This window comes from Staphylococcus sp. FSL W8-0774, from assembly GCF_038006785.1.
GTDB lineage: Bacteria > Bacillota > Bacilli > Staphylococcales > Staphylococcaceae > Staphylococcus > Staphylococcus pasteuri.
The window spans coordinates 1,557,127-1,787,812 of sequence record NZ_JBBOVW010000001.1 but is presented as its reverse complement, the minus strand read 5'-3'; the positions used below and the strand labels follow the sequence as shown (position 1 = coordinate 1,787,812).

The window sequence follows — 230,686 nt, the reverse complement described above, 5'->3', positions numbered from 1 at the left end:
AATTGAATCCATTTTTTCCAACTATAACTCATCATTACAGCTATATTCATCACAATATGTATAACTTCAAACTCATAACCGCTTACATAACCTCGTGTAATCTTTAAAGTGAATATTGATCCAAGCATGACAGAAATATAAAAAACATTAACATAAGGCGTTAAGATACCAAATATTAAAAAAACTCCACCAATGACTTCACCAATAGACATTAAAATAGCAATTGTAGGTGTTAGCCCCAATGAACCTAAGAAATGAATAGTTCCATTTAAATCATGGAATTTTAGTGTTCCATGTACTAAGAAAGACACTGCCAACATCCATCTAATTAATAATATGCCAATTCTCATTGATACATGACCTCCAACAATAAAGATTTAAAATTAAACTTTATAAGTTTACTAATCTAACATGTATATTAATAAGGAAACTCTAGATATAGTTATAAATATTATTACTTATAAAATTTATTTTATTATATATATTGATTTTTATTTCTTGTCACTTAGTATTCATTTGGTAAGGTAGTTTAAAATAATTCAGAGATACGCAGAAACATGTACTAAAAATCATATTAAATTCGTAAATATACCATAAATGTGTTATTCTTAGTTTGTAAAATTATTGCAAATGCAATAAAAAGAGGTGTAGAATTTGCAAGATATTTTAAGAGATATAGGAATAATAGCAAGAGCATTAGATTCAATCAGTAATATTGAATTTAAAGATTTGAAACTTTCAAAAGGTCAATTTATCTATTTAGTAAGAATTTGTGAAAATCCAGGTATGATACAAGAGCAACTTGTAGATATGTTGAAAATTGATAGAGCTACAGCATCAAGATCAATTAAAAATTTGGAAAAGAACAATTTTATATATAAAACCTATAATGAAAATAATAAAAAGAACAAATTGTTATATCCTACTGAAAAAGGGCAGAAATTATATCCATTTATTATAAGGGAAAACAATCATTCCAATGAAGTGGCATTAGAGGGATTCAATAATAAAGAAATTGATGAATTATCAAAAATGTTGAATAGAGTTAAACATAATATATCTGAGGATTGGAAAAATGTTAAAAATGGTAACAAGCGAATATATTAAAAAGGGGTTATTACTATGTTAATAAGACAATGTAATGAAGAGAACTTAGAAAAATTAAAAAATATTGAGTATAAGACTTTTAATGAAACATTTAGACCACAAAATAAAGATGAAAATATTGATAATTATTTGAAACAAACTTTCACTGATAATAATGTGCTTAAAGAATTGCAAAATGAAGATTCATTTATATATTTTATTTATGTTGAAGATCAATTGGCTGGGTATTTAAAACTCAATATTAACAAGGCACAAACCGAAGATTTTGGTAATGAATATATTGAAATTGAACGAATTTACGTACTTAACCATTATCAAAAAATGGGTGTTGGAAGAGAACTTTATAATCATGCTTTAAAGGTTGCAAGAGAACATGGATACAACAAAATATGGTTAGGCGTTTGGGAACACAATCTAAAAGCAATTCAATTTTATAAAAAACTTGGCTTTGAAAAAATAGGGGAACATGCTTTTTATATGGGAGAAGATAAACAAATTGATGAAATAATGTCTATTGCTATATAAAAGGGAGGAGAATTATATGTATATTCCAATGCAATATCAAATCCATGATTATGAAATGATTAAATCATTTATGAATGAACATAATTTTGTCACGATAGTTACTTATAATGGAACGACACCAATTGCTACTCATTTACCAGTAAATATTGAAGAAAAACATAATGAATTATACATTTCGGGTCACTTTGCTAAAGGTAATGAACAATGGAAAACGATCGATCAGAATCAGCAAGTATTAATCATTTTTCAAGGGTCTCATGGATATATATCTTCAACTTGGTATGATACTGAAGATGTGCCGACTTGGGATTACCAAAGCGTTCATGCATATGGAACAGGACAATTATTAACAACTGAAGAATTAGAAAGTGAATTAATTAAAATGCTTGATAAATATGAAAATCATCGACCTAATGGTGCAACTTGGAATAATTTATCTAAAGAAGCAAAACAACAAATTAAAGGTATTGTTGGATTTAAAGTTAAAATTAACAAACTTGAAGCAGCATTTAAAATGAGTCAAAATAGAACTCAATCTGAAAAGGAAAATATTATCATACATCTTAGTCAAAGCGATCAATTAAATGATAAAGATTTAGCTTGTGAACTTAAAAAATTATAGTAAAGCAAAAAGTCAGCCCATTTAGGACTGACTTTTTCACATAACTCAAATATTTATTTTCCACCGTTTGATTTACCTGAAATTAAATTGCGGATAGCTTTTACAATGTAACCTGTAATAACTATTCTAATTGCGCGTTTAATAATATTCATCATTAAAAAATCTCCCTTTATTTTTGTTCTATTTAAGTTATATATACCCAAATTTCAACATTTTAAATGTAAGATATGATTTTTATATGAATATTATAATCGTTTTTTACCTTTCGAATACAATATATCCATCTTTATCAGCTTTTTTAGTAAATGCAACGATAATAGCGTGTACAATTGCTACAATACTAGGAATTCCTGTCCAAAAGAAAACGAGATGTAGTACGCCTTGACCAACTTTATCGGCATAAAATTTATGGACACCCACGCCGCCTAAAAAGATTGCTACAAGTATATAAATAAGTTTGTTCACTTTCATGATTGACTGCCTCCTTAATTTTTATTTTAAACAATTAAGGGTTAGTTATTCAATTAAACTGTAATTATAGGTATGTGTTATATATTATGATATCAACAAAGACATTTTTAAAATGAGTCATGATAACTATTGGAAATTAGATGATGACTTTCGTTTATATCGTAGCTTAGTTTCTATATAATTAAATTAAGACACTTAATAAAGGAAGGGTATTTGATGATTAGACAAGCGCATCCTAGTGATAATAAAAGAATAGCGGAATTATGTTATATGATATGGGAAGACATGGAATTAGATATGGTGAAGCAAATAAGTAAAGAACGAATTATTCATATTTTAGAATTGAGTGTGGTCAATGTTAAATATCGTAGTTATTATGAGAACGTTTGGGTTTATGAGGAAGATGGCGAAGTAGCAGGTTGTTTAATTGCATATGATGGTGAAAATGAACTTGAATATGAAAAGAAATGGCTTGAACTTCCACTCGATGAAGATATCAGAGCATTTGGTACACCATTACCTATTAAAGAAGCAGAAGATGATGAAATGTATATCGAAACAGTTGCTACCTTCCCGGAATATAGAGGTAAAGGAATAGCCACAAGTTTATTAAAGTATGTGATTGAAAATCATTCCGATAAAAAATGGAGTTTAAATTGCGATTATGGTAATACTAGAGCACAAAGATTATACGAAAAACTAGGTTTTAAAACAGTTAGTGATATTGATCTATACGGTCATATATATCAACATATGATTAAACAATAAAAAAATCGACAATGAACATGTTCATTGTCGACTATCTATATATTTAATTAAATTGCGCCAAGTAATGCACTAATATAAATGCCTAATGCATATAAAATACCGAAAATAGTATTTGTTTTTCCTGTAGCAGCCATTGCTGGCATCATTGTTTCTGGTGTGTCATTTTTATTAAATCTTCTAACAGCTTTAATAGGCATTGGAAATGACAATAATACTAATAAATAGAAGAGTGATCCACCAGATTTAAATAATGCAGTGAAAATGACAATTAAATACGCAACGATATACATAGTTGCCATAAAGATAACAGATGCTCGTTTACCAAGTAAAATTGGTAAAGTTTTACGTCCGCTTGCTTTATCTTTAACACGGTCTCTAATGTTGTTAGCCATGTTAATAAGACCAATTGTAATAACGATAGGAATACTTAACCATACAATTAATCCTTGTACATTTCCAGTTTGAATAAAGAATGATAAAAGAATAATAATCATACCCATAAACAAGCCGGAGAATAATTCACCAAACGGTGTCCAAGAAATTGGAATTGGACCGCCAGTATATAAATAACCAATCGCCATACATACAATCCCAATAGGAATAATCCAAAATGAACTTTGGAAAGCGAGGAATATACCTAGTAAAGCGGCAATAATGTAAAAGGCAATTGCGATGTTGATAACTAATTTAGGGCTCATACCATTACGTACAATAGCGCCACCAATACCTACGGATGTATGATCATCTAGACCTTTTTTAAAATCGTAATATTCATTAAACATGTTGGTAGCTGCTTGAATTAACAAACAAGCAAGTAACATTGCTAAGAATAAACTAAATTTTAGATGATCTTCGCTTCCTAGAAGATATAGTTTAGCCGATGCAGTACCCACTAACACGGGAACAACTGCAGCAGTTAAAGTATGAGGTCTCATTAATTGCCAATATTTTTTCACAGTTGAATATTGTTGATATTGATCTGCCATAATTTATAACCTCTTATTTTTTTATAGTTTTAACATTAATATTTTAAAGTAATTATTAATAAAGGTCAATTCACGTGAAAAATTGCATTACTTTATTAAGCAATTCCACTAAAATTAAGTTTGAAAAATGATACAATATACTAATGAGTAAATATAGAAGAAAGAAGTGAAATGAATGGCTGTTAACGTTAAAGAAGATGAGATTGTCAATAAGTTATATGGAAGCTCTAAAGATTGGGTCTCAGTAGAAGTTGAAATCAACCAAAGTATAGATCCAAGTACGTTATTTCATTTAACTGAATCACAAGCAGGTGATCGTTTTTATTTACGTCTAAACGATAATCAATCTTCATATTTCGGATATCATGCAATTCGAAAGTTCAAAAATAATTTCGAAAATAAACAGTCTATCTTTAAAGAATGGGAAGCCTTAAAAAAAGATATAGAATTAATACATCCAGATAGTGAAAAACACCATTTACGTTTATGTGGTGGTTTTCAATTTTCAAAACATAAATCAGATGATGAGTGGAGAGAATACGGTTTAAATCATTTTGTATTACCTGAAGTTTTAATCTCAACAGAGGGACAACGTCATTTTATCACTTACACAACAGAAAGAGATAAATTTGATATAGATGCTTTTAAAACATTAGTTAGTCAATTTGAGCAGGTCAATGTAGATTCATACGATGAGCATATAGGTAATGTGACAAGAATGGAAGATATTTATTTAGACGAATGGCGTGACTTGGTTAAAGAAGCCATCGAAAGTATAGATTATTCTAAGAAAATTGTCTTAGCACGTAGACGTTTAATTAAATTTGATGAAGAAATCAGCATTCCATATGTTTTATCTAAAGCTTTAAAAAATGAAAAAAACAGTTATATCTTTTTACTTGAATCAAATCAATCTGTCTTCTTTTCACAAACACCAGAACAATTAATCAAAGTTGAGAATCAAGTTCTATCTACTAAAGCTGTTGCTGGAACAATTAAACGATCTCATGATGAACAGGAAGATCAAGCGAATATAAATGCTTTTCTAAATGACAAAAAGAATTTAGGTGAACATCAATTTGTCGTTGAAAGTATCTTAAATGATATTCAACCTTATGTTGAAAATGTAGACTACAATGAAACACCTAATATTTTAAAAAATGACCATTTATATCACTTATATACACAAATAGAAGGTAAGTTAAATGATCATTCATATATTAGTTTAATCGATCGTTTGCATCCTACACCTGCATTAGGTGGATACCCTAAAGATGAAGCATTAGAATTTATTGAGAAAAAAGAATTTGGAACACGTGGTTTATATGGGTCACCAGTAGGTTTTATTGATGTATATGATGATTGTGAATTTATAGTAGCTATTCGTTCGATGTTAATTAAAGGCGATCAAGCAACATTATTTGCAGGTTGTGGAATAGTGAAAGACTCTGATCCAGATAGTGAAATTGCTGAAACAGCAGTAAAATTTTCACCAATGATGAATGCATTAGGAGTAGATGAAAATGAGTAATTATAATGAAGCATTAACAACTCAAGTATTTACATTTGCATCAGAATTATATGCTTATGGCGTAAGAGAAGTTGTAATTAGTCCGGGATCTCGTTCGACCCCATTAGCTATCGCATTAGAAGCGCATCCAAACATTAAAACTTGGATTCATCCAGATGAACGAAGCGCTGCCTTTTTTGCACTAGGTTTAATAAAAGGTAGCGAGAGACCTGTAGCTATATTATGTACTTCTGGTACAGCAGCAGCTAATTATACACCAGCAATTGCTGAAAGTCAGATTAGTCGTATACCACTTATTGTCTTAACTAGTGATCGTCCTCATGAACTAAGAAGTGTAGGAGCGCCACAAGCAATTAATCAAGTGAATATGTTTAGTAACTATGTGAATTTCCAATTTGATATGCCAATTGCTGATGGAACAACAAATATGCTAGATACTATTCATTATCAAATGCAAATTGCTAGTCAGTATTTATTTGGACCACACAAAGGACCAATTCACTTTAATTTACCATTTAGAGAACCTTTAACACCTAATTTAGATAGAACAGAATTATTAAAATCAGAATCTAAGACACTACCACATTATCAAAAAATGATTGATGTTATGCCAATCAAAGAAAAGATAGAAAAAGATAAAGGTTTAATCATAGTAGGTGATATGCAACACCAAGAAGTTGACCAAATATTATCTTATGCAACTGAAAATGATTTACCTGTGTTAGCCGATCCGCTAAGTCAGTTAAGACGTAATAATCATCCTAATGTTATTACAACGTATGATTTATTGTATCGAGCTGGTATGGATTGGGAAGTCGATTTTGTAATTAGAGTTGGTAAACCTGTTATATCTAAAAAGTTAAATCAATGGTTGAAGGCTACATCAGCGTTTCAAATATTAGTTCAAAATAATGATAAAATTGATGTATTTCCAGTACCGCCTGATGTTTCTTATGAAATATCTGCGAATGACTTTTTCAGATCTTTAAAGAATAACCAACCTATTAATAGAAAAGCATGGATAGAGAAATGGCAAACATTAGAAAAGCAAGCTCGTATTGAAATAAATGATTATCTACAACATGCTACTGATGAAGCGGCTTATGTAGGAGAATTGATTTCAAAACTAACTAAACAAGATGCATTATTTGTAAGTAATAGTATGCCAGTAAGAGATGTTGATAATCTATTATTTAATAGTGAAGCTGAAATCTATGCCAATCGTGGTGCCAATGGTATTGATGGTGTTGTATCTACAGCATTAGGTATGGCAGTTCATAAACATGTTACTTTATTAATTGGAGATTTAGCTTTTTACCACGATATGAATGGACTACTCATGTCAAAATTAAATAACATACACTTAAATGTAATTTTATTGAATAATGATGGGGGAGGTATCTTTTCATATTTACCTCAAAAATCATCTGCATCAGAATACTTTGAGCGTTTATTTGGTACACCAACTGGGTTGGATTTTGAACATGCCGCATTATTATATGAATTTAATTTCAAACGTTTTAATACTTTATCTGAATTTAAAGATATGACGCTTTCACAATCCGGCGCTATCGTATATGAAATCATTACTGATAGAGAAGACAATTTACAGCAACATCAAATTTTATATAAGAAATTGAGTGAAATAATTAATGCTACATCATAAATTTTATTCATCCAACAAACCATCCAATCAATTGTTGATTATGTTACATGGCTTTATTAGTGATGGATCAACATTTGATAGTCATATAGATACGTTGACTAAACAAGTTAATGTATTGACTGTTGATTTGCCAGGACATGGTAATGATGATTCACCTATGAACCAAGAATGGAACTTTTCATATATAAGTCAAAAATTAGACCAAATATTAAGTGAATATCATCAATATCATCAATATTTATTAGGTTATTCTATGGGTGGTAGAGTATCACTTTACTATGCATTACATGGTACTAATGAATTGTCAGGTTTAATATTAGAAAGCACGTCGCCCGGTATACAAAAAGAAGAAGATCAGATAGAACGACAACAAGTTGATAATGCAAGAGCGAAAGTATTAGAAATTGCTGGACTGGAAATATTTGTTAACGATTGGGAAAGATTACCGTTATTTGCATCCCAATATGATTTAGATAAATCAGTTAAAAAACAAATTCGTCAAAACAGAATGAATCAAGATCCTAGTAAGTTAGCAAAAGCTTTGAGAGATTATGGTACAGGGCAAATGCCAAATTTATGGCCATCACTTATTAACATTCAAATACCGACAATTATATTAGCTGGTCAAAAAGATGAGAAATTTGTAAATATTGCCCAAAAGATGAATGAACAAATTATTAATAGTAGAAAAACAATAGTTTCTGAAGTAGGTCATACAATTCACGTGGAAGATAGCGCGGAATTTGATACAATAATATTAGGTTTTTTAAAGGAGGAGCAAAATGACTAGACAGTGGGAAACACTTAGAGAATATGATGAAATTAAATATGAATTTTACGATGGAATTGCAAAGGTAACAATTAATCGTCCAGAAGTACGTAATGCATTTACACCTAAGACAGTAGCTGAAATGATTGATGCCTTTTCACGTGCGCGTGATGATCAAAAAATATCAGTTATTATTTTAACTGGTGAAGGAGATAAAGCATTCTGTTCTGGTGGAGATCAGAAGAAACGTGGACACGGTGGTTATGTTGGCGAAGATGACATTCCTCGTTTAAATGTATTAGATTTACAACGTTTAATCAGAGTTATTCCAAAACCAGTTATCGCAATGGTACGTGGTTATGCTATTGGTGGAGGTAACGTATTAAACGTAGTATGTGACTTAACTATTGCAGCAGACAATGCTATTTTCGGACAAACTGGTCCTAAAGTAGGTTCATTTGATGCTGGTTATGGTTCTGGTTATTTAGCAAGAATTGTTGGACATAAGAAAGCAAGAGAAATTTGGTACTTATGTCGTCAATATAATGCACAAGAAGCATTAGACATGGGATTAGTTAATACTGTCGTTCCATTAGATCAAATAGAAGACGAAACAGTTGCTTGGTGTCAAGATATCATGAAACATTCACCAACAGCACTACGTTTCTTAAAAGCAGCTATGAATGCAGATACAGATGGCTTAGCAGGTTTACAACAAATGGCTGGAGATGCAACTTTACTTTATTATACAACTGATGAAGCTAAAGAAGGTCGTGACGCATTTAAAGAAAAACGTGACCCTGACTTTGACCAATTCCCTAAATTCCCATAAGATTTGATATAAACGAACCCCTTAAAGTATGGTGTTAAAGCCATCATACTTTAAGGGGTTTTTTACTGTGTTTATGATTTATTTATTAGTTGGAAATTGTTCCGGATATTGCTCTTTTAAATAATCTTCTAAACGTGACATACCTTCTTTGAGTAATGACATATCATAAGCATAAGAAATTCTTACATGGCCTTTCCCAATATCTGTAAAGGACGAACCAGGTACCATAGCAACGTGAGCTTTTTCTAACACATCAACACAAAAATTAAAATCATCATCTGTATAATTTTTTATACTTGGGAAAATGTAAAATGCGCCTTCAGGTACAGCATTTAATTCGAAACCAAGGTCTTGAAGTTTTTCGATTAAATAGTCACGACGCTCAATATAAGCTTTATTCATATATTTTGGCGCTTCTAAACCTTCATTTAATGCAGCGATACATGCATGTTGAGCTGGAACATTTGTACAAATGCAATTATATGCATGCATGAAAGTTAATTTTTCAATTAAATATTCTGGTCCAATTAAAAATCCAACACGGATACCAGTTGCTGAATGTGATTTACTTAAACCACTGATGAGTATTAATTGATCTCTAATCTCATCGAATTCAGCGAAAGAAGTATGAACACCATTAAACGTGTTTTCTGCATAGATTTCATCACTAATGATAAATACATTATATTTAGACAATGTATTTACAATATCGCTGACTTCTTCACGATTTAATGTCACGCCTGTAGGATTTGTAGGATAATTAAGTAAAACAGCTTTTGTATTTTCATTGATATATTGATTCAACAATTCTGGTGTGATTTTGAAAGATGTTTCGGTAGTATCAATAAATTTTGGCACAGCACCTAAAGTTTGAATTAAAGGGATATAGCCCGCATATGTAGGACTTGGAATGATAATTTCATCTCCTGGATTGATAATACTACGCAATGTAGTATCTAAAGCTTCACTAGCACCATTAGTCATAATTATTTCATCAACACTATATTCGAAACCATATTTATTTTGATAATAATTACTTATAGCCTGTCTAGCTTCTATGATCCCTTTATTGTGAGAATAACTTGTTTGGTCATTTTTAATGGCTTTGATGTAAGCGTCTTTTACCACTTCTGGCATATGAAAATCAGGCTGCCCAATTGTTAAATTGATACAATCATCAATATCTTTCATACGGTTTGAAAATTGTCGAATACTAGGTGCTTTTAAAAATTTTGACTGCTCATTTAATTGTAATTTCATAAATCATTACTCCTCTAAAAAATACCAAAATATAGTACTTTTAATGTTTGAAATGTCGTATAATTCTTTCAAATTATTACAATCATAACATATTTTAAGCACTACATTTTGGTATACGAATTAATTTTATAATAAACATTACCCTTTGAATTTAGAAGGGGATTTTAAGTTTATGATTGGATTTGTCCATTTACATATCCACCGGTTCGATAAGATATAAACTATAATGCCAGATGTAATAAATAAAAATAGATAAGTAAATACAGAAATTGGCGATTTAAATGGATAGAGTTCAAATCCACGAATAATACCAATAATTAAACCATGTAATAAATAGACATACATTGTCCTACTACCAATATAGGTATAAAAACGTAATTTTTGAGATGTTAAATTTAAGAATGCAAACATCGACACTAAAATAACTACATACAATAGTAAACGTTTCAGTGGACTATATACGTCTTCGGCATTTTGTTCTAATGAAGTATAAGGCGTACTACCTAATAACCAATCAGAATTAATTGGATGTAAATAATAACCTACAAAGTAAAGGATAAATACTAAAATGGAGATAGGCACCCATTTTTTACTTCTTAACACCATACTTTGGTTTTTAGTAAATAAATGACCTAAATAGAAAATTGGGAAGAATACAATGGTACGAGAAATACTCATGTATTCATCAATGTTAGCCGAATAACCGGCAAATACTGAAAAAACAATGGAAATAGTAAGAACAATCCATGGATTATATCTTCTTACAATAACTAAAACGACATGGAAGAAGAATAACGTTAATAAAAACCATAATGCAAATACAGGGTTGAATGGATCTAATTGTAAACTATCGCTTTTTCCAGTTAAAAAATAATACACCGAGTAAAATGCGAAAAATATGAAATACGGTAATAATAATTTTTTAGCAATATTTTCTAAATAATAAGGTTTGTCTAAATTTTTAGCAAAGTAACCTGATATAAATAAAAATGTTGGCATGTGGAAACTATAAATAACTAGATATAGTGCTGATAAATTTTTATCTTCTGAAGTATACGGCTGTAATAGATGTCCAAACACTACTAAAAATATAAGTATCGCTCGGGCATTATCAAAAAAATAATCCCTGTCCTTAATGGAAGGCATAAATATGTCTCCTTTTTATTGTTTAACTGTACTTAATTTATTATATTTTATGGCGATAATGCAACGATTTTGACTACAATATAAAATTCTATTGTATATCTTATAAAAAAAGCATATAATATTATCAACTAAATAAAGTGGAGTAGAAACAGCATGTATAAACAACTTGAAAAACTTATTACACTTACTAACAACGATTTGAATATAGTTAACCGACGCTTTGGACAAAGAACAGACATTACATCAGAACAATTAGAGTTATTACGAATACTGTATAATTACGACCGTTTATCACAATATGATTTAACAATGAAGATTAGTCGAGAACAATCGATTGTGTCACGATGGATTAAAAAACTTGTATTGAAAGGATATATTACAAGTCAGCAGTCACATGAAGATTTAAGATGTAAGGAATTAATTCTTACAGAGGAAGCACGAGCATTAATTAAGCAGATAAATACTGCTCGATGTGAATTAATAGAGGCTAGATGTCAATGCTTATCAGAAAACGAAATCGAAAGTTTAAATCAATTATTAAACAAGTTAAATAGTCGCCATAGTTTTCATTAATGGATGATAAAGATATTAAAAATGTCGTGAGTCAATGATTTATAGATTTAATAAATATAAAGAAAGCAATTTCTATTGAAATAAGATATAAATTGCTTTCTTTATTTATATCGGAATAATATTAACAAGAAAATTTCCTTTTAAAGGTTATAGGATCATAGAAAAGAGAAGGGGGACGTAATAAAAATCGACTAACAAGAATTATCTTGTTAGTCGAAATAAGAATTATTTAAATGTAGGAATATCAAAGAATTTACCAACTTCTCCGATTTGATCATATAATCCTTTTAATACTTGTGCATTTGAATCTGCCCAATTAATATCTGTTGCATATTGATGTGTACCTGGGTGTGCAGGATTCCAACGCATTTTGTATAACGTGTTTTGTCCAGCTTTCACATATGAATTACCTATGAATTTAGCTCCACCGATAATCGCTTTTGAAACTGAATTCCAACCAGACGCTTTAGCAAAGTTTAATCCTTCGCCTAGAGCATTATAGTCATAAGCACCAATACCAAATACATTATGATATTTAGTTGCAGAACGAGTATTTACTACACCGTTTGTAATGTTAGCACCTTTAGCTAATTGAGATTGTCCATTTCCAGTTTCTAATAAAGCATGTGAAATTAAGTAAATTTCATTTAAGCCATATTTTTTAGCCGCTTGACTAAATGCTGCACCTTGGTTTTCAAGTACGCCTTTACCTTTAAGTAATTTATTTAAAGTAGCTTCAGATAAATACTGTGGTTGATCTAAACGTAAAAATTGATATTTAGATACAGGATTTTTAGCTAATTTATTAGAATCCATAGCATTTTTTGTTTCATAGTAAGTTGCATTTGACCATACGCCAGGAGTTCTTTGAACTTGTGGGCCATAGCTTAAATTACTTTGAATAGAAGCCATTTGGTTTAATGTACGTCCTGTATTTGAATACTTAACCAATTCTTTTGTTAAATCGTTTGCTTTAACCCAAGCATATTTACCATTAGTTAATTTACCGTAATACCAAGTAACACCATTTTGTTGTTTTTGTTTAATGACTACAAATGGTTTTTCATAATAAGTTTTTAATGAATAACCGTTCTTTGCAGCAGGATCATCATAATAATAACCATTATTATTTTTGATAACGAAAGTATAATTATATGGCGTTGCAGGATTGTTAGTATTAGATTGTTCTAAGTCTTTTGCTGCAATCCAACCAGTGCGATTGTTAACTGTACCATATAAATATTTTTCGTTACCTACATATACAGCTTTTGAAGCGTTAAAAGTTTGATTTACTAATTGACTTGTAGGTAATAATTGTTGGTTTTTAGTTCCCCATGCAATTGAATAAAGCCCATTATTATTGCTATTCACTTTATATTTACCTGTTTCTTTAGCTTCATTTCCTAGGTTTTGAACATTAATATCATTAATGTTAACCCAGCCTAATGGTGTGTTTGATACTGTGTTTTGTAATAACACATAAGTTTGATTACCTTCAGTTCTTTGTTTAGAAATTGTGAAAGTACGATTTGCGTATTTAGTACCACTTTTAGCTGTTTTATCATATACAGAACTACGAATACCAGAGTTGTTAAGTTTTACTTGACCAATTTTTTTAGTAGTTTGAGTAATGTTAGTTTTAGCCGTAGTTTGAGTTTTAGGTGTTTCTTCGTTTGTTACAGCATATGATTTAAAAGCCATTTTAGGTTTAGCAACAGTTGATTTAGTTGAAGTTGGTTCAGATAAATAATACTTACTAATCCAACCAGTGATACCATTTACAGTTCCATATAGATAAGTAGCTTTATCAATTTGTTGCTGTTTAGTAGCTTTAAATGTTTGGTTACCGTTACCTGAAACTGTTCCTGCTTCTTGTTTATAAGTACCCCAAGGAACTGTATAAGCTTTTGTACCAGGTTTAACGCTATATGAATGATTTACAGAAGTAGGTGATTTAGCCGTATTATAGACTACATCTCCTTGTTTAACCCAACCATAAGTTTTGCCAGTATTATAATCTTGAACTAAGTAAAATTTATCATTACCTAATGTAGCTGTTTTAGAAACTGCTAATGTTTTTTGTACTTCTTTTGTTGTTTTACCAGATTTATCGTAAACAGTTGTATATAAACCACTATTTTTAGAATTGATTTGAGCTACGCCATTATTTGCTGCAACTGTTAATTTATTATTAGTAGTTGTAGGCTTAGTTGTTGGTTTTGTAGCTGGTTTAGTAGTGTTAGTAGGTGTAGTTAAATAAGCTTTACTAATCCATCCAGTTAAACCGTTAACTGTACCATATAAATATGTTGATTTATCAATTTGTTGTTGTTTAGTAGCTTTAAAAGTTTGATTTCCTTTTCCTGAAACTGTACCAGCTACTTGTTTACTAGTACCCCAAGGTACTGTATAAGCTTTAGTACCAGATTTAACATTATAAGATTGATTAACTTTTACTGGTGATTTAGCTGTATTATAAATTACTTCATTTTGTTTAACCCAACCAAATTTTTCCCCAGTATTATAATCCTGTACAAGGTAAAATTTATCATTACCTAATGTTGCAGTTTTAGTTACTGATAATGCTTTTTGTACTTCTTTAGTAGAGTGACCTTTTTTGTCATAAACAGTTGTGTATAGTCCACTATTTTTTGTGTTAATTTGAGCCATACCATTATTTGCAGCAACTGTTAATTTACTATTACTAGTTGAAGGTTTAGTAGTAGGTTTAGTTGTTGTACTTCCACTAGAAGGTTTAGTTGTACTTGTTGAAGTAGTACCCCAAGGTGCAACTTGTCCCATTTTAATTTGATATTTTTCATTGATTAAATCGTATAATTCATTATAACTATAATTATGTTGTTTAAAGTAACCATGTGGGTCAGCATGGTCTGTACCACCTAACCATCTACTAATTGCTGAATGTGTCCAAACAGTACCGCTACCATCGTTTTCAGCGCTATTAGGTTTTAAACCATAATATTGTAATTGTGTTGCAGCGTAATCAGCATAGTTGTTCATTGAACGTGCAAATGAATCATAGTCATGTGTATGAACAATTTCAACGTTTATATAACGTTCATTACCGTATGGACCAGCTCCCCATGATAAGTAATCAGTAGGGGCAGTTTCGATGATTCTGTTGCCGTCTACAAACGCATGTACGAAAGCTGAGTTGTAATTGTTCTTCATGTAATTGATTTCGCCCGTAATTGTTGAATTTTCATTAGCTGTATCATGGACAACAATTCCTTCAGGTTTACCTACACCATTTCTGTATCCATATTTAGGGAAGTAAGATGAATAATCTTCTTCAATCTGAGGTGCTTTAAAATTCTTTTTACGAATATAATCATTTATTGAAGATTTCACTGCTGGTTTGTATTTTGGTAAAGAAGATGTTGCTTTTTTAGCAGTTGCATACATCATTCTTGGTTTGGCTACTGATCTAAAAGTAGACACTTGATTATTTGATGAATCGTTCACTTTAGCTGATTCAACTTTAGCTGATTCCTTAGTATCATTTTTAGTGTTTGTTGTATTAGTGTTTGTTGATTTTGTAGTTTGATTAGAGATAGCTGATTTATCTGTTTTATTACTTTCAGATTGTGCAGTTGTTACTGTTTGTTTAGTAGTGTCATTTGAATTGTTATCTGACACATTTTCACTCTCAACATCATCTTCATCATCAATTAAACTATAACCACCATTATTTTTAACTGTTTGCTTAGTTGATTGGTTAGTAGATTCAGTGTTTTCATTTTGACTAGTTTCTTGGCTAGTTTTATTTTTTACATTATTATCTGTATCTTGAGTTTGCTGTTGAGCTTGAGCATTAGTGTTATTGTCAGTTTGTTCTTTAACAGCTTCATTATTATCGTTAGTTGATTTATCAGAGTCAACGTTAGTTGTTGATTGATTATCAGTAGCATCAGTACTCACATCTTTTTGATTGTCAGTATCATTTTGTTTAGATTCTTTATCAGAATTTGTACTATCACTTGTTGTATTAGTAATATTTGTTACATCTGCAGTATCATTTTGTTTAGATGTATCATTATCTTCTGTAGAAGTAGTCTGTACAGGTTTTACTTTAGTTGGATCTTGATAAGTTTGAGTACCAGAAATATTTTGTGTTGGGTTACTCACTTCTTTTTTAGCATTGTTAGCTTGTTTTAAGGTTGTTTGGTCATCCAGTACATTCTTGTTTTTAGTTTGGTCTTGAGTAGCTTCTGCTGCATCTGCATGGTGAGCCGTAAATGCTGTTCCAAATAAAGTTAGTGCAACCATTGACGGTAATTTGTAATTGATTTTTTTCGCCATTATTATAATTACTCCTTGTATGTTATGAATTTGTATTAATTATAATATGCGAAAATAAAAGTGTATTGTTTTTAACAGATTTGTAATAGAACTTTAACCTATAATCTTTTAAATTTATTGCGATGTAAGGGGTTTAAACATTGATAGTACGCAAGTAATTTCATATAAAAAATTAATTTGTGGTTAATGAAATATTACAAAGTATGACAAAGAAAATAATTTGAGAATACTATATGTTACAAATGTTTTTCCATAACGATATGCTTAATATTTTCTTCATCAAATGGTTCGCCTAAAACGTTGTAACCTAATTTTTCATAAAAGGGGATTGCGTAGTGTTGAGCATTCATTGTTAAAAATGTTAATTGATTTTCATTAGCTGTTTGTTCAACAAAATTCAATAATTTTAATCCTAAGCCTCGACCTCTATAATCTTTTAAAATTGCTACGCGTTCGACTTTTCCAGTAGTTTCATTCAATAAGCGTATTCGTGCTGTTGCAATAGGGTGGTTATCATTGTCATAGCCAATGACATGAATTGCATTCTCATCATATTCATCAATTTCATGATCTTCTGGCACATTTTGCTCTTTAACAAACACTTCTTTTCTAATTTCAAAACACGCTTCTAACATTTCTTTATTCGTAACTTTATAGAACATATTTAGTCTCCTTTATTATAAAAAAGGAAGAAGCCCGGTTATTTGATGACTTCTTCCTTAAGTGATATTTAATATTTTATAATGCTTCTTTTCTTATAATTGCAGTGTATTGCCAAAAAATTCTCATTTGAGCGATATTCCAATTATTCATTCCCATTGTATAACCAGATGGTTTAAATAGATTTACATCAGTTACTTCAAGTGCAGCAGCAATTAAATATTGTAACGGTACGCTAATACTTTTCATTTCTTCAGTAATACCATTTTCATCATATACCCAAGTAAATGGTAAATCAGATTCGAAAATATCTACTTTATTAAATATTTCTGGTAGGGCTACAATATAACACGCTCCATCTACAACAGGATTATTTGCACTTTCTTTATAATAAATGAGTAAAGCCTCGTAGTTTTCTCTATGTTCATGGTTTACATAAAAGAATTCATTTCTAAATAAAGCCATGTCTTTACTATGAATAATTTGTTGTTCTAAAACGTTAAACATACCATTTATATTAGCAATTTTTTCATACGTTTTTCGTGACATTTAAGCAGCTCCTCTCATTAAATAATATATTAAAATTAATAAGCAGTAGTATCTTGTTGTTGTTGGTAATTTTGATTATTAACGGTATTATCTTGTTGCGTGTTCATACCGTTGTTTTGATTATCCATTTGTTGATTGTTTTGAGTTTGATCGTTAGTTCCACTGTTTTGTTGATCATCATTATTACTGTCATTACTGCTATCATTATTATCTTTATCTTTTTTGTCATCAGTTGTATCATTTTGACCTTTTCTTAAAAGAGAATCATCTAGTTCAGTTAATGGTACTAGAGAGCCATAATGATCAATAACTCTTTGATTTAAGAAATCATCTTTATCAGTAATTTTAGATAATCCTAAATCAGTACGCAAGATGTTTGAATATTTCTGGATACTACTAATGCTAGGATTGTAATAATAAACGCCATCTAACATATCATCATCACCTTCTAGTTGTGATTTTTTCATTTTAACACTGTCAGATAGGTACATTCTAGATAATGATTTAATCTCAGATTTAGTTAAATTATGCTTAGCATTTTTACCTACAATATTAATAACTTCATCTAATTTATCAAATGAATCAAGTGTTTGTGCTTTTTTGAATAATATTTTAATTAAGTCCATTTGACGTTGTCCACGTTTTAAGTCTGAGTCATGGTGGCGCGTTCTAGCAACTGCTAATGCTTCATCACCATTTAATTTTTGATAGCCTTTTTTAATTTTAATTCTACCTGTATCATCACTATTTGGTTCGTTTAAATTATATGGAACATCATAGTAAATGCCACCAAGTTCATCGACAGCTTCAACGAATGCTTTCATATTAACACGTGCATAGTAATCAACTGGCACATTCATTGTTGCTTCAACGGAATCCATTGCAGCAATTGGGCCACCGTATGCATGGGCATGAGTGATTTTGTCATAATAACCTACTTTAGGAATGTAACTTATCGTATCACGGGGGATACTCAACATTCTAATTTGATGTTTTTTTTGATTAAAAGTAGATAAAATCATCGCGTCAGATCTTGAATGTTCCAAGCTTTGTCCGTTTTTTTCTCGTCCTTCATTATCATCAATTCCTAAAAATAATATAGAAATTGGATCTTTTTCAGGGTTGACCTTTGAACTTCTTAGATTTGATTGACGATCTGCGTTACTTTTATCTTGAGAAGATTCAAACGCTTTTTCTGAAGATTTGAATAGGTTACTAGCAAAAACAACAGGAATAGCAATAAGAGCGAAAGTCAGTAGAATTAAAAAGTATTTAAAGAATTTATTCATATTTGTTGCTCCTAAACATTATTAACTTATTTTTAAATATATGATTAAAATTTATGTAGTTTCTTCGTATTGTTGTCTATAATTTTTCACACTATAGCCCTAAATTATATTACTTTATAGTAAAAATTACAACTCATATATCAATAAATAGTATTGAATTCTAAAATTTTATTTATATCTTATAGTATAAATAATTGATGGTAAGAAATGTGAGTATTTGATTACATTTATTGTGACACTTTAATAACCAATATAACAATTCAAATTCAACAATTATTATTATGCATATTTATACTTATGCTAATTTATGTTGAAACTATTTGCTATTATGATCTTATCTAAACAATTCATTTCCATTTTTATTAAATTGACTGGCGTTAAAATACTGTGTTGTCAGTTTCATAAAATTTTTTAAGATATTATTATTTATGGTACTAAAGTACTATGTAATCTTTCTGTTAAAGGTGTACTATATAATTAAAGTGATTTTATGCATAAAATGATTTATAATTATGCATATCATATTTATTGAGTAACATCGTAGTAATCACAATAGCTTTATAATTTTTTAAGATCTTTATAGAGGTAATTAATAAAAAAAGGGAGGATTAAATTTAAAGTAAGATAATAGAAATTAAATTGATAGATACGTTCAAGACAAAATAAAAGACAAATAGATATATTTTTCAGCGAGTATTATGGATATAAAAGTAAGACCTTGATATCTAATGTTTATATTTCTAAGAAAAATATTGATATTATTATGTGAGGCAAATTTCGAAATGAAACTAAACAAGATTAAGATTGTGTTTTTCATCATTGTGTTAATTATACTAATCATATTAATGGTAATTTTTGGAAAAAAATGGAACGAATATCTGCACATGGATAGTCGGTACTTCCAAAAAAATGATAATGCTACATATATTATTAAAAAAGATAAACATGAGAAAGCACCTAAAAAGCTAAAAACCGTTGTTAATAAGAAAAAACCTATATATAAAGAAATTGATAACTATTTAAAAGATACAAATTTTAATGGTACTGCTGCTATATTTGAAAATGGTAAGATTAAGTTGAATAAAGGTTATGGCTTTCAAAACTTTGAATCTGGTAAAAAGAATACAGCTAATACAATGTATCTTATCGGTTCATCACAAAAATTCACTACTGGATTAATGTTAAAACAACTTGAATTAGAAAATAAAGTGAATATCAATGATCCAGTAACCAAATATTTACCTTGGTTTAAAACAAGTAAAGAAATCACATTAAAAGATTTGATGTTACATCGAAGTGGGTTATACAAATATAAAGCATCAACAAATATTAAAAATTTAGATCAAGCAGTCAAAACAATTCAACAAAGAGGTATAGATGAAAATTATTACCATAAAGATCATTACAATGATGGGAATTATTTAGTGCTTGCGAAAGTTATCGAGCAGGTTACAAATAAGCCTTATGTTGCCAATTATTACAATAGATTAGGTAATCCATATCAATTACAACATACAGCTTTCTTTGATGAAAAATTATATCGTAAAAATATGGCAAATGGATACAAATTGACTCATAATAAATTTTCTTTGATGCATCCTAAAATATTAAACCAATATTATGGCGCTGGTAATTTATATATGGCTCCATATGATATGGGCAAATTAGTCAATGCACTGCAACAGTATAAGATATTTAATGCAGATACAGCTAATCCATTTTTACATGAATTTGGTACTAAAGAATATCCAATTGAATATAGATATGGTTTCTACGTTACTCCTACAATGAATAGGATTAATGGCGTGTTCTTCGGACAAATATTTACTGTTTACTATAATGATAAATATACTGTTGTTTTAGCAAGTAATTTAATTACAGAAAATGAAAAAGCGAATGAAAACAAAATGAAACATATTTTCTATAATATGCTTCATCAAAAAAAGGAATATAACGTTCCTGGTGTTAAAGTAAAATTATAATAAATTAAACAACTGAACGCACATATATTGTCTGTTGAGACACTAAATATGTGCGTTCTATTTTTATTTACAATATGAAAGGGCGTTTAAAAATAAATCTTGATAGTGTGTTGAAATAGGGGAATGTACTACCTTACAATTTGGTTCTAGCGACTCAAAATCAACAACAGTGGCACCCTTAGTTAATAAACCATGAAGCTCAATCTGTACATTGGCATCATAAACGTTAAATATATCTGGATTAATTAAATATAAAATTGTAAATACATCATATAACTTTATACCTTCGTGAACATTTTCAGTTCTGTAATGTTGTAATAAATGATATAACATATTTCCTGTTTGATTAACTTGTTTAATTTCTTTTATAAAATCATGTGAGAACATAGCTTTTCTTGCTAAATCTAATCCAATCATCACAACTGGTATTTGTGCATTAAAAACAATGTTTGCTGCTTCTGGATCACAATATATATTAAATTCTGCTAAAGGTGTGACATTGCCTCTACCGCTACTACCACCCATAATAACAATTTGTTTGATATTCGATTTTACTTCAGGATAAGTAGCTAAAAGTAATGCAATATTTGTTAATGGTCCAATAGCAACAATAGTTATTGGATAAGAACTCTTCATAATTTCATCTTTGATTGCTTCTATTGAATTTGTTTGTGGAATATGATGATTTTCAAATGATTCAAAAACATAGCCGTCCATTCCTGACTCGCCATGTACTTCGGCTGCATCAACAGGATCGGAAATTAAAGGACGAGCTGTACCTTTATAAACTGGGACTTTACTATCGAAAAAATGAACTAATTTAAGTGCATTGTTCGTTGTTTTATCAACATTCACATTTCCATTAACAGTAGAAATCATTTTAACTTCTATATTAGGATGACTCAATGCCAAGCTGATGGCAGCTGCATCATCAATACCTGGATCAGTATCTATAATAATAGGTATGACCACTGATACCAACTCCTCTCATTTATCATTAGTTCTATTTTGACGTAAAAAAGACCTACTAGCAATGCTAGTAGGTCTAAAAGTATGAACTTTATACTTTTTATAAGTGGTGTGAGTGACCACCTTGCATAACCCAATAAGTACCGATAACAGTAATTAGAGTTATGATAATTGCAAAGATAACTTTAAACATTTGGACACGTCCATCTTTACCTTCAGTTAAATGCATGAACATTAATAATTGAAGTGCAGCTTGGATAAATGCGAATCCAAAAATAATTGTTACTTTAGCATGGAAACTCATTGATGTGTATAGTGTTACGAAAACTGCTAAAAGCGTCAATACGATAGAAGCAATAAATCCGACTGTATGTTTTACGATTGTATTCATCCGCTATACACCATCCCTATCATATATACGGCAGTGAAGATGAAGATCCAAACAACATCTAAGAAGTGCCAGTATAAACTTACTATAAATAATTTTGGAGCATTATATGAATCCAAACCACGAGTTCCAATTTGAATTAATAAGCAAATAATCCAAACAATACCAACTGAAACGTGACAACCGTGTGTTCCTAATAGAATAAAGAAACTAGACCAGAAGGAACCGATAGTAGGGTTGACACCTTCAGAAACATAATGTGCGAATTCGTAGATTTCAAATCCTACGAATACAAGCCCTAGTAGTACAGTAAGAATCATCCAAAACATCATTAAGTTTTGTTTTTCTTTACGCATGTAGTAGATTGCAATACCACATGTATATGAACTTAATAATAACGCGAATGTCATTATTAAAACTAAAGGTAATTCAAATAACTCTGTAGTCATCTTGCCAGCGTAATCGCCACCATGTTGCAAAGTTAATAACGTTGCGAATAGGGTACCGAATAACGCGAATTCGGCTGTAAGGAAAATCCAAAAGCCAAGTTTATTTAATTCGCCTTCATGCGTACGTGAATCAATTGTATTAGTATCATGACTCATGACTTACAGCCTCCCTTTCTTTAATACGTGCTTCTCTTAAACGTGCTTCAGTTTCAGCTACTTCAGAAGCAGGGATATGGTAACCATGGTCAATTTGGAAACTTCTCCAAATCATTGTACCGAAGATACCTGCTAAACAGATAGCGGCTGGAATGATTGTTTCAAAGATTAAGAAGAAACCACCGATTGTAAAGAATATTCCCATCCAGAAACCAACTGGTGTGTCGTTTGGCATGTGAATATCTTTGTAATTATGGTTGTCTAAATAATGACGACCATGTTCCTTCATATCTACGAATGTGTCATAGTCATTCCAATCTGGAGTGATAGCAAAGTTGTATTTAGGTGGAATTGCTGATGCAGTACTCCACTCTAAAGTACGACCAAGTCCATCCCAGTTATCGCCTGTAGCTTCACGTGGTGCTTTAATGTGACTGTAAACAATGCTTACCACTAAGAATAAGAAACCAATTGCCATTAATAAAGCACCGATAGTTGAGATAACATTTAATAAGAACCAACCATCAGAAGGCATATAAGTGTATAAACGACGTGGCATACCATCTAATCCAAGAATGAATTGTGGTAAGAAACAAACGTTAAATCCGATCATGAAGAACCAGAAGCACCATTTGTTTAACGTTTCGTTTAATTTGTAGCCCATCATTTTTGGATACCAGAATATTAAACCAGCTAAGCAGGCAAATACTACACCAGTAACCAATGTATAGTGGAAGTGAGCTACTAAGAAATAAGTGTTGTGATATTGATAGTCAGCTGATGCCATCGCAAGCATTACACCTGTAACCCCACCTAATAGGAAGTTAGGGATAAATGCTAATGAGAATAACATAGGTGACTCGAAAGTAATTCTACCTTTATACAATGTTAATAGCCAGTTGAATAGCTTAACTCCGGTTGGTACACCGATTAACATTGTAGAAATTGAGAAGAATGAGTTAATTAAAGCACCATTACCCATTGTGAAGAAATGGTGAACCCAAACTAAGAAACTTAAGAACGCGATACCAGCAGTTGCCCAGACCATGCTTTGATGTCCGAACAAGCGTTTACGCGCAAATGTTGGAATAATTTCAGAGTAAATACCAAATGCAGGTAAGATAACGATATATACTTCAGGGTGCCCCCATACCCAGAAGAAGTTAGCCCATAACATAGGCATACCGCCATCAGCTACTGTAAAGAACGCTGTTCCGAATATTCTATCGACTGTCATTAACGCTAAAGCCACTGTAAGAACAGGGAAGGCTAAGATAACGATTAATGTAGTGATGAATGTAGTTACAGTAAACATTGGCATTTGCATAAACTTCATTGTAGGTGTTTTACATCTTAAAATCGTTACAAAGAAGTTAATACCGGTCATTAACGTACCTAAACCGGAAATTTGGATAGCAACTAGATAGTAGTTGACACCTGGTCCAGGACTAAATTCACCAGCAAGTGGTGCATAGTTTGTCCAACCAGCAGCTGGAGATCCACCTACGATAAATGATAGGTTGAATAAAATCATACCAGCAAAGAATAGCCAGAAACTTACGTTGTTCATTACAGGGAAGGCAACATCACGTGCACCGATTTGTAATGGAACAACAATATTCCATAAACCAAAGATGAAAGGCATAGCCATGAAAATAATCATGATAACGCCGTGTGTACTAAATACTTCATTGTAGTGGTTAGATTCTAAGAATGTGTTATCTGGAACAGTTAATTGAGTACGAAGCATTAACGCATCAATACCACCACGGACGAACATTAATACGGCACAGATTAAATACATAACACCGATTTTTTTATGGTCTACGGATGTGAACCATTCTCTATAAAGATATTTCCATAATTTGAAATAAGTAATTACTGCGATAAGGCCGATAACTAAGAATGGTGCACCGATTTGCGCCATCGTAATCATCCAGTTACCCTTAACTAGTAATTGATCCCATGGAAAATTCATTAATGTCCACCTCCATGATCATCATTTTCTTTGTTTTTAGACGCATTACCGTCTTTAGCTTCTTTGGAAATTTTTTCCATTTCCTTAGAATTGTGTTTTTCTTTCTTCTTGAATTCATTGTCGTATTTTTCATTGTTGCCAAGAATCATTGGTGTCATACCGTGACGTTTATAGTTAGCATTTGAAATTGTAACCTTACGAGCTGGTTTGACTGGTTTATCTTTTACGTCTTTATAAAGATCTTTTTCATCAACGAAGTTAGGATCTTTTTGAACGTAATTGTAACGTTTGTATGCGTAGAAGATATACTCAGGATCAGCTGCAGGATCTACGAACGCCATATGCGTACCATTAAACGTTAATTCTTTGTTAGGTGTGCTTGGTAAGATTTGTTTATCAAATGTATCTTGATCTAACGTTTTCTTACTTTGAGCTTTTTTCACCCATTTGTTGAAATCACTTTGGCTTACAGAGTTTACATCAAATGTTTGACGTGAGAAACCTTCACCATTGAAGTTAGAGTTTCTACCTCTGAAAGTACCTGTTTGATCTGCTGTTAATGTCCAATTCATAGTCATACCAGTCATGGCATATTTCTGACCACCTAATTGTGGAATCCAGAAACTTGTCATAGTATCCATAGATTGTAACTTGAATACTACTGGACGATCTTTTGGAATTGTTAACGTATTAACAGTTTCGATGTGTTGATCTGGGTAGGCAAAGAACCATTTGTAACCAGCGCTTACTGCGTAAACCACAAGTGGGTCCTTGTCTTTCTCTGGTGGTTTTTCGTAATCGTATAATGTTTTAACAGTTGGAATTGCTAAAGCAATAACGATAATGATAGGTACCACAAACCAAATTGTTTCAATTAAAGAATTGTGGTGCATCTTACCAGATTCATCATTCTTACTATAACTGTACTTAAAGATGAAGAATGCAAACATGGAAAGAACAACGACAACAATAACAAGCATGAAGATAATTGAATAGATGATCAAGAACTTCTGACTACTTGCTACTGGCCCTTTTGCATTAAAAACTTCAATGTTCGAACAACCACTAAGTAAAATTAGGGTTCCGACCATTAGAAGCAAAGACTTAAATTTTGACACTTTTTTTGACCTCCTAATACTACAAATGTAGGGCTTACCACTAATTTTAAGTTATTACACAATATTTACAAGTACCTAGAAGAAAAAAATTATTAATATAAGCCAAAAATTTTAAAAAGTTTGAGATATGACGGGGATTGTAAGATTTGTTAAAATTATGTGTACATTTTGTGAAAAAGGACAAATTTGTGAAAATACAATAAATAAAAGCGTTTTTAGTCTAAAAAAGCAATAATTCAGAAAAATAAAAAAAGTTGAGAAATAATCTCAACTTAAGTATCTTGTTATTTAACTTTGATATTTCTAACTGTTGTATTTTGTGCTCCATCTGAATCAGTAACTTTGTATTTAACTTTATATGTACCAGGTTTATTAGTATCAATATCGCCATCGACTTTAATTTTATGAGTTAAATCGCCATCTTCTTTGTCATAAGCACTAATTCCTTTTAATAAATTATAATCTTCGCCTTGTTCAATAATCATATCATTAACACCTCTAAGTTGAGGTTCAGAATTAGTTGTAGCTTCGGCATTTAAATTCGGTGTGACTAAAGTAGCAGATACTCCGATAGCTGATAATGACTGTATTAGTTTGTTCATAAAGTAACCTCCGAATATTAGTCGACTATGATTTATTTATAATATACCTTAATTTTCAGAATAATACATCATACTATAGTCTTAATATACCTGATTGATTAATTATTTAAAACATATAATAAGAAAAAATTTAATTAAGCTTTTGTAAATTGAACGATATGTGAACATTTCTACATTATATTGCATATACAATTAACATAGGATTAGAATGAATATGCAAATTGAATTAATTTTAATTCTAGATTAGTGGGAGTGGAAATTATGTTAAGTGAAAGAGAAAAAGAAGTCGTCAAAGAAACGGTGCCTGTATTGCAGGATAAAGGTACAGAAATTACTTCGAAATTTTATGGTCGTATGTTAAATCAACATCCAGAATTAAGAAATATGTTTAACCAAACAAACCAAAAAACAGGATTACAATCTACTGCATTAGCTCAATCTGTATTAGCAGCAGCTGTAAATATAGATAATCTTGGAGCTATTTTACCTGTAGTTAAAGGAATTGCCTATAAACACTGTGGCTTACAAGTACCACCAGCTGGATATGATATTGTTGGTGAAAATTTGATCGAAGCAATTAAACAAGTTGTTGGTCTAGATGATGATCATGAAATTATCAAAACATGGAAAAAAGCATATCAAGAAATTGCAGATGTGTTTATTTCAGTTGAAAAAGATATTTATGCAGAAATGTTATGGGATGGATTCCAACCATTTAAAGTTGAAACAATTGAAGAAGTTTCTTCTGATATTAAAGCATTTACAGTATCTTCAAAAGACTATGATTTAAGCCAATTTGTACCTGGTCAATATATTACTGTTGATGTAGGTAGTGAAAAAATGCCATATAGAGCAAAAAGACACTATTCAATAGTTAAAGGTGACGAAAATTATTTAACATTTGCAGTTAAACGTGATGTAACTACTGAACATGAAGGTGAAGTTTCTACTATATTACATGACGAATTTAAAGAAGGCGACGACATCAATTTATCTGCACCAGTTGGTCCGTTCCACGTAGTTGAAAAAGACAATAAACAATTATTCTTAGGTTCAGGAATTGGTGTAACACCACTAGTATCTATGTTTAATGAAGTAGTTAATAATGATAGCACTACTCGTTTTGTACAAGTTACAAATGATATTAATGATGCGCCATTCTCTTCTGTACTAAAAACAATTGCTAATGGCAGTGACAATGCAACATATATGCTACATGATAAAACTAAAAATGGATATATTGGTAGCGAAGATTTAAAAGAATGGATCGATGAAAATACAGAAATATATGTATGTGGTGGTAAATCATTCATTCAATCAATTATTAAATCTATAAAAGAACTTGATATAGACACAAATAAAATTCACTATGAAACATTTATCCCTAAATTAAGTTTCCAAGTATAAAATATTAATAAAAACAAAACATTAAAAAAGCCGAAGAAACATTTTCTTCGGCTTTTATTTATATGTTAAAAGTCAAAACTTATTTAATACCACGGCGCATTTTTTCTGCTAATAAAGTGTTGTTTAATACCATAGTGATTGTTAATGGACCAACGCCTCCTGGAACTGGAGTAATAGCGCCAGCAACTTCTTTAACTTCTTCAAAATCGACATCGCCTTTTAATTTTCCATTTTCATCAGGTGTATTACCTACATCGATGATGACAGCACCTTCTTTAACCATATCTTTTGTTACTAATTCAGGTTTACCAACTGCACTTACGACAATATCTGCATCTTTAACAAAACTTGCCATATCTTTTGATCTAGAATGCAAAATAGTCACTGTAGCATTTTGTTGTAATAACAGTTTAGAAACAGGTTGACCAACGATATGACTTCTACCGATTACTACTGCATTTTTGCCTTCAATATCAATATCTGCATGTTTTAAAATTTCCATAATACCAAGTGGTGTACATGGTACAAATGTTTGTTCATCAATATATAACTTACCAATATTACTAGGGTGGAAACCGTCTACGTCTTTTTCAGGATTAATAGCTTCTAATACTTTTTGTTCACTTACCTGCTCTGGAAGAGGGACTTGAACAAGAATGCCACTGACAGAATCATCATTATTCAAACGTTCTAATTCAGATAACACGTCTTGTTCAGATGTATCTTCATCTAAATGAATAATTTCAGAAATCATACCAATCTTTTCAGCGGCTTTCTTTTTTGATTTCACATAGCTTAGGCTGGCACCGTCATTACCAATTATTATTACAGACAATTTTGGTGTATAAGCTTTTGTTTTAAGCTCTTCCACTTGTTCTTTTAATCCTTGTCTATAATCTTTTGCGATTTGTTTACCATCTAATAGCTTTGCTACCACAATATCTCCTCCTAATAATTTAATAACTTAACTTTAACATTAATAATACGTCATTTAATAGCTAAAAGACGTAAATTTAATTAAAATTTTCAATCAAAGTTCGATTTTTGATTGAAAAAGCATATAATGATTGTTATGCTATATCTGTAATATACAACTTAAAGACAAATAAATCCAAAGTTTTGAAAGGGTGTACATTGTGAAAGTTGCAGTCATTATGGGTAGTTCTTCCGATTGGGAAATTATGAAAGAAAGTTGCAATATGCTTGAAGAATTTGGAATTCCGTATGAAAAGAAAGTAGTTTCAGCACATCGTACGCCACATTTAATGGTAGATTTTGCAAGTCATGCTGTTAATGACGGCTACGACTTAATTATTGCTGGTGCAGGTGGAGCAGCACACCTACCAGGTATGGTTGCTTCAATGACTACATTGCCAGTTATAGGCGTACCTATAGAATCGAAAAGTTTAAAGGGCTTAGATTCTTTACTATCAATTGTTCAAATGCCTGGTGGAATTCCAGTAGCGACAACAGCAATTGGTAAATCTGGCGCTAAAAACGCAGGTATATTAGCAGCGAGAATTCTCGGTATTAGTCATTCTTCAGTTCGTAAAAATTTGGAAAATTATGAAAAATCTCTCGTACAAAAAGTGGAGGAAATGCAAAATGAACTTCAATAAATTATCATTTGGCGCTACTATTGGCATCATCGGAGGCGGCCAACTAGGTAAAATGATGGCACAATCAGCACAAAAAATGGGATATAAAGTTATTGTTTTAGATCCTAATATTGATTGTCCATGTAGATATGTTGCCCATGAATTTATACATGCTGAGTATGATAACGAAAAAGCGTTACAACAACTTGGAGATAGTGCAGATGTCATCACTTATGAATTTGAGAACATATCAGCTAACCAACTTAAATCGCTAACAGATAAATATAATATTCCTCAAGGTTATCAAGCGATTGAATTACTTCAAGATAGATTAACTGAAAAGCAAACTTTGGAGCAAGCGGGCACACAAATTGTTCCTTATACCTCTATAAAAAATAAAGATGATTTATCAAATGCCGTATCAGAATTAGGTTATCCATTTATAGTTAAAACGCGTTTTGGTGGATATGATGGAAAAGGACAAGTATTGGTCAAGACAGAAGAAGATTTAGAAGAAGCAGAAACTATCATATCGAAACAAGAATGTGTAGCTGAGAAATTTCTGGAAATTGATAAAGAAGTTTCACTTACTGTTACAATCGGTAATCATCAACAAATCACTTATTTCCCACTACAAGAAAATGAACATAGAAATCAAATTTTATTTAAAACAATTGTTCCAGCAAGATCTGATAAAACTGAAAGTGCAAAGAGAGAAGTAGAGAAGATAACTAACGTAGTTCACTTTGTCGGCACTTTTACTGTTGAATTTTTCATTGATGAAAACAATCACTTATATGTTAATGAAATTGCACCTAGACCACATAATTCAGGACATTATTCTATTGAAGCATGTGATTATTCACAATTTGATACACATATATTAGCAGTAACTGGACAATCATTACCCCAGCAAATTGAAGTTTTAAAACCAGCAGTAATGATGAATTTATTAGGTAAAGATTTAGATTTATTAGAACATGAATTTGGAGAACATCCAGAATGGCATGTACATATATACGGTAAATCTGAACGTAAGCCAAATAGAAAAATGGGCCATATGACAATACTAACTAATGATATCGATGAAACTGAAAAAGATATGTTAAAGCGTTTTGAGGGGAGAGAAGGTTAATGTCATTACTATATGAAGGTAAAGCAAAACGAATTTATTCTACTGATAAACCTAATGAATTAAGAGTGGAATATAAAGACGAGGTCACTGCCGGTAATGGTGCTAAAAAAGATGCGATGCTAGGCAAAGGGAAATTAAACAATCAAATTACTTCTATTATATTTAATTATTTAAACGAAAATGGATTGAAAAGTCATTTTATAAAACAATTATCAGAAACAGAGCAACTTGTAGAATCAGTAAAAATTATTCCATTAGAAGTCGTAGTTAGAAATATAGCAGCAGGTTCAATTACTAAAAGATTAGGTTTTGAAAAAGGTTACGTTTTTGATGAGCCATTAGTCGAATTCTTCTATAAAAATGATGATTTAAATGATCCGCTTATCACTGAGGATCACATTAAATTAATGCATATTGCTAATAACGAACAAATCGACACTTTAAAATCAATGGCATTAGATATTAATACAATATTATCTAAATTAATGAATGAAATGGAATTAAGACTTGTTGATTTCAAGATTGAATTTGGCATTACAGAAACTGGAAATATTTTATTAGCTGATGAAATTTCCCCAGATACATGCAGAATATGGGACAAATATTCTGATACAAATTTTGACAAAGATGTATATCGAAATGACACTGGATCACTAATTGAAACATATCAATCATTTTTAAATAAATTGGAGGATTTAAAATAATGAAAACTATTGAATTACACGTAACGTTACAACCACAGGTATTAGATACACAAGGACAAGCATTAAACAGAGCTGTTCATGATTTAGGTTATAACCAAGTGAATGATATTCGAGTAGGAAAGTTATTATATATGACTGTCGATGAAGCAACTGATGAGGCTGTTGATAACATTATTACAACATTAAGTGAAAAATTATTTGCTAATACAGTTATTGAAGAATATAGCTATAAAGTGATTGATGAAAAGGAGAATGCATAACATGAAATTTGCTGTTCTTGTATTTCCAGGGTCAAACTGTGATAGAGATATGTATAATGCTGCAATTAAATCAGGTGTTGAAGCGGAATATGTTGATTATAGAACTACCTCTTTAGAAGGGTTCGATGGTGTACTTATTCCTGGTGGATTCTCTTTTGGAGATTATTTAAGATCAGGTGCTATGGCAAGTGTAGCTCCAGTCATCAATGAAGTGAAAAGATTAGCAAATGAAGGTAAACCAGTACTCGGGGTATGTAATGGTTTCCAAATTCTAACTGAAATTGGTTTACTACCTGGTGCATTACTTCATAATGATTCACATTTGTTTGTTAGCAGAAATGAATCACTACGTGTAGTTAATAATCAAACACCCTTCACTAATTTATATAACGAAGACGAAATTGTTGTTTATCCTGTGGCACATGGAGAAGGACATTACTATTGTAATGAAGAAATTTATAAGGATTTAAGCCAAAATAATCAGATTATTTTGAAATATACTGATAATCCTAATGGGTCATATGATGATATAGCAGGGATAGTTAATAAAGCAGGAAATGTTTGTGGTATGATGCCTCATCCAGAAAGAGCAATGGAATTATTATTAGGTACTGATAGTGGCGTCAAATTATTTGAAGCAATGGTAAATAGTTGGAGGGAACAAAATGTCTAAATTTATCGAACCAAGTATTGAAGAGATTAAGTTAGAAAAGTTATACCAAGATATGGGATTAAGCGATAAAGAATATGATAAAGTTTGTGAGATTTTAGGTAGAGAACCTAATTTTACTGAGACAGGTATCTTTTCAGTTATGTGGAGTGAACATTGCTCATACAAACATTCGAAGCCATTTTTAAAACAATTCCCAACATCAGGTGAACATGTATTAATGGGACCGGGTGAAGGTGCAGGGGTTGTAGATATTGGTGACAAACAAGCAGTAGTATTTAAAGTTGAATCTCATAACCATCCATCTGCTATAGAGCCGTATCAAGGTGCAGCAACTGGCGTAGGTGGCATCATCAGAGACATTGTTTCCATTGGCGCTCGTCCAATTAATTTATTAAATAGTTTACGTTTTGGTGAATTATCAAATAAACAAAATCAAAGGTTACTTAAAGGTGTCGTTAGTGGTATTGGTGGTTACGGTAATTGTATTGGGATACCAACGACTGCCGGAGAAATTGAATTTGATGATCGCTATGATGGCAACCCGTTAGTTAATGCGATGTGTGTAGGTATTATCGATCATGACATGGTGCAAAAAGGGACAGCTAAAGGTGTAGGAAATTCTGTTATTTATGTAGGATTGAAAACAGGACGAGATGGTATACACGGTGCTACATTTGCGTCTGAAGAATTGACAGAAGAAAGTGAAAGTAAAAGACCATCTGTACAAATTGGCGATCCATTTGTTGGTAAAAAATTAATGGAAGCAACTTTAGAAGCTATCACTTTTGATGAATTAGTTGGTATACAAGATATGGGTGCAGCTGGATTAACTTCATCATCTTCAGAAATGGCTGCTAAAGGTGGAAGCGGTCTTCATTTAAAATTGGATCAAGTTCCCACAAGAGAACCAGGTATTTCTCCATATGAAATGATGCTATCTGAAACACAAGAAAGAATGTTACTAGTTGTAGAAAAAGGAACAGAACAAAAATTCCTAGATTTATTTGAAAAACATGAATTGGATAGTGCAATTATTGGAGAAGTAACTGACACTGATCGTTTTGTATTAACGTATGAAGATGAAGTATTTGCGGATATACCTGTTCAACCATTATCTGATGAAGCTCCTGTTTATGTACTTGAAGGTGAAGAAAAGGAATACAACACTTCTAAAAATGATTACAGTCAAATTGATGTTGAATCTACATTCAATCAATTATTAAATCATCCTACAATTGCTTCAAAAAAACATTTGTATGAACAATACGATCAACAAGTCGGTGCAAATACGATTGTTAAGCCAGGTTTACAAGCTTCAGTTGTTAGAGTAGAAGGAACGAATAAAGCCATTGCTTCAACAATTGACGGGGAAGCACGCTATGTATTCAATCAACCTTATGAAGGCGGGAAAATGGTGGTTGCTGAAGCGTATCGCAATTTAATTGCTGTCGGTGCGACGCCATTAGCTATGACAGATTGCTTGAATTATGGTTCACCAGAGAAAAAAGAAATTTATCAACAATTAATTGATTCTACTAAAGGTATGGCAGAAGCATGTGACGTATTAAATACACCAGTTGTATCAGGAAATGTTTCTCTTTATAACGAAACTAGAGGTACCTCTATATTCCCAACACCTGTAGTAGGTATGGTTGGTTTAATTGAAAATATTGATTACTTAACTGATTTTAAACCTCAAGCTGGAGATAAACTTTATTTAGTTGGAGAAACCCGTAATGATTTTGGTGGCAGTCAACTTGAAAAATTAATATATGGTTCAGTCAATCACGAATTTGAATCTATCGATTTAAGTAAAGAAGTTGAAAAAGGAGAAGCCATTAAAGAAGCCATTAGAAATGGAATTGCATCACATGTGCAAACAGTAGGTAAAGGTGGCCTATTAATTACATTAGCTAAAATGAGTGCTTATTATGATTTAGGACTTGAAGCTCATGTAAATGTATCTAATCCACAATTATTTAGTGAATCTCAAGGTAGATATATTGTAGCGGTTAAAGCAAATCAATCTTTAAATATTGATGGTGCTATTGAAATTGGTCAGTTAACACATACAAATCAATTTAACGTATCAAATGAACAAACTAAAATTACCAAAGAAGTAACGGATATTAAACATGTTTGGGAAGGAGCAATTCACCAATGTTTAACTACTCAGGATTAAATGAGGAATGTGGTGTCTTTGGCATATGGGATCATCCTGATGCAGCACAATTAACTTATATGGGGCTGCATAGTTTACAACATAGAGGACAAGAAGGCGCCGGTATTGTAGCTTCTAATCACGAAAAATTAGTTGGTGAAAGAGGTCTTGGCTTACTAACGGAAGCAATTAAAGATAATCAATTAGCTAGATTAAAAGACTATAATCACGCCATAGGTCACGTCAGATATGCAACTTCTGGAAATAAAGGCATTGAAAATATACAACCATTTTTATATCACTTTTATGATATGAGTGTTGCGATATGTCATAACGGTAATCTGATTAATGCTAAATCTTTAAGACAAAATTTAGAAAAACATGGTGCGATATTCCATTCTTCTTCTGATACAGAGGTAATCATGCATTTAATACGAAGAAGTAAAGCACCAACATTCGAAGAAGCACTTAAAGAAAGCTTACGTCAAATTAAGGGTGGATTCACTTTTGCTATCCTTACGAAAGATGGATTGTATGGGGCTGTTGATCCTAATGCAATTAGACCGTTAGTAGTTGGGAAAATGCAGGATAATACTTATATTATAGCTAGCGAAACATGTGCCATTGATGTACTTGGTGCTGAATTTGTTCAAGATATACATGCAGGAGAATACGTCATTATTAACGATGAAGGGGTTCATGTTAAATCTTATACACGACACACTAATACGGCTATTTCAGCTATGGAATATATTTATTTTGCAAGACCAGATTCTACTATTGCTGGAAAAAATGTTCATGCCGTTCGTAAAGCATCTGGTAAGCGTTTAGCACAAGAAAGTCCTGTAAAAGTAGATATGGTTATTGGTGTACCTAATTCTTCATTGTCAGCAGCTACTGGTTATGCAGAAGAAATTGGACTTCCATATGAAATGGGACTTGTAAAAAATCAATATGTTGCTCGTACATTTATACAACCTACCCAACAATTACGTGAGCAAGGTGTAAGAGTTAAATTATCTGCAGTTAAAGATATCGTAGATGGTCAAAATATTATATTAGTCGATGACTCAATCGTACGAGGTACTACATCTAAACGAATTGTCAAAATGTTAAAAGATTCAGGTGCAAATGAAGTCCATGTCAGAATTGCTTCTCCTGAATTCATGTTTCCAAGTTTTTATGGCATTGATGTGTCAACAACTGCTGAACTCATATCAGCTAGTAAATCACCTGAAGAAATTTGTGAGTATATTGGTGCTGATTCACTTGCTTATCTTAGCGTAGATGGATTAATTGAATCTATTGGTTTAGATTATGATGCACCATATCATGGCTTATGTGTAGAAAGTTTCACCGGAGATTATCCAGCAGGATTGTTTGATTATGAAGAAAATTATAAAAAGCATTTAAGTAAACGCCAAAAAGAATATATTACTAAAAATAAACATTATTTTGATAGTGAGGGAAATATAAATGTCTAAAGCATACGAACAATCAGGTGTTGATATTCACGCAGGTTATGAAGCGGTAGAAAGAATGTCTAGTCATGTTAAACGAACATTGCGTAAAGAAGTTATTGGAGGATTGGGTGGTTTCGGTGCAACATTTGATTTGTCCCAACTTAATATGAAAGCACCTGTACTCGTATCGGGTACAGATGGTGTTGGTACCAAATTAAAATTAGCAATCGACAACGACAAACATGACACTATTGGAATAGATGCAGTTGCAATGTGTGTCAATGATATCTTAACAACGGGTGCCGAACCACTATACTTCTTAGATTATATTGCAACACATAAAGTCGTGCCTGAAATTATTGAACAAATAGTAAAAGGTATCAGCGATGGATGTGAAGAAACCAATACAGCATTAATAGGTGGAGAAACAGCTGAAATGGGCGAAATGTATCACGAAGGTGAATATGATTTAGCCGGATTTGCTGTTGGTGCAGTTGAAAAAGAAGATTATATTGATGGATCAGCAGTCAAACCTGGACAAGTCATCATCGGGTTAGCTTCGAATGGTATACACTCAAATGGTTATAGTCTTGTTAGACAATTAATCAAAAAGCCAGGTATTAATTTAAACGATTCGTTTGGAGATAGTACCTATTTAGAAACGTTTTTAGCTCCTACTCAATTATATGTTAAACCGATTCTTGAATTGAAGAAACATGTCTCAATTAAAGCCATGAATCATATTACAGGTGGTGGATTCTATGAAAATATTCCACGATCATTACCTGAAGGACTTGCAGCGGACATAGATAGTCATGCTTTTCCAACGCCAGCTATTTTTGACTGGTTGCAAAAAGAAGGAAATATAAGTACAGATGAAATGTATAACATTTTTAACATGGGTATTGGCTACACTGTCATTGTGAATGAAAATGACAAAGAGCAGGCTTTAAAAGTGTTAAAAGAACAAAATATAGATGCGTATGAGATTGGTCGTATTATCAAAGATGACCGTAAACCAATTCACATTCAGGGGGTATAAATGTGATTAAAGTAGCGATTTTTGCTTCTGGTTCTGGTAGCAATTTTGAAAATATAGTACGACAAGTACAAAATGGAAATTTATCGCATATTGAAATTTCAGCACTATATACAGACCATAATGACGCATACTGCATCGATCGTGCGAAAGCATTAGGCATCAAAGTACATATCAATGAACCGAAAGACTTTGAATCTAAATCACAATATGAAAAACACTTACTGACATTATTATCTGAAGAAGGGGTTCAATGGATAATATTAGCAGGTTATATGAGATTAATAGGACAAGATATATTAAATGCGTTTCCACATAAAATTTTAAATATCCATCCTTCATTATTGCCGAAATTTAAGGGGATTGATGCAATAGGACAGGCATATCGTAGTGGAGATATTGTAACAGGATCTACAGTACATTATGTTGATAGCGGTATGGACACGGGAGAAATTATTGAACAAAGACAATGTGATATTAAAACGGACGATACTAAAGAAGACTTGGAAGAAAGAGTTAAACAATTAGAATACGAATTATATCCGAGCGTTATTGCAAAAATCATTCAATAGAGGAGTATTACAAAACAATGAAAAAAGCAATTTTAAGTGTTTCAAATAAAAGCGGTATTGTTGAATTTGCAAAATCATTACACTCTTTAGGCTATGAACTTTATTCAACAGGTGGTACAAAACAAATTTTAGAAGAAGCTCAAGTTGATGTGAAATCTGTTTCAGAACTCACACAATTTCCTGAAATCATGGATGGTCGTGTTAAAACATTGCATCCTGCAGTTCACGGAGGCATATTAGCTGATAGAGATAAACAAGAACATTTAGATCAATTAAAAGAGCAACATATTGATCTTATAGATTTAGTTGTTGTTAATCTTTATCCATTTCAAAAAACAGTTGAAAATCCTGATGTAACGGAAGATGATGCAATCGAAAATATAGATATTGGTGGTCCGACGATGTTAAGAGCTGCAGCTAAGAATTTCAAACATGTCACTACAATTGTTCATCCGTCAGACTATAATGAAGTGATTAATAGAATAAAAAACAACCAATTGGATGAAGCATACCGTAAATCACTAATGATTAAAGTATTTGAACATACGACTCAATATGATGAAGCAATTGTTAATTTCTTCAAAGATAATAAAGAAACATTACGTTACGGAGAAAATCCACAACAATCAGCTTATTTTGTAAGAACATCTAATGCTAAACATACTATTGCAGGTGCTAAACAATTACACGGTAAGCAATTAAGTTATAACAATATTAAAGATGCAGATGCAGCACTGTCATTAGTAAAGAAATTTGAAGAACCAGCTACAATAGCTGTTAAACATATGAATCCGTGTGGCGTCGGAATTGGAAAATCTATAGAATTTGCTTTTCAAAATGCATTTGATGCAGACAATCAATCGATATTCGGTGGTATTATTGCGCTAAATCGTGCAGTGACGGCAGAATTAGCTCAAACGTTACATTCAATCTTTTTAGAAGTAGTTATCGCACCAAAATTTACAGATGAAGCGCTAGAAATTTTGACTCAAAAGAAAAATATTCGATTATTAGAAATAGATACTACGATTGATAGTAGAGAAGAGGAATTTGTATCAGTATCTGGTGGATATTTAGTACAGGATAAAGATAATTACGAAGTTAGTCGTGAAGACATGAAGGTTGCAACTGAAGTTCAACCCACAGAAAAGCAGTGGAATGCAATGTTATTAGGTTGGAAAGTTGTAAGTGCTGTTAAAAGTAATGCTGTTATCTTAAGTAATGAAAAACAAACAGTAGGTATTGGTGCGGGCCAAATGAACCGAGTTGGATCAGCTAAAATTGCATTAGAAAGAGCAATAGAAATTAATGAGAATGTAGCTTTAGTATCTGACGGCTTTTTCCCGATGGACGATACAGTAGAATTAGCTGCTAAAAATGGCATTAAAGCAATTATTCAACCTGGTGGTTCAATTAAAGATCAAGAGTCGATAGATATGGCAAATAAATATGGAATTACAATGGTAATGACAGGTATGCGTCATTTTAAACACTAAAAGTTAAAACATGAAGGGAGTAAATTCATGAACGTACTCGTTATAGGTGCTGGTGGTCGTGAACATGTATTAGCAAATAAATTAAATCAATCTCCATTAGTTGATCAGGTGCATGTTATACCTGGTAATGAAGCTATGGTAAATGTTGCACAAATTCATACAGATATTAAGGAAAATGATAATGAAGGTATTTTAGAATTTGTAACTCAACATCAAATTGAATGGGTCGTGATTGGGCCTGAACAACCACTGATTGATGGTCTGCCTGATTTATTAAGAGAACATCAAATTAAAGTATTTGGGCCTAATAGTGATGCTGCTCAAATAGAAGGATCTAAGTCTTTTGCAAAGAGAATTATGGATAAATATCATATTCCAACAGCTCAATATAGAGAAATTGATAATAAAGACGAGGCATTAACATATGTTAATCATTGCGATTTACCAATTGTGATTAAAAAAGATGGTTTAGCAGCTGGTAAAGGGGTAGTTATAGCTACCAATCGAAATGATGCTAAAGAAGCTGTGAATCAAATGTTTAGTGAGGACTCTGGTACAGTAGTATTTGAGGAGTTCTTAGAAGGTGAAGAGTTCTCAGTCATGACCTTTGTTAATGGTAAAAGAGCTATACCTTTTGATTGTATTGCGCAAGATCATAAGCGTGCATATGATAATGACGAAGGACCTAATACGGGTGGTATGGGTGCATATTGTCCAGTACCACATATTAACCAAGATATACTAAAAAGAACGAATGATGAAATAGCTCAACCTATTGCTAATGCAATGGCTGAAGAAGGTTATCATTTCTTCGGTTTGTTATATATCGGAGCTATTCTTACCGAAGATGGACCAAAAGTCATTGAATTTAATGCAAGATTTGGCGATCCAGAAGCACAAGTATTATTAACACGTATGAAAAGTGATTTGATGGATCATATCATCGCTCTAGATAAAGGTGACGAGATTCATTTAGAATGGAAAGATGAATCTGTAGTTGGTGTGATGTTAGCCTCTAAAGGCTACCCAGGTCATTATGAAAAAGGGCATAAAGTAAGTGGATTCGAATTGAATCAGAACTATTATGTAAGTGGCTTGAAAAAAGAAAATAATCAATACGTTAATTCAGGAGGTCGTGTCATATTAGCTATAGGACAAGGAGACAATTTAGCTAAAGCACAACAAGAAGCCTATAAAAATGTTGAAAAAATTAATAGTGATAATTTATTCTATAGAAACGATATTGGTAATAAAGCACTAAAGTAATGACACCGTACTCTGATTAACAGTTTATAAAATGCAAAAAAGGTCCGGGACATAAAGTTCTTGGACAAATGAAAAAAGGTAATTTCTATTGAAATAATATAGAAATTACCTTTTTCATTGTTATTTTGATTATTTTCAGCTCGTTGAGCTACTACATTAATCCAAAAAATGGTTCTACATCTATTTTCCTTTGACTATAGATTACTTTCGTTATAGTCCCAATTTTGAGTATTAAACATGTAACTTTTATATTTTTAGCTTTACCTTTAATAAACATGCCATAAGTTATCAATGATGTTTGATTAAATTCATCTATGATTACCAATTAATTAGACTCATGTGTGGGAATAATAATTGAAGTTCCCATTGGTAATGTAAGTTGAGTCTTGTTTTAGTCTTTATACAGAAGACTCTTCGTTAATTAAGTTTAGTTGTGTTTACTAAATTATACGAAAGAGTTTTTTTGAGTATATTAGCGTAAAATTACATATAAATATGTAGTATTTATGGCAAGACTCCTGAGGGAACAGTACAAGTTGAAGACCTTAGAAATTCCCACAGATTTATCTGTGTAGAATTTCTGGCTGAAACTGTACCATCGGAAGGGAACCAACACAGAGAAACTGATTAAATCAGTTTCTACAAGCAAAGCAAGTTGGGCATAGCGTAGCCATACAATACGAAGTATTGGATATAAAGAAAGCACTAAGATGATTAAAATGTACTGAACCCCAAAAGTTGTACTCTGGTTTAGTATACTATTTTAAAGGTTTGTTTCCTATATTGCTTAGGAGACAAGCCTTTTAATTTTGCTTTAATTCTTGTATTGTTATAAAAACTGATATATTTATGAATAGATTGTTCTAATTCTTGGAATGTTTCAAATGATTGCCCATAATACATTTCTTGTTTTAATAACCCAAAGAAGTTTTCCATTGAGGCATTATCTAGGCAATTTCCTTTTCTAGACATACTTTGAAATACATCATGTTCTTTTAATGACTCAATATAGTTTCTATTTTGATAATGCCATCCTTGATCTGAATGAATTGTCATACGATAAAAAAGTTGAGGTCTCATAGTTAGTAATTCATTTAAAGGTTCAATCACAATATCTATAGTAGGACGCTTTGATATACGATAACTTAAGATTTCCAAGCTATATAAATCCATAAAAGGTGACAAATATGCCTTTGTTCCATCAAGTAATTTAAATTCTGTAATGTCTGTAACCACTTTTTGATAAGGTCGATCTGTATTAAAACGACGTTTTAATATATTTCTAGCTACTTTACCTATTGTGCCTCTATAAGAATTGTATTTTCTTGTTTTATGATTAAATTTCTTACATGTTAATTGATGTTCTTTCATAATTCGTCTTACTTTCTTATGATTGACTGTCATTCCTTTATTAACTAATGCTTGAGTAACTCGACGATAACCATAAGTATAATCGCTTTCTTTACATATTTGCTTAATAGATTTAACTATATCTATATCTTTTTTGGGTTTTTTGAAACGTTTAATCCAGTAGTAATACACGGATTTAGCTATTTCCGTAACTTTAAACAGAAGACTTAACCCAAATTGATTCATTTCATGTAATTCTTTAATGACCTTTACTTTTTCGGATGTTTGGTTCCGTAATGTTGGGTCAATCTTTGTAACTTTTTTTGATAAGCAATACCTGCTTTCAACATTTCATTTTCATTTCTAAGTCTTTCTAATTCTTCGCGTTCATCTTCTTTTAAAGGCAACTGATTTTCACGTTCAACTTTTGTATGTTTTCTTTTCATTTTAGAAGGATGTCCTTTCTGTTTATTGTCTAAACCGAGAATACCTTCTTCATCAAATTTACGCTGGCATTGAGCTAATGTAGCAGGATTGGTAATTTTAAAATGATTCGCTGTTTCTCGATAAGACAATTGATTTTCTTGTCTAAATCTTAAAACAGATACTTTAAAATCTCTAGTATATGAGCTATTTTTCATTTTTTTATCTAATCCTTCTGGGCCCGATTCCAAATACTGGTTAACCCATCTTTGAAGTAAAGAATGATGAGAAAGATTATATTTTAGTTAATCTCTTATATACTAAACTACTATTTAAATATTCGTGAACTATTTTTAATTTGATTTCAAATTTATAATGTTTACCCATAAAAAATGCACCCCATAAAGTTAGATTTTTAGTCCAACTTTTGGGGTGCACATCAAAATAGATCACCTTAGTGCTATTATTTTGGGAGTTATTTCCCAGCCTAGTTACTTTTTTATGTGAATTGAATGGATAAAATAAATTATTCTAATTTACCTATACGAACATCATGAATGCCTGTGATAGGAAATGTAGTAGATAAATAATAAGATAGCCCAATAATGACTAATAAACTCAATATAAATATAAGATCTTTATATGAGAAAGGTGCTCTATAGTAATATGTTCTAGGCCCATCTTTAAATCCTTTAGATTCCATTGCAACAGATAATTGATGGGCACGTCTAATATTCTGACTTAATAATGGAATAATTAAATGTTTTAATCGTTTAAATCCTCGATAATTTGATTTATCGATAATTTGGTATCTCATTTTTAAAGAACGTCTTAATTGAATTAATGAACTAATAATTAATGGAATCATTCTTATTGCAGCCATAAATGCATATGCTACTTTAGGTTTGACTTTTAAATGTTGCATTAAACTATAAAAAATCATAACAACTTGTGAAGTTAATGCAATTAGAATACCAAACATAGATACTGTAATCGTACGAAGTGATAAATGAATACCGCGAACAATACTTTCTGTACTAATTTGAATAATTCCAAATTTAAACAATATGTGATTTCCATCACCGTATAAAATCATAAATAATGATGATAGTAAGGCAAAGAATGTAGTTACTAATATAAAAGTACCAGTTATTTTAAATTCAGTTCCATTAAATATAATTAAAAAAATGAACATAAGTGTTACGATATATATCATGAAATCAAAGTTATGAATAAAAATAATAAAGAAAAATAACAGAACACCTAATATAAGTTTGGTAATAATATTAACATCATCTACGAAGGTATGTCGGATTTTCCAGTGTTCAAACATGTTGTTCACCTTCAATCTCTGTTAATTGCTTATTATTAATCGCCCATCTCCTAGTTGGATAGCGCTTAATGATTTCAGGGTCGTGCGTTACCATAATAATGCTTTGTCCTTTAGAAACTCTTTCTTGAAACAGTTCGATTAATTGGAAAGTATTATGGCTATCTAATCCAAATGTAGGCTCATCAAGTAAGATGATGTCTGCATCAGAACTTAACGCTGTTGCAACGCTTAATCGACGTTTTTGTCCCATTGAAATTTCATAAGGGTGTTGATTTTTTACATTAGTTAAATTAAGCAATTCTAATATTTGTAATGTTTTCTCATCTGCATGAGTTGAATCTAAATGATTATAATGAATAAAAATTTCTTCATATACTGAATTAGTAATAAATTGTAGTTCTGGATTTTGATATACAAGATACATATGTTGGGATGCATCTTTGATTTTACGTAATTCTTGATTTTGGTATGTCATTATACCTTTGTATTTAATTAACTGTAATATTGACTCTAATAAAGACGTTTTACCAGTACCATTTTTTCCAGTAATTGTAATCCATTCCCCAGAATTTATTGATAATTGGTCTACTTTAAATAAAGTTTTCTTACTACGAAGTATTTCTCCATCATTAAATTTAAATAATTGTTGTTGTGTAGATGGCGTTATTTTTTTCGGTTCTGGGGCATAATTCCATGCTTTAGGATGCCATACTCCATATTCACTTAGCAGATGTTCAAAATGTTGTAAAATATGTTCTGGACTACCATCAGCGATAATTTGACCTTCATAGTTCATCAATAGGACTCTATCTACATGTTGCCAAATATGTTCTACTTTATGTTCTACAATCAGAACTGTTTGATCTTGCCATAGGTCTATTAGTCGCTGCCATAAATCTTCTGTAGCTTCTACATCTAACATAGCAGTAGGTTCATCTAAAAATAGGGTATCAGCTTGTTGCAAAATTGTTTCTACAATTGCTAGTTTTTGTTTCATGCCGCCACTTAGATGATTAATTTGTGTTGTTTCATTTACATTTAAGTTTACTGAGTTTAATGCATTTTCAATAGCTTCATCCATATCTTTTCTAGGAAGTTGTCTATTCTCTAATACAAAAGCTAATTCTTCATAAACTTTAGGCATACAAAATTGTGTATCTGGATCTTGAAAAATAACGCCATTATGGTCATTGATTTCTAAAGTGTCATATTTCATAGGTAATTCAATTAATTTTGGTACGATGCCACTTAATACATGGAGTAGTGTACTTTTACCAGAACCAGAAGGGCCGAGCAATAATACTTTTTCTTTGTCTTTAATTTCTAAATTAAGATCATCGAATATTTTTCGGTGACCATTTGGGTACTTCAAACGTAAATTTGTAACTTTTAGCACTTTAAAATCCCCTTATAATGAATCGTAGTCATCTTTAGATGCGGGTCTAAATAATTTAGTTACACCAGTTTGATCCAATGCTTTTACTAATAAGTAAGAAAGTAAACCAGATATAATGATGCCACTAAGTGCACGAAAAACAATAAATAAAATTAAATTCCATCCGGCAACTTCGTTTAAATATCCGTAATAGTAATCGACAGGGAATGAAATAAGTGCTGTAACCAATCCAGCTAAAATAGCAACCATAACTGAACGAGATTGATATTTAAAGATAGCGAATACAATTTCGCATGCTAAACCTTGTAAAAGTGCATATACGATTGTCGGAATATCAAATTTCCCCATAACAATTGTTTCACCAGCACCAGCTGCAAATTCAGCGAGTAAGGCGATACCTGGTTTAGGTATAATTAAATAACAAACTACTGCAGCCATAAACCAAACGCCATACGTTAATTGTTCAAGATGTAAGCCAGCAACTTGAGCAACATTGTAAAACAACCACCATAAATTATAAATGATTGCAAAAATAACAGAGATAAGCACTGTCACTAGTATCTCAGAAAGTTTTAAACCTTTTGACATAAAAAACATCCTCCTAAAAAAACGCACAACCTTCTCTAGGAAAGTTGTGCGCAAAACATAAGAATATGTCTAAACATACGTTTATATCTTCTGTTAGTTACACTTTCCTACGCTAGTATCTAGCTAGATCAGGTTCAAAGGGTTTGAGGGTTAACCTCATCTCAGTTCAAAACACCCCTAGTGCGTTCATTAATTTAATTTGTCTTTAATGTAAGTTTTTTCGTGAAGAATGTCAAGGCGGTATAGAATATAAAAGTATAAATTGATGTTAATTTAATATACTTTTAGACAACAAATACAATTCAAGAAAAATGAAGATTTTAGAACAATAATTTTAAAAGAAAGGGTATTTCAAATTAATTTATCAAAATAAAAAAAACTATGTAAATAGTATAACCTATCTACATAGCTTTATTTTTAATTCACTACACGTGCCTATCTGTATAATTAAAATTTAGTCAACTATTAGTTTAATGCATCGTCGATATCTTTTTTAGTTTGCTCAATATCATCAGATTTATTTTCTTTTTGCTCTTTTAATTTTTCTTCTGCTTCTTTTGCTTTTTCAGCTGATTTTTTATTTAATTCTTCGTTACTCATAATAAATCCACCCCTAATTGTGTTTTATTTGTTTACATACTACTTTTACCCAGTTATGCTAATATTAAACTTTTCTAGGTCTATAGATGTATTTAGTGATTTATTAAAGACAAGAAGAAGTTCTTCATATATAATAACTTTTGAGGTGAATAGTATGTCTTTTCTTAAGAAACACACCGAGATTATATTTAGTTATATTATCGGTATCGTTTCACTTTTCACAGGACTCATTATATTAATCAATTTACCACTTATTAAACAATTAAATGGTGATAAGAAGGTAAATACTCATGTACATAATATATGGGAATTCCTGAATGCATTTTTCGCTGAAATCATAAAAGTGATGAGTAGATTTATAGGGAGCTTCCCAATAATAAGTGCCATTATCATTATTTTATTTGGTATCTTAGTTATGTTACTCGGTCATACATTATTTAGAACAATTAAGTATGACTATGATATTTCTATTTTCTTCTTAGTTATAGGGATTATGTATTTCCTAATAACTTTAATTCTAATGATGCAAGTATATGGTTTCTTCGGTATCGTATTTATTATTCCATTCATCATTCATATCGGTTATATCGTTTATAAAGATGAATTAAATAGTAATAATCGAAAAAGTCACTATATGTGGATAATCGTATCTTATGGTATCAGTTATCTAATTACACAAATTGCACTGCATGGTCGTATTGACTCAAATGAAATTGAATCTATTGATATTTTAAGTGTGAATACATTCTTTATCATCATGTGGTTATTAGGACAAATGTCTATTTGGAACTTCTTATTCTTAAGACGAGCTTTACCGCTAACGAAACAAGAATTAGGGGAAGAAGAACCAGAATTATCAAGAACAAGTAAAGGTAACGTTTCAAATCAAACTAAAGTTCACTTAAAACAACTTCAAGATAAGACAACAGAATATGCACGTAATACTAGAAGAAGTGTCGATTTAGAAAAAATTAGAACTAAAAGAGATAAGTTTAAAGAAAAAGTTAAAAATATTGTTGATATCCAGGAAGATGATATTCCAAATTGGATGAGAAAACCTAAATGGATTAAACCAATGTATGTTGAAATATTCTGCGGTGTAGTTATTTTCTTCTTTACATTTTTAGAATTCAACAACAGAAATGCCTTATTCTTATCAGGTGAGTGGGAATTATCTCAAACACAATATGTGATTGAATGGGTAACATTGTTACTGCTGTTATTTATTATCATTGTATATATTGCGACAACATTAACTTATTTCTTAAGAGGTAAATTCTATTATCTTCAATTATTTATGGGAAGCATTTTATTCTTCAAATTATTAACCGAATTTATGAATATTATGGTTCATGGATTATTATTATCAGTGTTTATTACACCGACGCTATTACTAATGTTAATTGCAATCATAATTGCATACTCATTGCAATTAAGAGATAAACCAAAATAATACAATTGAAGTTATGCATGAAATAGATATGTATCGTTAACAATAATAATACGTATTTTTGAGCGGGTTACAGTTCCTTCTTATTAAAGATTGAATTGTGATACCGCTCTTTTTTTGTTAGAAAATAGGAGTAAGATGAAAAATTTGTTAAAATAGCGATTGAATTAAAATATTTACTTGTTAGCTTATAAAAATTAAAGTATAAGGCTTAATTGTGAATTTAAATTAATTTCCCGTAGAAATATATTAAAAGAGAGGTAAGTTAAGTATATGAAAATAGCAACTTTAAATAGAGGAAAAGAAACAAAATACCATAATCAATATCCACTAATAGACGAAGATGATATTTATGCACATGATCACCTGAAAGAGGGGGATTTATTCAAATTAGTAGATGGTAGGGAGCAATATATCGCAACCGCTTATGTAGGTCGACAACATAAAGGTTTAGGATGGGTGTTAAGTTATAATCCTTCTGAAGATATTAATACTGCTTTTTTCAAAAGACTATTCGAACAGGCATTGACTGAAAGAGAATATTATTACCATATTGATGGAACAAATGCTTTTAGATTATTTAATGCTGAAGGCGATGGTGTCGGAGGATTAACAATTGATAATTATGATGGGAACTTGTTAATTCAATGGTATTCAAAAGGAATTTATAAGTATCGTTACTATATTTTAGAAGCAATAAAATCAACATTTGAGTATCAATCTATCTACGAAAAAATGCGTTTCAAAGATACAGAGTATACTGGTGGATTTGTTGAAGGAGAACGTCAGACATTCCCAATTGTTATAGAGGAAAATTTCACATTTTATAATGTTGACTTAGAAGATGGATTAATGACTGGTATATTCCTAGATCAAAAAGAAGTAAGGAAAAAATTACGTGACCAATTTTCTGAGGGACGTCATATTTTAAACGTGTTTAGTTATACTGGTGCATTTTCTGTGGTAGCTGCACAAAATGCTTTATCAACAACAAGTGTAGATTTAGCTAATCGTTCAAGAGGATTAACAGAGGAAAACTTTGGACTAAATGCGATGGACCCTAAATCTGAATATATTTATGTTATGGATACATTTGATTTTTACAATTATGCCAAAAGACATGGTCATCAATATGACACAATCGTTATAGATCCACCAAGTTTTGCACGTAACAAGAAAAAAACATTTTCTGTTCAAAAAGATTACGATAAATTAATTGACGGTGCTTTAGACATCTTATCTGAAAAGGGAACATTATTGTTATGTACGAATTCTAGTGTATTTTCACTTAAAGCATTTAAAAATGTAATTAAAACGACTTTAGATAATGCTGAAGTTGAATATGAAATTAAAGAAGTTATGGGATTACCTAAAGACTTTAAAACACATCCTCACTACAAACCTTCAAAATATTTAAAAGCGATTTTCGTAAATATTGAGCATTAATTATTTGTAAACTGGGTATATAGTCTTATTGAATATGATTCTGGGAAGGTGAATTAGATGAGTATTAGAAATAAAATGACTAATAAAGTTACTAATACTGTTGGTAACAGAGTTTTAAATATTGAAGAAATTAAAGAAAAAAGTAATTTACCAGTAACTCAAAGTGAATTACAAGATAGACGAGAATCAGCAGAAAACCTCGTTAAGAAGAAATCTATATTATCATCTGGTATGAGTATTGTACCTATTCCAGGTTTAGATTTTGGTGTTGATATCAAATTAATGAGAGATATCATAAGTGATGTTAACAAAATCTATGGATTAGATCATAAACAAGTTAATTCATTAAGTGATGATGTTAGAGAACGTATTATGTCAGCGGCAGCTATCCAAGGTAGTCAATTCATTGGTAAAAAATTGACAAATGCTTTGATGAAAGTAGTTATCAGAGATGTTGCTAAAAGAACAGCTGCTAAACAAACGAAATGGTTCCCATTTGTTGGACAAGCAGTTTCAGCATCAATTAGTTATTATTTCATGAAAAAATTAGGCCAGGATCACATTGAAAAATGTGAAAAAGTCGTCAAAGATTTACTTTAAAGACTATAAATTGTTATAATTTTGTAGAAATATACTGAAACCGGTTTTAAAGAAATTGAATTTAACTATTGGTTTTGGTAAAGTTAAAGTATAAAAAATTATGTTAGATTGTAAGTATATTGAAGATTCTAACTTATAGAAGGAGAAATAAATTTATGGAACAAAAATCATATGTAATTATCGACGAAACAGGAATTCACGCTCGCCCAGCAACAATGTTGGTACAAACAGCTTCAAAATTTGATTCAGATATTCAATTAGAATACAACGGTAAAAAAGTTAACTTAAAATCAATTATGGGTGTTATGAGTTTAGGTGTTGGTAAAGATGCTGAAATTACAATTTATGCTGACGGTAGCGACGAAACAGAAGCAATTGAATCAATCAGTGATGTCTTATCAAAAGAAGGTTTAACTAAGTAATATGTCTAAATTAATTAATGGTATTGCGGCATCTGACGGTGTAGCAATCGCTAAAGCATACTTAATAGTTGAGCCAGACTTAACTTTTGACAGCAGTGAAACAATCACTGATGTTGAAGGTGAAACTAGCAAATTCAATAACGCTATCGAAGCATCTAAAATTGAATTAACTAAAATAAGAAATAATGCAGAAGTTCAATTAGGCGCTGATAAAGCAGCTATTTTTGATGCACATTTACTTGTTTTAGATGATCCAGAATTAATTCAACCAATCCAAGATAAAATTAAAAATGATAAAGTTAATGCTGCGACAGCATTAAGTGAGGTTACTACTCAATTTATTACTATTTTTGAATCTATGGATAATGAATATATGAAAGAACGTGCTGCTGATATTAGAGACGTTTCTAAACGTGTTTTAGCACATATTCTTGGTGTTGAATTACCAAACCCAAGTATGATTGATGAAAGTGTTGTTATTATTGGTAATGACTTAACACCTTCTGATACAGCACAATTAAACAAAGAATTCGTTCAAGGTTTTGTTACGAATATAGGTGGTAGAACAAGCCACTCAGCAATTATGAGTCGTTCTTTAGAAATCGCTGCTGTTGTAGGTACAAAATCAATCACTAAAGAAGTGAAACAAGGTGATATGATTATTGTCGATGGTTTAACAGGTGATGTTATTATCGACCCTACAGAAGATGAAGTAATTGCTTATCAAAATAAACGTGAACGTTTCTTTGAAGATAAACAAGAATTACAAAAATTACGTGATGCAGATACTGTATCTGTAGATGGTGTTCATGCTGAATTAGCAGCTAACATCGGTACACCAAATGATTTACCAGGTGTAATTGAAAATGGTGCACAAGGTGTTGGATTATATCGTACTGAGTTCTTATACATGGGTAGAGATCAATTACCTACTGAAGAAGAACAATTCGAAGCTTATAAAAAAGTATTAGAAACTATGGAAGGTAAACGTGTCGTTGTTCGTACATTAGATATTGGTGGCGATAAAGAATTACCTTACTTAGACTTACCTGATGAAATGAATCCATTCTTAGGTTACAGAGCGATACGTCTTTGCTTAGCACAACCTGATATTTTCAGACCACAATTACGCGCGTTATTACGTGCCTCTGTTTATGGTAAATTAAATATTATGTTCCCAATGGTTGCAACTATCAAAGAATTCCGTGATGCTAAAGCTATGTTATTAGAAGAAAAAGAAAATCTTCAAAACGAAGGTTATGATGTATCTGATGACATTGAAATTGGTATCATGGTTGAAATTCCAGCAACTGCAGCTTTAGCTGATGTATTTGCTAAAGAAGTTGATTTCTTTAGTATCGGTACAAATGATTTAATTCAATACACATTAGCTGCAGACCGTATGTCAGAACGTGTATCTTATTTATACCAACCATACAACCCTTCAATTTTACGTTTAGTTAAACAAGTTATTGAAGCTTCTCACAAAGAAGGTAAATGGACAGGTATGTGTGGTGAAATGGCAGGAGATGCAACTGCAGTGCCATTATTATTAGGTTTAGGATTAGACGAGTTCTCAATGAGTCCTACATCTATTCTTAAAGCTAGAAGACAAATTAATGGCTTAAGCCAAAACGAAATGTCAGAATTAGCAAATCGTGCTATTGATTGTGCTACACAAGAGGAAGTTATCGAATTAGTTAATAACATTTCAAAATAATATATATTAAAAAGCAACTAGGCCAATTAATTTTGCTCTAGTTGCTTTTTTGTTTGTTCATTCAAGATTATTTAATATTAAAAGCATCATTAATTTTATCCATATCAACTTGATACATAGGTTGGTTATCTAACAATATAAATGGGGTAGCAAACGCATCATAATCCATCATTTCAATACGATATTGATTATTTTTAATGTTTTTTTCTATAAAATCAACATTATTTGCTTTTAGATGATTTTTAACAAATGTACAAGGTGGACAATCGTCTTGAGTATATAATGTTATCTGTGACATCGAAAATTTCCTTTCTCTTAAATTTGTATAAACTTATCTTATAGATAAATTCTTAAAATATCAATGATGTGAACATTGTGTGTCTTTTAATAAATTTTATATCAAAATTGTAAGCAGATGTATTTTGTTTGTGATACAGAAGATTTATAATTTTAAGCATTGTAAAATATTTAAAATTATAAGTACAAGGTGATTATATATGGATTCAGTAGAAATAAGCCGATTGCTTACAGGTATGACATTAGCAGTACATATCATATTTGCAACAATCGGTGTTGGTATGCCATTAATGTTTGTTATTGCAGAATTTCTTGGTATACGTAATAATGATGCGAATTATATAGCATTAGCAAGAAGATGGTCAAAAGGTTATACAATAACTGTTGCAGTCGGTGTTGTAACAGGTACAATTATTGGCTTGCAATTGTCACTCGTTTGGCCAACATTTATGAAAATGGGTGGTCACGTTATAGCCTTACCATTGTTTATGGAAACATTTGCTTTCTTCTTTGAAGCAATTTTCCTAAGTATTTATCTTTATACATGGGATAGATTCAAAAATAAATGGATTCACTTTTTCATTGGTTTACCAGTGATTATCGGTGGGTCATTCTCAGCATTTTTTATTACGTCAGTAAACTCATTTATGAATACACCTGCTGGCTTTGAAATGAAGAATGGCCGAATGGTGAATGTTCAACCATTAGAAGCAATGTTTAATTCATCATTCATTGTAAGATCATTTCACGTCGTTGCAACAGCTGGTATGACAATGGCATTTGTTCTTGCAGCAATTGCAGCATTTAAGTTATTAAAAAATCGTCACCCAGAGGATAAAACATATCATTTAAAATCTTTAAAAATGACTATGATTGTTGGTTTTATATCAACATTATTATCTATGTTAGCAGGGGACATGTCTGCAAAATTCTTGCATAAAGTGCAACCTGAAAAATTAGCAGCTTATGAATGGCATTTTGATACGCAGTCACATGCTAATTTAGTATTTTTTGGTGTGTTAAACGACAAAACGAAAGAAGTATCTGGTGCTATTGAAATACCTGGGATGTTAAGTTTTTTAGCTGATAATAATACAAAAACAGTAGTAAAAGGACTTAATGATTTCCCTAAAAATGAATTACCACCATTTATCGTCCATTATTTCTTTGATTTAATGGTATCTATGGGTGTATTTTGTTTTATTATTTCTGGAATATACATGTTATTTTTAATCATTAAAAAATTACGCAAGTTTACAACGCATAAAGCAATGCTATACGGTATTTTATTAACTGGACCAGCTTCTATGTTAGCTATAGAGTTTGGTTGGTTCTTAACTGAAATGGGACGTCAACCATGGATTGTCAGAGGATATTTAAGAGTTTCACAAGCAGCGACACAAGCTGGAGGTATAACGCTAGTAACAATTCTATTTGGATTATTATATTTAGTACTTTTAGTAACTTCAGCTTATGTTTTACTAAGAATGTTTAAAAATAAACCGGCAATCAATGATGTTGATCGAGTAATTAAAGAAAGAGGTGATAGCAAATGATGTATTCATATATAGGTATTACAGTGTTATGGATATTTTTATTTTGCTATATCATCGTAGCCTCAATTGATTTTGGTGCAGGATTCTTTGCACTCCACTCTAAAATTACTGGTGATGAAAAGAAAATTAATCACCTTATTGAAAGATATTTAAGTCCAGTTTGGGAAGTAACCAACGTATTTTTTGTATTTTTCTTTGTCGGTTTCGTCGGTTTCTTTCCGGATTCTGTTAAGTATTTAGGAACAGTGCTACTTGTTCCCGGTTCACTTGGAACGATATTGATTTCAATTAGAAATAGTTTTTACGCATTTGAAAATTATGGTCAAGATACTAAATTACCATGGATTGTCTTATATGGTTTAACAGGTTTGTTGATTCCGGCTGCATTAGCGACTGGATTAACGATTTCAGAAGGTGGCTACATAAAAGAAGTTGGTAATCATGTTGATTTGGAATGGGTTCAATTGTTATTAAGTCCTTTCGCATGGTCCGTAGTATTTTTAGCCATTATATCTGTACTTTATATATCTTCAGGATTCCTAACGTTTTATGCTAATAAAGCGAATGATAAACCAGCATACGATTTAATGAGACGTTGGCATATATTTTGGGGACCACCAATGATGATTATTTCATTATTTGTCTTTTTATCACTAAGAGTTCAAAATTCATATCATTTTAATAATGCTGTCTTTAACTATTGGTGGATGTTTGTTATTAGTTTTATATTTTTCTTAATTGCTGGTGCATTAACAATATTTAAGAAAAATCATGGCTTGGCATTTATTATGGTTATTCTACAGATGTTATTTGCCTTTTTCGGATATGGTATCAGTAAATTGCCATATTTATTACAACCATTTGTGAAAATTTCAAGTTCCCATGTCAATGATGAAATGGGTCTAGCACTAGTAATAGCATTTATTTTAGGTTTACTTTTATTAGTTCCATCGTTAATATTATTATTGAGATTATTTGTTTTCGATAAAGATTATGTTGAGGGCAAAAAATAATTTATAAAAGTTTATCAATATATAACAACGGTATTGAATCAATTTTTAAAGTGTTACATTAGTAAGGATTGATTTAGCCGTTGTTATTTAAATGTGTATATATTACGGAGGACAATTATGGAAAAGGAATACGTTGTAATTGGTTTAGGTCGTTTCGGTGGCAGTATTGTTCGTGAACTTAACGCCTTAGATATGGATGTTATGGCTATTGATAGTGATGAAAATAGAGTCAATGAATATAGCGATATTGCAACACATGCAGTTGTTGCAGATACAACAGATGAAGCAGTAATGAAAAGTTTAGGTATAAGAAACTTTGATCACGTTATTGTTGCAATTGGTGAAAATATTCAATCTAGTACCTTAACAACACTTATTTTAAAAGAATTAGGTGTAAAAAAGGTTACTGCCAAAGCACAAAATGATTATCATGCCAAAATATTAAATAAAATAGGGGCAGATACTGTTGTACATCCAGAACGTGATATGGGAAGACGTATTGCACATAATGTTGCAAGTGCCAGTGTATTAGATTATTTAGAATTAGCAGATGAACATTCAATCGTTGAATTAAAAGCTACAGAAAAAATGACTGGACAAACTATCATAGACTTAGATATCCGTGCTCAATATGGAATTAATATTATTGCTATTAAAAGAGGTAAGCAGTTTATAGTTTCACCTGATCCATATTTAAGTATTGAAATCGGGGATATACTGATTATGATTGGACACGATAATGATTTAGGTCGCTTCGAAAAGAATATCGTTAAATAAATAATATTAGTATTAAGTAGGGGTATACTTTACAATTCTAGCACTCAGATGAAGTAGATTAATTTCGATTCATCTGAGTGCATTTTTGTGTTCTAATATTTTATTTTTCCAATACAAAAACTCCCATAAGTAAAATTAGCGAAGGATAATTTTTACTTATGGGAGTTTATTATAGAATTATTGATTTTTATTTTCATTAACTTTCATAATAACCGGTAAGATCATTGGTCTACGAGCTGTTTTTTCAAATAAATATGGTTGTAATGTTTCAATAATTGAAGATTTAATTTGATGCCACTGTATATCTTTATTTTGATTTAATTTGGAGATAACATCTGTTTTAATACGACGTTGTGCATCATATATTAGTTGACCAGATTCACGCATGTAAACAAAACCTCTTGATATGATATCTGGACCTGAAAGTAATGTATTAGTGTTAAAGTCAATACTAACTACAACGATTACTAAACCTTCTTCAGATAATAATTTACGGTCTCTAATAACAACATTACCTATATCACCGATACCGCTACCATCAACAAGGACATTACCTGAAGGGATTCTACCTGCTTTACGAGCCGAATCATGTGTTAAGGCAAGTACGTCACCTATATCAAAGATAAATACATTCTCTTCATCTACACCACAATCAACACCAGTTTCACCATGTGCTTTCAACATACGGTACTCACCATGAATAGGTAAGAAGTATTTTGGTTGAATTAAACGTAGCATAAGGGACTGGTCTCCACGTGAACCGTGTCCAGATGTATGAATATTAGAAATTTTACTATGAATGACATCTGCACCAGCTTTGTAAAGTGCATTGATTGTACGGTTAATACTTTTTGTATTACCTGGAATAGGTGATGAACTAAATACCACTGTATCTTCTGGGATAATTTTAATTTGTTTGTGTGTACCATTAGCAATACGAGATAATGCTGCCATTGGTTCACCTTGAGATCCTGTACATAAAATAAGTAATTCGTGTTTAGGAATACTATTAATTTTACCTGGTTCTACAAAAGTTTCAGGTGGAGCTTTAATATAGCCTAATTCCATACCAATTTTAATATTATTTTCCATTGAGCGTCCGAATGTGACAATTTTTCTATTGTGTTTAACAGCGGCTTCTACTGCTTGTTGTACACGATAGATATTCGATGCGAAGGTAGCGAATATGATACGACCTTTGCAATTACGGAAAATTTTATCGACATTTTGACCAACTTCACGTTCACTAAGTGTAAAATCTGGTACTAAAGCATTTGTTGAGTCAGATAGGAGACAAAGCACACCTTCTTCACCAAGTTTAGCCATTTTTGCAATGTTAGCTGGTTCACCAACAGGTGTGAAATCAAACTTAAAATCTCCAGTATGAACAATTTTACCTTCTGGAGTATCCACAACAACACCGTATGCTTCTGGGATACTATGAGTAGTAAGGTAGAATGAAATTTCAAAGTGTTTCGATTTAATGACACTATCTTCATTAATTTCGTTCAGTTGAGCAGTACGTAATAAGTTATGTTCTTCTAATTTGTTTCTAATCAATCCTAAAGCTAATGGACCACCGTAAATAGGTACATTAATTTGCTTTAATAGGAAGGGCACACCACCTATATGATCTTCGTGTCCATGTGTTATGAACAGACCAACAATTTTATCTTGGTTCTGTTCTAAGTAAGTGTAATCAGGAATGACATAGTCAATTCCTAAAAGATTATCATCTGGAAATTTAATACCAGCATCAATAATCACGATTTCATTTTTGTACTCAATAGCATAAGTGTTTTTACCAACTTCACCTAAGCCACCAAGTGCATATACACCTACTTCATTTTGATGTAATTGTTTCATTATTCAGCTTTCTCCACACTGAAATGATCTGAAGTTTCTTTTTCGTAATCTAAATGTGCGCCCTCTAATTTAGTGATAAATTCGATATTAAAATTACGGTCTTTTAAATAACGTCTAACTTGTTCTTCAGTTTGTGCTTCAACATAAATTGTTTGTGTGTTTTCACGCACGATTACTTCATCTTTATTATGTTGATAGAATACTTTAAATACTGACATTGATATAATTCCTCCTAAGGGTTGTTTTAAATATTTATTCAAGTCCCTTGGTTTACAACTCGGGTTATTAAAGATAGAAACAATAAAATTCTAATTGATATAACTCTTCAATAAAGCATGCTTCCTTATTTAAAATAAAATACATACCAGCTCAATCTAAATAGATATACAATGATTCTATTTAATTTCACTACCGAGTATGTTTTCCAGGGAAATATTGTCGTTCAAATTTTGAAAAATAGCATTAGTTCACTAAGTTTTCAGTTAATATATATTTTACATGATGTATAAGAAGAAATAAAGCAGTTTTATCTTTAAGTAAAGTGATAAGAAGTGTTTTAAGCGAGAATATTTAAATAATGACTAGTTTTCAAATGGAATTGTTCCACTTTTACTATTAGATATTCGTTTAAATTATAATAGACAGGTATTTAGATACGATGAAGAAATACATAAAATGAGGAGTAGTGGAGTTAAGACTCGTAATAATATTTACAGAAGTTCAGAAATAAAAACTCGTAAGTAAATAATACTTACGAGTTTTAAAATTTCATATTAAACTTCTACTGCATCATTATGTGGTGTTAAAGGATTAGCTTCGTCGATATGATCGTAAAACATTACACCATTTAAATGATCAATTTCATGTTGGAAAACGATAGCAGGGTAACCTTTTAAACGTAATTTAATATCATTACCTTCGATGTCTTGAGCTTTTATTGTTACTCTATTATGACGATGTACCAATCCAGGAATTGATTCGTCAACACTTAAACATCCTTCACCAGTTGGTAAATAAGCTTCTTGGACACTATAACTCATTACCTTTGGATTCACTAACATATAATCATAAGATTTCCCATTACCATCATCAGGTAAATAAACTGCAATCATTCTTTTTGAGACATTAATTTGTGGTGCTGCTAAACCAACGCCTGAGCGTAAACCATATTTATTAGCGATGTCATCATCTTGACTATTAATTAAAAACTCACGCATAGCTTTTAATGTTTCTTTATCTTCATTAGATAAAGGGAAACTTAATTCTTGAGCTTTTTCACGTAGTGTAGGATGACCATCTCTTATTATATCTTTCATTGTTAACATGTTTGACACCTTCCTTAATATAAATATACCAAATTAGATAGGTAGAAGTACATTGATGTAAATTAGATTATTAGTAGAAATACTAAATAAAAGTTAGAATAACATCATAGTCGACAAACTTCTATAAGTAGAAGGTGTAAATTCAAAACTCACTGATACTATATAGTATAATAATTTTATATTATAATATAAACAAAGGCATACTCGTTATATACATGAATAGTTTAGACGGCTTATAATATCGATTTCGTTGATTTATAATGTAGATTTATTTATTATAACAAGCGTACAACTTTGAGGAGGAAACAGAAATGAAATTTAACAAAACGATAGCAGTAGTAGCTACATCGGCTGTTTTGTTAGCAGGATGTACTACAGATAAAAAGGAAATTAAAGCATATGACGATCAAGTACAAAATGCTTTTGATAAAGAAAAACCAGTTACAGATGTAAGTAAAAAAATAAATAAGTTAGAAGAAGAAAAACAAAAGCTATTTAAAAAAGCTAATGATAAAGATCAGCAAACTAGAGAGAAAGCTGCTGATGATATTGTCGAAAATGCAGAAAAACGTGAAAAAGAATTTAAAAAAGAAGAAAAAGCGCTTAATGAGTCTGAAAAAGAATTTAAAAAAGCAGAATCACACATTGATAATATAGACAATAAAGATAAGAAAAAAGAAATTGAAGAACTAGATAAAGCGATAAAAGATAAATATAAAACACATAGCGACTATGCAAAGGCTTACAAAAAAGCTTTAGGTAAAGAAAAATCACTGTTTAGTTTTATTAATAAAGATGGTGCAACACAAGAACAAGTTGATGAAAAATCAAAAGAATTAAGTAAAGCCTACAAAGATATGAATAAGAAATTTAAAGCGTATTCAAAAGCTATGAACAAGGTAAATAAGGAAAAACAAGACGTAGATCAATTTAAATAATTTGACGATTGATACAGATGTAGGGGAAGTATTAGTACAGTCCTCACATCTGTATCTTTTTATAATAAAACAGAACTTTATGAAATCGTTTAACAGGGTTATTTATTTGTGATACAATTGTTATGGATAAAATGAATTTCTATTTATAAATGGGAAAGGTATGGTGAATTGAATGGCTCCTAAGTTACAAGCCCAATTCGATGCGGTAAAAGTACTAAATGACACACAGTCGAAATTTGAAATGGTTCAAATTTTAGACGTAGATGGTAACGTTGTAAATGAAGACTTAGTACCTGATTTAACAGACGAAGAATTAGTAGAATTAATGGAAAGAATGGTATGGACACGTATTTTAGACCAACGTTCTATTTCTTTAAATAGACAAGGTCGTTTAGGTTTCTATGCACCTACAGCAGGACAAGAGGCTTCTCAATTAGCTTCTCAATACGCTTTAGAAAAAGAAGACTTTATTTTACCAGGGTATCGTGATGTGCCACAAATTATTTGGCATGGTTTACCTTTAACTGAAGCTTTCTTATTCTCAAGAGGTCACTTCAAAGGAAATCAATTCCCTGAAGGCGTTAATGCATTAAGCCCACAAATTATCATCGGTGCTCAATATATTCAAACAGCAGGTGTAGCATTCGGTCTTAAAAAACGTGGAAAAAATGCAGTTGCAATTACTTATACTGGTGATGGTGGTTCATCTCAAGGTGACTTCTATGAAGGTATTAACTTTGCTTCAGCATACAAAGCACCAGCAATCTTTGTTATTCAAAACAATAACTACGCGATTTCAACACCACGTAGCAAACAAACTGCAGCAACTTCATTAGCTCAAAAAGCTATTGCTGTTGGTATCCCTGGTATCCAAGTTGATGGTATGGATGCGTTAGCAGTATATCAAGCTACTAAAGAAGCTCGTGAACGTGCAGTTGCAGGTGAAGGTCCAACATTAATCGAAACTATGACATATCGTTATGGTCCACATACTATGGCTGGTGACGACCCTACACGTTACAGAACTTCAGATGAAGACGCAGAATGGGAGAAAAAAGACCCATTAGTACGTTTCAGAAAATTCTTGGAAAACAAAGGTCTTTGGAATGAAGAGAAAGAAAATGAAGTTATTGAACGTGCTAAATCAGACATCAAAGCAGCTATTAAAGAGGCTGACAATACAGAAAAACAAACTGTTACTTCTCTAATGGAAATCATGTATGAAGAAATGCCTCAAAACTTAGCAGAACAATATGAAATTTACAAAGAGAAGGAGTCGAAGTAAGCCATGGCACAAATGACAATGGTTCAAGCGATTAATGATGCGCTTAAAACTGAACTTAAAAAAGACGAAGACGTATTAGTTTTCGGTGAAGACGTTGGTGTTAACGGTGGTGTATTCCGTGTTACTGAAGGTTTACAAAAAGAGTTTGGTGAAGATCGTGTATTCGATACACCACTTGCAGAATCTGGTATTGGCGGTTTAGCTTTAGGTTTAGCTATTGAAGGTTTCCGTCCAGTAATGGAAATCCAATTCTTAGGATTCGTATATGAAGTATTTGACTCTGTAGCAGGACAAATCGCACGTACTCGTTTCCGTTCAGGTGGTTCTAAAACTGCACCTGTAACAATTCGTACCCCATTCGGTGGCGGTGTGCATACTCCTGAATTACACGCAGATAACTTAGAAGGTATTTTAGCTCAATCTCCTGGATTAAAAGTTGTTATCCCTTCAGGTCCATACGATGCTAAAGGTTTATTACTTTCTTCTATTAGAAGTAACGATCCAGTAGTATATTTAGAGCATATGAAATTATATCGTTCATTCAGAGAAGAAGTTCCTGAAGAAGAATATACAATTGATATCGGAAAAGCTAATGTTAAAAAAGAAGGTAACGACATTACTATAATCGCTTATGGCGCAATGGTTCAAGAATCATTAAAAGCGGCTGAAGAGTTAGAAAAAGAAGGTTATTCTGTTGAAGTAATTGATTTACGTACAGTACAACCAATTGATATTGATACTTTAGTAGCTTCAGTTGAAAAAACAAATAGAGCAGTAGTTGTACAAGAAGCACAACGTCAAGCAGGTGTTGGTGCACAAGTAGCAGCTGAATTAGCTGAACGTACAATTTTATCATTAGAAGCTCCAATCGCTCGTGTTGCAGCAGCTGACACAGTATATCCATTTACTCAAGCTGAGAATGTTTGGTTACCAAATAAAAATGATATTGTTGAAAAAGCAAAAGCAACTTTAGAATTTTAATAAATGAATAAAATTTATATTAAATAGTGATTTTTATTATAAAATCTTAGGAGGAAAAAGACCGTGGCATTTGAATTTAGATTACCCGACATCGGGGAAGGTATCCACGAAGGTGAAATTGTAAAATGGTTTGTAAAAGCTGGAGATACAATTGAAGAAGATGATGTCTTAGCAGAAGTTCAAAATGATAAATCTGTTGTAGAAATTCCATCACCAGTTAGTGGTACAATTGAAGAAGTATTAGTTGATGAGGGTACAGTAGCAGTTGTTGGTGATATCATCGTTAAAATTGACGCACCAGATGCTGAAGAAATGACATTTAAAGGTCATCACAGTGATGAATCATCAAGTGATGCACCTAAAGAAGAAGCTCCTCAAGAAGACAATGCTTCATCTCAAGAAAGTCAACCAGCAGCAACTAATGCTCAAGACGTTGAAGTTGATGAAAATAGAACTATTAAAGCAATGCCTTCAGTACGTAAATATGCACGTGAAAATGGCGTGAATATTAAAGCAGTTGCAGGTTCAGGTAAAAATGGACGTATTACAAAAGAAGATGTTGATGCATACTTAAATGGTGGATCAGCTCAAACTACATCTAATGAAAGTGCAGCATCAGATGCTACTTCAGAAGATAGTAACGTTGCAGCAACTCAAACAGTTCCAGAAGGCGATTTCCCAGAAACAACTGAAAAAATCCCAGCTATGCGTAAAGCAATTGCCAAAGCTATGGTTAATTCTAAACATACAGCGCCACATGTTACATTAATGGATGAAATTGATGTTCAACAATTATGGGATCACCGTAAGAAATTCAAAGAAGTTGCAGCTGAACAAGGAACAAAACTTACTTTCTTACCATATGTAGTGAAAGCACTTGTTTCTGCACTTAAAAAATACCCAGCACTTAATACTTCATTTAATGAAGAAGCTGGCGAAATTGTACACAAACATTATTGGAATATTGGTATTGCAGCAGACACAGACAGAGGTTTATTAGTTCCTGTTGTTAAACATGCTGACCGTAAATCTATTTTCCAAATTTCTGATGAAATTAATGAACTAGCTGTTAAAGCACGTGATGGTAAATTAACTTCTGATGAAATGAAAGGTGCAACATGTACAATCAGTAATATCGGTTCAGCTGGTGGACAATGGTTCACTCCAGTTATTAATCACCCAGAAGTAGCTATCTTAGGAATTGGGCGTATTGCTCAAAAACCGATTGTTAAAGATGGAGAAATTGTAGCAGCTCCAGTTCTTGCATTATCATTAAGCTTTGACCACAGACAAATCGATGGTGCAACTGGACAAAATGCTATGAATCACATTAAACGTTTATTAAATAATCCAGAATTATTATTAATGGAGGGGTAAAAAGATGGTAGTTGGAGATTTCCCAATTGAAACAGATACTATTGTAATCGGAGCAGGTCCTGGAGGTTATGTTGCAGCAATTCGTGCAGCACAACTAGGTCAAAAAGTAACAATCGTTGAGAAAGGTAATTTAGGCGGCGTTTGCTTAAACGTTGGTTGTATTCCTTCTAAAGCTTTATTACACGCATCTCATCGTTTTGTTGAAGCACAACATTCAGAAAATTTAGGGGTAATTGCTGAAAGTGTTTCTTTAAACTATGAAAAAGTTCAAGAATTCAAATCATCAGTAGTTAACAAATTAACTGGTGGAGTTGAAGGATTATTAAAAGGTAATAAAGTTGAAATCGTTAAAGGCGAAGCTTACTTTGTAGATAATAACAGTTTACGTGTTATGGATGAAAAAAGTGCTCAAACTTACAATTTCAAACATGCTATTATCGCAACTGGTTCTAGACCAATTGAAATTCCTAACTTTGAATTCGGTAAACGCGTTATCGATTCAACAGGTGCGTTAAACTTACAAGAAGTACCTGGTAAATTAGTTGTAGTTGGTGGCGGTTATATCGGTTCAGAACTTGGTACTGCATTTGCAAACTTCGGTTCAGAAGTAACAATTCTTGAAGGTGCCAAAGATATTTTAGGCGGCTTTGAAAAACAAATGACACAACCAGTTAAAAAAGGCATGAAAGAAAAAGGTGTCGAAATCGTTACTGAAGCTATGGCTAAATCAGCTGAAGAAACTGAAAATGGTGTTAAAGTTACTTATGAAGCTAAAGGTGAAGAACAAACAATCGAAGCTGATTATGTATTAGTAACTGTTGGACGTCGTCCAAACACTGATGAATTAGGCTTAGAAGAATTAGGTCTTAAATTCGGAGAACGCGGTTTATTAGAAGTTGATAAACAAAGCCGTACTTCAATCGAAAATATTTTCGCAATTGGAGATATCGTTCCAGGTTTACCACTTGCTCATAAAGCTAGCTACGAAGCAAAAGTTGCTGCAGAAGCTATTGATGGACAAGCTGCAGAAGTTGATTACATTGGTATGCCAGCAGTATGTTTCACTGAGCCAGAATTAGCTCAAGTTGGATATACTGAAGCGCAAGCAAAAGAAGAAGGTTTATCAATTAAAGCTTCTAAATTCCCTTACGCTGCAAATGGCCGTGCATTATCTTTAGATGATACTAATGGTTTTGTTAAATTAATTACACTTAAAGAAGATGACACAATCATCGGTGCTCAAGTTGTTGGTACTGGCGCATCAGATATTATTTCTGAATTAGGTTTAGCAATTGAATCAGGTATGAACGCTGAAGATATTGCTTTAACAGTACATGCTCACCCAACATTAGGTGAAATGTCAATGGAAGCAGCTGAAAAAGCGATTGGTTACCCAATCCACACAATGTAATTTAACGAATTAGTTAAATGAGACTGGCAACATAATTGTTGCCAGTTTTTTTATGTTGTCAAAACTATATACAATCTTAGTTTAAAAATATTAAATCAGTTGTTTGTTAAATGCTTGTTCGATAGACTGAATATATATTCTATTAAACATATTGGAGTGAAAAAACATGGAATATCAATATCCCTTAGATATAGACTGGAACAATGAGGAAATGATGTCAGTCATTCATTTCTTTAATCAAATTGAAAATTATTACGAATCATCTGTTAAAGGCGAAGATGTCAAAAATGCTTACAAAACTTTTAAACAAATAGTCCCTGGTAAAGCAGAAGAAAAACAAATATTTAAAGAATTTGAAAAAAGTAGTGGATATAATAGCTACAAAGTTGTTCAAGAAGTGACTAAAAATCCCGATCAACAAGTCTTTTCTGCAAAGTCATAATCCATAATACAAATCATTTATTTTAAAAAGTATTGATTATAAAGTTATATTTTGGTATTTTTATTAAGCGTTAAACAAAATGTTTGATAAAAGTAAACTTAATATAGCTTTTTTTAGGTGGTTTCAATATGGATATAGGTTATAAACTTAAGAATCTTAGGAAAATAAAAAATTTAACTCAAGAAGAATTGGCAGAAAGAACTGATCTTTCAAAAGGATATATTTCCCAAATAGAAAGTCAAAATGCATCACCAAGTATGGAGACATTTTTAAGTATCTTAGAAGTCTTGGGTACTTCAGCAAGTGATTTCTTTAAGGAATCAGAACAACAAAAGGTCATTTATAAAAAGAAAGATCAGGTCATTTATGATGAATATGATAGGGGCTATATATTAAATTGGTTAGTAACTAAATCTAATGAATTTGAAATGGAACCACTTTTATTAACATTAAAACCTGGTGCGTCTTATAAAACATTTAATCCATCAGAATCTGATACATTTATCTATTGCTTGCAAGGTCAAGTTACACTTCAATTAGGTAATACTTGTTATCATGCTAACAAAGAAGATGTATTTTATTTTAAAGCGAACGATGATCATCGTCTATTTAATGAAAGTCATGAAGAAGTGAAAATATTAATTGTTGCAACAGCATCATATTTATAAGGAGTTGTAGAAATTGGCACCATTATTATCATTTAAGGGAGTAAGTAAAGGATATGATGACGTTCAAATATTAAATGAAATTGATATTGATATAGAGTCTGGACACTTTTATACATTGTTAGGTCCTTCTGGATGTGGTAAAACAACGATTTTAAAATTAATAGCTGGATTCGAATATCCTGATAAAGGTGAAGTTATATACCAAAATAAACCAATCGGCAAGTTACCTCCAAATAAGCGAAAAGTGAATACAGTATTCCAAGATTATGCATTATTTCCACACTTAAATGTATATGATAATATCGCATATGGATTACGACTTAAGAAAATGAGTAAATCTGCAATAAAAGATAAAGTAGAAGAAGCTTTACGATTAGTAAAACTTTCAGGATATGAAGAACGCAATATCAATGGTATGAGTGGTGGTCAAAAGCAACGTGTTGCTATAGCACGAGCGATTGTTAACGAACCAGAAATACTTTTATTAGATGAATCATTATCCGCTTTAGATTTAAAATTACGAACTGAAATGCAATATGAACTACGTGAATTGCAATCAAGATTGGGTATCACATTTATTTTCGTAACCCATGATCAAGAAGAAGCTTTGGCTTTAAGTGATTACATATTTGTAATGAAAGATGGTAAAATTCAACAATTTGGTACACCTAATGATATATATGATGAGCCAGTCAATCGATTTGTGGCAGATTTTATTGGTGAATCTAATATTGTAAAAGGAAGAATGGTCGAAGATTTCGTTGTTAATATTTATGGTCAAGATTTTGAATGTGTAGATATGGGAATTCCTGAAAATAAAAATGTAGATGTAGTGATTCGTCCTGAAGATATTTCTTTAATCGAAGCAGATAAAGGCTTATTCCAAGTAAAAGTTGATTCAATGCTTTTTAGAGGGGTACATTACGAAATTTGTGTAGTTGATAGAAAAGGATATGAGTGGGTAATTCAGTCGACACGTAAAGCAGAAGTTGGTAGTGAAGTTGGTTTATATTTTGAACCAGAAGCTATTCATATTATGGTACCTGGAGAAACGGAAGAAGAATTTGATAAACGAATTGAAAGTTATGAGGAAGTTGATAATGCGTAATACAAATCGTTTATTACTCATCCCATATTTAATTTGGATGGTACTTTTTATTATCATCCCAGTGGTACTTCTTGTTTATTATTCTTTTCTCGATAATCAAGGACATTTTAGCTTTACTAACTATGAACATATCTTTACATTTAGTTATTTAAAAATGTTTACTGATTCAATCCTTTTTGCAGCTATTATAACAATTGTAACGCTCGTGATAAGTTATCCAGCTGCTTACTATATTGCACAATCAAAATATCAAAATTTACTATTAATGATTATGATTATACCAACTTGGATTAACCTATTATTAAAAACATATGCATTTATTGGTTTATTAAGTCATGATGGGTTAATTAATCAATTATTAAATATATTTCATTTATCTCCAATAAACATGTTATTTACAGCAGGTGCGTTTATTGTGGTGGCTAGTTATATCTATATCCCATTTATGATACTGCCTATATTTAATAGTATGAAAGCTATACCTAATAATTTACTACAAGCATCTAGTGATTTAGGTGCCAGTCCATTAACGACATTTAGAAAAGTGATTGTACCATTAACAAGAGAAGGTGTAATGACAGGTGTACAAGTTACCTTTATACCAGCATTATCATTATTTATGATTACTCGTCTTATCGCAGGTAATAAAGTTATTAATATTGGTACAGCAATTGAAGAACAATTTTTAACTATTCAAAACTATGGAATGGGATCTACGATTGCATTATTCTTAATCATCTTCATGGCATTTATATTAATTATGACAAAATCTAAATCTAATCATAGGAAAGGGTGAGAAATGTGAAATGGTATGGCAAGCTTTATATAAGTATTTTAATTGCTGTGTTATATATACCTATTTTGTTTTTGATGGTATATTCATTTAATTCAGCAGGTAATATGATTCATTTTGAACATTTCACATTAGAACACTATCAAACCTTGTTCCAAAATGATAAATTAATGTCTGTCATTTTTAATACGGTCGCAGTCGCATTAATTGCAGCTGCTGTCTCAACTTTAATAGGTACTTTAGGTGCAATTGCTATTTATTATTTAAGAAATAAACAATTTAAAGTAACCTTATTAACTTTAAACAATGTATTGATGGTATCATCTGACGTTGTAATTGGTGCTTCTTTTTTAATTATGTTCACTGCTATAGGTCATTTTACTGGATTAGGACTTGGTTTTTGGACAGTTTTGGCATCACATATTGCATTCTGTATACCGATAGTTGTTATCGTTGTATTACCTCAATTATATGAAATGAATGATAGTATGTTGAATGCAGCTAGAGATTTAGGAGCTACAGAATCACAACTATTGAGTAGTATTGTGATACCTAATATAATGCCTGCAATCATCGGTGGCTTTTTTATGGCATTAACGTATTCCTTAGATGATTTCACAGTGAGCTTTTTCGTAACAGGTAACGGATTTAGTGTGCTTTCTGTAGAAGTCTATGCCATGGCTCGTAAAGGTATAAGTATGGAAATTAATGCTATATCAACAATATTATTTGTCGTTATAATGATAGGTGTCATTGGTTATTACGTGATTCAGCACATCGTTCAACGTAAAAAACACACGAAACGAGGTGTGAATACATGAAGCGATTTTTACAATTAATTTTAATCTCTATCATTATTGGTGCTTTATGTTTAGCAGTCAGTCATTGGTTTAAATCAAAAGAGAATACAGATACCAATCAGAAAATTTATGTATATAACTGGGGAGAATACATTGACCCAAGTTTAATTAAAAAGTTTGAAAAAGAAACAGGTATACAAGTAGTATATGAAACATTTGATTCTAATGAAGCTATGGAAGCAAAAATTCGTAACGGAGGTACGCATTACGATGTAGCGTTTCCAAGTGAATATACAGTACAAAAATTAAAACGTGCACATCTTTTAGAACCACTTGATCATAAAAAAATACCTAATATTAAAAATTTAGATTCAGATTATATGAACATGCCATATGACCGCCATAATAAATATTCATTACCTTATTTCTTTGGTACTGTTGGCATTTTATATAATAAAGATAAGTATCCAAATGATTCTTTTAATAGTTGGAAAGATTTATATAAACCAAAATATAAAAATGAAGTACTTTTAGTAGATGGTGCTCGAGAAATTATAGGTTTGGGTCTCAATAAACTGGGATATAGTTTGAATGATAAAAATCCACAACATATTAAAAAAACTGAATCAGATTTACAGAATTTAGCACCACAAGTAAGAGGTGTCGTAGGTGATGAAATTACAATGATGCTTCAACAGAATGAAGGTAATGTGGCCGTTGTTTGGAGTGGGGTCGCTGCTCCATTAGTACAAGAAAGTGACAAATATAATTACGTTATTCCTAAAGAAGGGTCTAATCTATGGTTTGATAATATGGTTATACCAAAAACAGCGCAAAATAAAGAGGGCGCATATAAATTTATGAACTTCTTATTAGATGCAAAAAACAACAAACAAAATACCGAATGGGTAGGCTATGCGACACCAAATAAAGCTGCAAGGAATATGTTACCAAATGATATTAAAAATGATCATAGATTTTACCCTAATAAAAAGGAACAACAACGTTTAGAAGTTTATCAAGATTTAGGTCAAGATACATTAAGTGAATATAACGAAAGTTTTTTAAATTTTAAAATGTCGTTAAAGTAGAATGAAAATGGTAGTTATTTTATGTTATTTTCGATATAATAACTTGATAAGTAAAGTAAGGAGTTGTAACGAATGACAGGAGAGCAATATACTCAAATCAAACGTCCAGTCAGTCGACTAACAGAAAAAGTATTAGGTTGGCTTAGTTGGGTATTCTTACTAGTGTTGACAATTGTCACGATGTTTATAGCTTTAGTGTCATTTAGTAATGATACATCAATTGCTAACTTAGAGAATACATTAAATAATAATGACCTTATTCAACAAATGTTGGCAAATAATAGTTTAAGTACTACGCAATTTGTAATTTGGTTACAAAATGGTGTATGGGCTATTATAGTGTATTTCATTGTTTGTTTACTGATTTCATTTTTAGCATTAATATCTATGAATATTAGAATTTTATCTGGATTTTTATTCTTATTATCAGCAATCATTACGATACCATTAGTGTTACTTGTTGTAACTTTAATTATTCCAATTTTATTCTTCATCATAGCAATTATGATGTTTGTAAGAAAGAACAAGGTAGAAGTCGTACCAAATTATAATAACGGTTATGGTTACCAACCTTATAATGAAGTTCCAGAGCAAGATACACATCAATATGAACCTGAACAAGAAGAAAGAATTGAGAAAACAAGTCAACGTAGACGACCATCACGTCGTAGTATGGAACGTAAAGAACAAGCATATGAACCAACTCAAGATGCTACAGCACAAAATGAAGAAAATAATGAAACATATGATGATAAATATGAACAATTTCCTAAGCGTGCTGTTGAAAGTGAATATCGTTCAGATGATGATGAACAAGAAGAAGAACCTACAGTATTATCTAGACAAGCTAAGTATAATAAGAAATCTAATTCTAATAACGAAGCACAAGTTAATCCAGAGGCTTATAATGATAGTGCATATGATGAAGCACAAAATAATTATAATGATGAACCTCATATTGATCCAAAAGAACTAAAAGCTCAACAAAAGAGAGAAAAAGCAGAAATTCGTGCTAAGAAAAAAGAAAAGCGTAAAGCATATAATCAACGCATGAAAGAAAAACGTAAAAATCAACCAAGTGCTGTAAATCAACGTAGAATGAATTACGAAGAACGTCGTCAAATGTTCGGTGAAACTGAACAAAAAATGAGAGATAACGTTAAGCAAGATAATCAAAATATTGATGAAGAAAACAACTCTAAATAATAATTTAAAGACCAAAAATGAAAGTTTAGTATTCATTTTTGGTCTTTTTTTCTAGAGTATTAAAATTTTAGTGTATTAATTAGCAAGAAAAGACAGTTTTTAGTATTATTAAGGTAAGGATTTAAGGAGGTACCGAAATGAAAAGAAAAACAGAACTTATTTTAGCTTGGATTGCTAATGGATTGAGTAGTTTATATTTATTATTAGTAATCGTAGGTTATTTCGCTATGAAGTCAGGAAGCGGTGCATCTCAAAATGAAGAAATGGTAAGCAAAATGATGGGAAGTAATCAAGATATGTCTATGGACATGCTTGCAACATCAATTGCTTTATCAATGGGTGTGTTAGCTTTCTCTACTATATTAGGAATTGTTGGTGCGCTAACTGTTAAAGGAAGACGTAAATTAGGCGCTAGTTTATTAATTGCAGCTGCAATTGTTGGTATTATGGCAACTAATATTATTGCGATGGTATTATGGTTAATTTCTGGTATCATGCTACTTGCGAAATCAGATAAACAAGGACCAACTAATCAATTCCAAAATAATAATTCTTATGATGATTCAACCAAGAGACAAGAGTGGAATCCAGAAGAAGAATTAAAAGAACGTCAACAAAGCAAAAAACCATATACTTATTAGACAAAATATATTGTAATAACTATTGATTGAATGAATTAAAATATGGAGCAACTTCATAAAATATCGTAAAGTAAAACAACCTTTTGGGATTTTCAAATAATCTCAAAAGGTTGTTTTGTTTATATTTAATCTCAGTGAATATTGTTAGCTTCATTTACAATTCTTGGAATGTTTGAATAATAAGATAAACATTCAAAATACTTAAGATAATAATAAGTGACCAAGAAATCACATTTACCCATCTTTTATTAATAAATGGACCCATTAATTTTTCATTACTTGTCGCTAATTGTAATGGTATTAATGTAAATGGTAATGCAATACTTAAGAATACTTGTGAAAATACTAGTAATTGTTCAATTTTAGCTTCATTGCCATTAAAAATAATTAAGCAAATAATAACTGGAATAATTGCTAGTGATCTTGTAATTAATCGACGAAGCCAATTTGGTAATCGGAATCTTAAGAAACCTTCCATTACTATTTGACCTGCTAAAGTACCAGTGATTGTTGAATTTTGCCCTGAAGCAAGGAGTGCTACCGCGAATAATGTGCTCATAACACCACCTAATGTTGCACCAAGTAATGGTTGAGTTTTTAATGCATGATATAAATCATAAAATCCACCTAATTCATCTGCATTTGAGCCAAAGAATAAAGCAGCGCCCAAAGTTAATAATAAGCAGTTAATTACAAATGCAATTGACAATTGGATGTTTGAGTCAATTGTTGCATATTTGATTGCTTGAGCTTTATCATCATTATTATTTCTATCATACTTTCTTGATTGAACGATTGAAGAATGTAAATAAAGATTATGTGGCATAATTGTTGCACCAATAATACCTAAAGCAATATATAAAATACCTTGATTAGTAACAATTTCTTTATGAGGTAAAAATCCATTTAATAAGTTAATGACATTAGGTGATGATATATAAACTTCGAATATAAAGATAGCTAATACTGTAAAGATAAGTGTACCTACAATAGCTTCAATTTTTCTAAAACCAAATTTCATCATAAATAAAAGTATAAACACATCACATACTGTAATTAGTGCACCAACAATTAATGGAATATTGAATAATAAATTAAGTGAAATGGCACTTCCGATTACTTCAGCAATATCTGTCGCGATAATAGCTAGTTCTGCAATTATCCAAAAAATAACAGCAACAGGCTTAGATAAATAGTGGCGTGTCATTTGAGCCAAATCTTTCCCTGTGGCTATCCCTAATCTAACAGTCATACTTTGTAACAACATAGCAGCTAGACTAGAAATCAAAATGACAAATAGCAGTGTATAACCGAATTGTGCGCCACCCTGCATTGAAGTAATCCAGTTGCCAGGATCCATATATCCAACAGCAACTAATAGACCTGGTCCAATAAAAGCTAATAGTTTTTGACTGGCATTACTTTTGTAGTCAAAATCTATCGTATTATTAATTTCTTCTAAGCTTTTTTGATGTTCATGATTGTCTGATTGCTTATTCATAAATTAAATCACCTCTAATGTAAAATCATAATGATATATTAACCTAATTATATTTTTAGGTCAACCTAAAAATATTTTACACTATTAAAAAATACCCGGACATCATTTCAATGTATCAGGTATTTTATAACAAATTATTATGCGTGATAGAATTTTAAAAACTGGTCAAATGTTTCTTCTACAAATTGAATAAATGATTTGTCAGACGTTAAACGATTATCGTCAGGTGAGATTGCTCTAGCAACGAAAAATTCACCTTTTTTAACATTTTTAACGCGGTCTATGGCTTCATGTAATTGATCATCTGTAAAATCTTTAATTAGTGGTTTTTCTGGTTTCATATGGTCAAGACACACACTATAATCTGAAGGGAGATGTCTTAATGTGTCGAAATGCTTATCAAATGTTTTAACACGTTCAGCTTTGTCTTTAGCTTCATGCATAACACCAAACATTACAAATAATTGGTCTCTAAATAATCCAATTTGAAAGTGGGGCAGCATTTTGTAACCACGTTTGTTTGGAGCAAATGCAACCCAGGTATCTTTAGGTGGGTTAACACTTCTTCTGGCATGTTTTGCGACGTGAGGATAGAATGTTTCCCCAGTTTGAGTACTAAAATACTCTGTGAAATAATCACCTAATTGATGAAGTTGAGGTCTAACATGTTCATTAAGTGCTTCCATACGTTCATCAAGACCATCTACGTCAAAGGCTTTAAAATTTTCAGGTGTAAATGTATATTTTGTCATAACTTGCCTCCTAGGGTAATAATTAAAGTTATTGTAGCATAACCATGACTAGAAATTCTAAATTGTAGTTTCAATTTTATACATAATTTCATGTAAAAAGGGGAATCTAACATTATAAAAAAGGGATAGTTATCGTGTATAATAGATATTAATAGGAGATGATACCATGGCACTTTACGATTTTGCTAAAGGATTAGTTTTAGAAGCGGGTAACAAAGTCCGTTTAATGATGAAAGAGGATTTAAATATAGAAACCAAATCCAACCCTAACGACTTAGTGACTAACGTAGATAAAGCAACAGAAGATTATATATTTGAAATGATTCACCAAAATTATCCGGAACACAAAGTGATAGGTGAAGAAGGTCATGGTCACGATTTAAAAGATATCAATGGTGTGGTTTGGGTCGTTGATCCAATTGATGGCACTTTAAATTTTGTTCATCAACAAGAAAATTTTGCGATTTCTATTGGTATTTACCACGAAGGTCAATCATACGCTGGATTTGTATATGACGTAATGAGAGATATTTTGTATCATACTAAAGTTGGTGAAGGTGCTTATGAGAATAATCATCCATTGGAAAAATTAAAATCTACGCAATTAAAAACAAGTATTATTGGTATTAATCCTAATTGGTTAACTAAACCTATTATGGGGCCTATATTTACACCAATTGTTGATGATGCTCGAAGTGCTAGAGCATATGGTAGTGCAGCGCTAGAAATTGTTAGTGTAGCAAAAGGGCAATTAGACGCTTATGTAACGCCAAGACTACAACCGTGGGATTATGCTGGCGGTTTAATGATACTTAATGAAGTAGGCGGTAAAGGTACTAATTTACTTGGTGACGCTTTAACAATTAACCAACCCAATTCTATTGTTATGGCAAATCCTTCATTACACGATGAACTATTAAATAATTATTTAAATGAGTTTGAAGAAACGTTACGAAAACATCATAAAAGAAGATTTGGTCGATAATACCTACAATGATAAAAATAAGTCCATGGAAGACTCTAATGCCTCCATGGACTTTTACAATTTTATTTTGAAAATATATTGTTAAAATAAAATTAAATGATGGTGAATTCGTGTTAAAAGAAGTTTTAATTCGTTTTTAAGGGGTTATATCATTTATAACCAATTATTTTCACGATATTTCTTTTTTACTGTGAAACCGACACCAAATGTTGCAACGAGTAATATAAATGTTAAAATCATCATTGGAACATTTGCAGCACCAACACTAAAACTAAAAAGCAATAAAAAGATTACAGCTAAAATTGAGAATACCCAAAATATGCCTTTAGATTTTTTTTGTTGCATCCCATACCCCACCTTTTACTTATTTTTTCTCTAATCTATGATATAATAAAAAAGTTGTAATTAAAAGTGGGAGTTTACTTAAGAAAGGAAATTTATAATATGACGAATATAAGAGAAGATGTACGTAATATAGCAATTATTGCGCACGTTGACCATGGTAAAACGACGTTAGTTGATGAATTATTGAAACAATCAGGAATCTTTAGAGAGAATGAACATGTTGACGATCGTGCTATGGACTCTAATGACTTAGAAAGAGAACGTGGTATTACGATATTAGCGAAAAATACTGCGGTAGACTATAAAGGAACAAGAATTAACATTTTAGATACGCCAGGACATGCTGACTTTGGTGGCGAAGTTGAACGTATCATGAAAATGGTTGATGGCGTAGTCTTAGTTGTAGATGCATATGAAGGTACTATGCCTCAAACACGTTTTGTACTTAAAAAAGCATTAGAACAAAATTTAAAACCAGTTGTAGTAGTAAATAAAATTGATAAACCATCAGCAAGACCAGAAGGTGTAGTTGATGAAGTGTTAGATTTATTTATTGAATTAGAAGCAAATGATGAACAACTTGATTTCCCAGTTGTATATGCTTCAGCTGTTAACGGAACTGCAAGTTTAAATTCTGAACAACAAGATGAAAACATGCAATCACTATACGAAACAATCATTGATTACGTACCAGCACCAATAGATAACAGTGATGAACCATTACAATTCCAAGTAGCATTATTAGACTATAATGATTACGTTGGTCGTATCGGTATTGGCCGAGTATTTAGAGGTAAAATGCGTGTTGGTGACAACGTATCACTTATTAAATTAGATGGCACTATTAAAAACTTCCGCGTAACTAAAATCTTTGGTTACTTTGGATTAAAACGTGAAGAAATTGAAGAAGCACAAGCTGGTGACTTAATCGCAGTATCTGGTATGGAAGACATTAACGTTGGTGAAACAGTAACACCACATGATCACCAAGATGCATTACCAGTATTACGTATTGATGAGCCAACACTTGAAATGACATTCAGAGTCAATAATTCACCATTTGCTGGTCGTGAAGGTGACTTTGTAACAGCGCGCCAAATTCAAGAACGTTTAGATCAACAACTTGAAACAGATGTATCATTAAAAGTAACACCTACAGATTCACCTGATGCATGGATCGTTGCGGGTCGTGGTGAGTTACATTTATCAATCCTAATTGAAAATATGCGTCGTGAAGGTTATGAATTACAAGTTTCTAAACCTCAAGTAATTCTTAAAGAAGTAGATGGCGTGATGTGTGAACCATTTGAAAGAGTTCAATGTGAAGTGCCTCAAGAAAATTCTGGTGCAGTAATCGAATCTTTAGGTACACGTAAAGGTGAAATGTTAGACATGATGACAACAGATAATGGTTTAACTCGTCTAATCTTTATGGTACCTGCACGTGGTATGATTGGTTACACTACTGAATTTATGTCAATGACTCGTGGTTATGGAATTATTAACCATACATTTGAAGAATTTAGACCTCGTATTAAAGCAAAAATTGGTGGCAGAAGAAATGGTGCATTAATTTCAATGGATCAAGGAACTGCTAGTACTTATGCTATTTTAGGTCTAGAGGACCGTGGTACTAACTTTATGGAACCAGGTACTGAAGTTTATGAAGGTATGATTGTTGGTGAACATAACCGTGAAAATGACTTAACAGTTAATATCACAAAAACAAAACATCAAACTAACGTACGTTCAGCAACTAAAGACCAAACTCAAACAATGAATCGCCCACGTATTTTAACGCTTGAAGAGGCTTTACAATTTATTAATGATGATGAATTAGTAGAGGTAACTCCTGAAAGTATTCGTTTGAGAAAGAAAATTTTAAATAAATCAGTTCGTGAAAAAGAAGCTAAACGTGTTAAACAAATGATGTCTGATGAAGAATAATTTTTAATTAACATGAATAAAATATAAGCAAAAAAACCACTCGCTAGTTGATAATACAACTAGCGAGTGGTTTTATTATGTTAATTTTCTTTTGAATCGTGATACGTAAAAGGTTGAGGTTGTTTAGGTGTATCGAAGCGACTTTTACAATCATCACACATAAAAGTACGAATAGGGTTGTTTCTAAGCCGTTTTGCTTCTACAGTGTTTTCATCAATATGAACTGTAGTATCACAAATGATACATTTAACAGGAACCAATTAAATCACCTCAATATATTTTACATACTTAAATTCGTAGCTGTATCCATTTTCTGTATCGTATACAAAACTATCAACTGAATTATCGTCATACATACGTTTTCCATCTTTAGCAAATTGGAAGAATAAGTATGGTAATAAATCTAATGGAACTTCAACTGAATCTTCATCATTAAATAATTTAATTGCAGTTGCGTTTGATTGTGGTTCTGCTGTTTTAAAGAATGGTGTCATGTTAATCACAAATGAACCTTCTAAAACAGAACGTTTTTTATATTTTATTTCAGAATTAAGCGTTGGCGGATTAGTTTGTCCTTCAAGAATAGCACGATTCCATTCTCTATTGTCTTCAAATCGAACTGGTTTAGTACCGTCAAAGACACCTTTTTCTAAGTCTTCAATACTTACCTTTCGATCGTCAAATATCCAAGTTGTACTATCTAATGTGATGGGAAATTTTACCGCACCTTTAATTTGAATCATCTTGCCCACTCCCTAAATTTTTATCTCATATTATTTTATCATAAAATAGGTTATACTTATTTTAAAGATACTTGCTTTTTAACATTTAGTAAGATAAAATTTTAAGTATTGAAGATATTTAATGAAATGATAGGGGGAGTGTGTGTCATGGCTAATCAGTCGAAATTAAATAATGCGGCATATGAGCAATTGAACAAAGATGCTGATAGAATTTTACAGCTAATCAAAGTTCAAATGGATAACCTAACAGTACCTTCTTGTCCGCTTTATGAAGAAGTTTTAGATACACAAATGTTCGGTCTTCAAAAAGAAGTAGATTTTGCTGTACAACTAGGGCTAGTTGACAAAGAAGTCGGCAAAGAACTTATGTTAAGACTTGAAAAAGAACTTTCAAAACTACACGAAGCTTTTACAAATGTTTAATTTTATAGATTTGATTTAATCTAACGTTATTATTTATATTAATTCAAATTTGTATAGATATAACATAGTTTGAATTCATTTTGATATAAACGTGAAATGCAACTTACACATTGTATAAATGGTGGCTGAGATAGTATCATAATTGATATTTTCTCAGTCATTTTATCTTTTTGTAAAATCATTATGTTTATATTTGTTTTGTGATACATAAGAAGTTTATAATAAAAAAGATAGGTTTGTGGGAATGATTAATATTCGATTAATTCCCTTTAAACAAATCTTAAAAACATTGAATTGGATGAACTGATATATGAAAAACTTTAAAAATATAATGCGGTATATTGGGAAAACATCTAAATTTATCGATTATCCATTGTTAGTCACATATGTGATTCTATGTTTAATTGGTTTAGTTATGGTTTATAGTGCCAGCATGGTGGCTGCTACTAAAGGTACATTAACAGGTGGCGCTGAAGTATCCGGTACATATTTCTATACGAGACAGTTACTTTACGTCATTATGAGTTTTGTTATAGTCTTTTTTATGGCATTTATAATGAATGTAAAGATATTGAAAAAGCCTAATGTTCAAAAGTGGATGATGATAGGTATATTCGCTTTGTTATTAATAACACTTGTAATTGGTAAAAATATTAATGGTTCAAAAAGTTGGATCAATTTAGGATTTATGAATTTACAAGCGTCAGAGTTATTAAAAATTGCTATCATCTTATACTTACCGTTTATGATAGAGAAGAAAATGCCTCAAGTACGAAATAAAATTAAACTTATTGCAGCACCGATTATTTTAGTTTCAAGCTGTGTTGCGCTAGTACTTTTACAAAGAGACGTGGGGCAAACATTATTAATTTTAATTATTTTCTTTTCAATAATTTTTTACGCTGGTATAGGCGTACAAAATCTTTTGAAATACGGTATTATGGTAGCCATTGCAGGTATAGTGATATCCATTTTAGTGCTTGCTTTAGGATTATTACCAAGTTACCTTGAAGCTAGATTTAGTACCTTAACTAATCCATTTAATGCAGAAGCTGGTACAGGTTACCATATATCTAACTCACTTATGGCTATAGGTAATGGTGGATTATTTGGTCGGGGACTTGGAAATAGTATTATGAAACTTGGCTACTTACCAGAACCACATACCGATTTTATATTTGCGGTTATATGTGAGGAATTAGGACTTGTAGGTGGTTTATTTGTCATCCTACTAGAATTTTTCATTGTTTACCGTGCATTCCAACTAGCTAATAAAACGAATTCATATTTTTATAAATTAGTATGTGTAGGAATTGCTAGTTATATCGGAAGCCAAACATTTGTAAACTTAGGTGGTATATCAGCAACAATTCCATTAACAGGTGTACCATTACCGTTTATTAGTTTTGGTGGTTCGGCTATGATTAGTTTAAGTATAGCAATGGGATTACTCTTAATTACTGCAAAACAAATTAAAATGGATGAAATTAGAAGTAAACAACGAAAAATCGATATTAGACGTCGTTATCAATAACTATTTAGCTAATCTCTCTTTAGTGAAATTCTGTACAGTGAATTTTCTAAAGGTAAGGGATTAGCTTTTTTATTTGTAAATTATTTTAAACTGGAAATACTTTCAACATAATGATAATATAAAGTTATTGTTAATGATAAGTTTATTTGATTATAAGTGAATCATTAAAATAAAATAATTTGTTTTGGTTTTATGACACTTAAGTTAAAGAATTATGACTAATATATATTAACTATAGAAAATAATTGCTATATAGGATAAAATTTTAATATATAAGTAGTTAGAAAATTCTAAATATTTAAAAGGGGTGTTTTTACTCTTGAAACACATCAAGAAGTTATTAGTAGCCAATCGTGGTGAAATTGCTATCAGAATTTTTAGGGCAGCAGCAGAGTTGAATATTAGTACAGTAGCAATTTATTCTAATGAGGATAAATCATCATTACATAGATATAAGGCAGATGAATCTTATTTAGTAGGTAGTGATTTAGGACCAGCAGAAAGTTATTTAAATATCGAAAGAATTATAGAAGTAGCTAAAAGAGCAAATGTTGATGCTATACATCCAGGATACGGTTTTTTAAGTGAAAATGAACAATTTGCACGTAGATGTGCTGAAGAAGGCATTAAATTTATTGGACCTCATCTAGAACACTTAGATATGTTTGGTGATAAAGTTAAAGCAAGAACAACTGCACTTAAAGCTAACTTACCTGTGATACCAGGTACAGATGGACCTATTGAAAGCTTTGAAGCGGCAAAGGCCTTTGCAAGTCAGGCTGGATATCCGTTAATGATTAAGGCTACAAGTGGCGGTGGCGGTAAAGGAATGCGAATTGTTCGTGAAGCCAGTGAATTAGAAGATGCATTTCATCGCGCTAAATCAGAAGCTGAAAAATCATTTGGTAATAGCGAAATTTATATCGAACGCTACATCGATAATCCTAAACATATAGAAGTACAAGTTATCGGTGATGAATATGGTAATCTTGTTCATTTATATGAACGTGATTGTTCGGTTCAAAGACGTCATCAAAAGGTAGTGGAGGTAGCACCTTCTGTAGGGTTACCTGAATCATTACGCTTAGAAATATGTGATGCGGCAATCCAATTGATGTCACATATTAATTACGTTAATGCAGGAACGGTCGAATTTTTAGTGTCTGGGAATGAATTTTACTTTATTGAAGTTAACCCTCGTGTGCAAGTAGAACATACGATAACTGAGATGATAACTGGAATAGATATCGTTAAAACGCAAATATTAGTTGCAGACGGTGGCGAATTATTTAGCCAAGAAGTTGGTATGCCAAAGCAAGAAGATATTCAAACATTAGGATATGCAATTCAATGTCGTATTACTACTGAAGATCCTTTAAATGACTTTATGCCTGATTCAGGAACCATTATTGCATATCGATCAAGTGGAGGCTTTGGTGTACGATTAGATGCAGGTGATGGTTTCCAAGGTGCCGAAATATCACCGTATTATGATTCTTTATTAGTAAAACTATCTACACATGCTATGTCATTTAAACAAGCAGAAGAAAAGATGGAACGTTCTTTAAGAGAAATGAGAATTCGTGGGGTTAAAACCAATATTCCATTTTTAATTAATGTTATGAGAAATGACCAGTTTAGAAGTGGAGATTATACTACTAAATTTATAGAAGAAACACCAGAATTATTTAACATTCAACCAACATTAGATAGAGGAACAAAGACACTTGAATATATTGGGAATGTAACAATTAATGGATTTCCTAATGTTGAAAAGCGACCTAAACCGTTATATGAAACGGCTTCTATTCCTAAAGTATCACAAGCAAAGGTAGATACATTTTCAGGAACGAAACAGTTACTAGATCAACAAGGTCCAAACGGAGTAGCGAAATGGGTACGAGAACAAGATGATGTACTCATTACAGATACTACTTTCAGAGATGCACATCAGTCTTTATTAGCTACTCGAGTAAGAACAAAAGATATGTTAAATATTGCATCTAAAACTGCAGAAGTATTTAAAGATAGTTTTTCATTAGAAATGTGGGGCGGTGCTACATTTGATGTAGCGTATAATTTCCTGAAAGAAAATCCATGGGAACGTCTAGAACGTCTACGTAAAGCTATTCCCAATGTTTTATTCCAAATGTTATTACGTGCTTCAAATGCAGTAGGATATAAAAATTATCCAGATAATGTAATACAAAAATTTGTAAAAGAAAGTGCAGAAGCTGGTGTCGATGTTTTTAGAATTTTTGATTCTTTAAACTGGATTGATCAAATGAAAGTAGCGAATGAAGCGGTACAACAAGCTGGTAAAATTTCTGAAGGAACAATTTGTTATACTGGTGATATTTTAAACTCAGAAAGATCAAATATTTATACACTTGATTATTATGTCAAATTAGCTAAAGAATTAGAAAGAGAAGGTTTCCATATTTTAGCTATTAAAGATATGGCAGGATTATTAAAACCGAAAGCAGCATATGAACTAATCGGTCATTTACGTGCAGCGGTTAATTTACCTATACATTTGCATACTCATGATACAAGTGGCAATGGTTTACTAACATATAAACAAGCGATAGATGCTGGCGTAGATATTATTGATACTGCTGTAGCATCAATGAGTGGTTTGACAAGTCAACCAAGTGCCAATTCATTGTATTATGCGTTAAATGGATTCCCACGTAACTTGAGAACAGATATAGAAGGACTTGAAGAAATTAGTCATTACTGGGCTACAGTTCGTCCATATTATACAGATTTTGAAAGTGATATTAAGTCACCGAATACAGAAATATATCAACACGAAATGCCAGGTGGACAATATTCTAATCTAAGCCAACAAGCTAAAAGTCTTGGTCTAGGTGAACGTTTTGATGAAGTAAAAGATATGTATCGTCGTGTTAATTTCCTATTTGGAGATATCGTTAAAGTAACACCTTCTTCTAAAGTAGTAGGAGATATGGCACTATTCATGGTTCAAAATGATTTAAATGAAGATGATATCATTAATCAAGGACATAAATTAGATTTCCCAGAATCTGTAGTATCCTTCTTTAAAGGAGAAATTGGGCAACCAGTAAATGGATTTAATCCACAGTTGCAAAAAGTCATACTTAAAGGTCAAAAGCCATTGGAAAATAGACCTGGAGAATATTTAGAATCTGTTGATTTTGAAGAAGTCAGAAAAGAATTAGCAAACATTCAAAATACAGAAGTAACAGAACAAGATATCATTAGCTATGTCCTATATCCTAAAGTCTATAAACAATTTATTGCTACTAAGGAACAATTTGGGGACCTATCATTGTTAGATACACCAACATTTTTATTCGGTATGAGAAACGGTGAAACAGTTGAAATAGAAATTGATACTGGTAAACGATTGATTATTAAACTAGAAACAATTAGCGAACCCGATGAAAATGGGCAACGAACAATTTACTATGCAATGAATGGACAAGCAAGACGCATTTATATTAAAGATGAAAGTGTAAAAGCTAATGTAAATGTAAAACCAAAAGCAGACAAAACCAATCCAAATCATATTGGGGCACAAATGCCAGGTTCTGTCACAGAAGTGAAGGTAGCTGTTGGAGATAAAGTGAAAGCAAATCAAGCTTTACTCATTACAGAAGCAATGAAAATGGAAACAACGGTACAAGCACCATTTGACGGTACTATAAAACAAATCACAGTATCGAATGGAGATGCTATAGCTACAGGAGATTTATTAATTGAATTAGAAAAAGATCCATCTTAATAAATATTAAAAAAGCCGAAACATTCAATATTCAAGAATGTTTCGGCTTTATAATTAAGCTTTGTTTTTAAGACTTCTTGTCGTTCTCAACATTAATAAGATGAAATAAGCAATCATACCGAATAGGTAAGTAATAAATAAAGCATGCAACAATGCAATAAATAAATTTACATTAGTAATAACAGATAAAGCACCAGTTACTACTTGTAAAATAACTAAAATAAATGCAGCTGTATAGCCATATCTTACAGTACGATTATCACTATAGTTTTTAATTGCATGAATAAACGTAATCATAATCCACATAAAAGTAATAAATGCCATACCACGGTGTGCAAATTGAACCCAGTCATGTACATTATGTGGAACAATATCATCAAAAGGTACTGGCCAAGCACCATAAGCTAGACTTGATTTAGTATGTCTTACTAAAGCACCAGTGTATATAGTTAAATATACGATGATTGCCATTAACCATGTTAACGTACGTAATGGTTTTTGAATCATTAATTCGTCAGCTTCATACTTTTGATCAATTGAGAAAATAATTAATGTCATTAAAAATACTGATGAAAAGCTAACTAAAGAGATTCCAAAATGTAATGCTAATACATATGCATTTTGTTGCCAGATTACAGCAGCAGCACCAACTAAGGCTTGTAATAATAAGAAACCTATACTTATGATAGATAATGGTTTAATTTCTTTTATATACCCTATGTGTTTCCAAGCGGTAATGACTAGCCATATTACGACAATTAATGAAAGTCCTGAAACTGCTCTATGACTTAATTCAATAATTGTTTGTATTGGTAAGTTTTGTGGAAGAAGTGCTCCATTACATAACGGCCACGATGAACCACAACCATCTTCCGAACCAGTTTTAGTTACTAGCGCACCACCTAATTGTACGAATGTCATAATAATTGTTGCTAAGACACTTAACCATTTAAGGTTTCCTTTTCTAAACAATGATAAACACCCCATCATTAAAATAAAATCTAACAACTATTCTCATTAAAAATGGTCATTTTGTAATTTATTTTAACGTATATATTTTTCTTTTACATTATATCAATGATACCATTTTTAATTACGTTACAAAATCAACTATTTGGAATGTCGTTAAAGTGTCACAATTTAATTTTTTAAAACCTAGTCTTTTATGACTATTTGCTATATCATTGTATTATATGAAAAAATTCTAGGAGGGGAATTATGAGTAAAGAACAAACATTGTCACAGGAAACGGGCCAAGTGACATTTAAAGAATTACAACAGATTATTAAAATGGGCCTTGTTCAAGGGAATTTAATCCCTGCATTTGCTGGTTCTTGGTTGGCTGTTGTAATGACAAATCACTCCTTCCTATCGTCAATACCTCAAATTTTATTAATGATTATAGGTTCTACATTAATAATGGGTGGTGCATGTGCACTTAATAATTATTATGATCAAGACATAGATCAAATTATGCCTAGTAAACAGAATAGACCCACTGTAAATGATAGAATTTCAGATAAGCACTTATTAATTTTAAGCTTTGGTATGATGTTAATAGGTGAAGGTTGTTTATTTTTATTAAATATACCATCAGGTCTTTTAGGATTATTTGGTATCATAGGATACGTATCATATTATTCAATCTGGTCAAAGCGACATACGACTTGGAATACAGTTGTAGGTAGTTTCCCTGGAGCTGTACCGCCATTAATTGGTTGGGTAGCTATAGATGGATCAATAAGTGTTGCAGCAATAGCACTATTTTTAGTAGTATTTTGTTGGCAACCAATACATTTTTATGCGTTAGCAATTAAACGTAGTGATGAATATTCATTAGCTAATATTCCAATGTTACCATCTGTAAAAGGATTCAATAGAACACGAGTAAGCATGTTTATTTGGTTAGTATTACTATTACCACTTCCCTTTATGTTATCTAGTTTAGGCACAACATTTATTGTTTTAGCTACTTTATTAAATTTAGGGTGGATGGCACTAGCTTTTACATCATTTAAAAAGAATACTGATCAAAATAAATGGGCAACTAAAATGTTTATTTACTCATTAAACTATTTAGTAGTATTTTTCGTACTCGTTGTAGTCGTATCACTTATTAAAATGATATAAATACAAAATTAAGTAAGGATGAAACATATGAACGTACCTATTTTACCTACAATAAGTACTTCGTGTATTGTCATTAGTGCGATATTAGTGGCAATTGGATGGAGACTTATTTGGAAAAGACAAATTGATCAGCATAAAAAAGTAATGTTATGGGCTGCCGTTTTTGCCGCAACATTCTTTATTATTTATGCTAGTAGAACAATCTTTATTGGTAATACCGCATTCGGTGGACCAGATAGTGTTAAAATTTATTATACTATTTTCTTAATTTTCCATATTAACTTAGCAACAATTGGTGGGATTTTAGGAATAATACAAATTGTATTAGCTTTTAAAGAGAAATTTAAAATTCATAGAAAAATTGGACCTATTGCTTCAGTAATATGGTTTTTCACAGCGATTACTGGTGTAGCAGTTTATGTACTGTTATACATCTTGTATCCAGGTGGAGAAACAACATCATTAATTAAAGCTACTTTAGGTTTATAATTGAATAAATAAGATTGTGACTGATAAAACTTTCTGTATAGTTTTATCAGTTTTTTTATATTAAGAATCTAATCCAATGTAAGACACCATTTTGTAAAATTGTGCTTCGTAATTTTAGAAATAACAATAGACTTATCTTGATTATGAAATAAGTAATTATGTACAATAGTAATAATTCAGTTAAGGTGGGTGAAAGATGAAAAAATTAGTTATACGAATTTTAGGAGTTGTTTTTTTAGTATCATTTCTAATCTATTTATTTTACTCACCACGGCTAAAATTTGATGTATTAGAAAATCCAAATAAAAGCCAAAAAAGTGATAGAACGGAACAATTCAAAAATTCAAATAAAAATATAGAAAATCCAAAACCTAAAAATGGTGTAGGAACATGGATTGGTAAGGACATTGATCAACTTACCAAAAAATACGGTCAAGCTAACCGAACATATCCATATAAAGATGGCTATAAAAATTATGTATTCAAGAAAACAAATCAATATTACATTGTCAGTGTAAAAGACAATAAAATAAAATCTGTTTATGCAACTGGAAAAGATGCTCATATTAACCCTTTACATATAGATGAAAGCAATTCAAAAATATTCGAAAATACAAGCATCAATCCCGAACCTACAATCAAATCAAATAATAAAAAATATGAATTTGAATTATCAGATGAAGATTTAAAAACACAAACTTTAATTAAATATGGTAATATATATGCGCAAGTTTATTCAGACCAACAAACGAATAAAATCATGGCAATACGCTTTTTAGATAAAGATGCATTAGCTACATTGCAACCATATAAAACGAATGAATCTCATTCTACAGCGAATTTAAAAAATAAAGATATACCTTATGAACAAAATACAAATCAATTAGTGACACTTTATGAGGTAACTAATGAAATGAGAAAACTAAAGGGATTAAAACCGTTAAAGGTAAATAATGATATTGCACATATTGCTTCAATAAATTTATTTGACGCGACTAAAAGTGGTTCTGACTCAGTAGAATTTACTGAAAATGCTTTAAAACAACAATTAGATGAAAGAGATGTTAGTTATAAATCGACAAGTCAGAATGTAGGTTACGACTTTGATGATGTCCCAACATTAATCCATAGTTGGATGAACTCCGATATTCATCGCTCTAGAATGTTAAATACGAAATATGAAGAAATGGGCGGAGAAGTAATGAAAGATTATTATTCGTTAATTTTCTTAGAAAAATAAATGAAGGGTAGAATGACAAATGATAAATGAAGAAACATTGTCAATTTTAGATGACGTCGAAGCCTTATCAGATATGATAGTTAATTCAGAAATTTATGATGAATATATTAAAGCGAAAGAATTATTAAACCAAAATGATGAAGCACACTTATTATATTCGGCTTTCCTAAAGACCAAAGATCAATACGACGATGTAATGCGATTTGGTAGATATCATCCTGACTATAAGACAATTATGATGGAAACACGCCAACGTAAACGAGCATATGAAATGTTACCAGTGGTAATGGACTATAAGTCAAAAGAAGTAGCATTACAGAACTTAATTGATGAAGTTATTAGTAAAATTGCTTTAGCTGTTTCGGATAATGTAAAAATTGATACAGGCAATCCATTTTTTCAAACGACTGCACAAGGTTGTGCTTCAGGTGGATCATGTAACTGTTCTTTATAAAATGATTTAAATTTTACCAAATTTATAAAACATACAAGATATCTCTCCAATATTGATTAAACTCAATATTTGGGGAGTTTTTTAATTCATATAAACCCTTATGTTTAAAGATGGAGATCATATTAATTTTAATTATCAGAAAATTATGAATAAACATTGTTTATTATTTGTCTTTATGGTAACTTATAATACAACTATAACTTTACTACAGTAAAGCATTAAAGTCGGAAGTAAAGGAGGTAGAGTATGAATAAGCAAAATCAGATAATAAAAATAAAAGAAATTGAATTAGCATTCTTAAAGTACTTTTCAAATAAAAATTACAAACTTGTAGATATAGATTTAATTGAAAAATTAGATTGGAGTCATTTGACGAAAGAGGACTTATTACAAATGAAAGAAAGGAATTTTTGGCAAAATAACAATCACATTTATAGTTTAAGACACGATTTTACTGATCAATTACTACGTTATCATTCAATATTTCCAACAGATTTTAAGAAGGTTGCTTATTCTGGACCTATTGTCAGAAATAATGAGGTCATATCACAAATAGGTATCGAGAATTATTTGCCTATATATAATCAATTCAATGATAGTTTTAATGATTTCTACCATTTTATTAAAACGTATTTAAAAGATGATATTCAGCTAATTATTTTAGGTCATTATCAATTATTGAATGAATTATTAGAAGAAAAATATAGAACTTTAGTTATTAAAAACATGATTGAAGAGAGAAATCTATCGGGATTAAAACATCAATTACCGCATAATCATCCTATCTTAAAATTACTATCAGAAAGCACACGTCATCAATTATCAAAATTAAGTCAATATTTGGACCAATCATCTCAAACATTACTTACGTTAAAAAGTTGGGAAGAGCAACTAATCAAACAAGGTTTGACCAATATTCATTTAGATATTTCGGCACAACCATCAAGATCTTATTATAAAGGTGTTTTTATCAGATGTTATTTAAATAAACATGATACTAGCATACTAACTGGTGGATTTTACTCTGGTGACCTCCAAGGATACGGTATGGCTTTGACTTTATAATCAGCATATTCAAAGAATAGGGGTGACAATATGATTAGAGTGGCTTTAGCGAAAGGGAGATTATTAGAAAGTTTTATCAACTATTTAGAGGCAGAACAACTATTTTTATTATCAAATGGACTAAAGCATAGACACCGTCAATTATTAGTTACGATAGATGGTATTGATTTTATTATAGTAAAGGGAAGTGATGTACCAATATACGTGGAACAAGGCATTGCAGATATAGGTATTGTAGGTAGTGATATCTTAAATGAAAATAAATATAATATTAATAATTTATGTGACTTACCATTTGGACACTGTCATTTTTCCTTAGCAGCTAAACCTGTTACAAATGATTATAAAAAAATTGCTACGAGTTATGTTCAAACAACTTCACGTTATTTTAAAAACAAAGGAATAGATATTGAAATTGTAAAATTAAGTGGTTCAATAGAACTCGCATGCATTGTAGGAATGGTAGATGGAATTATTGATATTGTTCAAACAGGTACTACATTAAAAGCAAATGGTCTTGTTGAAAAAGAAAAAATTACTGATATTTCAGCAAGATTGATTACAAATAGAACACAGTATTTTAAAAAGGGTGAAGAAATAGAATCATTTATTAATATGTTAGGGGTGCAGATGATAAATGCTTAAAGCACAACAATTTTTAGAACTTTATTGTAACAATCAATCATTAGATGAGTCCTTATACCTGTTAGTTAAAAATATTTGTGATGATGTTAAAGTCAATGGTGATGCAGCCTTGAAAAAGTATAATTTAACTTTTGATCATGTAGACACAACATCTCTAGAAATTTCAAAGCAAGACATACAAAAGGCCTATGATGAATTAAATAAAGATACACTTAATGCGTTACACCAAAGCTATGAAAGGATTAAATCATATCAAGAAAAGATAAAGTATTCCTCTACTAAAAAGGGAGAATGTTATGAAGTTTACCATCTAATAGAACGCGTTGGGATATATGTTCCAGGTGGTAAAGCAAGCTATCCTTCTACTGTTCTAATGACGGCTACACTTGCACAAGTCGCGAACGTTGAAGAGATTGTTGTTGTGACACCTCCAAAAACAAATGGCGTTTCTAAAGAAGTTTTAGCTGCCTGTCACTTAACTGGCGTAAATCATGTCTATCAAGTTGGAGGTGCACAAAGTATAGCGGCGCTTACATATGGTACAGAAACTATTAAACCTGTTGATAAAATAGTTGGTCCAGGTAATCAGTATGTTGCGCTTGCAAAAAAATATGTTTATGGAGATGTAGGCATTGATCAAATTGCCGGCCCTACTGAATTAGCTATGATTATTGATGAGACTGCTCAAATTGACGCCATTACATATGATATTTTTGCTCAAGCTGAACATGATGAAATGGCTCGTACATTTGTTATTAGCGACAATGCTCAAATATTACAACAACTTCAGTTAAATATTGATAATAAATTAAAAACAATAGATCGTCATTCTATAGTGTCCAAAAGTATAGCCAATCATCATTACTTAATTGAAGTAAGTGATATGGAAGAGGCCTGTCATATTTTGAATAAAATTGCACCTGAACATGCATCCATTCAAACTAAACATCCAGAACAGTTTATTGATCAAATCAAATTTGTAGGTGCATTATTTTTAGGGCATTATGCTCCAGAAGCAATTGGTGATTATATTGCTGGACCAAGTCATGTTTTACCAACAAACCAAACTGCTAGATTTTCGAATGGTTTATCAGTTAATGACTTTATGACACGTCACAGTGTGATTAATCTATCAAAATCAACTTTTAAAAAGGTAGCATATTCTGCAGAAAGGTTAGCATGTGTAGAATCACTTAATAATCATCAACAATCAATACATATTCGACATTGACATATGGTAAAGCCATATTTAAAAGTGATTTTCAGAATTAACAACAAGGAGGAAGTTCAATGAACTATCAAAAATCACGTCAAACCGCTGAAACTTCTATTTCAATTGCTATAAGTAAAGAAAAGGAAAAATCCAATATACATACAGGCGTAGGATTTTTAGATCATATGTTAACACTTTTTGCTTTTCATAGTGGCTTATCATTACAAATTGAAGCTAAAGGAGATACATATGTTGATGATCATCATGTGACAGAAGACATTGGTATAGTTTTAGGACAGTTGATATTGGAAATGGTTAAGACTCAGCAAAGCTTTAAAAGATATGGTACAAGTTATATACCTATGGATGAAACGTTAGCAAGAACTGTAATTGATATTAGTGGCCGTCCATATTTTTCATTTAATATTCAATTAAGTAAAGAAAAAGTCGGTCATTTTGATACAGAATTAGTAGAAGAATTTTTTAGAGCACTTATTATTAATGCGAGGTTAACTGTGCATATGGACTTAATTAGAGGTGGAAATACCCATCATGAAATTGAAGCTTTATTTAAATCTTTTGCTAAATCATTACAAGAGGCATTAACACCAACTCTTGAATTTGTAATACCTTCGTCTAAAGGTGTGATTGAATGATAGCTATAGTTGATTACGGTCTAGGCAATATTAATAGCTTGAAAAAGGCAATTGAATTCTTAGGCTACGAGACAATATTGACCGACAACGAAAGTATTATTTATAAGGCAGATGCAGTTGTATTACCTGGTGTTGGACATTTTAAAGATGGAATGACAGAAATTAAAAATAAAAGATTAGACACTATCTTAAACCAAAATTAAAAACCAACCTATCATTGGTATTTGCTTAGGAATGCAATTGTTATTTGAATATAGTGAGGAAGGTAATGTAGAAGGACTAGGACTGATACCTGGACGAATAGTGCCAATCCATACAACACAACCTATCCCGCATTTAGGTTGGAATTTATTGAAAAGTGATCATCAATTACTTCAATGTGATGTGTACTTTATACATTCTTATCAAGCGATAATGAATAATCATGTTGTTGCATATGCAGATTATGAGTGTCAAATTCCTGCAGTAGTACAATATAACAATTGTATAGGAATACAATTCCATCCTGAAAAAAGTGGTGAACAAGGATTGGCAATTTTAAATCAGGCATTGAAAGGCGGTTTTATAAATGATTAACATATGGCCGGCAATCGATTTGATTGACTCAACGAGTGTAAGACTAACTGAAGGTAAATATGAATCTAAAGAGCAAATGACAATGACAGCTGAGGAAAGCATCCAATTTTATAATCAATTTGATTGTGTTTCACGTATACATATTGTGGATCTTATAGGAGCAAAATTAAAGCAAACTCAAGAATGTCATTATATTAAAAAGCTAAGATCATTATCTCAAAAACCTATAGAAGTAGGTGGAGGGATTCGCTCACAAGAAACTTTAAATCATTATTTTGATATAGGTATAGATTACTGCATAGTTGGAACTAAAGGTATTCAAGATTTAACTTGGTTGGAAAGAATGTCATATCTATTTCCTAAAAAGATTTATTTGTCTATAGATGCATACAAACAAGATATAAAGATTAATGGTTGGCTAGAATATACACAACTCAATTTGTTTGATGTTGTTAAACAAGTGAATCATTTACCTTTAGGTGACATCATCTATACTGATATTTCAAAAGATGGGAAGTTAGCTGGTCCTAATTTTGAATTAACAAGACAATTAGTACAACAAACTGAATTAAGTATTATTGCTTCTGGAGGTATTAGAAATCAAGAAGATTTAAACCAATTTGAAAAATTGGGTGTTTATGCTGCGATTATCGGTAAAGCTGCACATAATCCCAGTTTTTGGGAGGGGTTATCTTGATTAAAAAAAGAATCATTCCTTGTTTAGATGTTAAAGATGGGCGTGTTGTTAAAGGGATACAATTTAAGGGATTAATCGATATAGGTAGTCCACTTGAATTAGCACAATACTATAATGAAGCGGGAGCAGATGAACTTGTATTTTTAGATATTTCTAAAACTGAAAAAGGACATGACTTAATGTTGGAAGTTATCGAAACCATTTCTAAACAATTGTTTATACCATTGACTGTTGGAGGCGGTATTCAAACTTTAGATGATATTTCGCAATTACTTAATCATGGAGCAGATAAAGTGTCATTAAATTCTAGTGCACTTCAAAATCCTAATTTAATTAAAGAAGCTAGCCAAAAATTTGGAAGTCAATGTATTTGTATTGCTATTGATAGTTATTATAGTGCGGAACAAAATGACTATTTTTGTACTACACATGGAGGTAAACAATTAACCTCTATAAGAGTATATGATTGGATTCAACAAGTTGAAGAACTTGGTGCTGGAGAATTACTTGTAACCAGTATCCATCACGATGGTATGAAAACTGGCTTTGATATTGAACATTTATCAGATATTAAATCAAAGGTGAATATACCAATCATTGCTTCAGGTGGTGGTGGAAATCCTCAACATTTTCTAGACTTATTTAAAGAAACAGATGTATCTGCCGGTTTAGCTGCTAGTATTTTACATAGTAAAACATATACAGTAGCTGATATTAAGCACACATTAAGAAATGGTGGTGTGCCAGTAAGATGACAGTCACATTAGATTTTAGTAAAGGTTTAGTACCGGTCATATTACAACATTATGTAACGAAGCAAGTATTAATGCTCGGGTTTATGAACGAAGAAGCATTTAATAAAACAATGGAAGAGAACGTAGTAACTTTTTATTCAAGGTCTAAACAAAGATTGTGGACTAAAGGGGAATCATCGGGGCATACGCAACAAGTCGTTACGATACATACAGATTGTGATAATGATGCAATACTAATCGAAGTTATTCCTAATGGTCCAACATGTCATACTGGGAATCAAAGCTGTTTTAGTACAAAGACACAATTTGCAGTTCAATTATTGGAACATACAATAAAAGAACGATCTAGAACTAATCAATCTAAATCTTATACCAATTATTTGTTAGAACAAGGTATAGAAAAAATCACTAAGAAATTTGGAGAAGAATCGTTTGAAGTTGTAATAGGAGCTATGAAAAATGATAACAAAGAAGTTATCAACGAGGCGGCGGATTTAATATATCATTTATTTGTCTTATTACATTCGTTAAATATTTCTTTTTCAGCAATTGAAAAAGTATTAGAACAACGTCATCATAAAAGTAACAATTTTAAAGGTGAAAGAGATTCTATAGAAAATTGGTAATACACATCGGTGTCTGTAAAAGTAAAAATCCTTAACGAAAAGGTGATTATTCGTTAAGGATTTTTGCTATTTATTATTTTAATGTCTCTTTAAATTGTTGTGCTAAATCAGGTCGATCTGTTACAAGTGTATGCACACCTTTTTGGTATAAATCTGTCATTAAATCAATACTATTAATGCCATAAAATCCTGGTACAATATTTAATACTTTTAACCATTTAATAAATCTAGAAGAAGTAAGCTTGATTCCTTTAAATTCGGTTGGCATTTGGAAAGTATTAGCTTTCGGATGGAATTTATGTCCTCTAAACGTATTAAACTTAATAAACGCATCTGCTACTTCGTTTTGACTCGCACCAATTGCTACAGTACCTTTACTTAATTGATCAAAGCGTTCAATTTGTTCTTTATGGAAACTTGTTACTAATACACGATGTTCTGCATGATGTTTAACAATTTGATGATAAATGACTTCAGGTGCAATAGAACCTTCATAACTGTTTGGATGATCTTTCAAATCAACATTAATATACATCTCTGGATAAAGCTCTAAAAGTTCCTCAAATGTTAAAATTTTAGCATCTTCATGTCCACGAAATGGATATTGACGATTTATATCTGTGAAATAATATCCAGCGTCTAATTTTCTTAATTCTTCTAAAGTATGTTCACTTACTTTACCTGAACCGTTAGTTGTTCTATCAACAGTTGCATCATGGAATACGATAAGTTCCTTATCTTTAGTGAGCCTTACATCTGTTTCGAATCCATCTACGCCATATTGTACTGCATTATCAAATGCAAGCTTTGTTTGTTCAGGTCTAACAGCCATGCCGCCTCTATGCGCAAATAAATATGGTGCTACACCTGTGAAAAATGGAGGGATTGCATTAATTTCACGTGGTTTTTTATTTTTATTTACATAAATCACACTTCCAACAATACTTGCAATTGCGAATGAACCATTGATGAACCACTTATTTAGTTTAACCATTTGATATCCTCCGTTGGGTATTAAAGTTATATTAACAGATATCCTTCATATTTGAAAAATGAAGTGCGTGAAGAACGGAATATTATTTTATTTTTTATAGACAAATATTTACTTGACGAATTAAGTATAGGAATATCCCATTATGAAGATTGGTTTTGATTTAATAGAATAATATAAATAGGGATGGAATATATGGAAGTGATTGTTATTTCATAAAATTTAAACTCATGATATGATAAAAACTGTGTATATTAAATGGAGTGAGCAAAGATGAATTTAGTTCAAAGAGTGAGCCTTATTGTTTATTTAAAACATATCAAACATGAAAGACAAATTAGAAAATATGGACACATCGTTCATTCTAATCGTCAACGTAAATTCGTTATCATGTATGTTAATGAAAGTGAAGCGGACGATGTCGTTAATAAACTAATGAAATTAAAATATGTTCAACATATAGATGGTTCACCATACAAATTTTTAAAGAAAACGTATGAAAAAGAAAAACACGAAGTCATATAACTCGTGTTCGTTAAGAAATGTGTTTCCTATTGTAATGGTGGTATCCAACGTTGTAATCGTAAAACGCTAATTAAATAGTTAAAATATAAGTCATTGTCATGGAAAGCTTCTGGAGGTTGAACATCTATACCTAATACTGGGATATCGTATTCCTCTGCTTTCTGGTTAATCATGTCAAATTTCTTATTACTATTTGGATATGGATATTTTAATGCATTAATCATCATATACATTGCTTGGAAATAATTACCTTCAGTCGGTTGCATAATGATAGCTACTGATGATAATTGCTTTTCAGTTTGTGGGGAATGAAAATAGATTATTTTATCAATTCTAGCATGGTTGTAGTCGATGAGAGTGGTGAATTCGAATAAATCTGTTAAACCCTCACCTAAAACAATAAATGATTGTTTCATTTGTTTAATCAATCTCCTTTTATCCCAAATTATATTAAATTATATTGTGAAATGGAAGTGTGAAAGTGATGCGTGTCATTGCGGGAATACATAAAAGTAAGGCATTAGAAAGTTTGGAAGGTCGAAATACTAGGCCAACTATGGATAAAGTTAAAGAAGGCATCTTTAATAGTTTACATGAAGTATCAGGTATAGCTTTGGATTTATTCGCTGGAAGCGGCGCATTAGGGATTGAAGCATTATCTCGAGGTATGGATAAAGTAATCTTTGTCGATCAAAATTTTAAAGCAGTTAAAGTGATTAAATCAAACCTTAAGCAACTTGATTTATTAGCACAATCTGAAGTGTATAAAAATAATGCTGATCGTGCGTTAAAAGCTTTAGCTAAAAGAGAGATTCAATTTGATTACATATTTTTAGATCCGCCATATAAAAAAGGTCTTATTGATGAAGCATTAAAAAGCATTGATGAGTTTAATTTGCTTAAAGAAAATGGTATTATCATTTGTGAGTTTAGTAATGAAGAACATATTCAAAGTGCACCGTTTAAAGAAATAAAAAGATATCATTATGGTTTGACAGATACATTGCTATTAGAAAAAGGAGATTAATATGAATAAGACGAAAGCAGTCATTCCCGGGAGTTTCGATCCAATTACATACGGTCATCTAGATATTATTGAAAGAAGTGCAGATCGTTTTGACGAAATACATGTCTGTGTTTTGAAAAATAGTAGTAAAGGCGGCACGTTTAATATAGAAGAACGTATGGATTTAATTAGGGGCTCTGTAGCACATCTTTCCAACGTGGAAGTACATCATTTTAATGGTTTATTAGTAGATTTTTGCAAACAAGTCGGTGCGAAAACGATTGTACGTGGATTACGTGCGGTAAGTGATTTTGAATATGAATTACGCTTAACATCAATGAATAAAAAGTTGAATAATAATATTGAAACTATGTATATGATGACTAGTACGAATTATTCATTTATTAGTTCTAGTATCGTTAAGGAAGTTGCAGCTTATAAAGCAGACATTTCGGAATTTGTACCTCCTAATGTTGCTGAAGCATTAAAAGAAAAATATTATAAATAAATAAGCAGACCGTACTATGCGACTCTTTTAATAGTCATCATCGATAGTACGGTCTTAAATTATGTTTGAATCACTGGTGTATTAAAATCATTTTGAGATTGTTGGCTTAATAAGTTGTATACATTTGTTGCTTTAATTTCGATAGGGAAATATGTAGCTGAAGATTTATTGATATTGGTTATAAAACGACGTTCTGGATATTGTTGCTTTAAATATTTTAAATAAGCGCGACCTTGTTCATTCATACCTAAAATTCTAATTGCTCGTATATCGTTTGTAATATCATGTTGATGAATATTGAGCAGGATATTCATTAGGATACGTTGTATATGTGTATAGGTATATCGTTTGGTTTTCGTTTTACTTAGTAATTCTTTAAACGAATTGACATCTTTGATGATTGTTTTTAATCTGTTTTCGAACCCTTCACTGACAGTATATATAGTGTTTAAAGTATTAGTGTCTTGTGTTAACAATTGATGTTTGATGTAAGGGAAAGTATCTTCAACTGTAGTCATTTGATTTTGATACAGTGATTTAATATTTTGAGGTACTACTTTATACCAATCAGTTTCTTGATTGATTAAAGATTGGCGGATGGAAGACCCACTCGCAAATTGTTGATGCTTTATTGTGTTATCACGATGTTGTGCTGACTCACGGTAAATCGTCATTGCTTCAATATGTGGTGCATATTGCTGGATTGCTTTAAGATATCCTATACTTAAGATGTTGTTAGGTGATTGTAAAATATTTAAAGTTTGTTGGTCTTTAATCAGTTCACTGATAATTCTTGGATAACTTTTACCTTCTTTAATTTTGGACTTGAATATAGGATTATTTTCTAATTCAAGCACGTGATTGACTGCATTTTGTAACTCAACTATATTACCATGCTCACTACCAAAAGATATTGTGTTAATATCGATATAATTCGCTACTTTAATAGCCATTTTTCCAAAGAAGTCTCCAGAAGATAAACTAGCGATAGTAGGTAATTCTACAACTAAATCAACAACAGAAAGTGCCATTTGAGTACGAATGAATTTATTGAATATAGCTGGTTCGCCACGCATTACAAAGTTGCCACTCATTATTGCAACAGAAACATCTGCTTGAGAATTTATTTTAGATTGTTGAGCATGATATAGATGCCCATTATGGAAAGGATTATATTCAGTAATCAAGCCAACACTTTTCATTTGCATTTCTTCCTTTCAGAATTCATTATTAGTATTGTAACAGAAGTACGTATGTTAAGAAAAAATCTTGACATATTATACTGAGAAAGTTAAAATAAATTTTGTGCTTGTTAGAGGTGAAGCCATATGAAATGGTCAATAACACAATTAAGAAAATATCAAGGTAAGCCTTTTGAATTTAATCAAACGGCGAATTTTGAGCATTTAAAAGAATCATTAGATCTCATTGATCTTTCTGAAATCAATGTTGACGGTAAATTAACTATCAAATCAAATGAAGTTATTGCTGACATACATGTCACTGGGACATATACGATGCCGTGTGCTCGTACTTTAGTTCCTGTAGAAGTGCCATTGGATGTAGAAACTGCTGAAATATTTGATTTAGAAGGTAGTGATTATTATACCGATGAAGAAGAGCAGGATGAACATTATCATCTAGCTACTGACGGTATGATTAATATTAAAGATATTGTTGAAGATTTAGTTATCATCGAAAAACCGATGCGTGCTTATTCAGACAACAGTGATCAAATGTTAACCGAAGGCAATGGTTGGGAAGTGATTGATGAAGATGAATTCGTTGAACTTGTCCAAGAACAAGATCAAGAAGACGATGGTTCAAATAGTAATCAAGTTGATCCAAGGCTTCAGAAATTACAACAATTATACGATAAAGAACAATAACGGTTTAATTAATGATATAATATTGTTAAATAAACTGATATCATTTAATTATGTGTTTAATTTTAAGGAGGATAAATCATGGCAGTACCTAAAAGAAGAACGTCTAAAACTAGAAAAAACAAACGCCGTACTCATTTCAAAATGTCAGTACCTGGTATGACAGAATGCCCAAGTTGTGGCGAATACAAATTAACTCACCGCGTATGTAAAAACTGTGGTTCTTACAATGGTGAAGAAGTAGTATCTAAATAATTTTAGATATTATTAAAAATCCCGTCTGAAATTAATTTTCAGACGGGATTTTTTGTATTATTTTTTAGAATATTTAATTCTCTTTGGCAGAATAAAAGTTAAACCAGTTAACGCTAACAATAATGACCATGTCAATTCTTGAGATGAAGATTGACCAGTTTCTGGAAGAGATGTTGTTTTTTTCATGTCATGCTCTTTTGATTTTTGTTTATCACTATCTTTTACATTATCTTTACTCTCAGTTTTGGTTTCAGTTGTTCCTTTTTTCTTAACATGTTCTTTATCAATATCTTCATCTGTTTTGATATCTTTAGTAACACTTTCAGGTATTATTATATCGTCGTCTTCATCAACTTTTTGAGTTACTTCATTATTTTCGTTTTTATCGACATCGTGATCTTCGACAATATCTGCAATATCATCAACATTATGATCAGGGATTGTTGTATTATCACTATTTGATTCATTATTATCTACATTTTCATCTGTTTGATTATCAGTGTTGTCATCTTTAACTATATCAGTTATTTGAGTGTTTTCGTTGTTAGTTGTTGTAGTTGGGTCATTTTGATTATTTTCAGCATCAATTACTGGATTGTCTACATTTGTAGAAGATGTATCTTCAACTGGGACATCTTTATTTATAATTCTTACGTGATATTGACCATCGTAACCGATAGAAGATACTACGACTTTAACTATCGCGTTGTAAACTGCTTTATTAGGGTCATAAGGGAAAATTAATGTTCTAGTGTTTTTTTCTTTATCTTTAGAAATAGTTGTCACTCGTTCACCTTCGACAATAAAGTCTTTCCAATAACTATCTTCTTTAGTACGCATAATTACATATTGCTTACCATTTAATGTACCAATTTGGAAAGGATGTTCAACAAATCCATCCATTACTGACTCATTATTTTCTTCACTTTCAAATACAACAAAATTAGCATCATGTACATCCGTTAATTGATCGTTAGTTGGTTTTGCATTTTCAAACTCAACAATTGCTGATTGAACTTGTTGTTTTAAAGCAGCTTTTGTCTTTTCTAATTTGAATTTATATTCTTCTTTATATTTATCAGGTAAAGTTTTTTGTAACTTTTCTAATTCATATACTTGTCTTTCTAGTGTCTTCGCTTTGCGATATGGTGCTAATAATTTATCTACAGTATAAGTTTCATCATCTTTGTAATCATTAGGGTTATTAGTTATCGGTTGTTTGAAAACCATTAAAGTATAATCATAATTTTCGACTTTATTTTCACCAAGTTGAATAGATGATACAATTTTAACTTCTTTTGTGCCTACAGAAACTGGGAAACGGATATAAGCATAGTCTTTATCTGAATCATAAGATACGAGCGTAACAGGAAGTTTTTTGTCTCCTTCATAAATTTCAAAGTTTCTCCATGTTTGTGCTGTTTTTAATCCTAATTCAATTTCTGGTTGAGATTTAGTAAATATCACAGTTGCTGGATCTAATGTGCTTGCATAATGATAAAATTGTCTGTCACCGTCTTCTTTTTTCATTTCAAAATCAATAGGTCGTGTAACGGGTGCACTATGATCTTTATCTAATACTGCTGGGTTTTTAATAGCATCTTTTATTGATACATCAGCAGGAGGATAGACTGTATCAATAGCTTGTGACTGGTTTTGGTTAGTTTGATTTTCTTCATTTTTGTTTTGGCTATTATTTGGTGTTGTACCTACAGATTGGTTTTCATTTGGTTGATCTTGACTATTATTAGTTTGATTACTAACGCTCTGATTATTATCATTTGTTGAGTTTACATCGTTATTATTTGATGTTGAATTTACATTATTATCTGAATTGTTGATAGTGTTTGTTGGCGTTGTGTTTTCAGTTGCATTTTCCGAAGCATTATTACTGCTATTATCATTTAAAACGAGTGATGGGTCATTATAAATAGGTCGTGCGAATTCTAATTTTGTATAATCATAATTTGTTTCAGGTTCATTATCAATTTGTGTAGACGACACAATTTTAAGTTCTTGTGTACCATCAGTCACAGGGAAACGAATATATGCATGATCTGTGTCTGGATTATAAGACACTAAGTTAACAGGAAGTTTTGTGTTTCCTTCATAAACTTCAAATTTCTTCCAAGTTGAACCTGTATCAAGATCAAGTTCAACGTTTGCTTTAGTTTTTGTGTAATAGACATCAGCAGGGTTCTTAATACTAAAATAGTGATAATATTGTGTTTCATTATTTTGATCAAATAGTTGGAAATTAACTGTCTCTCTTGGACCAATATCATGAGGTTGGTTTTCAACTGCAGGGTTTTTAATAGCATCTTTTATAGACTGATCCGCTGTTTGTGTTTGATTATCATTATTTTCAACTGGTTGAGTTACAGGTTGAGATTGGTTTGATTGATCAGTATTCGCAGTAGATGCCGATTGATTTTGTACATTATTGTCATTTGAATTTTCGGCAGCTTGTGCTTGTTCATGAGAAGTAAAAATGAAAAGTGTACTTACTACTATCGAGGCTACACCAAGTGTAGATTTACGTATTGAATAAAAAGACCTTAATTTTGGGAAGTTATGCTGTTGATGTTTGTTCATGTTGTAAACAACTCCTATAGTTTTAATACAGATTGATAATCATTATCAATCGTTCACATGTATTGTAACTCAAAGTATAAATATATTGCAATCCGTTTTATAAAAAAATAATAAAATCTATACTGAGAGATATCAACTTCTCAATATAGGTTTCATATGATTATTTAGAGTGCTTTCTTCTGAAAACAAACATTGTAATAGATGTGAATAGGGCAATCGTAGCCATAGCTAATTCATTAAAGTAACTATGTGAAGCTACTTTACCTGTATCAGGTAATTCTTTTGATTTGTTGTCGTCGCTATTTTGTGAGTTTTTAGCATCTTTATCCCCGTTATTTTGATTAGATTTGCTATCTTTACCTTCATCTTCTTTTTTGCCTGTTTTGCCACCTTTACCATCTTTACCATCTTTACCGACATTGTCACCAGTGTTTGTATTAGTTCCATTATTATTATTGCCCCCAGCAGCTGGAGTAGTTGGTACATTATTGTTGTCCCCAGTAGCTGGAGTAGTAGGTGCATTGTTGTTGTCCCCATTAGCTGGAGTAGTAGGTGCATTGTTGTTGTCTCCAGTATTTGGAGTAGTAGATGCATTGTTGTTGTCCCCATTAGCTGGAGTAGTAGGTGCATTGTTGTTGTCCCCATTAGCTGGAGTAGTAGGTGCATTGTTGTTGTCCCCAGAAGCTGGAGTAGTAACTGTATTATTGTCGTCCCCATTAGCTGGAGTAGTAGGCACATTGTTGTTATCTCCAGTACTTGGAGCAGTAGCACCGTTGTTATTGTCTCCAGTAGCTGGAGTAGTTACTACATCATTGTTAGGTTGAGATGCTGTATTACTATCACTATTAGTATTAGTTTCGCCTAATGTTGGAATAGGTTTCGCAAATTCCAAATGCGTTGTATAAGTATGATCATACTTTAAGTTTGGAATAACGATATGTATTCTTGATGTGATATTTGTATATCCTGGTTCTACTGAAATATCTAACGTTTTTGTATCGTTTGCTGTGTCATCATTAACAACATTGGTAGTTAATTCTTGATTGTTTTTATTGAAAAATTTATATTCTTTCCACCATGAAGCATTTGTTAATGTAGCTTGGAAATAATATTGATTATCTTTTTTAATTACTTTACCAGGATGCTTCATATATTCATCGATGTGTGACACTTCATTTGAACCATCTCTTTGAACTTGGAAATTCAATTCTTCAGATACAGTATTATTTTGTGATGAAGAAGGTGATACTGCTGTATTTTGATTATTATTTTGATTTGTTTCAGTAGCCTGCGCATGATTTTCTCCATTACTTGCATAAAGTAATACACTTAATAAAAGAGTTGCACTTCCAATTGTAAATCTTCTTAATGATGCATGTTTATTCTCCTTATAAACCTTAGGATTTAGATAATGTTTGTTCATGATGTTTTCCTCCTAAAAATGATTGTGCTATGTCATTAAAAGTGATTAACCAATTTAATTGAAAATGGTTATCAATAATAGTACCACAAGTATATCGTTATAACAATAATATAATTTTATTATAAAATAAATATTGACTTTGATAATCGTTATCATTTATTATTTTTGTAAAGACGTAATATTCGTCTTAAATGGGAGGTATATATTTTGAAAAAATTACATAAAATTTTTAGTGTAGCCGTATTGTCTTTTATATTGTTTTTTGCGACAACTGTTAATAATGCTTTTGCTGAAGATAGCGGAACGTTCAATTATGAAATCTTAAAATATAATACTAACGATACATCTATTGCCAATGATTATTTTAATAAACCAGCTAAATATGTTAAAAAGAACGGTAAGTTATATGTTCAAATTACTGTTAACCACAGTCATTGGATTACAGGTATGAGTATCGAAGGCCATAAAGAAAAAATTATTAATAAAAATGCTGCGAAAGATGAACGTACTTCTGAATTTGAAGTAAGTAAAGTGAGCGGTAAAGTCCAAGGTAAAATTGATGTATATATTAATGAAAAAGTAAATGGCAAACCTTTCTTATATGATCACCATTACAATATTACTTATAAATTTAATGGACCATCTAATGTAGTTGGTAATGGTAGTAGCAGTGCAAGTACTACTGGTAATGATACTACAGGGGGTACTACAAACACTGGTACTGGTGGTGTAGAAAACCCACAAACTAGTGCTGGTATTCCAGGATATATTTATATCGTTCCTGCAGTTGCATTGATGTCATTCGTTTTCATTACATTTTATGCTAAAAAGGTTAACAAAGGTAATGTGAAATAATGAATGTATCATTACAAACTAGCTTTAAAACGTTAATCATTTATTGTTGTGTATCGACATTTATGATTTTAAATAATAAAGATGCATTATTATTGGCTGATGAGATGAATAGTCCATCAGCCAATTCTTATAATACACAGCAAGATAACCCTCAGAAATTAGATGAAGCTATTTTTAAAGAATTACCTATAAAGACTAATAATATCTATCTTGATGTAAGAGATAAAGATGATAAGAAAGTAGAAGTATTTGATAAAAAAGGTCGACTTATTGTTAATAGTAAAAATCAAGTTTACCTAGAAATCAAATTATCTCTACATACTAAGATTGAAAATTATCAATTTTTGACATCCAATTCTCAGCCATTACCTTTTGTAACTAAAAGTAATGATAATACAACAATGATAAGAATATTATTAAAGCAAAATATACAAACCTTGGAAATGCGTTATAAACAAAATCTCCATGATAAGGAAGACAGTGTACTATTCATTCATTTAAAACAAAATAAAGATGATAAAGAAGACCAAAAAGATAAAAATCAGAATCAAATAATAGTTCAACAAAATAAGAATAATAATCAACAAACACGAACTACAGATAAAGATATATCTAAAAATAAAAAGACTGGTCAAAATAAACCAAAAGAATATAAGAATAGTACTCAAGAACAAAAAAACAAATCAACTACAACAAATATAAATGTGACTAAAAATAGTAACAGCAGTCATACTCAATCGTCTGGAAATTCAAATAATAATGATCAAAGTTTGAAAAATAATGTTGATTCACAATCAACTAAAATTCAAAGTACTAGGGACAATATTAAAAAGGAAAAAGATAAAACATTACCATCATTCAATAGAGATGATGATGTAAAGAAACATAAACCAAATAATAAAAAATATGAAAATAATCAAAAAGCAAAAAGTCATAAAAAAGAATATGCGATATTGGGCGTAGCTATAGTATTAGCAATGTTACTCCTAGTTGTATCTCATTTATTAATGAAAAAGCGAGGTAAAAAAGATTGAAACATGTAAAAACAATAATTTTAGGAATTATATGTGCTATTTTATTAGTCGTTTGTGAATCATCATCGAAATCAAAAAAAGAAGAAAAAGCTGAAAAATATAGAATTGTACCTACCACTGTTGCATTGACAATGACACTAGACAAACTGGATTTACCAATCGTTGGGAAACCAACATCTTATAAAACATTACCGACACGATATAAAGATGTTCCCGAAGTGGGACAACCGATGCAACCAAGTGTAGAAGCAGTTAAAAAATTAAATCCAACTCACGTATTAAGTGTGTCTACAATCAAAGATGAAATGAAACCTTTTTATAAACAGCTTAATATGAAAGGTTACTATTATGACTACGATAGTTTGCAAGGTATGGAAAATTCAATTACAGAATTAGGTAAACAGTTTAATAGAACTGAAAAAGCAAAAGAATTAAATGATCACTTAAATAAAGTGAAAAAGGAAATTGAAGACAAAGCTGCTAAACAACGTAAACACCCTAAAGTACTAATTCTTATGGGTGTGCCAGGAAGTTATTTAGTTGCGACAGATAAATCTTATATTGGCGACTTAGTGAAAATTGCTGGTGGAGAAAATGTAATTAAAGTAAAAGATAGACAGTATATTTCGTCAAATACTGAAAACTTACTCAATGTAGACCCTGATATCATTTTACGTTTACCACATGGCATGCCAGATGAAGTGAAAAAAATGTTTAAAAAAGAATTTAAACAAAATGATATTTGGAAGCATTTTAAAGCTGTTAAAAATAATAAAGTTTATGATTTAGAAGAGATTCCATTTGGAATTACAGCGAATGTTGATGCTGACGAAGCAATGAAACAGTTATATGACTTATTTTATAACAATAAAAAGTAATGGAATGATTGTATGATAAAGAACCATAAGAAGTTATTTTTAATAATATTTATACTATTAACTGTTTTAACAGCATATTTATCATTTGTTACTGGTACTTTAAAAATTACATTTAATGATTGGATAGATAAATTATCAACTGGTGAAAATAATGCGGTGGATGCGATATTAGATTTGAGATTACCTAGAATATTAATAGCAATGATAGTAGGGGCTATGTTGGCAGTATCAGGAACACTTTTACAAGCGTCTCTTCAAAATCCATTAGCTGAAGCGAACTTAATTGGCGTTTCGACTGGCGCTTTAATTATGAGAACGCTATGTATGATGTATATTCCTCAACTATATAATTATTTACCATTTTTAGTTTTTATCGGAGGATTGATTCCATTTATAATCATTATATTTTTACACACTAAATATCAGTTGAATGCGGTAAGTATGATTTTAGTAGGTGTAGCATTATTTGTGTTATTAAATGGTGTATATGACATCTTAAGTCAAAATCCATTACTGAAAATGTCTCAAGGTTTAACTATGAAAACATGGAAAGATGTATATATTATAGCGACTTCTGCAATGATAGGATTAAGTTTAAGTATTTTACTATCTCCTAAGTTGAATTTATTAAATTTAGACGATATGCAAGCTAAGAGTATTGGTTTTCAAATAGATACGTATAGATGGATAATTGGCTTATTAGCAGTATTTTTAGCAAGTGCAACAGTTGCGATAGTAGGTCAAATGGCCTTTTTAGGGATTATTGTACCTCATATTGTAAGAAAAATAGTAGGTGTTAATTATAAAGCAGTTATACCATTTTCAATAGTCATAGGAGCTTGGTTCTTACTTTTAGCTGATTTAGCAGGACGTACAATACATCCACCATTAGAAATACCTGCCAATGCTATTTTAATGATTGTAGGTGGACCTACATTGATTTATTTATTATGTAAGGGTAAACGTCAACGTAATTATAAATCTATGTAAGGCTTAACTAATGAAGAATAAAGGATTATCACATTATATGAAACACATAATAAGAATAATACAAATTATTTTAATCGTTGTTATTGTCGTTTTTACTTATCAAATAATTAAAATTTATGTTCAAGATAAAGATGAACAAGAAAGTTATGCCAAAATACAAAAGAAATTTAAAACACTATCAAATGAACATCAATCATCAGTAAGACCACAATTTGAATCCTTAGAAAAAATTAATAAAGACATCGTTGGTTGGATTCAATTAGAGGGAACATCGCTCAATTATCCTATTTTACAAGGTAAAACAAATCATGAATATTTAAATTTAGATTTTGAAAGAGAACAACGTCGTAAAGGAAGTATTTTTATGGATTATCGAAATTCATTGAATCCTTTAGATAAAAATACGGTGATATATGGTCATCATATTGGTGATCAAACTATGTTTGATGTACTTGATGATTATTTAAAACAATCATTTTATGACAAACACAAATCAATCCACTTTGATACTAAATATGGTAAATATCAATTACAAATTTTTAGTGCATTTAAAACAACAAGTAATGACAATTATATCCAAACGACTTTTGATAATGATGAACAATTTAAAGCATTTTTAATCAAAACAAAGAAGCGTTCATTGATTAAAACGAATGTAGATGTCAATGAAGGAGATAAAATTGTGACATTATCGACTTGTGAAGATGCATTTAGACAAACAGCAGGCAGAATAGCAGTTATTGCCAAATTAACTAAAATTAACTAAAAGGATGAAGACAATCATGAGATTTATGGCTGAAAACAAATTAACGCTAAACAAAGGGACAGCAACAGAAATTGTTGAAAGATTTTATACTAGACATGGTATTGAGACATTAGACGGGTTTGAAGGTATGTTTGTTACTCGTACATTAGAAAAAGAGGATTATGATGAAGTTAAAATTTTAACTTTATGGAAAGATAAACAAGCTTTTACAGACTGGTTGAAATCAGATGTATTTAAAAAAGCACATCAAAATGTTCGCAGTCAATCTGATGATAAAAGTAGTCCGATTATTAAAAATAGCGTTCATACATATGATATTGGCTATCATTATTTAAAATAAATATTTGTTTAAAAAGCAATTAGCTTCCGATTAAAAATCATTAAAATTTAGTCGGAAGCTTTTTTATTTTAATATTGTGAAGGTGTTTCTAAGTAGAACACATTAGCTAAAGCTAATGCGTATGTAACACTAAACTATTAAAATAGTAGTAATACTTTATTTTCAATTTATAACTTAATCATATACAATTAAGGATAATTAGAAATTATCATATTGGAGATTAATTATATGGAACAAATTACGTCGGCTCAAAATAATAAAATTAAAAATGCGAATAAACTTAAGAAAAAGAAAGATAGAGATAAAACAGGTTTAGCACTTATCGAAGGTATACATTTAATAGATGAAGCATATCAAAGTGGTTTAGACATTGAACAATTATTTGTTGTTGATCCTAGTAGAACAGATGAACAATTAATTGAGTATGCTTATGAAACATTTGAAATTAATTTAAAAGTTGCAGAAGCGTTGTCTGGAACTGTGACACCTCAAGGCTTTTTCGCAGTGATAAAAAAACCAGAATATGATATATCAACTGCGAAGCAAGTATTATTAATTGATAGAATACAAGACCCAGGTAATTTAGGAACGTTAATCCGCACTGCAGATGCAGCAGGTATTGATCTAATAGTAATGGAAAAAGGCACTGCAGATCCATATCAAGATAAAGTATTACGTGCGAGTCAAGGTAGTGTATTTCATATTCCTGTTATGTCAGAATCATTACAGATATTCATCGATACATTTGATGGACCCATTTATGGTACAGCATTAGATGAAGCTGTAAGCTTTAAAGAAATTGAAGCACAAGACACATTTGCACTTATTTTGGGTAACGAAGGTGAAGGTGTAAATGAAACACTATTAAATAGTACAACTCAAAATTTAACTATTCCTATTTATGGAAAAGCTGAAAGTTTAAATGTTGCAATTGCTGGTAGTATCTTACTTTACCAATTAAAAGAATAAAATATTTGTCTACATTTAGGTGACTTTAAAATTTATAAATGATATTCAAAACGGTTATTGCCGGTTGACCCTATATCAATCAATCGTCTATAATAAATAATGAATTCATAAATAATCAATGATATGGTCTACAAGAGAATTAATAGCCTATAAAAAGACGTAAACTAACATGTGAAATTGTTTAAGGGAGAATAACCGCGACTGAAAGTTATTCCAATTTTGATTAGTTTTTTTCATCTTTTTGGCTACTTAAAGAGATTTAAGTCGGAGTACGTCTTCGTTAACAACGTATACAAGTGTATGCATAAGCATAAATTTGGGTGGTACCACGGAAGGCTTTCGTCCCAGTTAGAGGGGCGAAAGTCTTTTTTGTTTAAAAAAATAAATAATTAATTGATTAATATATTGTTGATGGGATAAAAGGAGGAAAAACGTATGACTCAAAATGATCATATGGGTGAATTAAAGAAACAAGCATTGGTTGATATAAATGCTGCTAATGATGAAAGAACTTTACAAGATGTGAAAGTTAAATATTTAGGTAAAAAGGGTTCGGTAAGTGCATTAATGAAAAATATGAAAGACTTACCAAATGAAGAAAAACCAGCTTATGGACAAAAAGTCAATGAGCTAAGACAAACAATTCAACAAGAGCTAGACGAAAGACAAACGATTTTAGCTAATGAAAAGTTAAATCAACAATTAGCAGAAGAAACAATCGATGTTACTTTACCAAGTCGTCAAATTGAAATAGGTTCTAAACATCCATTAACTCGAACTATTGAAGAAATTGAAGATTTATTCTTAGGATTAGGTTATGAAATTGTAGATGGATTTGAAGTAGAACAAGATCATTATAATTTTGAAGCTTTAAACTTACCTAAATCTCATCCAGCACGTGATATGCAAGATAGTTTCTATATTACTGAAGAAATTTTAATGAGAACGCATACGTCACCAGTGCAAGCAAGAACAATGGAACAACGAAATGGTCAAGGTCCAGTTAAAATTATATGCCCTGGTAAAGTTTATCGTCGTGATTCAGATGATGCGACACACAGCCACCAATTTACTCAAATTGAAGGATTAGTAGTGGATAAAAATATTAAAATGAGTGACTTAAAAGGGACATTAGAATTATTAGCGAAAGAATTATTTGGTGCTGATAGAGAAATTCGATTACGACCAAGTTATTTCCCATTTACAGAGCCATCTGTGGAAGTGGATGTGTCATGTTTCAAATGTAAAGGTCAAGGTTGTAATGTTTGTAAACATACTGGATGGATTGAAATTTTAGGGGCAGGTATGGTACACCCTAACGTTTTAAATATGGCTGGTTTCGATGCAAATGAATATTCTGGGTTTGCCTTTGGTATGGGACCAGACCGTATCGCTATGTTGAAATATGGTATTGAGGATATTCGTCATTTCTATACAAATGATGTACGTTTCTTAGACCAGTTTAAAGCTGTAGAAGATAGAGGTGAGATTTAATGTTAATTTCAAATGAATGGTTAAAAGATTATGTAGACGTGAATCAAAATGTTCAAGATTTAGCAGAAAAAATAACACGCACTGGTATTGAAGTTGACGATATTATTGATTTTACAAAAGACATTAAATACTTAGTAGTAGGTTATGTCGTATCTAAAGCGTCTCATCCAGATGCAGATAAATTAAATATATGCCAAGTAGATATTGGTGAGGAAGAGCCTGTACAAATCGTTTGTGGTGCACCTAATGTTGATGAAGGACAATATGTCATTGTTGCTAAAGTAGGTGGACGTTTACCAGGTGGTATTAAAATTAAGCGTGCCAAGTTACGCGGGGAGCATTCTAAAGGCATGATTTGTTCATTACAAGAAATAGGTATCTCAAGTAATGTTGTACCAAAAGCATTTGAAAATGGCATTTTCGTATTTTCTACAGAGGTAACACCCGGTACAGATGCATTAGATGCATTGTATTTAAATGACCAAATTATGGAATTTGATTTAACTCCAAACCGTGCAGACGCATTAAGTATGGTAGGTACTGCATATGAAGTAGCAGCGTTATATCAAACTCAAATGACTAAACCACAAACTGCTAGTAATGAGTTAAATGAATCCGCTACAGATGAATTATCTGTTACCGTTAAAAATGAAAATAAAGTACCTTATTATAGCGCGAGAATAGTTAAAAATGTCACTATTGGTCAATCACCAATATGGATGCAATCACGTTTAATGAAAGCGGGAATTAGACCAATTAATAATGTCGTTGATATTTCAAACTATGTTTTATTAGAATATGGACAACCTTTACACATGTTTGACCAAGATCAAATTGGTTCTAATCATATTGAAGTTCGTCAAGCACAAGAAAATGAAACAATGACGACATTAGACGATCAAGAAAGAACACTACTTGAGTCAGATATTGTCATCACTAATGGACAAACACCAATTGCATTAGGTGGCGTGATGGGCGGAGATTTTTCAGAAGTGAGTGATCGAACAACTAATGTTGTTATAGAAGGCGCTATTTTTGATTCTGCTTCTATTCGTCATACATCTAGACGCTTAAATTTACGTAGTGAAGCTTCTAGTCGATTTGAAAAGGGCATTGCGACAGAATTTGTCAATGAAGCTGTTGACCGTGCATGTTATTTATTAGAAATGTATGCTTCTGGTAGTGTCCTTAAAGATAGAGTTTCTGCAGGCGATTTAGGTGAATTCATTACACCAATTCACATTACAACTGACAAAATCAATGAAACAGTCGGATTTAATTTATCTGCAGATGAAATTACAAAGAATTTCGAACAATTAGGTTTTGAAACAGAAGTAAATCATAATGAACTTACGGTATTTGTACCATCTCGTCGTAAAGACATTTCTATTAAAGAAGACTTGATTGAAGAAGTCGCACGTATATACGGCTATGATGAGATTCCATCAACATTACCAGTGTTTGAAGAAGTAACTAGTGGTACTTTAACTGACCGTCAACGTAAAACACGAATAGTGAAAGAAACAATAGAAGGTGCAGGTTTGAACCAAGCTATCACATATTCACTTGTATCTAAAGAACATGCTAAAGATTTTGCATTACAAGATAGATCAACAATTGAACTACTTATGCCAATGAGTGAAGCACATTCAACATTGCGTCAAAGTTTACTACCACATTTAATTGAGGCAACAACGTATAATGTTGCACGTAAAAATAGAGATGTGAAATTATATGAAATTGGACGAGTATTTTTCGGCAATGGTGAAGGTGAATTACCTGAAGAAGTTGAATATTTAAGTGGTATTATGACAGGTGATTATGTTGTAAATCAATGGCAAGGTAAAAAAGAAGAAGTTGACTTTTATTTAGCTAAAGGTGTTATTGAACGAGTTGCTGAAAAACTTAATTTAACATTGGATTATCGTGCAGCTAAAATTGAAGGTTTACATCCAGGTAGAACTGCAATTGTCTCTTTAAATGGCAAAGATATTGGTTTTATCGGTGAATTACATCCTTCTGTAGCGGCTGATAATGACTTAAAACGCACATATGTTTTTGAATTAAACTACGAAGAAATGATGAAAGTTTCTGTTGGTTATATCAATTATCAACCAATTCCAAAATATCCAGGTGTTTCACGTGATATTGCATTAGAGGTAAATCATGATGTACCAGCATCTGAACTTATCTCAACAATTCATGATAATGGTGCTGATATTCTTCAAGATACACAAGTATTTGATGTGTATGAAGGTGAACATTTAGAAGAAGGTAAAAAATCAGTTGCAATCAGATTAAATTATTTAGATACTGAAAATACTTTAACTGATGAGCGTGTATCAAAAGTACATGATCAAATTATCGAAGCATTGAAAGAAAAAGGCGCAACAATAAGATAATAAAGTAAGTAAAAGGCAAGTATCATTCCTTAGAGGTTGATACTTGCCATATTTATAGACAAATCTATCTTGGCGATAGGTTTGTCTTTTTAAAATCATCTCATTGTTAGATTATTTGAGGAATAATGAGCTGTATTTATGCGCTGACTCCAGAGGTAACAGTATTAGTTGAAGACCATAGAAATTCCCACAGGTTTATCTGTGTAGAATTTCTGGCTGAAACTGTACCCTGGGAAAGCATGGGTATAAAAATTGCCAACAAAGTCATGGACTTTACGGACAGTCTAATATAATTACTAATCAATATAAATAGTACTTACTTGCATTGGATTGCACTTATAAATATTTCTTTTTAACTAAAGCCTGAGCTTTGTCTCTATTCTTGAAATGTTTTTTAGAAATACTGTCTAATTTATCAATACCATATTTTTCAATTATTTTTGCAGCGAATAAGTCAACTTTATTACTTGCGCCTTTAGGAACTTCCATTTTTAATGATTTAGATATATGATTCATATGTTTTACAAAGGCATATCGAGAGATAATACTGGCAGCCGCTATGGCTAAAGATTTAGATTCGCCTTTTGTTTCAAATTTTGTTAATTTCGGATAAGGCAAATCGGATAAAGCATAACGTTGATATACGCCACGTTCTGCAAATTGGTCAATGACAATATAATTCAAATCATTAGTTTCAATTTTTTGGACAACATTTGCAATAGCTTGATTGTGTAATACAGCTTTCATTTTAACTTGTGACCATCCAGCACGTTGTCGATCATTATATTTAACATTATCAAGTGTAAGTAATGAATGGGGAATAAAGTTAACAAGTTGTTCTGCTATTTCTACTATTTTAGTGTCGGTTAATTTTTTAGAATCATCAACACCTAATTCTTTTAAAATTTTCACATGCTCTTTTGTAACATATGCGGCACATACTGTTAGTGGGCCAAAATAATCACCACTGCCAGCTTCATCACTACCTATACAATTATATTGATTGTATTTAATATAAGATGCCTGTGACTTAGAAGATTTGGAAGAATTTAAACTAGTAGTGTTACTTTGTTTTTCAGGTAGTAATTGTTGTGCTACAGTTTCGGCATTATTGCCTTGAAACATGACTTTTCCAGAATTATATATATTGATAACAGCACCGTTATGTTTCGTGCGAGCTTTCATACCTTGGGGCAACTGTACTGTATCAAATTTTATTTTAGACATTAATGTATTGATTTCATTTGTTGTTAATTTATGGACTATATTAGCCATACTTTGTTAAACCTCTCTTTATTCATACTATTGTGGTACATTAATCAAATCATATCATAACATTATCTTTTATATCATAAGTGAAAATCAAAAGAGATTAGATACTTAAATTACATTTGAAGTCTTTGAGTATGGATTTTTCTAAAATGTATAATACTAAAAATTAAAAAGGTAATTATAATTTTCTAAAGAAAAAGATTGACTTTATTAAACCACATACTTACAAAATAATTATGACTCATGTATAATGTTTAATGATAAGTAAAAAGAATAAAACCAAAAATTAATATTATGTACAAATAATATAGAAACATGATTTTGGTTAAATTAAATAGAGATACGGAATAATTTAATTAAAAGTCAGGAGATATAATTATGGGTGATTTTAAGAATAGAATAAATGTAACAATTAATGACCAACATTTTACAATAATTGGTGATGATAGCCCAGAGCATATACGACATGTTGCTCATTTAGTAGATGAGACAATGAGAGAATTAGGGCAAAAATCAGCTGGACTAGATACAACGAGGAAAGCTATTTTAACAGCCGTCAATATCATGCATGAAAAAGTAAGCTTAGAGGAAGAAAACCGTCGATTACAACAAGAACTTAATCAATTAAAACAACGAGAAGATTAGATGTTATTAGACATTGTTATATTAATCATTTTACTGTATTTTGCAATCGTTGGATTTCGACGAGGATTGTGGCTTACAAGTTTACATTTTATTTCTTCAATAGTGTCGTTATGGATTGCAATGCAATTTTATCGAGACATCGCAAAACGTTTAATCGTGTTTTTACCTTTTCCAAAGACTGTTGCATATGATACCCAATATGCGATATCTTTTGATCACTTACAATATCGTTTTGAATCTATAGTAGCTTTTATTTTAATTGCGCTATGCAGTAAGTTGATTTTATATCTAATCATCGTCACATTTGATAATATAGTTGCATATCAACCTTTAAACATCATTAGCCGTATCTTAGGTATTATATTAAGTTTAATAATGGGTATTATATTTATTCAAATCATGATGTATATTTTAGCTTTATATCCTAATGTAATGATACAAAATTCATTAGGTCATTCATTATTAGCTAAGCATATTCTATTGCACACACCTTATGTTTCACAATTAATTTTAAATTTATAAAAAATGATGTTGAGGTCAGGACAGACAATTTGAAATAGTAATATGTCCTGGTCTTATTTTTATGGAGAGATGTATATGACTAAAAAAGATGTTATTCAATTATTAGAAAAAATAGCTACTTATATGGAGTTAAAAGGAGAAAATACCTTTAAAGTGTCTGCGTATAGAAAAGCAGCTCAAAGTTTAGAAGTAGATGAACGACCACTAGATGAGATTGAAGATGTAACTGAATTAAAAGGTATTGGAAAAGGAGTCGGTGATGTCATTAATGAATATCGACAATCTGGACATTCAACTGCATTAGAAGATTTACAAAAAGAAGTTCCTGAGGGACTAGTTCCTTTATTAAAAATACAAGGGCTAGGTAGTAAAAAAATAGCTAAATTATATAAAGAACTAAATATTACCGATAAAGCGTCATTACAAGAAGCGTGTGAATCAGGTAAAGTAAGTGAATTAAGTGGTTTCGCTAAAAAGACGGAACAAAATATTCTAGAAGCAGTTAAAGCATTAGGTGCTAAAAAAGAAAGTTATCCAATTGATCAGATGAGAGGTCTTAATCACCAAATTATAGATTATATTAGTCAATTAGACGATATCGATCAATACTCTTCAGCGGGAAGTTTTAGAAGATATAAAGAACAAAGTAAAGATTTAGATTTTATTATTAGCACGAATGAACCAGAAAAAGTACAACAACAATTATTAAATATTCCTAATAAAGTTAAAGATGTAGCGATAGGTTCAACTAAAATATCAGTAGAACTAGAATACGATGATGAAACAATTGGCGTAGATTTTAGATTGATTGAACCTTCTGCTTTTTATCATACATTGCAACATTTCACTGGATCTAAAGATCATAATATTCGCATTAGACAATTAGCCAAAGCTCAAAATGAGAAAGTTAGTGAATATGGTATTGAAAAGGATAATGGGGAAGTATTGCAATTTAATAGCGAAGCGGAAATTTATGAACATTTTGGAGTTTCTTGGATTGAACCTTCAATGCGTGAAGATGGAAGTGAATTTGATAAAGATTTAAGCCAAATTATTCAATTAGATGATATTAAAGGTGATCTTCATATGCATACCACATATAGCGATGGTGCATTTTCAATAAGAGACATGATAGAAGCCAATATCGCTAAAGGATATGAATTTATGGTTATTACTGATCATTCACAAAGTTTAAGAGTGGCAAATGGTTTACAAGTGGAACGTTTGTTACGTCAAAATGAAGAAATTAAACAATTAAATGAAGAATATGATGAAATTGATATTTATTCAGGTATTGAAATGGACATATTACCCGATGGTTCATTAGACTATGATGATGAGATTCTTGCACAATTGGATTATGTCATTGCAGCGATACATCAAAGTTTTAATCAATCTGAAGAAGACATTATGAAACGCTTAGAAAATGCGTGTCGTAATCCATACGTAAGACATATTGCTCATCCAACTGTTAGAATTATTGGCCGTCGTCCTGGATACGAACCAAATATTGAAAAACTAGCTCAACTTGCTGAAGAAACAAATACAATTTTAGAAATTAATGCGAATCCAAAGCGTTTGGATTTAAATGCACAAACAGTACGACAATATCCAAATGTTAAATTAACCATTAATACAGATGCGCATCATACTGATCATTTAGAATTTATGAAATATGGTGTTGCAACAGCGCAAAAAGGATTTGTTACGAAAGATAGAGTAATCAATACAATGTCTAGAGAGGCATTTAAATCGTTTATTAATAACAACATAAAAATGAAGAAATAGAGGGATTGCATGAGACAAAAAACATTAGATGTCTTAGAATTTGATAAAATAAAATCATTTGTATCAAATGAAGCTATCAGTGATTTAGGAAGAGAAAAGGTAGCAGAAATGTCTCCAGCAACAGATTTTGAAACAGTTGAATTTCAAATCAATGAAACTGACGAAATTTCGCAAATATATAATAAACATCGACTTCCAAGTTTGAGTGGTTTATCAAAAGTAGCGCAATATATTCATCGTTCAACTATTGGTGGCGTCTTAAATGTAACTGAATTAACTGCGATTAAACGTTTGATACAAGTTCAAAATCAATTTAAGACATTCTATAATCAATTATTAGAAGAAGATGAAGAGGTTAAATATCCAATTTTAGATAGTAATATGGCACAACTACCAATACTAACTGACCTTTTTAAAGATATTAATGAAAAATGTGACACACATGATTTATTTGATCATGCAAGTTACGAGTTACAAAGTATCCGTAGTAAGATATCAAGTACTAACCAACGTATTAGACAAAATTTAGATAGAGTAGTTAAAAGTCAGGCTAATCAAAAAAAATTGTCTGATGCCATTGTGACAGTAAGAAATGATAGAAATGTTATACCTGTGAAAGCAGAATATAGACAGGACTTTAATGGTATCGTTCATGACCAATCAGCTTCTGGACAAACATTGTATATTGAGCCATCTTCAGTTGTTGAAATGAATAACCAAATTAGCCGATTGCGAAATGATGAAGCAGTTGAACGTGAACGTATTTTAACTGAGTTAACGGGTCAAGTAGCAGCTGAAGCGGATGCTTTGTTAACAGCAGAGTCAATTATGGGTCACCTTGATTTTTTAATTGCAAAAGCGAGATATGCACGTTCTATCAAAGGAACTAAACCAACATTTCATAAAGAGAGAACCGTTTATTTACCCAATGCATACCATCCATTATTAGATCAAAATACAGTTGTAGCTAATACGATTGAATTTATAGATGACATCGAAACAGTCATTATTACTGGTCCGAATACAGGTGGTAAAACAGTAACATTAAAAACATTAGGATTAATTATTGTCATGGCACAATCAGGGATGCTTATTCCTACATTAGATGGTAGCCAAATAAGTGTATTTGAAAACGTGTATTGTGATATAGGTGACGAACAATCAATAGAACAATCATTATCGACATTTTCATCACATATGAAAAATATTGTTGAAATATTAAAAGATGCAGATAAAAATAGCTTAATTCTATTTGATGAATTAGGTGCAGGAACAGATCCTAGTGAAGGTGCAGCACTTGCGATGAGTATACTAGATCATGTAAGAAGTCTAGGAGCTTTAGTTATGGCGACAACTCACTATCCAGAATTAAAAGCTTATAGTTATAACCGTGAAGGCGTGATGAACGCGAGTGTTGAATTTGATGTTGAATCATTAAGTCCAACATATAAATTACTTATGGGTGTGCCTGGACGTTCTAATGCATTTGATATATCTAAGAAATTAGGCTTAAGTCTTCATATTATTAATAGAGCTAAGACAATGATTGGTACTGATGAACAAGAAATAAACAATATGATAGAATCACTTGAGAAAAATTCAAAACGTGTGGATGAACAACGTATTGAATTAGATAGACTAGTCAAGGAAGCACAAACAACACACGACGAACTAGAAAAACAATATCAACAGTATCAAAATTATGAAAAATCATTAATGGATGAAGCGAAAGAAAAAGCGAATCAACGTGTGAAATCTGCAACTAAAGAAGCTGATGCGATTCTTAAAGAATTGAGAGAATTAAGAGATAAAAAAGGTGCAGACGTTAAAGAACATGAACTTATTGATAAGAAAAAACAATTAGATGATCAATATGAAGCGAAATCCATTAAACAACATGTTCAAAAACAAAAGTATGATAAAATTCAAGCTGGCGATGAAGTTAAAGTCTTATCTTATGGACAAAAAGGTGAAGTGCTTGAATTAGTTGGCGATGAAGAAGCGGTTGTTCAAATGGGTATTTTAAAAATGAAACTACCTATTGAAGATTTAGAAAAAATGAAAAAGAAAAAAGAGAAACCAACGAAAATGGTTACCCGTGCGAATAGACAAACTGTAAAAACAGAACTTGATTTAAGAGGTTATCGCTATGAAGATGCACTAATCGAATTAGACCAGTATTTAGATCAAGCAGTATTAAGCAATTTCGAACAGGTTTATATTATTCATGGTAAAGGCACTGGTGCATTACAAAAAGGTGTACAACAACATTTAAAACGACATAAAAGTGTTAAAACATTTAGAGGTGGTATGCCAAGTGAAGGTGGATTTGGTGTTACCGTAGCTTCTTTAAAATAAATCTTCATAATAGATATTTTGTTGAGGCATTAGCCTAAAGTAAGTGGAAAATTGAATGATTTCTTGAGGAAATTTGCCACTTTAAAAAAAGAGCAAGCAGATTGCAATGCATTACCTTATAAATTCTGTTATAATTTGCTCATCATTTAAAAATTAAGGAGGATTGGCAATTATGGCAATCGTAAAAGTAACTGATTCTGATTTCGATAGTAAAATAGAATCTGGAGTTAAATTAGTAGATTTTTGGGCTACTTGGTGTGGACCATGTAAAATGATCGCTCCAGTTTTAGAAGAATTAGCAGGGGACTATGATGGTAAAGCAGACATCTTAAAATTAGATGTAGATGAAAACCCATCAACTGCAGCAAAATACGAAGTAATGAGTATTCCAACTTTAATTGTATTCAAAGATGGACAACCAGTTGATAAAGTAGTAGGTTTCCAACCTAAAGAAAACTTAGCTGAAGTATTAGATAAACACCTATAAGAATATAGACATGAAGACTGGGGCATTTCATAAGAATGCTCCAGCTTTGTTTTGTCTATTCCTATTTAATATTAATATTTTTTCATAAAAGAATTTATCGTAATTAAAACCAACAAGAAAGGAGGAAAAACATGGAAACGTATCAAGAACAAATTAAAACTAAGTTAAATGTCGTACCATTGGAACCTGGTTGTTATTTAATGAAAGATCGTAATGATCAAGTAATTTATGTTGGTAAAGCTAAAAAATTACGTAATCGATTACGTTCATATTTTACTGGTGCACATGATGCTAAAACAACGCGCTTAGTGAGTGAAATACGTAATTTTGAATTTATTGTAACCTCAAGCGAGACAGAATCATTACTTTTAGAATTAAACTTAATTAAACAATATCAACCACGTTACAATATTTTGCTGAAAGATGATAAAAGCTATCCATTCATTAAAATTACTAAAGAAAAACATCCTAGATTAATCGTAACCAGAACAGTTAAAAAAGGATCTGGTAAATATTTCGGTCCATATCCTAACGCTTATTCCGCACAAGAGACAAAAAAATTATTAGACCGGATATATCCATTTAGAAAATGTGATAAAATGCCGGATAAATTATGTCTTTATTATCATATTGGTCAATGTATGGGGCCGTGTGTTTATGATGTAGATTTAGATAAATATGCTCAAATGACAAAAGAAATTAGTGATTTTTTAAATGGTGAAGATAAAACGATATTAAACAATTTACAAGATCGTATGGAGAAAGCTAGTGAATCATTAGATTTTGAACGTGCTAAAGAATATCGTGATTTAATTCAACACATTCATAATCTCACTAAAAAGCAAAAAATTATGTCTACCGATAATACGATTCGTGATGTTTTTGGATATAGTGTGTCTAAAGGATGGATGTGTATCCAAGTATTTTTCATTAGGCAAGGCAATATGATTAAAAGAGATACAACGATGATTCCGATTCAACAAACAGAAGAAGAAGAATTCTATACATTTATAGGTCAGTTCTACAGTTTAAATCAACACATCCTACCTAAAGAAGTTCATATCCCTAAAAATTTAAATAAAGAAATTATTCAATCTGTTGTGGATACTAAAATAGTGCAACCTTCAAGAGGTGCAAAAAAAGAAATGATAGATTTAGCTAACCATAATGCCGAAGTGTCATTAACAAATAAATTTGAATTAATCGCTAGAGACGAATCAAGAACAGTTAAAGCAATTGAGGAACTCGGTGAAAGAATGGGAATACAAACTCCTATTAGAATTGAGGCATTTGATAACTCCAATATCCAAGGTGTGGATCCCGTATCAGCCATGGTAACTTTTGTAGATGGTAAGCCAGATAAAAAGGGCTACCGCAAATATAAAATTAAAACGGTTGAAGGGCCAGATGATTATAAATCAATGAGAGAAGTAGTCCGTCGACGATACACTCGAGTTCTAAATGAAGGTACCCCATTACCAGATTTAATCATTGTTGATGGTGGTAAAGGGCATATGAACGGTGTTATGGACGTACTTGAAAATGAATTAGGTTTGGATATTCCAGTTGCAGGACTACAAAAGAATGACAAACACCAAACGTCAGAATTATTATATGGTGCGAGTGCTGAAATAGTGCCATTGAAGAAAAATAGCCAAGCTTTCTATTTATTACACCGCATTCAAGATGAAGTCCATCGTTTTGCTATTACATTCCACAGACAAACGAGACAAAAAACAGGTCTTAAGTCAGTACTTGATGATATAGATGGAATTGGAAGTAAACGTAAAACGAAATTATTAAGAACTTTTGGATCAATTAAGAAGATGAAAGCAGCATCTTTAGAAGAATTAAAAAAATCTGGACTACCCGAAAATGTTGCAAAAAACTTACAGCACGCACTTCAATCAAAATAAATTGACAAATTTTGGACATGAGAATTATTCTCATGTCCAAAAGTGCTTTAAATAATGTTACAATATAGTTAACAAAAGGCTATTTTTTTAAAGTTGTTTGGAAGCGTTTTCTAATTGAGAATTGTTATCAATCATGTAGGGTTACATGAATTGCTATAGAATACTCACATATGACGACATCATTATATGAAATCTATAACATGACTAGCCCTTTTCTTTTTTATGAAATACTTGTTTGATTTTAAATTTAACAGGAAGATGCTCCCAAGTATCTTTAAAGTGATTTAATTAAGACGAGTACAAAATAAAGAAGTAAAAGAAGCTAGTATTTTATATGGTTTTTTACTGCAGTTTACATACAACTTTATAATTTTAGTCAATTAATTAAATGTTTACAGGGGGGACTCCTTTTGGCTCAATCAAAAAATGAATTCTACTTAAGACGAATCCATTCGTTATTAGGTATTATCCCAATCGGTGCATTCTTAATTGTTCACTTATTGGTCAATCATCAAGCAACACAAGGGGCGGAAGCTTTTAATAAAGCCTCAGGTTTCATGGAATCAATACCGTTCTTATTGGTAGTTGAATTTCTATTTATTTATATTCCGCTTTTATACCATGGTTTATTTGGTTTACACATTGCATTTACAGCAAAAGAGAATGTGGGTCATTACTCATTATTCAGAAACTGGATGTTCTTTTGCCAAAGAATAAGTGGTATTTTAGCATTCATCTTTATTGGTATGCACTTATGGCAAACACGCTTACAAAAAGCTTTTTACGGTAAAGCAGTTGACTATAATATGATGCACGAAACTTTACATAATCCATTGTGGGCTATTTTCTACATTATTTGTGTAATTGCAGTAGTATTCCACTTTTCAAATGGATTATGGTCATTCTTAGTTACATGGGGTATTTTACAATCTAAAAAATCACAACGTGTCTTCACATGGGTATCGTTAATTGTATTTTTAATTATCTCTTATATCGGCGTAACTGCTATTATCGCATTTATGTAACAAATACAGATTAACTAGTCTTAGTTTTTATATTTCAGGGGAGTGACATTTCTATGGCAGAGAAAAAAATTATTGTTGTCGGTGGAGGACTTGCCGGTCTGATGTCAACAATTAAAGCAGCAGAAAAAGGTGCACATGTAGATTTATTCTCATTAGTACCTGTTAAACGTTCGCACTCAGTTTGTGCCCAAGGTGGTATTAACGGTGCGGTAAATACAAAAGGTGAAGGTGACTCACCTTGGATTCACTTTGATGACACTGTTTATGGTGGCGACTTCCTAGCAAACCAACCACCAGTAAAAGCAATGGCTGAAGCTGCACCTAACATCATTCACTTATTAGACCGTATGGGTGTTATGTTTAGTAGAACTAATGAAGGTCTATTAGACTTCAGACGTTTCGGTGGTACGTTATATCACAGAACAGCATTTGCTGGAGCTACAACAGGTCAACAATTATTATATGCGTTAGATGAACAAGTTCGTTCATTTGAAGTAGATGGATTAGTAACAAAATACGAAGGTTGGGAATTCTTAGGTATAGTTAAAGATGACGACAATGCTGCTAGAGGTATTGTTGCACAAAACATGACAACTTCTGAAATTCAATCATTCGGTTCTGACGCAGTAATTATGGCAACAGGTGGTCCTGGTATCATCTTCGGTAAAACAACTAACTCAATGATTAATACAGGTTCTGCAGCATCTATCGTTTATCAACAAGGTGCAGCATACGCAAATGGTGAATTCATCCAAATTCATCCAACTGCTATTCCTGGTGACGATAAATTACGTCTGATGAGTGAATCAGCACGTGGTGAAGGTGGACGTATCTGGACATATAAAGATGGTAAACCTTGGTATTTCTTAGAAGAAAAATATCCTGACTATGGTAACTTAGTACCTCGTGATATCGCGACACGTGAAATTTTCGATGTATGTATTAACCAAAAATTAGGTATTAACGGCGAAAACATGGTTTACTTAGATTTATCTCATAAAGATCCGCATGAATTAGACGTTAAACTTGGTGGTATTATTGAGATTTATGAAAAATTCACTGGTGATGATCCACGTAAAGTACCAATGAAAATTTTCCCAGCAGTACACTACTCAATGGGTGGTCTATATGTTGATTATGACCAAATGACTAACATTAAAGGTTTATTTGCTGCAGGAGAATGTGATTTCTCTCAACATGGTGGTAATAGACTTGGCGCCAACTCATTATTATCTGCCATCTATGGTGGTACAGTAGCTGGCCCTAATGCTATTAAATATCTTGATGATATTGAAACTTCATACACTGACTTAGATGACAGTATTTATGAAGCACGTGTGAAAGAAGAACAAGAACGCTTTGATAAATTATTAAACATGCGCGGTTCTGAAAATGCTTATAAACTTCATCGTGAATTAGGTGAAATTATGACAGCAAATGTAACTGTTGTGCGTGAAAATGATAAATTATTAGAAACAGATAAGAAAATCCAAGAATTGATGAAACGTTATGAAGATATCGATATGGAAGATACACAAACTTGGAGTAACCAAGCTGTATTCTTCACTCGTCAATTATGGAATATGCTTGTGCTAGCACGAGTAATTACAATTGGGGCTTATAACCGTAATGAATCACGTGGTGCACACTACAAACCAGAATTCCCTGATCGTAATGATGATGAATGGTTAAAAACAACTATGGCGTATTACCAAGGTAGAACAGAAGCACCTAGATTTGAATACGATCCAGTTGATATTAGCTTAATCCCACCACGTAAACGTGATTACACTAGTAAGTCTAAAGGAGGTAAAAAATAATGGCTGACCAATCAGTAAAAGACACTCCAGAAACTCAAAGTAATCAACAACAACAGCAAAACGATCAACCAAAACAAAAAACGGTTAAATTAATTATCAAACGTCAAGACGATAGTGAATCTAAACCATATGAAGAAACATTTGAAATTCCTTATAAAGAAAATTTAAATGTTATTGCTTGTCTAATGGAAATTAGACGTAATCCAGTTAATATTAATGGTGAAAAAACAACTCCAGTAACTTGGGATATGAACTGTTTAGAAGAAGTATGTGGTGCTTGTTCAATGGTTATCAACGGACGCGCAAGACAATCTTGTTCTGCAATTGTTGACCAATTAGAACAACCTATTCGTTTAGAACCAATGAGTACTTTCCCAGTAATTCGTGACTTACAAGTTGACCGTTCAAGAATGTTCGACAACTTGAAACGTATGAAAGCTTGGATTCCAATCGATGGTACTTACGATTTAGGACCAGGACCACGTATGCCTGAGAAAAAACGTCAAACAGCTTATGAATTATCTAAATGTATGACTTGTGGTGTTTGTTTAGAAGTTTGTCCAAACGTTACACAAAATAATAGCTTCGTTGGCGCACAAGCTATTTCACAAGTTCGTTTATTCGACTTACACCCAACAGGTGCAATGACAAAAGATGAACGTTTAGATGCATTAATGAGCGCAGGTGGTCTACAACAATGTGGTAATTCTCAAAACTGTGTGAATGCATGTCCAAAAGGTATTCCTTTAACAACATCAATTGCTGCAATGAATAGAGAAACTTCATTCCATATGTTCAAATCATTCTTTGGTTCTGACCATAAAGTAGATTAATAATATAAGTGACAGATTTAGCGATACCCAATAAAAGGGGTATCGCTTTTTTATTTAATGATTTACTTTGTATTGGCCATGAATAGATAACGACTGTAACAATTCAAAATAATAAACACATTGAATCGCGTATGATAAAATAAAACTTAATTATGAAATAAGGATGTAAGACTATGAATAGACCAATTGGCGTTATAGATTCAGGTGTTGGTGGTTTAACAGTAGCTAAAGAAATTATGAGACAACTTCCTAATGAAACGATTTATTACTTAGGAGATATTGGTAGATGTCCATATGGTCCAAGACCAGGTGAAGAAGTTAAACAATTTACAACTGAAATTGCACAAAAACTTGTAGAATTTGATATTAAAATGCTAGTCATCGCATGTAATACAGCGACTGCCGTTGCATTAGAACATTTACAGAAAATATTACCGATTCCAGTGGTAGGTGTCATTGAACCTGGTGCTAGGACAGCTATTATGACAACAAGAAATCAAAATGTTTTAATATTAGGAACAGAAGGTACAATTAAATCAGAAGCTTATCGTAAACACATTAAACAAATTAATCCTAATGTAGAAGTATATGGTATTGCTTGTCCAGCTTTTGCTCCTTTAGTAGAACAAATGAGATATAATGATCCGACAATTACAAGTATTGTTATACATCAAACATTGAAACAATGTAGAAATAGTGATGCTGATACTGTTATATTAGGTTGCACACACTATCCATTATTATATCAACCTATATATGATTATTTTGGTGGTAAGAAAACTGTTATTTCTTCTGGACTAGAGACAGCTCGAGAAGTAAGTGCATTATTAACATTTAGTAATGAACATGCTAGTTATACAGAACATCCAGCACATCGCTTTTTTGCTACAGGAGATACGACATATATTGAAAATATTATTCAAGAATGGTTAGGTATGGATGCTGAAGTTGAACGAGTTAATGTTGGATAAATGGAGGGAAAAATAATGGAAGATATCGTTATTGCGTCTAATAATCAAGGTAAAATAAATGATTTTAAAGCTATATTTCCTAATAAAAATGTCATAGGAATAAGTGAATTGATTAAAGATTTTGATGTAGAAGAAACTGGTACAACATTTGAAGAAAATGCTAAATTAAAATCAGTAGCTGCAGCTAAAGCATTAAATAAGCAAGTCATTGCAGATGATAGTGGCCTTGAAGTACAAGCACTTAATGGAGAACCAGGTGTTTATTCTGCAAGATATGCTGGTTTAGATAAAAATGACCAAGATAATATTAAAAAGTTACTTGATAATATGAATAACGAGACTGAAAGAGCTGCACAATTTGTATGCGTTATTAGTATGAGTTCACCAAACGGACAAACTCAGCAATTTAAAGGAACGGTATCAGGAGAAATCACAACTGAACCTATAGGAGAAAATGGCTTCGGTTATGATCCTGTTTTTTATGTTCCGTCACTTGGTAAAACAATGGCACAATTAACAGATGAGGAAAAAGCGAAAATCAGTCATCGTGGAAATGCTATTAATCAATTACAACAATTTTTAGCAGGTGAGAATAATGAGTAAATGGATTGTAGTAAGTGATAATCATAATGAATCGGGAATTCTTTACGATATTTACGAGAAACATAATGATGCAGATGTTTTTCTTCATTTAGGTGATTCAGAATTTCAATATGATGATACTGAACTTAGCCTTTACAACAGAGTGAAAGGTAATTGTGATTTTTATCCAGAATTTCCTGAAGAAAATACAATCTCAAATAATGGGATCAATGCCTTTTATACACATGGGCACTTATACCAAGTAAATCAAACGAGAATGAAATTAGCTGAAAAAGCTAAAACATTAAACGCTCAACTAGCATTTTACGGGCATACACATGTTGCTAAATATGAAAATATAGCTGATGTACATGTGATTAATCCAGGTAGTATTTCTCAATCAAGAAGTGCTGTTGAAGAAACATATGCCGAATTAATTATTGTAGATGATGAGAACAAAGCAACGTTAAATTTTAGATATAGAGAGCATAAAGTGATAGATACAATTGAATTTAAACTAAATGATATTTAAAAATATGCATAAGCTTTCTTCAAAGTTGAATTATATATTCAACGGACAAGAAAGCTTATTATTTTTTGACATATAGTACACCTAGGTGTACTATTTTATTGGAGGTACATATGAAAGGTAATGAATTACAACAATTTAATCAATTTCACTTAACATTTATTGAAATAAGTAAAATTATTAACGAAGTTATTGATGAAGAAAATATTGATATTTCAAGAGAACAATTAGGCATTTTTAAATTACTTTTAGAACATAAACAATTATCTGTGAATCAAATAGCTGAAAAACAAGGTGTATATAAAACTGCAATTTCAAAAAGGATTAAGAAATTAGAAACAAAACATTTTGTAGAACGGATAAAGTCTGGAGATAAAAGAGAGAAAGTTATACAACTAACTGAGGAAGGACTTCAATTTTATAATAATAGACAAAACAAGTTGTATGAAGGTTTTAAAAGGAAATTAAATTTAAATAATAAAGAATTAAATGATCTTTTTGATTATACGAACCACATCAACGACATTTTAAAAAAGGATGAAGAACAATGACAAATAAAATTAAAGTTCATGTTTTACACATAGGGAATGTGATTTTAGATGAAGCGTTACCATTTGGATATTCAAATAATAGATTACTTGCATGGACAGGTCTTTTTAGATCTAAACAGCATCAAATTAAGATACCTGTTTCAGTTTATTTAATAGAACATCCTAAAGGTTTAGTATTAATAGATACTGGATGGCATACAGATAATAGAACACATCAAATTAAAAATTTACGTTTTCAATATCCTGTAAATAAAGCTGATTTACCAAAAGGAGAAGCAGTGCATGAACAATTGATAAAACTAGGATATAAACCTAGTGATATCGACTATATATTAATGAGTCATATGCATTGTGATCATGCTGACGGATTAAGATTAGTTAAAGATGCTAAACATATATTAGTTAGTGAAGAGGAATATGAAGCTATACAAAAAGATAAAATGCATTATCTTCCTCATGAATGGAAGGGTGTTCACTTAGAAACATTTAAATTTGAAGATAGCGATTTAGGACCTAAAAAGAAAGCTTTTGATTTATTTGGAGACGGTACTATTAAAATGATATGGTCACCAGGACATAGTAAAGGTCTAAGTTCTACGATTGTAAAATCTTATGATAATGAGAAATTCTTATTCCTAGTATCTGATATTGGTTATGCTTCTAAATCTTGGAAAGAAAATATATTACCTGGAGTATTAGTTGATAAAAAAGATGCTCAACAATCTTTAAATTGGGTGATAGAGATGGTGCAAAATCCTAATTGTATAGAAGCCATTGCTAATCACGACCCAGATGTTAAACCTCATATGGTAGAATTATAATGATAGATAGGAAATCATTTTTTTAAGTTTATTTGTAAGTATTCAGGTCCCTAAAAAGTCCCTATAAATTAATAATCAAAACAGCTAGGCATTCAAAAATGCCTAGCTGTTTTGATGTCATAAAAAAAGAACTGTAATCCAACAGGATTACAGTTCTAGTTAGCGTCCTGGGAGGGATTCGAACCCCCGACCGATGGCTTAGAAGGCCATTGCTCTATCCAGCTGAGCTACCAGGACATTTTTTAACACAAGAATTATTATAGCTAAATTAACTGTAATATGCAATAGCTATGATATAAAAAATGTTTATATTTTTCACTATTGTAGTGTATTGAAACAATATCATAAAGTGTTTTTAAGTTTGAAGAATATTTGAATCTATTGAATTGTGAACAATTCAGTTTTGTATCCCTAACTGTTCAAAACTGAAAACGATTTTACAGTTTTGAAGTGTTTATAGCGAAGTAAGGAAAAGACGCCAAAGTTGGGCATGAAAGTTATATATTATAAATAACAAAACGATAGATAAACAACACGAATCAATTTACCTCAGTTTTTGAAAGTAACTTTTGAACAATAAATATTAAGGAGTGTTTATAGTGGAAGGTTTATTCAAAGCAATTAAAGATACAGTTGAAGCCGGTGTTAATAATGATGGTGCTAAATTAGGCACTAGTATCGTAAGCATCGTAGAAAATGGTGTAGGGGTATTAAGTAAATTATTTGGATTCTAAGATTTATCAATTACTAAAATAAATTATAACAAAAGGAGATTTTTATAATGACAAAATTAGCAGAAGCAATCGCAAATACAGTACAAGCAGCACAAGGACATGACGGAGCTAAATTAGGCACTAGTATCGTAAGCATCGTAGAAAATGGCGTTAGCGTATTAGGGAAATTATTTGGATTCTAAGTCTTAACAACAATTAAAATAAATTAAAACAGAAAAGGAGATTTTTATAATGACAAAATTAGCAGAAGCAATCGCAAATACAGTACAAGCAGCACAAAATCACGATGGAGCTAAATTAGGAACAAGCATCGTAAGCATCGTAGAAAATGGCGTTAGTGTATTAGGAAAATTATTTGGATTCTAAGTCTTAACAACAATTAAAATAAATTAAAACAGAAAAGGAGATTTTTATAATGACAAAATTAGCAGAAGCAATCGCAAATACAGTACAAGCAGCACAAAATCACGATGGAGCTAAATTAGGAACAAGCATCGTAAGCATCGTAGAAAATGGTGTTAGCGTATTAGGAAAATTATTCGGATTCTAATATTCAAATATTTAGTACTGACCAGGGCAAGCGCTCTGGTCTTTTTTTATTTTCTAAGAAATTATATTCAAAATTTGTTATTGTTAATAGAGATACAAGAGTAGCGAGGGATATAAAAATGAAATACACAACTATTTTACTAGATTTTGATGATACAATTGTTGATTTTTATGATGCTGAAGAAAAAGCATTTTATAATATGGCTAAACGTTTTAATCATTATCCAACAGAAGAGGATTTTTATTATTTTAGAAAGGTTAATCAATCTCATTGGGAAGCTTTTCAAGAAAATAAATTAACTAAAGTTGAAGTTTTAACTCTGAGATTTGTTAATTACTTTAAAGACTATAACATTGAAGTTGATGGGAATTTAGCTGACAACCTATTTAGAGATGAATTAGCAAAAGCTACACCTAGCTTTTTTGATGGGACTTTAGACACAATAGATTATTTGAGAAAAAAACATAATATTTATATTGTGACAAATGGGGTTACAGAAACACAGCAACGTCGTTTAGCTCAAACAACATTTAACGAAACATTAAATGGCATTTTTATATCTGAACAAACAGGTTATCAAAAGCCTATGCCAGAATTTTTTGATTACATTTTTAAAGAAATGGGAGAAACACATAGAGAAAAGGCAATAATTGTAGGAGATTCACTTACTTCGGATATTTTAGGAGGAAAAAATGCTAATATTGCTACATGTTGGTTCAATTTAAGAAATAAAGAAAATAATACAACAATTCAACCTGATTATGAAATTAAGTCTCTTAAAGAATTAATTGATATTGTAGAATAATCAAATTAAAAAATCCCATCGAATTTAATAAATTCGGTGGAATTTTTTCGTACTATGGGTGCCAAATTAAAACATCATGTCCTTCAGGATTTTTAGCTTCGACATCTTTGAAACCTTGACTTTCGAAATAAGATTTTGAATTATTTCTAGCGATTGCTTTAATAGGAAGGTTAAATGATTTTGCAAAATCGATTAATTCCTTAGAAAAACCTCTGTTTTGATATTTCTCTAATACTTCTAATTTCCATAATAAAATATAATCGTCACAATCAGGGAAGTAAGATTCCTCAACTTCACCTTTATTTAGCAATGCCATTCTTGCAGCTAATTTATCTCCGACAAAAATACCATAAAAAGGTGAGTCTGAACTTGCATCGATCATTTGTCCGTTAAATTCTTCAACCATATATAAATCTTTATTACCAAACTCTCTAAAATCTTCGAATAACTCATCAGTTTTGTAATTAATTTCTAATTTTTTTACGTCGCTCATCATCATGTCCCCCTTTATTCCTTTCTTATATTATACCTTAAAGTCTATGTTCTTTTCATTTATTTATGCTCTAAGCCAAAATTAAACTAGATAAATATATTTATACGAGTTGAATTTTTTATACCATTCAAAATAAAAATAATGACACGAATGTCATTTCGAACGTATGTATTTTTAATGAATTTTAAGATTTTATAAATTTTTATAAGCCGTTAAATTGTCATAAGTGAGTATAGTCTTTATACTATATTAGGAATAGTGATACTGAAGGAGAAAAACAATGGACTGTAAAATATTAAAATTAAACAATGACGATCAGTTTATTTCCAAAATAAAAAATAGTGATGGTACACTCCAACAATTCTACCAATATGATGCTATGTCAGAAGATAGCTTTAAAAAGAAAATGGATGCGCCTTCAAATGGAAGAGAAAAAGAACTTGCTAATGTTATTCAATCTTATATGGAAGATTTATCAATAACTGAAGCACAACAAACACATTTGGATGTTTTAGCTAATGGCGCAAAAGTTGTCATTGGAGGACAACAGGCTGGTCTGTTTGGTGGTCCTTTATATACAATCCATAAGATTTTTTCAATTATTACATTGAGTCAACAACTTACAAATAAATATAACCAAACGGTTGTACCGGTATTTTGGATTGCTGGAGAAGATCATGATTTTGATGAAGTCAATCATACATTTGCTTATAATCAACAAGACGCACATCTACATAAAATTAAATATCATACTATGACACCACCTGAAAGTAATGTATCTCGTTTTAATCCTGAACAGTCACAAATGATTGAAGTGTTGAATGATTACTTTAAACAATTAAAAGAAACAGAGCATAGTAAAGCAATTTACCAAATGTGTTTAGACATTATTAAAAGTAATGAAAACTGGTCAAATATTTTTAAAGCTTTATTACATGAAATCTTCAAAGATTATGGTGTTTTATTTATTGATGCTCAACATACTTCGTTGAGAAAAATGGAAAAACCTTTATTAAAAGAAATGATTTTAAAACATCGCGCTATTGATGAAGCTTTTAGAAATAATCAAAAAAATACAACACAACAAGGTTTGTCTCAAATGATTCAAACTGATACTAATGTGCATTTATTCCTTCATGAAGAAGGGATGAGACAATTATTAACTTATGAAAATGATGCTTTCCATTTAAGTAAATCAACACAAAACTATAATCAACAACAGTTATTAGACATATTAGATGAAGAACCTGATAGATTTTCAAATAATGTTGTTACACGTCCTATAATGGAAGAATGGTTATTTAATACTGTGGCCTTCATCGGTGGTCCAAGTGAAATTAAATATTGGGCAGAACTACATGATGTATTTCAGTTATTAAATATTGATATGCCGATTGTATTACCAAGATTGAGGATTACTTACTTATATAATAGAACTCAAAAATTATTAAATCAGTATCAACTTCAATTAGAACAGGTCATAGAGAATGGTATTGAAGAAGATAAACAAAAATTTATTCGTGAACAAGCTTCCGAAACATTTTTAAATGAAATTGAAAGTATGAAACAACAACAGGAAAATCTATTTCATTCTTTATATAAAGAAGTTCAAGGTAATAATGCTAATGAAAATTTAGTAACTAAAAATAATGAAATACACTTAAGACAGTATGATTATTTGAAAAAACGTTATCTTTTAAATATCGAAAGAGAAAATGACATTAGCATGAGACATTTTAGAGAAATTAATGATCATCTCCACGCAATGGGAGGATTACAAGAAAGAATATGGAATCCACTTCAAATTTTGAATGATTTTGGGAAAGATGTGTTCAGTCCCTCCACTTATCCACCACTTTCTTACACTTTTGATCATATTATAATAAAAGATTGATATAACAGCGTTTAAGCCCGCTTTATCGAAAAGATAAAGCGGGTATTTTTTTATAAAAATAAATATTTTTGACGAATTTTACATAATTAGTGGAGGATAGTGGGGAGATGTGGTAAATTATAAATAAGGTGAGGTGAGAAAAAATGTTCATGGGAGAATACGATCATCAATTAGATACAAAAGGACGTATGATTATACCGTCCAAGTTTCGTTATGATTTAAATGAACGTTTTATTATCACTCGAGGCCTTGATAAGTGTTTATTCGGCTATACTTTAGATGAATGGCAACAAATTGAAGAGAAGATGAAAACCTTACCTATGACAAAAAAAGACGCACGTAAGTTTATGCGTATGTTCTTCTCAGGTGCCGTTGAAGTAGAGTTAGATAAACAAGGACGTATTAATATTCCGCAAAATTTAAGGAAATACGCTAATTTAACTAAAGAATGTACAGTAATAGGTGTTTCAAATCGAATTGAGATTTGGGATAGAGAAACTTGGAATGATTTCTATGAGGAATCTGAAGATAGTTTCGAAGATATTGCTGAGGATTTAATAGATTTTGATTTTTAATTTGGAGGTATGACAGTGTTTCATCATATAAGCGTTATGTTAAACGAAACCATTGATTATCTAAATATAAAAGAAGATGGTGTGTATGTTGACTGTACGTTAGGTGGAGCAGGACATGCCTTATATTTACTAAATCAATTAAGTGATGAAGGTAGACTTATTGCAATTGATCAAGACTTAACTGCAATAAAAAATGCTAAAGATGCTTTGAAAGAACATTTACATAAAGTCACTTTTATTCACAGTAATTTTCGAGAGTTAACACAAATATTAAAAGAGCTAAACATTGAAAAAGTTGATGGTATCTACTATGACTTAGGTGTTTCAAGTCCACAGTTAGATGTACCAGAAAGAGGCTTTAGCTATCATCATGATGCTAAATTAGACATGCGGATGGATCAAACGCAATCATTATCAGCTTATGAAGTTGTAAATGAATGGTCTTTTGAAGCATTAGTCAAAATTTTCTATCGTTATGGTGAAGAAAAGTTCTCAAAACAAATTGCAAGAAGAATTGAAGCAAACCGAGAAAAACAACCAATCGAGACGACATTAGAATTAGTTGAAGTGATTAAAGAAGGCATTCCTGCCAAAGCTAGAAGAAAAGGTGGGCACCCTGCGAAAAGAGTGTTCCAAGCTATACGAATTGCAGTAAATGATGAATTAAGTGCATTCGAAGATTCAATAGAACAAGCTATTGAGCTTGTAAAGGTACACGGACGTATTTCTGTTATTACATTCCATTCATTGGAAGACCGATTATGTAAACAGATGTTTCAAGAGTATGAAAAGGGACCTGACTTACCTAGAGGCTTACCAGTTATCCCTGAAGAATATACCCCAAAATTGAAACGCGTAAACCGTAAACCTATTACTGCGACTGACGAAGATTTAGATGACAATAATCGAGCCCGAAGCGCAAAACTACGCATTGCAGAAATATTAAAATAAGGAGTAATTCAACATGGCTGTAGAAAAAGTTTACCAACCATATGATAATGCAACACAAACCAGTGTTCCAAAAAGACAACCGCAAACCTCTCCTCAAAAGCAAACCGTTAAACGTAAAGTTGTCGTTCAACTTACTAGATTCGAAAAGATTTTATACATAACGCTAGTCTCTGTCATTGCTATGATTAGTATTTATATGCTATCTTTAAAAATGGATGCGTATGATACGCGAGGAAAAATTGCAGATTTAGATCAAAAAATTGCACAACAATCTAGCGAGAACAGCGCCTTAAAATCTGAAATTAAGAAAAATTCTTCATACGAACGCATTTACGACAAGGCTAAGAAGCAAGGTATGAGCCTCAAGAACGATAATGTAAAGGTAGTGCGTAATAATGGCGAAACGAAAAATTAAAATTAAAAAAAATAAAATAGGGGCAGTCCTACTTGTTGGTTTATTCGGGCTGCTCTTTTTTATATTGGTTTTGAGGTTTTCATACATAATGATTACTGGTCATTCAAATGGACAAGATTTGATAATGAAAGCAAACCAAAAATATTTAGTTAATAACTCAGAGCAACCAGAACGAGGAAAGATTTACGATAGAAACGGTAAAGTCTTAGCCGAAGATGTTGAAAGATATAAAGTCGTAGCAGTTGTAGATAAAAAAGCGAGTGAAAATAGTAAAAAGCCAAGGCATGTGGTAGATAAAAAGAAAACTGCCAAAGAATTATCAAAAGTTATTGATATGAAACCAGATGAAATCGAAAAAAGATTGAATCAGAAAAAAGTATTCCAAGTAGAGTTTGGTCAAAAAGGTACTAATTTAACGTATCAAGATAAAGAAAAACTTGAAAAGAAAGACTTACCAGGAATTACCTTATATCCTGAAACTGAAAGATTTTATCCTAATGGTAACTTTGCTTCTCACTTAATTGGTATGGCTCAAAAAGATCCTGATACGGGTCAATTAAATGGTGCCATGGGAGTTGAAAAGATATTTAATAGTTATCTTAATGGTTCAAAAGGATCATTAAAATATATACATGATATCTGGGGATACATTGCACCAAATACAAAATCAGAAAAACAACCTAAACGTGGCGATGATGTTCATTTAACGATTGATTCAAATATTCAAGTGTTCGTCGAAGAAGCATTAGATGACATGGTTGACCGCTACAATCCTAAAGATTTATTTGCGGTTGTTATGGATGCAAGAACCGGAGAAATTTTAGCGTATAGCCAAAGACCTACATTTAATCCTGAAACAGGTAAAGACTTTGGTAAAAAATGGGCTAATGATTTATATCAAAATACGTATGAACCAGGATCAACATTTAAAACATATGGATTAGCTGCAGCTATTCAAGAAGGTAAATTCAGCCCGAATAAGAAATTTAAATCAGGACCTAGAGAGATAATGGGCTCAGAAATTTCTGACTGGAATAAAACAGGTTGGGGTAGTATTCCTGAAACACTAGGATTTACGTACTCAGCTAACTCATTAATGATGCACTTACAAGATGAAGTTGGTGCTGATAAAATGAAATCTTGGTATGAACGATTTGGTTTTGGTAAATCAACAAATGGTATGTTTGATGGTGAATCCACTGGTCATATTGCATGGGATAATGAATTACAACAAAAAACATCAGCATTTGGACAATCAACTACAGTAACACCAGTTCAAATGATTCAAGCACAGTCAGCATTTTTCAACAAAGGTAATATGTTGAAACCATGGTTTGTAAGTAGTATAGACAATCCAATTTCTAAAAAGAATTTTTATAAAGGTGAGAAATCTTACGCTGGAAAACCAGTTTCAGAAGATACTGCTAATAAAGTTGAAAAAGAATTAGATAAAGTTGTAAATAGTAAGAAGAGTCATGCGATGAACTATCGTGTGAAAGGATACGATATCGAAGGTAAAACAGGTACCGCTCAAGTAGCCGATTCTAAAGGTGGCGGTTATGTTAAGGGTGAGAATCCATACTTCGTAAGTTTCATGGGTGATGCACCTAAGAAACATCCTAAAGTGATTGTTTATGCTGGTATGAGTCTTGCACAAAAAAATGATCAAGAAGCATATGAAATGGGTGTAAGTAAAGCATTCAAACCGATCATGGAAAATACGTTGAAATATTTAAACGTTGATAAATCAAAAGATTCTGCTTCTAAAAAGGATTATAGTAAAGTGCCTAACGTAGAAGGACAATCAATAGAAAAAGCTAAAGATAGTATTAATGCTAAATCACTTAAACCAGTTGTTATTGGCAGTGGTAAAACAGTGAAATCACAATCAGTCAAAGCTGTTTCTGAAGCATTGCCTCATAGTAAAGTTCTTTTAGTAACAGATGGTGACTTGACTATGCCTGATATGAAAGGCTGGACAAAAGAAGATGTTCTTGCTTTCCAAGAATTAACTAACTTTAAGGTCAAAACGACTGGCAGTGGTTTTGTTTCAGATCAATCTATGACACAAGGTCAAAAACTTAAAAAATCAGATAAAATTGAAGTTACTTTATCAGCAGAATCTACTGATAGCACAACTGACGATAGTGATAAACAATCATTAGACAAATCATCTGATAAGAAAGATAAATCTAAGTCTAAAAAGAAAGATTCAAGCACTGACTAGTACAACATAGATATTCAACATATAAGGAAGAGATTGGGATTTTATTTATCCTTCTCTCTTTCTTAATATGTTATGAACTAACGTATAAATTTAGAACTAAAACTGATAAAATGTAAAAGCTAACAATTAAAAATATTTAATAATATATGTAAATTGACGGATAAAAGAAAAGGAGATTATTATGATTTTTGTATATGCGATGTTATCGCTTCTAGTAACTTTTGTACTTGTACCTATACTCATACCAACGCTCAAAAGAATGAAATTTGGACAAAGTATTCGTGAAGAAGGGCCTCAAAGCCATATGAAGAAAACGGGTACTCCAACAATGGGTGGACTAACATTCTTAATAAGTATCATTATCGCTTCAGTTATTGCGATTATTTTTGTAGATCGTTCTAATCCAATAATTTTATTACTATTTGTAACAATCGGATTTGGATTAATTGGCTTTATTGATGATTACATTATCGTTGTTAAGAAAAATAACCAAGGTTTAACAAGTAAACAGAAATTTTTAGCACAAATTTTAATTGCTGTAATATTTTTCGTACTAAGTAATGTGTTTAACTTAGTCAATTTTTCAACAACTTTACATATTACGTTTACTGACGGTGGTATCCCTCTTTCATTTGCTTATGTTATATTTATCATCTTTTGGCAAGTTGGCTTTTCAAATGCAGTCAATTTAACAGATGGATTAGATGGTTTAGCTACAGGACTTTCAATTATCGGTTTTGCAATGTATGCCATTATGAGTTTTGTACTAGAATCACCTGCAATAGGTACATTCTGTATTATTATGGTATTTGCTTTACTAGGCTTCTTACCATATAACTTAAATCCAGCTAAAGTATTTATGGGTGACACAGGTAGCTTAGCATTAGGTGGCATATTTGCTACAATTTCAATTATGTTAAACCAAGAGTTATCACTTATATTTATCGGATTTGTATTCGTAGTAGAAACGTTATCAGTTATGTTACAAGTTGCTTCATATAAATTAACTAAAAAACGTATTTTCAAAATGAGTCCTATTCATCACCACTTTGAATTATGTGGATGGAATGAATGGAAAGTTGTAACAGTATTTTGGTCAGTAGGTTTAATAACAGGTCTAATAGGCTTATGGATTGGAGTGCACTAGTATGCTAAATTACACAGGATTAGAAAATAAAGATGTATTAGTTGTAGGATTAGCAAAAAGTGGTTACGAGGCAGCCAAATTATTAAGTAAATTAGGCGCGAATGTAACAGTGAATGATGGTAAAGATTTATCTCAAGATGCACATGCTAAAGATTTAGAAGCTATGGGCATTAAGGTTATTAGTGGAAGCCATCCAAATTCATTATTAGATAATAACCCTATAGTTATTAAGAACCCCGGTATTCCATACACTGTATCGATTATAGATGAAGCAGTAAAAAGAGGTTTAAAAATATTAACTGAAGTTGAATTAAGTTATCTAATTTCAGAAGCGCCCATTATTGCAGTAACAGGTACAAATGGTAAAACCACTGTCACTTCATTAATAGGTGACATGTTTAAAAATAGTAGATTAACTGGTAGATTGTCTGGAAATATTGGTTATGTTGCTTCGAAAGTGGCACAAGAAGTAACTCCGAAAGATTATTTGATTACTGAATTATCATCATTCCAATTATTAGGAATTGATCAATATAAACCACATATCGCAATTATCACTAATATTTATTCAGCGCATTTAGATTATCACGAAACGCTTGAAAATTATCAAAATGCTAAAAAGCAAATATATAAAAATCAAACAGAAGATGATTTCTTAATTTGTAATTATCATCAACGTCATTTAATTGAATCAGAAAATTTAAAAGCTAAAACGTTATATTTCTCAACTCAACAAGAAGTGGATGGTATATATATTAAAGATGGCTTTATTGAATATAAAGGTGTTCGTATTATTAGCGTAGATGATTTAGTTTTACCAGGTGAACATAATTTAGAAAATATTTTAGCAGCTGTTTTAGCTACAATATTAGCTGGTGTACCAATTAAAGCGATTGTTGACAGTCTTACAACATTCTCAGGAATTGAACATAGATTACAATATATTGGTACAAATAGAACTAATAAATACTATAACGATTCTAAAGCAACAAATACGCTAGCTACACAATTTGCATTAAATTCATTTAATCAACCAATCATTTGGTTATGTGGCGGGTTAGATAGAGGTAATGAATTTGATGAATTAGTACCTTATATGAATAATGTAAGAATTATGGTCGTATTTGGTGAAACACAAGAAAAATTCGCTAAATTAGGAAATAGTCAAGGTAAATACGTTATCAAGGCTACAGATGTACAAGATGCCGTCGATAAAATTCAAGACGTTATTGAACCAAATGATGTGGTGTTACTTTCACCAGCATGTGCAAGTTGGGATCAGTATAATACATTCGAAGAACGTGGAGAGAAATTTATTCAAAGTTTCCGTGCACACTTGCCATCATACTAAAAGGGCGTGATAGAAAATGGACGGTAAATCTAATGACAATAACAGAAACAATGCAGCTAACTCCGATGACAAACAAAATGATGAGTTAAGCATGTTTCGTAGAAGTAACGATTTTAGAACGCGTAAAAGAAAAAAGTTTAAAGATAAAGTTGAAGACGACATATCTAACTCGAATCACTATGATGATACGAGTGAAGAAGAACAGCATCATAGTGAGGACATCTTAAATGATCGCAAAACTCATTTAAACGATAAAGAAGATTTTGTTAGCGATAATGATAACTCAGAGTCGTATCGCGAAAGTGAGCAAATTAATCATTATCATAATGATGAAAATGTTAATAACGATGATAGTCAACAAGATAAAGAACAAACAAATAATATAGAAGATAATACAACTTCAAAAACTAAGCACAAAGATAAAAATGCAAAGAAAAATTGGTTGAGTTTTTTAACATCAAACAAATCAACATCAAAGAAAAAAGAACATGCACAAGAAGAACAAACAGATTCTAATAAGAAAGTTACACAATTTAGTTCACCAACTCTAGAAGAGAAAAGAGCACAACGGCGTCGAAGACAAAAAAGAATTCAGTACACCGTTATTACAGTATTGGTATTGTTAATTGTGATATTCTTACTATATATGTTTACACCATTAAGTAAAATCTCCAACGTAAATATTGAGGGGAATCATAATGTAAGTAAAAGCCAAATTAACAAAGCACTCAATGTTAAGTCTACTTCACGCATGTATACTTTTAGTAAAGGTAAAGCTAAAACTAATTTAAAGAAAAATAAATTAATTAAATATGTAAGCATTACCAAGCAATTACCTAATACGTTAAATGTTAAAATAATAGAATATCAAGTTGTTGGTTTAACGAAAAACAAAGACAAATATGTGCCTGTGCTAGAAGACGGGAAAGAATTAAAAGATTATGATGGTAATATTTCACATGACGGTCCAATCATTGATGGTTTTAAAGGCGACAAAAAGGAAAAAATAATCCAAGCGTTATCAGAAATGTCACCTAAAGTGAGAAATTTAATTGCGGAAGTCAACTATGCACCAGATAAGAATAAGCAGAACAGAATTAAAATATTCACTAAAGATGATATTCAAGTCATTGGAGATATTACGACTATAGCGGATAAGATGAAATATTACCCACAAATGTCAGAATCACTGTCTCGTAGTGATTCAGGCGACCTTAAAACAGATGGTTATATTGATTTGTCGGTAGGAGCATCATTTATTCCTTATCAAAATAGTAGTGGTGATCAATCTGAATCTGAACAAAGTGTATCTAAAACATCAGCAAAAGAAACTGAAGCAAAAGAAGAACTTCAAAGTGTGTTAAATAAAATTAATAAAGAATCAAAAGAAAATAATTAAAAAATTTTGATATTAGTATGTGTTTATAGTTCACAAGCTTATCAACGTATTGTAAACTAAACATAGTGTATTTTAATAGTAACTTGTCAGGAGGTGCCTATCTATGGAGGAACATTACTATGTAAGCATAGATATTGGTTCATCAAGTGTTAAAACAATAGTAGGCGAAAAATTTCACAATGGAATAAATGTGATAGGTACAGGACAAACCTATACAAGCGGTATTAAAAATGGTCTGATTGATGACTTTGATATAGCAAGACAAGCTGTCAAAGACACAATTAAAAAGGCTTCTATCGCTTCAGGTGTCGATATTAAAGAAGTATTCTTAAAATTACCTATCATAGGAACTGAAGTGTATGATGAATCAAATGAAATAGAATTTTATGAAGATACTGAAATTAATGGAACACATATCGAATCTGTACTTGAAGGTATTAGAGACAAAAATGATGTTCCTGAAACAGAAGTCATTAACGTTTTCCCAATACGCTTTGTTGTAGATAAGGAAAATGAAGTATCAGATCCAAAAGAATTAATCGCTAGACATTCACTTAAAGTGGATGCAGGCGTTATAGCTATTCAAAAATCAATTTTAATTAATATGATTAAATGTGTTGAATCATGTGGTGTAGACGTGCTTGACGTATATTCAGATGCATACAATTATGGCTCAATCTTATCAGCAACTGAGAAAGAGCTCGGTGCATGTGTTATTGATATCGGTGAAGATTTAACACAAATTGCCTTCTATGAACGTGGCGAATTAGTGGATGCAGATTCAATCGAAATGGCTGGTCGTGATATTACTGACGATGTTGCACAAGGATTAAACACTTCTTATGACACAGCAGAAAAGATTAAACATCAATATGGTCATGCTTTTTATCACTCAGCTTCAAGCCAAGATGTATTTTCTGTGGATCAAATAGATAGTGAAGAGAATGTTCAATATACGCAAAAAGATTTAAGTGATTTTATTGAAGCAAGAGTTGAAGATATTTTCTTCGAAGTATTTGATGTATTGCAAGAATTAGGATTAACTAAAGTTAACGGTGGTTTCGTCGTTACTGGCGGATCAGCTAACTTATTAGGTGTAAAAGAATTACTACAAGATATGGTAAGTGAAAAAGTAAGAATTCATACACCATCTCAAATGGGTATCAGAAAACCAGAATTTTCTTCTGCGATTTCTACGATTTCTAGTAGTATCACTTTTGACGAGTTATTAGATTATGTTACAATTAGTTATCAAGATAATGAGGAATTTGAAGAGGAAGTTATCGAATCAAATGATAAAGATGCTGACTCTAAATCAAGCGGTTTCGATTGGTTCAAACGCAAATCGAATAAAAAAGATGATTATGAGGAAGAACCTGAAGCACCTCATGAAGAATATGACAACCGCGAAACTCATCAAGAACAAGATCATCATAATTCTCAAGATAAAGACAAAGAAGAAGGTAAATTTAAAAAACTCATGAAATCTTTATTTGAATGATTATTGGCCATTAAAACTAGGAGGAAATTTAAATGTTAGAATTTGAACAAGGATTTAATCATTTAGCGACTTTAAAAGTCATCGGTGTAGGTGGCGGCGGTAACAACGCTGTAAACCGTATGATTGACCACGGTATGAATAATGTAGAATTTATCGCTATCAATACGGATGGACAAGCTTTAAACTTATCTAAAGCTGAATCAAAAATCCAAATTGGTGAAAAATTAACACGTGGATTAGGTGCTGGAGCTAACCCAGAAATTGGGAAAAAAGCTGCAGAAGAATCACGTGAACAAATTGAAGATGCAATCCAAGGTGCAGATATGGTATTCGTAACTGCAGGTATGGGTGGCGGTACTGGTACTGGTGCTGCTCCTGTAGTAGCAAAAATTGCTAAAGAAATGGGAGCTTTAACAGTTGGTGTTGTTACTCGTCCATTCGGCTTTGAAGGTCGTAAACGTCAAACACAAGCTGCTGCCGGCGTTGAATCAATGAAAGCTGCTGTAGATACATTAATCGTTATTCCTAATGATCGTTTATTAGATATCGTTGATAAATCAACTCCTATGATGGAAGCATTTAAAGAAGCAGACAACGTTTTACGTCAAGGTGTACAAGGTATTTCTGACTTAATCGCTGTATCTGGTGAAGTTAACTTAGACTTTGCTGACGTGAAAACTATTATGTCAAACCAAGGTTCTGCCTTAATGGGAATTGGCGTATCATCTGGAGAAAATAGAGCGGTAGAAGCAGCTAAAAAAGCTATTTCTTCACCTTTATTAGAAACTTCTATTGTTGGTGCACAAGGTGTGCTTATGAACATTACAGGTGGGGAATCACTTTCTTTATTCGAAGCTCAAGAAGCTGCTGATATCGTACAAGATGCTGCTGATGAAGACGTGAACATGATTTTCGGTACAGTAATTAACCCAGAATTACAAGATGAAATTGTAGTTACAGTTATTGCTACTGGATTTGAAGACAAACCATCTTCTCAAGGACGTAAAGCTTCTAGTACTGGATTCGGTTCTAGTGTAAATAGTGCTTCATCATCTCATTCTGTAGATAGAGAAGAATCTGTAAGCAGTTCTGCTTCAAGTGCATCATCTTCTGACAGTGTGAACGAAAGAACTCATACAACTAAAGACGATGATATTCCTAGCTTTATTAGAAACAGAGAAGAAAGACGTTCAAGAAGAACTAGACGTTAATTAATTCTCTAAACATATTATTTTAAGTCATCAGATTGAATTCTGATGACTTTTTAATTTTTTACATAGGAATTTTTAAGATTATAACCAGATTCTAAAGTTTAAGAAAAAGCATGTTAATCCATGTACAATTAAAATAGTTTTAATTTAATTACAAATAAAAATGTTATATAATAACTTTACGAAAGCCATTTTTATCATTAATAGCAAATATTGAAAATTCATACTTAAGGTTGTGAAACATTTGACTGAAAAATTTATTAAACAAGATCATTTTTTAGAATACAAAGACGAAAATAAGACAAATACTACCCTTGGATTTACTACGAGAGAGGGTGGCTTAAGTATGTATCCTGAAAATGCATTTAATATGGCTAGATACGTTGACGATGATCAAGATAATATATCAAAGCATCAAGCTATTTTAGCCGATTTGATACATTTTCCTAGAAGAGATTGGGTATTTCCTATACAAACTCATGAAAATAAAGTAGCCAAAATCACAGCTGCAGATAAAGGAACTAATATCGATGCAATCACTAATGATTTACATGGCATTGATGGTCTGTATACATATGAACCTAATATTTTATTAACGATGTGTTATGCAGATTGTGTACCAGTATATTTTTATAGTGAGAAAAATCATTATGTTGGTTTAGCTCATGCAGGTTGGAGAGGTACATATGGTGAAATTGTAAAAGAAATGGTTCGACAAATCGATTTTGACTTAAATGATTTACAAGTTGTGATAGGTCCTGCAACTTCAAATTCGTATGAAATTAATGATGATATTAAATCTAAATTTGAAACATTAGATATTGAAACAACACAATATATAGAAACACGAGATGAAGATAGACATGGCATAGATTTGAAAAAAGCCAATGCTTTATTATTACAAAGTGTGGGTGTACCAAAAGATAATATTTATATTACAGATTATGCTACATCAGAAAACTTAGATTATTTCTTTTCCTATAGAGTTGAGAAAGGGCAAACCGGTAGAATGTTAGCCTTTATCGGAAGAAAGCAAGGTGAAGATTAATGCGTAAAGTCGAAGAAAATTTGGCAAAAATTAACGATGAAATAAATCAACAAAGAGAAAAAAGTAACATTTCAACACAGCCTAGCGTGATTGCAGTGACAAAGTATGTTACAATAGAGCGAGCTAAAGAAGCTTATCAAGCTGGACTTCGTCACTTTGGTGAGAATAGACTTGAAGGATTTAAAGAAAAGAAAGAAGCACTACCTAGTGATGCAGTGTTTCATTTTATCGGTTCTTTGCAATCTAGAAAGGTCAAAGATGTCATCAATGATGTTGATTACTTCCACGCTTTAGATAGAATGAGTTTAGCTAAAGAAATTAACAAACGTGCCAATCATACTATTCCTTGTTTTTTACAAGTGAATGTTTCTGGAGAATCTTCTAAACATGGTATTGATTTAGACGATGTTAATTCGTTTATCGAAGACCTTAAACAATATGAGAATATAAAAATAGTCGGATTAATGACTATGGCACCATTTACAGATGATGTCGAATACATACAGTCATTATTTAGAAAATTACGAATAAAAAGAGACGAAATACACAAACTCAATTTAGAATATGCACCGTGTACTGAATTATCTATGGGTATGAGTAACGATTACCTCATTGCTATAGAAGAAGGTGCTACGTTTGTAAGAATTGGGACTAAACTTGTAGGAGAAGAGGAGTGAGCCCCGTGGCTTTAAAAGATTTATTTAATGGTTTTTTTGTAGTTGAAGATGAAGAAGAAGTGGAAGTACCAGAAGAACGTGAACAAGAACGTGATCGTAAACAAGAACGTGAAGTTGAATCACAAAGAGAGGTAGCGCAAGAACCGGCTACTTCAAAAACAAGTGCAATTAAATCAGTACCACAAAAAAGTTCAACTAGATATAATTCAACTTCTGAAGAAAGGAATTATCGTATGACTAATAATTCTAAATCAAACTCAAGAAATGTAGTAACGATGAATAATAATGCACAAACAAATGTTGCTACTCAAGAAAGTTCAAAAATGTGTTTATTTGAACCACGTGTATTCTCAGATACACAAGATATTGCAGATGAATTAAAAAATCGTCGTGCTACTTTAGTTAATTTACAACGCATTGATAAAGTCTCTGCTAAACGTATTATTGATTTCTTGAGTGGTACAGTATATGCGATTGGTGGCGATATCCAACGTGTCGGTACAGATATTTTCCTATGTACTCCAGACAATGTTGAAGTTGCTGGTAGCATTACAGACCATATTGAGAATATGGAGCAACATTACGAATAAGGAGATAACATATGGATATTGGATTACTTAATACAATATTCCGAATTATAATTTGGATTGTTCAAATCTATTATTATGGAATGATTGTTTATTTCTTTACTTCTTGGGTGCCAAATATTCGAGAATCTAAGTTTGGTGAAATACTCGGGAAGATTTACGAACCATTTTTGGAACCATTTAGAAAAATAATTCCACCAATAGGAATTATTGATATATCATCTATTGTAGCTATCATTGTTTTAGTATTATTCCAACGAGGATTAGTGACTATTTTCAACATGATTTTAGTTCACTTGGCTGGATAAGAGTAAATACTTAAAAGATAGTAAATAATATAGATGTTGTTGAATAACGAGGTAACTGGAAGTATGCCAGTTTGCCTCGTTTTATTGTTAACTTTGTAAAATAAGGTGACTGAACTAGCTAAACTACGTAAAAATAAGGAGGTGTCAAACATCGATATTTATCAGCATTTTAGAAAAGAAGAACAAGCAACCATAGATTTATTAATCGATAAATGCCAACAAGCTGAACGACATTATGCGCCAGTATTAACAAACTTTTTAGATCCTAGAGGTCAGTATATATTGGAAGTTATTGTTGGTAGTTATGAAGATTTGGTTGTTCATTTTAATGGGGGACCTCAAGCTGAACGACAACGTGCCCTTATCACACCTTCTTATTACGAACCAAATGAAAGTGATTTTGATTTAACTTTAATTGAAATAGACTATCCACAAAAGTTTGTTACAATACAACACCAACATGTATTAGGGACATTGATGTCTTTAGGAATAGATAGAAATCAACTTGGAGATATTATTGTTGGAGAACGTATTCAATTTGTTTTGACAAAAGCTTTAGAATCATTTATTATGTTAGAATTCACTAAAATCAAAGGTGCTACAATTAAACTTAATTCTATTCCTTTAAAAGATATGATACAATCAGAAGAGAATTGGAAGATTCATAGTTCAACGGTGAGCGCACTAAGACTTGATGTTGTACTTAAAGAAATGATTCACAAATCAAGATCGATAGCGAAACAACTCATCGAGAAAAAAAGAGTAAAAGTGAATCACACAATCATTGATTCACCTGATTTTCAATTAGAAATGAATGATTTGCTTTCCATCCAAGGTTTCGGTAGAGCACAAATGACCGATATAGGTGGAAGAACTAAAAAAGATAAAATACACATTACCTATAATACATTATTCAAATAGTGTAAAATTAAGGAGGACATATAATGCCTTTTACACCAAGTGAAATTAAAAGTAAAGAGTTTACTCGTGTGAAAAATGGTCTAGAACCTACTGAAGTTGCAAACTATTTAGAACAATTAAGCTCTGAAATAGAAAGATTAAAAGAAGATAAAAAACAACTTGAAAAAGTTATTGAAGAAAGAGATACTAATATTAAGTCATATCAAGATGTTCATCAATCTGTAACTGACGCATTAGTACAAGCACAAAAAGCTGGTGAAGAAACTAAATTAGCAGCGAATAAAGATTCAGAAGCAACAATTGCCAAAGCTCAAGCGCAAGCTGATCAAATTGTAAACGATGCGGTAGAAAAAGCACGTCGTTTAGCTTTCCAAACTGAAGATATGAAACGTCAATCTAAAGTATTTAGATCTCGTTTCCGTATGTTAGTTGAAGCTCAATTAGACTTACTTAAGAATGACGATTGGGATTATTTATTAAATTATGATTTAGATGCTGAACAAGTCACTTTAGAAGACATTCACCATTTAAATGAAAATGATTTAACTGAAGAAGAAAAAGCAATGAAACAAAATGCTCAAAGTCAGTCTCAAACAACTGAATCTTCAGAAAGTACGGTTTCAACATCTCAAAGTGATTCAGTGACTCAATCAGAATCACCAAATCAAAAATAAAAATCAGACGCGTAAGAAACAAAACACTTATCACAGCGAATTAGGAAATGGTGGGAGCCTAATATAAGCATGTTTCTTATATCACTGATTTGTTTAAAATGAATATATTCAAGAGAGAACTCTAAGTTGAGTTAATCAGGGTGGTACCGCGGTATAACCGTCCCTGTTAATTGAACTTAGAGTTCTTTTTTATAATTAGGAGGAATGAAAGTAAATGAATTATAAAGATACGTTATTAATGCCAAAAACAGAATTTCCAATGCGTGGTGGCTTACCTAATAAAGAGCCAAAAATTCAAGAAAAATGGGATGCAGACAATCAATACCAAAAAGCATTAGATAAAAATAAAGGAAACCAATCTTACATTTTACATGATGGTCCACCATACGCTAACGGTAGCTTACATATGGGTCATGCCTTAAATAAAATTATTAAAGATTTCATCGTTAGATATAAAACAATGCAAGGCTTTTATGCACCGTACGTTCCTGGTTGGGATACACATGGTTTACCAATTGAACAAGCATTAACTAAAAAAGGCGTAGATCGTAAAAAAATGACTACTGCTGAATTTAGAGAAAAATGTAAAGAGTTTGCTTTAAAACAAGTTGAAATTCAAAAGAATGATTTCAAACGTTTAGGTGTACGTGGTGATTTTGATAACCCTTATATCACATTAAATCCTGAATATGAAGCAGCACAAATTCGATTATTTGGTGAAATGGCTGACAAAGGTTTAATTTACAAAGGTAAAAAACCAGTTTATTGGTCACCATCAAGTGAATCTTCATTAGCTGAAGCTGAAATTGAATACCATGATAAACGTTCTGCTTCAATCTATGTAGCGTTTAATGTTAAAGATGACAAAGGTGTCGTTGATCCTGACGCACAATTTATTATCTGGACAACTACACCATGGACAATCCCTTCAAATGTAGCGATTACAGTTCATCCAGAATTAAAATATGGGCAATATAATGTTAATGGTAAAAAGTACATTATTGCACAAGCTCTAGCAGAAACAGTTGCAGAAGCATTAGAATGGGATACAGATTCAATCCAACTTGAAAAAGAATTTACAGGTAAGGAATTAGAATATGTTGAAGCACAACATCCATTCTTAGACAGAACTTCATTAGTTATTAACGGAGACCACGTCACTACTGATGCTGGTACAGGTTGTGTTCATACTGCTCCTGGACACGGGGAAGATGACTATATCGTTGGTCAAAAATATGATTTACCTGTTATTAGTCCACTAAATGATAAAGGTGTGTTCACTGAAGAAGGCGGACCATTTGAAGGTATGTTCTATGACAAAGCAAATAAAGCTGTTACTGATTTATTAACAGAAAAAGATGCTTTATTAAAACTAAACTTCATTACTCATAGTTACCCACATGATTGGAGAACTAAAAAACCAGTTATATTCCGTGCGACACCACAATGGTTTGCTTCTATTAATAAAGTAAGACAAGATATTCTAGATGCGATTGATAATACTGATTTTAAAGTAGATTGGGGCAAAACTCGTATTTACAATATGATTCGTGATCGAGGAGAATGGGTTATTTCTCGTCAACGTGTATGGGGTGTTCCACTACCAGTATTCTATGCAGAAAATGGCGACATCATCATGACTAAAGAAACAGTTAATCATGTTGCAGATTTATTCGAACAACATGGTTCAAATATTTGGTTCGAACGTGAAGCTAAAGATTTATTACCTGAAGGATTCACTCATCCAGGAAGTCCTAATGGCGAATTTACTAAAGAAGAAGATATTATGGACGTATGGTTCGATTCAGGATCATCTCATAGAGGTGTACTTGAAACACGTCCTGAATTAAGTTTCCCAGCAGATTTATACTTTGAAGGTAGTGACCAATATCGTGGTTGGTTTAACTCATCAATTACAACTGCAGTGGCAACAAAAGGCCAATCACCATACAAATTCTTATTATCTCATGGTTTCGTCATGGATGGAGAAGGTAAGAAAATGAGTAAATCATTAGGTAACACGATTGTACCGGATCAAGTTGTAAAACAAAAAGGTGCTGATATTGCACGTTTATGGGTAAGTAGTACAGACTATTTAGCTGATGTGCGTATTTCAGATGAAATTTTAAAACAAACGTCAGATGTATATCGTAAAATCAGAAATACATTAAGATTTATGTTAGGTAATGTGAATGATTTCAATCCAGAAACAGATGGTATTGCTGAAGCGGATTTATTAGAAGTCGATCGTTATTTATTACATCGTTTACGTGAATTCACTGCTAGTACAATTAAAAACTATGAAAACTTTGATTACCTTAATATTTATCAAGAAGTACAAAACTTTATCAATGTAGAATTAAGTAATTTCTACTTAGATTATGGTAAAGATATTCTTTATATTGAAGAACGTTCATCACATAAACGCCGTAGTATGCAAACAGTGTTATATCAAATCTTAGTTGATATGACTAAATTACTTGCACCAATCTTAGTGCATACTGCAGAAGAAGTTTGGTCACATACGCCACATGTTAAAGAAGAAAGTGTACATTTAGCTGATATGCCAAAAGTTGAAGAAGTAGACCAACAATTATTAGATAAATGGAATACATTTATGAAATTACGTGATGACGTCAACCGTGCATTAGAAGCAGCTCGTAATGAAAAAGTAATTGGTAAATCATTAGAAGCTAAAGTGACAATCGGTAGTAATAGTGATTTCAATGCTTCAGAATTCTTACAACAATTTAATGACTTACAACAATTATTTATTACTTCTCAAGCAGAAGTAGTTGACCACGTTGACAATGGTCAAGCTTATCAATATGGTGATATCCGTATTGAACATGCTGAAGGTGAAAAATGTGAAAGATGCTGGAACTACAGTGATCAATTAGGATCAGTAGGAGAACTAGATCACTTATGCCCACGTTGTCAAGAAGTCGTAAAAACATTAAATTAATATTAGATCATTGATTTAAAGCTGTTAGCAGTGTCAATTGACATTGCTAACAGCTTTTATTTTATATTTTTAAATTTGAAATATTGATAAAGGTTACTTTATTATTTTTACGTTCATATATTAGCTAATGAAAATTTAGATAGTCATTAAAATTGGAATGAATTAGTGTAAGTTTAATTGAAATGTCATGTTCTCATTATGCTCTTTCAAGCAATATTTTTAGCAATTAAGTTGCTTTTAGTATAAATTTTTAGCATAATATTAAAAATATGGATGTTACTAATAATAATTTCAATAATGAGTTAAATTTATAGATAAGCTTTATGAAAGAGGTAGTATGTATGTTTCATAATAAGAATGCAAATTTTGTAAATGGAATAACTATAAATGTAAGAGATAAAGATGAACTTAAACCTTTTTATGAAGAAATATTAGGGTTAAATATTGTTAACGAAACGATGACGAGCATTCAATATGAAGTAGGAATGTCAAATACATTCATTACGTTAAATGAAATTACTAATGGACGAGAACCATTAATGTCAGAAGCTGGGTTATTTAATTTAGGAATCATGTTGCCAACGCTATCTGATTTAGCTGATTTATTAGTACAATTGAGCGATTATGAAATACCTGTTAACGGTGGAGAACAAAGTGTTTCAACGTCTTTGTTTATTGAAGATCCTGAAGGCAACGGTTTGAAATTTTATGTCGATCAAGATTTTGAGTCATGGCATTATGAGGATGATAAAGCATTGCTTAATATTGTGCCAATTAACGTCCCACGTTTATTAAATGAAGTTTCAGACGAAAAGTGGCAAGGCATTCCAGATGAGGCTAAAATTGGTACGTTACATTTAAAGACGGTACGTATATCTGAAGTCAAAGATTATTATTTAAATTATTTTGGTTTAGAAGAATCAGCATATATGGATGACTATTCATTCTTTTTATCATCTCAACATTACCACCATCATTTAGCTATAAATCAATGGATATCCGGAACTAAACGCGTTGATAATTCTCATTCTTATGGCTTAGCACTTGTAGATTTTCATTATCCAGAAACGACCTATTTGAATGTTAAAGGGCCGGATGGCATATATTTTAGGTTTAATTATATAAAAGAAGAGTGATTCAGTGAAAAAAAGTATAACTTTAATGTTTATAGTGACTATATGTATTACGATAGCTGCAATAATAGATGGATTAAATAATCAAGATATGACAGAGCCCAAAAATCATTTATTAGAAATCAATCCAATGAAATATAATACTTATCAAAAAGGTCAATGTACGTATTATGTTTTTGATAAAGTCAAAGAAGATCACCATCAAATTGAGAACACATGGTCTGATGCAAAAGAATGGGCTAAAAATGCTGAAAAAGATGATTACAAAGTCAATCATCAACCTAAAAAAGGGTCGATATTACAAACAACTAAAGGAAAATATGGGCACGTAGCATATATTGAAAAAATAAATCAAGATGGATCACTTAAAATTTCTGAGATGAATTTTAAAAAAGCTTATGAAATTACAGATAGAACAATTCCAAGTTTTGATGTAGATCAATATCAGTATATACATCCTAAAAATAATGAAAAAGCATAATTAAGAACAACATATCGATACTCATAATAATGCCGATTAGCAAATAAAATTATTTCATTATGTACATCGTATTTATTTTTAGGCTATCCTGTTTTTATATACTTGATTAAGATATAATAAAAGATGTTGTAAAAAAGTGATGAATGGTTTTGAATGGAGGCACATGAATGAAAAAGAAATATTATACTGGTATTTCATTATTCGTAGTCATTTTTATTTTAGTCATTGACCAAATAACAAAATGGATAATTGCTAGTTCAATGAAAATAGGGGATTCCTACGAAGTAATACCAAATTTTTTAAATATAACATCCCATAGAAATAATGGTGCTGCTTGGGGTATTTTAAGTGGAAAAATGTTTTTCTTTTATATCATTACAGTAATTATATTAATCATGCTCGTATTATTCTTTATTAAAGAAGCTAAGTACAATTTATTTATGCAATTAGCTGTTAGTTTGTTGTTCGCAGGCGCTTTAGGGAATTTTATAGATCGTTTGTTTAATGGAGAAGTTGTTGATTTTATCGACACAAATATTTTTGGATATGATTTTCCAATATTTAATATTGCCGATTCAAGTTTAACAATTGGTGTAATTTTAATAATTATAGCTTTACTTAAAGATACAACAAATAAAGAATAGGAGGTAAGGTAATGGAAACATATGAATATCAAATTTCAGATAATAATTATGTAGGTCAAAGATTAGATAAAGTATTACCTGAATTGAATAGCGATTGGTCACGTAGTCAGATTCAAGATTGGATCAAAGAAGATTTAGTAAAAGTAAATGATAAAGTGGTAAAACCAAACTATAAAGTTAAACAAAACGATCATATTATCGTAACAGAACAAGAGGTCGTAGAAGCGGATATCACGCCAGAAAATTTAAATCTTGATATTTTTTATGAAGATAACGATGTAGCTATTGTATATAAACCTAAAGGTATGGTTGTTCATCCATCACCTGGTCATTATACAGGTACTTTAGTCAATGGATTGATGTATCAAATTAAAGATTTATCAGGTATTAATGGTGAAATACGCCCAGGCATCGTTCACAGAATTGATATGGATACTTCAGGATTGTTAATGGTTGCTAAAAATGATATTGCGCATCGAGGCTTAGTTGAGCAATTAATGGCGAAATCAGTTAAACGTAAATATGTCGCATTAGTACATGGCAATATTCCACATGATTATGGAACTGTAGATGCACCTATTGGACGTAATAAAAAAGACCGCCAAGCTATGGCTGTCGTAGATGATGGAAAAGAAGCAGTAACACATTTCAATGTATTAGAACATTTTAAAGACTACACATTAATTGAGTGCGAGTTAGAAACAGGTCGTACTCACCAAATCCGTGTACATATGAAATATATTGGATTCCCATTAGTTGGGGACCCTAAATATGGTCCTAAGAAAACATTAGATATTGGTGGACAAGCTTTACATGCTGGAGTCATCGGTTTTGAACATCCAGTTACGCATGAATATATTGAAAGAACAGCTAAATTACCACAAGAATTTGAAGATTTATTAGATGATATTAGAAAAAGAGATGCTTAATATAGTTTGATAAATCATATAGTTCAATATTTGAATTTAGATATTAATTAAAGTCTAGACATAAGTCATAAACTTATAAAGATAAATAAAAAAATAGTCATATGACTGTTGACTAATTGTAGTTTTAGGATTAAACTAATAACAGTTTAAATAAAAAAATCGTAGGTCTTTAAATGTAAGTCCAGAGAGGCTTCAAAGACATGAAAATGATACTTAATCTACATTAATGTTACTACCTTTATATACTTTTATAGAAAGTTTTTTAAAGAATTGTAACTCATGTAAATGAATGAAAATGTGTATGTGATTATATCTCAATTACACATTATCTATATATCAACCTCATGTCTTGTTAAAGATGTGAGGTTTTTTTCATGTTAATTTATGAGGTGAGGAAATGTCTGAACGCATCATTATGGATGAAGCAGCAATACAACGTACAGTAACTCGAATTGCACATGAAATTCTTGAGTATAACAAAGGTACAGAAGATTTAGTATTATTGGGCATTAAAACGCGAGGTGCTTACCTTGCTTACCGTATTCAAGAAAAAATTAATATGATTGAGCAACAACTTGTTCCAACAGGTACAATTGATATTACACAATTTCGAGATGACATTGATCAAGTTTCAAAGCAATCTTTTGATAAAGCATTTGAGATTGATGTAGACATCACAGGAAAAGTTGTTGTCATCGTGGACGATGTTTTATATACAGGAAGAACTGTAAGAGCGTCATTAGATGCTATACTATTACACTCTAGACCAATTAAAATTGGTTTGGCAACACTTGTTGATCGAGGCCATAGAGAACTTCCAATTCGAGCAGATTTTGTAGGGAAAAATATACCTACTGCACGAGATGAATCAGTGAAAGTATTCTTAACGGAAAAGGATTCAACGAATGCGGTAGTAATTGAATAATATATCCTTTTAAAACAGTACGAGAGACTGAAAAAGGTGAATTGAATTATATAAGCATTTAACTAACTGTAATATAGTTATGTAAACTTATATGACTATAGATACATATTGCTTATGATTCATATCATTGACTTTAGTCTCTTTGCATAACTGTATGTAAAGAGATTTTTTTATGAGAGGAAATGAATCATTATGGAAAATGAACAAATGTTTGAACGTACAGTAAAACCAGTATTAGATGTTAAAGATAAACCAAAAGCAGGCCAATGGGCATTCTTAAGTTTACAACATTTATTTGCGATGTTTGGATCGACTGTACTTGTACCATTTTTAACAGGACTACCAATATCAGGTGCATTATTAGCATCTGGAATCGGAACATTATTATACATATTAATAACAAAAGCCAAAATACCTGCTTATTTGGGTTCTAGTTTCGCTTTTATCACTCCAATCATTACTGGGTTAAGTACACATAGTTTAGGAGACATGTTAGTTGCATTATTCATGAGTGGATTAATGTACGTCATTATCGGTATATGTATACGATTTAGTGGAACAGAATGGCTAATGAAATTATTACCACCTGTTGTGGTTGGACCAGTAATCATGGTTATCGGTTTAAGTCTTGCACCTACAGCAGTAAACATGGCAATGTATGAAAATTCAGGAGACATGAAAGGTTACAATTTAAGTTATTTAGTAGTAGCGTTAATCACTTTAATAGTAACTATTATTGTGCAAGGTTTTTTCAAAGGATTCTTATCCCTCATACCAGTTTTAATCGGTATTATTGTAGGTTATATCGTTTCAATATTTATGGGATTAGTAAAATTTGCGCCAATAGCTAAAGCTAAATGGTTAGATTTCCCAGATATTTATCTACCATTTAAAGATTATGTACCATCGTTTCACCTAGGATTGGTACTAGTGATGATACCAGTAGTTTTTGTGACAGTTAGTGAACATATTGGACATCAAATGGTCATTAATAAAATTGTAGGTAAAAATTTCTTTAAAGATCCAGGATTAGACAAATCAATTATCGGTGACGGTGTATCAACGATGGTTGCAAGTATTATCGGAGGACCACCAAGTACAACATACGGTGAGAACATTGGCGTTCTAGCGATTACTAAAATTTATAGTATTTACGTTATTGGTGGCGCAGCTGTCATAGCGATAGTACTCGCATTTATAGGAAAATTCACAGCACTTATTTCTTCAATACCAACACCAGTCATGGGTGGTGTATCTATACTATTATTCGGTATTATCGCCGCAAGTGGTTTAAGAATGATTGTTGAGAGTAATGTTGATTTTGCTAACAATAGAAACTTGGTAATAGCATCTGTCATTTTAGTAATTGGTATTGGAAATCTACTTATCAATTTAAAAGGTATTGGCATAAATCTTCAGCTTGAAGGAATGGCATTATCAGCATTATCAGGTATTATTTTAAATTTAATCTTACCTAAAAAATAATCAGTTTAACTGAGGAGGCAAACAATGGAACATTTATTATCAATGGAAGATTTATCAAACGATGAAATTTTTAGCTTAGTTAAAAAAGCAAGTCAATTTAAATCTGGAGAAGTTAATGTACCGCAATACAAAGATAAATTTGTAGCTAATTTGTTCTTTGAAAATTCAACTAGAACAAAATGTAGTTTTGAAGTTGCCGAACAAAAGTTAGGATTGAATTTAGTTAATTTTGAGACAAGTACATCATCAGTTCAAAAGGGTGAATCCTTGTATGATACTTGTAAAACTTTAGAAAGTATTGGTGTTAATTTACTTGTAATTAGACATTCTCAAAATGCATATTATGAAGAATTAAATAATTTAAATATCCCTATAGCTAACGGTGGGGATGGTAGTGGTCAACATCCAACACAAAGTTTACTTGATTTAATGACAATTTATGAAGAGTATGGAAAATTTGAAGGTCTAAATGTATTAATTTGTGGTGACATCAAAAATTCTCGAGTAGCTAGAAGTAATTTTCATAGTTTAAAAGCATTAGGTGCAAATGTAATGTTCGCGAGCCCCGAAGAATGGGTAGACGATACAATAGAGTCATCATATGTAAATATTGATGATGTGATTAACCAAGTAGATATTGTGATGTTGCTAAGAGTTCAGCATGAAAGACATGGTATTACTGGAAAGGCCAATTTTGAAGCTGAAAATTATCATCAACAATATGGGTTAACTAGGGAAAGATATGATAAATTAAAAGAAGAAGCTATTGTCATGCATCCGGCTCCTGTAAATAGAGGAGTAGAAATCGAAAGCGAATTGGTAGAGGCACCTAAGTCTCGAATATTTAAGCAAATGGAAAACGGTATGTATTTGAGAATGGCAGTTATTGATGAGCTTTTACAATAAGGAAGGGGTATTTGAATCATGAAATTAATTAAAAACGGTAAAATTATTAAGAACGGAAAATTGAAAAATACAGATATTTTAATCGAAGGTAAAAGAATTAAAACGATCAGTACTAAAATAGATGCATCATCTGACGATATTGAAGTCATTGATGCTAAAGGAAATTTAATCGCACCAGGATTTGTAGATGTACATGTGCATTTACGTGAACCAGGTGGTGAACACAAAGAGACAATTGAAACAGGTACAAAAGCAGCAGCTAGAGGTGGATTTACTACAATTTGCCCTATGCCTAATACAAGACCAGTACCAGATTCAGTTGAAAATGTAAGAGCGTTAAGAGAAAGAATTTCTGAAACAGCTCAAGTTCGCGTATTACCCTATGCTTCAATTACAACTAGACAAGCTGGTAAAGAGTTAGTGGATTTCGAAGCTTTAGCTAAAGAAGGTGTGTTTGCGTTCACAGACGATGGCGTCGGTGTACAACAAGCGAGTATGATGTACGCTGCTATGAAGCAAGCTGCTAAAGTTAAAAAGCCAATTGTTGCTCATTGTGAAGACAATAGCTTAATTTATGGCGGCGCTATGCATAAAGGTAAACGTAGTGAAGAACTAGGTATTCCTGGTATTCCAAATGTTTGTGAATCAGTTCAAATTGCAAGAGATGTTTTATTAGCTGAAGCAGCAGGATGTCATTATCATGTTTGTCACGTATCAACTAAAGAAAGTGTCCGTGTTATTCGCGATGCTAAAAAAGCAGGCATTCATGTTACAGCTGAAGTAACGCCACATCACTTATTATTAACAGAAAATGATGTTCCAGGTGATGATTCTAATTATAAAATGAATCCACCATTAAGAAGTACAGAAGATCGTGACGCATTATTAGAAGGATTATTAGACGGTACAATTGATTGTATTGCTACAGACCATGCGCCACACGCTAAAGAAGAAAAAGAACAACCTATGACTAAAGCACCATTTGGAATTGTAGGTAGTGAAACAGCATTCCCATTACTATATACACACTTCGTAAGAAATGGGAATTGGTCATTAAAACAATTAATTGATTATTTAACAATTAAACCAGCTACAATCTTTAATCTTAACTACGGAAAACTACACAAAGATAGTTATGCTGATATTACTATTATTGATTTAGAAAATGAAAAAGAAATTAGAAGTGAAGATTTCTTATCAAAAGCTGACAATACACCATTTATTGGTGAGAAAGTATACGGACATCCCGTATTAACTATGATAAAAGGTGAAGTTGTATTTAAGGAGGAAAAATAAATGCTTTCAAAACGTTATCTAGTATTTGAAGACGGTTCTTATTATGAAGGATACCAGCTAGGTTCAGATGAATTATCGATTGGTGAAATTGTTTTTAACACAGCAATGACAGGTTATCAAGAAACAATTTCTGACCCTTCATATACAGGTCAAATTATTACATTTACGTATCCATTAATTGGAAATTATGGAATTAATAGAGATGACTTTGAATCTTTAACACCTACATTAAATGGTGTAGTAGTCAAAGAAGCAAGTACACATCCAAGTAATTTCCGTAATCAAAAGACATTACATGAAGTATTAGTTCAATATCAAATACCTGGTATCTCAGGTGTTGATACTAGAAGTATCACACGTAAAATTCGCCAACATGGTGTATTAAGAGCTGGATTTACAGATAACAAAGATGAAATTGAAAGCTTAGTTGAACATCTTAAAACAACTGAATTACCTAGAGACGAAGTATCAACTGTTTCTACAAAAACACCTTATGTATCTACTGGAGCAGATTTAAGCGTTGTACTTCTTGACTTTGGTAAAAAGCAAAATATTGTACGAGAATTAAATATGCGAGGGTGCAATGTGACAGTTGTGCCATACGACACATCTGCTGAAGAAATATTGAAGATGTCACCAGATGGCGTAATGCTATCAAATGGACCTGGAGATCCAGATGAAGTAGAAGTAGCTATTCAAATGATTAAAGGTATTCTTGGTAAAATTCCATTCTTTGGAATTTGCCTAGGACACCAATTATTCGCATTATCCCAAGGTGCTAAATCATTCAAAATGAAGTTTGGTCATCGAGGCGCTAACCATCCTGTTAAAAACTTAAAAACAGGTAAAGTTGACATTACAAGTCAAAACCATGGTTATTCAATCGATAAAGATTCTTTAGAAAACACTGATTTAGAGGTTACTCATATTGCTTTAAATGATGGAACTGTTGAAGGTTTAAGACATAAGACTTTACCTGCTTTTTCTGTTCAATATCATCCTGAAGCAAGACCAGGCCCAAGCGATTCGAATTATTTATTTGATGAATTTATAACAATGATGAACGAGTTCATAGAAAAGGAGCGTAATGTAAATGCCTAAGCGTAACGATATTCAAACAATTTTAGTAGTAGGATCGGGTCCAATTATTATTGGGCAAGCTGCGGAATTTGATTATGCAGGAACTCAAGCTTGTCTTGCACTTAAAGAAGAAGGATATAGAGTTATATTAGTTAACTCAAATCCAGCGACGATTATGACAGATAAAGAAATTGCAGATAAAGTTTATATTGAACCATTAACACACGATTTTATTGCACGTATTATTCGCAAAGAACAACCCGATGCATTACTTCCTACATTAGGTGGTCAAACTGGTTTGAATATGGCTATTCAATTACACGATAGTGGTGTATTAGCCGCAAATAATGTGAAGTTACTTGGTACTGAATTAGAATCAATTCAACAAGCTGAAGACCGTGAATTATTTAGAACGTTAATGAATGATTTAAATGTTCCAGTACCTGAAAGTGACATCGTAAATACAGTAGAACAAGCTTTTAAATTTAAAGAAGAAGTTGGCTATCCATTAATCGTTCGTCCTGCATTCACAATGGGAGGAACTGGTGGCGGTATTTGCTACAACGATGATGACTTAAAAGAAGTTGTTACCAATGGTCTTCATTATAGTCCTGCTACACAATGTTTAATTGAAAAATCAATTGCTGGATTTAAAGAAATTGAATATGAAGTTATGCGTGATAAAAATGATAATGCAATAGTAGTTTGTAATATGGAGAATATTGACCCAGTTGGTATACACACTGGTGACTCAATTGTTGTTGCGCCAAGTCAGACACTATCAGACGTCGAATATCAAATGCTACGTGATGTGTCATTAAAAGTTATTCGCGCTTTAGGAATTGAAGGTGGATGTAACGTACAACTAGCTTTAGATCCAGATTCATACAACTATTACATTATTGAAGTAAACCCACGTGTATCTCGTTCATCAGCATTAGCATCTAAAGCAACAGGTTATCCAATTGCGAAGTTAGCAGCCAAAATTGCTGTAGGTTTAACACTAGATGAAATGTTAAATCCAATTACTGGAACTTCTTATGCTGCATTTGAACCTACACTAGACTACGTTATTTCAAAAATACCACGTTTCCCATTTGATAAATTCGAAAAAGGTGAGCGTGAATTAGGTACTCAAATGAAAGCAACTGGAGAAGTAATGGCAATAGGACGCACATATGAAGAATCTTTATTAAAAGCGATTCGTTCATTAGAATACGGCGTACATCATTTAGGATTACCAAACGGTGAAAGCTTTGATTTAGACTACATTAAAGAACGTATTAGTCATCAAGATGATGAAAGATTATTCTTTATAGGTGAGTCCATACGTCGTGGAACAACTTTAGAAGAAATTCATGAAATGACTAAAATTGATTATTTCTTCTTAAATAAATTCCAAAATATTATCAACATTGAACATGAACTTAAAGCACATCAAGGTGATTTAGAATACCTTAAATATGCTAAAGATTATGGATTCAGTGATAGAGTTATTGCACATCGTTTTGATATGACAGAAGAAGAAGTTTATCAATTACGAATTGAAAATAATATTACTCCAGTGTACAAAATGGTAGATACATGTGCTGCTGAATTTGAGTCTACAACACCTTATTACTATGGTACTTATGAAACTGAAAATGAATCTATTGTTACTGATAAAGAAAAAATTCTTGTATTAGGATCTGGACCTATTCGAATTGGACAAGGTGTAGAATTTGACTATGCAACAGTTCATGCTGTGTGGGCAATACAAAATGCTGGTTATGAAGCAATTATTGTAAATAATAACCCTGAAACTGTATCAACAGATTTTTCAATTTCAGATAAATTATATTTTGAACCATTAACAGAAGAAGATGTAATGAGTATTATTAATCTTGAAAAACCTAAAGGTGTAGTTGTACAGTTTGGTGGACAAACAGCAATTAACCTTGCTGACAAATTAGCAAAACATGGCGTACAAGTACTAGGAACTTCTTTAGAAAACTTAAACCGTGCTGAAGATAGAAAAGAATTTGAAGCATTACTTCATACTATAGATGTACCACAACCTCAAGGTAAAACTGCAACATCACCAAAAGAAGCGTTAGAAAACGCGCGTAATATTGGATATCCAGTTGTAGTTAGACCATCTTATGTGCTTGGTGGTCGTGCTATGGAAATTGTAGATAGTGATGATGAGTTAGAAAATTATATGACACAAGCTGTTAAAGCTAGTCCAGAACATCCAGTATTAGTTGATAGATATTTAACTGGTAAAGAAATTGAAGTCGATGCTATTTCAGATGGAGAAACAGTTATTATTCCAGGAATAATGGAACATATTGAACGTGCAGGTGTACACAGTGGTGATTCTATTGCAGTATACCCACCTCAAACACTATCTCAAGAAGAAATTAAAACACTTGAAGATTACACAATTAGATTAGCTAAAGGTTTAAATATTATTGGATTAATCAATATTCAATTTGTAATTGCACATGATGGTGTTTATGTTCTAGAGGTAAATCCTCGTTCAAGTCGAACAGTACCATTTTTAAGTAAAATTACTGACATTCAAATGGCACAATTAGCTATGCAAGCAATCATGGGTACGAAATTATCATCTTTAGGCTATAAAGAAGGTATTCAACCGTATTCAGAAGGTGTATTTGTTAAAGCACCAATATTTAGCTTTAATAAACTGAAAAATGTAGACATTACTTTAGGGCCTGAAATGAAATCTACAGGTGAAGTAATGGGTAAAGACCAAACATTAGAAAAAGCGCTATACAAAGGGTTAACTGGTAGTGGATTTGAAGTCAAAGATCACGGTACAGTATTAATGACAGTAAGCAATAAAGATAAAGACGAAATTGTCAAAATTGCACACCGTCTTAATGAAGTAGGTTATAAGATTCTAGCAACTAAGGGGACTGCTGAAAAATTAAAACAAAATAATATACCAGCAGAAGTTGTAGGCAAAATCGGTGGAGAAAATGACTTGCTTACACGTATTCAAAATGGTGACGTTCAAATCGTTATTAACACAATGACAAAAGGTAAAGAAGTGGAAAGAGATGGATTCCAAATTCGTCGTACAACAGTTGAAAATGGTATTCCATGTTTAACATCATTAGATACTGCTAGCGCTTTAACTAATGTTATTGAGAGTATGACATTTACGATGCGAAATATGTAAACTAATTCAATATAATTTAATATTTTGAAACTACATTTTAATTTAGATAAGTTCTTCAATTCTTAGTTATTAGACTTTGATTGAAGAACTTTCAATATAAGGAGTACATAATGAAACAATTACCAATTATTGCATTAGATTTTGAATCTGCAGATAAAGTTAATGAATTTTTAGATCAATTTAATGAACCATTATTTGTAAAAGTTGGAATGGAATTATTTTATCAAACAGGACCTGATTTAATTAAATCAATTAAAGATAGAGGTCATAGTATATTTCTTGATTTAAAATTACATGACATCCCCAATACAGTAAATAAAGCAATGCAAGGGTTAGCAAAATTAGATGTAGATTTAGTAAATGTTCATGCAGCTGGTGGTAAGGCGATGATGGAAGCAGCTATTGAAGGATTACGTCAACACAACAAAGATATAAAAATCATTGCTGTTACTCAATTAACATCAACAACTCAAGAACAGTTAAATAATGAACAAAATATACAAACAACGATTGAAGAAGCAGTTCTAAATTATGCTCGATTGACTCAACAAGCAGGTCTTGATGGTGTCGTTTGCTCACCATTGGAAGCGGAATTGTTAACTAAAGAATTAGGCGAAGATTTTATGAAGGTAACGCCTGGCATTAGACCTCAAGGTGCTGCGCAAAATGATCAAAAACGAATCACTACACCGGAGCAAGCTAAAAAATTAGGATCAACACATATTGTTGTTGGTCGACCAATTACTCAAAGTGACAATCCAGTTGAAAGTTATCAAAAAATAAAAGAAAGTTGGTTAGGTTAAATGGCTAAAGAAATTGCAAAATCACTACTAGATATTGAAGCAGTATCATTATCACCAAATGATTTATTTACATGGAGTTCAGGTATTAAATCACCAATTTATTGCGATAACAGAGTAACATTAGGCTATCCAGAAGTACGAAATGCTATTAGAGATGGTTTAATCAAACTTATTAATGAAAAATTTGAAGACGTAGAAATTATTTCTGGTACTGCAACAGCAGGTATACCACATGCTGCGTATATTTCAGAAAAAATGGAGTTACCAATGAACTATGTTCGTTCGAAAAGTAAAAGCCATGGTAAACAAAATCAAATTGAAGGTGCCAAAAGTAAAGGCAAAAAAGTAGTTGTTGTTGAAGATTTAATTTCTACTGGTGGATCATCAGTAACAGCAGTAGATGCCCTTAAAGAAGCTGGCGCAGAAGTGTTAGGCGTTGTTGCCATATTTACTTATGGTCTAGCTAAAGCAGATGATACATTCAAACAAGCAAAAATTCCTTTTTACACTTTAAGTAATTATAATGAATTGATTGAAGTAGCAAAAGAGCGTGGAGAAATTTCTGAAAATGACATTCAGACTTTAGTTGATTGGAGAGATAACTTATCATAAGATAGGTTTATAGGTGGGATGTAAAATGTTAAAGCAGAAACATGATAATCATCTGTACTCGTCATTAAAACACTGCAATGCATTTTTAAGTCGACGGGAAGATTTTAGAAATACAACTCAACTCGATGTCCAAGAAAATGAAAGTACAGTATCCAAATTTCAAAAAGAAATGAATTATAATGCTTTTGAACATACAAGTGATATTTTCAAAAAAGCAAAGGAAAACTTACGTACTAAAGGTGAATTGTAGTCCGAAATAATGATTTAAACTACATGATTATTAATTTAAAAGCAATGAATTAAAAAAACGGCGATTAGTCAATGTTTGTACTGAACCCTAAAGTTGTACTAAAAATCTAACTTTATAAGGGCACATCAGTTTAACAACACTCTAACGCCGTTTCTTTTTTATATTACTTTAACGAATAAATAATTTAGTTAATAGCCATCCAATTAGTAAAACAATTACTAATATCAATAGAGGAATAAGTAAATGTGTCATATTATGGCCTCCTTTTCACTTAATTTAATTTTAACCGTTCAAACATATAAGTCAAAATTAAAAAACTACATCTAACAAAAATATTATAAATAGCTAAAATCTTAAAAGTGGGTATAGTCAACAAAATTAAGACACGCATGTTAAACTATGGATAAGTATTGATAATAATTTAAACAACACTTATAGGGGGATTAAAATGGAAATACCAAAAATAACGACATTTTTAATGTTTAATGATCAAGCAGAAGAAGCAATTAATTTATATACAAGCTTATTTGAAGATAGTGAAATTATAACGATGGTTAAATATGATGAAGATGGACCTGGAACACCTGGAACTGTTCAACATTCGATATTCACACTAAATGGTCAAGTTTTTATGGCTATTGATGCAAACAATGGAGAAGAATTACCAATGAATCCTGCAATGTCACTTTATGTCACTGTTAAAGATACAATGGAAATGGAAAGACTTTTCAGTGGACTAAAAAAAGAAGGCGCTATTTTAATGCCTAAAACTGAAATGCCACCATATCGCGAATTTGCATGGGTACAAGATAAATTTGGTGTCAGTTTCCAACTTGCATTACCAGATAAGCACTAACAAAATATTTATATAATTAAAAAGGACTGGTTACGTGTCATATATTGTGCTGAAATCCATAAAGTTAGATTTTAAGTCTAACTTTTGGGGTGCACTTCATATATGCGTAATCAGTCCTCTTTATATTTAAATTAAGTTAAACTTTCAGATTTCATATGTTGAATATGATCATAATCTGGAGTTGCATATAAAGTTTTTTGCTTGTCATAAGTGACAAATCCTGGTTTTGCACCAGAAGGTTTATGGACATGTTTTATTTCGGTATAGTCAACAGGAATTTGACCTGAATTTCCAGCTTTAGAGAAGTAACCAGCGAGCATAGCCGCTTCTTTAATAGTTTCTTCTGAAGGTGAATCATTTAGAATAACAACATGCGAACCTGGGATGTCTTTCGTATGGAACCATATATGATTTTTCTGTGCTTTTTTATTAGTGAGATAATCATTTTGTTTATTATTTTTACCTACTAATATCGTATCTCCATCTGTTGAAAGATAAGATTGAAGCTGTATTTTAGCATTTTTCTTTTTCTTAACATTTTTACGCTGTTTCATAAATCCTTGATCTGCTAATTCGTCACGAATATCATCGATTTCATTTACCGTTATATGTTCTAATTGCTGTTCAATACCAGTGAAATAGTCAATGTTTTCTTTAGTTAACTGAATTTGACGTTGAAGTTCATGTTCACGCGTTTTCATACGATTGTATTGTCTATAATAATATTGTGCATTAACAGAAGGGGATTTCGTTGGATTCAAGGGAATTGTAATCTCTTCATTATTATAATAATTGAGTACTGTTACAGATTCGTCTCCTTGATTTATACGATAAATATTTGCTGTTATTAATTCCCCATATAATTGATAATTATCTTTATCTTTAGTTCCTTCATATTCATGCATGAGTTTGCTTAATTTGTTTTGATATTTATGAAGTTGTTGTTGCACAAAACGCACTAAATCATTAGCACGTTGTTTGACGCGCTCACGTTCTCCTCGTGCATCATAATAACGATCTAATAAATCATTTAAAGAGTCATAAGTTACTATATCATCATAAAATTGATTTAAAGTCATGAAGTAAAAATCTTCTTTACCAGATTGATGATTTTTATGAAATACAGGGGTAGGTGTTTCTAGTGTCTCAGCCATGACTTCATCATATGCTTCAGGTAAAGTCTCGGGCGTCATAAACTGACGACGATTAACGATTTCATTTGTAATTAACGGGCTAAAACCTTCGAAAGTATTTAACAGTTGTTTAGCAATTTTACCTGCATTGAAATCAATATGTTTTAATGCTTCAGAACCTGACACTTCATAAGGGTTTAACTTATGTTGAGTTGGAGGGGCTTCATATTGGAAACCAGGCATTACTGTACGATATTGGTTTGTATTAGGTGTAAGATGTTTAAATCCTTCGATGATTTTTCGATTTTCATCAACTAATATTAAATTACTATGTTTACCCATAATTTCTAATATAATCGTTCTATACATAGTATCGCCGATTTCATCTTTACTTTGTACATCAATTTCTACACGTCTATCATTACCAATTTGACGAATAGCTTTAATAATGCCACCTTCTAGATGTTTACGGAAGACACGAGCAAACATAGGTGGGTCGAATGGATTATCATATTTTTTATTCGTTAATTGCAACCTTGAAAAGCTTGGATGTATAGATAAAAGTAGTTGATGATTTTGACGGTTTTGGCGTACAACAATAATTATCGTATCATTTTCGGGTTGATTAACTTTATGGATGCGTCCTGTAACTAAATCTTGTAAGGAATCAACCATCTGTTTTGTAAATAGGCCATCATATGCCATTGATATCTGCCACCTTCTTGTTATTCATTCTCATTATTGTAACATGCATCATTCGTACGGTCATGATTCTTGTTTAATTTAACTTATTATGAAAAATGTATAATGAGTCGCTAAAAGTATCTCTATACAATTTCAAGTGCAATATGATATCATATTTAAATAATAGAAGAATAGCTTAGAAAGGTCGTAAGGCATGGATAATGAAAAAGGATTGTTAATAGTTCTTTCAGGTCCTTCTGGTGTAGGTAAAGGAACTGTTAGAAAGAAAATATTTGAAGATCCCAATACTTCGTATAAGTATTCTATATCGATGACTACTCGTAGCATGCGCGAGGGTGAAATTGATGGTGTAGATTACTTCTTCAAAACAAAAGATGAATTTGAAGCATTAATTAAAGATGATCAATTTATTGAATATGCCGAGTATGTAGGTAATTACTATGGTACGCCTGTTCAATATGTTAGAGATACGATGGACCAAGGACATGATGTATTTCTAGAAATTGAAGTCGAAGGTGCAAAACAAGTTAGAAAGAAATTCCCTGAAGCATTATTTATTTTCTTAGCTCCACCAAGTCTAGATGATTTAAGAGATCGTTTAGTAGGTAGAGGGACAGAATCAGATGAGAAAATTCAAAGTCGTGTTAGCGAAGCACGAAAAGAAGTAGAAATGATGAATTTATATGATTATGTTGTGGTTAACGATGAAGTAGAGTTAGCCAAAAACAAAATTCAATCAATCGTCGAAGCTGAACACCTTAAACGTGAAAGAATAGAAGCTAAATATAGAAAAATGATACTGGAGGCAAAAAAATAATGTTAAATCCACCTTTAAACCAATTAACAGGTAAGATTACATCTAAATATCTTATCGCTACTACTGCTGCAAAAAGAGCTCGTGAATTAGATGAAAAACCAGAAACAGCTTTAGAAAGTAAATACATTTCAGCTAAACCTGTTGGTAAAGCACTAGAAGAAATTGCTGATGGTAAAGTTTCACCAGTTATTCCTAACGAATTTTTAGGATAATCACATTAAAATAAATGTACACACCTTTTTTGAGATATGTTATTACATGAGTTGTAATGAATATATCACTTATATAAGGTGTGTTTTTTTAATATCATTGATAATTTGTGTATAATTAATATAAATTTGAATAACATCTTGTTGAATAAACAAACGAGCAAAGTTCTAATCAGGGAAATAAATTGATTGAATTGAAAATGTATTTAAGGAGAACACAATAATGAAACATATTTTATTAGCGGTTACGGGCGGTATAGCTGCATATAAAGCTATAGATTTAACTAGTAAATTAACTCAAGCAGGTTATGAAGTACGTGTGATGTTATCAAATCATGCACAAGAATTTGTTACACCATTAGCCTTTCAATCTATTAGTAAAAATCCAGTTTATACAAATACTTTTAAAGAAGAAAATCCTCAAGAAATCCAACACGTTGCACTTGGCGATTGGGCAGATGTTATTATCGTAGCGCCAGCGACTGCAAATACAATTGCAAAGTTAAGTGTCGGTATTGCAGATGATATGATAACGTCAACTTTATTAGCAACAGAAACTCAAACATTTATTGCTCCAGCTATGAATGTACACATGTACGAAAATAAACGAACACAGCATAATATAAAGACTTTAAAAGCTGATGGGTACCAGTTTATAGAACCTGGGGACGGTTATTTAGCGTGCGGATATGTTGCAAAAGGACGCATGGAAGAACCTTTACAAATTGTGTCAGTCATTAATCAATACTTTGATCTAAATGAGACACAAATTGAAAGTTCATTTAAAGGTAAAAATGCTCTTGTTACTGCAGGTCCTACAGTTGAAGTCATCGATCCAGTTAGATTTGTATCAAATCGTTCATCAGGAAAAATGGGATTCGCAATAGCAACTGCATTACAAAAACGTGGTGCTAATGTCACGCTAGTTAGTGGGCCAACCCAATTAGATGATCCTAAAGGTGTGAATGTGATTCGAGTTGAAAGTGCAAAAGAGATGTTTGAAGAAACATTACAATACTATGATACTCAAGATATCGTTATTAAAGCCGCAGCTGTATCTGATTACACTCCATCTGAAGTGTTAGATCATAAAATGAAAAAGCAAGATGGCGATTTAACTGTAAAATTTAAACGTACTCAGGATATTCTTAAGTATCTTGGTGAACATAAACAGGATCAGTATTTAGTTGGTTTTGCTGCAGAAACTCAAAATATTGAACAATATGCTCAAGATAAATTAAAAAGAAAAAATGCGGATGTGATTATTTCCAATAATGTTGGTGATAAATCAATTGGTTTTAATTCAGATGAAAATGAATTAACGATGCATTTTAAAAACCAAGATATGGTCAATATAAAGAAAGGCAAAAAAGTTGAAATTGCTAACGAAATTTTAGACGAATTAGAAACTAGGTGGCAATAATGATAGCAAAGGTTATTGTAGATATACCTTCTAAAAGTGTTGATTTTAAATTTGACTATATTATACCTGAACAATTGCAATCATTCGTTCAAATAGGGGTACGTGTGATAGTACCGTTTGGACCAAGAACAATTCAAGGGTATGTTATGAGTATTCAAGATCAACCTGACGAAGACATTGACTTCAGTAAACTTAAAGAAATCAAAGAGATTCAAGACATCAAACCAGAATTAACACCTGAATTAATTGAACTTAGTGAGTGGCTTAGTCATTATCATTTAACAAAACGTATTTCAGTTTTAGAAGTCATGTTGCCTAATGCAATTAAAGCTAAATATCAAAAAGCGTTCGAAATTGTAAAGGGTAATGACATATCAGAATCTATTTTAAAAAGATTTAATAAAGATGGATATTATTTTTATAAAGATGCACAAAAAAATAACGATTTAGGATATTTAGATGATTTATTAAAGCAACATGTCATTAAAGAAACTACTATCTTATCGCAAAATATTAAAAAGAAAACACAACGTGCTGTTAAAGTAACGGATATAGGTAATCCAGACGAAATTTTAAATAAATTAGAAAAATCAATTAAGCAATATGATTTATATGCTTACTTGTTAGATGAAAGACACCGAGATGTGTTTATCAAAGAATTAGATGAAATGGGATTCTCTAAATCAAGTTTAGATACATTAATTAAAAAAGGTTATTTAGAAAAGTATGACGCTGAAGTTGAAAGAGATCCTTTTGCAAATCGTATTTTTGAGAAAGAAAATAATCGTCAATTAACGAATGATCAACAAAATGCTTTCGATGCGATTAAAGCAAAAATAGATGCAAATGAAGAGAGAACATTTTTATTACATGGTGTCACAGGATCGGGGAAAACAGAAGTATACTTACAAACTATTGAAACAGCATTAAATCAAGGTAAACAGGCTATGATGCTCGTCCCCGAAATTGCTTTAACACCACAAATGGTATTACGGGTTAAACGCCGATTTGGTGATGATGTTGCGGTGTTACATTCAGGTCTTTCAAATGGTGAAAGATATGATGAATGGCATAAGATACGTGATGGTCGTGCACAAGTCAGTGTAGGTGCTCGCTCAAGTATATTTGCTCCATTTAAAAATTTAGGTCTAATTATTATAGACGAAGAACATGAATCTACATATAAGCAAGAAGATTATCCAAGATATCATGCGCGAGATATAGCGCAATGGCGTAGTCATTATCATCAATGTCCAGTCATACTAGGAAGTGCAACTCCAAGTTTGGAAACATATGCACGTGCAGAAAAAGACGTTTATCAATTATTAACATTACCTAATCGTGTTAATAATCAAGCGCTGCCTGCTATTAATATTGTGGATATGCGTGAGGAACTTGCAGAAGGGAACCGTTCAATGTTTTCTTCTACACTTAGACAAGCCATTCAACATTGTTTAGACCATAATGAACAAATCGTACTATTTTTAAATAGAAGAGGATATGCTTCATTTATGCTTTGCCGTGATTGTGGTCACGTACCACAGTGTCCAAACTGTGATATTTCATTAACGTATCACAAAACAACTGATCAATTGAAATGTCACTATTGTGGTTATCAAGAAACGCCACCTAATAAATGTCCTAATTGTGAAAGTGAACATATTAGACAAGTAGGGACTGGTACACAAAGAGTTGAAGAATTACTCCAGCAAGAATTCGAAGATGCAAAAATCATTCGTATGGACGTAGATACAACATCACGTAAAGGTGCTCATGAAAAATTACTTAATGATTTTGAAAATGGTAAAGGAGATATTCTTTTAGGCACACAAATGATAGCTAAAGGATTAGATTATCCTAATATCACATTAGTAGGTGTTCTAAATGCAGATACAATGTTAAATTTACCTGATTTTAGAGCTAGCGAACGCACATATCAACTATTAACACAAGTAGCTGGACGAGCAGGACGTCATGAAAAAGAAGGGCAAGTAATTATTCAAACATATAATCCTGAACATTACGCAATTGAAGATGTTAAGAAAAATGATTATTTAACTTTTTATCAACAAGAAATGAGTTATCGCAAATTAGGTAAGTATCCTCCTTATTACTTTTTAATTAATTTTACAATTTCACATAAAGAAATGAAAAAAGTAATGGAAGCTTCTAAACATATTCATAAAATATTGTTACAACATCTAACTGATCAAGCCCTTGTCCTCGGTCCTTCTCCTGCGGCTTTATCAAGAATTAACAACGAGTACCGCTTCCAAATTCTAGTTAAATATAAAAGAGAACCAGAATTACACAAAGCATTAACATATTTAGATGATTATTATCATGACAAGTATGTTAAAGATAAATTAGCATTAAAAATAGATATCAACCCACAAATGATGATGTAGACATAAAAAAGCCATTGAGTATCATGACAACAAACACAGTTGTCAGCGCTCAATGGCTTAAAAATTTAATTTAATTACATTAATACATTACCATTTTCATCAGCTGGTCTGAATAATGTTAAGATAGCACTAATAATAGCTAAAATATGAGGTATTGCTGTCCAACAGAATAAAATGTGTAGAATGCCTTGCATATTTTTACCAGCATAGAATTTATGAATTCCAAAGCTACCTAAAAATACAGCTAATAAAATATAAATCACTTTGTTTACTTCCATTATTAATTCACCTCTTTTTTTACAATTTAAATTAATTGTCTTTATTAATCTTCCCTTTTTTTAAACATAGTACTCATTTATATTTTATAAAATATGGTATTAAAGTCAAAGAGATCGTTCCCATTCTTTAGTCTGAATAAGGGAGGTCGCAATTTTATACTATATAAGTTATAATGGTTTGATGAATTTTAATGAGGAGCGTTAAATATGTCAGTAAAAAAATTAGTTAAAGCGGAGCATCCAATATTTAACCAACCGGCACATCAAGTAGAACAATACGATAATCAATTAAAGCAAACACTAACAGATGTTGAAGATACTTTATATGCCTTGGAAGGATCTGCATTAAGCGCAAATCAAATCGGTATTAACCAACAAGTTGCCATCGTTGATATGGAAATGGAAGGCTTATTACAACTTATCAATCCTAAAATTATTAAACAATCAACTGAAACGATTACTGATTTAGAAGGATCAGTAAGTTTACCCGATGTATATGGCGAAGTTGAACGCAGTAAAATGATTGTTGTTGAAAGTAATGACGTTAACGGAAATTCAGTAGAATTAACAGCGTACGATGATGTAGCGAGAATGATTTTACATATGATTGATCAATTAAATGGCATATTTTTCACAGAAAAGGCTAAACGTATATTAAGTGATAGTGAAATGGAGGCATATTTCGAAAATGAGTAAAATAATTTTTATGGGAACACCAGATTTCTCAACTAAAGTATTAGAAATGCTTATTGCAGAGCATGAAGTTATTGCAGTAGTAACTCAACCAGACAGACCAGTAGGTAGAAAACGCGTTATGACACCACCGCCTGTAAAAAAAGTAGCGGTAGAACATAATATTCCAGTATATCAACCCGAAAAAATAAAAGGATCTGAGGAATTACAAACATTATTAAACATGGATTCAGACCTTATCGTAACGGCTGCATTTGGCCAAATTTTACCAGAACAATTATTAAATACACCTAAACTAGGGGCAATTAACGTACATGCTTCATTGTTACCTAAATATCGAGGTGGTGCACCAATACATCAAGCGATTATAGATGGTGAAAAAGAAACAGGTATAACGATTATGTATATGGTGAAAAAACTAGATGCAGGGAATATTATCTCACAACGAGCTATCGACATTGAACAAGATGATAATGTGGGTTCAATGCATGATAAATTAAGTTTTTTAGGTGCTGATTTATTAAAAGAAACATTACCTTCAATTTTAAATGGTACTAATGACAGTGTAGAACAAGATGATAGTCAAGCTTCATTTGCTTCAAATATTAGTCGTGAAGATGAAAAAATCGATTGGAATTGTAGTGCACAAGAGATACACAATCATATAAGAGGTCTATCACCATGGCCAGTTGCCTATACTATTATGGATGACAAAAATTTAAAAATTTATGGTGCACATATCGTATCAGGTAAAAAAGGTAAACCAGGCACTATTGTAGATACGACTAAGAAAGCAATTATAGTTGCAACTGCCTCAGAGGAATGTATTGCTTTAACTGATATTCAATTAGCCGGTAAAAAACGTATGCAAGTAGCAAATTATTTAAGTGGTGTTCAAGAATCACTAGTTGGGAAGAAATTAGTATGACAAATTCGATAAGAGGTCTCGCTTTTGAGACAATACAAGCAATATTAGATGAAGGTGCCTATAGTAACTTAGAAATTAATGAAGTACTATCAACATATGAAATTAGTGATTTAGATAAAGGATTATTCACTGAACTTGTATATGGTACAGTAAAACGTAAATATACTTTAGATTTTTATTTGAAACCATTTTTAAAAACAAAAATCAAAGGTTGGGTACGTGAATTACTTTGGATGAGTATTTACCAATATGTATACTTAGATAAAGTACCTGATCACGCAATCATTAATGAAGCGGTGGAAATTGCCAAAGAAGAAGGCGGTTATTATACCGGAAATGTGGTTAACGGTATACTACGTACAATTATGAGAAGTGAATTACCAGATATAAATGATATCCAAGATGATAAAAAAAGAATTGCTATTCAATATAGTTTACCTAAGTGGTTAGTTGACCATTGGGTAACACATTACGGCTTGGAACAAACAGAGACAATTGCACAATCATTTTTAGAACCAGTAGCTGCTACTGTAAGAGCTAATATAACAAGAGGCTCGATTGATAACATTATAAGTGCGTTAGAAAAAGAAGAGTATACAGTAAAGAAAGATGATGTTTTACCTTTCTGTCTTCACATTTCTGGAAAACCAATTGTGAACTCAAGAGCTTTTAAAGATGGTTTAGTATCAATTCAAGATAAAAGTTCGATGTTTGTAGCACATATCATGGATTTAGATAGAAATGATTCTGTATTAGATGCATGTAGTGCGCCTGGAGGGAAAGCGTGTCACATTGCTGAAATTTTATCGCCAGAAGGGCATGTTGATGCGACAGATATACATGATCATAAAATAAAACTCATTGATTTCAATATAAGAAAATTAAGACTTAAAAATATTAAAGCCTTTCAACACGATGCAACAGAACCCTATGAAAATCAATATGACAAAATTTTAGTGGATGCTCCATGTAGTGGTTTCGGTGTATTACGACATAAACCTGAAATTAAATATAGTCAGTCGAAAAATACAATTCAATCACTAGTTGAATTACAATTACAAATATTGGAGAATGTAAAACATAACGTAAAACCTGGAGGTTCAATTGTTTATTCAACTTGTACAATAGAACAAATGGAAAATGAAAATGTAGTGTATACATTCTTAAAACAAAACGATGATTTTGAATTTGAACCATTCCAACACCCAACAACTGGTGAAATGGTTAAAACATTACAAGTCTTCCCCCAAGACTATCATTCAGATGGATTCTTTATCGCTAGAATTAAAAGAAAGGAAAGTTAATATGATTACTGAAAAAAAGAAAAAGAAAAATAAATTCCTTCCTGATTTTGAGAAGCAGTCTATTTACTCTTTAAGATATGATGAAATGCAAGACTGGTTAATTGAACACGGTCAACAGAAATTTAGAGCAAAACAAATTTTTGAATGGTTATATCAAAAACGTGTTGATAGCATTGATGAAATGACAAATCTTTCAAAAGATTTACGTCAACTATTAAAAGACAACTTTGCAATGACAACGTTAACGACTGTTGTTAAACAAGAAAGTAGAGACGGCACAATCAAATTCTTGTTCGAATTACAAGATGGCTATACAATTGAAACTGTATTAATGCGACATGAATATGGAAATTCAGTATGCGTAACAACACAAGTTGGTTGCCGTATTGGTTGTACATTTTGTGCTTCAACATTAGGCGGATTAAAACGTAATTTAGAAGCAGGAGAAATTGTATCTCAAGTATTAACAGTACAAAAAGCACTAGACGAAACAGATGAACGTGTATCTCAAATTGTTATTATGGGTATTGGCGAACCATTCGAAAATTATGATGAAATGATGGACTTTTTACGTATTGTAAATGATGATAATAGTTTAAATATCGGCGCAAGACATATTACAGTATCTACTTCAGGAATTATTCCAAGAATTTATGACTTTGCTGATGAAGATATCCAAATTAATTTTGCAGTAAGTTTACATGGTGCAAAAGATGAAATTCGTTCAAGATTAATGCCTATAAACCGTGCCTATAATGTTGAAAAATTAATGGAAGCTATTGAATATTATCAAGAAAAAACAAATCGTCGTATTACATTTGAATATGGTTTGTTTGGCGGTGTAAATGATCAATTAGAACATGCTAGAGATTTAGCTCATCTTATTAAAGGATTAAATTGTCACGTCAATTTAATTCCAGTTAACCATGTTCCAGAAAGAAACTATGTCAAAACACCTAAAGATGATATTTTTAAATTTGAAAAAGAGTTAAAACGATTAGGTATCAATGCTACAATAAGACGTGAACAAGGATCAGATATTGATGCAGCATGTGGTCAATTAAGAGCGAAGGAACGACAAGTAGAAACGAGGTAAGAGCAATGCTAAATGCACAATTTTTCACTGATACTGGACAACATAGAGATAAGAACGAGGACGCAGGCGGTATATTTTATAACCAAACTAGTCAACAAATGTTAGTGTTGTGTGACGGTATGGGTGGTCATAGAGCTGGTGAAATTGCAAGTCAGTTTGTTACTTATGAACTACAAAAACGCTTTGAAGCGGAAAATTTAATCGAAGAACATCAAGCTGAAGAATGGTTGAGTACGAACATTAAAGCAATTAATTTTGATCTTTATAATTATGCTCAAGAAAACCCTGATTACCACGGTATGGGTACGACTTGTGTTTGTGCATTAGTATTCGATAAAGTAGTTGTTATTGCTAATGTTGGTGATTCTCGAGCTTACGTTATAAATAGTAGGCAAATTGATCAAATTACTAGTGACCATTCTTTTGTGAATCATCTAGTAATGACAGGTCAAATTACAGAAGAAGAGGCATACCATCATCCTCAAAGAAATATCATTACCAAAGTAATGGGAACAGATAAACGTGTATCTCCAGATTTATTTATTAAGCGCTTAAACTTTTATGATTATTTATTACTTAATTCTGACGGACTAACAGATTATGTTAGAAATTATGAGATTCAAGAAGAATTAAAACAAGAAGCTTCTTTAGAAGATCATGGTGAGAGCCTTATGCGTTTAGCATTCGCCCACGAATCTAGAGATAATATAAGTTTTATATTATCTGCTATCGAGGGTGATAGAGTATGATAAATAAACTGATTAATGAGCGCTATAAAGTCATTGATAAGCTTGGTGGCGGTGGAATGAGCATTGTTTATCTAGCTGAAGATTTAATTCTGAAGCGTAAGGTTGCAATTAAAGCTATTTCAATCCCACCAAGGGAGAAAGAAGAGACATTACGTCGCTTTGAAAGAGAAGTTCATAATTCATCACAATTATCACATAAAAATATTGTTACCATTTTTGATGTCGCTGAAGAAGATGATTGTTACTTTTTAGTAATGGAGTATATTGAAGGGCCCACACTTGCTGAGTATATTGAGAACCATGGACCCTTAAGTTTAGAAACTGCAGTACAATTTACTCAACAAATTCTAGAAGGCATTAAACATGCACATGACAATAGAATCGTACATAGAGATATAAAACCACAAAATATTCTCATTGATAAAAATAAAACCTTGAAAATTTTTGATTTTGGTATAGCAAAAGCGATAAGTGAAACATCCTTAACTCAAACGAATCATGTACTTGGGACTGTGCAATATTTATCACCTGAACAAGCTAAAGGTGAATCTACCGATGAAGGTACTGATATATATTCTATAGGTATTGTGTTGTTTGAAATGTTAGTAGGAGAACCACCATTTAACGGTGAAACAGCTGTAAGTATTGCCATCAAACATATACAAGATTCCATTCCTAACATAACAACAGATAAACGCGAAGAAGTGCCACAAGCTTTAAGCAACGTTGTACTTAAAGCGACTGAGAAGGATAGAGCTAATAGATATACTACTATTCAACAAATGCGTGATGATTTAAGTAGTGCTCTACACGAAAATCGTTCTAACGAAGAAAGATATGCTTTAGATCAAACTAAGACTAAAACAATGTCTTTTTCTAAAGAAGAAATTTCCAGAAAGATTGACGACACACCAAAAGAGAAAAGTATTGGTCAAACAATGCAAATTCCAATAATGGATCACCAAGACAATCAACAACATCAAAATAGAGATACACAATTATATGAACCGCCACGCAAAAAAAGTTCTAAGAAAAAGAAATTTTTATACGCATTTATCTTTGCGTTATTACTTATCGGTCTTATTTCTTTTGTAAGTATGGCAGTGTTTGGCGATAAATTTGAAGAAATGCCAGATATCACTGGTAAAACACAATCCCAAGCTGAAACAATGTTGAAAAATCATAATCTAAAACTTGGTGACGTTTCAAAAGATTACAATGATAAATATCCTGAAAATCAAATCATTAAATCTAAACCAGCTAAAGGTGAGCGCGTTGAGCGTGGAGATAAAATTGATATTGTAGTATCAAAAGGACCTGAAATGGTTAAAATGCCAAGTGTAATTGGTTTATCAAAAGATGACGCGCTCGATAAACTGCGTGAAGTAGGTCTTAAAGATGTAGGGGTTGAACAAACATATAGTTCAAGCACACCTAAAGGTTATATTGCTAATCAAAGTGTGTCAGCAAATAAAAAAGTGAAATTAAATGACAATAATATCAAAATTTATGAATCTTTAGGAGTTAGACAAGTATATGTAAGTGATTATGAAAACAAATCATATGATACTGCTAAGAAAGAATTAGAATCAAAAGGATTCAAATTAAAAGTTTCAAAATCCTATAGCGACAGTGTGAAAAAGAATGATATTATTTCACAATCACCAAAAGGTAAATCAGTAGATGAAGGCTCAACAATAACATTAGTAGTCTCTAAAGGCGAAGAATCCGACGATGATAAATCAGATGATGATTCAGATAAAGATGTTAAGAATTACAATGAATCAGTGAAAGTACCTTATTCTGGTAAAAAGGGAAAAAGCCAAAAAGTAGAAGTTTATGTTAGAGATAAAGATAATAGTGGTTCTAGCGCAGTTCAATCATTTGAAATTAAAGATGACAAATCAATTAATATTCCTATGAAAATTGAAAAAGGTAAAACTGCTGGTTACACTGTAAGAGTAGATAACAAAATTGTTGCAGATAAAGATGTGGATTATGATGACTAAATAATAATTCATTAAAATATGAAGTGCTATACGATGAGTCAATTACGAGACTCATCGTATTTTTTATAGTTATAAAGATATATAATTATTAATGAGTTTGATATACTATTATCAGTAAAATAATTATGAGAGGTGTCCTTTTGAAGACAGGTCGAATTGTAAAATTGATAAGCGGCGTTTATCAAGTAGATGTTAACGGTACACGCTATAATACGAAACCACGTGGCTTATTTAGAAAGAAGAAATTTTCACCCATTGTTGGAGATATTGTAGATTTTGATGTGCAAAATGAAACAGAAGGTTATATTCAACATGTTCATGAAAGAGATAATGAATTAAAAAGGCCACCTGTCAGTAATATTGATACATTAGTTATTGTAATGAGTGCTGTTGAGCCACAATTTTCAACGCAACTATTAGATAGATTTTTAGTGATTGCTCATTCATATGGGTTAAACACAAGAATCTTAGTCACTAAAAAAGATATGGCTGACGATAATCAAATTGAAAAAATTAATAATTATCTATCTATTTATGAAGAAATAGGTTATTCAACTCAATTTGTAAGTATTCATGATAACCAAACGACATTAGTTGAAGAATGGGGAGGAGGTTTAATTGTTTTAAGTGGACAGTCTGGAGTTGGGAAATCGACTTTCTTAAACCATTTTAAACCTGAACTTGAGCTTGAAACTAATGATATTTCAAAATCTCTTAATCGAGGTAAACATACTACAAGACATGTAGAACTGCATGAAACAGTGAGTGGTTTTATCGCAGACACGCCAGGTTTTAGTGCACTTGACTTTGATCATATTGACAAAGATGAGATTAAAAATTACTTTATCGAAATTGCACAATACGGTGAGCAATGTAAATTCCGTAATTGTAATCATCTTAAAGAACCAAAATGTAATGTCAAAGAAGAATTAGATAAAGGAAACATCGCACAATTTAGATATGAACATTATTTACAATTATTTAATGAAATTTCAGAGAGAAAGGTTCGATATTAAATGACTAAAGTATTACCTTCACTACTATCAGTTGATTTTTTAAACTTAAAAGATGAAATAATAAAATTAGAAGATGCACAAGTTGATGGATTACACTTTGATGTTATGGATGGTCAATTTGTACCTAATATTTCTATTGGAATTCCAATTCTAGATGCAGTTCGTAAACAAACAGATTTACCGATAGATGTCCATTTAATGATTGAAAATCCTGAACAATATATTGAATTATTCGCAGACCATGGTGCAGATCTCATTTCTGTTCATTTAGAAGCTACTGCCCATATTCATAGAGCGCTAGAACAAATAAAGAACAAAGGTAAAAAAGCAGGCGTTGTCATTAATCCAGGAACACCAGTTAGTCAGCTACTACCTATTATCAATGTAGTAGATTATGTATTAATTATGACAGTTAACCCTGGTTTTGGTGGTCAATCATTTATTGAAGAATGTGTTGATAAAATACTAGAATTAAATACGTTAAAAAATGAAAAGCAACTTACATTTGATATTGAAGTTGATGGCGGTATCAATGCAGAAACAGCTGAAATTTGTGTGAAAAATGGAGCTACAATGTTAGTAACTGGCTCATATTTCTTTAAACAAAGTGATTATAAAGAAGTTACACAAAAACTAAAGGGCTGATGATTATGGAAATCAATTTAATGTGCTCTGATAGAAATCTTCCAAATGATTTATTTGATCAACACCGTGAAGATATTTGGGGCGGCATAGATAGAGGTGCCTTAATTCTCTTAAAGCATCAAATTATTCCTGAATTTTCGGTTGGTGATTTTGATTCAGTAAACGATGAAGAACGTCACATTTTATCCCAACAATTAAATATACATCCAGTGAAAGCAGAAAAGGATGATACTGATTTAGGCCTCGGTGTAGCACAAGCAGTCGCCGAAGGGTATAAAGAGATTAATATTTATGGCGCGACTGGTGGTCGTTTAGATCATTTTATGGGTGTTATTCAATTACTCTTAAAACCTGAATATATTAATAAAGGGGTCAAGTTTAAGATTATTGATACTCAAAATGAAATTACATTACTGACACCTGGTTGTTATACAGTAGATTTTAATTCAAATTATCCTTATATTTCATTTATACCTATGAGTGGTGAACCAGTTATTTCTTTAACTGGATTTAAATATGAATTACAACAAGAAAAATTAGAAGTGGGATCTACGTTAACAATTTCAAATGAAGTTAAACATGAGCGAGGCAATATTGAAATTAGTCATGGACATGTTTTACAAATGAGAAGCAAAGACAAAGATTACTAATAGAATAATAGGAAAGAGAAAGATATAATTATTTGGAAATAGTACCCCCTTATTTTATTACTTGTAAATATGATTGCATAAAAAAAGAACTTAAAGGAAGCTCCTTTAAGTTCTTTTAAAATAAATCCTCCACATAAGGACTATTTATAAGTGCATTATATTTATTAAACTCTAGTAACTTTACCAGATTTTAAAGCACGTGCAGAAACCCAAACTTTTTTAGGTTTTCCGTCAACAAGAATTCTAACTTTTTGAAGGTTAGCGTTCCATCTGCGTTTGTTCGCATTTAAAGCGTGTGAACGATTATTACCAGTCGAAGCTTTACGACCTGTTACGTAACATTGTTTACCCATGAAAGTACCTCCTTTAATAAATATAAATACACGTCACTACTTATATACTTTATTAAGATATCATAACTTAACGAAATTGGCAATAATTAGTTCTGCAAATTAAAATTTAATGGCGCAAACTGTTGATATTTTATGATATAATTGTAAGCTGTGGAGTAATATAGTATGATACTGTAAAGAAATATGAAATTTAAACATTAAAAATTCAAATGATTTACTAATATTAATTATTAAAATTTAGCAATGAGATTGCTTAATTATATGAGAATCGCAACATATAACTTTATTTTTCAGGAGGAATATTAATATGACATTAGAAATTTCAAATGATTACGGTAAAATTGATATTTCGAATGAAGTCATCGCCTCTGTTGTAGGCGGTAAAGCTGTTGAATGTTACGGCATAGTTGGTATGTCATCTAGACAACAAGTTAGAGATGGAATTGCTGAAATTTTAGGGCATGACAATTACGCACGCGGTATCAAAGTACGCGAAGAAAACGGAAATGTTGATATAGATATGTATATTATAGTAAGTTATGGTGTGAAAATTTCAGAAGTGGCTAACAATGTTCAGTCAACTGTTAAATATACATTAGAATCAACACTTAATGTTAAAGTGAATTCAGTTAATATCTTTGTACAAGGTGTTAGATTAAACCAAACGGGCAAAAAGATTTAGGAGGACAACGTGAAATGATTAGCAAAATCAATGGTAAATTGTTTGCCGATATGATAATACAAGGGGCACAAAATTTATCTAATAATGCAGATTTAGTGGATTCGCTTAATGTATATCCAGTACCAGATGGAGATACAGGGACTAATATGAATCTTACAATCACTTCTGGTCGTGAAGAAGTTGAAAATAATTTATCACAAAACATTGGAGAACTAGGTAAAACATTCTCTAAAGGATTATTAATGGGTGCTAGAGGTAATTCTGGTGTTATTTTATCTCAATTATTTAGAGGATTCTGTAAAAATATCGAAACAGAAGCCGAAATTACTGCTCAACAATTAGCTGCTAGTTTGCAGGCTGGTGTTGAAACTGCTTATAAAGCTGTTATGAAACCAGTTGAAGGGACAATTTTAACGGTCGCTAAAGACGCAGCTCAAGCAGCAGTGGATAAAGCTGAAACATCAAATGATTGTATTGAAGTTATGGAATCAACTATTGAAGCAGCTGAAAAATCATTAAATAATACCCCTAATTTACTTGCCGTATTGAAAGAAGTCGGCGTTGTCGATAGTGGTGGTAAAGGTCTATTATCTGTATATGAAGGATTTTTAAAAGGATTAAATGGCGAAACTATAGAAGCATCTAAACCAAAACTAGATACTGATACTTTAGTAAATGATGAACACGATTTCCATGGTGTTATCAATACTGAAGATATCGTCTATGGTTATTGTACTGAAATGATGGTTCGTTTTGGTAAAGATAAGAAACCTTTTAAAGAAGAAGAATTCCGTCAAGATATGAGCGAATTTGGAGATTCCTTATTAGTAATTAATGACGATGAAATTGTTAAAGTTCACGTTCATACGGAATATCCAGGTCAAGTATTTAATTACGGACAACAATATGGTGAATTAATCAAACTGAAAGTTGAAAACATGAGAGAACAACATCGTGAAGTGATCAGAAAAGAAGCAAACAATCATAAACACGAAACACCTCAAACAGTTGAAACAGCAATTATTACTATATCTATGGGTGACGGCATCTCAGAATTATTTAAATCGATGGGTGCAACTCATATCATTAGTGGTGGTCAAACAATGAACCCATCTACGGAAGATATTGTCAAAGTAATTGAACAGTCTGAATGTAAACGTGCTATTATTTTACCAAATAATAAAAATATCTTAATGGCTAGTGAACAAGCAGCTGAAATAGTTGATGCAGAAGCAGTAGTAATCCCTACAAAATCTGTACCACAAGGTATTGCAGCATTATTCCAGTTTGATGCAGATTCTTCATTAGAAGATAATAAAAGCCATATGGTCAATGCATTAGATGTTGTTAAATCAGGTTCTGTAACATTTGCTGTTAGAGATACAAAAATTGATGGCGTTGAAATCAAAAAAGATGAGTTTATGGGTCTTGCTGAAGATAAAATTATAACTTGTGACGCTGATCAATATACAGCTACTAAGCAATTGTTAGAAGCTATGTTAAGTGAAGATAGTGAAATTTTAACTATTATAGCTGGAGAAGATAGTAAGCAACAAATTACGAATCAATTAACTGAATGGGTTGAGTCTACTTATCCTGATGTTGAAATTGAAAAACATAATGGACAACAACCAATATATCAATATTTATTCGCGGTTGAATAAGAGTAATATAGGTAAACTATAAATGATAACGAGATTGAAGTTTTATGCAGAGATAGCTGTATACTTCATTCTCGTTTTATTTTTATATTTAGTAATAAATGATAATAATAAAGTCTAACATAAATATATTATGTAAACTTTAGTTTCGTAATGCGTTTCTATCAACGTTAAGCTGTGTAAATGGTAGAATGGGTTTAATAATCAAAACTCGTTTAATAGAGTAATTTAAATTAAGGTGATCGAATATGGCGAAAGTCAATTTAATAGAAAGTCCGTATCCTTTAAATCAAATAAAAGGCATTGGACCTAAACGTTTGGCTGTGTTACAAGAATTAAATATTAATACTGTGGAAGACCTCGTACTTTATTTACCTACACGTTACGAAGATAATACTGTTATAGATTTAAATGAAGCCGAAGATCAAAGCACAGTGACAGTTCAAGGGGAAGTCTATTCATCTCCAACTGTAGCATTCTTTGGAAGAAATAAGTCTAAATTAACAGTACATATTATGGTCAATCAGATTGCCGTTAAATGCGTCTTTTTTAATCAACCTTATTTAAAAAAGAAAATCGAATTAAATGGTATCGTAACTGTAAAAGGAAAATGGAATCGAGCTAAACAAGAAATTAATGGCAATCGAATGTTTTTTAATCAGCAAGATAATTCGAATGATACGCAACTAGAGCCGGTTTACCGTATTAAAGAAGGCATTAAACAAAAGCAACTTCGAGATAATATTCGCCAATTACTAGATGATGTGGTCATTCATGAATGGTTATCAGATGAATTAAGAACAAAATATAAATTAGAAACATTAGATTACACACTTAAAACGTTACATCATCCAAAAAGTAAACATGATTTGTTAAGAGCACGACGGACATATGCTTTTACAGAATTATTTATGTTTGAATTGCGTATGCAATGGTTGAATAGATTGGAAAAGACCTCAGATGAGGCTATCGAAATAAAATATGATATTCAAAAAGTGAAATCTTTTATAGACTCACTTCCTTTTGAACTTACAGATGCTCAGAAAAGTAGTGTGAATGAAATCTTTAGAGATTTAAAAGCACCTATACGTATGCATAGATTATTACAAGGCGATGTAGGATCAGGTAAAACTGTTGTAGCAGCTATATGTATGTATGCCTTAAAAACGGCTGGATATCAATCTGCATTAATGGTACCAACAGAAATATTAGCTGAACAACATGCAGAAAGTTTAATTGATTTATTCGGAGAAACTATGAACGTAGCCTTGTTAACAGGGTCTGTAAAAGGAAAAAAACGTCGTATTCTACTTGAACAACTTGAAAATGGAACAATTGATTGTCTTATAGGTACACATGCTTTAATACAAGATGATGTAACATTTGAAAATGTTGGTTTGGTTATAACAGATGAACAGCATCGTTTCGGTGTAAATCAACGACAACGTTTAAGAGAAAAAGGTGCTATGACTAATGTATTATTTATGACGGCAACCCCAATTCCAAGAACTTTAGCTATATCAGTATTTGGTGAAATGGACGTTTCATCTATTAAACAATTACCAAAAGGAAGAAAGCCGATTATCACGAGTTGGGCCAAGCATGAACAATATGAACAAGTATTAACTCAAATGACAAGCGAACTTAAAAAAGGAAGACAAGCATATGTGATATGTCCGCTTATAGAAAGCTCAGAACATTTAGAAGATGTACAAAATGTAGTTGAGTTATATGAATCATTACAACAATACTATGGGCAAAATAAAGTAGGGTTATTACATGGTAAATTGACTAATGAGGAAAAAGATGAAGTAATGCATCGATTCAGTCAACATGAGATTGATATTTTAGTTTCTACTACTGTTGTTGAAGTTGGTGTAAATGTACCTAACGCAACATTTATGATGATTTATGATGCAGATCGTTTCGGTTTATCTACACTACATCAATTACGAGGAAGAGTTGGTAGAAGTGAGCATCAAAGTTATTGTGTACTTATAGCTTCACCTAAAACAGAAACAGGTATTGAAAGAATGACTATCATGACACAAACAACGGATGGATTTGAATTAAGTGAACGCGATTTAGAAATGAGAGGTCCAGGAGATTTCTTTGGCGTTAAGCAAAGTGGATTGCCTGACTTCTTAGTTGCAAATATAGTAGAAGATTATAGAATGTTAGAAGTTGCTAGAGATGAAGCTGGTGAATTAATTCAATCAGGAGAATTTTTCAATTCAAATTATGATCATTTAAGACATTTCATTGAAGATAATTTATTAGATATGAGCTTTGATTAATTGTTGGAGTACTATTAAGACGCCATTTTCAATAATCTAAAAACTATTTTAAATATCTATTATAGTTTATTGTTGAGGGATTGAAATAGAAAGTGTTATGATATGTGAGGAATGTTTAAGACTTGGTACTAAAATGAGGGGTGAGATAGTGAAATTAAAGAAAAACGAGCGTAGACAAGCTATTCAACAAGCGATAGATAATAACCCCTTTATTACTGATAATGAACTTTGTGAAATGTTCCAAGTGAGTATACAAACAATTCGACTAGACCGTACACATCTTAATATTCCAGAATTAAGAAAACGTGTTAAGTTAGTAGCAGAACACAATTATGATCAAATTAAATCAATGGAAGCTAATGAAGTTATAGGTGATTTAGTACAGTTGAAACCGAATCATACTGCTACATCAATGATTGAAATTACAACAGATTCAGTTTTTTCGAAATCATCAATAGCTAGAGGTCATATTTTATTTGCACAAGCAAATTCACTGTGTGTAGCACTTATACATAACCCAACAGTTTTAACTCAAGAAAGTAATATTAAATTTCTGGATAAAGTTAAATTAAATGATACAGTGAAAGCTGAAGCAAAAGTAATAAAACAAACAGATAAACATTATTTTATAGAAGTAAACTCTTATGTAAAAGATAATCTAGTATTTAAAGGTAATTTTAAAATGTTCTATATAAGTGAGGATGAATTTAATGGTTAAAATTGCAGTAGACATGATGGGTGGAGACGACGCACCAGGAATCGTATTAGAAGCCGTAAAAAAAGCTGTAGATAATTTTAAAGATTTAGAAATTATTTTATTTGGTGATAAAGACCAATATACTTTAAATCATGGACGTATAGATTTTAGACATTGTTCTGAAAAAATCGAAATGGAAGATGAACCAGTTAGAGCAATTAAACGTAAAAAAGACAGTTCAATGGTTAAAATGGCTGAAGCAGTAAAATCTGGAGAGGCAGATGGTTGTGTATCAGCAGGAAATACAGGCGCATTGATGTCAGCAGGTTTGTTCATTGTTGGAAGAATTAAAGGCGTCTCAAGACCTGCGCTCGTTGTTACTTTACCAACTATTGATGGTAAGGGATTTGTATTTTTAGATGTTGGCGCTAATGCAGACGCTAAGCCTGAACATTTATTGCAATATGCACAATTAGGTAATATATATGCACAAAAAATTAGAGGCATCAAACAACCGTCAGTATCATTATTAAATATTGGTACAGAAGCAGCAAAAGGTAATACACTTACTAAGAAAACTTATGAATTAATGGAAGCGCAACAAGATTTTAACTTTACTGGTAATGTAGAAGCTAAAACATTAATGGACGGTAATGTTGATGTTGTTGTAACCGATGGATTTACAGGTAATATGGTACTTAAAAATTTAGAAGGTACAGCTAAATCAATTGGTAAAATGTTGAAAGAAACATTATTAAGTAGTTTCAAAAATAAATTGGCAGCAGTTGTTCTTAAAAAGGATTTAGATCAATTTGCTTCAAAAATGGATTACTCAGAATATGGTGGTTCTGTTTTATTAGGTTTAGATGGTACTGTTGTAAAAGCACATGGTAGTTCTAATGCTAAAGCATTCTATTCAGCAATTCGCCAAGCAAAAATTGCAGGAGAACAACAAATTGTACAAACTATGAGAGAAATGGTTGGTGATTCAAATGGGTAAAACAGCAATCGTATTCCCTGGACAAGGTGCACAAAAGGTCGGAATGGCTCAAGATTTATATAATGTAGATGACAAAGCTACGACAATTTTGAACCAAGCACAAGCAGCAGTTGATTTTGATTTACTAGAAACAATGTTTACAGATGAAGAAGGTAAATTAGGAGAAACAGAAAATACACAACCTGCATTATTAACACATAGTGTTGCATTATTAGAAACTTTAGAAAATGTAAATGCTGATTTCACTATGGGTCATAGTTTAGGTGAATATTCTAGTTTAGTTGCGAGTGGTGTTCTTTCTTTTGAAGATGCAGTAAAAATCGTTCGTAAACGTGGCGAATTAATGGCCCAAGCATTTCCCAATGGTGTAGGTAGCATGGCAGCAGTATTAGGCTTGGATTATGATGACGTTGATAAAATTTGTAAAGAACTTTCAACAGATGATGAATTAATTGAGCCAGCTAATATTAATTCACCAGGTCAAATTGTAGTATCTGGACATAAATCCTTGATTGATGAGTTAGCTGAAAAAGGAAAGTCTTTAGGTGCTAAACGTGTATTACCATTAGCAGTTTCTGGCCCATTCCATTCTTCAATGATGAACGTAATTGAAGAAGATTTTGCAGCGTATATTAATCAATTCGAATGGCATGAAGCACAATTTCCAGTCGTTCAAAACTACAATGCTGAAGGAGAAACTGATCCAGAAGTAATTAAACATAATATGGTTAAACAACTTTATTCACCAGTTCAATTTATTAAATCAACAGAATGGTTAATAGATCAAGGTGTTGATCATTTTATCGAAATTGGTCCAGGAAAAGTTTTATCAGGTCTTATTAAGAAAATTAATAGAGATGTTAAAATAACTTCAATTCAAACGCTTGAAGATGTGAAAGGATGGAATGAATAATGACAAAAAGTGCATTAGTAACAGGTGCTTCAAGAGGTATTGGTCGTAGTATTGCAATTCAGTTAGCAGAAGAGGGCTACAATGTAGCTGTAAACTATGCTGGCAATCAAGAAAAAGCAGAAGCAGTCGTTTCAGAAATTAAAGCAAAAGGTGTCGAAAGTTTTGCAATTCAAGCTAATGTTGCAAATGGAGACGAAGTTAAAGCTATGATTAAAGAAGTCGTAAGCCAATTTGGTTCTGTCGATGTATTAGTTAATAATGCAGGTATCACACGTGACAATTTACTTATGCGTATGAAAGAACAAGAATGGGATGACGTTATCGACACAAACTTAAAAGGTGTCTTTAATTGTATTCAAAAAGTTACGCCTCAAATGTTAAGACAACGTAGTGGTTCAATTATCAACTTATCAAGTGTTGTTGGAGCAGTTGGTAATCCAGGTCAAGCAAACTATGTAGCAACTAAAGCAGGTGTTGTAGGATTAACTAAATCAGCTGCACGTGAGCTAGCTTCAAGAGGTATTACAGTTAATGCAGTAGCACCTGGATTTATTGTTTCAGATATGACAGATGCTTTAAGTGATGACTTAAAAGAACAAATGTTAGGTCAAATTCCATTAGCTCGTTTTGGTGAAGATACTGATATCGCTAATACAGTTGCATTCTTAGCTTCAGACAAAGCTAAATACATTACTGGTCAAACTATCCATGTTAATGGCGGAATGTACATGTAACGATTATGCTCAAATTAGTTGACTTAGTTAAAATTATTGAACACATTAGTTAAAACTAATGTGTAAGTATCACTAAACTATTAAAATAGTAGTGATACTTTATAGTCAACCTTGCGGGTGCCGGGGCCCCAACACAGAGATTTTCGAAAAGAAAATCGCCGGACAACGCAAGTTGGGGCGATTAGTATTAAGGAACGCCTGAGCTAAAGCTCATGTTCACAGTAGTTGACTGTTCACTAATTGCGTTAAAAACTTATTAGTAAACTAGTCAACCTTGTGGGTGCTGGGGCCCCAACACAGGGATTTTCGAAAAGAAAATCGTCAAACAATGCAAGTTGGGGTTAAACTAAGGAATTGGAAATTCCAGATTTGCTCCCTAAGAAACACTATGCATGAAATGCAAGTGACGCAGTAGTTGTCTGACCAATCATTTCACAAAGTTCATGATTGATCTAGTCAACCTTGCGGGTGCAAGACAACGAAATCAGTAGAATTTCTGTCTTGCGACCAAATTCTACTTGTATTTTAGAATCTAAAATGGGAAAATATAATAGTCTATGGATAGACGCTTTTAAAGGAGGTGAATCGACGTGGAAAACTTCGATAAAGTAAAAGATATCATCGTTGACCGTTTAGGTGTAGATGCTGATAAAGTAACTGAAGATGCATCTTTCAAAGATGATTTAGGCGCTGACTCACTTGATATCGCTGAATTAGTAATGGAATTAGAAGATGAATTTGGTACTGAAATTCCTGATGAAGAAGCTGAAAAAATCAACACTGTTGGTGATGCTGTTAAATTCATCAATAGTCTTGAAAAATAATAAACCTATATCTGAGTCGTCTTTGTGTCGGCTCAGATTTTTTCTTTTGTTTTATTGCAATTTCACGTAAAATTATAGTTAACGCATCATTAATTGAGGAGGTAAGATTTATGACCAATCATAAAAAGACAGAGATGGTTAATCAATTTCGAAAACAATTTGCACAAAAGATGCAAGAGTTAGGTTTTGAATATCAAAATATAGATTTATATCAACAAGCGTTTTCACATTCTAGTTTCATCAATGATTTTAATATGGATCGTTTAGCTCATAATGAACGTTTAGAATTTTTAGGTGATGCGGTATTAGAATTGACGGTTTCACGTTATTTATTTGATAAACACCCAGATTTACCAGAGGGTAATTTAACAAAAATGAGAGCGACTATCGTATGTGAGCCTTCACTTGTAATATTTGCAAATAAAATTAAATTAAATGAACTCATCTTGTTAGGAAAAGGTGAAGAAAAAACTGGAGGTAGAACTAGACCTTCCCTTATTTCTGATGCTTTTGAGGCATTTGTTGGTGCCTTATATTTGGATCAAGGGTTAGATACGGTGTGGAAATTCGCCGAAAAAATTATCTTCCCTTATGTAGAAGATGATGAACTAGATGGAGTTGTAGATTTCAAAACACAATTTCAAGAATTTGTTCATACACAAAACAAAGGTGACGTTACTTATCGTTTGATTAAAGAAGAAGGTCCAGCACATCACCGTTTATTCACTTCCGAAGTGATATTAGAAAAGCAAGCTGTTGCTGAAGGTAAGGGTAAAACTAAGAAAGAATCTGAACAAAAAGCAGCTGAACGTGCCTATAAAATGATGAAGAACAAATAATGTTACGACATACAAATACATCCAATAGAGATTAACGTTATGTGATTTGTATAAGTTGAATACTGATGCAATCAACATGAATATGCATCAAACAATAAGTTGATTTCGAAGTAAGAATCAACGTGGATTTGGATAAGGAGAATAGCATGGTTTATTTAAAATCAATAGATGCCGTAGGATTTAAGTCATTTGCAGACCATACTGATGTTCAGTTTGATAAAGGTGTTACAGCAATTGTTGGTCCAAATGGTAGCGGTAAAAGTAATATTACTGATGCGATTAAATGGGTTTTAGGTGAACAATCTGCAAAATCACTTCGTGGTTCTAAGATGGAAGATATTATTTTTTCTGGTGCAGAACATCGCAAACCCCAAAATTATGCAGAAGTTAAATTAAAATTAGATAATCATTCAAAAAAATTACAAATTGATGCTGAAGAAGTTGAAGTCACACGACGTTTATATCGTAGTGGTGAAAGTGAGTATTATTTAAATAATGATCGTGCACGATTAAAAGATATTATTGATTTGTTCTTAGATTCTGGGTTAGGTAAAGAGGCATTTTCGATTATTTCTCAAGGTAGAGTTGATGAAATTTTAAATGCAAAGCCAATAGATCGAAGACAAATTATCGAAGAATCAGCAGGAGTTTTAAAATATAAAAAACGTAAAGCTGAATCCGTTCAAAAATTAGATCATACTGAAGATAATTTAACACGTGTTGAAGACATTCTATATGATTTAGAAGGACGCGTTGAACCTTTAAGAGAAGAAGCGGCTATAGCGAAAGAATACAAACAATTATCATCAGAAATGGAGAAAAGTGATGTAATTGTTACTGTCCATGATATTGATCAATATACAAAAGATAACGCTCAACTAGACGAACAACTTAATGATTTAAAAGGTAAACAAGCAAATAAAGAGGCTGAACAAAGTCAAATTAATCAATTATTGCAAAAGCATAAAGGTAAACGTCAAGAGTTAGACCAACAGATTGAACAATTAAACTATAACCTAGTCAAGGCAACTGAAGAATTTGAAAAATACTCTGGTCAACTTAATGTATTGGAAGAACGTAAAAAGAATCAGTCAGAAACTAATGCAAGATTTGAAGAAGAACAAGACAACTTACAGACTCAATTAGAAAATGTTCAACAGGAAAAAGAAGAAGCAATTCATACATTAAATCAATTAAAACAGAAACAAAAAGAATTAAATAAAGAAGTACAGACACTTGAATCTAAATTATATGTTTCTGATGAACAACATGATGAAAAATTAGAAGAAATAAAGAACCAATATTATGAGTTGATGTCTAAACAGTCAGACGTGAATAATGATATTCGTTTTTTAGAGCATACTATTAATGAAAATGAAGCTAAAAAATCAAGGCTTGATTCTAGATTAGTTGAAGCTTTTAATCAATTGAAAGAAATACAAAATAACATTTCAAATACTGAAAAAGATTATAATCAAACTCTGAAAGAAATGAAAAAGACTGAACAACAAATCAAAGAAGTAGAGAAACAATTGACTCAATCGAAACAACACCAGTCTGAATTTGAAAATAAATTGTATCAAGCTTATCGTTATAACGAGAAATTAAAATCTCGTATTGATAGTTTAGCAACACAAGAAGAGGATTATACGTATTTCTTTAATGGCGTAAAACATATATTAAAAGCTAAAGGTAAAGAATTAAGTGGTATTCATGGTGCTGTAGCAGAAGTTATTGACGTTCCATCCCATTTAACACAGGCTATCGAAACAGCTTTAGGTGCATCATTACAACACATTATAGTTGAAGATGAGAAAGATGGACGCCAAGCAATACAGTTTTTAAAACAGCGCAGTTTAGGGAGAGCAACATTTCTACCGTTAAATGTAATTCAACCGCGTTATTTAGCTTCAGATATCAAATCAACAGCACAATCTTCAGAAGGATTTGTGAATATTGCTTCAGATGCTGTTAAGGTATCGTCTCAATATAAAAACATTGTCGAGAATTTATTGGGTAATACAATTATAGTTGAAGACTTAAAGCATGCTAATGACTTAGCGAGATCAATTCGCTATCGTACAAGAATTGTTACACTTGATGGAGATGTAGTTAACCCTGGTGGTTCTATGACAGGTGGTGGCGCTCGTAAAACAAAAAGCATCTTGTCTCAAAAAGATGAACTTACAACAATGCGCAAGCAATTAGCAGATTATCAACAACAGACTCAAGAATTTGAAAAACAATTTCAAGCCCATCAATCTCATTCTGAAAAATTAAGTGAACAATATTTTGATATCAGTCAAAGTTATAATACTTTGAAAGAAAAAGCACATGGCTATGAATTAGAACTTGATCGTCTGAAGAAACAAGAAGCACATCTTAAAGATGAACATGAAGAATTTGAATTTGAAAAAAATGATGGTTATCAAAGTGATAAGAGTAAAGAAACACTCGAACAAAAGCAACAACATTTAGCTGAAATTAAAGCAGAATTAAAACAACTTGAAGAAGATATCGAGCGTTATACAAAATTATCCAAAGAAGGTAAAGCATCTACTACACAAACACAACAACAACTGCATCAAAAACAATCAGATTTAGCAGTAGTCAAAGAGCGTATTAAAGCTCAACAACAAGACATCGAACGTTTAGATAAACAATTACAAAGTACAGAACAACAACTTGATACTATTAAAGAAAAAATAGAATTATTTAATTCAGATGAAATGATGGGTGAGCAAGCGTTTGATAAAATCCGAACACAAATTAAGGATAAAGAACGTGAAAGAACTGAATTAAATCAGCAACTAGATCAAGTTAAACAACAACGAGTTGACTTAAATCAAATGATTGAAGACAATGATAATAATCTTCAAGAATGCCACCAAGATTTATTGTCTATCGAAAATCATTACCAAGATATTAAAGCAAATCAATCTAAATTAGATGTATTAATCAATCATGCTATCGATCATCTTAATGATGAATATCAACTTACGGTAGAAAGAGCACGTACACTTTATGACAATGATGAAGAGATCGATTCTTTACGTAAAAAGGTTAAATTAACAAAAATGTCCATTGATGAATTAGGCCCAGTTAATTTAAATGCAATTGAACAATTTGAAGAATTAAATGAACGTTATACTTTCTTAAATGAACAACGAACAGATTTGCGTGAGGCAAAATCTACATTAGAACAAATTATTAATGAAATGGATAAAGAAGTAGAAGGACGATTTAAAGAGACGTTTCACGCTGTTCAAAATCATTTTAGTAATGTGTTTAAACAACTGTTCGGCGGTGGTAAGGCTGAGTTACAACTCACTGAAGATGACTATCTAGCAGCTGGCGTTGATATTATCGTGCAACCACCTGGCAAAAAATTACAACATTTATCATTATTAAGTGGTGGAGAGCGTGCATTAAGCGCAATAGCTTTATTATTCGCTATTTTAAAAGTAAGGTCAGCCCCATTTGTAATCTTAGATGAGGTCGAAGCGGCATTGGATGAAGCAAATGTAATCAGATATGCTCAATATCTCAATGAGTTATCTGATCAAACGCAATTCATTGTGATTACGCACCGTAAAGGAACGATGGAATTTTCAGATCGTTTGTATGGTGTTACGATGCAAGAATCAGGAGTATCTAAATTAGTAAGTGTTAACCTAAATACAATAGATGAGGTTATGAAGGAGGAAGAAGCATGAGCTTTTTTAAACGCTTAAAAGATAAATTTTCAGGATCGAGTGAAAAAGATATAGAAAAAGAATTATCCAATGAGGAAGAAATTGATGAGTCTTCGAAAAAGACTGACGATTCACAACAAGGGTTACAAAATGAAATTGAAGAAGAAAAACCTAAAAAGAAACCTAAAAAGTTAAGTGAAGCTGACTTTGATGAAGATGGATTAATTTCAATTGAAGATTTTGAAGAAATAGAAGCACAAAAAATCGGAGCGAAATTTAAAGCTGGATTAGAAAAATCTCGTGAAAATTTCCAAGAACAGTTAAATAACTTAATAGCGCGTTATAGAAAAGTTGATGAAGAATTCTTTGAAGCATTAGAAGAAATATTAATTACAGCTGATGTTGGTTTTAATACGGTAATGCAACTTACTGAAGAGTTACGTGTTGAAGCACAACGTCGTAACATTCAAGAGACAGAAGATTTACGAGAAGTTATCGTAGAAAAAATTGTTGAAATTTATCACCAAGAAGATGATAAATCTGAAGTGATGAATTTAGAAGATGGACGTTTAAATGTTATTTTAATGGTTGGTGTTAATGGTGTAGGTAAAACAACAACAATCGGTAAATTAGCATATCGTTATAAAATGGAAGGTAAAAAAGTAATGCTTGCAGCAGGTGATACTTTTAGAGCGGGCGCTATTGAACAATTAAAAGTTTGGGGCGAACGTGTTGGTGTAGAAGTGATTAGCCAAAGTGAAGGTTCAGATCCTGCAGCTGTAATGTATGATGCAATTAATGCTGCTAAACATAAACAAGTAGACATTTTAATATGTGACACAGCAGGACGTTTACAAAATAAATCTAACCTAATGCAAGAACTTGAAAAAGTTAAACGTGTTATTGGTAGAGCCGTTCCAGACGCGCCACATGAAGCATTACTTTGTTTAGATGCCACAACTGGACAAAATGCATTATCACAAGCTCGTACATTTAAAGAGGTAACAGATGTTTCAGGTATCGTATTAACTAAATTAGATGGTACAGCTAAAGGTGGTATTGTGTTAGCTATTAGAAATGAACTTAAAATACCAGTTAAATATGTAGGTTTAGGTGAAAAATTAGACGACTTGCAACCATTTAATCCCGAAAGTTATGTTTATGGTTTATTTGCAGATATGATTGAACAAAATGAAGAAATTCCAGAAGAAAGTAGTGACGTTTCAGCTGATAATCATGAGGAAAATAATAATGAGCCAAAATGATTTAGTTAAAACGTTACGTATGAATTATCTCTTCGACTTTTATCAGTCACTTTTGACTGATAAACAACGAAATTATCTAGAATTATTTTATTTACAAGATTATGCTTTAAGTGAAATTGCTGATACTTTTAAAGTGAGTAGACAGGCAGTTTATGATAATATAAGAAGAACTGGCGATTTAGTTGAAGATTATGAAGCTAAATTAGGATTATACAAAAGGTTTGAACAACGACGAGATATTTATAATCAAATGAAACAATCTCTTGATAAACCAGAATTATTAAAGCAATATATAGATCAATTAGAAGAATTAGAATAACGATGAGGAGGGAATAATTATGGCATTTGAAGGATTGTCGGATCGCTTACAAGCATCAATGCAAAGAATGCGTGGTAAAGGTAAAGTTACCGAAGCGGATATTAAAGCAATGATGCGAGAAGTGCGTCTTGCATTATTAGAAGCCGACGTTAACTTTAAAGTTGTTAAAGATTTCGTCAAAACTGTTTCAGAACGTGCTTTAGGTTCAGATGTAATGCAGTCATTAACACCTGGACAACAAGTCATTAAAATTGTTCAAGATGAATTGACTAATTTAATGGGTGGCGAAAATTCATCTATCAAAATGGCTAATAAACCACCAACTGTTGTCATGATGGTAGGTTTACAAGGTGCAGGTAAAACAACAACTGCTGGTAAATTAGCGCTTTTAATGCGTAAAAAATATAATAAAAAACCAATGTTAGTTGCTGGAGATATTTACAGACCAGCTGCCATTGACCAATTACAAACAGTAGGTAAACAATTGGATGTACCTGTTTATAGTGAAGGTGACCAAGTTAAACCTCAACAAATTGTTCAAAACGCATTGGCACACGCTAAAGAAGAACATTTAGATTTTGTTATTATTGATACGGCAGGTCGTTTACACATCGATGAAGCATTGATGAATGAACTTCAAGAAGTTAAAGAAATAGCGAAACCTAATGAAATTATGTTGGTTGTTGACGCTATGACTGGTCAAGATGCTGTTAATGTAGCTCAATCATTTGATGATCAATTAGATGTAACGGGTGTAACATTAACTAAGTTAGATGGTGACACTCGTGGTGGTGCTGCGCTATCAATTCGTTCCGTTACTCAAAAACCAATTAAATTTGTAGGTATGAGTGAAAAATTAGATGGTTTAGAACTATTCCATCCAGAACGTATGGCATCTCGTATTTTAGGTATGGGTGATGTACTAAGCTTAATTGAGAAAGCACAACAAGATGTTGATGAAACAAAAGCTAAAGATTTAGAGAAAAAAATGCGAGATTCATCATTTACATTGGATGACTTCTTAGAGCAACTTGATCAGGTTAAAAATCTTGGACCATTGGATGACATAATGAAAATGATTCCAGGTATGAATAAGATGAAAGGATTAGATCAACTTAATATGAGCGATAAACAAATCGACCATATTAAAGCGATTATCCAATCAATGACACCTAGTGAAAGAGAAAATCCAGCAATGTTAAATGTATCACGTAAAAAGCGTATCGCTAAAGGTTCAGGACGTTCATTACAAGAAGTGAATCGTTTAATGAAACAATTTAACGACATGAAGAAAATGATGAAACAATTTACTGGTGGCGGTAAAGGTAAAAAAGCAAAACGTAATCAAATGCAAAATATGCTAAAAGGCATGAATTTACCTTTCTAATATTTTATATATTCCAACAGATTTCAGTCTGTTGGAATTTTTTATGTATGAGGAATGCCTTACCTAATCGTATGTACGATTAGGAACCTATTTATGACAATTCATTTTATGAATTTAGAACAGATATGTTTGAAATATATTGATATAAAGGGATAAAATCTTATATTGGCAGTAGTTGTCTGTATAGAAAATGCGCTTTTTAAGCTTTTTTCTATACTAGTCAACCTTGCCGGGGTGGGACGACGTTAAAGTTGTAATTATTTAAAATTTAGTAAGCTGTTTAATACACATGATTTTGTTTATTGATGTCCCTTGTAAATTAAACTTTAACTGTCCCACTCCCATAACCAACACTAATTTTCTTTCAGAAAAAAGTAACGAAGAGGAACGCCTTAGCTAAAGCTAATGCATAACCAAATCTACAATTCATTTCATGAATTTAGATTTGGTAAAGAAAAATGTCTTTACAAAGTTTTATATACCTGTTATTATTTATTCTTGTAGAAAATAAAAATTGAAATGTTCAAAGGAGAGTTTTATAATGGCAGTTAAAATTCGTTTAACTCGTTTAGGTTCTAAAAGAAACCCATTCTATCGTATCGTAGTTGCAGATGCACGTTCACCACGTGATGGTCGTATCATCGAACAAATCGGTACTTACAACCCAGCACACGTTAATGCTCCAGAAGTGAAAATTGACGAAGAATTAGCATTAAAATGGTTAAAAGACGGTGCTAAACCAACAGATACAGTTCACAATATCTTATCAAGAGAAGGTATTTTGAAAAAATTTGATGACCAAAAACACACTAAATAATTCTAGTCATTATTGACTAATCTATCAATTTAGTTAGGGCGCCATTATTTGGTGCCTTTTTTATTTATATCAATGTCTTACTTATAACAAATCAATAACTAATAACTTTAATCAATGGTAAAGTGATATTATGAAATAAACTTGCAATATAAGGAGGTTAGTATTAATGGAAGTAGAAGTAGGACAAATCGTTAATACTCATGGAATTAAAGGAGAAGTGAAAGTAAAATCTAATTCTGATTTTACAGATACTCGTTTTCAACCAGGAGAAGTGTTAACAGCTAAATTAAATCAAACTGAAAAAGATTTAACTATAACATCATATCGTGTACATAAAGGATTTCATATGTTGAAATTTGAAGGCATTGATAATATCAATGATATCGAATATTTAAAAGGTGCTACGCTTTACCAAGAAAGAGACCATGAAGAAATAGAATTAGAAGAAAATGAATTTTATTATTCTGATATTATAGGTTGTACTGTCTTTGATGATAATGAACAACCTATTGGTAGAATTACAAGTATTTTTGAAACTGGAGCTAACGATGTCTGGGTTGTAAAAGGAGATAAAGAATATTTAATTCCTTATATTGCAGATGTAGTTAAAGAAGTAGATGTTGAAGGTAAAAAAGTGATTATCACGCCAATGGAAGGATTGTTAGATTAATGAAAATTGATTATTTAACACTTTTTCCAGAGATGTTTGATGGCGTGCTTAACCATTCGATACTAAAAAGAGCTCAAGACAAAAATATTATTGAAGTGAATACTATTAATTTTAGAGACTATTCTATCAATAAACACAATCAAGTTGATGATTATCCCTTTGGTGGTGGACAAGGTATGGTCTTAAAGCCTGAGCCAGTGTTTAATGCAATGGAAGACTTAAACAGAACAGATAATACTCGAGTTATTTTAATGTGTCCTCAAGGACGTCCATTTAGCCAAGCAATTGCACAAGAATTAAGTGAAGCAGAGCACATTGTGTTTATCTGTGGCCACTATGAGGGATATGACGAACGTATTAGGGAACATTTAGTCACTGATGAAATATCTATGGGTGATTATGTATTAACAGGTGGGGAATTACCTGCAATGACGATGACAGATGCCATTGTTAGACTCATTCCTGGTGTATTAGGTAATGAACAATCACATCAAGATGATTCATTCTCAGATGGCTTATTGGAATTTCCACAATATACAAGACCACGAGAATTTAAAGGTTTAAAAGTACCAGATGTGTTATTATCAGGTAATCACGCACATATTGATGAGTGGCGTCATGAACAGAAAATTATTCGTACATTAAATAAACGACCAGATTTATTAAAACAATATGATTTGACTGATAAAGATAAAAAAATCATACAAACATATAAAAACCAATTGAAAAACGACTAACGTTGTGCTAACATAATTTAAGTGTGAAAAAGCACTAAAAATCACTATGATCCGCTGCTATACATTTGTCTAGGCAAGAACATAGGTTGAAGGAGAGAATTTATAATGAGTAATCATAAGTTAATCGAAGCAGTAACTAAATCACAATTACGTACAGATTTACCTTCATTCCGTCCTGGTGACACTTTACGTGTACACGTTCGTATCATTGAAGGTTCACGTGAACGTATCCAAGTATTCGAAGGTGTTGTAATCAAACGCCGTGGTGGAGGAATTTCAGAAACTTTCACAGTTCGTAAAATTTCTTCAGGTGTAGGTGTGGAACGTACATTCCCATTACACACTCCAAAAATCGAAAAAATCGAAGTTAAACGTCGCGGTAAAGTACGTCGTGCTAAATTATACTACTTACGTCATTTACGTGGTAAAGCTGCTAGAATCCAAGAAATTCGTTAATCAGCATACTAATAACGTAGTTACGTATGAAGACTATACTTTAGAAAAGCCATTAAGTTATCTTAATATGATAGCTTAATGGCTTTTTGTATGAATGGGTATATATTCGTTTGTGAATACAAATCCTTTAATGTTATTAAAAATCTATACAGAAAGTGTGAGTCCTATCAACTTAAACATTTGATAAGACTCATACTTTTTTAATTTCTTTTATTTAATTTTTTGGTAAATATTATACTGCCGATGATACCAATAATCGAAATAATGATTAATAAGTAAAAATGAGGTGGTGTATAAGTTAGTTTAATCATTTCTTGTCCTTTTTTAACAGGAATCGCTGTCATGATACCATTTGCTTTTTCAACTTTTTCTGTATGACCATCAATAGATGCTTTCATTCCTTTAGCATAAGGTATAGGCATAACTAAATAACCACTGTCATTTTTATCTTTTTTAATTGTATAACCATTTCGTTGTTTATCAATATGCACATGCTTTAATTGTTGGGTACTTTGTTTTAATATTTGATAATTTTCGCCATATATACCTTTAACTTTAATACGGTATTTGCCTTTAGATAATTTTATATTTAAATCATCTGATGATTTAATACGCATTGTGACTGAGCTTACGAATCGACGATATTTATAAGTGAGCTCATTACGGTTTTGACTGTAATCATTTACACCTACTGTATGTTTTTTATCTGGTGATAATAATTCAACATCCATTTCAACGTATAAATCTTTATATTGTTTAGAAATGAATTGAGGTAATTGAAGATGAATGCCTCCATTATTTTTAGTAACTTCAATATGATTATTATCAAGTCGTTTAGCATTAACTAACGTACGTTTAGTATGTGATAACAGATTTGGATTTGAACTGAAAGACGTATTCGATTTATCGTCTTTCTGATTAAATACAACACCTTGAAGCATAGCTTGTTCTTGATCTAAAGGAGATTTTAAATCTTTCGCATCATATATTTTATTTGTAATATGTGCAGCTGGATAATGCATCATATTATGTGAATGAATCCATTGATCACCGCTATCGTTAATTAATGCTTTCTTTTTGAATCCATAAGGGATATTTAAATCATTAGGATGTCTAAGTCGATCTTCTACACCCCATAATGCCATTAAGTTTGCACGATTGCCTAGATAACGATAAGTACTATTTTTATCTACTGGCATATTGATTTGCATTGTCTTATCATAATACTTCAAAATGTCTCCATCAAAAATGCTTGAGTATAAAGAAATCCCATTATAGTGATAAATGAATGGTGAATTTAACCCGTAAAAAGACATGTAATCGATTCTAGACAATGGGTTGGACTGTGATTGTTTAATTTGTTGTATTTTATCGTTTAAAGTATGACCTCTATAGCTAGGATCATTGATATCCTTCATCGTTGATTGATAAGGCTCAATTGTCTTCTTAAAAGTCACATGTTCAATCGCTAATTGTTGTAGAAAAATGAGTAATATTAATAAAAGTTGGAGCCACCATTGATTAGCAAGCATAGGTTTTTTAATGATGAAACCTAATACGACAATAAGTATGATTGATACCGGAATCCAATAAATAGTATTACTTGCTTCCAAAAAGTAAATGATTCCATATAAACTAATAGGTATTGCAACTATTAAGTATTTTTTAAGTGATAATTCACTAATATGCTGTATTAATAATGCAACTAATGCGCTAGAAGATAACGTTAATGCATAAACCCAACGTCTTTGGGGCATTGAAAAACCATTAAATGCACTATCAAAGTATTGTGATAATGAGCCAATCAATAATATCCATGTCACTATGGCAAATAATCTAAAATAATAATGACGATATAATTTGAATGAAAATAAAGCAATAATTGTTATAAAAGTAATCGTTATATAAAATCCATCTGAAAAAATATTAAAATTACTGTTTGTAAGATCTGTCAATAAAGTGATTTCAAATTTAGAATTCTGTGCTCTATCATTGTTAAAAAATGAAGAAAGTCCTGTAAACAATCCAAATATACTGCTTAATACACTTAATATTACAGCAATTAGAAGAATATAGAATTTTTGCCATCTAGTCACAATATCTTTTGGATGCGTCATGATTATTCTATAAATAAAATAAAATCCTAATACGATTGCTTGATAATAACTAAAGTAAAAATTCATAAAAAGGGTCAAACCAATGGCAAATATAAAAAGTCCAATTTTCTTTTCTCTAAAGAAACGTTCCATAGAGAGTAAAGAAAGTGGTAATAGAATTAATAAATTACCATAAAAAGACCATGTAAAATTGTAGTAGATAACAACTGTAGAAATACAATACATTATTGTAGCTAAGATGACTGAAGTAGGTTTGAATTTTAAATATCTAAAGAAATAAAATGTACAAATAAATGTAAGAACGGTTCTAACATACGCCATTATTAATTGGTTTGCAGGCCAAAAATTGATATCGTGTGGGTGCGCTAATCCTATTTTTTCTAAAATCCAAATCCAACCAAAGTTAATCCACATAAGAGGTGACATTGAATAATAATAGGCAAGTCCTTTTACATAATCTCCACCTAAACCAAAGGATTCATCATAGAATCCTTTGAAAGTAGAGAAATGTTCATATAAATACATTTGAAATGGCATCATTTGGCTGAATCCATCTCCATTACCACTAAACACTGTTCCTTTAGTAATAAAAAGATAAATGAAAGGGAGATAAATGCATAGTGATAAAATAGCACTTGCAATGATAATTAATAATAGAAATGAATAAGGATTGGAAGTGATCTTTTTATACATTATGCTTTCTCTTCTTTCTCTTTATAGATTTTAAATATTTAATAAATATCAAACTTACAATCATACTAATTATTGATATAAAAATCATTGTATTCCATAAAGGTGGTTGATATTTAATGATGATCGTTTTGTCATTTTTATTTACTGGAACTCCTGTCATCATGCCATTAGCTTTATAGACTTCTGTTTTTTCACCATCTACGAAAGCTTTCATACCTTTTCTATAAGGAATATTGATGGTCGCAATACCTTTATTATGCTGATCTAAATTGACTTTCACACCATTTTTAATGTCCTGATAATTCATTTTAAAATTTGCATGTTGCTTTGCTTTTTTGAGCGTATCATAATTTTCACCATTTAGGTTTAATAATTGTAAGTTAAATGTACCTTTAGGAGATAATTGAATCGTGATATCGCCATTTTTATCTGGTTGAGCACGGTATAATTGGGTATCTACACCTGTGGGGTATACAGAATCGTTATATAGACGATTGTTATTATATTGATTTACGTTGACCGTATAATTGCTATCTGGAACACCTCTTTTGATCTTCATCGTTAAGTAAAAATCAGTATATTGAGTTCTTAATTTTTTAGGAATATGAAGTTTAATATGTCCTGTATTTTGAGTAACTTTAATATTATGATGCTTTAATTTAGAAATATTGTCGCTTGAAATTTTCACTCTGTTTAGTAAATTATCTGCTTTTTTATGATAGTTTTGTCCTTTTTTATTTAAAACAACACCATCTAACATGGCATGTTCACGGTCAATTGGTGTTTTTAAAGACTTTTCATTAAAAACGTTATCTGTAACTTTAACTGAAGGCAGATTTAGCGTGTTTTCATAAATTGAATATTGTCCTGCTTTTTTAACCTTTTTAAAGTAGCTCGGGACATTATCTTGATATTCTTTCAACATGAGATAACGAATGGAGAAAAGACTAGCTATATTTTGTCTACCATTTGTAGATTGATACCTACTTAATGATTCCTCTGCTAAGTTAATTTTTAAATCATCATAATAATCATCTAGAATATTGTGATGGAAAATGCTTGAATATAGGCTCAATCCTTTGAAATTTTGATACATAGGTGTATTATCTTGCTCATTAACTCTCCAATCGATACGCTCATCCTCACGTTTAGATGATTTCATTTGATTAACTAGTGATCTTTGTAAATCTGAACTATACATATTTGAATTTAAGTAGAACGTATTAGCTCTATCCTTATGATCTTCAAAATAAATTTGATTTTTAATAAATACAAATGACACCATGATATTTAATAAAGCTATAGCAACAATATATAAATATGATAATTTAATACGGCTTGTTTTATCATTGAGAACTAAAATCAACAATCCTATAAGAGAAACTATAGGTACAAATATCATCCATGCAACATAAGTATGATAGGCGAAGGCACTAGTAAATACGACGCTTTGCGCATTAATATTTGTTAGAAGATAAGATTTAATTTTTACAGTTTTAAAATATTTAACATAAAGTCCTATTAACATAGCTGAATTAAATGCAATGATAAACTGCCATCTTTTTTGTGGGGCAGAGAATCCATTAAATAACTGGTCTATGAACGGTACAAAATTAAATAAAATAAATACAAAAGTTAGAATAGCAAATAAACGATAATAAAAATGTTTATATAATTTAAAGGATAAAATAGCTTGAATCGTAATAAATAAAATGACAATAAGATAATTATCAAAAAATAAATTTGTATTTGCATCTAGATGTTCAAAACGAGGCACTTTTCCTGTAAATGGAATACGTCGATTACCTAAATAACCTTGCACACTATGATAGAAAATAAATAAGCTATTTCCTAAAGATAAGATCCCACTTATGATGAAAATCAAAAATGCTTGTTTACGTGAAACTTTATCATTGTCATGTTTAAACAAGATTCGAATGATAATATATCCTGCACCGATAATGAGTAAGTAATAAGCAAAGTAAAAATTATTAATTAATATCAATGTCATTGATGTTATAAATAAACCTATTTTTTTAGTTTTAAAAAATCGTTCAATCGAATATAACAATAATGGCATCCAAATAAATACATCACTGAAAAACGGCCAGTATACTGTAAATCTGAAATACAAAGGTGAAATTACAAATAAAAATGCCATTAACATGCTAATGATGTGATTTTTTGTTAAGTGCTTTGCATATAAATATGTACAATAAAGCGCTAAACTTGCTTTGAAAATTGAAACGATAAGCGCATTGTTCATCCAAAATAATAATTGTGTAGTATCAATATGTATGAATAGCTTTAATAGCATAATTACTAAAACATTGATAATGAATATAATATTGGTTGAAAAGTAATAACTTAAATCTGTAAAGAAATCTCCACCTATTCCAAAGTCAGATGAATAAAACCAATTACCATGACTCCATTGATTAAATAAGTACATCTGGATAGGTACCATTTGTTCCATACCATCATTAGGTCCAGTAAATAGTATGCCGTCATGATAGAATTTATAAATAACATAACTATGACCAATTAATGATAGAAAGAAGAAAATAAGTGAGTATTTGAGAAATTTTTTCATGACTGACTCCTACTCCATATATTTATCTTGATTATAATTTTTTATGACTATTCCCAAATTGTAGGGGATAGTAATGACGATGAAAAGTATTTATACTTTAATTTAAACTATTTTACAGAATCTTAAAGTATAGAATCGCTAAAATATTTAAAAACAAGTTATTATAGTTCGCGTGTTAAACTAAACCTAGTTTATGAGAAGATGTTAGAGTATAATTTATACAATGTAAAAGATGAAAAGTATTGATGAAAGGTGATGACAATGACAATACAATGGTATCCTGGCCACATGGCCAAAGCTAAAAGGGAAGTAAGCGAACAATTGAAGAAAGTAGACGTTGTATTTGAACTTGTAGATGCACGTATTCCTTATAGTTCAAGAAACCCAATGATTGATGAAGTAATAAAACAAAAGCCAAGAGTAGTTATTTTAAATAAAAAAGACATGACTAACTTAAAGGAATTGGAAAAATGGGAACAATTCTTTGAAAATAAAGGTTACTATCCAGTAGCTGTCGACGCTAAACATGGTAAAAATTTAAAAGATGTTGAAAAAGCAGCAATACAAGCGACGAAAGAAAAGTTCGATCGAGAAAAAGCAAAAGGATTAAGACCTAGAGCAATACGTGCCATGATAGTTGGTATTCCTAATGTAGGTAAGTCAACGCTAATTAATAAACTAGCGAACCGAAGCATTGCTCAAACTGGTAATAAACCTGGAGTTACGAAACAACAACAATGGATTAAAGTAGGAAACTCGTTACAATTATTAGATACACCCGGAATTTTATGGCCAAAATTCGAAGATGAAGAAGTAGGGAAGAAACTAAGTCTAACTGGTGCAATTAAAGATAGCATCGTTCACTTAGATGAAGTAGCTATTTATGGACTTCAATTTATGATTAAAAAAGATTTAGTTGGTTTAAAATCACATTACAATATTGAAGTGGATGAAGATGCAGAAATATTAGAGTGGTTTGATGCAATTGGACGTCGAAGAGGTTTATTACAAAAGGGTAATGAAGTGGATTATGAAGCGGTTATTGAGTTAATTATTTATGAAATTAGAAATGCTAAAATCGGCACATATTGCTTTGATATATTTAAAGAAATGAAGAGTGACATTGAACATGTCTAAAACGATTAAAGAAATGAAGCAGTTGCTTGAACAAATTGATACGATTGAAGAACTAGAACAACATGAAGCTAATTTGGATAATCGAAAAGGTGTACAGCAAGCAATTGCTAGTCGTAAAAAGCAATTAGAAAAAGAATTACAACTCATAGAACAATATCATGAGATGACTTTCTATGAAAATGAATTGTTAGCAAATAATGCCGACGAAGTTATTTGTGGCATCGATGAAGTGGGCAGAGGTCCACTTGCTGGACCAGTTGTAGCTTGTGCAGTGATTTTGAATAATGACCATAATTATCTAGGCCTTAATGACTCTAAAAAGGTATCTGCTAAAAATAGAGCAAAATTAAACCAACAATTAATAGATGGTGTTACTGAATACGCTTATGGTGTTGCAACAGCAGAAGAAATTGATCAATTCAATATATATAAAGCGACACAAATCGCCATGCAACGCGCAATAGACAATTTAAAATTAAAACCCACACATTTATTAATTGATGCGATGAAATTAGATAACGAAATTAACCAGACGTCTATTATTAAAGGTGATGCTAAAAGTGTATCAATTGCAGCAGCAAGTATTATGGCTAAAGAACATCGAGATAACTATATGAAAGAATTAGCTGAGCAATTTCCAGGATATGGATTTGAAAATAACGTTGGTTATGGTACTAAAGAACACCTTAAGGGTATAGAAGAATATGGCGTTATAAAAGAACACCGAAAAACGTTTGAACCTATTAAATCAATCAAATAATAGTTTGAATTTTAAATTAATTGCAAAAAAAGAGTGGTATCAGTTTACAATAACGCTTTCATTTTTTATAATTGAAAAGGAACTTAACCTAAGAAACAGGAGGATGGAAGATGAATATCCACGAGTATCAAGGTAAAGAAATATTTCGTTCAATGGGCGTAGCCGTTCCAGAAGGACGAGTAGCATTTACTGCTGAAGAAGCGGTGGAAAAAGCGAAAGAATTAGATTCAGATGTATACGTGGTTAAAGCACAAATACACGCTGGGGGTAGAGGTAAAGCAGGCGGTGTAAAAATTGCTAAATCACTATCTGAAGTTGAAACTTACGCTAATGAATTATTAGGTAAACAATTAGTTACACATCAAACAGGACCTGAAGGTAAAGAAGTTAAACGCTTATATATCGAACAAGGTTGCGACATTCAAAAAGAATATTATGTAGGATTTGTAATTGATCGTGCTACTGATAGTGTTACTTTAATGGCATCAGAAGAAGGCGGTACTGAAATTGAAGAAGTAGCTGCTAAAACTCCTGAAAAAATCTTTAAAGAAACAATTGATCCTGTTGTAGGATTATCACCTTATCAAGCACGTAGAATTGCTTTCAATATCAATATTCCTAAAGAATCAATTGGTAAAGCTGCTAAATTTTTAATGTCACTTTACAATGTATTTATTAAAAAAGATTGTTCAATCGTTGAAATTAACCCACTAGTAACAACTGGTGACGGTGAAGTTTTAGCATTAGATGCTAAATTAAACTTCGATGACAATGCTTTATTCAGACATAAAGACATTATGGAATTAAGAGATTTAGAAGAAGAAGATCCAAAAGAAATCGAAGCATCTAAATATGATTTATCATATATTGCATTAGATGGTGATATTGGTTGTATGGTTAATGGTGCAGGACTTGCCATGGCTACTATGGATACAATCAATCATTTTGGTGGAAATCCAGCTAACTTCTTAGACTGTGGTGGTGGCGCTACTAAAGAAAAAGTTACTGAAGCATTCAAAATCATTTTAGGTGACGAAAATGTTAAAGGTATCTTTGTAAATATCTTCGGTGGAATTATGAAATGTGATGTTATCGCTGAAGGTATCGTTGCAGCAGTTAAAGAAGTAGAGTTAACTTTACCACTTGTAGTACGTTTAGAAGGTACTAACGTAGAACGCGGTAAAGAAATCTTAAATGATTCAGGTTTAGCAATTGAGCCAGCATCAACTATGGCTGACGGCGCTCAAAAAATTGTTAAACTTGTTAAAGAATCATAAGGAAAGGATGGGAACACTAAGATGAGTGTATTTATAGATAAAAATACAAAAGTAATGGTACAAGGTATTACAGGGTCTACTGCCCTTTTCCATACGAAACAAATGTTAGATTATGGAACACAAATTGTCGCAGGGGTAACACCTGGTAAAGGTGGACAAGTAGTAGAAGGTGTTCCAGTATTCAATACTGTTGAAGAAGCTAAACAAGAAACTGGAGCAAACGTATCAGTAGTATACGTTCCAGCACCATTTGCTGCAGATTCAATTTTAGAAGCAGCAGATGCTGATTTAGATATGGTGATTTGTATTACTGAACATATTCCTGTTGTAGACATGGTTAAAGTTAAACGTTATTTACAAGGTAGAAAAACACGTTTAGTAGGACCAAACTGTCCAGGAGTAATTACAGCGGATGAATGTAAAATTGGTATTATGCCAGGTTACATTCACAAAAAAGGTCACGTAGGTGTTGTATCTCGTTCAGGTACATTAACTTATGAAGCAGTTCACCAATTAACTGAAGAAGGTATTGGTCAAACAACTGCTGTAGGTATTGGCGGCGACCCAGTTAACGGTACTAACTTCATCGATGTTTTAAAAGCTTTCAATGAAGATCCTGAAACTAAAGCTGTAGTAATGATTGGTGAAATCGGTGGTACAGCTGAAGAAGAAGCAGCTCAATGGATTAAAGAAAATATGGATAAACCTGTAGTTGGATTCATTGGTGGTCAAACAGCACCTCCAGGAAAACGTATGGGTCATGCTGGTGCGATTATTTCTGGTGGTAAAGGTACTGCTGAAGAAAAAATTAAAACACTTAACAGCTGTGGTGTACACACTGCAGATACACCTTCAGAAATCGGTACAACTTTAATTGATGCAGCTAAAGAAGCAGGCATTTACGAAGAATTATTAACTATTAAATAATTTTAATTGATAAACCTAGGGTTCTTTGTAGCCCTAGGTTATTTATTTTATAAAAAACATTTACAATAAGTTGTGTAAAATTATATATTATTTATATAATATATTTAACAACAGGAGTGTAACATCATGTATAATTTCAATCATATTAATTTGCGACTTTCAATCAGAAAAATTAGTTTAGGAGTATTTTCATTAGCAATTGGTTCTTTTATGTTAATAGGGATTTCTAACACGGCAAGTGCCGATGAAATTAATAATAATCAACTTAGTGAAGAACAAAAAATAACTTTAAAAGAAAAAAATAACACTAATAATATAAATATTATAAATACAAATCAAGTTAACGTTTTAAGAGGAGAAGAAAATCACTTACAAAATATTATTGAAGAAAATACGAATATAAATGTAGTAACTAAAGAAAAATCAAATTCCAATAATCAGGTTATTAATAAATCCAATATCGATACATCTGAAAATAGTATTAAAGTCCAAAAAAATAAATAAGTAACAGAAAATGTTAGATACAATAATGAAATAAAAAACTTAAACTTACAAAATGGTCAAAAGAAGATTGAGAATTTAGAATTTAAAAAAATCTGAAAATTCAGTTATCTCAACTACTCATATTGATAAATCAAATAAAAATAACTCTTATGGTTCTGGCGGCTATTTCTTTAGAGCCGCACCGAGTACACAAATTTATACTGTTAAAAGTGGTGATACACTTAGTGCGATAGCTTTAAAATACAAGACTACAGTTACTAATTTGCAAAATTCAAATAATATATCTAATCCAAATTTAATTTTTATTGGGCAAAAATTGAAAGTCCCGATGACACCTCTTATCGAGCCAAAGAAAAAAATACAACCTAAAAATAATTCAACTACACTTGATTATTTAAAGACATTGGAGAATAAAGGTTGGGATTTTGATGGTAGTTATGGGTGGCAATGTTTTGATTTAGTTAATGTATATTGGAACCATCTTTATGGACATGGACTTAAAGGTTATGGAGCTAAAGATATTCCATATGCTAATAATTTTAATGGGGAAGCTAAAATTTATCATAATACACCATCTTTTAAAGCAGAACCAGGAGATATCGTTGTATTTAGTGGGAGATATGGTGGAGGATTTGGTCATACCGCAATTGTGTTAAATGGTGATTATGATGGTAAATTAATGAAATTTCAAAGTTTAGATCAAAATTGGAATTTAGGTGGTTGGCGTAAAACTGAAGTAGCACATAAAGTTGTTCATGATTATGATTACGATATGATTTTCATACGACCATTTAAAAAAGCATAATTTAATTATCTAGAAAGTAGGTTAATTTTAATGAAATTTACTATTTTAACTAGAGAAGAATTTGATGAATTTGCTCAATCTCATTTTAAACACTATACTCAGTCATTGAAACTATATGATTATAGGCAAAAAAATAATAATGATTCACATATAGTTGGGGTGAAAGATGATAATAATAAAGTCTTAGCTGCATGCGTACTTACAGAAGCACGCATACTAAGGTATTATAAGTATTTTTATACTCATCGAGGTCCCATATTAGATTATGACAATTTATCATTACTCAATTATTTCTTTGAAAATTTGAAGGTGTATACATGGAAGCATAAAGGTGTATATGTTTTGGTGGACCCTTATATTATAGAAAACATAAGAAATCCTGACGGAAAAATAATTAAGCATTATAATAATGAACAGATAATGAATGCGCTCCGAAATCTAGGATATTTACACCAAGGTTATAGTATCGGATATTCAAACATGAGCCAGATTCGTTGGATGTCAGTTTTAAATATTGATGATAAATCTGAACAGCAATTATTAAAAGATATGAATTATCAAACGCGACGCAATGTTCTAAAAACAATTGAAATTGGTGTAAAAGTTAGAACGTTATCTATTAATGAAATTTCTAAATTTTATAGATTATTCCAAATGGCCGAAAAAAAGCATGGATTTAAGTTTAGAGAAGAAGAATATTTTAAACAAATGCTAGATATATATAAAGAAGATGCAATGATTAAATTAGCTTATATAGATTTAATAGAATATCTAGATATTTTACAAGAAAAAATATTAACAATTGAAAAACAAATTGAAAACTCTAAAAGTATATTAATTAAATATCCAAATTCAAAGAAAAATAAGACATTATTATCTCAATTAGAATCACAAAAAATAAGCGTCGAGAAGAAAATATTCAGAACTAGGAAATTAATTAAAAGGGATGGAAAAATTTTAGACTTAGCAGCTGCGTTATTTATTTGTACTAAGGATGAAGTTTATTACTTATCTAGTGGCTCTAATCCTAAGTATAATGAATATATGGGTGCTTATAGATTACAATGGGAAATGATTAGATATGCAAAAGAACATAAAATTAATCGGTATAATTTTTATGGGATAACCGGGAAGTTTGGATTAGATGCTGAAGATTATGGCGTTCAACAATTTAAAAAGGGATTTAATACACATATTGAAGAATTAATCGGAGACTTTATTATACCTGTACGACCACTATTATATAAAATATACAATTTGAAACAATAAATAGTAACACAAAACTATAATTAAAAAAGTTCCCACTGTTTATCAAGATATTGGGAGCTTTTTTATAGAAGTTAATGAAGATTTTAAAAATTTACAATGGTTAAAATTTTACTTCTTAAAATTGAATTACATTTTCCATTTATATGTTTATGAACTGTAACACAAAAGCAAGTTGTTTCTGTGTATAATTTAATTAAAGGAGCAATGATTTTGAACAAACATTTTTTACTTAAATTATACTGGGCTCAGTTTACTACTTCACAAATACATCAACTCAACCAATATTATCCACAGCTCTTTCATGTTAATGATTATGAACAAGAATCGTTATTACATTGTTGGATTACTCAATACCAGCCACGATTATTGCCTAAGTTCCTTGACTACAAACAATTTCAATATAATGAAATTATGAAAGTTCTTCGACAATTAGATATCAACTATATCACCTATTTTGATAAAGATTATCCCTATTTATTAAAAGAAATTTATGATTATCCTTTTGTCTTATTTTATAAGGGTAATAAAGACATTTTAAAAAACGATAAAACTTTAGCTATAGTTGGTGCTAGAAAGTGTACAAACTATACAAGCCAAGCACTTAATTATCTTTTTCCTTCATTTAAAAGAGCTCAACTTACAATTGTATCTGGTCTTGCTGCAGGAGCAGATAGTGAGGCACATCAACAGACATTGAATGCCTATTTGCCTACAATTGCTGTATTAGGTTATGGACATACACATCATTATCCAAAATCTACTTTTTCACTTAGAAAGAAAATTGAAGAACAAGGTATTGTTATTAGCGAATATCCACCATTTTCTCCAATAGCGAAATATAAATTTCCTGCAAGGAACAGATTGATTAGTGGTTTATCAAAAGGTGTTTTATTAACAGAAGCTAATGAAAGAAGTGGAAGTCGTATTACTATAGATTGTGCACTTGAACAAAATCGAAATGTCTATGTATTACCAGGAAAAATATTTGATACCTCAGCAAAAGGGAATTTATTATTGCATCAAGAAGGCGCAACGATTGTTGTGAATGAACATGATATCTTACAAGACTATTCAATTTAAGAATATAGTGTATATTAAGCAATTAGACTGTAATAAAATGGATTAAAATCATTAAAGAAAAAGACAAATAGTTAATTAAAAAATATAACAAAATGCGTCATAAAATATTAAAACATTGACAAAAACAAAATTGACCGTTTATCATTTATCTTTAGTAATTAGATTAGCAAGGGGGAAATCACTTTGGCAGATAATTTAGTCATAGTTGAATCGCCTGCAAAAGCTAAAACCATTGAAAAGTATTTAGGAAAAAGATATAAAGTTATCGCTTCAATGGGACACGTTCGTGATTTACCTAGAAGTCAAATGGGCGTGGACACTGAAGATAATTATGAACCCAAATATATAACAATACGTGGTAAAGGTCCCGTAGTTAAAGAATTAAAGAAACATGCTAAGAAAGCTAAAAAAGTTTTCCTGGCTAGTGACCCTGACCGCGAAGGTGAAGCAATTGCTTGGCATTTATCAAAAATATTAGAATTAGAAGATTCAAAAGAAAACAGAGTAGTATTTAATGAAATAACAAAAGATGCTGTAAAAGATAGTTTCAAACACCCAAGAGGTATTGAGATGGATCTAGTTGATGCGCAACAAGCACGTCGTATACTTGATAGATTAGTTGGTTATAATATTTCTCCTGTATTATGGAAGAAAGTTAAAAAAGGTCTATCTGCAGGACGTGTACAATCTGTAGCATTGAAACTTGTTATTGATAGAGAAAATGAAATTAGAAACTTCAAACCTGAAGAATATTGGACAATAGAAGGAGAATTTAGATATAAAAAATCTAAATTCACAGCTAAATTTCTTCATTATAAAAACAAACCTTATAAACTAAATAAAAAAGATGATGTTGAAAAAATCACTGCTGCATTAGATGGTGACGAATTTGAAATCACTAACGTGAATAAGAAAGAAAAAACACGTAATCCAGCTAATCCATTTACAACATCAACATTACAACAAGAGGCAGCGCGTAAACTCAATTTTAAAGCTCGTAAAACAATGATGGTTGCACAACAGCTTTATGAAGGTATTGATTTAAAGAAACAAGGTACAGTTGGTCTAATAACATATATGCGTACCGATTCAACTCGTATCTCAGACCAAGCAAAGTCTGAAGCTAAAAATTATATAATTGATAAATACGGAAACGAATATGTTTCTAAAAGAAAAGCAACTGGTAAACAAGGGGATCAAGATGCCCATGAAGCTATCAGACCATCAAGTACTTTAAGAACACCTGATGATATGAAACCATTCTTAACTCGTGATCAACATCGTTTATATAAATTGATTTGGGAATGTTTTGTTGCAAGTCAAATGGCTCCAGCAATTTTAGATACTATCGCTTTAGATGTAACACAAAATGACATTAAATTTAGAGCTAATGGTCAAACAATTAAGTTTAAAGGTTTCATGACATTATATGTTGAAACTAAAGATGACCAAGATAGTGAAAAAGAAAATAAATTACCTAAATTAGAACAGGGAGATAAAGTAACTGCCACTCAAATTGAACCTGCACAACACTTTACTCAACCACCACCAAGATTTACAGAGGCTAGACTAGTTAAAACATTAGAAGAATTAAAAATTGGTCGACCATCAACTTATGCACCAACAATTGACACAATTCAAAAACGTAATTACGTCAAATTAGATAGTAAACGATTCATGCCAACTGAATTAGGGGAAATTGTTTATGAACAAGTTAAAGAATACTTCCCTGAAATCATTGACGTTGAATTTACTGTAAATATGGAAACACTTCTTGATAAAATCGCTGAAGGCGACACAAATTGGAGAAAAGTAGTTGGAGATTTTTATAATAGTTTCAAACAGGACGTTGAACGTGCCGAAGAAGAAATGGAAAAAATAGAAATCAAAGACGAACCTGCAGGTGAAGATTGTGAAGTATGTGGCTCTCCGATGGTTATCAAAATGGGTCGCTACGGTAAATTTATGGCTTGCTCTAATTTTCCAGATTGTCGTAATACGAAAGCCATCGTTAAAACAATTGGCGTGAAATGCCCAACTTGTAAAGATGGCGATGTTGTAGAACGTAAATCTAAGAAGAACAGAATTTTCTATGGTTGTTCAAATTATCCAGAATGCGAATTTATTTCATGGGATAAACCAATCGGTAGAGACTGTCCAAAATGTAATCATTACTTAGTTGAAAAGAAAAAAGGCAGAAGCAGCCAAGTAACTTGTTCAAATTGTGATTATAAAGAAGAAGTACAAAAATAGATATCTATATAAAAATAGCTACGCATTACATTGCGAGAGCTATTTTTATAGTTTTATTAATAAAATTACTCGTTAGAATTTTATATAAATGAGAATAGCAGGAGGCAATAACATGACAGAAACAGTCAATGTAGTTGGTGCAGGTTTAGCTGGTTCTGAAGCTGCCTACCAATTAGCAGAAAGAGGAATTAAAGTTAATTTAATAGAAATGCGTCCAGTTAAGCAGACACCTGCACATCACACTGACAAATTTGCTGAACTTGTATGTTCAAACTCGTTAAGAGGTAATGCACTTACAAATGCTGTAGGTGTTTTAAAAGAAGAAATGCGACGCTTGGATTCACTTATTATTCAAGCAGCAGATAAAGCAAGAGTTCCAGCTGGTGGTGCACTTGCAGTAGATAGACATGATTTTGCAGGTTATATTACAGATACACTTAGAAATCATCCTAATGTGACAGTGCTAAATCAAGAAGTGCACAGTATTCCAGAGGGTTATACAATAATAGCTACTGGTCCACTTACAACTGAAAACTTAGCTAAAGAAATCGTAGACATTACTGGTAAAGATCAACTATATTTCTATGATGCTGCAGCACCTATCATTGAAAAAGATAGTATAGATATGGATAAAGTTTATTTAAAATCAAGATATGACAAAGGTGAAGCTGCTTATCTAAATTGTCCTATGACTGAAGAAGAGTTTGATCGTTTTTATAACGCTGTTTTAGAAGCGGAAGTAGCTCCTGTAAATGAATTTGAAAAAGAAAAATACTTTGAAGGTTGTATGCCATTTGAAGTTATGGCAGAACGTGGTCGTAAAACGTTGTTATTTGGACCAATGAAACCTGTTGGATTAGAAGATCCTAAAACAGGAAAAAGACCGTTCGCAGTAGTGCAATTAAGACAAGATGATGCTGCTGGCACACTTTACAATATTGTTGGATTCCAAACACATTTAAAATGGGGAGCACAAAAAGAAGTTATTAAGTTAATTCCTGGTTTAGAAAACGTAGATATCGTTAGATACGGTGTGATGCACAGAAACACATTTATCAACTCTCCAGATGTTTTAAATGAAAAATATGAATTAATTGGACATGACAACATTTACTTTGCTGGTCAAATGACAGGTGTAGAAGGATATGTTGAAAGTGCTGCAAGTGGTTTAGTCTCAGGTATTAACTTGGCACATAAATTATTAAATAAAGGTGAAGTCATTTTCCCAAGAGAAACAATGATTGGTAGTATGGCATATTACATTTCTCATGCCAAGAATGAAAAGAACTTCCAACCGATGAACGCTAATTTTGGATTATTACCATCATTAGAAAAACGTATTAAAGATAAAAAAGAAAGATATGAAACTCAAGCGAATCGTGCTTTAGAATATCTTGAGAATTATAAAAAAACTTTATAATTTTCAAGTACATGAACTAGGTGGCAAATGCTATCTAGTTTTTTGTTGGTTACTGCTTATAAAGATATAGCATTACAATTCTCGAAAGATTTTGAATTGAATATCAAATCACTGTAAGCCCTACCACGAATATGCTACAATTCAATATGATGGAGGCGAAATTTATTGAATGATATTCAAAAAGCGTTTCTCTATATGTTAAAAGTTGAACGGAATTTTTCAGATCATACACTAAAGTCTTATCATGACGATATAGTGCAATTTAATCATTTTTTAGATCAAGAGTGTTTAGATTTAAATGATTTTGAATATAAAGATGCAAGAAATTATTTAAGTTTTTTATATTCGAAAAATTTGAAAAGAACTACAGTTTCACGTAAAATTTCTACGTTACGTACTTTTTATGAATATTGGATGACGCAAGATGAAACGGTCGTTAATCCTTTTGTTCAACTTGTACATCCTAAGAAAGAACAATACCTTCCTCAATTTTTTTATGAAGAAGAGATGGAAGCATTATTTAAAACAGTTGATACTGACAATAAAAAGGGCATGAGAGATAAACTCATACTTGAATTACTATATGCCACGGGAATTCGCGTTTCTGAGTTAGTGAATATAAAAAGAAATGACTTAGATATGAATTTACCTGGTGTCAAAGTATTAGGTAAAGGTAATAAAGAAAGATTTATACCTTTTGGAGAATTTTGTAAACAAAGTATCGAACGGTATTTAGAGGAATTCAAACCTTTAAAAAATGTTGATCATGATTATTTAATCGTTAATATGCAGGGTCAGCCTATTACAGAAAGAGGCGTAAGATATGTACTTAATGATGTGGTCAAACGTACGTCAGGTGTTACAAATATTCATCCGCATAAGTTAAGACACACGTTTGCAACTCATTTACTTAATCAAGGCGCTGATTTAAGAACAGTACAATCTTTATTAGGTCATGTTAATTTATCAACAACTGGTAAATATACGCACGTATCAAATCAACAATTGAGAAAAGTTTATCTCAATGCACACCCTCGAGCAAAAAAAGGAGAATGATTTATGGATAATTCATTACATGCAACAACGATATATGCTGTTAGACATAATGGCGGTGCTGCAATGGCAGGAGATGGACAGGTCACATTAGGCCAACAAGTCATTATGAAACAAACAGCTAGAAAAGTGAGACGTTTATATGATGGTAAAGTGCTTGCAGGCTTTGCAGGTAGTGTTGCTGATGCATTTACACTTTTTGAAAAATTCGAAACTAAATTACAACAATTTAGCGGAAATCTTGAAAGAGCTGCTGTTGAACTTGCGCAAGAATGGCGAGGAGATAAACAACTACGTCAACTTGAGGCAATGCTAATTGTTATGGATAAAGATGCTATTTTAGTTGTAAGTGGTACAGGAGAAGTTATAGCACCTGATGATGATTTAATCGCCATAGGTTCAGGTGGGAATTACGCATTAAGTGCAGGTAGAGCACTTAAGAGACATGCAACTCATATGTCTGCTGAAGAAATGGCATATGAAAGTTTGAAGGTTGCATCTGACATTTGTGTATTCACAAATGATAATATTATAGTTGAAACATTATAAATATATTTAATCATTCGAGCAAATTGATTTGTATATAAATTAAATAACACTAATTTCAAGTAATTTATGATATATGGAGGTAAAGCATTCATGGATACAAATGGTATTAAATTAACACCGAAAGATATTGTATCTCGATTAAATGAATATATTGTCGGGCAAGATGACGCAAAAAGAAAAGTGGCCATTGCCCTACGAAATAGATACAGAAGAAGTTTATTAGATGAAGAATCTAAACAAGAAATTGCACCTAAAAATATTTTAATGATTGGACCAACTGGTGTTGGTAAAACTGAAATAGCTCGTAGAATGGCTAAAATTGTTGGTGCGCCATTTATTAAAGTAGAGGCAACTAAATTTACTGAAGTTGGCTATGTAGGACGAGACGTAGAAAGCATGGTAAGAGACTTAGTAGATGTATCCGTTCGTTTAGTCAAAGATGAAAAGAAAGAATTGGTTAAAGATGAAGCAACTCAAAAAGCCAATGACAAACTAGTTAAATTGTTAGTTCCAAGTATGAAGAAAAAAGCTTCTCAAGGAAACAATCCGTTAGAATCACTTTTTGGTGGTGCTATTCCTAATTTTAATCAGAACAATGAAGAAGAGGAAGAACCACCAACAGAAGAGATTAAAACAAAACGTTCTGAAATCAAGCAACAACTTCAAGAAGGTAAGTTAGAAGAAGAAAAAGTACGTATTAAAGTTGAACAAGATCCTGGTGCATTAGGCATGTTAGGAACGAATCAAAATCAACAAATGCAAGATATGATGAATCAACTTATGCCTAAGAAGAAAGTTGAACGTGAAGTACCAGTTAAAACAGCACGTAAAATATTAGCAGATGATTTTGCTGATGAGTTAATTGATCAAGAAACTGCAAACCAAGAAGCATTAGAATTGGCAGAACAAATGGGAATTATCTTTATTGATGAAATTGATAAAGTGGCAACAAATAACCAAAATAGCGGACAAGATGTTTCAAGACAAGGTGTTCAAAGAGATATCTTACCAATCCTTGAAGGTAGCATGATTCAAACTAAATATGGTACTTTAAATACTGAACACATGCTATTTATTGGTGCTGGTGCATTCCATGTTTCTAAGCCTAGTGATTTAATTCCAGAACTTCAAGGTAGATTCCCAATTAGAGTAGAACTTGATAGTCTATCAGTCGAAGACTTCGTAAGAATTCTTAAAGAACCTAAATTATCACTAGTTAAACAATATGAAGCATTACTTGAAACAGAAGAAGTAACTGTTAATTTCTCTGACGAAGCTATTACTCGATTAGCTGAAATCGCATATCAAGTTAACCAAGATACAGATAATATTGGTGCTCGTAGATTACACACAATATTAGAAAAAATGTTAGAGGATTTATCATTTGAGGCACCAAGCATGCCAAATGCTGTAGTTGATATTACACCGCAATATGTAGACGATAAATTAAAATCAATCTCAACAAATAAAGATTTAAGTGCATTTATTCTATAAATATACAAAGAAGGAGAAAAATTATGAGCTTATTATCTAAAACAAGAGAGTTAAACACTTTATTACAGAAACACAAAGGCATCGCAGTAGATTTTAAGGACGTAGCCCAAACAATTAGTAGCGTTACAGTTACAAATGTATTCATCGTGTCGAGAAGAGGTAAAATTTTAGGATCAAGTTTAAACGAATTACTTAAAAGTGATCGTATCATTCACATGCTTGAAGATAGACACATCCCTGCAGAATACACTGATCAATTAATGGACGTAAAAGAAACACAATCAAATATTGATATTGATAATGTTTTAACTGTATTCCCGCCAGAAAATAGAGAAGTATTTATTAATAGTAAAACAACTATTTTCCCTATACTAGGTGGAGGAGAAAGATTAGGTACCTTAGTTTTAGGAAGAGTACAAGACGATTTCAACGAAAACGATTTAGTTTTAGGTGAATATGCAGCTACTGTTATCGGAATGGAAATTTTACGTGAAAAACACAATGAAGTAGAAAAAGAAGCACGCGATAAAGCTTCAATTACTATGGCGATTAATTCATTATCATATTCTGAAAAAGAAGCTATTGAACACATCTTTGATGAATTAGGTGGTAACGAAGGATTACTAATCGCATCTAAAGTAGCTGATAGAGTTGGTATTACTCGTTCAGTAATTGTTAATGCTTTACGTAAACTTGAAAGTGCTGGTGTTATTGAGTCACGTTCACTAGGTATGAAGGGTACATTTATAAAAGTTAAAAAAGAAAAATTCTTAGACGAATTAGAGCGAAATAAATAATAAATCAATTTAGGTTTGGGTAGTGTACTTTTATACCTGAACCTTTTTTATGTTATCTACTCAGTTGTTTTTTGATTGTGATTTTAACATTAATTAAGAGATTAAAAGTTGCTCAATTACATTCAACTAATCAGTAGAAAGCCATTGCATTAAACATCAAATTATGATATATTTATTTTCGGCTATGAAGCCAATACGCACATAATAAATGTAAATATAGAGGGTGCAATATTTAATTATTGTCTTTATATGAGTTTGTTATGGAGGTAATTAACCAATAGGAGGAATTTATAATGGCAGTTATATCAATGAAACAATTGTTAGAAGCTGGTGTTCACTTCGGCCACCAAACACGTCGTTGGAACCCAAAAATGAAAAAATATATCTTCACTGAAAGAAATGGTATTTATATCATTGACTTACAAAAAACAGTGAAAAAAGTTGAAGAAGCATACAACTTTATTAAACAAGTATCTGAAGATGGCGGTAAAGTCTTATTCGTAGGTACTAAAAAACAAGCACAAGAATCAGTTAAAGCTGAAGCAGAACGTGCTGGACAATTCTACGTTAACCAAAGATGGTTAGGTGGAATCTTAACTAACTACAAAACAATCTCAAAACGAATCAAACGTATTTCTGAAATTGAAAAAATGGAAGAAGACGGATTATTCGAAGTATTACCTAAAAAAGAAGTTGTTGAACTTAAAAAAGAATACGACCGTTTAATTAAATTCTTAGGCGGTATTCGTGATATGAAAACTATGCCTCAAGCATTATTCGTAGTTGATCCTCGTAAAGAGCGCAACGCAATTGCTGAAGCACGTAAATTAAATATTCCAATCGTGGGTATTGTTGACACTAACTGTGACCCAGATGAAATTGATTATGTAATCCCAGCAAACGACGATGCTATCCGTGCCGTTAAATTATTAACTGGTAAAATGGCAGACGCTGTTTTAGAAGGTCAACAAGGTGTATCAAACGAAGAAGTAGCTGCAGAACAAAACATCAATTTAGATGATAAAGAAGAATCTGACAAAGCAGAAACAACTGAAGAAAACACTTCTGTTGAATCAAACTAAGTTATAGTTTAAATGGGTGATAAGATACTAATGCTTATCACCTTTTTTTAAAAAATAAAAATAAAGTATAGAGTATTGGAAATTTTACTAACAATAATGGTAGAATTTAGATATATCTATAATAGAATTATATATACTGGAGGAATAATTAATGGCAATTTCAGCTAAACTTGTAAAAGAATTACGTGAAAAAACTGGCGCTGGTATGATGGACTGTAAAAAAGCGCTAACTGAAACTGATGGTGATATGGATAAAGCGATCGACTACTTACGTGAAAAAGGTATTGCTAAAGCAGCTAAAAAAGCTGATCGTATCGCTGCAGAAGGTCTTGTACATGTTGAAATCAATGGTAACGAAGCAGCTATCGTTGAAATCAACTCAGAAACAGACTTCGTTGCTCGTAACGAAGGTTTCCAAAATTTAGTTAAAGAAATTGCTAACCAAGTTCTTGCTACAAAAGCAGAATCAGTTGATGCATTAATGGAAACTAAATTTGAAGACGGTAAAACTGTTGACGAAAAAATGAAAGAAGCTATTTCTACAATTGGAGAAAAATTAAGTATCCGTCGTTTCTCAGTTAGAACTAAAACTGATAACGATGCTTTTGGTGCTTATTTACACATGGGTGGACGTATCGGTGTATTAACAGTTGTTGAAGGTACTACTGACGAAGAAGCAGCTAAAGATGTTGCTATGCATATCGCTGCAATCAACCCTAAATACGTTTCATCTGATCAAGTAAGCGAAGATGAAATTAGCCATGAAAAAGAAGTACTTAAACAACAAGCATTAAACGAAGGTAAACCAGAAAACATCGTTGAAAAAATGGTTGAAGGTCGTTTACGTAAATATTTACAAGAAATTTGTGCTGTTGACCAAAACTTCGTTAAAAACCCAGACGAAACAGTTGAAGCTTTCTTAAAATCTAAAGGTGGTAAACTTGTTGACTTCGTACGTTATGAAGTAGGCGAAGGTATGGAAAAACGTGAAGAAAACTTCGCAGATGAAGTTAAAGGACAAATGAAATAATTAGTCATATTGTTAACAAGAAAGAAGACACCTGAAAGGTTTTCTCAAAGTGAAGTAGATACTTTGCTTTAGAGAAGACATCCGTGTCTTCTTTACTTATATACTTTTACATATTTCTACTATAGAGAGGATAAGAAAATGGCTCAAACTTCAAAATATAAACGTGTAGTCTTAAAACTTAGTGGTGAAGCACTTGCAGGTGACAAAGGTTTTGGTATAAATCCAATGATCATTAAAAGTGTAGCTAAACAAGTTGCTGAAGTAGCAAAAATGGATTGTGAAATTGCTGTCATCGTTGGTGGCGGTAATATTTGGAGAGGTAAAACAGGAAGCGATTTAGGTATGGATCGCGGTACTGCTGACTATATGGGCATGTTAGCTACAGTTATGAACGCTTTAGCTTTACAAGATAGCCTTGAACAATTAGATTGCGATACTCGAGTATTAACTTCAATCGAAATGAAACAAGTTGCAGAACCATATATTCGTCGTCGTGCTATTCGTCACTTAGAGAAGAAACGTGTTGTTATCTTTGCGGCTGGAATTGGAAATCCTTATTTCTCTACGGATACTACAGCAGCTTTACGTGCAGCTGAAGTCGAAGCTGATGTCATTTTAATGGGTAAAAATAATGTTGATGGCGTATATTCAGCTGACCCTAAAGTAGATAAAAATGCAGTTAAATATGAACATTTAACACATATTCAAATGTTACAAGAAGGATTACAAGTTATGGACTCAACAGCATCATCATTCTGTATGGATAATAATATTCCATTAAATGTGTTCTCAATTATGGAAGAAGGCAACATTAAACGTGCTGTTATGGGCGATAAAATTGGTACATTAATTACAAAATAATACGAGGTGTAAAAAATGAGTGACATTATTAAAGATACTAAATCAAGAATGCAAAAATCAATCGATAGTTTATCTAAAGAATTAGCTAATATTAGTGCAGGAAGAGCCAATTCTAATTTATTAAATGGTGTAAATGTAGATTACTATGGTGCACCAACGCCAGTGCAACAATTAGCAAGTATTAATGTTCCTGAAGCAAGATTACTTGTTATTTCACCATATGATAAATCATCTGTTGCTGATATCGAAAAAGCTATAAACGCTGCTAACCTTGGTGTTAATCCAACTAGTGACGGTGAAGTAATTCGTATTTCTGTACCTGCTTTAACTGAAGAACGTCGTAAAGAATTAGTTAAAGAAGTTAAAAAAATCGGTGAAGACGCAAAAGTTTCTATAAGAAACATCCGTCGTGACGTAAACGACCAAATCAAAAAAGATGAAAAAAATGGTGACATTACTGAAGACGATTTAAGAAGTCAAACAGACGATGTTCAAAAAGCTACTGATAATTCAATTAAAGAAATTGATCAATTAGTAGATGATAAAGAAAAAGACATTATGTCAGTGTAATTAAACTTTAATGCGATAGTTTCATCTTGCCAGATACAATACATCTGGAGATGAAATTGAAAGACAAAATGATGCTATTTTCATTCTAGTCTAAACTGTACCAAGTAAGACTTTGGTACAGTTTTTTTATTTGCTTATTCAATGCTATAAATGAGTATGATAAAATGGTAGATGATTGTTTAAACAACCTATACTATATTACAGAGATGATCAGGCTCGGAGGAAAGACCATGTTTAAAAAGCTTAGAAATAATAACAAGAGTGAAAATAATCAATTTAATGATTTAGATTTACATAATATACCTGAACATGTTGCTATTATTATGGATGGAAATGGGCGTTGGGCTAAAAAACGCAGAATGCCTCGCATAAAAGGACATTATGAAGGTATGCAAACAATCAAGAAAGTCACAAGAGAAGCTAGTGATATCGGTATCAAATATCTTACCTTATACGCTTTCTCCACTGAAAATTGGTCTAGACCTGAAAGTGAAGTAAACTATATTATGAATTTACCAGTTAATTTTCTAAAAACATTTTTACCTGAATTAATTGAAAAGAATGTTAAAGTAGAAACAATTGGTTTTCAAACAGGGTTACCGAAATCAACAATCGAAGCTATTGATCATGCCAAAGAAAAGACAAAAAATAACACAGGATTGAAATTGATTTTTGCAATTAATTACGGTGGTCGTGCTGAAATTGTCCAAAGTATGAAGATGATATTTGATGAACTTCAAGAAAATGGACTTAATAGTAATGATATTAATGAAACGATGATAGATCAGCATTTAATGACCCAAAATTATCCTGATCCAGAATTATTAATTCGAACTTCTGGCGAACAAAGAATAAGTAACTTTTTAATTTGGCAAGTTTCATACAGTGAATTCATTTTTAATGAAAAATTATGGCCAGACTTTGATGGTGAAGAATTGAAAAATTGTTTAAAAATTTACCAATCTCGCCAAAGACGTTTTGGAGGATTGAGTGAGGAGTAAAGTAGTATGAAAGTAAGAACATTGACAGCAATTATTGCTCTATTAATATTCTTGCCCATCCTATTAAAGGGTGGATTAGTACTAATGCTTTTTGCTAATTTATTAGCATTAATTGCATTAAAAGAACTTTTAAATATGAATATGATTAAATTTGTATCAATTCCAGGGATTATTAGTGCTATTGGTTTAATTATCATTATGTTGCCACAAGATGCTGGAAATTGGGTACAAGTCATTCAATTGAAAAGTTTAATTGCTATGAGTTTTATAGTGTTAAGTTATACTGTTTTATCTAAAAATAGATTTAGTTTTATGGATGCGGCATTTTGTTTAATGAGTGTTGCATACGTAGGAATAGGCTTTATGTATTTTTATGAAACACGTTCTGAAGGTTTACATTATATATTATTTGCATTCTTGATTGTTTGGTTAACTGACACTGGTGCTTATTTGTTTGGACGTTTAATGGGAAAACACAAATTATGGCCGGTTATTAGTCCTAATAAAACAATTGAAGGATTTATAGGTGGTATTTTCTGTAGTTTATTAGTACCTCTACTCATGCAATTTTTTGTAGACTTCAACTTAAATGTATGGTTACTATTGCTTGTAACTATTATTTTAAGCATGTTTGGTCAATTAGGTGATTTAGTAGAATCAGGATTTAAAAGACATTTTGGTGTTAAAGATTCAGGAAGAATTTTACCAGGTCATGGTGGTATATTAGATAGATTTGATAGCTTTATGTTTGTATTACCATTATTAAACATTCTTTTAATTCAAATTTAATATCATCAATCATTTTCAAATAAATATAATGTTATAATGGGGGAGTTATTGAAATGTATTATCATTTCTTAACTCCTTTTCATAACTTATACATAACTTTTATGGAAAAATTAGAAATTTTGAAATGCTTATCCAAATTTGTATGCTAAATTTGGTAATCGTAATATAATGTTTTTATTATTGTCTTATTATTAATGGAAGTTATAAATTGAAATATTACTTAAAAAATTGAGGTGTAGCGCGTGAGCTATTTAATTACAATATTAGCGTTCATCATAGTATTTGGTGTACTAGTCACTGTTCATGAATATGGACATATGTTCTTTGCTAAAAGAGCAGGCATTATGTGCCCGGAATTTGCTATTGGTATGGGCCCTAAAATATTTAGTTTTAGAAAAGATGAAACGTTATATACGATACGAATTTTACCTGTAGGTGGGTACGTTCGTATGGCAGGAGATGGACTTGAAGAACCACCTGTCGAACCTGGTATGAACGTTAAAATTAAATTAAATGAACAAGATGAAATTACACATATCATCTTAGATGATCAACACAAATTTCAACAAATTGAAGCAATTGAAGTAAAACAATGTGATTTTAAAGATAATTTATTTATTGAAGGAATTACTTCATATGATGAAGAACGTCATCACTTTAATATTGCTAAGAAAGCATATTTTGTTGAAAATGGTAGTTTAATTCAAATTGCCCCAAGAGATCGTCAATTCACACATAAAAAACCTTTACCTAAATTTTTAACATTATTTGCAGGACCATTATTCAATTTTATTTTAGCAATCGTGTTATTTATTGGTTTAGCTTATTATCAGGGTACACCTACAACAACAGTAGGAGATTTGGCAAAAGGTTTACCAGCTGAAAAAGCAGGTCTAAAAGCTGGAGATAAAATTGTACAAGTCGGCAATCATAAGGTTAAAGACTACAATGATATTAAAAAGGTTTTAGATAAAAATAAATCTGCTAAAACAACTATTAAAGTTGATCGAGATGGCAAGACTAAATCAATTGATTTAGAACCTAAGAAAAGAGAAATCAAACAAACTAAAAATAAATCTGAAACCGTTTATCAAATTGGTTTTATACCAGAGAAAGAACACACCGTATTTAAACCTTTAGTTATGGGTGTTGAACAATTCTTCAAAGCAGGCACTTTAATATTTACAGCTGTTGTCGGAATGATAGCTAGTATTTTCACAGGCGGATTTTCATTTGATATGTTAAATGGTCCTGTTGGTATATACCATAATGTGGATTCAGTGGTGAAATCAGGTATCATTAATTTAATTACTTATACAGCACTATTAAGTGTTAACTTAGGGATTATGAATTTATTACCAATACCTGCATTAGATGGCGGACGTATTTTATTTGTTTTCTACGAAGCAATATTTAGAAAACCTATAAACAAAAAAGCAGAAACGACTATTATTGCAGTCGGTGCTATTTTCGTAATTATTATTATGATCTTAGTTACTTGGAATGACATACAACGATATTTCTTATAAATAGGGAGGCAAAGTTACTATGAAACAATCTAAAGTTTTTATACCAACAATGAGAGAAGTACCTGCAGAAGCAGAAGCTTTAAGTCATAGATTACTATTAAAAGCAGGTTTAATTAAACAAAGTACGAGTGGAATTTATAGTTATCTACCACTAGCAACTCGTGTACTTAATAACATTTCTAAGATTATTCGTGAAGAAATGGAAAGCGTTGATGCAGTAGAAATTTTAATGCCAGCGCTACAACAAGCTGAATTATGGGAAGAATCAGGTCGTTGGGGTGCCTATGGTCCTGAATTAATGCGTTTAAAAGACCGTAATGGACGCGAATTTGCATTAGGACCTACACATGAAGAAGTCGTAACATCACTTGTAAGAGATGAATTAAAATCATATAAGCGATTACCGATAACATTATTCCAAATTCAATCTAAATTTAGAGACGAAAAACGTCCTCGTTTTGGCTTACTACGTGGAAGAGAATTTATTATGAAAGATGCATATTCTTTCCATGCTGATGAAGCTTCATTAGATGAAACATATCAAGACATGTATAACGCATATGATCGCATCTTTAAACGTGTAGGTATCAATGCGCGTCCAGTTGTAGCAGATTCTGGTGCTATTGGTGGTAGTCATACTCACGAATTTATGGCATTAAGTGAAATTGGTGAAGATACTATTGTTTATAGTAACGAGACAGACTATGCTGCGAATATTGAGAAAGCTGAAGTCGTATATCATGCCAATCCTAAAGAATCAAGCGGTAAAGCTATGGAAAAAATAGCTACACCAGGTGTTAAAACATCTCAAGAATTAGCAGACTTTTTAAACAGACCGTTAGATGAGATTGTTAAAACAATGATTTTCAAAGTAGATGGCGAATTTATAATGGTCTTGGTTAGAGGGCATCATGAATTAAATGACGTAAAATTAAAAGCTTATTTTGGTACTGATAATATTGAAATGGCTACGCAAGATGAAATTGTCAATTTATTGGGAGCTAATCCTGGTTCACTAGGTCCAGTTCACGATAAAGATATAAAAATTTACGCAGATTATTTTGTGAAAGATTTATCTGATTTAGTTGTGGGTGCAAATGAAGATGGATATCACTTCGATAATGTACAATTAGACCGTGATTTTAAAGTAGATGAATTTGGAGACTTTAGATTCATTCTCGAAGGAGAAACATTAGCTGATGGTTCTGCTGCACAATTTGCTGAAGGTATTGAAGTAGGACAAGTATTCAAACTTGGTACTAAATATTCTGAAGCAATGAACGCAACGTTCTTAGATAATCAAGGAAAAGCTCAGCCACTTATTATGGGATGTTACGGAATTGGTGTATCAAGAACGTTAAGTGCAATCGTTGAACAACATAATGATGATAATGGAATTATTTGGCCTAAATCAGTAACACCATTTGATTTACATTTAATCACTATTAATCCTAAAAAAGATGACCAACGCGAACTTGGAGACCAATTGTATAATCAATTAATGAAGCAATATGATGTATTATATGACGATAGACAAGAGCGTGCCGGCGTTAAATTTAATGATTCAGATTTAATTGGATTACCTATTCGAGTTGTTGTGGGTAAACTTGCTTCAGAAGGAATTGTTGAAGTAAAACAACGTTCAACAGGAGAAAGTGAAGAAATTCATATTGATCAATTAGAAGA

The 230,686-nt window shown here is 31.6% G+C and carries 219 protein-coding genes, 1 tRNA gene, 3 pseudogenes and 1 riboswitch (2 of these 224 running past the window's edge); of the genes and pseudogenes, 176 read left to right on the top strand and 47 right to left on the bottom strand.

All coding sequences use genetic code 11. The features are described from left to right. On the bottom strand, window positions 1-350 hold the 5' portion of the coding sequence (locus NSQ15_RS08670; RefSeq protein ID WP_017638419.1) for a DoxX family protein. The gene continues 7 nt to the left of window position 1, outside the view; only the first 350 of its 357 coding nucleotides appear in the window; its start codon is at window positions 348-350; its stop codon lies beyond the left edge, outside the window. A gap of 304 nt (window positions 351-654) precedes the next feature. Between NSQ15_RS08670 and NSQ15_RS08665 the strand changes: the two genes are divergently transcribed. From NSQ15_RS08665 to NSQ15_RS08655, 3 genes are read left to right on the top strand one after another with little or no spacing between them, the layout of a single operon-like run. Continuing rightward, window positions 655-1,107 carry a MarR family winged helix-turn-helix transcriptional regulator gene (locus NSQ15_RS08665; protein WP_070452237.1) on the top strand — a complete coding sequence of 151 codons (453 nt, stop codon included), beginning with the start codon at window positions 655-657 and terminating at the stop codon, window positions 1,105-1,107. A gap of 15 nt (window positions 1,108-1,122) precedes the next feature. Next, window positions 1,123-1,632, top strand: a complete 510-nt coding sequence (locus NSQ15_RS08660; RefSeq protein ID WP_217193817.1) for a GNAT family N-acetyltransferase — start codon at window positions 1,123-1,125, stop codon at window positions 1,630-1,632. Between the two features lie 16 nt (window positions 1,633-1,648). After that, on the top strand, window positions 1,649-2,254 hold the full coding sequence (locus NSQ15_RS08655) for an FMN-binding negative transcriptional regulator (RefSeq protein ID WP_340747100.1): 606 nt from the start codon (window positions 1,649-1,651) through the stop codon (window positions 2,252-2,254). A 53-nt stretch (window positions 2,255-2,307) separates the two neighbouring features. Here NSQ15_RS08655 and NSQ15_RS08650 read toward each other — a convergent pair whose 3' ends face one another. Both NSQ15_RS08650 and NSQ15_RS08645 read right to left on the bottom strand, forming a co-directional pair. Continuing rightward, window positions 2,308-2,409 carry an SAR1012 family small protein gene (locus NSQ15_RS08650; protein ID WP_017638068.1) on the bottom strand — a complete coding sequence of 34 codons (102 nt, stop codon included), beginning with the start codon at window positions 2,407-2,409 and terminating at the stop codon, window positions 2,308-2,310. 103 nt (window positions 2,410-2,512) lie between these two features. Further along, window positions 2,513-2,725: a TM2 domain-containing protein gene (locus NSQ15_RS08645; RefSeq protein ID WP_017638069.1), complete on the bottom strand. Its 213-nt coding sequence runs from the start codon at window positions 2,723-2,725 to the stop codon at window positions 2,513-2,515. Between the two features lie 216 nt (window positions 2,726-2,941). On the opposite strand from NSQ15_RS08645, the gene NSQ15_RS08640 reads away from it, so the two are divergent. Further along, entirely contained in the window at window positions 2,942-3,493 is a 552-nt protein-coding gene (locus NSQ15_RS08640; RefSeq protein ID WP_017638070.1) for a GNAT family N-acetyltransferase, read from the top strand. A 47-nt stretch (window positions 3,494-3,540) separates the two neighbouring features. Here the strand turns inward: NSQ15_RS08640 and NSQ15_RS08635 are convergent, their stop codons facing one another. Continuing rightward, window positions 3,541-4,479, bottom strand: coding sequence for a 1,4-dihydroxy-2-naphthoate polyprenyltransferase (locus NSQ15_RS08635; RefSeq protein ID WP_340747099.1), 939 nt, complete (start codon window positions 4,477-4,479; stop codon window positions 3,541-3,543). A gap of 175 nt (window positions 4,480-4,654) precedes the next feature. Between NSQ15_RS08635 and NSQ15_RS08630 the strand changes: the two genes are divergently transcribed. Genes NSQ15_RS08630 through menB form a run of 4 tightly spaced genes read left to right on the top strand, consistent with a single transcriptional unit; the run spans window position 4,655 to window position 9,277 of the window. Continuing rightward, complete coding sequence (locus NSQ15_RS08630) at window positions 4,655-6,010, top strand: isochorismate synthase (protein ID WP_340747098.1); 1,356 nt, start codon at window positions 4,655-4,657, stop codon at window positions 6,008-6,010. After that, window positions 6,003-7,676, top strand: coding sequence for a 2-succinyl-5-enolpyruvyl-6-hydroxy-3-cyclohexene-1-carboxylic-acid synthase (menD, locus tag NSQ15_RS08625; RefSeq protein ID WP_108000439.1), 1,674 nt, complete (start codon window positions 6,003-6,005; stop codon window positions 7,674-7,676). The genes NSQ15_RS08630 and menD overlap by 8 nt, the downstream gene beginning before the upstream one ends. Continuing rightward, entirely contained in the window at window positions 7,663-8,466 is an 804-nt protein-coding gene (gene menH / locus NSQ15_RS08620) for a 2-succinyl-6-hydroxy-2,4-cyclohexadiene-1-carboxylate synthase (RefSeq protein WP_070452218.1), read from the top strand. The genes menD and menH overlap by 14 nt, the downstream gene beginning before the upstream one ends. Continuing rightward, the gene (menB, locus tag NSQ15_RS08615; RefSeq protein WP_017638075.1) at window positions 8,459-9,277 is read left to right on the top strand and encodes a 1,4-dihydroxy-2-naphthoyl-CoA synthase; all 819 of its coding nucleotides are present in this window, start codon (window positions 8,459-8,461) and stop codon (window positions 9,275-9,277) included. The genes menH and menB overlap by 8 nt, the downstream gene beginning before the upstream one ends. 78 nt (window positions 9,278-9,355) lie before the next feature. Here the strand turns inward: menB and NSQ15_RS08610 are convergent, their stop codons facing one another. Together NSQ15_RS08610 and NSQ15_RS08605 are read right to left on the bottom strand one after the other, a co-directional pair. Further along, a complete protein-coding gene (locus NSQ15_RS08610; RefSeq protein ID WP_017638076.1) occupies window positions 9,356-10,537 on the bottom strand; it encodes an aminotransferase class I/II-fold pyridoxal phosphate-dependent enzyme in 1,182 nt (393 codons plus the stop codon). A 138-nt stretch (window positions 10,538-10,675) separates the two neighbouring features. Then, complete coding sequence (locus NSQ15_RS08605) at window positions 10,676-11,683, bottom strand: acyltransferase family protein (protein ID WP_017638077.1); 1,008 nt, start codon at window positions 11,681-11,683, stop codon at window positions 10,676-10,678. A 153-nt stretch (window positions 11,684-11,836) separates the two neighbouring features. On the opposite strand from NSQ15_RS08605, the gene NSQ15_RS08600 reads away from it, so the two are divergent. Continuing rightward, window positions 11,837-12,256, top strand: coding sequence for a MarR family transcriptional regulator (locus NSQ15_RS08600; RefSeq protein WP_029055549.1), 420 nt, complete (start codon window positions 11,837-11,839; stop codon window positions 12,254-12,256). A gap of 225 nt (window positions 12,257-12,481) precedes the next feature. Here NSQ15_RS08600 and NSQ15_RS08595 read toward each other — a convergent pair whose 3' ends face one another. From NSQ15_RS08595 to NSQ15_RS08580, 4 genes are all read right to left on the bottom strand, one after another. After that, the gene (locus NSQ15_RS08595; protein ID WP_340747097.1) at window positions 12,482-16,579 is read right to left on the bottom strand and encodes a glucosaminidase domain-containing protein; all 4,098 of its coding nucleotides are present in this window, start codon (window positions 16,577-16,579) and stop codon (window positions 12,482-12,484) included. A gap of 236 nt (window positions 16,580-16,815) precedes the next feature. Continuing rightward, window positions 16,816-17,241, bottom strand: coding sequence for a GNAT family N-acetyltransferase (locus NSQ15_RS08590; protein ID WP_070452210.1), 426 nt, complete (start codon window positions 17,239-17,241; stop codon window positions 16,816-16,818). Window positions 17,242-17,317: 76 nt separating this feature from the next. Next, window positions 17,318-17,788 carry a DUF2538 family protein gene (locus NSQ15_RS08585; protein WP_017638081.1) on the bottom strand — a complete coding sequence of 157 codons (471 nt, stop codon included), beginning with the start codon at window positions 17,786-17,788 and terminating at the stop codon, window positions 17,318-17,320. A 35-nt stretch (window positions 17,789-17,823) separates the two neighbouring features. After that, window positions 17,824-19,077: an LCP family protein gene (locus NSQ15_RS08580; RefSeq protein WP_017638082.1), complete on the bottom strand. Its 1,254-nt coding sequence runs from the start codon at window positions 19,075-19,077 to the stop codon at window positions 17,824-17,826. 782 nt (window positions 19,078-19,859) lie between these two features. On the opposite strand from NSQ15_RS08580, the gene NSQ15_RS08575 reads away from it, so the two are divergent. Continuing rightward, entirely contained in the window at window positions 19,860-21,059 is a 1,200-nt protein-coding gene (locus tag NSQ15_RS08575; RefSeq protein ID WP_070452207.1) for a serine hydrolase domain-containing protein, read from the top strand. A gap of 63 nt (window positions 21,060-21,122) precedes the next feature. Here NSQ15_RS08575 and rihC read toward each other — a convergent pair whose 3' ends face one another. From rihC to NSQ15_RS08545, 6 genes are all read right to left on the bottom strand, one after another. After that, window positions 21,123-22,031 (bottom strand): ribonucleoside hydrolase RihC, encoded by a 909-nt coding sequence (rihC, locus tag NSQ15_RS08570; protein WP_070452204.1) that lies wholly within the window; start codon window positions 22,029-22,031, stop codon window positions 21,123-21,125. A gap of 97 nt (window positions 22,032-22,128) precedes the next feature. Further along, entirely contained in the window at window positions 22,129-22,419 is a 291-nt protein-coding gene (gene qoxD, locus NSQ15_RS08565; RefSeq protein WP_017637027.1) for a cytochrome aa3 quinol oxidase subunit IV, read from the bottom strand. Further along, window positions 22,416-23,021, bottom strand: coding sequence for a cytochrome aa3 quinol oxidase subunit III (qoxC, locus tag NSQ15_RS08560; protein ID WP_017637028.1), 606 nt, complete (start codon window positions 23,019-23,021; stop codon window positions 22,416-22,418). Before qoxC ends, qoxD begins: the two co-directional genes overlap by 4 nt. Next, complete coding sequence (qoxB, locus tag NSQ15_RS08555) at window positions 23,011-24,999, bottom strand: cytochrome aa3 quinol oxidase subunit I (protein ID WP_340747096.1); 1,989 nt, start codon at window positions 24,997-24,999, stop codon at window positions 23,011-23,013. Before qoxB ends, qoxC begins: the two co-directional genes overlap by 11 nt. Continuing rightward, window positions 24,999-26,117: a cytochrome aa3 quinol oxidase subunit II gene (qoxA, locus tag NSQ15_RS08550; RefSeq protein ID WP_017637030.1), complete on the bottom strand. Its 1,119-nt coding sequence runs from the start codon at window positions 26,115-26,117 to the stop codon at window positions 24,999-25,001. The genes qoxB and qoxA overlap by 1 nt, the downstream gene beginning before the upstream one ends. Before the next feature lie 284 nt (window positions 26,118-26,401). After that, a complete protein-coding gene (locus NSQ15_RS08545) occupies window positions 26,402-26,719 on the bottom strand; it encodes a DUF5011 domain-containing protein (RefSeq protein ID WP_029055545.1) in 318 nt (105 codons plus the stop codon). 261 nt (window positions 26,720-26,980) lie between these two features. Here NSQ15_RS08545 and NSQ15_RS08540 point away from each other — a divergent pair, with 261 nt between their 5' ends. Further along, a complete protein-coding gene (locus NSQ15_RS08540; RefSeq protein ID WP_017637032.1) occupies window positions 26,981-28,126 on the top strand; it encodes a globin domain-containing protein in 1,146 nt (381 codons plus the stop codon). A gap of 79 nt (window positions 28,127-28,205) precedes the next feature. Here NSQ15_RS08540 and folD read toward each other — a convergent pair whose 3' ends face one another. Continuing rightward, complete coding sequence (gene folD / locus NSQ15_RS08535; protein ID WP_340747095.1) at window positions 28,206-29,063, bottom strand: bifunctional methylenetetrahydrofolate dehydrogenase/methenyltetrahydrofolate cyclohydrolase FolD; 858 nt, start codon at window positions 29,061-29,063, stop codon at window positions 28,206-28,208. A gap of 199 nt (window positions 29,064-29,262) precedes the next feature. On the opposite strand from folD, the gene purE reads away from it, so the two are divergent. The 11 genes from purE to purD are packed head-to-tail and all read left to right on the top strand — an operon-like array spanning window position 29,263 to window position 40,493. Continuing rightward, window positions 29,263-29,745, top strand: coding sequence for a 5-(carboxyamino)imidazole ribonucleotide mutase (purE, locus tag NSQ15_RS08530; RefSeq protein WP_017637034.1), 483 nt, complete (start codon window positions 29,263-29,265; stop codon window positions 29,743-29,745). Next, on the top strand, window positions 29,732-30,859 hold the full coding sequence (gene purK, locus NSQ15_RS08525; RefSeq protein ID WP_252457942.1) for a 5-(carboxyamino)imidazole ribonucleotide synthase: 1,128 nt from the start codon (window positions 29,732-29,734) through the stop codon (window positions 30,857-30,859). The genes purE and purK overlap by 14 nt, the downstream gene beginning before the upstream one ends. Next, window positions 30,859-31,563 carry a phosphoribosylaminoimidazolesuccinocarboxamide synthase gene (gene purC / locus NSQ15_RS08520; protein WP_017637036.1) on the top strand — a complete coding sequence of 235 codons (705 nt, stop codon included), beginning with the start codon at window positions 30,859-30,861 and terminating at the stop codon, window positions 31,561-31,563. Before purK ends, purC begins: the two co-directional genes overlap by 1 nt. After that, window positions 31,563-31,823 (top strand): phosphoribosylformylglycinamidine synthase subunit PurS, encoded by a 261-nt coding sequence (gene purS, locus NSQ15_RS08515; protein WP_017637037.1) that lies wholly within the window; start codon window positions 31,563-31,565, stop codon window positions 31,821-31,823. Before purC ends, purS begins: the two co-directional genes overlap by 1 nt. Window position 31,824: 1 nt before the next feature. Next, entirely contained in the window at window positions 31,825-32,496 is a 672-nt protein-coding gene (gene purQ, locus NSQ15_RS08510; protein WP_017637038.1) for a phosphoribosylformylglycinamidine synthase I, read from the top strand. Beyond that, window positions 32,489-34,678: a phosphoribosylformylglycinamidine synthase subunit PurL gene (gene purL, locus NSQ15_RS08505; RefSeq protein WP_017637039.1), complete on the top strand. Its 2,190-nt coding sequence runs from the start codon at window positions 32,489-32,491 to the stop codon at window positions 34,676-34,678. Before purQ ends, purL begins: the two co-directional genes overlap by 8 nt. Next, the gene (gene purF / locus NSQ15_RS08500) at window positions 34,657-36,141 is read left to right on the top strand and encodes an amidophosphoribosyltransferase (RefSeq protein ID WP_340747094.1); all 1,485 of its coding nucleotides are present in this window, start codon (window positions 34,657-34,659) and stop codon (window positions 36,139-36,141) included. Before purL ends, purF begins: the two co-directional genes overlap by 22 nt. Then, window positions 36,134-37,162, top strand: coding sequence for a phosphoribosylformylglycinamidine cyclo-ligase (gene purM, locus NSQ15_RS08495; RefSeq protein WP_217193825.1), 1,029 nt, complete (start codon window positions 36,134-36,136; stop codon window positions 37,160-37,162). The genes purF and purM overlap by 8 nt, the downstream gene beginning before the upstream one ends. A gap of 2 nt (window positions 37,163-37,164) precedes the next feature. After that, entirely contained in the window at window positions 37,165-37,731 is a 567-nt protein-coding gene (gene purN / locus NSQ15_RS08490; protein WP_017637042.1) for a phosphoribosylglycinamide formyltransferase, read from the top strand. A gap of 17 nt (window positions 37,732-37,748) precedes the next feature. Next, window positions 37,749-39,227 (top strand): bifunctional phosphoribosylaminoimidazolecarboxamide formyltransferase/IMP cyclohydrolase, encoded by a 1,479-nt coding sequence (gene purH, locus NSQ15_RS08485; RefSeq protein WP_017637043.1) that lies wholly within the window; start codon window positions 37,749-37,751, stop codon window positions 39,225-39,227. Window positions 39,228-39,254: 27 nt separating this feature from the next. Continuing rightward, window positions 39,255-40,493 (top strand): phosphoribosylamine--glycine ligase, encoded by a 1,239-nt coding sequence (gene purD, locus NSQ15_RS08480; protein ID WP_017637044.1) that lies wholly within the window; start codon window positions 39,255-39,257, stop codon window positions 40,491-40,493. Here the strand turns inward: purD and NSQ15_RS08475 are convergent. The 7 genes and pseudogenes from NSQ15_RS08475 to graF form a co-directional block, all read right to left on the bottom strand. Continuing rightward, a pseudogene (locus NSQ15_RS08475) lies at window positions 40,457-40,818 on the bottom strand (hypothetical protein); the annotation flags it as partial. The gene purD and the pseudogene NSQ15_RS08475 overlap by 37 nt on opposite strands. Before the next feature lie 425 nt (window positions 40,819-41,243). Further along, entirely contained in the window at window positions 41,244-42,089 is an 846-nt protein-coding gene (locus tag NSQ15_RS08470) for an IS3 family transposase (RefSeq protein ID WP_232159984.1), read from the bottom strand. Window positions 42,090-42,112: 23 nt separating this feature from the next. Continuing rightward, window positions 42,113-42,517, bottom strand: coding sequence for a helix-turn-helix domain-containing protein (locus tag NSQ15_RS08465; RefSeq protein ID WP_154872721.1), 405 nt, complete (start codon window positions 42,515-42,517; stop codon window positions 42,113-42,115). Window positions 42,518-42,792: 275 nt separating this feature from the next. Then, entirely contained in the window at window positions 42,793-43,599 is an 807-nt protein-coding gene (locus NSQ15_RS08460) for an energy-coupling factor transporter transmembrane component T family protein (RefSeq protein ID WP_017637045.1), read from the bottom strand. Beyond that, window positions 43,592-44,995, bottom strand: a complete 1,404-nt coding sequence (locus NSQ15_RS08455; RefSeq protein WP_070452811.1) for an ABC transporter ATP-binding protein — start codon at window positions 44,993-44,995, stop codon at window positions 43,592-43,594. Before NSQ15_RS08455 ends, NSQ15_RS08460 begins: the two co-directional genes overlap by 8 nt. A 12-nt stretch (window positions 44,996-45,007) precedes the next feature. Then, a complete protein-coding gene (locus tag NSQ15_RS08450) occupies window positions 45,008-45,583 on the bottom strand; it encodes an ECF transporter S component (protein WP_017637047.1) in 576 nt (191 codons plus the stop codon). 87 nt (window positions 45,584-45,670) lie between these two features. Continuing rightward, a riboswitch (TPP riboswitch) is annotated at window positions 45,671-45,772 on the bottom strand. Between the two features lie 276 nt (window positions 45,773-46,048). Next, window positions 46,049-46,183 (bottom strand): glycopeptide resistance-associated protein GraF, encoded by a 135-nt coding sequence (graF, locus tag NSQ15_RS08445; RefSeq protein ID WP_017637048.1) that lies wholly within the window; start codon window positions 46,181-46,183, stop codon window positions 46,049-46,051. A gap of 154 nt (window positions 46,184-46,337) precedes the next feature. Here graF and auxA point away from each other — a divergent pair, with 154 nt between their 5' ends. The 5 genes from auxA to ptsP all read left to right on the top strand — a co-directional run bounded on the left by auxA (window position 46,338) and on the right by ptsP (window position 51,821). After that, window positions 46,338-47,636 (top strand): lipoteichoic acid stability factor AuxA, encoded by a 1,299-nt coding sequence (gene auxA, locus NSQ15_RS08440; protein WP_029055534.1) that lies wholly within the window; start codon window positions 46,338-46,340, stop codon window positions 47,634-47,636. A gap of 270 nt (window positions 47,637-47,906) precedes the next feature. Next, entirely contained in the window at window positions 47,907-49,079 is a 1,173-nt protein-coding gene (locus NSQ15_RS08435) for a class I SAM-dependent rRNA methyltransferase (RefSeq protein ID WP_070452807.1), read from the top strand. Between the two features lie 57 nt (window positions 49,080-49,136). Further along, window positions 49,137-49,679, top strand: a complete 543-nt coding sequence (locus NSQ15_RS08430; RefSeq protein ID WP_017637707.1) for a hypothetical protein — start codon at window positions 49,137-49,139, stop codon at window positions 49,677-49,679. A gap of 155 nt (window positions 49,680-49,834) precedes the next feature. Continuing rightward, window positions 49,835-50,101 (top strand): phosphocarrier protein HPr, encoded by a 267-nt coding sequence (locus NSQ15_RS08425; RefSeq protein WP_017637706.1) that lies wholly within the window; start codon window positions 49,835-49,837, stop codon window positions 50,099-50,101. Between the two features lies 1 nt (window position 50,102). Further along, window positions 50,103-51,821 (top strand): phosphoenolpyruvate--protein phosphotransferase, encoded by a 1,719-nt coding sequence (ptsP, locus tag NSQ15_RS08420; protein ID WP_070452804.1) that lies wholly within the window; start codon window positions 50,103-50,105, stop codon window positions 51,819-51,821. 67 nt (window positions 51,822-51,888) lie between these two features. On the opposite strand, the gene NSQ15_RS08415 is transcribed toward ptsP, so the two are convergent. Continuing rightward, window positions 51,889-52,119 (bottom strand): glutaredoxin family protein, encoded by a 231-nt coding sequence (locus NSQ15_RS08415; protein WP_017637704.1) that lies wholly within the window; start codon window positions 52,117-52,119, stop codon window positions 51,889-51,891. Window positions 52,120-52,318: 199 nt separating this feature from the next. Here NSQ15_RS08415 and NSQ15_RS08410 point away from each other — a divergent pair, with 199 nt between their 5' ends. From NSQ15_RS08410 to NSQ15_RS08400, 3 genes are all read left to right on the top strand, one after another. Further along, a complete protein-coding gene (locus tag NSQ15_RS08410) occupies window positions 52,319-53,674 on the top strand; it encodes a cytochrome ubiquinol oxidase subunit I (protein ID WP_124760215.1) in 1,356 nt (451 codons plus the stop codon). Then, the gene (locus tag NSQ15_RS08405) at window positions 53,671-54,687 is read left to right on the top strand and encodes a cytochrome d ubiquinol oxidase subunit II (protein ID WP_017637702.1); all 1,017 of its coding nucleotides are present in this window, start codon (window positions 53,671-53,673) and stop codon (window positions 54,685-54,687) included. The genes NSQ15_RS08410 and NSQ15_RS08405 overlap by 4 nt, the downstream gene beginning before the upstream one ends. A 117-nt stretch (window positions 54,688-54,804) precedes the next feature. Next, window positions 54,805-55,464, top strand: a complete 660-nt coding sequence (locus tag NSQ15_RS08400) for a potassium channel family protein (RefSeq protein WP_017637701.1) — start codon at window positions 54,805-54,807, stop codon at window positions 55,462-55,464. Window positions 55,465-55,641: 177 nt separating this feature from the next. On the opposite strand, the gene rnjA is transcribed toward NSQ15_RS08400, so the two are convergent. The 3 genes from rnjA to def form a co-directional block, all read right to left on the bottom strand. Beyond that, window positions 55,642-57,330, bottom strand: coding sequence for a ribonuclease J1 (gene rnjA / locus NSQ15_RS08395; RefSeq protein ID WP_070452798.1), 1,689 nt, complete (start codon window positions 57,328-57,330; stop codon window positions 55,642-55,644). Beyond that, window positions 57,330-57,548, bottom strand: coding sequence for a DNA-dependent RNA polymerase subunit epsilon (locus NSQ15_RS08390; protein ID WP_017637699.1), 219 nt, complete (start codon window positions 57,546-57,548; stop codon window positions 57,330-57,332). The genes rnjA and NSQ15_RS08390 overlap by 1 nt, the downstream gene beginning before the upstream one ends. A gap of 555 nt (window positions 57,549-58,103) precedes the next feature. Further along, window positions 58,104-58,655 carry a peptide deformylase gene (gene def / locus NSQ15_RS08385; RefSeq protein WP_017637698.1) on the bottom strand — a complete coding sequence of 184 codons (552 nt, stop codon included), beginning with the start codon at window positions 58,653-58,655 and terminating at the stop codon, window positions 58,104-58,106. 311 nt (window positions 58,656-58,966) lie between these two features. Here def and NSQ15_RS08380 point away from each other — a divergent pair, with 311 nt between their 5' ends. The 13 genes from NSQ15_RS08380 to NSQ15_RS08320 all read left to right on the top strand — a co-directional run bounded on the left by NSQ15_RS08380 (window position 58,967) and on the right by NSQ15_RS08320 (window position 71,396). Beyond that, window positions 58,967-59,593, top strand: coding sequence for a YkyA family protein (locus NSQ15_RS08380; protein ID WP_340747093.1), 627 nt, complete (start codon window positions 58,967-58,969; stop codon window positions 59,591-59,593). A gap of 172 nt (window positions 59,594-59,765) precedes the next feature. Continuing rightward, window positions 59,766-60,878: a pyruvate dehydrogenase (acetyl-transferring) E1 component subunit alpha gene (gene pdhA, locus NSQ15_RS08375; RefSeq protein ID WP_017637696.1), complete on the top strand. Its 1,113-nt coding sequence runs from the start codon at window positions 59,766-59,768 to the stop codon at window positions 60,876-60,878. 3 nt (window positions 60,879-60,881) lie between these two features. Further along, window positions 60,882-61,859, top strand: coding sequence for an alpha-ketoacid dehydrogenase subunit beta (locus NSQ15_RS08370; RefSeq protein WP_070452795.1), 978 nt, complete (start codon window positions 60,882-60,884; stop codon window positions 61,857-61,859). 63 nt (window positions 61,860-61,922) lie between these two features. Further along, window positions 61,923-63,236: a dihydrolipoamide acetyltransferase family protein gene (locus NSQ15_RS08365; protein WP_070452792.1), complete on the top strand. Its 1,314-nt coding sequence runs from the start codon at window positions 61,923-61,925 to the stop codon at window positions 63,234-63,236. 4 nt (window positions 63,237-63,240) lie between these two features. Further along, window positions 63,241-64,647 (top strand): dihydrolipoyl dehydrogenase, encoded by a 1,407-nt coding sequence (gene lpdA / locus NSQ15_RS08360; protein ID WP_017637693.1) that lies wholly within the window; start codon window positions 63,241-63,243, stop codon window positions 64,645-64,647. Window positions 64,648-64,813: 166 nt separating this feature from the next. Then, window positions 64,814-65,089, top strand: coding sequence for a UPF0223 family protein (locus NSQ15_RS08355; RefSeq protein WP_017637692.1), 276 nt, complete (start codon window positions 64,814-64,816; stop codon window positions 65,087-65,089). A gap of 128 nt (window positions 65,090-65,217) precedes the next feature. Further along, a complete protein-coding gene (locus NSQ15_RS08350) occupies window positions 65,218-65,757 on the top strand; it encodes a helix-turn-helix domain-containing protein (RefSeq protein WP_017637691.1) in 540 nt (179 codons plus the stop codon). Window positions 65,758-65,770: 13 nt separating this feature from the next. After that, entirely contained in the window at window positions 65,771-66,865 is a 1,095-nt protein-coding gene (locus NSQ15_RS08345; RefSeq protein WP_070452789.1) for an ABC transporter ATP-binding protein, read from the top strand. Next, window positions 66,858-67,661 carry an ABC transporter permease gene (locus NSQ15_RS08340; RefSeq protein ID WP_017637689.1) on the top strand — a complete coding sequence of 268 codons (804 nt, stop codon included), beginning with the start codon at window positions 66,858-66,860 and terminating at the stop codon, window positions 67,659-67,661. Before NSQ15_RS08345 ends, NSQ15_RS08340 begins: the two co-directional genes overlap by 8 nt. Window positions 67,662-67,666: 5 nt before the next feature. Continuing rightward, window positions 67,667-68,479 carry an ABC transporter permease gene (locus tag NSQ15_RS08335; RefSeq protein WP_070452787.1) on the top strand — a complete coding sequence of 271 codons (813 nt, stop codon included), beginning with the start codon at window positions 67,667-67,669 and terminating at the stop codon, window positions 68,477-68,479. Continuing rightward, entirely contained in the window at window positions 68,476-69,549 is a 1,074-nt protein-coding gene (locus NSQ15_RS08330) for an ABC transporter substrate-binding protein (protein WP_029055524.1), read from the top strand. The genes NSQ15_RS08335 and NSQ15_RS08330 overlap by 4 nt, the downstream gene beginning before the upstream one ends. Window positions 69,550-69,621: 72 nt before the next feature. Continuing rightward, a complete protein-coding gene (gene auxB / locus NSQ15_RS08325; protein WP_017637686.1) occupies window positions 69,622-70,755 on the top strand; it encodes a lipoteichoic acid stability factor AuxB in 1,134 nt (377 codons plus the stop codon). A gap of 137 nt (window positions 70,756-70,892) precedes the next feature. After that, entirely contained in the window at window positions 70,893-71,396 is a 504-nt protein-coding gene (locus NSQ15_RS08320) for a DUF4064 domain-containing protein (protein ID WP_017637685.1), read from the top strand. Between the two features lie 154 nt (window positions 71,397-71,550). Here the strand turns inward: NSQ15_RS08320 and NSQ15_RS08315 are convergent, their stop codons facing one another. Continuing rightward, window positions 71,551-72,897, bottom strand: coding sequence for an Nramp family divalent metal transporter (locus tag NSQ15_RS08315; protein ID WP_340747092.1), 1,347 nt, complete (start codon window positions 72,895-72,897; stop codon window positions 71,551-71,553). A 137-nt stretch (window positions 72,898-73,034) separates the two neighbouring features. Then, a complete protein-coding gene (locus NSQ15_RS08310) occupies window positions 73,035-73,649 on the bottom strand; it encodes a YktB family protein (RefSeq protein WP_017637683.1) in 615 nt (204 codons plus the stop codon). Window positions 73,650-73,815: 166 nt separating this feature from the next. Here NSQ15_RS08310 and NSQ15_RS08305 point away from each other — a divergent pair, with 166 nt between their 5' ends. Further along, window positions 73,816-74,634 (top strand): inositol monophosphatase family protein, encoded by an 819-nt coding sequence (locus tag NSQ15_RS08305; protein WP_154835124.1) that lies wholly within the window; start codon window positions 73,816-73,818, stop codon window positions 74,632-74,634. Window positions 74,635-74,787: 153 nt separating this feature from the next. On the opposite strand, the gene NSQ15_RS08300 is transcribed toward NSQ15_RS08305, so the two are convergent. Then, complete coding sequence (locus tag NSQ15_RS08300) at window positions 74,788-74,979, bottom strand: DUF5325 family protein (protein ID WP_070452779.1); 192 nt, start codon at window positions 74,977-74,979, stop codon at window positions 74,788-74,790. Between the two features lie 99 nt (window positions 74,980-75,078). On the opposite strand from NSQ15_RS08300, the gene typA reads away from it, so the two are divergent. Beyond that, entirely contained in the window at window positions 75,079-76,926 is a 1,848-nt protein-coding gene (typA, locus tag NSQ15_RS08295; protein ID WP_017637680.1) for a translational GTPase TypA, read from the top strand. Window positions 76,927-77,006: 80 nt separating this feature from the next. Here typA and NSQ15_RS08290 read toward each other — a convergent pair whose 3' ends face one another. Together NSQ15_RS08290 and NSQ15_RS08285 are read right to left on the bottom strand one after the other, a co-directional pair. Continuing rightward, window positions 77,007-77,186, bottom strand: coding sequence for a DUF2197 domain-containing protein (locus NSQ15_RS08290; RefSeq protein WP_217193828.1), 180 nt, complete (start codon window positions 77,184-77,186; stop codon window positions 77,007-77,009). Further along, window positions 77,187-77,669 (bottom strand): hypothetical protein, encoded by a 483-nt coding sequence (locus NSQ15_RS08285; RefSeq protein ID WP_017637678.1) that lies wholly within the window; start codon window positions 77,667-77,669, stop codon window positions 77,187-77,189. Window positions 77,670-77,816: 147 nt separating this feature from the next. Here NSQ15_RS08285 and NSQ15_RS08280 point away from each other — a divergent pair, with 147 nt between their 5' ends. The 3 genes from NSQ15_RS08280 (at window position 77,817) to NSQ15_RS08270 (ending at window position 83,398) form a co-directional block, all read left to right on the top strand. Beyond that, window positions 77,817-78,092 carry a YlaN family protein gene (locus NSQ15_RS08280; protein ID WP_017637677.1) on the top strand — a complete coding sequence of 92 codons (276 nt, stop codon included), beginning with the start codon at window positions 77,817-77,819 and terminating at the stop codon, window positions 78,090-78,092. 310 nt (window positions 78,093-78,402) lie between these two features. Continuing rightward, a complete protein-coding gene (ftsW, locus tag NSQ15_RS08275) occupies window positions 78,403-79,626 on the top strand; it encodes a cell division peptidoglycan polymerase FtsW (RefSeq protein WP_340747091.1) in 1,224 nt (407 codons plus the stop codon). 319 nt (window positions 79,627-79,945) lie between these two features. Further along, a complete protein-coding gene (locus tag NSQ15_RS08270) occupies window positions 79,946-83,398 on the top strand; it encodes a pyruvate carboxylase (RefSeq protein ID WP_046466560.1) in 3,453 nt (1,150 codons plus the stop codon). A 54-nt stretch (window positions 83,399-83,452) separates the two neighbouring features. On the opposite strand, the gene NSQ15_RS08265 is transcribed toward NSQ15_RS08270, so the two are convergent. After that, window positions 83,453-84,370, bottom strand: a complete 918-nt coding sequence (locus NSQ15_RS08265) for a COX15/CtaA family protein (RefSeq protein WP_017637674.1) — start codon at window positions 84,368-84,370, stop codon at window positions 83,453-83,455. Between the two features lie 246 nt (window positions 84,371-84,616). Between NSQ15_RS08265 and cyoE the strand changes: the two genes are divergently transcribed. From cyoE to hisIE, 12 genes and pseudogenes are all read left to right on the top strand, one after another. Continuing rightward, window positions 84,617-85,528: a heme o synthase gene (cyoE, locus tag NSQ15_RS08260; protein ID WP_340747090.1), complete on the top strand. Its 912-nt coding sequence runs from the start codon at window positions 84,617-84,619 to the stop codon at window positions 85,526-85,528. Between the two features lie 27 nt (window positions 85,529-85,555). Further along, window positions 85,556-86,017 carry a DUF420 domain-containing protein gene (locus NSQ15_RS08255; protein ID WP_029055516.1) on the top strand — a complete coding sequence of 154 codons (462 nt, stop codon included), beginning with the start codon at window positions 85,556-85,558 and terminating at the stop codon, window positions 86,015-86,017. Between the two features lie 196 nt (window positions 86,018-86,213). Continuing rightward, window positions 86,214-87,257 carry a CAP-associated domain-containing protein gene (locus NSQ15_RS08250; RefSeq protein WP_046466562.1) on the top strand — a complete coding sequence of 348 codons (1,044 nt, stop codon included), beginning with the start codon at window positions 86,214-86,216 and terminating at the stop codon, window positions 87,255-87,257. A gap of 19 nt (window positions 87,258-87,276) precedes the next feature. After that, complete coding sequence (locus NSQ15_RS08245) at window positions 87,277-87,711, top strand: YlbF family regulator (RefSeq protein WP_017637670.1); 435 nt, start codon at window positions 87,277-87,279, stop codon at window positions 87,709-87,711. Window positions 87,712-87,957: 246 nt separating this feature from the next. Further along, the gene (locus NSQ15_RS08240) at window positions 87,958-88,776 is read left to right on the top strand and encodes an ATP phosphoribosyltransferase regulatory subunit (RefSeq protein WP_046466563.1); all 819 of its coding nucleotides are present in this window, start codon (window positions 87,958-87,960) and stop codon (window positions 88,774-88,776) included. Window positions 88,777-88,806: 30 nt separating this feature from the next. Further along, on the top strand, window positions 88,807-89,421 hold the full coding sequence (hisG, locus tag NSQ15_RS08235) for an ATP phosphoribosyltransferase (RefSeq protein ID WP_070452773.1): 615 nt from the start codon (window positions 88,807-88,809) through the stop codon (window positions 89,419-89,421). After that, entirely contained in the window at window positions 89,414-90,652 is a 1,239-nt protein-coding gene (gene hisD / locus NSQ15_RS08230; RefSeq protein ID WP_217193830.1) for a histidinol dehydrogenase, read from the top strand. Before hisG ends, hisD begins: the two co-directional genes overlap by 8 nt. A gap of 59 nt (window positions 90,653-90,711) precedes the next feature. After that, window positions 90,712-91,290: an imidazoleglycerol-phosphate dehydratase HisB gene (gene hisB, locus NSQ15_RS08225; RefSeq protein WP_124760207.1), complete on the top strand. Its 579-nt coding sequence runs from the start codon at window positions 90,712-90,714 to the stop codon at window positions 91,288-91,290. Then, window positions 91,287-91,866: pseudogene (gene hisH, locus NSQ15_RS08220) on the top strand (imidazole glycerol phosphate synthase subunit HisH). Before hisB ends, hisH begins: the two are co-directional and overlap by 4 nt. Further along, window positions 91,859-92,563, top strand: coding sequence for a 1-(5-phosphoribosyl)-5-((5-phosphoribosylamino)methylideneamino)imidazole-4-carboxamide isomerase (hisA, locus tag NSQ15_RS08215; RefSeq protein WP_340747089.1), 705 nt, complete (start codon window positions 91,859-91,861; stop codon window positions 92,561-92,563). Before hisH ends, hisA begins: the two are co-directional and overlap by 8 nt. Next, window positions 92,560-93,318: an imidazole glycerol phosphate synthase subunit HisF gene (gene hisF, locus NSQ15_RS08210; protein ID WP_070452767.1), complete on the top strand. Its 759-nt coding sequence runs from the start codon at window positions 92,560-92,562 to the stop codon at window positions 93,316-93,318. The genes hisA and hisF overlap by 4 nt, the downstream gene beginning before the upstream one ends. Further along, window positions 93,315-93,944 carry a bifunctional phosphoribosyl-AMP cyclohydrolase/phosphoribosyl-ATP diphosphatase HisIE gene (gene hisIE / locus NSQ15_RS08205; RefSeq protein ID WP_124760206.1) on the top strand — a complete coding sequence of 210 codons (630 nt, stop codon included), beginning with the start codon at window positions 93,315-93,317 and terminating at the stop codon, window positions 93,942-93,944. Before hisF ends, hisIE begins: the two co-directional genes overlap by 4 nt. Window positions 93,945-94,017: 73 nt before the next feature. On the opposite strand, the gene NSQ15_RS08200 is transcribed toward hisIE, so the two are convergent. Further along, window positions 94,018-94,938, bottom strand: a complete 921-nt coding sequence (locus NSQ15_RS08200) for a glycerophosphodiester phosphodiesterase (RefSeq protein WP_029055507.1) — start codon at window positions 94,936-94,938, stop codon at window positions 94,018-94,020. Window positions 94,939-95,208: 270 nt separating this feature from the next. Here NSQ15_RS08200 and NSQ15_RS08195 point away from each other — a divergent pair, with 270 nt between their 5' ends. After that, entirely contained in the window at window positions 95,209-95,460 is a 252-nt protein-coding gene (locus NSQ15_RS08195) for a YlbG family protein (protein WP_017637661.1), read from the top strand. A gap of 26 nt (window positions 95,461-95,486) precedes the next feature. Here NSQ15_RS08195 and NSQ15_RS08190 read toward each other — a convergent pair whose 3' ends face one another. After that, entirely contained in the window at window positions 95,487-95,876 is a 390-nt protein-coding gene (locus tag NSQ15_RS08190) for a DUF7147 family protein (protein ID WP_340747088.1), read from the bottom strand. Between the two features lie 68 nt (window positions 95,877-95,944). Between NSQ15_RS08190 and rsmD the strand changes: the two genes are divergently transcribed. Both rsmD and coaD read left to right on the top strand, forming a co-directional pair. After that, the gene (rsmD, locus tag NSQ15_RS08185) at window positions 95,945-96,487 is read left to right on the top strand and encodes a 16S rRNA (guanine(966)-N(2))-methyltransferase RsmD (protein ID WP_029055506.1); all 543 of its coding nucleotides are present in this window, start codon (window positions 95,945-95,947) and stop codon (window positions 96,485-96,487) included. A gap of 1 nt (window position 96,488) precedes the next feature. Then, window positions 96,489-96,974: a pantetheine-phosphate adenylyltransferase gene (gene coaD, locus NSQ15_RS08180; protein ID WP_017637658.1), complete on the top strand. Its 486-nt coding sequence runs from the start codon at window positions 96,489-96,491 to the stop codon at window positions 96,972-96,974. Window positions 96,975-97,033: 59 nt separating this feature from the next. On the opposite strand, the gene NSQ15_RS08175 is transcribed toward coaD, so the two are convergent. Beyond that, window positions 97,034-98,176, bottom strand: coding sequence for a nucleotidyltransferase (locus NSQ15_RS08175; protein WP_070452764.1), 1,143 nt, complete (start codon window positions 98,174-98,176; stop codon window positions 97,034-97,036). A 126-nt stretch (window positions 98,177-98,302) separates the two neighbouring features. On the opposite strand from NSQ15_RS08175, the gene NSQ15_RS08170 reads away from it, so the two are divergent. Together NSQ15_RS08170 and rpmF are read left to right on the top strand one after the other, a co-directional pair. Next, a complete protein-coding gene (locus tag NSQ15_RS08170; protein ID WP_070452761.1) occupies window positions 98,303-98,863 on the top strand; it encodes a YceD family protein in 561 nt (186 codons plus the stop codon). A gap of 78 nt (window positions 98,864-98,941) precedes the next feature. Continuing rightward, the gene (rpmF, locus tag NSQ15_RS08165; RefSeq protein ID WP_017637655.1) at window positions 98,942-99,115 is read left to right on the top strand and encodes a 50S ribosomal protein L32; all 174 of its coding nucleotides are present in this window, start codon (window positions 98,942-98,944) and stop codon (window positions 99,113-99,115) included. Between the two features lie 57 nt (window positions 99,116-99,172). On the opposite strand, the gene NSQ15_RS08160 is transcribed toward rpmF, so the two are convergent. Beyond that, complete coding sequence (locus NSQ15_RS08160; protein ID WP_070452759.1) at window positions 99,173-101,710, bottom strand: NEAT domain-containing protein; 2,538 nt, start codon at window positions 101,708-101,710, stop codon at window positions 99,173-99,175. A 160-nt stretch (window positions 101,711-101,870) separates the two neighbouring features. Further along, window positions 101,871-103,133 carry an NEAT domain-containing protein gene (locus NSQ15_RS08155; RefSeq protein WP_340747087.1) on the bottom strand — a complete coding sequence of 421 codons (1,263 nt, stop codon included), beginning with the start codon at window positions 103,131-103,133 and terminating at the stop codon, window positions 101,871-101,873. A gap of 207 nt (window positions 103,134-103,340) precedes the next feature. Between NSQ15_RS08155 and isdC the strand changes: the two genes are divergently transcribed. The 9 genes from isdC (at window position 103,341) to pheT (ending at window position 112,861) form a co-directional block, all read left to right on the top strand. Beyond that, window positions 103,341-103,988, top strand: coding sequence for a heme uptake protein IsdC (isdC, locus tag NSQ15_RS08150; protein ID WP_017637561.1), 648 nt, complete (start codon window positions 103,341-103,343; stop codon window positions 103,986-103,988). Further along, on the top strand, window positions 103,988-105,022 hold the full coding sequence (locus NSQ15_RS08145) for a hypothetical protein (RefSeq protein WP_070452754.1): 1,035 nt from the start codon (window positions 103,988-103,990) through the stop codon (window positions 105,020-105,022). The genes isdC and NSQ15_RS08145 overlap by 1 nt, the downstream gene beginning before the upstream one ends. Continuing rightward, a complete protein-coding gene (gene isdE / locus NSQ15_RS08140) occupies window positions 105,019-105,900 on the top strand; it encodes a heme ABC transporter substrate-binding protein IsdE (protein ID WP_340747086.1) in 882 nt (293 codons plus the stop codon). The genes NSQ15_RS08145 and isdE overlap by 4 nt, the downstream gene beginning before the upstream one ends. A gap of 12 nt (window positions 105,901-105,912) precedes the next feature. Further along, entirely contained in the window at window positions 105,913-106,890 is a 978-nt protein-coding gene (isdF, locus tag NSQ15_RS08135) for a hemin ABC transporter permease protein IsdF (RefSeq protein WP_108000285.1), read from the top strand. Between the two features lie 37 nt (window positions 106,891-106,927). Continuing rightward, window positions 106,928-107,656, top strand: coding sequence for a class B sortase (srtB, locus tag NSQ15_RS08130; RefSeq protein ID WP_017637650.1), 729 nt, complete (start codon window positions 106,928-106,930; stop codon window positions 107,654-107,656). A gap of 16 nt (window positions 107,657-107,672) precedes the next feature. Further along, a complete protein-coding gene (locus NSQ15_RS08125) occupies window positions 107,673-107,996 on the top strand; it encodes an antibiotic biosynthesis monooxygenase (RefSeq protein WP_017637649.1) in 324 nt (107 codons plus the stop codon). 228 nt (window positions 107,997-108,224) lie between these two features. Then, window positions 108,225-108,965 carry a TrmH family RNA methyltransferase gene (locus tag NSQ15_RS08120; RefSeq protein WP_340747085.1) on the top strand — a complete coding sequence of 247 codons (741 nt, stop codon included), beginning with the start codon at window positions 108,225-108,227 and terminating at the stop codon, window positions 108,963-108,965. 435 nt (window positions 108,966-109,400) lie between these two features. After that, entirely contained in the window at window positions 109,401-110,459 is a 1,059-nt protein-coding gene (gene pheS, locus NSQ15_RS08115) for a phenylalanine--tRNA ligase subunit alpha (RefSeq protein ID WP_070452743.1), read from the top strand. Then, window positions 110,459-112,861, top strand: coding sequence for a phenylalanine--tRNA ligase subunit beta (gene pheT, locus NSQ15_RS08110; protein ID WP_217193836.1), 2,403 nt, complete (start codon window positions 110,459-110,461; stop codon window positions 112,859-112,861). Before pheS ends, pheT begins: the two co-directional genes overlap by 1 nt. Before the next feature lie 336 nt (window positions 112,862-113,197). Here the strand turns inward: pheT and rnhC are convergent, their stop codons facing one another. Then, entirely contained in the window at window positions 113,198-114,136 is a 939-nt protein-coding gene (gene rnhC / locus NSQ15_RS08105) for a ribonuclease HIII (protein WP_017637645.1), read from the bottom strand. Between the two features lie 375 nt (window positions 114,137-114,511). On the opposite strand from rnhC, the gene zapA reads away from it, so the two are divergent. From zapA to NSQ15_RS08035, 14 genes are all read left to right on the top strand, one after another. Then, entirely contained in the window at window positions 114,512-114,778 is a 267-nt protein-coding gene (gene zapA, locus NSQ15_RS08100) for a cell division protein ZapA (protein ID WP_017637644.1), read from the top strand. Continuing rightward, window positions 114,779-115,300, top strand: a complete 522-nt coding sequence (locus tag NSQ15_RS08095) for a CvpA family protein (protein WP_017637643.1) — start codon at window positions 114,779-114,781, stop codon at window positions 115,298-115,300. 75 nt (window positions 115,301-115,375) lie between these two features. Further along, a complete protein-coding gene (gene polX, locus NSQ15_RS08090; protein WP_217193837.1) occupies window positions 115,376-117,088 on the top strand; it encodes a DNA polymerase/3'-5' exonuclease PolX in 1,713 nt (570 codons plus the stop codon). A gap of 9 nt (window positions 117,089-117,097) precedes the next feature. Then, window positions 117,098-119,446, top strand: coding sequence for an endonuclease MutS2 (locus tag NSQ15_RS08085; RefSeq protein WP_217232509.1), 2,349 nt, complete (start codon window positions 117,098-117,100; stop codon window positions 119,444-119,446). A 172-nt stretch (window positions 119,447-119,618) separates the two neighbouring features. Then, entirely contained in the window at window positions 119,619-119,933 is a 315-nt protein-coding gene (trxA, locus tag NSQ15_RS08080; protein ID WP_017637640.1) for a thioredoxin, read from the top strand. Window positions 119,934-120,064: 131 nt separating this feature from the next. Then, a complete protein-coding gene (uvrC, locus tag NSQ15_RS08075; RefSeq protein ID WP_340747084.1) occupies window positions 120,065-121,849 on the top strand; it encodes an excinuclease ABC subunit UvrC in 1,785 nt (594 codons plus the stop codon). Window positions 121,850-122,259: 410 nt separating this feature from the next. After that, complete coding sequence (locus NSQ15_RS08070) at window positions 122,260-122,874, top strand: succinate dehydrogenase cytochrome b558 subunit (protein ID WP_029055492.1); 615 nt, start codon at window positions 122,260-122,262, stop codon at window positions 122,872-122,874. Between the two features lie 53 nt (window positions 122,875-122,927). Further along, window positions 122,928-124,694 (top strand): succinate dehydrogenase flavoprotein subunit, encoded by a 1,767-nt coding sequence (gene sdhA, locus NSQ15_RS08065; RefSeq protein WP_029055491.1) that lies wholly within the window; start codon window positions 122,928-122,930, stop codon window positions 124,692-124,694. Beyond that, entirely contained in the window at window positions 124,694-125,527 is an 834-nt protein-coding gene (sdhB, locus tag NSQ15_RS08060) for a succinate dehydrogenase iron-sulfur subunit (RefSeq protein ID WP_017637636.1), read from the top strand. The genes sdhA and sdhB overlap by 1 nt, the downstream gene beginning before the upstream one ends. 173 nt (window positions 125,528-125,700) lie before the next feature. After that, entirely contained in the window at window positions 125,701-126,498 is a 798-nt protein-coding gene (gene racE / locus NSQ15_RS08055) for a glutamate racemase (RefSeq protein WP_340747083.1), read from the top strand. Between the two features lie 15 nt (window positions 126,499-126,513). Then, a complete protein-coding gene (locus tag NSQ15_RS08050; protein WP_017637634.1) occupies window positions 126,514-127,101 on the top strand; it encodes an XTP/dITP diphosphatase in 588 nt (195 codons plus the stop codon). Continuing rightward, window positions 127,094-127,612: a metallophosphoesterase gene (locus tag NSQ15_RS08045; RefSeq protein ID WP_340747082.1), complete on the top strand. Its 519-nt coding sequence runs from the start codon at window positions 127,094-127,096 to the stop codon at window positions 127,610-127,612. Before NSQ15_RS08050 ends, NSQ15_RS08045 begins: the two co-directional genes overlap by 8 nt. Before the next feature lie 110 nt (window positions 127,613-127,722). Then, window positions 127,723-128,160 (top strand): MarR family winged helix-turn-helix transcriptional regulator, encoded by a 438-nt coding sequence (locus NSQ15_RS08040; RefSeq protein WP_029055488.1) that lies wholly within the window; start codon window positions 127,723-127,725, stop codon window positions 128,158-128,160. Further along, window positions 128,157-128,981 (top strand): N-acyl homoserine lactonase family protein, encoded by an 825-nt coding sequence (locus tag NSQ15_RS08035; protein WP_340747081.1) that lies wholly within the window; start codon window positions 128,157-128,159, stop codon window positions 128,979-128,981. The genes NSQ15_RS08040 and NSQ15_RS08035 overlap by 4 nt, the downstream gene beginning before the upstream one ends. Window positions 128,982-129,144: 163 nt before the next feature. Here NSQ15_RS08035 and NSQ15_RS08030 read toward each other — a convergent pair. Next, window positions 129,145-129,218 (bottom strand) — tRNA-Arg (locus NSQ15_RS08030). 362 nt (window positions 129,219-129,580) lie between these two features. On the opposite strand from NSQ15_RS08030, the gene NSQ15_RS08025 reads away from it, so the two are divergent. The 5 genes from NSQ15_RS08025 (at window position 129,581) to NSQ15_RS08005 (ending at window position 131,070) form a co-directional block, all read left to right on the top strand. Then, the gene (locus NSQ15_RS08025) at window positions 129,581-129,715 is read left to right on the top strand and encodes a beta-class phenol-soluble modulin (protein ID WP_217193840.1); all 135 of its coding nucleotides are present in this window, start codon (window positions 129,581-129,583) and stop codon (window positions 129,713-129,715) included. A gap of 47 nt (window positions 129,716-129,762) precedes the next feature. Continuing rightward, window positions 129,763-129,897: a beta-class phenol-soluble modulin gene (locus NSQ15_RS08020; RefSeq protein WP_002450638.1), complete on the top strand. Its 135-nt coding sequence runs from the start codon at window positions 129,763-129,765 to the stop codon at window positions 129,895-129,897. A 49-nt stretch (window positions 129,898-129,946) separates the two neighbouring features. Further along, entirely contained in the window at window positions 129,947-130,081 is a 135-nt protein-coding gene (locus tag NSQ15_RS08015) for a beta-class phenol-soluble modulin (RefSeq protein WP_017637180.1), read from the top strand. 49 nt (window positions 130,082-130,130) lie between these two features. Further along, window positions 130,131-130,265 carry a beta-class phenol-soluble modulin gene (locus tag NSQ15_RS08010; protein ID WP_017637180.1) on the top strand — a complete coding sequence of 45 codons (135 nt, stop codon included), beginning with the start codon at window positions 130,131-130,133 and terminating at the stop codon, window positions 130,263-130,265. 118 nt (window positions 130,266-130,383) lie between these two features. Next, entirely contained in the window at window positions 130,384-131,070 is a 687-nt protein-coding gene (locus NSQ15_RS08005; RefSeq protein WP_070451423.1) for a YjjG family noncanonical pyrimidine nucleotidase, read from the top strand. 52 nt (window positions 131,071-131,122) lie between these two features. Here NSQ15_RS08005 and NSQ15_RS08000 read toward each other — a convergent pair whose 3' ends face one another. Continuing rightward, window positions 131,123-131,563, bottom strand: coding sequence for an N-acetyltransferase (locus NSQ15_RS08000; protein ID WP_029055486.1), 441 nt, complete (start codon window positions 131,561-131,563; stop codon window positions 131,123-131,125). Window positions 131,564-131,843: 280 nt separating this feature from the next. Here NSQ15_RS08000 and bshC point away from each other — a divergent pair, with 280 nt between their 5' ends. From bshC to NSQ15_RS07845, 31 genes are all read left to right on the top strand, one after another. Beyond that, entirely contained in the window at window positions 131,844-133,457 is a 1,614-nt protein-coding gene (gene bshC, locus NSQ15_RS07995; protein ID WP_340747080.1) for a bacillithiol biosynthesis cysteine-adding enzyme BshC, read from the top strand. Between the two features lie 143 nt (window positions 133,458-133,600). Then, window positions 133,601-134,032 carry a division/cell wall cluster transcriptional repressor MraZ gene (gene mraZ / locus NSQ15_RS07990; RefSeq protein WP_017637176.1) on the top strand — a complete coding sequence of 144 codons (432 nt, stop codon included), beginning with the start codon at window positions 133,601-133,603 and terminating at the stop codon, window positions 134,030-134,032. Window positions 134,033-134,047: 15 nt separating this feature from the next. After that, on the top strand, window positions 134,048-134,983 hold the full coding sequence (gene rsmH, locus NSQ15_RS07985; protein ID WP_070451419.1) for a 16S rRNA (cytosine(1402)-N(4))-methyltransferase RsmH: 936 nt from the start codon (window positions 134,048-134,050) through the stop codon (window positions 134,981-134,983). 13 nt (window positions 134,984-134,996) lie between these two features. After that, the gene (gene ftsL, locus NSQ15_RS07980) at window positions 134,997-135,398 is read left to right on the top strand and encodes a cell division protein FtsL (protein WP_217193842.1); all 402 of its coding nucleotides are present in this window, start codon (window positions 134,997-134,999) and stop codon (window positions 135,396-135,398) included. Continuing rightward, entirely contained in the window at window positions 135,379-137,625 is a 2,247-nt protein-coding gene (locus tag NSQ15_RS07975) for a penicillin-binding protein (RefSeq protein WP_340747079.1), read from the top strand. Before ftsL ends, NSQ15_RS07975 begins: the two co-directional genes overlap by 20 nt. A 181-nt stretch (window positions 137,626-137,806) precedes the next feature. Further along, the gene (mraY, locus tag NSQ15_RS07970) at window positions 137,807-138,772 is read left to right on the top strand and encodes a phospho-N-acetylmuramoyl-pentapeptide-transferase (RefSeq protein ID WP_124760197.1); all 966 of its coding nucleotides are present in this window, start codon (window positions 137,807-137,809) and stop codon (window positions 138,770-138,772) included. 1 nt (window position 138,773) lies between these two features. Next, complete coding sequence (murD, locus tag NSQ15_RS07965; protein WP_017637171.1) at window positions 138,774-140,123, top strand: UDP-N-acetylmuramoyl-L-alanine--D-glutamate ligase; 1,350 nt, start codon at window positions 138,774-138,776, stop codon at window positions 140,121-140,123. A gap of 16 nt (window positions 140,124-140,139) precedes the next feature. Then, the gene (locus NSQ15_RS07960) at window positions 140,140-141,522 is read left to right on the top strand and encodes a cell division protein FtsQ/DivIB (protein ID WP_340747078.1); all 1,383 of its coding nucleotides are present in this window, start codon (window positions 140,140-140,142) and stop codon (window positions 141,520-141,522) included. A gap of 103 nt (window positions 141,523-141,625) precedes the next feature. Continuing rightward, window positions 141,626-143,023 (top strand): cell division protein FtsA, encoded by a 1,398-nt coding sequence (gene ftsA / locus NSQ15_RS07955; protein WP_340747077.1) that lies wholly within the window; start codon window positions 141,626-141,628, stop codon window positions 143,021-143,023. A gap of 32 nt (window positions 143,024-143,055) precedes the next feature. Beyond that, window positions 143,056-144,234: a cell division protein FtsZ gene (gene ftsZ / locus NSQ15_RS07950; RefSeq protein ID WP_017637168.1), complete on the top strand. Its 1,179-nt coding sequence runs from the start codon at window positions 143,056-143,058 to the stop codon at window positions 144,232-144,234. A gap of 244 nt (window positions 144,235-144,478) precedes the next feature. Then, window positions 144,479-145,282, top strand: coding sequence for a peptidoglycan editing factor PgeF (pgeF, locus tag NSQ15_RS07945; RefSeq protein WP_017637167.1), 804 nt, complete (start codon window positions 144,479-144,481; stop codon window positions 145,280-145,282). After that, the gene (locus NSQ15_RS07940) at window positions 145,282-145,959 is read left to right on the top strand and encodes a YggS family pyridoxal phosphate-dependent enzyme (protein ID WP_070451411.1); all 678 of its coding nucleotides are present in this window, start codon (window positions 145,282-145,284) and stop codon (window positions 145,957-145,959) included. The genes pgeF and NSQ15_RS07940 overlap by 1 nt, the downstream gene beginning before the upstream one ends. A gap of 5 nt (window positions 145,960-145,964) precedes the next feature. Then, on the top strand, window positions 145,965-146,549 hold the full coding sequence (locus NSQ15_RS07935) for a cell division protein SepF (protein ID WP_017637165.1): 585 nt from the start codon (window positions 145,965-145,967) through the stop codon (window positions 146,547-146,549). Between the two features lie 11 nt (window positions 146,550-146,560). After that, window positions 146,561-146,854 (top strand): YggT family protein, encoded by a 294-nt coding sequence (locus tag NSQ15_RS07930; protein ID WP_017637164.1) that lies wholly within the window; start codon window positions 146,561-146,563, stop codon window positions 146,852-146,854. Between the two features lie 141 nt (window positions 146,855-146,995). After that, window positions 146,996-147,775, top strand: coding sequence for a YlmH family RNA-binding protein (locus NSQ15_RS07925; protein ID WP_107999716.1), 780 nt, complete (start codon window positions 146,996-146,998; stop codon window positions 147,773-147,775). Window positions 147,776-147,798: 23 nt separating this feature from the next. After that, window positions 147,799-148,449, top strand: coding sequence for a DivIVA domain-containing protein (locus NSQ15_RS07920; RefSeq protein WP_340747076.1), 651 nt, complete (start codon window positions 147,799-147,801; stop codon window positions 148,447-148,449). A gap of 214 nt (window positions 148,450-148,663) precedes the next feature. Beyond that, a complete protein-coding gene (gene ileS, locus NSQ15_RS07915) occupies window positions 148,664-151,414 on the top strand; it encodes an isoleucine--tRNA ligase (protein WP_070451407.1) in 2,751 nt (916 codons plus the stop codon). A 341-nt stretch (window positions 151,415-151,755) separates the two neighbouring features. Continuing rightward, on the top strand, window positions 151,756-152,550 hold the full coding sequence (locus NSQ15_RS07910) for a VOC family protein (RefSeq protein ID WP_340747075.1): 795 nt from the start codon (window positions 151,756-151,758) through the stop codon (window positions 152,548-152,550). Window positions 152,551-152,554: 4 nt separating this feature from the next. Then, on the top strand, window positions 152,555-153,028 hold the full coding sequence (locus NSQ15_RS07905; protein WP_070451403.1) for a CHAP domain-containing protein: 474 nt from the start codon (window positions 152,555-152,557) through the stop codon (window positions 153,026-153,028). A 167-nt stretch (window positions 153,029-153,195) separates the two neighbouring features. Beyond that, complete coding sequence (gene lspA / locus NSQ15_RS07900; protein ID WP_340747074.1) at window positions 153,196-153,672, top strand: signal peptidase II; 477 nt, start codon at window positions 153,196-153,198, stop codon at window positions 153,670-153,672. An 11-nt stretch (window positions 153,673-153,683) separates the two neighbouring features. Then, on the top strand, window positions 153,684-154,601 hold the full coding sequence (locus NSQ15_RS07895) for an RluA family pseudouridine synthase (RefSeq protein ID WP_029055476.1): 918 nt from the start codon (window positions 153,684-153,686) through the stop codon (window positions 154,599-154,601). A gap of 397 nt (window positions 154,602-154,998) precedes the next feature. After that, the gene (pyrR, locus tag NSQ15_RS07890; protein WP_017637157.1) at window positions 154,999-155,526 is read left to right on the top strand and encodes a bifunctional pyr operon transcriptional regulator/uracil phosphoribosyltransferase PyrR; all 528 of its coding nucleotides are present in this window, start codon (window positions 154,999-155,001) and stop codon (window positions 155,524-155,526) included. 192 nt (window positions 155,527-155,718) lie between these two features. After that, window positions 155,719-157,011, top strand: a complete 1,293-nt coding sequence (locus tag NSQ15_RS07885) for a uracil-xanthine permease family protein (RefSeq protein ID WP_340747073.1) — start codon at window positions 155,719-155,721, stop codon at window positions 157,009-157,011. Between the two features lie 24 nt (window positions 157,012-157,035). Further along, entirely contained in the window at window positions 157,036-157,917 is an 882-nt protein-coding gene (locus NSQ15_RS07880; RefSeq protein ID WP_340747072.1) for an aspartate carbamoyltransferase catalytic subunit, read from the top strand. Window positions 157,918-157,935: 18 nt separating this feature from the next. Continuing rightward, on the top strand, window positions 157,936-159,213 hold the full coding sequence (locus NSQ15_RS07875; RefSeq protein WP_217193847.1) for a dihydroorotase: 1,278 nt from the start codon (window positions 157,936-157,938) through the stop codon (window positions 159,211-159,213). After that, entirely contained in the window at window positions 159,214-160,314 is a 1,101-nt protein-coding gene (locus NSQ15_RS07870) for a carbamoyl phosphate synthase small subunit (RefSeq protein WP_017637153.1), read from the top strand. Next, on the top strand, window positions 160,307-163,480 hold the full coding sequence (gene carB / locus NSQ15_RS07865) for a carbamoyl-phosphate synthase large subunit (RefSeq protein ID WP_340747071.1): 3,174 nt from the start codon (window positions 160,307-160,309) through the stop codon (window positions 163,478-163,480). Before NSQ15_RS07870 ends, carB begins: the two co-directional genes overlap by 8 nt. Window positions 163,481-163,590: 110 nt before the next feature. Then, complete coding sequence (gene pyrF / locus NSQ15_RS07860; RefSeq protein ID WP_340747070.1) at window positions 163,591-164,283, top strand: orotidine-5'-phosphate decarboxylase; 693 nt, start codon at window positions 163,591-163,593, stop codon at window positions 164,281-164,283. Further along, window positions 164,284-164,895, top strand: a complete 612-nt coding sequence (gene pyrE, locus NSQ15_RS07855; RefSeq protein WP_340747069.1) for an orotate phosphoribosyltransferase — start codon at window positions 164,284-164,286, stop codon at window positions 164,893-164,895. A gap of 25 nt (window positions 164,896-164,920) precedes the next feature. Next, complete coding sequence (locus NSQ15_RS07850; protein WP_017637149.1) at window positions 164,921-165,145, top strand: hypothetical protein; 225 nt, start codon at window positions 164,921-164,923, stop codon at window positions 165,143-165,145. Between the two features lie 448 nt (window positions 165,146-165,593). Next, complete coding sequence (locus tag NSQ15_RS07845) at window positions 165,594-166,001, top strand: VOC family protein (protein WP_017637148.1); 408 nt, start codon at window positions 165,594-165,596, stop codon at window positions 165,999-166,001. A 131-nt stretch (window positions 166,002-166,132) separates the two neighbouring features. On the opposite strand, the gene NSQ15_RS07840 is transcribed toward NSQ15_RS07845, so the two are convergent. Next, window positions 166,133-167,839, bottom strand: a complete 1,707-nt coding sequence (locus NSQ15_RS07840) for an Rqc2 family fibronectin-binding protein (protein WP_046466595.1) — start codon at window positions 167,837-167,839, stop codon at window positions 166,133-166,135. Between the two features lie 193 nt (window positions 167,840-168,032). Between NSQ15_RS07840 and gmk the strand changes: the two genes are divergently transcribed. From gmk to priA, 4 genes are all read left to right on the top strand, one after another. Next, window positions 168,033-168,656 carry a guanylate kinase gene (gmk, locus tag NSQ15_RS07835; RefSeq protein ID WP_017637146.1) on the top strand — a complete coding sequence of 208 codons (624 nt, stop codon included), beginning with the start codon at window positions 168,033-168,035 and terminating at the stop codon, window positions 168,654-168,656. Then, window positions 168,656-168,868 carry a DNA-directed RNA polymerase subunit omega gene (rpoZ, locus tag NSQ15_RS07830; protein ID WP_017637145.1) on the top strand — a complete coding sequence of 71 codons (213 nt, stop codon included), beginning with the start codon at window positions 168,656-168,658 and terminating at the stop codon, window positions 168,866-168,868. Before gmk ends, rpoZ begins: the two co-directional genes overlap by 1 nt. A 220-nt stretch (window positions 168,869-169,088) precedes the next feature. Beyond that, window positions 169,089-170,288 (top strand): bifunctional phosphopantothenoylcysteine decarboxylase/phosphopantothenate--cysteine ligase CoaBC, encoded by a 1,200-nt coding sequence (gene coaBC / locus NSQ15_RS07825; RefSeq protein ID WP_070451386.1) that lies wholly within the window; start codon window positions 169,089-169,091, stop codon window positions 170,286-170,288. Then, on the top strand, window positions 170,288-172,696 hold the full coding sequence (priA, locus tag NSQ15_RS07820) for a primosomal protein N' (RefSeq protein WP_340747068.1): 2,409 nt from the start codon (window positions 170,288-170,290) through the stop codon (window positions 172,694-172,696). The genes coaBC and priA overlap by 1 nt, the downstream gene beginning before the upstream one ends. Window positions 172,697-172,770: 74 nt before the next feature. Here priA and NSQ15_RS07815 read toward each other — a convergent pair whose 3' ends face one another. Further along, window positions 172,771-172,974, bottom strand: a complete 204-nt coding sequence (locus NSQ15_RS07815; protein WP_029055468.1) for a TM2 domain-containing protein — start codon at window positions 172,972-172,974, stop codon at window positions 172,771-172,773. 207 nt (window positions 172,975-173,181) lie between these two features. Here NSQ15_RS07815 and NSQ15_RS07810 point away from each other — a divergent pair, with 207 nt between their 5' ends. From NSQ15_RS07810 to NSQ15_RS07770, 9 genes are all read left to right on the top strand, one after another. Then, window positions 173,182-173,670, top strand: a complete 489-nt coding sequence (locus NSQ15_RS07810; protein WP_029055467.1) for a peptide deformylase — start codon at window positions 173,182-173,184, stop codon at window positions 173,668-173,670. Then, window positions 173,663-174,595, top strand: coding sequence for a methionyl-tRNA formyltransferase (gene fmt, locus NSQ15_RS07805; RefSeq protein WP_119622492.1), 933 nt, complete (start codon window positions 173,663-173,665; stop codon window positions 174,593-174,595). The genes NSQ15_RS07810 and fmt overlap by 8 nt, the downstream gene beginning before the upstream one ends. Further along, the gene (gene rsmB / locus NSQ15_RS07800; RefSeq protein WP_124760190.1) at window positions 174,592-175,899 is read left to right on the top strand and encodes a 16S rRNA (cytosine(967)-C(5))-methyltransferase RsmB; all 1,308 of its coding nucleotides are present in this window, start codon (window positions 174,592-174,594) and stop codon (window positions 175,897-175,899) included. The genes fmt and rsmB overlap by 4 nt, the downstream gene beginning before the upstream one ends. Window position 175,900: 1 nt before the next feature. Next, window positions 175,901-176,995: a 23S rRNA (adenine(2503)-C(2))-methyltransferase RlmN gene (rlmN, locus tag NSQ15_RS07795; RefSeq protein ID WP_029055464.1), complete on the top strand. Its 1,095-nt coding sequence runs from the start codon at window positions 175,901-175,903 to the stop codon at window positions 176,993-176,995. A 5-nt stretch (window positions 176,996-177,000) separates the two neighbouring features. Beyond that, window positions 177,001-177,744 (top strand): Stp1/IreP family PP2C-type Ser/Thr phosphatase, encoded by a 744-nt coding sequence (locus NSQ15_RS07790; RefSeq protein WP_017637137.1) that lies wholly within the window; start codon window positions 177,001-177,003, stop codon window positions 177,742-177,744. Continuing rightward, window positions 177,741-179,753, top strand: a complete 2,013-nt coding sequence (pknB, locus tag NSQ15_RS07785) for a Stk1 family PASTA domain-containing Ser/Thr kinase (RefSeq protein ID WP_340747067.1) — start codon at window positions 177,741-177,743, stop codon at window positions 179,751-179,753. The genes NSQ15_RS07790 and pknB overlap by 4 nt, the downstream gene beginning before the upstream one ends. A 140-nt stretch (window positions 179,754-179,893) precedes the next feature. After that, window positions 179,894-180,769, top strand: a complete 876-nt coding sequence (gene rsgA, locus NSQ15_RS07780; RefSeq protein ID WP_017637135.1) for a ribosome small subunit-dependent GTPase A — start codon at window positions 179,894-179,896, stop codon at window positions 180,767-180,769. After that, a complete protein-coding gene (rpe, locus tag NSQ15_RS07775; protein ID WP_017637134.1) occupies window positions 180,770-181,414 on the top strand; it encodes a ribulose-phosphate 3-epimerase in 645 nt (214 codons plus the stop codon). Between the two features lie 5 nt (window positions 181,415-181,419). Then, window positions 181,420-182,064 (top strand): thiamine diphosphokinase, encoded by a 645-nt coding sequence (locus NSQ15_RS07770; RefSeq protein ID WP_029055459.1) that lies wholly within the window; start codon window positions 181,420-181,422, stop codon window positions 182,062-182,064. Window positions 182,065-182,228: 164 nt separating this feature from the next. Here the strand turns inward: NSQ15_RS07770 and rpmB are convergent, their stop codons facing one another. Further along, window positions 182,229-182,417: a 50S ribosomal protein L28 gene (rpmB, locus tag NSQ15_RS07765; RefSeq protein ID WP_002435210.1), complete on the bottom strand. Its 189-nt coding sequence runs from the start codon at window positions 182,415-182,417 to the stop codon at window positions 182,229-182,231. Window positions 182,418-182,724: 307 nt separating this feature from the next. Here rpmB and NSQ15_RS07760 point away from each other — a divergent pair, with 307 nt between their 5' ends. From NSQ15_RS07760 to rplS, 17 genes are all read left to right on the top strand, one after another. Beyond that, the gene (locus tag NSQ15_RS07760; RefSeq protein ID WP_017637132.1) at window positions 182,725-183,099 is read left to right on the top strand and encodes an Asp23/Gls24 family envelope stress response protein; all 375 of its coding nucleotides are present in this window, start codon (window positions 182,725-182,727) and stop codon (window positions 183,097-183,099) included. A gap of 14 nt (window positions 183,100-183,113) precedes the next feature. Then, on the top strand, window positions 183,114-184,763 hold the full coding sequence (gene fakA / locus NSQ15_RS07755; RefSeq protein ID WP_217193854.1) for a fatty acid kinase catalytic subunit FakA: 1,650 nt from the start codon (window positions 183,114-183,116) through the stop codon (window positions 184,761-184,763). 245 nt (window positions 184,764-185,008) lie between these two features. Beyond that, entirely contained in the window at window positions 185,009-187,057 is a 2,049-nt protein-coding gene (gene recG / locus NSQ15_RS07750; RefSeq protein WP_070451368.1) for an ATP-dependent DNA helicase RecG, read from the top strand. Window positions 187,058-187,205: 148 nt separating this feature from the next. Further along, window positions 187,206-187,775: a transcription factor FapR gene (fapR, locus tag NSQ15_RS07745; RefSeq protein WP_017637129.1), complete on the top strand. Its 570-nt coding sequence runs from the start codon at window positions 187,206-187,208 to the stop codon at window positions 187,773-187,775. Beyond that, complete coding sequence (gene plsX / locus NSQ15_RS07740) at window positions 187,768-188,754, top strand: phosphate acyltransferase PlsX (RefSeq protein ID WP_070451366.1); 987 nt, start codon at window positions 187,768-187,770, stop codon at window positions 188,752-188,754. The genes fapR and plsX overlap by 8 nt, the downstream gene beginning before the upstream one ends. Beyond that, a complete protein-coding gene (gene fabD / locus NSQ15_RS07735) occupies window positions 188,747-189,667 on the top strand; it encodes an ACP S-malonyltransferase (RefSeq protein WP_117239298.1) in 921 nt (306 codons plus the stop codon). Before plsX ends, fabD begins: the two co-directional genes overlap by 8 nt. Next, complete coding sequence (gene fabG, locus NSQ15_RS07730) at window positions 189,667-190,401, top strand: 3-oxoacyl-[acyl-carrier-protein] reductase (RefSeq protein WP_029055455.1); 735 nt, start codon at window positions 189,667-189,669, stop codon at window positions 190,399-190,401. Before fabD ends, fabG begins: the two co-directional genes overlap by 1 nt. 590 nt (window positions 190,402-190,991) lie before the next feature. Next, complete coding sequence (locus NSQ15_RS07725; RefSeq protein ID WP_000426914.1) at window positions 190,992-191,225, top strand: acyl carrier protein; 234 nt, start codon at window positions 190,992-190,994, stop codon at window positions 191,223-191,225. A 110-nt stretch (window positions 191,226-191,335) separates the two neighbouring features. Next, on the top strand, window positions 191,336-192,064 hold the full coding sequence (gene rnc / locus NSQ15_RS07720; RefSeq protein ID WP_017637125.1) for a ribonuclease III: 729 nt from the start codon (window positions 191,336-191,338) through the stop codon (window positions 192,062-192,064). A gap of 146 nt (window positions 192,065-192,210) precedes the next feature. Further along, window positions 192,211-195,780, top strand: coding sequence for a chromosome segregation protein SMC (gene smc, locus NSQ15_RS07715; protein WP_070451362.1), 3,570 nt, complete (start codon window positions 192,211-192,213; stop codon window positions 195,778-195,780). Further along, complete coding sequence (gene ftsY, locus NSQ15_RS07710; protein ID WP_217193855.1) at window positions 195,777-197,024, top strand: signal recognition particle-docking protein FtsY; 1,248 nt, start codon at window positions 195,777-195,779, stop codon at window positions 197,022-197,024. The genes smc and ftsY overlap by 4 nt, the downstream gene beginning before the upstream one ends. Then, entirely contained in the window at window positions 197,011-197,343 is a 333-nt protein-coding gene (locus NSQ15_RS07705) for a putative DNA-binding protein (RefSeq protein WP_046466606.1), read from the top strand. Before ftsY ends, NSQ15_RS07705 begins: the two co-directional genes overlap by 14 nt. 19 nt (window positions 197,344-197,362) lie before the next feature. Further along, window positions 197,363-198,730, top strand: a complete 1,368-nt coding sequence (gene ffh / locus NSQ15_RS07700) for a signal recognition particle protein (protein ID WP_029055452.1) — start codon at window positions 197,363-197,365, stop codon at window positions 198,728-198,730. 541 nt (window positions 198,731-199,271) lie between these two features. Next, complete coding sequence (rpsP, locus tag NSQ15_RS07695) at window positions 199,272-199,547, top strand: 30S ribosomal protein S16 (RefSeq protein ID WP_017637120.1); 276 nt, start codon at window positions 199,272-199,274, stop codon at window positions 199,545-199,547. Between the two features lie 166 nt (window positions 199,548-199,713). After that, on the top strand, window positions 199,714-200,217 hold the full coding sequence (rimM, locus tag NSQ15_RS07690; RefSeq protein WP_017637119.1) for a ribosome maturation factor RimM: 504 nt from the start codon (window positions 199,714-199,716) through the stop codon (window positions 200,215-200,217). Then, the gene (trmD, locus tag NSQ15_RS07685; RefSeq protein WP_029055451.1) at window positions 200,217-200,954 is read left to right on the top strand and encodes a tRNA (guanosine(37)-N1)-methyltransferase TrmD; all 738 of its coding nucleotides are present in this window, start codon (window positions 200,217-200,219) and stop codon (window positions 200,952-200,954) included. The genes rimM and trmD overlap by 1 nt, the downstream gene beginning before the upstream one ends. A gap of 105 nt (window positions 200,955-201,059) precedes the next feature. Next, the gene (rplS, locus tag NSQ15_RS07680) at window positions 201,060-201,410 is read left to right on the top strand and encodes a 50S ribosomal protein L19 (RefSeq protein ID WP_017637117.1); all 351 of its coding nucleotides are present in this window, start codon (window positions 201,060-201,062) and stop codon (window positions 201,408-201,410) included. A gap of 200 nt (window positions 201,411-201,610) precedes the next feature. Here rplS and NSQ15_RS07675 read toward each other — a convergent pair whose 3' ends face one another. Further along, window positions 201,611-204,220, bottom strand: a complete 2,610-nt coding sequence (locus tag NSQ15_RS07675; protein WP_340747066.1) for a YfhO family protein — start codon at window positions 204,218-204,220, stop codon at window positions 201,611-201,613. Beyond that, window positions 204,213-206,813, bottom strand: coding sequence for a YfhO family protein (locus NSQ15_RS07670; protein ID WP_340747065.1), 2,601 nt, complete (start codon window positions 206,811-206,813; stop codon window positions 204,213-204,215). Before NSQ15_RS07670 ends, NSQ15_RS07675 begins: the two co-directional genes overlap by 8 nt. A 261-nt stretch (window positions 206,814-207,074) precedes the next feature. On the opposite strand from NSQ15_RS07670, the gene ylqF reads away from it, so the two are divergent. The 22 genes and pseudogenes from ylqF to NSQ15_RS07560 form a co-directional block, all read left to right on the top strand. After that, window positions 207,075-207,950 (top strand): ribosome biogenesis GTPase YlqF, encoded by an 876-nt coding sequence (gene ylqF / locus NSQ15_RS07665; protein WP_029055448.1) that lies wholly within the window; start codon window positions 207,075-207,077, stop codon window positions 207,948-207,950. Continuing rightward, a complete protein-coding gene (locus NSQ15_RS07660) occupies window positions 207,943-208,710 on the top strand; it encodes a ribonuclease HII (protein ID WP_017638389.1) in 768 nt (255 codons plus the stop codon). Before ylqF ends, NSQ15_RS07660 begins: the two co-directional genes overlap by 8 nt. 110 nt (window positions 208,711-208,820) lie before the next feature. After that, window positions 208,821-209,987 (top strand): ADP-forming succinate--CoA ligase subunit beta, encoded by a 1,167-nt coding sequence (gene sucC / locus NSQ15_RS07655; protein WP_217193858.1) that lies wholly within the window; start codon window positions 208,821-208,823, stop codon window positions 209,985-209,987. A gap of 21 nt (window positions 209,988-210,008) precedes the next feature. Continuing rightward, window positions 210,009-210,914, top strand: a complete 906-nt coding sequence (gene sucD, locus NSQ15_RS07650; protein WP_124760187.1) for a succinate--CoA ligase subunit alpha — start codon at window positions 210,009-210,011, stop codon at window positions 210,912-210,914. 126 nt (window positions 210,915-211,040) lie between these two features. Beyond that, complete coding sequence (locus NSQ15_RS07645; protein WP_070451348.1) at window positions 211,041-211,418, top strand: YSIRK-type signal peptide-containing protein; 378 nt, start codon at window positions 211,041-211,043, stop codon at window positions 211,416-211,418. A 157-nt stretch (window positions 211,419-211,575) separates the two neighbouring features. Beyond that, window positions 211,576-212,223 (top strand): annotated as a pseudogene (locus tag NSQ15_RS07640) (CHAP and LysM peptidoglycan-binding domain-containing protein); the annotation flags it as partial. Window positions 212,224-212,253: 30 nt separating this feature from the next. Further along, a complete protein-coding gene (locus tag NSQ15_RS07635; RefSeq protein ID WP_070451346.1) occupies window positions 212,254-213,492 on the top strand; it encodes an aminoacyltransferase in 1,239 nt (412 codons plus the stop codon). A gap of 210 nt (window positions 213,493-213,702) precedes the next feature. Then, the gene (dprA, locus tag NSQ15_RS07630; RefSeq protein ID WP_217193860.1) at window positions 213,703-214,572 is read left to right on the top strand and encodes a DNA-processing protein DprA; all 870 of its coding nucleotides are present in this window, start codon (window positions 213,703-213,705) and stop codon (window positions 214,570-214,572) included. A gap of 177 nt (window positions 214,573-214,749) precedes the next feature. After that, the gene (gene topA / locus NSQ15_RS07625; RefSeq protein ID WP_340747189.1) at window positions 214,750-216,825 is read left to right on the top strand and encodes a type I DNA topoisomerase; all 2,076 of its coding nucleotides are present in this window, start codon (window positions 214,750-214,752) and stop codon (window positions 216,823-216,825) included. A gap of 112 nt (window positions 216,826-216,937) precedes the next feature. Then, complete coding sequence (gene trmFO / locus NSQ15_RS07620) at window positions 216,938-218,245, top strand: FADH(2)-oxidizing methylenetetrahydrofolate--tRNA-(uracil(54)-C(5))-methyltransferase TrmFO (RefSeq protein WP_124760185.1); 1,308 nt, start codon at window positions 216,938-216,940, stop codon at window positions 218,243-218,245. 165 nt (window positions 218,246-218,410) lie between these two features. Next, window positions 218,411-219,301 (top strand): tyrosine recombinase XerC, encoded by an 891-nt coding sequence (gene xerC, locus NSQ15_RS07615; protein WP_017638383.1) that lies wholly within the window; start codon window positions 218,411-218,413, stop codon window positions 219,299-219,301. A 3-nt stretch (window positions 219,302-219,304) separates the two neighbouring features. After that, a complete protein-coding gene (hslV, locus tag NSQ15_RS07610; protein WP_017638382.1) occupies window positions 219,305-219,847 on the top strand; it encodes an ATP-dependent protease subunit HslV in 543 nt (180 codons plus the stop codon). A 90-nt stretch (window positions 219,848-219,937) separates the two neighbouring features. Then, window positions 219,938-221,341, top strand: coding sequence for an ATP-dependent protease ATPase subunit HslU (hslU, locus tag NSQ15_RS07605; protein ID WP_217193862.1), 1,404 nt, complete (start codon window positions 219,938-219,940; stop codon window positions 221,339-221,341). 23 nt (window positions 221,342-221,364) lie between these two features. Beyond that, window positions 221,365-222,138: a GTP-sensing pleiotropic transcriptional regulator CodY gene (gene codY, locus NSQ15_RS07600; protein WP_017638380.1), complete on the top strand. Its 774-nt coding sequence runs from the start codon at window positions 221,365-221,367 to the stop codon at window positions 222,136-222,138. Between the two features lie 293 nt (window positions 222,139-222,431). Next, window positions 222,432-223,220: a 30S ribosomal protein S2 gene (gene rpsB, locus NSQ15_RS07595; protein WP_029055444.1), complete on the top strand. Its 789-nt coding sequence runs from the start codon at window positions 222,432-222,434 to the stop codon at window positions 223,218-223,220. Window positions 223,221-223,371: 151 nt separating this feature from the next. Then, on the top strand, window positions 223,372-224,250 hold the full coding sequence (tsf, locus tag NSQ15_RS07590) for a translation elongation factor Ts (protein ID WP_017638378.1): 879 nt from the start codon (window positions 223,372-223,374) through the stop codon (window positions 224,248-224,250). Between the two features lie 138 nt (window positions 224,251-224,388). Then, complete coding sequence (gene pyrH / locus NSQ15_RS07585) at window positions 224,389-225,111, top strand: UMP kinase (protein WP_017638377.1); 723 nt, start codon at window positions 224,389-224,391, stop codon at window positions 225,109-225,111. Window positions 225,112-225,126: 15 nt separating this feature from the next. Beyond that, window positions 225,127-225,681 (top strand): ribosome recycling factor, encoded by a 555-nt coding sequence (frr, locus tag NSQ15_RS07580; RefSeq protein WP_017638376.1) that lies wholly within the window; start codon window positions 225,127-225,129, stop codon window positions 225,679-225,681. A gap of 230 nt (window positions 225,682-225,911) precedes the next feature. Beyond that, window positions 225,912-226,682 carry an isoprenyl transferase gene (locus NSQ15_RS07575; protein ID WP_046466612.1) on the top strand — a complete coding sequence of 257 codons (771 nt, stop codon included), beginning with the start codon at window positions 225,912-225,914 and terminating at the stop codon, window positions 226,680-226,682. A 6-nt stretch (window positions 226,683-226,688) separates the two neighbouring features. Then, window positions 226,689-227,471 (top strand): phosphatidate cytidylyltransferase, encoded by a 783-nt coding sequence (locus NSQ15_RS07570; protein ID WP_017638374.1) that lies wholly within the window; start codon window positions 226,689-226,691, stop codon window positions 227,469-227,471. 242 nt (window positions 227,472-227,713) lie between these two features. Beyond that, window positions 227,714-229,000 carry an RIP metalloprotease RseP gene (rseP, locus tag NSQ15_RS07565; protein ID WP_017638373.1) on the top strand — a complete coding sequence of 429 codons (1,287 nt, stop codon included), beginning with the start codon at window positions 227,714-227,716 and terminating at the stop codon, window positions 228,998-229,000. 19 nt (window positions 229,001-229,019) lie between these two features. Continuing rightward, a protein-coding gene (locus NSQ15_RS07560; RefSeq protein ID WP_124760182.1) for a proline--tRNA ligase crosses the window boundary here: on the top strand, window positions 229,020-230,686 show its 5' portion. It continues 34 nt past the right edge of the window; 1,667 of the gene's 1,701 nt are visible here — the first part of the coding sequence; it begins with the start codon at window positions 229,020-229,022; the stop codon falls past the right edge of the window.

Excerpts from the sequence above, each read along its gene's own strand:
- NSQ15_RS08660 (WP_217193817.1), top strand. The coding sequence starts at position 1,123 with ATGTTAATAAGACAATGTAATGAAGAGAACTTAGAAAAATTAAAAAAT.
- NSQ15_RS08655 (WP_340747100.1), top strand. The coding sequence starts at position 1,649 with ATGTATATTCCAATGCAATATCAAATCCATGATTATGAAATGATTAAA.
- NSQ15_RS08650 (WP_017638068.1), bottom strand. The coding sequence starts at position 2,409 with ATGATGAATATTATTAAACGCGCAATTAGAATAGTTATTACAGGTTAC.
- NSQ15_RS08645 (WP_017638069.1), bottom strand. The coding sequence starts at position 2,725 with ATGAAAGTGAACAAACTTATTTATATACTTGTAGCAATCTTTTTAGGC.
- NSQ15_RS08640 (WP_017638070.1), top strand. The coding sequence starts at position 2,942 with ATGATTAGACAAGCGCATCCTAGTGATAATAAAAGAATAGCGGAATTA.
- NSQ15_RS08635 (WP_340747099.1), bottom strand. The coding sequence starts at position 4,479 with ATGGCAGATCAATATCAACAATATTCAACTGTGAAAAAATATTGGCAA.
- NSQ15_RS08630 (WP_340747098.1), top strand. The coding sequence starts at position 4,655 with ATGGCTGTTAACGTTAAAGAAGATGAGATTGTCAATAAGTTATATGGA.
- menD (WP_108000439.1), top strand. The coding sequence starts at position 6,003 with ATGAGTAATTATAATGAAGCATTAACAACTCAAGTATTTACATTTGCA.
- menH (WP_070452218.1), top strand. The coding sequence starts at position 7,663 with ATGCTACATCATAAATTTTATTCATCCAACAAACCATCCAATCAATTG.
- menB (WP_017638075.1), top strand. The coding sequence starts at position 8,459 with ATGACTAGACAGTGGGAAACACTTAGAGAATATGATGAAATTAAATAT.
- NSQ15_RS08610 (WP_017638076.1), bottom strand. The coding sequence starts at position 10,537 with ATGAAATTACAATTAAATGAGCAGTCAAAATTTTTAAAAGCACCTAGT.
- NSQ15_RS08605 (WP_017638077.1), bottom strand. The coding sequence starts at position 11,683 with ATGCCTTCCATTAAGGACAGGGATTATTTTTTTGATAATGCCCGAGCG.
- NSQ15_RS08600 (WP_029055549.1), top strand. The coding sequence starts at position 11,837 with ATGTATAAACAACTTGAAAAACTTATTACACTTACTAACAACGATTTG.
- NSQ15_RS08595 (WP_340747097.1), bottom strand. The coding sequence starts at position 16,579 with ATGGCGAAAAAAATCAATTACAAATTACCGTCAATGGTTGCACTAACT.
- NSQ15_RS08590 (WP_070452210.1), bottom strand. The coding sequence starts at position 17,241 with ATGTTCTATAAAGTTACGAATAAAGAAATGTTAGAAGCGTGTTTTGAA.
- NSQ15_RS08585 (WP_017638081.1), bottom strand. The coding sequence starts at position 17,788 with ATGTCACGAAAAACGTATGAAAAAATTGCTAATATAAATGGTATGTTT.
- NSQ15_RS08580 (WP_017638082.1), bottom strand. The coding sequence starts at position 19,077 with ATGAATAAATTCTTTAAATACTTTTTAATTCTACTGACTTTCGCTCTT.
- NSQ15_RS08575 (WP_070452207.1), top strand. The coding sequence starts at position 19,860 with ATGAAACTAAACAAGATTAAGATTGTGTTTTTCATCATTGTGTTAATT.
- qoxD (WP_017637027.1), bottom strand. The coding sequence starts at position 22,419 with ATGAATACAATCGTAAAACATACAGTCGGATTTATTGCTTCTATCGTA.
- qoxC (WP_017637028.1), bottom strand. The coding sequence starts at position 23,021 with ATGAGTCATGATACTAATACAATTGATTCACGTACGCATGAAGGCGAA.
- qoxB (WP_340747096.1), bottom strand. The coding sequence starts at position 24,999 with ATGAATTTTCCATGGGATCAATTACTAGTTAAGGGTAACTGGATGATT.
- NSQ15_RS08545 (WP_029055545.1), bottom strand. The coding sequence starts at position 26,719 with ATGAACAAACTAATACAGTCATTATCAGCTATCGGAGTATCTGCTACT.
- NSQ15_RS08540 (WP_017637032.1), top strand. The coding sequence starts at position 26,981 with ATGTTAAGTGAAAGAGAAAAAGAAGTCGTCAAAGAAACGGTGCCTGTA.
- purK (WP_252457942.1), top strand. The coding sequence starts at position 29,732 with ATGAACTTCAATAAATTATCATTTGGCGCTACTATTGGCATCATCGGA.
- purC (WP_017637036.1), top strand. The coding sequence starts at position 30,859 with ATGTCATTACTATATGAAGGTAAAGCAAAACGAATTTATTCTACTGAT.
- purS (WP_017637037.1), top strand. The coding sequence starts at position 31,563 with ATGAAAACTATTGAATTACACGTAACGTTACAACCACAGGTATTAGAT.
- purQ (WP_017637038.1), top strand. The coding sequence starts at position 31,825 with ATGAAATTTGCTGTTCTTGTATTTCCAGGGTCAAACTGTGATAGAGAT.
- purL (WP_017637039.1), top strand. The coding sequence starts at position 32,489 with ATGTCTAAATTTATCGAACCAAGTATTGAAGAGATTAAGTTAGAAAAG.
- purF (WP_340747094.1), top strand. The coding sequence starts at position 34,657 with ATGTTTAACTACTCAGGATTAAATGAGGAATGTGGTGTCTTTGGCATA.
- purM (WP_217193825.1), top strand. The coding sequence starts at position 36,134 with ATGTCTAAAGCATACGAACAATCAGGTGTTGATATTCACGCAGGTTAT.
- purH (WP_017637043.1), top strand. The coding sequence starts at position 37,749 with ATGAAAAAAGCAATTTTAAGTGTTTCAAATAAAAGCGGTATTGTTGAA.
- purD (WP_017637044.1), top strand. The coding sequence starts at position 39,255 with ATGAACGTACTCGTTATAGGTGCTGGTGGTCGTGAACATGTATTAGCA.
- NSQ15_RS08470 (WP_232159984.1), bottom strand. The coding sequence starts at position 42,089 with ATGAATCAATTTGGGTTAAGTCTTCTGTTTAAAGTTACGGAAATAGCT.
- NSQ15_RS08460 (WP_017637045.1), bottom strand. The coding sequence starts at position 43,599 with ATGTTTGAACACTGGAAAATCCGACATACCTTCGTAGATGATGTTAAT.
- NSQ15_RS08450 (WP_017637047.1), bottom strand. The coding sequence starts at position 45,583 with ATGTCAAAAGGTTTAAAACTTTCTGAGATACTAGTGACAGTGCTTATC.
- graF (WP_017637048.1), bottom strand. The coding sequence starts at position 46,183 with ATGAGTAACGAAGAATTAAATAAAAAATCAGCTGAAAAAGCAAAAGAA.
- auxA (WP_029055534.1), top strand. The coding sequence starts at position 46,338 with ATGTCTTTTCTTAAGAAACACACCGAGATTATATTTAGTTATATTATC.
- NSQ15_RS08435 (WP_070452807.1), top strand. The coding sequence starts at position 47,907 with ATGAAAATAGCAACTTTAAATAGAGGAAAAGAAACAAAATACCATAAT.
- NSQ15_RS08430 (WP_017637707.1), top strand. The coding sequence starts at position 49,137 with ATGAGTATTAGAAATAAAATGACTAATAAAGTTACTAATACTGTTGGT.
- NSQ15_RS08425 (WP_017637706.1), top strand. The coding sequence starts at position 49,835 with ATGGAACAAAAATCATATGTAATTATCGACGAAACAGGAATTCACGCT.
- ptsP (WP_070452804.1), top strand. The coding sequence starts at position 50,103 with ATGTCTAAATTAATTAATGGTATTGCGGCATCTGACGGTGTAGCAATC.
- NSQ15_RS08415 (WP_017637704.1), bottom strand. The coding sequence starts at position 52,119 with ATGTCACAGATAACATTATATACTCAAGACGATTGTCCACCTTGTACA.
- NSQ15_RS08410 (WP_124760215.1), top strand. The coding sequence starts at position 52,319 with ATGGATTCAGTAGAAATAAGCCGATTGCTTACAGGTATGACATTAGCA.
- NSQ15_RS08405 (WP_017637702.1), top strand. The coding sequence starts at position 53,671 with ATGATGTATTCATATATAGGTATTACAGTGTTATGGATATTTTTATTT.
- NSQ15_RS08400 (WP_017637701.1), top strand. The coding sequence starts at position 54,805 with ATGGAAAAGGAATACGTTGTAATTGGTTTAGGTCGTTTCGGTGGCAGT.
- rnjA (WP_070452798.1), bottom strand. The coding sequence starts at position 57,330 with ATGAAACAATTACATCAAAATGAAGTAGGTGTATATGCACTTGGTGGC.
- NSQ15_RS08390 (WP_017637699.1), bottom strand. The coding sequence starts at position 57,548 with ATGTCAGTATTTAAAGTATTCTATCAACATAATAAAGATGAAGTAATC.
- def (WP_017637698.1), bottom strand. The coding sequence starts at position 58,655 with ATGTTAACAATGAAAGATATAATAAGAGATGGTCATCCTACACTACGT.
- NSQ15_RS08380 (WP_340747093.1), top strand. The coding sequence starts at position 58,967 with ATGAAATTTAACAAAACGATAGCAGTAGTAGCTACATCGGCTGTTTTG.
- pdhA (WP_017637696.1), top strand. The coding sequence starts at position 59,766 with ATGGCTCCTAAGTTACAAGCCCAATTCGATGCGGTAAAAGTACTAAAT.
- NSQ15_RS08370 (WP_070452795.1), top strand. The coding sequence starts at position 60,882 with ATGGCACAAATGACAATGGTTCAAGCGATTAATGATGCGCTTAAAACT.
- lpdA (WP_017637693.1), top strand. The coding sequence starts at position 63,241 with ATGGTAGTTGGAGATTTCCCAATTGAAACAGATACTATTGTAATCGGA.
- NSQ15_RS08355 (WP_017637692.1), top strand. The coding sequence starts at position 64,814 with ATGGAATATCAATATCCCTTAGATATAGACTGGAACAATGAGGAAATG.
- NSQ15_RS08350 (WP_017637691.1), top strand. The coding sequence starts at position 65,218 with ATGGATATAGGTTATAAACTTAAGAATCTTAGGAAAATAAAAAATTTA.
- NSQ15_RS08340 (WP_017637689.1), top strand. The coding sequence starts at position 66,858 with ATGCGTAATACAAATCGTTTATTACTCATCCCATATTTAATTTGGATG.
- NSQ15_RS08330 (WP_029055524.1), top strand. The coding sequence starts at position 68,476 with ATGAAGCGATTTTTACAATTAATTTTAATCTCTATCATTATTGGTGCT.
- auxB (WP_017637686.1), top strand. The coding sequence starts at position 69,622 with ATGACAGGAGAGCAATATACTCAAATCAAACGTCCAGTCAGTCGACTA.
- NSQ15_RS08320 (WP_017637685.1), top strand. The coding sequence starts at position 70,893 with ATGAAAAGAAAAACAGAACTTATTTTAGCTTGGATTGCTAATGGATTG.
- NSQ15_RS08315 (WP_340747092.1), bottom strand. The coding sequence starts at position 72,897 with ATGAATAAGCAATCAGACAATCATGAACATCAAAAAAGCTTAGAAGAA.
- NSQ15_RS08310 (WP_017637683.1), bottom strand. The coding sequence starts at position 73,649 with ATGACAAAATATACATTTACACCTGAAAATTTTAAAGCCTTTGACGTA.
- NSQ15_RS08305 (WP_154835124.1), top strand. The coding sequence starts at position 73,816 with ATGGCACTTTACGATTTTGCTAAAGGATTAGTTTTAGAAGCGGGTAAC.
- NSQ15_RS08300 (WP_070452779.1), bottom strand. The coding sequence starts at position 74,979 with ATGCAACAAAAAAAATCTAAAGGCATATTTTGGGTATTCTCAATTTTA.
- typA (WP_017637680.1), top strand. The coding sequence starts at position 75,079 with ATGACGAATATAAGAGAAGATGTACGTAATATAGCAATTATTGCGCAC.
- NSQ15_RS08285 (WP_017637678.1), bottom strand. The coding sequence starts at position 77,669 with ATGATTCAAATTAAAGGTGCGGTAAAATTTCCCATCACATTAGATAGT.
- NSQ15_RS08280 (WP_017637677.1), top strand. The coding sequence starts at position 77,817 with ATGGCTAATCAGTCGAAATTAAATAATGCGGCATATGAGCAATTGAAC.
- ftsW (WP_340747091.1), top strand. The coding sequence starts at position 78,403 with ATGAAAAACTTTAAAAATATAATGCGGTATATTGGGAAAACATCTAAA.
- cyoE (WP_340747090.1), top strand. The coding sequence starts at position 84,617 with ATGAGTAAAGAACAAACATTGTCACAGGAAACGGGCCAAGTGACATTT.
- NSQ15_RS08255 (WP_029055516.1), top strand. The coding sequence starts at position 85,556 with ATGAACGTACCTATTTTACCTACAATAAGTACTTCGTGTATTGTCATT.
- NSQ15_RS08250 (WP_046466562.1), top strand. The coding sequence starts at position 86,214 with ATGAAAAAATTAGTTATACGAATTTTAGGAGTTGTTTTTTTAGTATCA.
- NSQ15_RS08245 (WP_017637670.1), top strand. The coding sequence starts at position 87,277 with ATGATAAATGAAGAAACATTGTCAATTTTAGATGACGTCGAAGCCTTA.
- NSQ15_RS08240 (WP_046466563.1), top strand. The coding sequence starts at position 87,958 with ATGAATAAGCAAAATCAGATAATAAAAATAAAAGAAATTGAATTAGCA.
- hisG (WP_070452773.1), top strand. The coding sequence starts at position 88,807 with ATGATTAGAGTGGCTTTAGCGAAAGGGAGATTATTAGAAAGTTTTATC.
- hisD (WP_217193830.1), top strand. The coding sequence starts at position 89,414 with ATGCTTAAAGCACAACAATTTTTAGAACTTTATTGTAACAATCAATCA.
- hisB (WP_124760207.1), top strand. The coding sequence starts at position 90,712 with ATGAACTATCAAAAATCACGTCAAACCGCTGAAACTTCTATTTCAATT.
- hisA (WP_340747089.1), top strand. The coding sequence starts at position 91,859 with ATGATTAACATATGGCCGGCAATCGATTTGATTGACTCAACGAGTGTA.
- hisIE (WP_124760206.1), top strand. The coding sequence starts at position 93,315 with ATGACAGTCACATTAGATTTTAGTAAAGGTTTAGTACCGGTCATATTA.
- NSQ15_RS08200 (WP_029055507.1), bottom strand. The coding sequence starts at position 94,938 with ATGGTTAAACTAAATAAGTGGTTCATCAATGGTTCATTCGCAATTGCA.
- NSQ15_RS08195 (WP_017637661.1), top strand. The coding sequence starts at position 95,209 with ATGAATTTAGTTCAAAGAGTGAGCCTTATTGTTTATTTAAAACATATC.
- NSQ15_RS08190 (WP_340747088.1), bottom strand. The coding sequence starts at position 95,876 with ATGAAACAATCATTTATTGTTTTAGGTGAGGGTTTAACAGATTTATTC.
- rsmD (WP_029055506.1), top strand. The coding sequence starts at position 95,945 with ATGCGTGTCATTGCGGGAATACATAAAAGTAAGGCATTAGAAAGTTTG.
- coaD (WP_017637658.1), top strand. The coding sequence starts at position 96,489 with ATGAATAAGACGAAAGCAGTCATTCCCGGGAGTTTCGATCCAATTACA.
- NSQ15_RS08175 (WP_070452764.1), bottom strand. The coding sequence starts at position 98,176 with ATGAAAAGTGTTGGCTTGATTACTGAATATAATCCTTTCCATAATGGG.
- NSQ15_RS08170 (WP_070452761.1), top strand. The coding sequence starts at position 98,303 with ATGAAATGGTCAATAACACAATTAAGAAAATATCAAGGTAAGCCTTTT.
- rpmF (WP_017637655.1), top strand. The coding sequence starts at position 98,942 with ATGGCAGTACCTAAAAGAAGAACGTCTAAAACTAGAAAAAACAAACGC.
- NSQ15_RS08160 (WP_070452759.1), bottom strand. The coding sequence starts at position 101,710 with ATGAACAAACATCAACAGCATAACTTCCCAAAATTAAGGTCTTTTTAT.
- NSQ15_RS08155 (WP_340747087.1), bottom strand. The coding sequence starts at position 103,133 with ATGAACAAACATTATCTAAATCCTAAGGTTTATAAGGAGAATAAACAT.
- NSQ15_RS08145 (WP_070452754.1), top strand. The coding sequence starts at position 103,988 with ATGAATGTATCATTACAAACTAGCTTTAAAACGTTAATCATTTATTGT.
- isdF (WP_108000285.1), top strand. The coding sequence starts at position 105,913 with ATGATAAAGAACCATAAGAAGTTATTTTTAATAATATTTATACTATTA.
- srtB (WP_017637650.1), top strand. The coding sequence starts at position 106,928 with ATGAAACACATAATAAGAATAATACAAATTATTTTAATCGTTGTTATT.
- NSQ15_RS08125 (WP_017637649.1), top strand. The coding sequence starts at position 107,673 with ATGAGATTTATGGCTGAAAACAAATTAACGCTAAACAAAGGGACAGCA.
- NSQ15_RS08120 (WP_340747085.1), top strand. The coding sequence starts at position 108,225 with ATGGAACAAATTACGTCGGCTCAAAATAATAAAATTAAAAATGCGAAT.
- pheS (WP_070452743.1), top strand. The coding sequence starts at position 109,401 with ATGACTCAAAATGATCATATGGGTGAATTAAAGAAACAAGCATTGGTT.
- pheT (WP_217193836.1), top strand. The coding sequence starts at position 110,459 with ATGTTAATTTCAAATGAATGGTTAAAAGATTATGTAGACGTGAATCAA.
- rnhC (WP_017637645.1), bottom strand. The coding sequence starts at position 114,136 with ATGGCTAATATAGTCCATAAATTAACAACAAATGAAATCAATACATTA.
- zapA (WP_017637644.1), top strand. The coding sequence starts at position 114,512 with ATGGGTGATTTTAAGAATAGAATAAATGTAACAATTAATGACCAACAT.
- NSQ15_RS08095 (WP_017637643.1), top strand. The coding sequence starts at position 114,779 with ATGTTATTAGACATTGTTATATTAATCATTTTACTGTATTTTGCAATC.
- polX (WP_217193837.1), top strand. The coding sequence starts at position 115,376 with ATGACTAAAAAAGATGTTATTCAATTATTAGAAAAAATAGCTACTTAT.
- NSQ15_RS08085 (WP_217232509.1), top strand. The coding sequence starts at position 117,098 with ATGAGACAAAAAACATTAGATGTCTTAGAATTTGATAAAATAAAATCA.
- trxA (WP_017637640.1), top strand. The coding sequence starts at position 119,619 with ATGGCAATCGTAAAAGTAACTGATTCTGATTTCGATAGTAAAATAGAA.
- uvrC (WP_340747084.1), top strand. The coding sequence starts at position 120,065 with ATGGAAACGTATCAAGAACAAATTAAAACTAAGTTAAATGTCGTACCA.
- sdhA (WP_029055491.1), top strand. The coding sequence starts at position 122,928 with ATGGCAGAGAAAAAAATTATTGTTGTCGGTGGAGGACTTGCCGGTCTG.
- sdhB (WP_017637636.1), top strand. The coding sequence starts at position 124,694 with ATGGCTGACCAATCAGTAAAAGACACTCCAGAAACTCAAAGTAATCAA.
- racE (WP_340747083.1), top strand. The coding sequence starts at position 125,701 with ATGAATAGACCAATTGGCGTTATAGATTCAGGTGTTGGTGGTTTAACA.
- NSQ15_RS08050 (WP_017637634.1), top strand. The coding sequence starts at position 126,514 with ATGGAAGATATCGTTATTGCGTCTAATAATCAAGGTAAAATAAATGAT.
- NSQ15_RS08045 (WP_340747082.1), top strand. The coding sequence starts at position 127,094 with ATGAGTAAATGGATTGTAGTAAGTGATAATCATAATGAATCGGGAATT.
- NSQ15_RS08040 (WP_029055488.1), top strand. The coding sequence starts at position 127,723 with ATGAAAGGTAATGAATTACAACAATTTAATCAATTTCACTTAACATTT.
- NSQ15_RS08035 (WP_340747081.1), top strand. The coding sequence starts at position 128,157 with ATGACAAATAAAATTAAAGTTCATGTTTTACACATAGGGAATGTGATT.
- NSQ15_RS08020 (WP_002450638.1), top strand. The coding sequence starts at position 129,763 with ATGACAAAATTAGCAGAAGCAATCGCAAATACAGTACAAGCAGCACAA.
- NSQ15_RS08015 (WP_017637180.1), top strand. The coding sequence starts at position 129,947 with ATGACAAAATTAGCAGAAGCAATCGCAAATACAGTACAAGCAGCACAA.
- NSQ15_RS08010 (WP_017637180.1), top strand. The coding sequence starts at position 130,131 with ATGACAAAATTAGCAGAAGCAATCGCAAATACAGTACAAGCAGCACAA.
- NSQ15_RS08005 (WP_070451423.1), top strand. The coding sequence starts at position 130,384 with ATGAAATACACAACTATTTTACTAGATTTTGATGATACAATTGTTGAT.
- NSQ15_RS08000 (WP_029055486.1), bottom strand. The coding sequence starts at position 131,563 with ATGAGCGACGTAAAAAAATTAGAAATTAATTACAAAACTGATGAGTTA.
- bshC (WP_340747080.1), top strand. The coding sequence starts at position 131,844 with ATGGACTGTAAAATATTAAAATTAAACAATGACGATCAGTTTATTTCC.
- mraZ (WP_017637176.1), top strand. The coding sequence starts at position 133,601 with ATGTTCATGGGAGAATACGATCATCAATTAGATACAAAAGGACGTATG.
- ftsL (WP_217193842.1), top strand. The coding sequence starts at position 134,997 with ATGGCTGTAGAAAAAGTTTACCAACCATATGATAATGCAACACAAACC.
- NSQ15_RS07975 (WP_340747079.1), top strand. The coding sequence starts at position 135,379 with ATGGCGAAACGAAAAATTAAAATTAAAAAAAATAAAATAGGGGCAGTC.
- mraY (WP_124760197.1), top strand. The coding sequence starts at position 137,807 with ATGATTTTTGTATATGCGATGTTATCGCTTCTAGTAACTTTTGTACTT.
- murD (WP_017637171.1), top strand. The coding sequence starts at position 138,774 with ATGCTAAATTACACAGGATTAGAAAATAAAGATGTATTAGTTGTAGGA.
- NSQ15_RS07960 (WP_340747078.1), top strand. The coding sequence starts at position 140,140 with ATGGACGGTAAATCTAATGACAATAACAGAAACAATGCAGCTAACTCC.
- ftsA (WP_340747077.1), top strand. The coding sequence starts at position 141,626 with ATGGAGGAACATTACTATGTAAGCATAGATATTGGTTCATCAAGTGTT.
- ftsZ (WP_017637168.1), top strand. The coding sequence starts at position 143,056 with ATGTTAGAATTTGAACAAGGATTTAATCATTTAGCGACTTTAAAAGTC.
- NSQ15_RS07940 (WP_070451411.1), top strand. The coding sequence starts at position 145,282 with ATGCGTAAAGTCGAAGAAAATTTGGCAAAAATTAACGATGAAATAAAT.
- NSQ15_RS07930 (WP_017637164.1), top strand. The coding sequence starts at position 146,561 with ATGGATATTGGATTACTTAATACAATATTCCGAATTATAATTTGGATT.
- NSQ15_RS07920 (WP_340747076.1), top strand. The coding sequence starts at position 147,799 with ATGCCTTTTACACCAAGTGAAATTAAAAGTAAAGAGTTTACTCGTGTG.
- ileS (WP_070451407.1), top strand. The coding sequence starts at position 148,664 with ATGAATTATAAAGATACGTTATTAATGCCAAAAACAGAATTTCCAATG.
- NSQ15_RS07910 (WP_340747075.1), top strand. The coding sequence starts at position 151,756 with ATGTTTCATAATAAGAATGCAAATTTTGTAAATGGAATAACTATAAAT.
- lspA (WP_340747074.1), top strand. The coding sequence starts at position 153,196 with ATGAAAAAGAAATATTATACTGGTATTTCATTATTCGTAGTCATTTTT.
- NSQ15_RS07895 (WP_029055476.1), top strand. The coding sequence starts at position 153,684 with ATGGAAACATATGAATATCAAATTTCAGATAATAATTATGTAGGTCAA.
- pyrR (WP_017637157.1), top strand. The coding sequence starts at position 154,999 with ATGTCTGAACGCATCATTATGGATGAAGCAGCAATACAACGTACAGTA.
- NSQ15_RS07885 (WP_340747073.1), top strand. The coding sequence starts at position 155,719 with ATGGAAAATGAACAAATGTTTGAACGTACAGTAAAACCAGTATTAGAT.
- NSQ15_RS07880 (WP_340747072.1), top strand. The coding sequence starts at position 157,036 with ATGGAACATTTATTATCAATGGAAGATTTATCAAACGATGAAATTTTT.
- NSQ15_RS07875 (WP_217193847.1), top strand. The coding sequence starts at position 157,936 with ATGAAATTAATTAAAAACGGTAAAATTATTAAGAACGGAAAATTGAAA.
- NSQ15_RS07870 (WP_017637153.1), top strand. The coding sequence starts at position 159,214 with ATGCTTTCAAAACGTTATCTAGTATTTGAAGACGGTTCTTATTATGAA.
- carB (WP_340747071.1), top strand. The coding sequence starts at position 160,307 with ATGCCTAAGCGTAACGATATTCAAACAATTTTAGTAGTAGGATCGGGT.
- pyrF (WP_340747070.1), top strand. The coding sequence starts at position 163,591 with ATGAAACAATTACCAATTATTGCATTAGATTTTGAATCTGCAGATAAA.
- pyrE (WP_340747069.1), top strand. The coding sequence starts at position 164,284 with ATGGCTAAAGAAATTGCAAAATCACTACTAGATATTGAAGCAGTATCA.
- NSQ15_RS07850 (WP_017637149.1), top strand. The coding sequence starts at position 164,921 with ATGTTAAAGCAGAAACATGATAATCATCTGTACTCGTCATTAAAACAC.
- NSQ15_RS07845 (WP_017637148.1), top strand. The coding sequence starts at position 165,594 with ATGGAAATACCAAAAATAACGACATTTTTAATGTTTAATGATCAAGCA.
- NSQ15_RS07840 (WP_046466595.1), bottom strand. The coding sequence starts at position 167,839 with ATGGCATATGATGGCCTATTTACAAAACAGATGGTTGATTCCTTACAA.
- gmk (WP_017637146.1), top strand. The coding sequence starts at position 168,033 with ATGGATAATGAAAAAGGATTGTTAATAGTTCTTTCAGGTCCTTCTGGT.
- rpoZ (WP_017637145.1), top strand. The coding sequence starts at position 168,656 with ATGTTAAATCCACCTTTAAACCAATTAACAGGTAAGATTACATCTAAA.
- coaBC (WP_070451386.1), top strand. The coding sequence starts at position 169,089 with ATGAAACATATTTTATTAGCGGTTACGGGCGGTATAGCTGCATATAAA.
- priA (WP_340747068.1), top strand. The coding sequence starts at position 170,288 with ATGATAGCAAAGGTTATTGTAGATATACCTTCTAAAAGTGTTGATTTT.
- NSQ15_RS07815 (WP_029055468.1), bottom strand. The coding sequence starts at position 172,974 with ATGGAAGTAAACAAAGTGATTTATATTTTATTAGCTGTATTTTTAGGT.
- NSQ15_RS07810 (WP_029055467.1), top strand. The coding sequence starts at position 173,182 with ATGTCAGTAAAAAAATTAGTTAAAGCGGAGCATCCAATATTTAACCAA.
- fmt (WP_119622492.1), top strand. The coding sequence starts at position 173,663 with ATGAGTAAAATAATTTTTATGGGAACACCAGATTTCTCAACTAAAGTA.
- rsmB (WP_124760190.1), top strand. The coding sequence starts at position 174,592 with ATGACAAATTCGATAAGAGGTCTCGCTTTTGAGACAATACAAGCAATA.
- rlmN (WP_029055464.1), top strand. The coding sequence starts at position 175,901 with ATGATTACTGAAAAAAAGAAAAAGAAAAATAAATTCCTTCCTGATTTT.
- NSQ15_RS07790 (WP_017637137.1), top strand. The coding sequence starts at position 177,001 with ATGCTAAATGCACAATTTTTCACTGATACTGGACAACATAGAGATAAG.
- pknB (WP_340747067.1), top strand. The coding sequence starts at position 177,741 with ATGATAAATAAACTGATTAATGAGCGCTATAAAGTCATTGATAAGCTT.
- rpe (WP_017637134.1), top strand. The coding sequence starts at position 180,770 with ATGACTAAAGTATTACCTTCACTACTATCAGTTGATTTTTTAAACTTA.
- NSQ15_RS07770 (WP_029055459.1), top strand. The coding sequence starts at position 181,420 with ATGGAAATCAATTTAATGTGCTCTGATAGAAATCTTCCAAATGATTTA.
- rpmB (WP_002435210.1), bottom strand. The coding sequence starts at position 182,417 with ATGGGTAAACAATGTTACGTAACAGGTCGTAAAGCTTCGACTGGTAAT.
- NSQ15_RS07760 (WP_017637132.1), top strand. The coding sequence starts at position 182,725 with ATGACATTAGAAATTTCAAATGATTACGGTAAAATTGATATTTCGAAT.
- fakA (WP_217193854.1), top strand. The coding sequence starts at position 183,114 with ATGATTAGCAAAATCAATGGTAAATTGTTTGCCGATATGATAATACAA.
- recG (WP_070451368.1), top strand. The coding sequence starts at position 185,009 with ATGGCGAAAGTCAATTTAATAGAAAGTCCGTATCCTTTAAATCAAATA.
- plsX (WP_070451366.1), top strand. The coding sequence starts at position 187,768 with ATGGTTAAAATTGCAGTAGACATGATGGGTGGAGACGACGCACCAGGA.
- fabD (WP_117239298.1), top strand. The coding sequence starts at position 188,747 with ATGGGTAAAACAGCAATCGTATTCCCTGGACAAGGTGCACAAAAGGTC.
- fabG (WP_029055455.1), top strand. The coding sequence starts at position 189,667 with ATGACAAAAAGTGCATTAGTAACAGGTGCTTCAAGAGGTATTGGTCGT.
- rnc (WP_017637125.1), top strand. The coding sequence starts at position 191,336 with ATGACCAATCATAAAAAGACAGAGATGGTTAATCAATTTCGAAAACAA.
- smc (WP_070451362.1), top strand. The coding sequence starts at position 192,211 with ATGGTTTATTTAAAATCAATAGATGCCGTAGGATTTAAGTCATTTGCA.
- ftsY (WP_217193855.1), top strand. The coding sequence starts at position 195,777 with ATGAGCTTTTTTAAACGCTTAAAAGATAAATTTTCAGGATCGAGTGAA.
- NSQ15_RS07705 (WP_046466606.1), top strand. The coding sequence starts at position 197,011 with ATGAGCCAAAATGATTTAGTTAAAACGTTACGTATGAATTATCTCTTC.
- ffh (WP_029055452.1), top strand. The coding sequence starts at position 197,363 with ATGGCATTTGAAGGATTGTCGGATCGCTTACAAGCATCAATGCAAAGA.
- rpsP (WP_017637120.1), top strand. The coding sequence starts at position 199,272 with ATGGCAGTTAAAATTCGTTTAACTCGTTTAGGTTCTAAAAGAAACCCA.
- rimM (WP_017637119.1), top strand. The coding sequence starts at position 199,714 with ATGGAAGTAGAAGTAGGACAAATCGTTAATACTCATGGAATTAAAGGA.
- trmD (WP_029055451.1), top strand. The coding sequence starts at position 200,217 with ATGAAAATTGATTATTTAACACTTTTTCCAGAGATGTTTGATGGCGTG.
- rplS (WP_017637117.1), top strand. The coding sequence starts at position 201,060 with ATGAGTAATCATAAGTTAATCGAAGCAGTAACTAAATCACAATTACGT.
- NSQ15_RS07675 (WP_340747066.1), bottom strand. The coding sequence starts at position 204,220 with ATGTATAAAAAGATCACTTCCAATCCTTATTCATTTCTATTATTAATT.
- NSQ15_RS07670 (WP_340747065.1), bottom strand. The coding sequence starts at position 206,813 with ATGAAAAAATTTCTCAAATACTCACTTATTTTCTTCTTTCTATCATTA.
- ylqF (WP_029055448.1), top strand. The coding sequence starts at position 207,075 with ATGACAATACAATGGTATCCTGGCCACATGGCCAAAGCTAAAAGGGAA.
- NSQ15_RS07660 (WP_017638389.1), top strand. The coding sequence starts at position 207,943 with ATGTCTAAAACGATTAAAGAAATGAAGCAGTTGCTTGAACAAATTGAT.
- sucC (WP_217193858.1), top strand. The coding sequence starts at position 208,821 with ATGAATATCCACGAGTATCAAGGTAAAGAAATATTTCGTTCAATGGGC.
- sucD (WP_124760187.1), top strand. The coding sequence starts at position 210,009 with ATGAGTGTATTTATAGATAAAAATACAAAAGTAATGGTACAAGGTATT.
- NSQ15_RS07645 (WP_070451348.1), top strand. The coding sequence starts at position 211,041 with ATGTATAATTTCAATCATATTAATTTGCGACTTTCAATCAGAAAAATT.
- NSQ15_RS07635 (WP_070451346.1), top strand. The coding sequence starts at position 212,254 with ATGAAATTTACTATTTTAACTAGAGAAGAATTTGATGAATTTGCTCAA.
- trmFO (WP_124760185.1), top strand. The coding sequence starts at position 216,938 with ATGACAGAAACAGTCAATGTAGTTGGTGCAGGTTTAGCTGGTTCTGAA.
- hslV (WP_017638382.1), top strand. The coding sequence starts at position 219,305 with ATGGATAATTCATTACATGCAACAACGATATATGCTGTTAGACATAAT.
- hslU (WP_217193862.1), top strand. The coding sequence starts at position 219,938 with ATGGATACAAATGGTATTAAATTAACACCGAAAGATATTGTATCTCGA.
- codY (WP_017638380.1), top strand. The coding sequence starts at position 221,365 with ATGAGCTTATTATCTAAAACAAGAGAGTTAAACACTTTATTACAGAAA.
- rpsB (WP_029055444.1), top strand. The coding sequence starts at position 222,432 with ATGGCAGTTATATCAATGAAACAATTGTTAGAAGCTGGTGTTCACTTC.
- tsf (WP_017638378.1), top strand. The coding sequence starts at position 223,372 with ATGGCAATTTCAGCTAAACTTGTAAAAGAATTACGTGAAAAAACTGGC.
- pyrH (WP_017638377.1), top strand. The coding sequence starts at position 224,389 with ATGGCTCAAACTTCAAAATATAAACGTGTAGTCTTAAAACTTAGTGGT.
- frr (WP_017638376.1), top strand. The coding sequence starts at position 225,127 with ATGAGTGACATTATTAAAGATACTAAATCAAGAATGCAAAAATCAATC.
- NSQ15_RS07575 (WP_046466612.1), top strand. The coding sequence starts at position 225,912 with ATGTTTAAAAAGCTTAGAAATAATAACAAGAGTGAAAATAATCAATTT.
- NSQ15_RS07570 (WP_017638374.1), top strand. The coding sequence starts at position 226,689 with ATGAAAGTAAGAACATTGACAGCAATTATTGCTCTATTAATATTCTTG.